Below are 223,664 nucleotides of genomic sequence, written 5' to 3'. Positions count from 1 at the left end.
AGAAGATTCAGCTGCCGTTCGTGAGCGTGTACAAAACCTGCGCGATTCATTTGCCACTGCCAGCGATATCCCTGCTTTCTTCCTGAGGGAAAATAGCCAGACTCCCTATTATGCGAGCAATATCTCCCGCAAAGAGATCAAGATCGCCAATATAGATTCTATTGTAAAAACGCCTGTGGGTGGTATCTATGGACCTTACCTCGATGGTAATTCCTATACACTTGCCCGCATCGTGAGTGAAAGGCAATGGCCCGATAGCGTAAAGGTTCGTCATATCCTGGTATCTACGCACCAACGCGATCAGCGCACTGGCGAAATGCAACCTGTACGATTTGACTCTACCGCTAAGCGTATTGTTGACAGTGTGGAACTGGCTATCCGTGGGGGCGCTAATTTCGATAGCCTTTGCGCAAAATATTCCGATGATGGTAACAGAGAACAAGGTGGTGTATATGATGGTATAGTTACCGGTCGTATGACTGCCAACTTCAATGATTTTATTTTCGGCAAACCCGCTGGTTCAAAAGGGGTGGTGAAAACAGAATTTGGTTACCACTATGTGGAAATCATCTCCCAGAAAGGTTCTTCACCTGCTTATAATATTGCTTATTTTTCTCAGCCTGTTTATCCCAGCGAGGCTACTACCAATGCTGCTCAACAACAAGCTGCTTCTTTTGCAGCTGAAAGCCAAAGCAGGCAACAATTTGAAGACAACATAAAGAAAAAGAACCTTACTAAGTTCAACGCTTATGATATCCAGCCCCTGGAAAGCAATATTCCCGGACTGGGCGCCAGCCGCGATCTGGTAAAATGGATATACAACGAAGCCAAGCTGGGCGATGTAGCTGTTCATCCATTCTTTATTGGTGATAAATACATTGTACCCGTATTGGTAAACAGCTATGAAAAAGGCACCATGCCTGTTGAAAGAGCGCGTCCATTGGTAGAGTATAAAATACGCAACCGCAAAAGGCGGAGCAGATCGCTCAAAAGTAGGTACACCTGCTTCACTCGATGCAGTGACCAAGGCCGTGAATCAACCTGTTCAACAATTGGACAGCGTTTTATTCTCTGCCGGGTACATCCCCAACCTGGGCAACGAAAGCAAACTTATTGGTGCTTCTTTCAATAAGAACTATCAAGCCAAGGTTTCTGATCCCATCTTTGGTGAAATTGGTGTGTATTACATCAAGATCAATAATATCACTGCAATGGCCAATGCAGGACTGGATGTGAAAATTCAGCAACAAATAGCTGCTCAACAAGTACAACGCAGCAGCTACCTGATCATTGAAAGCCTGAAAAGGTCGGCGGATATAACTGATAACCGCTACAAGTTTTACTAAGCGATTCATACATATAATATTACAGAAAGCGCCCTGTGCATTGCACGGGGTTCTTTTAGGTAAATCCCCGTCTTTTTCCTTTCCACGCCAACCAAATCCATGTAACTTTGTTAATATACCTGAAACAGATTTGTCATGAGCGATGAGATCGTCAATAAGGTAACAGCCAGCGGGCTGATCACATTGGATCTGGAAGAATACTATCCCAAACAGGATATCCTGGTATTCGACCTGAAGCCTCATCTCTTCATGCAACTCATTGTAAAGGAAAAAGATTTCCGGACCGCCCTGCAACAGCTCGATTGGAGCATTTACCAGGATAAAATAGTAGCGGTAACCTGTACAGCCGATGCCATCATTCCCATGTGGGCCTATATGCTCATTGCCACTTACCTGCAGCCCATCGCCAGGGATATCATTTTCGGAAACGAACAAACCGCCAGACAACAGATCTTTATACAAAATATAGCAGCCATTGAGGCCAGTGATTATGCCGATCAACGGGTAGTGGTAAAGGGATGTGGAGATTTGCCCATTGGAGAGTATGCCTATCTCGAGATCACGAAGAAATTGCGGCCAGTGGCGAAAAGCATTATGTATGGCGAGCCCTGTAGTACGGTTCCCATCTTCAAGAAAAATGATTGTATTGATGTCCTGCCTTATGGCGGGACTTTTTATACAGCAATCTAAACATCTTACCCATGGATGTAGAAATATTATCCCGTATTCAGTTTGCTTTCACCATTGCATTTCATTACATCTATCCGCCATTAAGTATTGGTCTTGGTTTATTGCTGGTAATCTTTGAAGGGATGTACCTGAAAACAGGCGATAAACGATATGAACAGATCACCCGGTTTTGGATAAAGATCTTTGCCCTCATTTTCGGCATTGGCGTGGCTACTGGTATTATTATGGAATTTGAGTTTGGCACCAATTGGGCTACTTATTCCAAATACGTGGGCGATATTTTTGGGAGTGCCCTGGCAGCTGAAGGTATTTTTGCTTTTGCCCTCGAATCGGGCTTTCTGGGTATCCTCATCTTTGGCTGGAACAGGGTAGGGCCTAAAGTACATTTTTCTCCGCCGTCATGGTATTCCTGGGCTCCATGTTCTCGGCTGTGTGGATCGTAGTGGCCAATTCCTGGCAACAAACCCCGGCGGGTTTCCGAATTGTTGGAGAAGGGATGAATGCCCGTGCCGAGATCACCGATTTCTGGGCCATGGTATTTAATCCCTCCAGTGTAGAACGGTTAACCCATGTATGGATCGGGGCATTCCTGGCAGGCGCTTTCCTGGTGTTAAGTGTGAATGCCTGGTATATCCTGAAAAATAAACACCTAGACCTCGCCAAACCCTCTTTTAAGATAGCCCTTTTCACCGCCACCATTTTTTCCCTGCTGCAATTGTTTGTGGGCCACAAAAGCGCCGATGGAGTAGCTAAAAACCAGCCGGCCAAACTAGCCGCCCTCGAAGGCCACTATGATACCCTGGCCACCGGCGACATGTACCTACTGGGTTATGTAAATAATAAAACTCAGGAAACAAAAGGTATACGGATACCTGGCGGCCTTTCCTTTTTACTGCATGGAAATTTTAAAGAACCCATCAAGGGGTTAAATGCTTTTCCGGAAGATGAACGCCCCCGGCAGGTAAATGCTATTTTTCAGTTTTACCATATCATGGTAGGCATCGGCGTTTCACTCATTGCATTAACCGTTTTTGGTACCTGGCTTTACTGGCGGAATAAATTATTTGATAAGCGATGGCTCCTGTGGATCTTTGTGTGGTCGGTATTGCTGCCTCAGATCGCTAACCAGGCCGGTTGGTTTGCGGCCGAAATGGGTCGCCAACCCTGGGTAGTATATGGATTGCTCAAAACATCTGATGCGCTGTCCAAAGCCGTGACTGCTAACCAGGTACTTTTTCACTCATCATGTTCATGGTTGTATACTTGCTGCTCCTGGTATTGTTCCTTTATTTGCTGAACCGTAAAATACAACATGGCCCGGTGGACTATGGTTCCAAAGAAGATATTGATGAAGGGACTAAGCGTGATAATCCATTATTAGCACATTAACCCGGTAAAGTATGGAAACATTTCTTGGACTCGATTACAATGTATGGTGGTTCCTGGTATTTGGAGCTGTCATAAGTGGGTATGCCATCCTTGATGGGTTCGACCTCGGCGCGGGCGCCTTGCACCTGCTGCTTAAAAGAACAAAGCCGGCGCATAGCCCTGAATGCCATTGGACCGGTATGGGATGGCAATGAAGTGTGGCTGGTAATTGGCGGCGGCGCGCTCTTTGCCGGATTTCCCATTGCTTATGCTGCCATCTTTTCTGCTTTTTATATTCCTTTCATGGTTTTTCTGGTCGGTATCATTTTCCGCGCCGTGGCTATTGAATTCAGAAGTAAGGAACCTATGTTGTGGTGGCGCAAAACCTGGGACATCGTTTATTCTGTAGCCAGTATTACCATTGCTCTTTCACTGGGCCTGATGTTGGGCAATGTAGCCTATGGTATTCCACTTAACAAGCAACAGGAATTTGCCGGCAACTGGCTTTCCTTCTTTAATCCTTTTTCCATCATGGTAGCCATTACCACCCTGGCCCTATTCATGATGCATGGCTCTATTTACCTGACCATGAAAACGGAAAAACGACTCTATGCCCGGCTACGCATCCTTTCCCGCAACTTCATTATTTTCTTTGTACTTAGTTTCGTGATCACTACCCTGTATACCCTCCTGTATATTCCGCACCTGAGCGATTTTTTCCGTGACAAACCACTGGCCTTCATCATACCTATCCTTATGGTATTGAGTATTGCCAATATTCCCCGCCAGATCAAAAAAGGAAAATACCGATACGCATTTTTCAGCTCGGCCCTCACCATTGCTTTATTGCTGATCATGGTAGCATTAGAGGTGTACCCCTACCTCTTGTATAGTACCGTTGATCCGTCAAATAGCATCACTGTGCATAATGGGGCCTCTTCCTATAAAACCATGAAGATCCTCCTTACCATTGCCGTGATTGGTACGCCATTGGTAGCACTGTATACTTCCTTTGTTTTCTGGACCTTCAAAGGAAAAGTAAAACTGGATGAAATGAGTTATTGAGAACAGGGATACCCGAAAAGCCGGGTAGTGAATAATCAATAATTAATAATCAGTAATTACAAAGTAGCCCCCACTTTTTCCAATAAGGCTTTTGTTTTCTTAATGCCTTCTACAGGATCGCCCTTGCTGCCTTCAAACTCAATACCGATGTAGCCGGTAAAGCCGGCATCCTTTACTATTTTCAACATTTTGTAGTAATCCGTTTCTATGCAATTGCCCTGCGCATCAAACTCGTATGACTTAGCACTTACCCCTTTGGCAAAGGGCATCATTTCCTGTGTGCCTTTATAGCGGTCATACTCTTCAATACACTTGCCATCATACATTCCCTTCCCATCAGTCTTTATGCAAAAATTACCAAAGTCGGGCAAAGTGCCCACATTGGGCATATTTACACCTTTCATTACGCCCACCAGCCAACTACCATCGGAAGTATACCCGCCGTGGTTTTCAACAATGACATTGATACCCGCTTTGGCGCCATATTCACCTAAGCGGCCCAAGCCATCAATGGCTGCTTTTTGCACATCTTCCCGGCTGCCTTCGCCATGGGCATTGACACGGATGGTAGCACAGCCCAGGTATTTGGCCGCATCGACCCATTTATAGTGATTTTCTACTGCCTTCAATCTTTCTTTGTTATCAGGTGAACCCAAAGAGCCTTCCCCGTCACACATGATGAGGTGGTTCTTTACACCATTGTCTGTACACCTTTTCAACAATTCGGCCAGGTATTTTTCATCTTTCGCTTTGTCCTTGAAAAACTGGTTTACATATTCCACTACCTCAATGCCATAATCTCTTTTAGCCACCAGCGGAAAATCAAGGTTATCCAGTTGCTTATCAAAAGCGGTTTGTGCAGCGACCATTGCGCCAGCGATATAGTGAAAAACATTTTACCGGCGGTGGCAGGCGTACTGGCAGTGGAGCTATCTGTTTTAGTGGTTGCTGTAGCCGGTGTTCCATCACCACAGGCAGCCAGTCCGGCTGATACAGTTCCAAAGCCGGCGGCGAGTCCGCCCAGTTGTTGTAAGAAGCGACGACGATTGGTTGACATAAAAATCTTTTTTATAGGAAGCAATAGTTTTGAACTCAATGAAATTGAATGTACAACAATATTCAACTAAAACCACCCGCGTTTCCTGAATACCCACAACATCCAGATAGGGATCAGCAACATCAAACCTACTGCACTAAAGAAACCCCACTTATTGTGAATGGAAGGAATATGATCGAAGTTCATACCGAAAATACCGCCTATTACTGTAGCGGGCGCCAACAAGCAGGTAACGATGGCCATCACTTTCATCACCTCATTCAGTTTCAGGTTTACATTATTGATATAAAGGTCCTGCATACTGGTCATCATATCCCGGTAGTTCTCACTCAGATCATAGGCCTGAATAATATGGTCGTAAACATCTTTGAAGTATTTCGTCGTCCGGTCATCCAGTAAATCACTTTCACTGCGGATGATCCCATTTACCAGGTCACGCACCGGCGCTATATTACGTTTTAGTACGATCAACTCTTTACGGAGCTGGTTAATACGCGCCAGGGATTTGGTATTACTGCGGCGGATCACTTCTTCCTCTACCAGTTCTACCTGTTCGCCCAATTTTTCCATCACCTGGAAATAATTATCTACAATGATATCTAACATGGCGTACAACAGGTAATCGGCCGTACGCTGCCGTATCTTGCTATTGCCTATTCTTAGCTTATTGCGGATGGGGTCAAACACATCCCGGCTGGCATCTTCCTGGAAGGAGATCACAAAATCCTTTCCTAGTGCAATACTGACCTGTTCTGTTTCTACCGTTCTCGTAGTCTCATTGAAATACAACATATTCAGCAAGCAAAACAAAATGCCTTCCACCTCATCCATCTTGGGCCGTTGGTGCATACTGAGGATGTCTTCAATAAGCAGGGGGTGAATGCTGAACTGGTTGCTCACGGCCTCAACATCTGCTTTCCGCAATCCATCAATATTGATCCAGTTGATGCGGTTATTATTCCTGAAAGCAAAACAATCCTGTACCTTATCAAACTTTCTTTCTTCGATGGAATCGGCATTGTAATCATATACCGTGATTACAATTTCCGTGGCTTCCTCCCTTTGCGAGGGCGCGGTAGGATTGATGTTAAATATTTCTTTGGTCCGGTGGGTACCAAATAGTGAAGGCAAGCCAAGATAACGGAGATATTTCTGCGGACTCATAGGCGAATAATCACTGAAAAATTAAGCATAATAATGATACCTAAAAAATAATGCCCCGGTATACGGGGCATTGTACAAAAAAGATCAACAGGCTAAGTTATTCTATATTCGTTAACTCAAGATCTACACCATGTGAATTTCCTTCTACCTTTATCAGTGCTGGAAATCCAGCATTGTTCAATATCCACAGGCGGGTGCTTCCGTTGGGGCCTTCCACCGCAATGGCATCGATGGTTTTACCACCCACTTTCAATCCTGCCTGGTCGCCTTGTTTAACAGTGAACGTTTGGTCATTGTACACAAACTTTTTGTCCTGCTGCAAGCCATTCCATTGCGCTTTGGAAAGAATCAATACGGTCGTTTCATCACCCAGTTCTTCATCTGTTCCCGCTGTAGGCTGGCTCCAATAACCATTTTTGGCGTTCTCCAGCGATTTCTTTTTCATGATCCATCCCCTGTTCCCATGCCTTCAATGTTCCAGGCAATTTTTACATACTCACTACCCAGTGAATCTACCACCGCAGCAAAGGGAATGCTATTACCACCGGTATACAGGGTATAGGAGAATTTAGTTCCTTTCTTAATAACAGGATTTGTTTTATCCTGTGCAGTAACACCTGCTGTGATCAGGAGGCAAAGGGCAAATAGTAACTTTTTCATGGTGTAAGTTTGATTGCTTTCAACGAATGTACCGCAATCAAAAATGACCGCCAAGCCTCACCGTACTGCCTAGCCCTTTTTTGACCTTAGATAACAAAATAATAAGATGAATTGCGGGAAATAGCCTTACAATCGCTCGTATAGTTTACGCAACTTTTCCCTGGTCATGATCTTTTCCCAGTCTTTTCCCAGTGCATTCTCCCAGAGAGGTTTCATGCCCAGCGATACATTGATCATGGTTTCAAACTGCTCATCCGTCAACCCCTTGCAAATACCTGCAGGAATATCGATCTTATTCTTATCTACCATGCGTTTAAACTCTTCTACGCCGGCAGGGTAATATTCTTCCAGGTGATTCATTACAATGCAATTGCCAATACCGTGTTTGGTGCCCAGCAGGTAACTAAGCCCATAACTTACAGCATGCGCCACACCCACTTGTGAATAGGCAATACTCATACCTCCTGCATAGGATGCCATCATCAGTTTATCGTCGCATTCATCATCCCACTGTTCTTTTTCCAGGAAAATATGCTGGCAAAGCTCCAGGGCTTTTTCACCGTATGATTTACTGAATTCATTGAGGTAAGTGCCTTCCAGGCTTTCAATACAATGGATATAACAGTCCATACCTGTATAAAAACGCTGGTTAACGGGGACATTGGCAGTTAATGCGGGGTCCAGTACGATCTGATCAAAAGGCGTAAAATCAGAGTTCATACCCAATTTGCGGGTAGGGCCCGTCAAAACCGTAGTACGGGAAACTTCTGCCCCAGTTCCGCTCAGGGTAGGGATTCCGGCTTTGTATACACCAGGCAGTTTCACCAGGTCCCATCCCTGGTAATCAGCAGAGGAGCCTGGATTGGTCATCATTAGCGATACTGCCTTGCCCAGGTCCATGGCGGATCCGCCACCAATGGCAATGATACCACTCACTGTACCGAATTCGGCCTTTAGTTCAGCGGCCAACTTATCTACATAGGTCGTTTTTGGTTCATACGTTACATCCACAAATACCACTTTATCTTTTCCACGTAAAGGGATCCTGTTTACCAGTGGTTTCCCTTCAAAAAAATGATCCACAAAAGATCATAGGCGCTTCGCCCTGACGGCGGGGTGCTAGAATTTCATCAAGTTGATCAAAACTACCGCGGCCATACACCACGTAGTCCACCATTTTAAAGTTTCTGAATTTCATATATGCTTTTTTCTATTCTGTTCGGTGATGCAAATGAGTATCAACCGTATTGGATTGATATGGTGAAGGTAAGTGTAGAAAAGAAAGTAACAAAAATCAGGGAATACCTAATGCGGGGCTGTGGGAGGAGTGGCGTAGGAGATCAGGTAGAAAATAAACGCAGCTAACTGCTGCGTTTTCGGAGAGCCTAAACCAAAATGCTGAGTTTCGAGTGAAAATATAACCGCATTTACTTCCGGTATACACGCATAAACCGGAAAATATTGTTAATTGGATTTATTAAACTGTATTGGATTGTGAAGAGGCCGACAAGGTTTATTATCCTGTCATAGGATGTCTGTGAATAAACGTTTTAGCACAGGGGAACGGAGTGCAATAAAATTAATTGTTTTTTGCAAGATGTTTAAAACAGCCCTGAATTTTTAGTAAAATTGCAAATTAACCCTGAAATAAGCCGAAGCATGCAAGATTTGCAATTACGCAAACCATTGCGTAACCGGGTCTGTTGCAAAAACCAGCAGGGGCTATGTATGAGCGCAGAAATCTATATTCTTTATTCCTGATAATTACAATGCAACCAGGGCCGCCGCTCCAAAAACCCCGGCACTATCGCCCAATGCCGGCATTAAGACCGGTACTTCCACCCCATTATTAAATATGTGTTTTTCAATGATTCAACCCCGGCTGTATAAATGACACTTATATTGCCTACTCCGCCACCTACTACAATAACATCCGGATCAAGCAGGTTGGTGACTACCGAAATGGCTTTACCAAAGAAGTGGGTAAGCCGGTTGATGGTAGCTTGTGCTGCCATGTCATTTCCGGCCATATAAGCGGCAACAATTTGCTTGAGCGTAAAAGCCTGCCCCGTTAACTGTGTATAATAAGCCTGTAATCCAGGGCCGGAAAGCACCTTCTCCACACAACCCGTTTTGCCGCAGTAACAAGGACCACCTGATTCATCCAGGAAATTATGCCCCCATTCTCCGGCAATACCGTGGCGGCCATTCCATACCTGCCCATTGATCACAATACCCCCGCCTACGCCGGTACCCATGATAATACCAAACACCACTTTGGCTTCCGGTACCTGCTGTTTTACTACCCCCAATGTGTTTCGGCAAGGGCAAAACAATTGGCGTCATTGGCCAGCACCACGGGTATCTGTAATGCCTCTTCCAGGTCTTTCTTCAGGGGCATTCCATTGAGCGCCGTACTATTGCAATTCTTCATCGTTTGGAGGCGTGGGTCCAACTCACCCGGTGTACCAAATCCAATACGGCTGGGTTGCAGGCCCGACTCCTGCTGCATCCTGTCAACCAGTCTTTTGATCTGCTGAATAATATGCGGATAACCCTTGCCTGCTTCCGTATCGATCCGCGTGCGCAGCAGGGGGCGTGCATCATTGGCTGATGGTAAGATAACCCCTTCGATCTTGGTACCGCCCAGGTCGATACCCCATATAGGATTACTCATAAGGAAGCAATGTTTATAATAGCGTAATGTTAGGTTCAGCTATTCGATGGGTCGTCAAAGATGAACTCCCACACTGGTGCGGGACAGCCTTTCATCGCAGCGCGGCAGGATGACTCACCCTTAGATCAGGGTGAGCTGCCTTTGGAGGCCGACCCACCCTAAAGCCGTATCAAAAGCCTTTCGACTGCAGCCGTCACAGCAGCCTGGCTGCTCTTTGCAAGTCTTCAGGCGTATCAATTTCTACGCCCATATAATCCACCACGATCATGCGCAGGGGAATACCATATTCAAGGTAACGCAGGCATTCTACCTTTTCAGCCGCTTCCAGTGGCGTCATGGGCCAATTGGTAAAGTTCAGCAATGCCTGTTTGCGAAATGCATACACACCAATATGTTCATAATAGGTAATAGGAATTTCTTTATTGCGTGCATAAGGGATCACACTGCGGCTGAACATTAACGAATTCATATTCCTGTCTACCGCCACCTTCACATAGTTGGGATCGACGATCTCCTCCTGTTCATGCAATACCTGCATCATGGAAGCCACCTGTACCGTGGGATCTTTGAAACACTGTAGTAATTGCTCCAGGGGCTTTAGTTTCACGAAAGGCGTATCGCCCTGTACATTCAATACAATATCCACCTCCATATCAGCCACAGCCTCCGCAATGCGGTCGCTGCCACTTTCATGTTCTTTCACACTCATTTTTGCCTTTCCACCATGCGACACGATTTCCTGGTAGATCACATCACTATCAGTTACTACCCATACTTCATCAAATAATCCGGTGGCCACGGTATTATCGTAGGTATGCCGGATTACCGTTTTATCTTTTAATAACTGCATCAGTTTGGCGGGAAACCGCGTAGCCGCATACCGAGCAGGGATCATTGCTATCACCTTTGTCATAATGTTCTTTTCGGACCGTAAAGATAACAGTTGTAACTAAATATCCATTTCAGCCATAGGCCGGCTATAAGGCGATATTATAGTTTGCGTTCTTAGATTGCCGATTCACGATTCAATGTCGTTAAGTTAGCTACAATTGTTTGTAATTCATAGCAGGAGGTTTCTTGGTGCGTTTTTTCTGGGCGCTTTTCTTTTGGGCCGGATGATTTCGGTCGTTACCCTTAATATTTTATCAAAGGCTGCTAATGCAGGCCTGATCATCTTTTCAATGAATAATTTATGGGCAATTTCCTGACCATAGCCAGGGCATTGGTGCGATTTATTTTATGAGGATGTTTTCTTCTACCCTGCGCTTGTTCTTGCTTTAGCTTTTCCTCCAGTGGGAAGGCTAACACTGCCATCATAGACATCATGAATACCTTGGCATAAAAGTCCTGTTTGACTGCAATGGCAGTTTTGCCAGAGAAAGATTCAAATTGAAGCCGGCATTTGTACAGTTTATAACCTTCCTCAATATTCCATCGATAATTATATAATTCCCCAAAGTTCTCGTATGGAAGTTTTTGATTATCCAGTACAGATGTACAAAGCACTTCCCGGCTTCCATCTGGCAATTCTATCACTACTAATCGGCATCTTATTTCCCGGTCATTGGTGTTATATTGACTGAGCAGGTCATTATGATTTGCTGGTAATTTAAATGTGACTTCTTTATCCTTTTCCCCTTCATGTAACATCTTCCTCACCTCCAGCCACCAATCATCCCGCATTCGAATACAATAATCGATGCCCTTCATCTTTAACTCAAAAAGCAACGCCAAGCTCGGATATCCTCTGTCCATGATCAGCAGATCTTTTCCTGATTCTACCTGCCCTAAATGTTTGCGGGCCAGTTTTGTTTCTGGTACATCATAGCGATCTATACAGGCATCCAATGTGGTAAAGTTTAATACATCATACAGCATCGATATCCTCGCTACACTTTGGGGTGAGGATGCCTGTGGGCCAAAATTGGTAATGCCGAACTCCTCCGTTACTGTTTTATGTTTAGGCAATACTATAGTACTGCCATCTATGCTCAACAATCGCCATCCTCGCCAGGTCAGGTAAGGCGCGTTTTTATAGAAGGATCTGATGCCAACCTGATTCAACTCAATAAATGCCTCAGGTTTTAACTTCACCCGTGCTTGGCTAAAAGCACCCTTGGTTACATGTTGTATACTAAAATCCTTTGATTTGATCTTCTGGTAGAAGCTATTGAGTTCCCGTTGTATAGAGCGGCTTAGTCCTTGCGTAAGTAATGTTATTAGATCTATGAAGTGTAATTTTCGTTTACGGGAAAATCCATTTCCGCCGTCTTTCGAACGGCTTCTTTCAACAAATTTCTCATCTTCTATGGTTTGAATTACGTCATCAATACAATTTTCCCGAAAATCGATTAAAGGAGTTGGATCGTTTAAACAGCCCCTATAATCTATATCCCAAAAATAACGCCCACAATTGAATTACAACCAATTGTCAAAGAACTTTTAATTTATTGCATTTCGAATGCTTCGAGCATTAACTAAACGACATTGATTCACGATTGCCGGTCCTATTGACAATAATATTCCCGCAGCATTCTGCCAAAATTCAGCACAGCCGATTTGCCACCTACGGTGCCGCTATTGGATAATACAATGATGCCGATATTCTTTTCTTTGATGAGTAAGGTGTAATTACTGAATAAGGCACTTTTGCCCAGGAACGAGTGGATGCTCATTTTTCTCCAGGTCTCATTTTCCCATCCCATGGCGCTACCGGGTTTGTCGGACAATAATTGAACAACAGAGGCTGGGCTGATCATTGACTTTTTATGCTGCAAAGCCTTCAGCAGATCCTGTATAAAAACAATATAATCTTTAAGCGAGATATTGATATCTGTTGCCGGGGCAATGGCTGTCAGTGTAGCAGTTCCCCAGGCGGGTCGCAAAATGCCCGACAGGTCCTCATGCCCAAAGGGCTGCAAAGTATCTATTAAACGGGGCTGTCCAAAGCGGATGGTTAAATTGAGCGGCTTGCTAATGTATTGCCCGATCAGGTCCTCCCAGGCTTTGCCACCTATTTTTCCAGCATAGAAGCCGCAATAGAGGTGCCGGCTAATGAATACACGGGTTGACTGCTGTCGATAATGAGCAAGGGTGGCTGTTTGAGCACCTGGAATGCAAAAGCTTTGCGCTGCTCTGTTTTAGTTACTCCAATGAGCGATATTTTTTAAAATCATCGGCCTCAGTAAAAGGGCGTATGCCGGCACGTTGGGCAAGCAGCTGGCGCAACGTAACCGAATGGTACAGCTTCATCGTTTTGCCATTTATTTCGGGCAAGGCTTTAACGATGGGTGTATGCCATTGCAGCTTTCCTGCATCTACAAGCCGGGCTGCCAGGTAGGCGGTAAAGAGCGTAGTATTGGTGCCTGTATAAAACCGGTCGGAGATGCGGATACTGTCTTTTGTCCGGAATTCACGAACACCCGATACTCCTATGTCCAATATTTTATCTGCATCAAATACAGCATACACAAGACCTGGCACACCCCGGTGTTTCCGGATGCTATCCGCCATCAGCGAAAAAGTCTGTGTAAAAACCGGGATACAACATACCATCAATAAAACAATACAACACAATTTTTTTCATGTTAACGGGTTCTATGAGAACAAGGGCCTGTCAATAAACAATAGTCAGTTAATAATCGGTCTTGATGGTATTGTCAAAAGGAAGTCGGAGTTGATATTGAAGGTTTTCATCGGTACTCCCATCCAGTACATCCAATCCGTACTGTAAGTTTCTGGGATCTTCGTAAGCGAAGGTGCCAAAGATACGATCCCACAAAGAAAAAATATTAGCATAATTCGTATCTGTATAAGGGCGCTTATAATGATGGTGCACTTTGTGCATATTGGGCGATACCAGTATCCAGCTAATGGGTTTATCCAACCACAATGGAACACGGATATTGGCATGATTGAAATGCGTAAAGATGGCGGCCACACTCCGGTACAGGAAATACATACCTATGGGCAAGCCAAGTAGCAGGACGCCTACAATGGTAGATGCCTCACGAAAAACCCATTCACCGGGGTGGTGTCTGGTACCCGTGGTTACATCCACCTTGGTGTCACTGTGGTGGATCATGTGAAACTTCCACATCCATTTTATCTTGTGCATGGCATAGTGCGGCGCATACTGACCAAAGAAATCCATGAAGAACAAGCCCAATAATACCGTGCCCCAAAGAGGCAGGTTAAGCCAGTTCAGCAGTCCGATATGATTGGTGGTTACCCAATCACAAACTTTAATGGTGATGGTACCCAATAATAAATTCAGGATAACGGTGGTGAGCAGGAAGAGTAGGTTGACGCTGGCATGTTTATAGCGTTTGAAAGAAAAGGTAAACAAGGGGTAATAACCTTCCAATACCCAGAAAACAACCATCCCGCCCAGCAGGATGACCATTCTTTGCCAGCTTTCAATATGCTCCCAAAAATGCATGAATGACTCCATAGGCATTTCATCGTTTCACCAGTAATTTACGCTAAAAATCGGGAAAGCGGGAGAGGCTTGTCAAGTGGCCCTGGCAGGCGGGTTAGTGATTGATAAACAGTAGGTTATTGAATATTTTTTTCATTACAACTCTCCTTCAGGCATCTCCTCAAATTCAAAATCACAATCAAAACAGCGGTATACGTTCTTGACCGACAGGGCATAATTGCCAAATAGCCAGGAGAAAATGGCCGTAAGCCAGTTCATGGGATTGCGGCTGTCTGTTACAAAATGCACGTTGTGTGATTGGCATTTAGGGCAAGCTACTGCTTGTTTGTACACCGTTTCATAACCATTGACCAGTTCCAGGGCCCTGGGCAGTTGTTCATGGTGTACCATTAGCTTGATACCGCCAACAGCATTGCTGAGTATGGGATCGATGGTAACCGTGTGTTCGTCCTGCAGGTAAGCGCGGATATGCTCTTCCTCCAGGCGTTGCAGCATCATATTCGCAGGAATATAATTGTCGTATGTACGCAACAAAATAAACACAGGGGTCTTTTGAATAATGAATGGTCTACGAAAGATAAAAGAAAAAGCCGGATATTTTTATCCGGCTTCAATATAGTTTTAATCCGCGGGGTGCACTAATCTGCGAAATCCACTTAATCCTTAAATCTGTGATCAGCTGTTCAGCATCAGCGGCATTACCAGCATCAGCATTTCTTCATTATCGTCTTGCTCTGTAGGCTTAATGATACCCGCCTTGGTAGGGGTAGAAAGTTCTACTACCACATCTTCACTTTCGGCGGCATTCAGCATTTCGATCAGGAATTTAGCGTTGAAGGCAATGGCCAGGTCTTCGCCATCATACTGGCATTTCATGCGCTCATTACCCTCAAAAGAGAAATCCACATCCTGTGCCGCCAGTTGCAGCTCACTGCCACTGATATTCAAAACCACCTGGTTGGTGCTTTTGTTACTGAATACACTTACCCGGCGCAGGGCGCTTTGGAAATCGGCCTTATTAAGGATCAGTTTATATGGATTGTCGGAAGGAATAACCACTTTGTAATCCGGAAAACGTGCATCTATCAACCGGCAACTCATTTGTGTGGTGCCGTGTTTTACAAACAGGTGGTTACTATTGTAACTTACCGTCAGTTCATCATCATTGGAAGGCAAGGCTGCTTTGAGCAGGTTGAGCGGCTTTTTGGGAACGATCAGGGAATCGTTCTTGGGGCAGCTCACATCTTTGCGTTTGTAACGTACCAGGCGGTGTGCGTCTGTTGCTACAAACTGCAATCCTTTCTTGTCCATTTCAAAATATACACCGGTCATGGCGGGACGCAAATCATCGCCACTTACTGCAAACAGTGTTTTATTGATGGCGGTTACCAAGGCAACCGAACTCAATGTAAAGGAGGAGGTATCATCAGCTACCGGCTCTTTGGGGAAATTGTCCGGATTTTCACCCATTACCTTGTATTTACCATTGTCGCTGGTAATTTCCACACTATAATTCTTGTCAATATTGAACGTCAGTGGCTGATCAGGGATATTCTTTAAGGAGTCGATCAGGATCTTGGCGGGAATACAAACCCGTCCTGAATCCTTGGCTTCCACGTCCATTTGCACCTTCATTACCGTTTCCAGGTCAGTGGCAACCACGGTAAGTCTGTTCTTATCGATCTCAAACAAAAAATCCTCTAAAATTGGCAATACCGTATTGGCGTTGATAACGCCGCTAATCTGTTGTAACTGTTTCAATAAAGCCGAAGAAGAAACGATGAACTTCATAAGCTGATTAAAGATTTGAGCAAATATAGAATTATGAACAATACGCCCCACCGTATATTTTTAAACAGTCAAATCACAAATCCATCAATTTGAGTCAGCTAAATGATTTTAGGGCGGTCAAATAATACCCGGAAAACCTATTTTCGTCCTGCCATGCTGTTATCTGTAATTATTGTAAACTATAATGTGAAGTATTTCCTGGAACAATGCCTTTGTTCCGTGAAAAAGCCATGGATCAGGATACCAGCCTGCCAGGGCAAGGCTTTTCGACCCAAACAGAGGTTTTTGTGGTCGACAATCACTCTACAGATGATAGTATTGCGTACCTCCAGCCCCGTTTTCCTTTTGTACAGTTCATAGCCAATGTGGAAAATAAAGGGTTTGCCCGGGCCAATAACCAGGCCCTCCGGCAATGCCGTGGGAAATATGTTCTTTTTCTCAATCCCGATACCATCCTGCCCGAGGATGGCTTTCAACAATGCTTTTCATTTATGAATGGCCATCCTGATGCCGGCGCCCTGGGCGTACACATGATCGATGGGAGTGGCCGGTACCTGCCCGAATCAAAACGGGGATTTCCTACCCCTGGGTATCATTTTGTAAAATGAGTGGCCTTACCCGGCTTTTCCCCAGTTCGCACTGGTTGGGCCGGTATTACCTGGGTCATTTGTCACCATCGGGCACTCACCCCGTTGATGTGCTTTCGGGTGCTTTTATGTGGGTGCGCAAAGAAGTACTGGATAAAACAGGCGGTTTTGATGAACGATTCTTTATGTACGCCGAGGATATTGATTTGAGCTACCGTATCCAATTGGCCGGATACCAAAATTATTACTTATCTAGTCCTGCTATTATCCACTTTAAAGGCGAAAGTACCCGCCGGGATGCCCGATATGTAAAATTATTTTATACCGCCATGATCCAGTTTGTACAGAAGCATTATAAAGGGGCATTGGCCTGGTGGTATATTAAACTGTTGCAAGGCATTATTAAACTCAGGAGTTTTGGTACAGAAAAAAACAGTCCTGCAGCAGCTTTGCCGCACCATGAAAATGCGAGCTTAATAGGCGATGCATTGTCTATAGAAAATATGCGACCGCTATTAAAACGCTCCAATATACCTGTTGTTATTAACCAGGAACAGGCAGGAGCTATCATTTTTGCGAAGGGGAGACCTATTCTTTTGCTACTATTATCAACAATCTTCCATCTATAACCGCTGGCCAACAGGCATTAATTCATGGCCATAATACTGCCAGTGCAGTAGGCAGTGAAGCTACCACCCGGCAAGGCCATACAATTGCCTGACATCCACTTTTAAATACCTTCCTACCCTCTCAAAAGTGCAAACGGCCTTGCACGGTTACCACCCCAATCTGCACACTTATTGGTTAAAACGACACGGTTAAGGGTTTGTATATTTTCGTGTACCGGATTTGAGTAGTTTTAATCGACTAAATCATCCCTAAACCTTAAACTTTATTGTTGTGAGAAAAACTTTTCGCTTAGGTATTTACTTCATGACTGTTCATTACTGTCTCTGCACAACAATGGCCAAATGGTACAGCACCTGGCAGCATTCACTATTCAGGTGGATTTGTAGGCATAGGAACATCCAGCCCTGCTTATGGACTCGATGTAATGGGAGTCACCCACTCGCGTTATTTTATTGCAGATGTAACGGCGGTCGGCGATGTGGAGACTTTCATCAAAAAACAATCATCTGCCCAATATGCCTTCGGCACAGGAGTAAAACATAATGGCGGTATCGAACTGGGGGAAATGAATGCGAAGCTGTTGGAGAAAATAGAAGAGCTCACCTTATATGTTATTGAACTGAAGAAAGAGATAGAGGACCTAAAAAGAACGATAAGAAGGAATAACGAAGGCCTTTTATTTATTCACAAGTTAAAAATATACCTATGTATAAAAGAATATTACTCGCTTTACTCCTAGTATGGGGAATAAGGGGATATACCCAGCAAAATCTTTTAGCGATGCTACGAATGCTGACTTACGCCAAAGTGCTGTGTACAACCTGGGCAAGGAAGCCCAAAGAAAATATGAGATTCAAAGAACAAATCACCTGGTTTCAAAGATCACTTTGGTTAAATTGAATGCGTCAGCATTGGAACAAGGAAGCCTGTTGATTAACCATGGCGCAAAGAATGTTTTGGCAAAACAGACTACCTACGAAAGACGTTCCAGTAACGATTTTTCATGGTTTGGAAGATTAGAAGATGAAACCGGGATATTTTTTTACCGTGATGGGCAATCAGGTTGCTTCAAAGTTTTATATTGGAACCACCCCTATACGCTGTTACCTCTGGAAGGTGATGTGCACATGTTGATTGAATACGGCCCCAATAACCTGGGGAGTTGTTTATTATATGACCCGCCGGTCAAAAGCAGTCGGCTAAAGCCATCAACACGAGTGGTATTGAATCTTCCACATTGGCAACGCCGCTGCCAAATGATAACAATTGTAATCTGAGGGTTATAATCGCCATTACCACCGTTGCAGAAAGTGAGCTAACTACCACATTGGCTCAAACAGCCCAGATGCTGCAAGATGAAGCCAATCTGGCTTATCAGCAAAGCCTGGTTAATTTCAGGATGGAAATAGCCCGCATTGCCCGAACAAGTTATACCGAAGTGAATACTTCAGGAACCGATGTTAGTAACTTTCAGGCTGGGGTTTCGCCGCTCAATAGTATTCATACCTTAAGGGAGGTTTATAAGGGAGATGTGCTGGTGCTTTTACGGAAAGGGGACTTTCAAATTGGCAGCTCAACTCTATTTGGCGAGGCATACGATCAACCCACAACAAACGATCCGCCCAATGCAAGCGAAGCTTTCTGTATGGTAACTACCGATTACCTGATAGGCGGCCGGTTTACTTTCGCTCATGAAATCGGTCATTTACAAGGAGCAGGGCATGATAATAATACTGAATCACCCAATTATGCAAGAGGATTTATTCAGAATAATATCATTGGACCTACAAGGACGATTATGGCAACGGCGAACGTAACCGGATGTTCCTTTAATAACAGCGGTTGCCGGGTACAGTATTTTTCAAATCCTAATGTGAATTTTGGAACAGGGCCAATGGGCACGGTAGACAGGGATAATGTAAGGCGTATGAATGAAACGGCACCGGCTATATTGAATTACAGAAGTACTTCAGAAAACCTTGTTGTACAAAATGAAACGTTTGATAATGAAATATTAGCCAACCATTTAGGTAATAGTACTGTTTCAACCAGTGGTACGGTCACTGCTTCAAATGGAAGCTGGGTTACCTTTAGGGCCACTGATGAAATAACATTAAACCCAGGTTTCTCAGCTGACAATGGAAGTGATTTTACAGCAGCGCTTATTAACAATCCCTGCACTGTCTTGCCACCCCAGGATACAACGAATGTTTCAGCACCATCTACGACAATCGCAAGAACGGTAACAGATGAATCAGCAGATAACAGGAGAGATAACACATCTATTCAGGAAAGCGTCAGGACTTACCCTAATCCTTCAGACAATCTATTAAATATTGAGTTTGTTTTGAAAAAACCAGCAAAGGTTTCTTTAGTGATCACTGATCTGGCAGGAAAGGTGGAGAAAGGCATTTCCAAAAATGCAAATTATGAGAGCGGAGTTCATAAACTAACCGTCAATACTGAAAAACTGGCACCTGGCGTATACATTTATACTTTAGTACTGGATAATAACAGGCATACAGGTAAAATTGTAATTGTACATTAATAAAATATAATCTTATAATACAACATGCCGTCCTTTTTCAGATTGCATGTTGTATTATTCAATAATTTAATAATGATAACCTATCTATACACCACCCCCAGCATCTTCACAATCCCAACAGATTCATATTATTGCTTACTGGGATCAATAACTTCCATATTATGCGCTGTAAGACGAACTACGTTGCACGAATATTGTCCAAATCTTCACGCTTTTGGGCCAAATCTTCACGGCTAACGATTTGTACATTTTCGAATGCAGGATTTGAATATTTTTAATCAGCTTATCATTCCCAAACCTTAAACTTTATTCTAGTGAGAACAAAACTCTTCGTTTCTGTATTGACTTCGGGCCTGTTCTTTACGGCCTCAGCTCAACAATGGCAAAACGGTACAGCACCTGGCAGCATTTACTATTCAGGTGGATTTGTAGGTATAGGAACAAGTCCTTCTTATGGTCTTGATGTAATGGGAATAACCCGCTCGCGTTACCTTATTGCTGAAGTACCAGCCGCCGGTGATGTAGGTGGTTGGTTCAGAGGAGCGGCCAATGGTAATGCAAATGTGGTATTACAGGGAAATGGAGGCTCAAACAGAGCTTATTGGATAACAGCAACAAACGATATCCTTAGAATAGGAGGGCAAGGCGCTGCTGAACCTGCAGAGGGAGCTATGAATATCAGGCATGATGGAAAAATAGGCATTGGCACCAGCGATCCTGGTATATATAATTTAGCAGTTAATGGTAAAATGGTACCCCCTGGCCTGATTATGTGTTTAGCAGGGATTATAATCTCATGAGCCTTGCTGACCTGGAGGCAATTATCAAAAAGAACAATCACTTGCCTAATATCCCTTCCGCACAGGAGGTAAAGGAAAAGAAGGGAATTGAATTGGGTGAAATGAACGCAAAACTCCTGGAGAAAAATAGAAGAATTGACCTTGCATGTTATAGAACTGAATAAAAAATTTGACGAGTTAAAGAAGGAAAACGAAATATTACGAAATAAGAAATAATACTATCAAAACCAATCTAAACTTGATGACCATGAAAAGTACCTGTTTTATTCCCTTTTTGTTATTGATTGTACAGCAATCCGTTGGCCAGTCCCAATGGTTGAACACTGGCTCTAAAATTTATTATGATGCTGGGAATGTTGGTATAGGACATAGTGATCCTATTGATAAATTGCATGTGCACGGAAACACATTTATTTATGGAAACATTAGGCTTGGGCAACAACTGGACGGAGTGGGGGCGGGCAACCAGCTTATTTTTAATGATCATGGAAATTCCGATCCTATATGGATGGCCAGGTATAATGTAGCAAGCAACGCTACAGAGTTGCGGATGAATATAGGGGATGAAGGAGAGGCTGCTGATAAGCTTTCAATCGGATTTACCCATTGGAACGGGAGTGGCTGGTCACCCAAATTTACCTTTCAGGCCAATGGAAGGTTGGGTATTGGCAATACTTCACCATCCTCTTTGGTAAATATTGGTGCAACAGAAGGGGAGGCCGGCACTGCTTATGAGTCATCCACCTTATTAAAGGTATACCAGCCATTCAATTCGTCTATTACTTCGGCCAGTATAGACATTGGTATGTGCCAGCCTCATGCCCGTATCACTGGTATCGGGAATACTGTCGATAATGGAATTGGACAGCTTGCTTTTCTACTATGAAACATGGTGTGATTAACGAAATTGTTCGCATTACTTCTGACGGTAATGTTGGTATAGGGACATCGACTCCTGGATTGCAATTCAAGTTGGCAGTAGAAGGAAAAATAGGCGCTCGTGAAATTAAGGTAACAACCGTCACCCCTGGCCCGATTATGTGTTTACCAGGGATTACAACCTCATGAGCCTTGCCGACCTGGAGGCATTCATCAAAAAGAATAACCACCTGCCCAATATCCCTTCTGCACAGGAGGTAAAAGAAAAAGAAGGAATAGAACTGGGTGAAATGAATGCAAAACTGCTGGAGAAAATAGAAGAATTGACCTTGCACCTGATAGAAATGAATAAGGAGCTACAAAATATCAGGAAGGAGAACCAGGTTATTAAAGAAGAAGTAAAGGTATTATCCGCCAGGCAGGAACCCCGGACAAAGCAATAATAGTATCAGGAAATAGATCAGCTAAGCGACAAAAGGGCAACCCGTATAAATTCGGAGTTGCCTTTTTTGTTCTTATTGATCATACCGCCATCAGCACTTTTGCACAACCCGCATACTTTGCCTGACGTATATCATTTACATTATACTGCGTTCCAAATCGTACACCGATGGCCAATACCAGCGAAAAATGTTCATCCGGCGGAAGGTCAGTATACTTCAACTCCAGGGCGGTTGACGGGGCGCCCTGCGCTACCGGATACCAGTCTGTGTTTTTCAGAAGCGTTTGTACATGATTATAGCCAGGGTGCGTAAGACCATACTTATTTAATCCACCAGTATAAATAATATCCGGCACCACGCCCAAGGTAACCTGCACACTAAACCAGGGGTATTTTTCCGGGGCAAAGAAACTGATGCCCGGCATTAATTCGGGAATCCGAACCGTGGCAGTCATCGTTTCCCGGTTCAATGCATATTCAACCGGAAACCGGACCGTTGCATCAAAAGTATTGGTCTTGTTTAACGAAAACCATTGAGTATTTGGGGCAGCATGGATAAGGGCACACCCCGTTCGCCAAGATCGCTTTCGGAATCCAGGTTCTGCACCGGAACCATGAGGGCATTGAGCTTGCCGGCAATATTATGGTCGGCCAACGGCTTTTGAAAAGTCAGGGCATGCATGATCCATTTCCCGGCTTTGGCGCGGCCGCCAAATTCGAAATGGCCTTTCGCACCCTATGCAAATCAGGATCTGTTTTAATTTTTTTCCTTACTGGGACCACCCTTCCGGCGGATAATAGGCTGGTCGACCCCCGCATTTTGTAAATAGAGAGATCATCAATAGACCCTTGTATTCCGAGGCCAAGCCCGGCGATCACTTTTGCCATAATAATGATTTTACAGGTGAAGCAATAGCATCTTTAATCAATAGTGCTGACCAACCAAAGGAATAGACCTTACATACTTGTTAACTGAATTCCGTATGAATAATTTGGCTATATCTTATAGATGTCTCCTATCTTTCAAAGATCATGGTATCTACGGGGTATCATCGGGGTATATACGGGATATCTACGGGGTATCTTTTCAAATAGATTTAATATAACCATCTTTTATTATGTAATAAACCGGGGCCTATTCAATGCAGGTGGAGCGGCTTGCCGGCAGCATTGCCAGTGGTTCCTATGGTACCGATGACTGACCCGGCTTTTACCCATTTGGGGCTCAAAACCACGAAAAATGTGTTCATTTTACAGTGGATTGATATATCCTAACTTGATGATAATCAGAATAAAATGAAAGAAATGAGGGTTAAAAGTATTGGATGCGGGCAAACCAGGGGTAAGGATCTAAAGATATTGGTTTATTGCTATTCAGGGTACCCATCAACAATTCAAGTTCAAACAATCCCTCGCTTCCCGGGGTAGAGATTTTGCCTATTGCCTCACCGGCTTTAATGATATCTCCTGTCTTTACCAACACATGATCAAGATTACAATAAGCGAAATAATGGCTTCCATAATTTGCAAAGACTGCATAAATGCCATCGTATTGGAAAACGGAAATCACTTTTCCGGCAGCCACGTTTTTGACGGTCATGGGAGAGTCTGATTGTATGGTAAGACTTTTGGTCCCACCACATCCACCCTCAAAAGCCCCACTTTGAGATTTGCTTAGCCAATGGTCGTAAGTAACCAGGTTGATAAACCGGTCTACTGGCAGGGGAGTTTTCCCTTCAGCGAGTCAAAGGAAATGCTGCCATAACCCGGTTTCTGGGCCTTTACCTGCTGATTCACCAATAGGGCTATCAACAGGATCAGCAATGGAGAAACCTGTCTCATCAGGATGATTTTGCGTTTAATCGCCCCGGTGAATCCTTTTCTTATAGGCAGAAAGTTAAAGTATAGCCGACTTTTTGACAGTTGGTACCCTGGAACGGGTCATTTAAGCATTACAATTCCCTCTAATCCCTTAATTTTGAATTTGCCTGACCAAACCGGCTTAGAATGTAATGGCATTAATTGATATTTCCTTACCCCCTTCTATAGCAAGAGCCTTACGCTTGCCTGCCCGATCGCCGCGTCGGCAACAGCTTAGGGTATTGAGGAAATTGCTGAAAAAGCCCGCTTTACGGAGTTTGGACAAACCTACCGGTTCGATGAGATCCTGCTGAGCAAGCATGCCGGTAAAAGTTCCAGCAACTGGTTCCCACGTACGATTACAATAAGATCTACGAAGCCTGGTGGCATAAAACCCTGGAAGGGCGACCCGATATTTGCTGGCCCGGTAAGATCAAATTCTTTGCCCTTAGTTCCGGCACTTCCGAATCGGCCAGTAAATACCTGCCCATTACCAACGACCTGATGCGGGGCAACCGCATTGTGATGATCAAGCAATTGCTCACGCTGCGCACTTACCACGATATCCCGCTAAAAGTGTTGGCAAAGGCTGGCTGATGCTGGGTGGCAGTACCGACCTGCAAAAAAGGTCCCGGCTACTATGCGGGCGACCTAAGCGGCATTACTGCTAAAAAGTACCATTCTGGTTCTCTCCCTTTTATAAACCTGGAAAAAGATAGCACGCACCAAAGACTGGAACCAGAAGCTGGAAGCCATAGTAGAAGAAGCCCCAACTGGGATATTGGTTTCGTGGTGGGTGTGCCTGCCTGATCCAGATGTGCATGGAAAAGATCATTGAGCGGTATAAGCTCAAAAGTATCCACGACATGTGGCCCAACCTGGCTTTCTTTGTGCATGGCGGCGTGTCTTTTGAACCCTATAAAAAGGATTTGAAAAGCTGGTGGCCAAACCACTCACTTATATTGAGACCTACCTGGCCTCCGAAGGCTTTTTGGCTTACCAGGACAGGCAGTTTGCCAAAGGCATGCACCTTTCGCTCAACGATCATATCTTTTTGAGTTCATACCTTTTAATGATAAGAATTTTGATGGAGAAGGGAATGTTGTTGATGATGCAGAAGTGTTGATGATCCATGAAGTGGAAGAAGGGAAGGATTATGCGATCCTCATCAGCACCACCGCCGGCGCCTGGCGTTACCTGATTGGAGATACGGTTCGATTTGTGGACAAAGAGCGTTGCGAAATAATCATCACTGGCCGTACCAAGCACTTCCTAAGTTTGGTGGGTGAGCACCTGAGTGTAGACAATATGAATAAGGCGGTGCAACTGGTGGCGGATGAAATGAACCTCTGTATCCCTGAATTTACGGTAGCGGGCGTTCCCCATGGTCTTTTCTTTGCCCATCAATGGTGGATAGCCTGCGATGATAAGGTGGAGGCGGAACTGGTACGTGAAAAATAGACCAAAAGCTGAAAGACCTGAATGATGATTATGCGGTGGAAAGAAATAGCGCACTCAAAGATGTTTACCTCAAAATACTTCCGGAATCCAGTTTTATGGAATTCATGCGTCTCAAAGGTAAAATAGGGGGCCAGCACAAGTTTCCCCGTGTGATGAAGGGCAAAATGTATGAGGACTGGGTCAAATTCCTCGAAACCGGTGCTATTTAATGATCTGGGGGCAATACCAGCATACTTCTTACCTATATGTAAAAGGCCGGGTATGTAACTTGTTCTTTTTCACTCGTCTGATTATTTGTAAATTGTCGTTTTAATTTCACATTACCTTCTATTAGCGCATGTGGGAAGCCATCATCAATGGATTAATGCTGGGGTGTATCCTTGCTTTGTCGGTAGGGCCGGTGATCTTTACGGTGATCAAACAAAGCCTGAACAATGGCCATACCGGTGGGTTTAGCTTCGTGGCCGGTGTATGGGTAAGTGATATTGTGCTGGTGGTTATCAGCAATGCTTTTTCGGCATTGGTGAGCGAATTGCTGGAATATAAAAATATCATCGGTTACATTGGCAGTGCTTTCCTGGTCGTCATGGGTATCTTTTATCTCTTTTTCAAAAAAGTGACCCTGCGTACAGACGCGGAGGGTAAAATTATTCGTTTCCGTAAGCGGGATATGCTCAAAATATTTTCCAGTGGCTTTTGATCAATACACTCAACCCCAGTGTTTTTATTTTCTGGCTGGGCACGGCCACTGCCCTCGGCGCCAAATTCAGCTTTCAACAAAGGATTATTATTTTTGCTGTTTGTTTAGCTTTGAATATTGCAGCTGACATTTTTAAAGTATTACTGGCCGGGAAACTCCGCAATAGGCTGACCCTGCACAATATCAATGTTATTAATAAAGTCTCGGGGGTAATACTGGTCGGTTTTGGTATGGCGTTATTGTATGGCACCGTATTTTTATCCAAGGATATATAGGAATTGCCAGGGCTGATTGCAACTATTGACCGTTTGCAATGTTAGTCTTAACAAAACCTTAGTTCATTTAATTAGCTTACCGCTGTAACTTGGCCTTACATGAAAACAACTGTACTTCTCATAACGGTATTGTTCAGTTCACTGCTTTCTTACACTCAGCAATCGGATTTTATTGTTCTCAAGAAATGGAATAACCGCACCATCAAGACCTTTTATCCGGGTGCTTTTATTTCGGCGCAAACCCACCAGGGATATAACATCAATGGCTTTATTACGGATATCAGGAATGACTCACTATTCATCCGCCAGGAAGAAACCAGGCTAAGGGGGACGGAATTTGGCACCGAACTGGATACCGTCAGATTTGCCATAGGAATAGACTACCGGGAGATCAGCCGGTTCAATTATTCCGGTAAATACCAATGGGGCGGCCGAAAAAAAGGGTTTGCCCAGATAGTGGTTCCCAAGATCATGATGGTAGCAGGTGTGGGTTATATTATTTTGGAAACTGTAAATACCATTTACCGCAAAGAATCTTTCAATGATGATGGTAAACTGGTTACCCTTGGGGTGGCAGCTGCTGTAGCCGTGGCTGGCTATCTTTGGGAGCACACGCGGGCTAAAAGAGATAAGGCTGGCGGTAAGTATAAAGTAGTTTATATCAAGGCTGCCGATCTTAAAAAGTCGTTTTAATACCCGGTTTCGGATTATCTTGCACCCAAGCAATTTAACCCGGCATGGCCATCAAAACCAGGGGATTGGGTCTTCGTATTTGGCGAATCCTGAAACGAGTCTTTATTTTCCTCTTCATTTTCCAGTTGTTCTATATCCTCCTGCTCAAGTGGGTGGATCCCCGATCACGCTTACTCAACTGGGTAGCTGGATCAGCGGCCATGGCCTAAAACGGGATTATGTGTCCATCAAAGAAATGTCGCCCTATGCACGCCTTGCGGTTATTTGCTCGGAAGACCAATTGTTTCCCGATCACAATGGTTTTGACTGGAAGCATATTGAGAAGGCGATGAAGAACAATGAAAAAGACCCAACCGTATCAAAGGGGCCTCCACCATTAGCCAGCAGGTAGCCAAAAATGTATTTCTATGGCAGGGTCGTAGCTGGTTTCGGAAGGGACTGGAAGTGTATTTTACTTTCATGATCGAACTGATCTGGGGTAAAAAACGCATCCTGGAAATGTACCTTAATGTTGCTGAAATGGGGAAGGGTGTTTTTGGTATTGAAGCTGCTGCCCAGGCCAATTTCAAAAAACCTGCCCGTAAACTCACCCGCCAGGAAGCTGCTATGATCGCTGCCTCCTTACCCAATCCCAAAGAGTATACGGTAAAGCCCGTTTCCCGCTACGTGGCCTGGAAATATCCCTGGGTACTCCGTCAAATGACCAATCTCCAGGATGATGAAGACATACAAAAACTGACGCAGTAGCTTACCAACCACCCACGCTCACCGGCCTATTCATGAATGATCTTAGTACCCGTACTATTCATAGAACGGCTTTTAGGTATGCAAGTGCTAATAGCAAAACGGAAAGTATACTTACCCCTGGGCAAAGAAACCGGTACCTGTATACGGAAGGGCTGACAAGCCTGTTTAATTTGCCGCACGGTTAAACCTGTGGGGAAAGAAAGGATCTTCTCATTTTCGTTTTCAAAAGCCAATTGTATGGAAACGGTATCAAAGGGCGCTTGTTGAAAAATAGGCAGGTAGCCCGGAGGGGTTTCAATAACCCCCTGCACTGTAAACTGTTTATTGATCATTTCAGGTTTTCCTTTATACCGGATATTTACTTTAGAGAAAGAGAAATAGGGGTTAAAGATGTGACTAGCCTTGTTGCCCAGTTCTTTAATGGGGTCGATCTGTGTTACACTATCATAAACACCCACTACCATTACTTTTTTACCGATCAGTGAATCTTCCAACGGCCAGAAATTGTAATTGTTTCGGCGGTAATCAATATCATTCATTGATAGGGATGGACGTTGGGAATAAAACCAATATTTTGAAGCTTTTTGATAGGAGCCGATGAATACTACCGGCAGGCCTTGCGCTCTTTCCTGTACCGCTTTGACCCATGTTTTATTTTCATGGAACTCATCTTTCGGAAACCATTGGGCCCGGGGTATTACCGTCAGCATATAAACCCGCACCAGCAACACAAAGATCACCGTAATAGGAACGCTCTTGTACAACCAGGTGCGCAAAGCGTCATTCCGCGACAAGTATTGGTGGCTCAACACTATTAATGCAATAAAAGCTGGTACGGTCCAGTTGGCTTCGATCCGGCCCCTGAAACTGCTCAGCAGGAAAACCCATAAAACCCGATCAGGGAAAATTTTAAAGCCCGCTCCAGGCCCTGGGCGGGTTTATAATCGAATGCAGCTTTCAGTAATAACCATCCCATTAAGGGGCCAGCCAGGGCTAGCTGACCTACCAGGTATTCAATGGTAAAGCGGGTATCATAAGGGCCGGAACTACGTTCAAATAAATGGTATTGAACAGATGGAAATCCACGTGTGTACTGCCAGTAAAGATGGGGTGCAAAAGCTACCAGCGCTATCACCATTACAATATAGGTTTGGTAACGGGTAAACAATTTTGGATTGGAGGCCAGGGTGGTTACCGCAATCAACAGGCCATGGTATTTGCTGTAAAGCATCAACGCGATGCTCAACCCCAGCAATATTGACCAACCAATAGTCATTCGCTCAATAAAGCGTTGATAGAGCCAGAAAAACAAGGCCACAAAAACAAGAGGGAATATCGGGTACTGCTATAATGCCCCTATCTGTACAATAGCAATGGAACAGGCAATAGCATAAAAAAGGTAGTCATCTTTTTAGGAAGTAATTGCCGGGTGATAAAAATGGTAGCGGTATTGAGCAATACAATGAAAAAACGAACACCCAGTTCATTGGGGAAGATGGAATAACCTGCTTTGATCAGTAAGGCAATCAGTGGAGGGTGGTCAAAATAACCCCAGTCGGGGAACTGAGCATATACCCAGTAATAAGCTTCATCATCAAACAACTCTGTGTAGCCAGCCTGGATCAGGTTCACCAGGAACCAGGCAATATAAAATAGCAGTTGATGATTCCTCTTGATAAAACTAAGCATATCGAACAAACGAAAGTCGCAAAGCTATGGCATGCACTTATTTTTAGTAATTCTTCTACCCCTTTAACAGCTGTTTGAAATCGTTGTTCGTAATCGCCTGAAATATTTATCCACGGAACGGGCTGGTTTAACATGAGATCTTTATAAATATGATACAGTTCCCACCTGCTTTCCAGGTCGGGATATTCGCGCAATGGATCTTTCGTCCAGGGCAGGTCAGTATCGCACAACAAATAAAGGTCGTATGGTCTTGTTGCGATCTGGTCCAGTATCCAGGTATGGCATTTGCCAAATACATATTCACACCAAACCTTCATTACATACAAATCTGTATCAACGAACAATAAAGTAGTTTCTTTTTTATTCTGCTCTAATGTTGTCGCATATTGGTCCTCCTGGGCTATTTGCCGTTGGGCAATGACCAGTAGGTCGTCATAGTTGTATTGGGGTCCCTGCTTTAACAGGTATTCACGTGCATACTCGGGTACCCAGGCCGTAGCATAATGACCAGCCAGTTGATCACACAAGGTGCTTTTGCCTGTTGATTCAGGCCCTACTGCTACCACTTTTTTTATCATGGGTCAACAATGATCAAATATACAGTTGAATCAATAGGCTGGCGTCTGTTTTGCCAGCTTTGCCCGTTTATTCCACTCTGCCCAGCCAAAACCTGCCATCATCAGCAGGATGAAATAAAACAGGCTGGTAAGCACATAACCTTTGATAAAGTAAAGGGGGATGGAGGCAATATTGGTGCCGATCCACCAATACCAGCTCTCCACTTTTTTCTTTGCCATCAGCCACATGCCCGTATAAGCAGTAGCGGAAGCAAAGGCATCTGCCCAGGGAATGATCTCGGGTGAAAAGATAGACCGTAACCAGGTAAGTGCGCTGAATAAGGCGATGTAGAAAGCCCCAAAAAACAAGAAATGCTGTAGCCATTCTTTTTGGTGGCATGTTGTATCACTACAATATGATGTTGCCGGGCATCCTTTTTAGCCCACAGTATCCAGCCATAAATACTCATTAACGTATAATAAATATTTACACTGGCCTCACCTGGCAAATGTGCCTGTAAACTGAGCCAGGTATAAATAATGGTGCTGACAAGCCCAACGGGATAAACCCAGATATGCTCAATCCGGGCAAACCACACGCTGGCAATTCCTGTGAATACGGCTATGTATTCTAGCAGGGAGGTGTGCTTAATCCCGTACACCAATTGCTGTACAATTTCTGGTAAACTCATGTAAATGGGGCTGCAAGATAATTGTTTGTACGCTGCCGAACATTATGCTCCTTCGCACAGCTTTTTCAGGTTGCGTAGCCCTTCTTCAAATTGCTTATTGAGGTTCTTATTTAGAAGGGACCCATGAGCCGCGCCATGGGGTAGGGAAGATCTCCATTGTTTTGCCAGGTTACTTTTGTTTCGCCATTACCCCATTCTTCAAATAACCAATTATCATTGGCTAAGCTTTTCCAGGGTCTGATAAATTCAAGACTAAAATGAACATGTTTTTGATCAATGCTACGCAAAATCAACCTCCCTTCACCAATTTTCTTGCCACTCCACCAGTATTCATGTCCTGGTGCTTGTGGGTTGCCTTTAATGGTCATCTTACTACCAGGTTCCATCATTTGCCAGGGATTCCAGCGTGCATAGAAATTAAGGTCGGCCACTTTGGACATGACCTCTTGCACCGGCTTTAAGATCACCAGTGACTTTTCGATATGGTATTTGCCGGGTAAAAAAAAGAGCTGTTAGCAACAGAATTACCACAATGCCAATGAAGCCGTAAACGATGTACAATACCAGCATAAGCGGGCTGTTTAAGTGTAATTTAGTGCAAGCAGGCAAGAAAGCCAAGTGTTGGAAAATACAAAACCCTCCTGCTTTTAACAAGAGGGCTCATATAATTCGATTGGTAAAAGCTTATTCTGCTTCGGCTACCACTTCTTTTACTTCGGGTATCATACGCTTCATCATCCCTTCAATACCCGCTTTCAGCGTGATCATGGAGGAGGGACAACCACTGCAGGAACCTTGCAACATCAGGTTTACCACACCATCGTCATAACTTTTGAACTGAATTGCGCCACCATCCATTTCCACGGCAGGCTTTACATAGTTTTCTAATAATTCCTTGATCCGTTTTACCACATCATCATCATCCGCCGATACGGTATTGCTGCTTTGAGGGACAATAATAGCCACTTCTTCTTCATTGATAACCGCTTTTCCCTCTTCCAGATATTCTTTCAAAAATTGACGTATAGTAGGTATTACATCGGTCCACTCTGTTTCGGAGGTCTTGGTCAGGGTTACAAAATTGCTGGCAATGAAAACAGCCCTGATAAAGGAAAACCGAATATTTCTGTAGCTAGCGGAGAAGGCTTGGCGCTCTCTACATCGGGAAAGTCAATGCTTTTGCCCGGATACAAAAGCTTATTCGCCACAAACTTCATGGTTTCCGGATTGGGGTCATCTCCGTATAGATACTGATAACCGGACTGCCTGTTTTAATCATAAATCCCAGTGTTTTATAGTACGAAAATAACAAACACCGACCAGCAATTGTTGAATTAATTCTAAAAACAAAGCGCCCCCGCGCTTTTGGTCCGGCCTGATTTAATGATCGCAATCATCTGCGTGGGCATGGTCATGTATGCGGCAGGCGCGATAGTTGATAATATGGGCCGAAACGATAAAAATAACGGCAAAGGAAGTAGCCAAAGCTGGTAATTATGCCATATTTGCTTGGCAATCAATAATATAATGCCTACGCAAAACACAATGGCCGGTAAATAACTATGATGATGCTTGCGGTAACCATGCCAAAGGGAATACATGCCAATGGCAAAAGCAATAAAGATCATCCCATATTCCAGCATTACATTCTCGATGATATTAATGCCAAAAACGGGCAGGCTGGTAAGCAATAGTGGCAGGATGGCGCAATGAATGGCGCAGGCTACTGAAGTAGCAATTCCGAGGGCATCCCAGTTAAACCTGAAATTCATGCGGCGAAGATAAGGAAAAATCCATATGCAACTAAGTTGCAAACGAAATTGTAAAATGGTAATACTACCGTTAAGAGCTATGGTTCTGTAAAAACCCCTATGCCTTGTTTTCCTAACTTTGCATCCATGAGTAAAAAATTCGTATTTTATATTGGTTTTTCATCGTTCTCGTCATTGGCTTTTATTTTGTGCTCACCCGGGTAATACCTGGCTATGGTAAGGTAAAGCTGCCGGTTTTGAGCTATGTTCTTCCTTTCCAATTCGTTAACCAGGATGGTAAAACCGTTTCCGAACGGGACCTAGCGGGTAAGGTGTATGTAGCAGAGTATTTTTTTACTACCTGCAAAAGCATTTGCCCCATTATGAATACCAACCTGCGCTCCATTCACGAAGCCTTCCTTAATGAACCGAGATTCCTGATCGTTTCTCATACCTGCGATCCTGAAACGGATAGCAGTGCACGGTTGAAAGTATATGCTGATTCTATAAAAGCAGATACTCAGCACTGGTGGTTTTTGACAGGCCGGAAAGACAGTTTATACAATACTGCCCGTAACAGTTATTTGCTCGATGATCCAAAGAATAACCTGCAGAGTATTGATGATCAATTTTTGCATACACAATTCTTTGCGCTGGTTGATAAAGGCGGTCAGGTAAGAAAAATTTATGACGGTTTGAAGAAAGAAGAACTGGAAGAGCTTAAAAAAGATATTAAAGGATTGTTGGATGAACCTGTTGCTCAAAAACGATTTAGTAATAACCTTTTTGGAAATTAACGATTATCAGAAAAGCTAAAAAAGTTAAACATGGATACACAGATTGACAATATCCTAAAGCGCAGCCAGCTAAGCGTAACCGGTAGTCGTAAAGGATACTGGAATTATTTTTAGCAACCAATGGCGGTGCGCTGGCGCATGGTGATATTGAAAAAGAACCGGTGAAAAGTTTGATCGCGTAACGGTATACCGTACGTTACAAACCTTCCTGGAAAAAGGCATTATTCATAGTATTCCTACCGTGGATAATTCAGTGCGCTATGCCATGTGTAAAGAAGGATGTGCGGGCGGACACCACCATGACAATCACGTGCATTTTGTGTGCAGTGCCTGTGGTACTACTACCTGCCTGGAAAGTGTAATGATCCCTGCGGTGGCTCTTCCCGAGGGATTTCAGCCAGAGGAATTCCAAATGGTCGTAACAGGGGTTTGCAAGGATTGCCATTAGACGTAGATCAAATTAACGGGTTATTAATCTCCTTATATCCTTTACTGGGCTGTTTTAGCAGGAAGTTCAGATGACTGGTTGACCTATGGAGCTTGGTCGGATTCGGGTATAAAGAAAGCCCCGATGTAGAAACACCGGGACTTTTGGTTAAGGCTCTGATTAGTAGCTATTTTATGATGTTCGGGCGAATGCTCGCCCTACTATCGTAGACAGTTATTCCTTACAAAGATAATTGTTAGAATGAATAAACCATATACCACTAACTGGGTATTTTTTTACCGCCTATTGCTCAACGTTTTATTCTTTCCATTTCAGTTTTCACAAACTTCATCAATACCTGGATACGCTCGGGCGAGAAGTTAAATTCAAGTCCGGCCGCCTTATACAATTCCGGTAAGGTTTTGGTACCGCCCAGACTTAAAGACTTCATATAGTTGTCTAACGCTGCTTCCTTATCTTGCCTAAACTGCATCCACAACCCAATGGCCCCCAATTGCGCGATACCATATTCGATATAGTACAATGGTACCTCAAAGAGGTGCAACTGGCGTTGCCAGCTATAGGTGCGATAGCTTTCTAACCCGCTGAAATCGATTACATCAGCCGAAAATTCGTTCAAGATCTCCATCCACCTTTCTGCTCGTTCTGTTGCTGTGTGGCCGGGGTTTTCATAAACCCAATGCTGGAATTTATCTATCGTAGCAATCCATGGAAAGATCGTAATTACACGTTCCAGCTGATGTTCCTTGGCTCTAAGCAAGTCTTCTTCATTATCAAAAAACACTTCCCAGGCATCCATGCTAAAAAGCTCCATAGCCATACTGGCTACTTCAGCGATCTCCATCGGGTATTCTTTGAACGAACTTAGTTCCAGGGGATGTGCCAGGAAGGAATGGACGGCATGCCCGCCTTCATGTACCATGGTTGTAACATCGCTCATTTGGCCAGCTGCATTCATGAAAATGAAAGGAGCGCCTGTTTCAGCGAGCGGACAGTTATATCCCCTGGGGCTTTCCCTTTCCGGCTGTCCAGATCAAACCGTTTCATCTCATTCATTTTTCGCAGGCAATCTGCAAAAATGGCCTCACCGCTTCAAAGCATTGTATGCTTTTCTGTAATAGTTCATCTCCTGTTTTGAAGGGAGTTAATGGCTTAATACCTGCCGGCTGGGCTTCCAGGTCCCAGGGCTTTAAGGTATCAAGTCCAAGTTTTTCTTTCTTTCGCTGGTAAATGGCATTTACCAACGGAAGCACATGTTGCTTTACTGCTTCATGAAACTGATAACAATCTTCTTTGGTATAATCAAAGCGTCCCAGCTCTTTGAACTTATAATCGCGGTAGTTATAAAAACCAGCATTATTTGCTACCTGGTGGCGTTTTTCAATCAGCTTGGTAAATAACTCATTTAAGGCTTCCTTGTCCTGTATGCGCCTGTCATTTACTTTACGGTAAACAGTCTCCCGCAGGGCGCGATCCGGGCTTTCCAGTAATTTGGCGGCTTGTTGCAGGGTATATTCCTGGCCGTTTACCTCTATCGTCATTTTGCCAGAGATCACAGCATATTGTTGTTGCAACACGCTTAATTCGGATTGTAGCGGAATATTCTTTTCCCGGAATAGCTCAATGTTCTTCCTGACACCGCGCAGGTAAGTAAAGTATTTTTGTTTGTCCAATTGCTCTGTATAAGGACACTCTACCAGTTTACGGTTTAGTTTATCCGCATACAGTTGTATTTGAGGCTGCAAAGCAGTAACAAAAAACACAAAGGCTTCTTCGAGGGATTTGTTTTCCGTATCACAGGTCATTTTAATTTGCCGCCAGCAGGCATCTTCACTTACCACGGCTTCCAGCTCACTCATATCGATCAGCCATTTTTCCAGGTCCTCATAATTCCCGATTGGCCGTTCGAGCAAATCTTTAAACCAGGGTTCCAGGGTATCCCAATCGGTTACCACAAAATCGGCGGGTAAAAAATGACGGGGTAGTTTCTTAATATCTGCGCTAAAATTCATAGATCATTGTTTAAATACTAAAGCTACAACCCCCGGCAGAAAAACAGGTTCCGGCAGGTTGTAGCTTAGGTTATGTAATATAGTAAAAACTAGTCCTTAGACTTTTTGGGAGCGGCTTTCTTTTTAGCCGGCTCTTCTCCGCCTTCCCCGGCCTTTTTAGCCTTCGGAGCAGCTTTTTTTCTTAGGCTTTTCAGCTGGTTCATCCGCTGCTTCTTCTACTGCTTTTTCCTTTTAGGGGCAGCTTTAGCAGCGGCTTTCTTAGCTGGTGCTTTGGGTTCTTCTGCCACCGGTTCGGCGGTCTTTTCTTCTGCTACAGCTTCCTCGGCAGGTTCTTCGGAGAACTCCCGTAGCTTGATTTCCACGTTGTTAGCTTCAAGAACGCCCAGCCATTTTACCATTTTCTTCATGTCGCTGGCATACACCCGCTCAAAGTCGAGGTCGGGGTATACTTTCTCAAAGTACTTTTTAAGGGCGCCATTGTCTTTACCATCCGGATGCTTTTCCCCACTGCTTTGCATGGCCTGGAAAATATTTGCCAGGTTCACATTATCACGCACGGTATATATCTCAATACTTTCTAAATGTGAGAAATTATGTACCCGGCTAGACACAAATCGGGTTGACTTATCATCCAGTGAACGGACAATAGCACCATCGCTTTTACTGCTTACTAACTCGTACAATCCCGGTAACCCTGTTACCGCTATTATTTTCCATATTCCATATCGGGCTGAAATTTTAAAGGATATGCAAGATAAACGGATTTCGGCAAACCCTGTTCCAAATCTTGCCGATCTATTTTATTTCGGATTATTTTATTAATCCGGGCTCCCGGTTGCATAAGCCTGTTGAACCCTGGGCCATCTTGTTAACCACCGGTTAAATTTATTAAGATTTCCGCATGTTTTCCCTCCCAATGCCTTCCAACTTATAACAGTCAATATTACATCACATAAACAATTATTGCAATGAAAAAAGCAATCTTCCTATTGATAACTGTAGCCATAACCGGCATTTATTCGGCCAATGCCCAGGGTGGTGGTGGCGGTTTTCAGCGCCGTACTCCTGAAGAACAACTCAAGGCTGTAAAAGAAAAGCTGGTAGCTTTGAAACTTACGCCCGACCAAACGACTAAATCTGACAGCACTTTTATGAAATATTTCAGAACCCGGGAAAAATGATGGAAGACATGCGTGCCGGCGGCGGCCAGCCCGACCGTGATGCGATGCGTGAAAAGAGTCAGAAGATGGCAACAGATAGGGATGATGAACTGAAAAAGATATTTGATGAAGGTCAATTTAAAAAATGGAAAGATGAGATTGAGCCTTCTTTACGGCCTCAACGCAGGCAAGGCGGCGGCGGTGGTAACAACTAATTGACCGACCCCTATATTATTATCATGGCCCTGGTCTCGGTAGGTAAACCGGACCAGGTTTTTTTATTATTGACCCATCCATTGTTTAAAAGCCGTAACATTTTCCTGGCTGATTACGATCTCCTCCTGGAGTGATGGTTCGACCTCCAACAGCAACTTACTTTTGGGATAGGTTTTGATGCGCTTGATGGCGCTCATGTTGATAAGGTATTTACGGTTTACCCGGTAAAAAGGGTACTGTCCAGCTGCACTTCAATATCACTTAATGACTGGTCGAGGATAAACTTCTGTCCTTTATTATCCACCATGCAAACGAGTTTGTGGGTTGCGTAGAAATAAGCAATGTCCTCTGTTTTAATGCTGATGTAGTCTGATCCGCGTTTAACCAGGAAGCGTTTTTATGTCCGTTATCTGTAGGTTTTTGCTGCCAGTTCACCAGGCTTTGATAATTGGCAGCAAAGTGTTGCTTCAACTTCTCATATTTTTTCAAGGCAGCTTCAAGCTTTACTTGTTTGATGGGTTTTAAGAGATAATCAATGCTATTGTGCTCAAAGGCTTCCTGCCAGTATTCATCGTAGGCAGTGGTAAAAATGACGGGGCAATTGATCGTTGTTTTTCAAAGATCCTGAACGACAATCCGTCGCTTAGCTCAATGTCCATAAAGATCAATGCAGGCGCCGGATGTTCTTCCAACCAGTCGATCGCTTTTTGTATGCTGCCCAATACATGCAATACCTGGATTGCCGGATCGCAAGCCTCTAAGGCTTTTAATAATTTTTCGGCGGCAGGTTTTTCGTCTTCGATGATCAATACTTGCATATCAGCCAATTTTTAATACGGGTAAGGAAACGGTAAAATCATGATCGGTAGCATCAACCAGTATCTCTTTGCCAGTAGTGAGCTTATACCTTTCGGCCAGGTTATTCAAACCGATCCGGGAGGAAGATTTGCGCAATAATTTTTATGCACCTGGTTATGGATCACCAGGGTTTCCTGTTGCAGATCAATACTAACTACAAGGGGCGATGTATCTGAAAACTCATTGTGTTTGATCGCATTTTCTACTAAAACCTGTAATGAAATGGGAGGAATAAGAAATTGATCCAGCTGATTATCGGAGAGGGAGAGATTCATTTGCACAGCATTTTCAAACCGGATGACCAGCAAGGAAAAATAATCGTTTAAGAATTGAACCTCTTCCCGCAGCAATACCAGTTCCCGCCGTTTATTTTGTAAGATATATCGATATACATCAGCCAGGTTATCATTAAACTGTCTTGCCCTATGGGGCTTTACTTCTATCAGGTGGGAAAGGGTGTTGAGGGAATTGAAAATAAAATGCGGATCAATCTGGTTCTTTAGTGCTTCTAATTCGGCTTCCACCTTTGCCCTGGCCAATTGGGCATTCTTCAAGATCTCATTTTCTGATTCTTTGACCAGGAAAAATGTTTCATAAACGTGTACAATGAAAACCACACAGATCATAATGATGAGGGTCGCCTCGGTAAGGGTATTCCAATTGACTGCTCCTGCTTTGAAAAGATGATACCACCCTATCAACAACAATACGCTGACAGGAATGGTATAAAAAGACACGGAAAAGATGAGTACTACCAGTTTTCGGATGGGATGGTTAAACCAGTTAAAATAACTGCGTAAGGTGAAAAGCAAGTACCGGTTTCCTTCCCAGATCAGGAAAGATAACCCAATGGTATAGGCATAGCTGAGTTTGATGGCTCCATTAGAAAATGCACTATGATCTACCATCCTGGTGGCGAGTGGAATGGCAATACCAAAAATGGTATCAGGATCAGCCGGAAGCCGATATCGTTCACCTGGCTTACGATAGGAGTTTTCGTCGCCGGGCTATTGGGTTTCATCGCCTCTTTTTCCATGCCGGTTCGCTTTTCGTTGGTGCCCAAAAATTAGTGAAATAGATTCGATTAATCATAATCTATTTAATCCCTTAAAGTGTAATCAAATGGACATGAACTCAATTAACTGGCTGGCCGTGCTGGTGGCCGGTATTTCGGCCTTCGTATTAGGAGGGGTATGGTATTCTCCCGCCCTGTTTGGAAAAGCCTGGATGAAAGAAAACAAGTTGAGCATGGAAGCGGTACAAAAAGGCAATAAAGCCAGGATATTTGGCTGGGCCTTTGTGCTTTGTTTGATCATGGCCGTGAATTTGGCGATGTTTCTTACCGAACCCCAAGTTCCCTGTCCAAGCGCCCCTGTAGTCAATATATCCTGGGGCGCACAGGCGGGTTTTTTGACCGGTATCTGGGTGTTTTGCAGTATTGCTGTAGTTGCATTGTTTGAGCTCAAAACCACCCGGTACATTTTAATCAATGGAGGCTATTGTATTGTGGCCCTGGTGTTGATGGGGCCATTATCGGAGCCTGGCGTTAAGTGGAAATCGCAGGTATAGCCATAAAAAAACTGCCCGCCAGGTTATACACCTGGGCGGGCAGCTTATTTGTTAATCATTATTTTTTGGTATAGAGGATCTCCATGCTCTTAAATTCCTTCTGGCCTGCCGGTGTATTGTACATTTCCATTTTTGAGCTCTTGTCATCAATCAAAGTCATGACCTCACGCACCTGGCACTCTTTCCCGGTCATTGGGTCGATCATTTTACCAGTCAGTGAAATTGTTTTGGTGGCGGGGTCCCAAGGACCTTCAGTTGTCATTACCCCTGTACCCATATTATCGATCCAGGTGCTGATGAAAACCTTCCTGGTATTGTCATAACCCATAATGCTCCTTCCTTCGAAAGGCATTCCATTAAAATCGCCGGCAAATTTTCCTTCCTGGTAACGGCCTCCCATGATCATTTGATTTACACAGGTGCCTTTGCTTTCAGAAGGCGGTGCTCCTGGCGCCATCCACATGGTAATTTTTCCTTCCCACTTACCATTCTGCGAAGCCATTACCTTGTGTGGTTCGCCTGGTGTCATATATTCAGTCCAGGCTTTCATCATAGCCGCAGAATCAGGTGGCGGGGCAGGAGTTTCGGCGGTAGTGGTGGTATCCTTGGCTGCAGTAGTTGTATCGCTTTTGGTACCGGTGCCGGTACCAGCATCATTACAACCAATGGTAGCCAGTACAATCGTTGAGCAGAAAATGACGGTTAGCCTTTTCATAATTAAATGTGTTTTGAGAAAGGTAAACAAATTGCCTGCCCGCCTCAAAACGGATGCCCTCAAAAACGACGATACCGGAAATTTTCAGGATGAACTGTTGGAACTGAAACCTTTCCATAAGCTATTCACCGTCTGCCAATGGTTAACCATTAATCGGGAAAGCCTGACTTGTCAATATTGGGAATGATCCGCAACGCATTTTTGTAGTATACTTTCTTCAGGATAGGATCAGGTAATCCCATGCCATACATGCGCCAGAAAGCATGGTACTTTTTATGATAGGGGAAGTATTCATCTTCAGTTTCCAAAACCCGGAAGTAGGTGGCATATTCTTCAGGCACCCAACTGTCTTTACCAAATAAGATCCTGTCCTGGTATTGTTCAAAGAATTTACGGGCTGCCTTGGGCTGGCGCCCCAGTTCGGCAATGACGGCTCCAAATTCCACCACTACATTGGGCATTTCGTTCAACAGTTTTCCCAGCTTGTTGAGGTCATTGGGATACCAGCCAAAGTGCGCCGCAATAAAGGTGGTTTTGGGATGCTTATTAAACATCCGGTGCTGTTCTTCGATCAGGGTTTCCCAGGAGGCGGGATTGGTATCACTTCTTTTCCGGCCCGGGTGGGTGGCCAGTTCCAGCCAGCGTTCATTCTTGTCGTCCTGCTCATCCCAAAATGGTTTGGGATCAGCAGTATGGATGAGTACAGGTATTTTCAGGGTGCCGCATTTTGCCCAAATGGCATCCAGGCGCGGATCATCCACCGTCACCCGTTTCCCCGTATTGTCTTTTACTGAAAAGCCCAGGTTTTTGAATATTTTCAAGCCATTGGCGCCATTCTTTACGTCTTCTTCTAATTGCTGCACTGTGCGTTCGGTCCACCCTGGCTCCCCAATGCCACTGAAACTAATATTGGCAAATACAATGAATCGCTTGGGGGCGGTGGAGCGGACGGAGCTGGTCATGCTTTGCAGGCTGCCGCCATTGCCGCCACTCAGGTTGACCATTACCTGCAAATTCAGTTTATCCATATCCCGTAACAAGACGTTGAGGTCATTTGCCCGCATGCTATTTTGATGGTTGTGTACATCAATAAAGGGAATTTTGCCCTCGATAATGGATGTTCGGGCACTACCAGGGTTGAAACGGGGTTGTATTGTTCAAAGTCCATTCCCGGGCCCGATTGGGCACAGGCCGTGGCTGTGCTAATCAATAAAGAAATTACAAAGGATAGTTTTTGCATGTCGGGGTTTTGAGTAGGGTAAGCTAGGTGATCCATTACCCTTAGAAGAACCAATGGTCAAACTTAACAATCCTTTAGAAACTACCCTTGGTATTTATTCAGGCGGTAGGCGCTAATTCCTGCAATACGTTGTCGATCCGGGTTTTTAGGTCCCTGTATTCTGTAAACCCCTGGCCAGCAAATAGAACTTTGATTCGGATGCCTGCAACAACACGGCCGGAAACCCAGTTACCTGTAGCTGTTTGCACAGCGCAAATTCATAATAGGCCTTCTCCTTATACGCCTCACTATGCAGGGATGCATAAAACTCCTCAGCCGGTAGTTGGTATTTTTCCAGCAGGTGCCGGTAGGCTTCATCATCGCATAGATCCCTTCCTTCATAATTCAGTGCATATTGAAGATCGGCAGCAAAATCCACCTGCCTGTCGGGATAATAGTCTTTGAACACACATAAGGCAATGGCCGGTTTTTCGGAATTGGGAAACCAGTCACTATCATCGGGGTTATTGATATGCCAAAGAAAATCGGAACCGAATTGTATACCCGTCCGCTCTTCCACTACTTTATAGGCTTGTTTAATATAGCCTGCCATAGCGCTCACCGGCCGGGGCATCAGAGATGATCATACCGCCCGACAGCACTTCAAAAGAGACTCTATCCTTATACTCCTCTGCAATTCGCTTGATTACAGGACTAAACCCATAACACCATCCACAATAGGCATCGTAACAATAATAGATCGTAATCATCAGCTTTAAATAAGGGGGCAAAATTACAGGCTATTTACTGAATTCGGTACTTAATATGCCCGGATCGGGTCAGGCAGGGCGGTAGGGTTAAAGTTACCAATTGGCTGTATACGGGCATTATTGTCCCTGTTTCGGCCTTTTTCGGGTACTAATCAGCTTTAGTAGATAAAACTTGTTAAACTTAATCCATGAAAACCATTAAATATTAGTAAAGCCGATATGTTTTTGTTTTACGTTTGCTGTCCGGTCAACCTCAACAACTATAACAACATTCAATACCTGTAAAACTGTTTCTTATGAAACCATTGCTTACGCTTATTCACAAGAAATCCTTGTTATTACTGGTCATATCCGAACAGGAATTGCTGCACATGCGCAGTTAAAAGTTGGCGACAACCCCACCACTATTCAAAAATCATCGATCCTGGAGCTGGAAACTACCAGGCAGGGTTTGCTGTTGCCACACCTGGCAGATACGGTTGCCATCAATCCACTTACTCCACCTGATGGGATGATCATATATTTGAACTCTGACAAACAGGTTTGCTGGTGCGGGAAAATATCCGTGCTGCTGATGACCTCGTGGTTTTCCCTCTGGGCAGCCATGCCCATCAATATACCCCGGCAGCCATCAGGAATAGATCAATTACCGGGGATGATTTTTATGTGACGGTATTTGATAGTGTAAAAAGTATGGCGATCAATGGTACCAACCTGGTGGCGGAATCTGTTAACAAAACATGGGAAAAAGGAAAACGCCTGCAACCCAATATGGGGAGGTAGAAATATTATTGCAGCATTTAACAGATCAGGAAGGGCTTATTTTTAATGCAGGCAGGCAATTGAGTTATATCTCCCAGTTTATGAATGGTGTTTGGGATACGGCTGCTCCCTTATTACACCCTTACCAGGCAGTTTAACTACGGGTAGTGTGCTTTTGAATAGTGGCCTTAATCAAAGAACCTTGGTCAACAATATGCCCAGTGCAACCTATTATACCAAGTTTGTAGGTAAGGGCGATCGCGGTATCAATAGAACCCAGGTGTGGCTTAGCGGTAACCGGATCGATCAAAGTAATGTGCATGTTTTCTGGACTACCAAACCCGAGATCAACAACAACTATTTCGTTGTTCAAAGAAGGTTTAGCAATCAAACCAATTTTATCAATATCGATACCCTGGTTTCGCTGGCCCCCAATGGGAACAGCCTCGACTTCCTGAATTATTCACTAAACGATCCCAATAGTTATACAGGCATTACCTATTACCGGTTAATGCTGGTAGATTTCAGTGGACGGCAAACCTTTTCTAATATAGTGCCGGTAGGCAGAACGCCGGATAATCAACTATTGTTATGGCCCAATCCCAGTACGGGTAAATTCTTTGTGGGCATTGGCATAGCCGCTTCTATCAAAACGATTGTTACCTGGGACGTAGTGGGCAGAAAATTGAAAGAAGAGTTGGTTAAGGAAAGGAATATCATTGAAATGTACCTCCCCATACCAGGCACTTATGTTGTTAGCTTTATTTCGCCAGCGGGCCGAATAGTGTCCTCGAAGAAATTATTGGTGAGGGGGTATTATTGATGGGGATTTCTTGCTACAATGGTGGCAGGACATAAAATAAGAAACTGTCTTAAAAGTCTCTTCAGATTGGAATGGTGATTTTCGCTAAAACCATTTCCTGCTTGCGTCCGAAATGCTATTCCGGCACTTTCCTATTGACTTGTAAGACAGTTTCTGTACGATAAATAAGAACTGATATATGTTGAGTAATTGTACCCGCTTGGCTTAACTCACTTCCATTTCACCGGTAGCGCTATTCTTGAGAAAGCCTTTCTTTACTTTATCTACCAGGTCATCAGCTGTATCCTTAATTTTTTTCCTTGTCTCTGTTCCTTTATCCGGAGCAAACAATGTGCCCACCAATGCGCCTACTGCAGCAGCAGCAATCATCCCTACCAGAATATGTTTTGCTTTCATGATAAAAAGTTTAAGCGTGATTAATTCGTCTTCGATACAGTAAATACCAACACTGTGCCAAACCAAAATGGCAAAGCGCCTTCCTATGAAAAATTAATGTTAACGTGGGATGTAACAGGCTTTTATAAAACCAATAATCCCCACCTGTCAGGCGGGGATTGCTTATATAGTGAGGAAGAAAATTTACATTAGCCTCTTCTGCCCGGCCTTTCAACTCCGCCACCGCCTTCACCACCTCTGGATGGGCGGCCACCACCACTATTTCCACCCCCACGATTACTGCCCCCATTATCCCTGTGCTCGTAAGTTCTTTGCTGAGGAGCTGCTTCCCGTTGACGGGGTTGGTACTGGGGCTGTTGTGGCCTTACTACGCCGGGATTCCTTTCTCCGCCACCGCCTGGTCTGTTCCATTCACGGTTGCCGTCATTATTCCTGGGCTGGGGTTGGTATACCCTGGGCTCACGATTAACGGGTGCCGGATTCTTATTCCGGTTCCACCGGCCGTCGTCGCGTGTGCCATTATTGTCACGTATGGTTCTTTCCCGATTGCGGGGTTCTGTAATTACGCCAGGCCGGCTGCCATTATTACCACCTCTGTCATTATCGTTGGGCCTCCATCCCCGGTTTGGTCGTTGAATGCCATTATCATTATCACGATTACGCTGGCCGTTGTTATTACCAAGCCGCCCATTGTCGCGGTTGCCATCACTTACTCCGGGTCTGTTGTTGAACCGGCCATTGTCGCCGGGACGAGTGACATTGTCATACCTGCCACTGCGCCCATTATTAGCGTTGTTGTAATTCCTGTTGGCATAACCTTGCCGGTTGAATTCACGGCCCCGGTTATTGGGATTATAACGTTGATTATCGCGGGTTACCACGCCACGGCCGCCACGGTAATTATAAATATTATTTGTGCGATTGATCTGTACAATGTTCACGTTGGGCCTGCTGCGGTACCCATTGCCATAGAAACCGCCGCTGTAATAGCCGCCATGACTGCGGTAAGGGGCATAGCAATAAGAAGGGCGATAAACACGGGGGCCCCACCAGCCACCATAGCCATAACCCCAGGGGCGGCCAACACCTATGCTGGCATGGAACCATCCATTATTGTAGTTGAAACCAAAACCCCAGCCAATCCAGGGATTGTAGCGGATGTTGAACCCCAGGTATAAGGACGCGGGTAATAGTAATGGCCATACCAGGGCCGGTAATAGTAACCCGTGCCATAAACGATGGTAGGCCCGTAAATATAGGTGTTGAGGTAGCCAGGGGTGTAACCCATCCATACATAATCGGGTGTTACATCATAGATGTACACATATTTCATGTGGTATACAGGATAGCGTGGAGGGATCAGGGCAATCACCGAAGGTCTTACTACAGCAACCGACCAAGGTCCCATGGCGCTGTAGGATTCAAACCAAACACCATTGTCGACGGAGTAGTAGCGGTTTCTCCAACGGATCACGGAAGCAGACGTATTCACCGCATAATCCATATCCGTACCATCAATATCTTCAAACTGGGGATCGCCATCGTATACTACATCTGCTTTTGCCTGTTGCCGGTCAACCTTAGCCGTTTGCGGGATCTCCGCTTCCTGTAATGCTTCCTGCGAAGCCTGGGTACCGGCTATGCTGGCCAATACATTATCTTTTGCCGAGCCTTCTGGTATACGGGCGAAGTCCTGTGGTAATTTATCTGAGGCCACATATTGCCATTGACCACTCAATGTTTTTGATTTATACCAGCGGCCAGAGATGAGTACATAATATTGTTGAGAGGATACATCCATGAAAATATCATCTTCCGAATTGGACACATAGAGTAATTCAGTGCCTGACACGGGGGCAAAATTGGCTTCACCATTGCTTTGGATCAGCTCAGCCGGCTCTGTACTTACTACTATCTTATACATGGTGTTCTCGTCCGTTTCCTTTTCTGTTCCATTGTCCTTATTGGCATCATTTACCTGTTGGGCAATGCTGTTCAGGTTTTGTGACACCTGGGTCGTTAATGCATAAGGACCAGTGGCAGCTGTAGCTGTATACCAATGTTTGCCTCCATAGAGATAAAATCTGCCATCATTATTTTTAATAATGGTAAAGGGGGTGTTCACAACGGCATCTACGCCCCAATCGCTGTTGCGTTGTAATTTGGGAGTACCATCGATCAATACCAATATGGAAGGGGTATTGCTGTACAAAACTTTGGGAGGCGTATTACTTATCTGCTGCGAAAGCTGTGTTTGTTGGTTGTTCAGGTCGAGGGAGGATTGCAGGTCGGTTTGTGCAAAACTGATATTTCCTTGTCCGATCTGTTGTTCCAGCGCTTCTGCATAATCATCCAGCTTATTATCATCTACATCGCCGGGCAGTTTAATATTCTCCACCTGGGCTTTTTCCACCTGCACCCGGTTGCCATTGTTGCTGGTACTTGCTTTTATCCAGGCCATCCCGAAAACGGGATCTGTTTTGCCGCTTTCCAATACTGAAATAGCAGCTTTGGCCTGCAAGGTATTACCGGAATAGGATTCCGGCTGCCACTGGTACAGTTTGATGACCGCACCTTGTGGGGTGGTGACGGTTTTGGGCCATGCGTCCTGTGCAGAGACAGAAAAGCCAGACAGTAAAGTACCGCCCAGCACGCATAAAAAGGTAAAGAATGATTTCATAAAGAGGCAATTTGCGTTGAATAAATTCCCCGCGTGGGTTTTGTTATTATTATCAAGTTACATTGGTTAGACGATGAAAGCTGTTAGGAGTTTATCAAAGTAGGTAACGTTTGCAAAACATTAGCAAAAAAAGAGGTGTTAAGGGAAGGGAATATAAATGCCTGTAAGCGCACACAAACTGTATCAAAACGAACAAATTCGTAGCATTATTACAGATACCCTCTTCACAATCAACGGTTTCCAACTCTGGCATTTTTCTGAGGGTTTACCTGCCATTACAACACATTCATTCAAACCTGCCTGCATCATGCTTAGAAACTATCTTAAAACAACCGTCCGGTTGCTGCTGAAAAACAAAACATTCAGTTTTATCAACATTATCGGGCTTGCCATTGGCACCCTGTGCTGCTTGTATATTGTGTTGTATGTGGCAGACCAGTATAGTTATGATAAACACCACCGGGATGGAAAGGATATTTATCGGCTGACGACCTCCCTGTTGCTGACCGGCGATAAACATAACATGGCCACGGCTTCGCCACCCATTGCTCCTGCCCTCAAGAACGATTTTCCGGAAGTAGCGCAATTTACACGGGTAATACCCACGCTTGGTGTAAGTCAGCATTTGCTCCGGTACAAAGACAAGTCCTTTTATGAAAAGGAAACCTTTCTGGTAGATTCAACCTTTTTTGATGTCTTTTCTTATCATTTTATCAGCGGCTCACCTGCCAAGGCAATGGAACATCCTTTCTCTATTGTATTGGGAAAACCACTGGCCGATAAATTATTTGGTACGGAAGATCCCATGGGCAAAATAATAGAACTGGATAATGCCTGGGGAAAAGAGTCTTTGAAAGTAACCGGTGTTATAGATGAAAGCCTGGGCAAATCACATATTCACGCAGCTTTCTTCCTCTCGCTCAATGGTTATGGAGAAGGCTTTCGTAACAATAATGTTTGGACGGGAAATAACTTTACTTACTCCTACCTCAAATTAAAGCCAGGAGCCAGTGCAGCCGCACTCGAAGCCAAATTTCCTGCCTTCCTGAATAAATATGCACAGGCCGATCTGAAAGCGAGAGGCATGGAAAAACGTCAATTCCTGCAACCTATTGCAACTGTTCATACGACCAGCGGCTATGAAGTGGAAGCAGGAAAAGTAGTTAGCAGTTCCTTCCTTTCTATCTTATTATTGATAGCCATCCTTATCCAGGTTATTGCCTGTATCAACTTCATGAACCTTTCAACAGCCCGTGCCTCCAAAAGAGCCAAAGAGGTAGGCGTGAGAAAGGTAATAGGCGCCGGCAGGAAAAGCCTGATCATGCAGTTCCTCAGTGAATCGTTTTCTCTTTCCCTGATCGGTGTACTGATTGCGTTGCCTTTATTGATCCTGGCCCTGCCCTGGCTTAACCAGCTTACAGAAGCTGATATTACCATTGACTTTTTGCGTCATTATAAAGTATGGCTGGCATTGGTCGCAATCATATTGGTAACGGGATTATTGGCGGGCAGTTATCCTGCCTTTTACCTATCTGCTTTTGATGCCATTAAGGTTATCAAAGGCAATTTTAAGAGCCAGATCTCTGCGGCCGGTATACGGCGCACCCTGGTGGTGTTTCAGTTTTCTTTGTCGATCATTCTGATAATAGGCATCCTGGTAATTTTTAACCAGCTGAACTATATCAAAAACAGGGACCTGGGATTCAATGCCAGTCAGAAGTTGGTTTTCACGTTTCATACTGAAGAGACCAAGGGCAAGATGCAATCCTTTATGGACGATTTGCAGCAGTTGTCGGACATTAAAGCGGTGACTAAAACAACGGGTATTCCCGGTCAGGCTACCTACTTCAATTGGGGCGTATTTCTGGCAGGTGGAAATCTTACTACTTCGGTAAACCAGGAGAATGTGAGCACCGACGAGTCTTTTGTAAAAGCCATGGGCATTCATTTGCTCAGTGGCAGAGATTTCCGATTGTATGACTCCGGAAAGGTGATTATCAATCAAACATTGGCCAAGCGATTAGGGCTTACGATTGAAAAAGCTCCTGGTACAAAATTGTATACAGAGGATGCGAATAGGGGCTATGAAATTGCCGGTGTAATGAAAGATTTCAACTACCAATCTCTGCATGAGGCTGTCAGTCCATTTATGCTGATCTATAATCCTGGCAGCCGCAATGCCGGCAATATTATGGTGAATGCTACGAGTAAGGATTACAAGACTTTATTATCAAAAATAGAGACCATCTGGAAGAAGGATTTTCCCGCAGTTCCTTTTGATTATACTTTTTTGGACAACCAGGTACAAAAACAATATCAAACAGAAATTACTTTATCCAATATCATCAATTCCTTTACAGGCATTGCTATCCTGATCTCCTGTCTGGGCTTATTTGGGTTGGCTGCTTTCAGTGCCGAACAGCGCATGAAAGAAATTGCAGTACGAAAAGTATTGGGCGCCAGTGTGCCAGGACTTGTTCAATTGCTATCCAACGATTTCGTTAAGTTAGTGGCCATCTCTTTTGTTATTGCCACTCCCATTGGCTGGTGGGCAATGGATAAATGGCTGCAATCATTCGTTTACCGCATTGACCTTGCCTGGTGGATCTTTGCTTTGGCCGGCTTACTGGCATTAGTAATTGCTTTGTTCACCGTAAGTTTCCAGGCCATCAGAGCAGCCATTGCCAATCCGGTAAAAGCTTGCGCTCAGAATAGGCATCACTACAAACAATACAATGAATAGAAAGGCCCCTAAGGGCCTTTTTTTCATGCTCGTTATAGCTGGTTTCCTGGAGGGAGTATTTAACATTGTTATCAATTTCAACAATTGATCGCTTATTTACTACAACTCATTCCTTTCTACTACTGAGATTGTTTCATCACCGGTTAATATTGCACTCCATTTGCTTCAAGGGCAAGGGTCCGGCGAAGTATAACCATTTAAAACAAAAAAAAGAGTAATGAAAAAGTATTCTTACTGGCAGGCATATTGTCTGCATTGGTGTTCACATCCTGCAAAAAGGATAAAGATAACGGCGGTGATAACAATGGCGGGGTGGTAATCCGTCAACGAAGCTCCTTAAGAAAATGACAGAAGTAGAAGGCGGTGTTACTACTGTTTACAACTTTACCTATGATAATGCAAAAAGGCTTACCAGTTTTGCCAGTGCCGATGGTAAGGAATCTACCACTTTTACCTATGATGGAAATGGCAACCTCACAAAAATTGAAGCAAAAGAAGATGGCTTCAGGAATGTGTACACGTATACTTATACCAATGGCGTACCGGTATCGGGCCTGCTGAAAACCTGGGAGCTCCATGGTAGTGAACCCGAGGAACTGACCGATGAGAGCGAACTTACTTTTACCGTTTCAAATGGTCAGGTAACCAGGCTCAAACGCCACATGAAATTATTTGATGAAGAACTGATCATGGATTTTACTTATGCCAATGGCAACCTGTCTAAGGTAGAATCTGCACAGGGAAGTTCATTTCCTTACAAAGCTACTTTCGTGTTTGGCACCAAAAAGTCACCCTTTCCCCAACTTTCCAAATATGTACTGGATGAGGCGGGTTATTCACTGATCTTTATTTCAAAGAATGAGTTGATCACAGCGCTCTACGATTTCCCAGGCACAGACATGGACCATACCACCACCACAGCCTATACCTATGACGCAAGTGGTTATCCACTTACGTCCAATGATGGTGAAATAAAACTTACTTACGAATACCAATAATCATAAACCCTAATCCTTAACTCCAGCGATAACCTCTTCTGCCCAGTGCGGAAGGGGTTTTTTATATAATCAGCCCGCTACTGCGACAAACGCGATTGTGCAATATCTTTGGTATCGTAATAATAAATTATATAAGGATGCCAATGCTATTCACTCCCCTTACTATAAAGGAAACGGTTTTCCGTAATCGTATTGTGATCTCACCCATGTGTCAATATTCTTCTGTGGATGGGTTTGCTACCGATTGGCACCTTGTTCACCTGGGCAGCCGGGCCGTAGGCGGTGCTGCACTCATCATCCAGGAAGCCACGGCGGTATCGCCTGAAGGGCGGATTAGTCCTGATGACCTGGGCATCTGGAAAACGGAACACCTGGACAAGTTGAAGGCAATCACCAACTTCCTTCTCCAGCAAGGGGCCCTGCCAGGTATTCAGCTGGCTCATGCCGGACGTAAGGCCAGCTCACAAAGTCCGTGGAAAGGCGGCAAACAAATTTCCCTCAGAGGTGGAGGCTGGCAAACGGTAGCACCTTCTGCCATTCCCTTCAGGCCTGCAGATGAAGCTCCCGTTGCACTGGATGGGACAGGAATTGAAAAAGTGATCCATGATTTTACGGTAGCTGCTGCCCGGGCATTGCAGGCTGGCTACCAGGTGTTGGAACTGCATGCCGCCCATGGGTATCTTATTCATGAATTTTTGTCGCCACTCAGTAATCATCGAACAGATGAATATGGCGGTAGCTTTGATAATCGCATTCGTTTCTTATTGCAAATAATAGAAGGGGTACAAAGGGAGTGGCCTGCCAGCTTACCTTTATTGGTTCGTATTTCTGCTACCGATTGGGCGGAAGGCGGATGGAATGAGTGGGACGCTGCGAGGCTGGCAGCGATACTTAAAAGGAAAGGCGTTGACCTTATTGATTGTTCCAGCGGCGGACTGGCGCCTGGTGTTACCATTCCCGTGGGTCCTGGCTACCAGGTTCGTTTTGCCGAACTCATCAAAAAGGAAGCTTCTATATTAACGGGTGCAGTTGGTATGATCACAACAGCCCACCAGGCCGAAGAAGTGCTGGCCAATGGCCAGGCAGATATGATCATCATTGCCCGGCAGTCGCTGCGCGACCCTTATTTTCCTATTCATGCCGCCTGGGAACTGGGTGGCCAGGTAGACTGGCCTTCCCAATACCTGCGGGCAAAGGAATAATTATTTGAAGGAGTATATAAGACATTAACCTCGTAATGCTTCAATCTCTTCAGCAGTCTTAGGCAAGTATTTGCCCAACTTACGGTTACCGTCTGCTGTAACCAGGAAATTATCTTCTATCCGGATGCCGCTGAAATTGCGGAAGGATTCCAGGGCTTTGTAGTTGATAAAATTGGTGTGTTTCTTTGCTGCCGCCCACTGATCGATCAGGGTAGGGATCACGTAAATGCCCGGTTCAATCGTAACAACATATCCTGGTTCTACGGCACGGCCCAGCCTCAATGATTTCCAGCCAAACTCCTTACTTTTTTGCAGGTCATCTGAGTAGCCCACATATTGCTCTCCCAGGTCTTCCATATCATGTACATCCATGCCCATCATATGACCCAATCCACATTGAAAGAACAGGGTATGGGCACCTGCAGCTACGGCTTCTGCTGCATTGCCTTTCATGATACCCATGGCGGTGAGCCCCTCTACCAGTTTTTCACAAGCGCCGGCATGCACATCCCGAAAACGGATCCCTGGTTTCAGGAGGCTGATGGCATAATCCATCGAGTTCAGAACAATATTATAGACCTCTTTCTGTTGGGGGTGAATTTTTTGCCTACCGGAAAAGTGCGGGTCAGGTCGCCTGCATAATGCAGGTCATTTTCGGCACCGGCATCGAGGAGTAAGATCTGCCCTTCCTGGATGGTATTACCATAATAGTGATTATGAAGGGTTTCGCCGTTTACGGTACATATAATGGTGTAGGAGAGGCGTCCGCCTGCCGCATAGGCCGCTTCCTGTACTTTGGCGGCCACTTCATATTCCTTCATGCCCGGCCGGGCATATTGGATGCCCGCCAGATGCATATCGCCACTGATGGTAACCGCTTTTTCTATTTCAGCTACTTCCACTGCTTCCTTGATCACCCGTTGGCTGATCACGGCTTTGACCAATTTCAGAGAAACTTGATTGTCAACGTCCTGTACAGGAACCTGCAGCCATTGGGCCAATTTGATCTTGTTTTCAGGACGGTAGGGGGTAATAAATGAACAGTACGTTTGGTGGAAAGCGCCTTTTGTATACGGGTGACAATATCGTTATAAGGAGCTGTTTGTGAGACACCTACAGCAACTGCCATCTCTTTTACCGAGGGGAGCGGGCCGGTCCAAACAATGTCATCTATGCTTAATTCGTTGCCAAAGATCCCGATCTCACCACTTTCGGTATCAATTATAGCTGCCAGTCCGGGCACATCCAGGCCAAAATAATAGAGAAAGGTGCTGTCCTGCCTGAATTGGTACCAATTGTCCTTATAATTCATGCTACTTTCTTCATTGCCCATCAAGACAATTAGGCCGGAACCCATATTTTGCAGGAGGGTCTGCCGTCTTTTGCTGTAAACTGCGGTATCAAATAAATTAAAATGCATGAGGCAATTTATTGAGAAATCTGGATTTATATACCGACTTTCCCTTTTTTTGGGCTGCGGGAGCGCCTGTCGTGTTTGAGTAATGATAAAATAATAGTAACAAAAGTGCTTATTCCTGGGTAAAATAGGCTGGTGTTATAAATATTCGTACCTTCGCCCTGTCAATTTTGAGCCTCGCAGTCAGTATCGTTACATTATGCCGCTGTATAGCAAACCGCATTTTAGTTAGTCTTTACTTCTTGCCTTCTCAGATAATTGTTAAATTTTAATTTTTAGTTAGTATGAACATTTATGTATCAAATTTAAGCTTCAACGTTCAGGATGAAGACTTAAAAGAATTCTTTGCACCCTATGGAGAAGTTTCCTCTGCCAAAGTAATCAATGACAGAGAAACAGGCCGCTCACGCGGTTTTGGTTTTGTAGAAATGCCTGATGATGCAGCAGCCCAAAAGCTATTGCAGAACTGGACCAAGCTACAGTTGAAGGTCGTGCTATCCGGGTTACCGAAGCCAGGCCTAAAGAAAACAACCGCTCTGGTGGCGGTGGCGGCGGCTACAAAGGTGGCGGCGGCGGCGGTAATTACAACAGGAATAACCGTTGGTAGAATTGAGTATCCCTACGTTTTAAATAGTAAGCCCCGGGTCTCCGGGGCTTTTTTCTGAAAAGCCTTCAAGAAGTTCCTTATCAACCTATCAAGGGATCAAATTTTTTTCTACGTGCTCTGAGGCACAGCTGCGGATGCTTGATAGGTGAAGCCAGTTTTTGTGCCGGTTTATATACCAGTAAAGCCTCGGCCTTTAAGGTTGCAATACAGCTTCATATCCGAGTTGTTTGATCTTCTGCAGATATGCATTAAGCTGTTTGGTTTTTATTTTTTGTTGTAATACAATTGGATCGGGTTGTGTAAAAGGTTGCTTGTCTTTAATCATATGCCAGACTGCACACAGGATCTTATGCCCTATAGCGATGAGCGCCTTTTTAGCGCCTATTCGTACCGCGAGGCTATAATATTTGTTACGTAGGTAGTCCTTTCCCTCGCCCTTGCAATGTGTAGCAGCCCAGGCACATTCTACTAGAACGGTTTTGAGTTGGGGGTTGCCTTTTGTTATTCGGCCGCTTTTTTTTACCAGCACTTTCATTATTGCCAGGACTAATACCAGCCCACGATGCAAGGTGATGTGAAGATGGGAAAGCCTCCATATTGTCACCAATTTCACTAATGATAGTAGCGGCACTATCTTTCCCAACTCCTGGTATGGTTTGCAGCAGATCAACAGACAGTTGGTGACTTTGCAGATGTTCGTCGATCGCCTGGTCAACGTCTGCGATAACTGCCTGTATTTGGGCTATAGACTTTTTGATTGTCTTGAGCATGAAGCGATGATGAGCAGTGATACGCCCCTGCAGGGATTTATGCAAGGTGTCTTTGGATGCTTTTACCCGACCAAGGGCCAGGGAGGTCAAAACAGCAGGATCTGTTTGGCCGCCAATGATGGCATCGATCACAGCTGACCCACTTTTGCCAAACACATCACTGATGACACTGCCGAGCTTGATGTTAGCGTCTTCCAGTATCTTTTGAAGGCGGTTCTTCTCGGCAGCAATCTGACCGGTGAGTTTCTTTTTATAGCGGAACAAGTCTCGCATTTCTCTTATGTCTGAAGGTGGAATGAAGCTGCCGCTCAATAATCCACTGAGCAATAATTTGGTCAGCCAACGGCTATCGGCCTTGTCCGTTTTGCGGCCAGGCACATTTTTACATGCCGGGCGTTAACCAGCAGGATCTCGAAGTCTTCTTCCAGGATATTATAGACAGGCTTCCAGTAAACACTGGTGCTCTCCATGGCTACGTGGGTAATACCAGTTTGCTTTAACCAATGGCGCAACTGCTCTAAAGAAGCAGTAAAAGTCTCAAAACTTCGGGTTTCTTCCACTATCCCTTGACCTCCAATACTGGCTACCACACTGTTCTTATGAACGTCCAGACCGCAGCCTGCAGCTACTACCTGGTCAAACTCAATTGTTGACTTTACCATAGTAACCTCCTTGTTTTGTATATAGGAAAGTTACCATTTTTCAACGGCTCACACTTTTCATGGGCGCGGGTGCTCAAAAGGAATCAATGTTTTTGTGCTTGGTTGTGCCTAAACCTTTTGGCACTACAAGTATCTAACCTGCTCATGCCAGGGCATTACCTCTAATTTTAACCAGGGAAAGGAGCGAGTCGTAAATAGCTACCCTGGAAATAGGCAGACCAAAGGCCTCAATAACCGCATCGTCAAAGGCAATCCTGTCAGCCTTTTTTAATTCATTGGGCACCGGCAAAATATCGCGCTGCGTCATTAGGGCGAAGGCTGCTTTTATATTATTAATACCATCTTCGTTAAGTCGGCTTGCATCCAGTATATGCATGTATTCTTCGATACGGTCTTTATTAAGGTCAAGTGCACCAAGACCCCTGCCAAATCCTAAGCCTTCAAGGATGAACATGGTTATGGCACTATTTAATAACGCATGATGAAGCTCTATGTCAATAACCTCATGTGGCCTGAGCAGCACCAATCGTTGATCTGCGAAGGAGGGAGGATTTACGCGACCTACAAAAAGACGATCGCCATAATTGATAAACATAACGAGGTCGGCGAGGCTATCCGTATTCATTTCGTACCAGCGGAGGTTGTTTCTGGATAACTTATTAATGGTGTCTTGCGTTTTAAATTGCCTTATCCAGTTAAGCGCCCCGGTATGTCCGAGGGTTTCCAATTCTTCTTCTGACCGCGAACAGGAAAAAGCATCCCTTGACGGCGTCATACTAAGGCGAGTGAATTCGGTGGGGCTTTTGGCCAGGGGCCTAATATATTCCGCTTCAATTCCATGCCCTGCCTTTGGATAAAACAAATCATTCATTCCCCTGCGTTCTCCACGTCTGACTTCAAAAGACGGCTGAGTGGGACCAATGGAAGCCGGAGTATCCAATCACAGTTTACAAATTGCGCATTACCGCCTAACCCCAACCGGCGAAATGAAGTCATATCGACCTGGCTAACAGCCCTGATCGTCAATGTGTCATTTACTGTCTGGCCTAAATCAATTTGCGCAGCCACCAGATTAGCTGCTTCATTATTGGGCATTTCCTCCAGCGGACGAGTCAGTACAATAAATTTGATGTCGCCACTAGCCTGCTCGGGGCTTGCCTTTTTAGCCATGATCAGGATATTGGTCACCACCTCACTATTTCTAAACCACCTTTTAGCGCCAGATGTGATGACGCATTTCAAGTCGTAATAATGAGCCAACTGAATATAAAAATCGTCACCCCAATCTGTGCCCAGCCATGCGTTGGTAATGATAATACCAAGGCGTCCACCTGTAGCCAAAAGCGGGCTTAATGCGAAAGGGAGGTAGGCGGCAATATCAGCACGGCCTGTAAAATCCTTTCCTGCGAACATGGTAGAGTAAACGGCTTGTAAAGCATTGGCATATTGCTGACGCCCGGCTTGGGCAACAAAAGGTAAATTGCTGGTAATAGCCTGAAAGCTTCCGAGCCGTTCGGAAAATAAAGCGCCATTGGATGGATTCCGGTATTCTACTGCCAAATCTGGTGTAAGAGCGAATGCATCGTGCTTAAATATGCGCAATGGTACGTGCATCAGGCTTGGATTGGCCAATGCAAAGGTGGCAATTTGAACGGCCTGTGGATCCTGATCCGAAGCATATATTGTATTTGCAGCCTGTGCTCCATCAATACCGGCAGCAAGTTTCTGTTCCAGGGCGGCGCGGGCAATCGTGCCACTCCCGCAACAAGGATCCAGCAGCCTGTCTGTGTCCAGGTTGCGAACACATAAGTGAACCAATAGCCTTGCCAACTCAATGGGTGTTGGATATTGACCCCGAAGCTTTCGTATGGCTATTTCAACAGTAGCTTCCAATATTCCCGAAAGCTGGGCCTGATCAACAGAGCCAAGTCTGAGGTCGGAAAGTAGTTGGTTAAATTGTTTGAGATGTTCCCAGGCTCTTTGCGGAAGGACCTTCAACCCTAAACTATCTGAAAAAATAGTCCAGAAGTTACATTCCTCCGACAATTGCCCGAAAAGGCTCAAGGCTTGTTCTGGCGTAGTATCAGCTCAATAGAAGCGATTCGCTGTGCTCTATTGTCTTTTTCGCGTAGAATATGGGCGAAAAGAATTTTTCCAATCCAGTTTGAAAGGATAACCTGGGCGAGAACCTGCTCTATTGAACCCGAAGCGTATTCTGCTCCGTAGCGATTCCACCATAAGGTCATCTCATTTCTTAACATGGCATCACGCCGGACAGCAGCGGTAAGTGCTTCTGTTACTTCGCCGGCATTTTCCATGACGAGCGCTGTAATACCACCGGAACGGTAGGCTTCTATGAATGGCCTTCCCTTTAACGAACCTCTATCGAACAGGTCATTGAGATAACCGATTATTTCCGTTGCCAGCTGCTGCCATCTTTGTCTGTTGGTTGTAACGCCGGTGCGAGTTGTAATGTCTTTAAGATCATCCCATTGTTTATCGCAGTTAAACACATCGGATGAATCGCGGGTATACAAATGGGCATGAGATACATTCCACAGAAGAAAGCTGTCGAGACCAAGCGCACGAGCTTTGGCCTCCGCGTTGGTCCTGAACTCAACATCTGCCATGCCCGCATCTGGCATTTTGAGCTCCTAGCCTTGTAAGATACGGGCCGTTGAACGATCGCCAAACAGAAGGACATCGGGAAAAAGACGCTTACCTTCTGACATCACCGTTTGCTCTCCCCCGCGTCTTTGATAGATCTATTATTTTGAGCAACAATGCTTTTAATATATCCGATCAAATCGATTGCCCACGATCGTTCATTGTAGGCGGGGAAGATTTACTCATATTGCTGAATTAGAATCCGCGGAAATTAACGCATTCACATCCACCATGCCCCGCCGGTTTGATTGTCCCACTTTGGCGGAAGGCTGTAGTTCGGAAAATAGGGGGTACTTCTTGTTTAGATTTGAATGCTTGTTCTACTTCTGACAGCCTTTGTTTGGCTACTTCGATATAATCAATTTGTGCCTCTTTAAAGAGATGAACTTCTTCATTTTTTTCAATGCCGATAAAACGTCGTTGTTCCAAAGCTGCCGACACCAGGAAACTTCCGCTTCCGAATGCGTTGTCCAAAACAGCATCGCCTTCATTGGTAAACATCCGGATTAGATAGCGACCCAACGCAACGGGTTTTTGTGTAGGATGCCATACACGGCCACCGGTTTCACTTTCTGCAGTTTTACAGTACAGCGTATCGGTTGGATATCTTTCGCCATCGCTTTTTACCTGAACCGGCTTAAAATCACCGTAGCTGCCGGTATATTGAGCTTTGCGCACGCCTTTATTATACGGCTCTCCGGGCGACATAACGGGTGTATAATTGGGCTGGCTGCCATAAAAATACAAATGTCCTCGTGTTGCCTTAACGGTTGTTTTTTCGCATTCAGGAAATTGGTAGGCTTGCTTTTAATCCAGACGAATTTGTAACGAAACCATTCTTCGTTACTCAAAATAAGCCGTGCGGTAAAAACGCCTTGCGAGGAAAGGGCGATAACGCCCTTGGGTTTGATCACACGCTTATATTCTTTCCATAATTGATCGAGGGAATAACACTATCCCACTTGTTCTGTGTGGTTCCATAAGGGAGGTCACACAAGATCATGTCAACAGATTGAGGATCAATCTTCTTCATTACTTTAAGGCAGTCGCCTTGATATATTTTGCCTCCCTGGTACTTCATGTAAAGAGTAATATGAATTTATTATTCTTTGTATTTCTTGCCCCAAACGGCGAAAAACAATAAGGCTTCCAAAACACAAAGCGGAATTAATAGTACGAAGATATATTAGTGGAACTGATTCCTAAAATTTTTAGCCTTGATACCTCTGTTTAAAGGAATCAATTGATTTCAAATATAAGCACGAGGCTTGGAACCCAGATTATCCTGTCGTGTATGCAGACAAATTTTTTTAGATTTGAATTAGGATTTACACATTGACACTATACTAAATACAGTATGGCAGATCCTTCTCTTCAAAAAACCAATGTGACATTAAAAATGAGAGCTGGTTTGTGCAAATCAAATGTCCATGGAATATTAAATAGCGATGGTTCCATCACCATTTTCATAGCGGAAAAGAAAAAGTGTTTGATTATTTAAGTGGTGCAGCCCGGCACATAGAGAAAATAAGCTTGAATGGATGGATATATTGGTGTGTAGTGACCAACGGCGAAAGATATACTATGGACAGTTTCAGGGATCGATATCTTAAAATCTAATTTATCTCACAGCTTTAGCAGCGTGTGGATAGGCTCGAGATCCTTATTTTGCACTTCATAATTATCCTGTCGAAACTCGAAAGAGCTGCCGTCTGTCCTGACGCGTTTCGTTCCTCTTTTATAGAAGATGCCTAACCTTGGAAGATCTTTTTGAAGATCCAGCCACAGATCTCCAGGATACTGGCCGGTTTGTGATAGCTGCAAAAAACGATGATGTCCGCATCATAGGCTTCCTGCATGATATAAAAATTATTCACGAACTCTGCCCGCACAAAACTCTTTCGTTCCATGGTTTTAACATCGATGCGATAGCCATTAAGTTCAAAATCGTAACCTCCATCAAAACCTGATGGGCGTTCCTCCAAATTCACGGGTATGCCAGTCAGCTGCTCGATAACTAAAACTTCTCCCAGTACTCCGACAAGCTGTTTTCGTTTATCTCCGTCTTCAACACCTCTATTGCCCAAATTGTGGGTATGCAAATATTTTTCAATGGCAGCTAACACAGCAGGTACGACCGGAATTTTTCGCTTTGAAATAGCGGCCTCCTTTCGGACATAATAAATAGTATTAATGCACTTACAATGTACCCAATAAAAGCAACTATGAGTTTTCGTTCATGGTGTAGGGGGAGGATCAAATTGCTGGCACAAGGAATTTCCTTAAAGGTAATACGATGGCCCGGATGCGCAACAGGGTGGAATTGCAAACCGTGAAGTTTGCGCAGATACTATTAAATAAAGTCAAAAACATTCACATTTTAACAATTTCCCTACTGCCACAAGGACCTATCTGTGAGGTATTACTAAGGTACCAAAGAGGTACCAAGTCAAGACCAAATTCGGAGTTAAAGCGCACTTGCCTAAGAGGGCCCCGAACGAATCCCGAACGAGGTACGAATTAGATAATAACGAGACCCGAAGAAAACAGGATTCCTGATCAATGGAGGAGCGGTAGCCGAGTCACTGCCGTATTTTGTAAATTCGAAGAAATGTAGCCAGGATGCAATTTGCTCCCTCTGAAATATTAAAGCCTTATGTCAAGAATTATACTTTGATCACTATCAACGGGGACTTGATAGATGAAGTGTTTTACCCCAGTGGTTATGTTGACCTGGTAATGAATGTTTCGGAGGGAGCGCCACTACGCTCATCGATGGCCGGAGAAGAAGACTGCCGGGGTGGAAGTGCTCGGGCATCTTACCTTGCCGTCCAGGCTTTCGGTTACAAAAGGCACGTCGGTATTGATTGCCAGGATCTATCCATTTGCCAGTTCACTGTTCTTTACTGATTCCATGTCGGAGCTTACCAATTATGCTACCGATGCCTACGGAATATTTTCGAGGGAGATCAGTGATGTTTACTATAGTATGCTGGAGGCCGTTTCGCTTGAACAAAAGATTGCTATGCTGGATTGCTTCCTGATGGGAAAGCTCCTGAAGAATGAAAAACAATATAGGAAGGCTACCCTTATCGGGCAGATCTGCAAACACATTTGCCTGATGGGGGATAAATACGACAGTAAGGCCTTGTCATCCGGTTACGGGCTTTCAGAAAGATATATGGAAAAATTCTTTGTAGACCTGGTGGGCATAACACCCCGCGCCTTTTTCTCCGTATATAGATTTAATAAAAGCCTCGACCTGGTCCTTTCATCCGGACGTAAGTTAACATCCATTGCCTATGACTGTGGATACTATGACCAATCTCATTTTATAAAGGAATTTACAAAGTTCACCGGCATCACACCTTTTGAGGCAAGAGCTTCGTTATTGACCAATGGAGAGGAGTTTCAGCAGGTAGTAAATATAGGTTTTGAGGAATGATAAGCATTCCGGGAAGATGCCTATCAAGAACATTTACTGTTTAGGTGTACGACTGCTGCTAAACATATCGCGGTGCATTTTCCAACCATCTTTGGTCTTTTTCCAGATCACCATTACCTTACCCTCATCCAATTTTTTTATGGTTAAGATCATACAATTCATAATTGCTTTCTTCTGTCACAAAGTCGTTCCCATCTCCGTAAATATGCTGGATGATAAACTTGCTATGCACTTTTGGCCCGTTTTTGAAGAAGTTCAGGATATTGTCCCTGCCGCAAACGGTAGGTGCATTGGGCGGTAGGAGGCAGGCGTCCTCTGTGTATCTGGTCAAGATGGATCCATCACCTTTATTGGCCAGGTCGGAATAAATGGCGTTGCTGGCGATGATCGCTTTTCGGGCCTCCTCCAATTGCTGATCCTTTTAGATTGAGCCTGGCTAATGCAACCCATAGCCAGCAGCCACAAGGAAAGAATAATTTTTGCATACACTTGTTTTTGACAAAATAACTGCCTTGGGAGAATGGAAAATTGTACAATTCCGCACAAAGGGCAAAAGATGGCTATCGGCGGGATAATTGGCATAAAAAGGCCACATAGCTGTGACTTTCTGAAGTGGTGTAAGGACGGGATCGAACCGCCGACACAAGGGATTATTTAATTGTTTTACAATGGTATGCGTTTTTCTGCTGGCTCTAAAACGAAACTTAATACCTAACTTCCTCGTTTAATTGGTTTGGTTAACCAGGATTCCCTAAAAGAAATCTATCCCAAAAGCTTTTCAGTATGCGCCTGTTACTCATCATTAGTCTTATTTTGCTTTCCGTAACTTCTTTGCAAAGCCAGCCCGCTAATAAGAAACCAATTCTTACCGGCGCGGAACAGGTTAATAAATACCTCCCCTACCTGAAAGGCAAAGGGTGGCGATCATGGCCAATTTAACTTCTGTTATTGGAAAAACACACCTGGTTGATAGTCTCCAATCGCTCGGTGTAAAGATTGTTAAAGTGTTCGGCCCTGAGCATGGATTCAGAGGCAATGCGGGTGCCGGAGTAGAAGTAAATGATGAAACAGATGCTGCTACAGGTATTCCGATCATTTCTTTGTATGGAGCAAAGAACAAGCCGAGTAAACAAGACCTCGCCGATGTAGATGTTCTGATCTATGACCTCCAGGATGTTGGTTGCCGGTTCTATACAAATATCAATGCCCTGGTTCGATTGATGGACGCCTGCTATGAAAGCGGAAAAGAAATGTTGATCCTCGACAGGCCCAATCCAAATGGATACCTGGTTGATGGCCCCATACTGGATATGAAGTATAGATCGGGTATTGGCATGTTTCCCATTCCTATGTCTCACGGATTGACGGTTGGTGAATTTGCGCGTATGGCCAATGGGGAAGGCTGGCTGACCAATAAAGTAAAATGCAAGATCAAGGTAATACCGGTTGCGAATTATAACCACGATATGGAATATGTGCTACCTGTTAAGCCCTCTCCGAACCTGAACACGCAGCAATCTATTATGCTGTATCCTTCTGTCTGCATGTTTGAAGCCACTTACCTCAATCATGGCAGAGGGACTTTATTTCCTTTTACCGTTTTTGGTAGCCCGGAATTAAAAGGTATATATGAATTCTCTTACACGCCTACCAGTATTAAAGGCATGTCAGCAACTCCGCTGTTCATGGACCAGGTTTGCTATGGCATTGACCTGCGCAAGTATGATGTGGGCCTCCTGCGTAAAAGTAAAAGATCAACCTGCAATGGATCATGGAGCTATATAAGGCTCATCCTCATAAAGAAAAGTTTTTTGATACCAAGCTTAGCCGTGAAATGAACTCTATTGAAATACAGATTGGTTCCGGTCTTTTCCGTCAACAGATCATTGATGGTAAATCGGAAGAAGAGATCCGGGCCAGTTGGGAACCCGGGTTGAGTAAGTATAAGGTGATGCGTAAGAAGTATTTGTTGTACCCTTGATATGTTGGACACCGGATATTCAATCATTATAACAATGAGCCACCTTGATGGGCCATAAGGCCATGCAAACTGTCATTTGTTGTACCTGGGTTGTACCAACACGAAAAAAGCGACTACAACTTTCGCTATAATCGCTTGATTCTTTTGGTGGTGTGGGGCGGGATCGAACCGCCGACACAAGGATTTTCAGTCCTTTGCTCTACCGACTGAGCTACCGCACCTCCTTTTCCTTTCTCAAACTTCCGGACCAAAATCCGTTTGTTTAATTAGGGGCTGCAAAAATAGCAAATCTGTGTAAATCAAAAAATTAATTATTGATTTTAGTTCTTTTGTTGCCAAGATATTTTCATAGGCCCCATCCCATAATAACTTCCTCAATTCCAATGCCCGGCGTGCCGCCTTCGTCGCTTTATCCCAGGCATGGAGGCTCCCGCCACACAATTCCTGCACCATTTCCATGGCCAGCAGACTATGGTGATCGCCATCCACCTCTATATGACGCTCCAGGTAATATTTAAAAATGGACAACTGCCCCGGAAACTTCAACTCCAGGTCCTTCACCAGGCTATAAAACATATCCGGTATCAGATCCTCCCGGCCAAAAGTAAAAACGGCAGCGGTGATTGCCGCATCCTGCTGATCGAGGGTATCAAAGGTGAATTGTACAAATTGCTGTATGGCCGCCGGCAACTTCAATTGTTTCAGGGCCGTCTGTACCTGCACTCCTTGTTGTACCAGGGTAATTAATGCCTGCATGTCACTAGTAGAAGCACCCAATTGCTCCATAGCCCGGCAGTACAACTCATAATGGCTGCATCGCCTGCCCTGCTCATCTACATCGCTTTCTTCGCCCGTCACAATCTCATTGATCAGGTAGCGTGTATTGGCATGGCCCACCGGCACCCAGGGATACTGTACACAGGTAAGTTGTTGCTGCAAACCCTTGAGCAAACTCATAAAATCCCATACAGCAAACACATGGAATTGGGTAAAAATGCGTAGATCGTCCAGGGAAGTGATGGTACTATATAAGGGGTGGTGAACGATTTGCTGTCTTACTGGCTCGATGGCCGTCTTTAGTTTGTCGATATGTGGATTCATAGCATAAAAAGTTGCGGCAAGGTAGCCACAACTTCTATTATAAATAAGTAAAAAGTAAGAAATAATAAATGCCTGGCATTATCCGGTATTACATACCGTATTGGGCCAGGAATTTAATACGCATGATCTTCAACTGCTCCCAGGTATAGTTGCCATCACTCAACTCTTCCAGGGCCACCTGTAGGGAAGATGTTTCGCAACCTTTGAAATACTCCAGAATTTCTTCCTGCTCATGGTCATCCAGCATTTCATCAATGGCATAATCCAGGTTCAGCTTGGTTCCGCTGGCGGCAATGGTTTCCATTTCTTCCAGCATCTCATCCATCCGCCAACTTTTGTTTTTGGCAATGGTTTCCAGGGGTATTTTTTTATCGGTTTGCTGTATAATATATACCTTATTACCACTTTTGTTCACCACGCTCTTCATCACAAAATCATCCGGCCTTTCTATATTGTTGTCGGCTACGTACGTGGAAATCATTTCAATAAACGGCTTTCCATAGCGCAAAGCCTTGCCCTTACTCACTCCCGAACATTTTTCCAACTCCTGGCTGTTGGTAGGATACAGGGTCGCCATATCCTGCAGGGAGGTTTCCAGGAAGATCACAAAAGGAGGTAATCCTTTTTTCTTCGCTTCTTTTTGCCTAAGCTCCTTCAGCATTTCAAACAGCTTCTCATCGGTAGCTGCAGTACCGCTAGGGCTTTCGGCGCCTTCATCATCATCTGCATTGGCCTCTTCATAGAGGTTATTCGGGATGATCTTGAATGACTTGGGTTTTTTGACAAAAGCCTCACCAGCCTTGGTAATCTTCAGTACACCATAATCCTCGATCTCTTTGCTTAAGAAACCAGCCAGCAGCAACTGGCGGATCAATGTGCTCAATAATGATCGGGCTCATCTTTTCCAATACCAAACTCTGCAATGCCTTCATGGCGGAACATGCTGATATTGGGCGTGAGGCGACCTATTATAATGTTGACGGTATAATCTGTGGCAAAGCGCTCATCCAGTGCCCTTACGGTTTTCAATACCTTCACGGCATTGTCCTTGGCTTCTACTTCTTCTTTCGGATGTAAGCAGTTATCACATTCTCCGCAATTCTTATCGGTATATTCCTCTCCAAAATAGCTCATCAATACCTTCCGGCGGCAAACGCCACTTTCGGCATAGGCTACTGTTTCGTTGATAAGCTGGGCGCCCACCTCGCGTTCGCTCAATGGCTTGTCGCGCATGAGGTGCTCCAGTTTGGCTACGTCTTTATGAGAATAATAGAGGATACATTTTCCTTCCAGCCCATCGCGGCCGGCGCGGCCGGTTTCCTGGTAATAGTTCTCAATACTTTTCGGAATATTATAATGGATCACAAAACGGATATCCGGTTTGTCGATACCCATACCAAATGCGATAGTAGCTACAATTACCTGTACATCCTCATTCAGAAACAGGTCCTGCCGCTCTGCCCGCAGTTTGCTATCCAATCCCGCATGATACGCCACAGCCTTGATACCGTTGGCCATCAGCATATCGGCCAGCTCTTCCGTGGTCTTGCGGTTCAATGTATAAATGATGCCACTTCTACCCTTCATCTGAACGATGAAGCGTACAATGTTTTTGATCGTCGTGTCTTTCTTGATCTTGGGCTGGATCTCGTAATAGAGATTCGGCCGGTTGAAAGAAGATATATAAATGGCGGGTTCGCGCAAATCGAGGTTCTTGATGATGTCGCTCTGTACCTTGGGAGTGGCCGTGGCCGTAAGCGCGATCACCGGAATGTCCGGGTTGATCTGTGTCATCATCTCCCGCAGTCTCCGGTATTCCGGGCGGAAATCATGACCCCACTCCGAAATACAGTGGGCCTCATCAACTGCAAAAAGGATATTTTGAGTTCAGCAAAAACTCCAGGTTCTCTTGTTTGGTAAGCGTTTCAGGCGCTACATAGAGCATCTTGGTTCGTCCGCTCGTCAGGTCATCCTGAACTTCTCTGATTTCTTTTTTGCTTAAAGTAGAGTTGAGAAAGTGGGCTACATCATCTTTGCTGCTGTAGCTGCGCACCAGGTCTACCTGGTTTTTCATCAAAGCGATCAAGGGGCTTACAATAATAGCCACACCCTCGCTGATAATGGCCGGCAACTGGTAGCATAAACTTTTGCCGCCACCGGTAGGTTTGATAACAAAAGTGTCCTTGCCGCTTAATAGACTTTTTATAATAGCTTCCTGGTTACCTTTAAATCCATTGAAGCCAAAATACTCCTGCAATGCTTCTTGCAGGTAAGAACTGGTGATAGTCCCATTGGACTTAGTAGTCCCATTCTTTTTAACAGCGCCGTTTTTAGATGCTTTTTCTGTCTTCGATGCCGTTTTCTTGGTTGTTGTTCCCATGCTCAAATAGTTTCCTTCACACAATAAGTGACATAAATATGCATAGAATGTAAGGTTTTAATGTTAATGGTAGCTCGTCGGATATACCGGATACATCCGTTATGGACGGATGGTATAGTAGAATCTCATGTTTGGCCAGGTCGTCAGATCGGTAGTTAGCGTTGGTTAGATGCTGTTCCACTTATAAGGAACCAAGGTTGTTTCAAAGGGTGGCGAATTTAACTCATTTTGAGCGTTCGCCAATCAATAACGCAGGGTTTAACAAATATGATATAATCAATAAGTCATGTTTTTTCCCGCTTATCACACTGTAAATCATTTAAATTACTGAATTTTAGTTGTTTTACAAGCGGCTAGTTTTACCCTTTATCGGTTAGAGCCTGTTAATTACCGGCAACAGCCTGCTTTATCGGTTGGACTACTGGTTTTGTGAGCCAACAATTTTCAAGTAGGTTTGTCATTTATAAATTATGTCTGTAGTATCTACCATTGATATTAAATCAGTTGCAACCAGGACCATCATCCGGGAGGCCGAAGCGGTGGCTTCCCTCAAGCCTATGATCAATGATGATTTTGAAAAGGCTGTCCGTGCCATTTATGAAAATAAGGGGCGGCTGGTGGTGAGTGGAATTGGCAAGAGTGCCATCATTGCTCAAAAGATCGTAGCTACACTTAATTCCACCGGTACACCGGCTATTTTTCTACATGCTGCGGATGCGATACATGGTGATCTGGGAATGATCCAACAGGAAGATATCGTGCTTATCATCAGTAAAAGTGGAGAAAGCCCAGAAATCAAAGTATTGGTACCCCTGGTCCGGAATTTTGGCAATACCCTCATCGCCATGGTAGGGAATATGGATGCTTACCTGGCTAAACAAGCCAATATAGTATTGAATACAACCGTTTCGCAAGAAGCTTGTCCCAATAACCTGGCGCCTACTTCCAGTACTACAGCGCAATTGGTCATGGGCGATGCGCTGGCGGTAGTGCTGATGGAATTAAAAGGGTTTGGTACAGATGACTTTGCCCGCTTTCATCCCGGAGGTACACTCGGTAAAAAATTATACCTCCGTGTATCGGATCTGTATGTAAACAATGAAAGCCCCCAGGTGCTTTCCACAGCTACCTTGAAGCAGGTCATTGTAGAGATCTCTAAAAAAGATTGGGCGCTACAGCCGTAGTAGATACGAATAAACAACTACTTGGCGTTATTACGGACGGTGACCTGCGCCGCATGCTGGAGAAAAGTATTACCCTACAGTTGGACGATATAAAAGCAGCAGACATAATGACGAAGCATCCTAAAACGGTCGAAGCAGATGCATTGGCTGTTGAAGCATTGGACCTCTTGCGTCAATATGATATTACCCAACTGGTAGTAACCGCAGGTTCTACCTACCTTGGCTTTATACATTTGCATGATCTCGTAAGAGAAGGACTTATTTAGAATTGAACTATGACAAAATCACAAATTCCTGCAATGAGCGGCTCTAAACATCATTACGTGGCAATTATGGCAGGTGGTATCGGCAGCCGGTTTTGGCCCATGAGCCGTACCAACTATCCCAAGCAATTCCTGGATATCCTCAATGTGGGTAAAACGCTTATCCAGTCGACCTATGAACGCTTTGCCGCATTCATTCCCAAAGAGAATATTTTCGTTGTTACTTCCAACGAGTATATCAATATTGTAAAACACCAGTTGCCCGAACTGCCTTTGCAGAATATACTGGGTGAACCGTCCCGGAAAAATACAGCTCCCTGTATTGCGTATATCTCGTTCAAGCTGCAGCAGATGGACCCGCAGGCATCGTTGATTGTGGCGCCTTCCGACCACCTCATCCTCGATCCTATTGCTTTTAACAAGGTATGCCTCGAAGCATTGAGCTTTGTGAATAAACACAATGCCTTTATTACCCTGGGTATTAAACCCACCTATCCCAATACGGGGTACGGGTATATCCAATATGAACAACATGCCGTATCGGATAATGTGTACAAGGTGAAGACCTTTACGGAAAAACCCAACCTCGAGCAGGCTAAAATGTTCCTCGCCACCGGTGAGTTCCTTTGGAATGCGGGTATTTTCGTTTGGCAGGTTAAGAACATCATTTCGGCTTTTGAGAAATACCTGCCCGAAATGTATGATGTATTTGCTGCCGAAAAGGAGAAGTTCAATACCACGCAGGAAATAGCAGCCCTCAATAATATCTATCCCCTTTGTACCAATATTTCCATTGACTTTGGTATCATGGAAAAGGCCGACAATGTATACCTCATCCCTTCTTCCTTTGGCTGGAGTGATCTCGGTACCTGGAACAGCGCTTATGAAAACCTGGAAAAAGACTATCTCGGCAATGCCGTGGCTGGCGACCAGGTAATGGTATTTGATGCCCATAATAATATGGTTCATGCCAAGAATGACCGATTGGTGTTGTTGCAGGGATTGGAAGATTTTATTGTGGTAGACACCAAAGATGTACTCCTGATCTGCAAGAAAGACAAAGAGCAGGAGATCAAGGAATATGTAGCCGAAGTAAAAAGAAATAAGGGCGATAAATTCTTGTAATTCCTACTTTCATAACGGTAATCGAGCAGCCCCAGCGGGGAGTTTGGCAATTTGGGAACTGGAACTTCAATAGTTTTCTTTACCTTTTGCCCGACATTCGCAATTGGTAAATTGACAAATTTGCACATTTACTGTTATGCTTACCGCTTTAAGCAATATTCTATTCCTCGATATTGAGACGGTTTCTCAGTATGCTACTTTTGAAGATGTGCCTGAAGAATGGAGAGAGTTGTGGGGTCTGAAGGCCGCTTTCCTGATACGCAATAAAGAAGAAGAAACCATTGCATCGGTCTATAACCGGGCAGCTATTTATGCTGAATTTGGTAAGATCATTTGTATCAGCTGCGGTATCATTCACGGCAATGGCGAATCAAAGAAGCTGGTACTAAAATCCTTCTACGGTCATGATGAAAAGGAACTGCTGATCCAATTTACCGAGATGCTTCGGCGATGGGCGGTCGACAATCAAAAATACCTATGTGCTCATAATGGCAAAGAGTTCGATTTCCCCTACTTGTGCCGGCGCCTTATAATTAACGGACTGAACATTCCCCCCCTCTTGCAACTCAGCGGTAAAAAGCCCTGGGAAATAGCCCACCTGGATACCATGGAGCTATGGAAGTTTGGCGATTATAAAAGCTTTACTTCCCTCAACCTCCTGGCGCGTACGCTTGGCATCCCCACCCCTAAAGATGATATTGACGGCAAAATGGTAGGAGACGTATACTGGCGGGAAAACAACCTGGAGCGTATTGCTACCTACTGTCAGAAGGATGTGGTGACGGTAGCCCAGATCTACCTACGCTTTAATGGGGAAAGCCTGATCGATCCTGACCTTATAGAGATCAAATAACTTAAAACCATAATCATGTCAAATCGTATTAATATCTCTTCCGGCGCCAAATGGGAGGATATTGTAGGCTATAGCCGGGCCGTTAAGATCGGCAACACCATTGAAGTCACAGGAACAGTTGCTGTGGATGAAAACAACCAGCTTGTTGGCAAGGGTGATGCTTATAAACAAGCCCACTTTGTGATCGGTAAAATTGAAAAGGTTTTGCAGCAGGCCGGTGCATCACTCAAAGATGTGGTGCGTACCCGGATGTTTGTAACCGATATTTCCCGTTGGGAAGAATACGGCAAAGCCCATGGCGAATATTTTAGTACTATTAAACCCTGCACCTCCATGATCGAGATAAAGGGTCTAATAGAACCGGAATACCTGATTGAAATAGAGGCTACTGCCATCCTTGCCGGATAGATCAGGGGGCTACTGCTATTACTTCTATTTCCAGCATCCAGCGGGCATCGAGGGTTTCGGCAATTATTACCGTAAGGGCGGGTTGATGACCCTCTAAATACAATTGCCTGATGCGGCTGTTTTCGGCTATCTGGCTTTTATTGGTTAGGTAGGTAGTTACTTTAAGAATGTTCTTAAAGCCCATGCCTGCTGCTGTTAACAGCCCATGGATATTTTGCCATACTGTTTCGCACTGGCCTGTAAAATCGTCCGGTATGGTGCCGTCTGCCTTTTCCGGGATCTGCCCGCTGATAAAAAGATAATCCCCGCCCCCTTTCAACAGCAAGCCTTGGCTGTAATTACCATCCGGTGCGGGAACGGATGCTGGATTAATGGCTGTTATTGTCATACAATCAATTTACGACAATAGAGGAAGGATTGTGGCCAAATTCCTTATAATTTTGGGATTATCATTACCCATTTCAAATTGTCAACTTGCATATACAATCTAAGTTACCCGATGTAGGCACCACCATTTTCACGGTGATGAGTGCGCTGGCCACGGAATTCAAAGCGGTGAACCTGGGACAGGGATTTCCCGATTACCCGATGCCCGAGGCATTGATGGCCTTGGTTAATAAAGCTATGCAGGAGGGCTACAACCAATATGCACCCATGCCGGGTTGGATGCCCTTGCGGGAATCGATAGCAGAAAAATACAGCTCCTGTATAATACCACCGTCAATCCCGATACGGAGATCACGATCACCCCTGGCGGCACCTATGCTATTTATACGGCTTTAACCGCTGTATTGCAGCCTGGTGATGAGGTCATTGTTTTTGAGCCGGCTTATGATAGTTATATCCCGAATATCACGGTGAATGGAGCTGTTCCTGTATTGATCGACCTGCAATTTCCGGATTACCGGATCGACTGGAATGAAGTACGTAGCAAGATAACGCCCCGTACCCGTATGATCATGCTCAATACCCCCATAATCCTACCGGGGCCGTATTGCGGGAAGATGATATACAGCAATTACGTGCCATGGTAAAAGATACCAATATCCTAATCCTTTCGGATGAAGTATATGAGCACCTGATCTTTGATCAGATACCCCATCAAAGCATTTTGCGTTATCCTGACCTGTTGCAGCGCAGTTTTGTATGTTTTTCATTTGGGAAGGTATACCACTGCACCGGTTGGAAGCTGGGCTATTGCGTGGCTCCTGCTGATTTTACCAGGGAGTTCAGGAAAATACATCAGTTCAACTGCTTTAGTTGTCATACTCCTTCACAGGTAGCATTGGCTACTTTTCTGAAGGATAAGAATTCCTACCTGCGGCTTTCGCCCGAGATGCAGCAAAAGCGTGATTATTTTAGCGGGCTCATGAAAGAAACCCGTTTTACGCCATTGCCCAGCTATGGCAGTTATTTCCAATGTTATCAATATGACCGGATCAGTGAAGAAAGTGATAAGAACTTCGCTATCCGCATTACCAAGGAGTATGGTATTGCCCCCATTCCGGTGTCGGCATTTTACCAGTCAGGTAAAGACAATAAAGTGATCCGGTTTTGCTTTGCCAAAAAGAATCTACGCTTGAGCAAGCTGTAGAACGCCTGCGTAAAATATGATGCCGACTTACGCCCCCGCTTCCTTTAACCCTGCATAGCGCCGCCTGCGGCGTTTTAGGTATTTGTTGTAGATGATCTCACTCATCGGTTTGCCCGATACCTTGCTTTCTACCCAGGAAATAACATCCAGGTAGGCAAAAGCACGTGTTTCATACCGGTTCTTCTCCAGGTGTTTGATCTTTTCCAGGAATTTTTCCAGTTCGGGCTTTAACTGGCGGGGTGACACACCAAAAGAGTGACGCAAAAAGCGGAACATCTCTTCTTCCACTACCGTGAGGTTTTCCATCTTGGCCATAAACCGGTACACTGATTTTGTCAATGACTCCATCAGTTCATAATTCCCCAGTTCATAGTGCGCCATCAGGTGCAATAGGCGGGCATAACACTGCAGGTCGTTACGGATCTCGGTATTGCCATTGATGATCTTTTGCAGGTAGTCGATCGACTTGTTATAATCCCCGTTACCAAAATGAAGGGTGGCTATTTTATAAGTGAACACCATGATACGATGCCCATCTACGTATAATGCATAATCTTCCAGGTCTTTTTCAATTTGGGGTACTTCGGCCAATCCTTCCTTAAAGGTACCCCGCATAAGGATCCAGTTCAGCTTGGCGCTGTTGATATAAATGGAAGTATGCGTCCTGAAGTTATCGTGCAGATTGGCTACGGGTGTTTTAGCGTATTCTTCAAATTTGTTGAGGGTGATCTGGAACTTTTCGAAATTACGCAGGTCGAAATGGGCGTTAAGCAGGTTGTGCATGCCTTTGATGTAGTGCCCGGTCTCTACGGTGATCATAAATGGATCGGCATCAAAGAGGTCGATCCATTTCTGGCTATAGCGGTAATACATCAGGAAATCCTGTCGTACAAAGGCATACCAGCAATAACTTTGGTAGAGGTATAGCTTCTCATAAAAGCCGGTGATCTCATCATTGGGGGCAGGTTTTTATGCAAGAACTCCCGGATACCAGCTTCATCTTTTTCATTGCGTACGTGTCCATTCTTGATATACCAACGGTAAAGCTGCAGCGCCAGGTTGGACAAACGCGTTACCCGATCAATATGACCACTGATCTCCAGGGCTTCTGCGGCCAGCTGGTCGGTCTTTTCCTGCGAGCTGCGGGTAATGTGGAGGGTTTCAATTTTCTTCTCCAGGGAAATCACTTGTGCCAGGAAGTTAAACTTCTGATTGGTACGGGCAATATCCTTTACACGCTCCAGTATCTTGAGTGATTGGATCTTTAATCCCTTTGTATATAGTATGCGGGCATAATCCAGTTGTTCGGTTAATTGGAGATCTACATTCTCTGCTGTCTTTAGCAGGCGCAAGCTTGCTAACAACTGTTTGTAAAGATGCGTTTTAAGATTATTCAGTTGTGGTTTCTGAATAGAGGGTAACTTTTTCAGCAGCAGTTTTTCATCATACTCATTCAATTTATCCAACGCATCAAATAACTGTATGATTTTCAGGTCTTCATTGCCTGAGCTTCTCTTTATATAGAGTTTAAAATGTCTTTTCTCCGACTTCTCCAAAGAATGAACTAACTGGAATAAGGTATCTGTTAATCTGTTGGCCATCATCATGAAATTTTCCTGAAACACAATACCAGCAAGGGTTTTGCACAAGCATCACCCCGTTGGCATAATCAAATCCCTCATAAGATGTTTTGAATTAAGTGAAACCTCATCTTATTTTTGTTGTAGCAAAGAACAAGATGAGGTTTTGATTATCGCAGGCAAGTGAGTTAGAGGCCGGGGTGAAATTGAGCAAAAATACGTTCACCCATACAAAAAGAGATAGAATTTATTACCTTTTTCATATGGCAAGCAATCGTTAGAGGTCAGCTGTTTCTACAGTGGACCTTTTTTCTTTTAGGCCGTGCGAATATAGGGATAATCAAAAGCAATGTTAACTTTTCTTTAAAATCAGCAAATCCCCTTGTGCTTACCGTATTTCCTGCAGGTTATTGTCCTTATAGCTAATCTTTTATATACGCTCCAGGCTGATAAAGGACATCAAATTAATGCTGGTTTTTGCCTTAATTAGTGGCCGGATATTTATTTTCGGGTTATGATCACCATTCAACCCATGTTGGCCGATCAGGCGCCTATTTTACTCGAGATCTACCGCCAGGGCATTCTTTCCGGGATGGCCACCTTTGAAACTTCGGTACCCGAATGGGCTGTATTTGATACTAAATACCTGCCTCATTCACGTATTGTTGCGATAGAAGAGGGCGAGATCACTGGCTGGGCCGCCCTGGCCCCGGTTTCTTCGCGCGAATGTTATCAGGGCGTGGCAGAAGTTAGTGTTTATGTGGCTACGGCCCACCAGCGCAAAGGCATTGGCCGCATCCTGTTGATGGCGTTGATTGCCGAAAGTGAAGCAAATAATACCTGGTCACTCCTAAGTGTGATCCATGAAGAAAACAGGGCCAGTATCCACTTGCATGAGCAATGTGGTTTCCGGTACATCGGCTACCGGGAGCGGATTGCTCAATTAGATGGCATCTGGAGAACGACGGTCATGATGGAGCGGCGTAGCCATAAAGTGGGGGTGTAATGAGGGGGAGGAAGAATTAACAGTTGATCCGCATACCTGCTGCTGCAGATAAATTATTTTCGCGGCACAATTCAAAAAAGCATGAGCCGGATAGATACCATTGTTTTTGACCTGGGCGGTGTATTGGTAGATTGGAATCCTGAGTACGTATACAAGACCATCTTTGACAAAGAAGAGGAAATGCGCTGGTTCTTTCAGCACATTACAACCAGCGATTGGAATGAGGAGCAGGATGCTGGCCGGCCCCTCGCAGAAGGTACGGAGCTATTGGTAAAACAATTTCCGGAGCATGAAGCCCCTATCCGCGCCTTTTATGACCGCTGGGAGGAAATGTTGGGAGGCCCTATACAGGAAACGGTAGACATTCTGCACCACCTGAAATACAAAACAGCTTATCGCTTATATGCCTTGACCAATTGGAGTGCCGAAACCTTTCCCATTGCTTTAAAGCACTACGAGTTCCTGCATTGGTTTGAAGGCATTGTGGTATCGGGCGATGAAAAGACCCGCAAGCCTTTCCTGCCTATTTATCAAACCCTCCTTAGCCGGTTTAATATTGATCCTTCCAGGGCTGTGTATACAGATGACAATTTGCGCAACCTGCATCCAGCCAAAGAGCTGGGGTTACATACCATCCACTTTCAGTCCCCGGCGCAGTTCAAAAAAGAATTACAGGAGTTGGGCGTTAAGCTGTAAGTAGTCAACATCCCCACTCACTTCAAAAGCTTCCGGATCGGGGAGACCGAAACATTCGGTATATCCTTGTTTGGGACTGACAGGGATTAAACAGGGACCAAAGACGGACCAAACTCGGACAAAACAGGGACCAAACTCGGACAAAAGACGGACAAAGGACGGATAAAAGAGAGGCTCCATGCCTGTTTAACCTGTCTTTGTATATGGTTTATTTAGAATGTATGACGCCTTCTACTTTTTTGAGGTATTGCTCCGGGATGGATAGCTGTGGTGTTTCGGGTTGCCAGAATACGCTGAGCACCCACCAGCGATTGCCATCATGCCATAGCTGGATGCTGTTGATACCACGCATAAAGGGTTTTTCATCGGCCAGTGTTTTCTTTGACTCATAGGTACTGAATACCTGTGCTACGCAGCCAAACTGATCTGTCTTGCGACTGATCTCACTTTCAAAAAACCCATTTTCTCCAGGTAAGGGCCAGAGGACTTAATGTAGTCTTCCACACTCATGACCCGTTTTCCAGTGGTGCCATCGGGGCGGATACCGGTAGCCACCAGCCTTCCTTCGGGCAGGAATAAGGTGCGCATGCGATCCCAATTACGCGTTTGTCCGGCAGGGCCCGAGATCACATCATATAGTGCCGTGAGGATGGCGTCAATGGATTTGACATCTTTTTCCTGTGCCGGTACGCTGTCTAATGCAGGTGAGTTGGTATAAGCATAGCTGACATGACCCAGTAGGACAATCAGGCCAATCAATAAGATCTTTTTCATAAGCTGGTTTTGATTAGCTCCAAACTACTTTATTCCGGCTAACCAGGCTGGCTCTTTTCTACCAACGGTTGTAGCTGTCTACCAATGACTTGTCTATGCCCGCTGCCCCTGAATCAAAGCTTGTAGCTCTTTTAAGATTCCCTAACAATCTTTTCTGCCCTTTTATGGTCATAGTAGAGAAGGAGATATGATTTATGAAACACCTGATAACTTCTATGTCGTTGGCCGTGGTATTGTTAGCCTCTTGCGGGGCCTCAAAATTCCAGGCTTCCTTTACGGAGGATAAGCCTTTGTATAAAGCCGTGAATGAACTGGTGAAGCACCCTGATAATATCAAGGTGCAAAATGACCTGAAGGAATTGTATACTTTATCAGTAGAAAGGCACGAACAGGCCGTAGCTGTTTTCAAGAGCAGTACGGACGAGAAGCGCTGGGATAAAATGCTCGGTGAATACAATGCTTTACAACAAATGTATACCAGCGCCCAGTCGGTACCTGCCCTGTTGAAACTGGTGCAGCCTAAAAGCTATTTGCAGGAGTTGCAGGATATCAGGGAGGAAGCTGCCGGTTATTTTTACAATAAAGGAAATAACCTGCTGGCTGCCAACAGCCGTGAACAAAGTTTGCAGGCCAATGAGGCTTTCCGCAAAGCCAATTACTATGTTAATGGCTATAAGGATGCCAAAGAACTGATCGTCCAATCGTATGAAAAAAGTGTGGTCAATGTAGTGGTAAACCGTATAGAAGATGATAACCTCTTCTTTAATACCTGGGGTAATACGGGATTCCGTTACCGCCCGGAAGACTACCAGGAATCACTGGTACGTGAGTTGGGTGGACGTAATGCCAACATTGTACCGGCCCGTTTTTATACCGACCGTGATGCTGATCGTGAACACATTGATGCCGATTGGGCAGTGGATGTACGATGGAGGAATATTGATGCCAATGGCTCTGTACCCTATCAATTTAACCGCAACATATCGCGCAGTATTGAAATTGGAAAAGATACCGCCGGTAAGCCTGTATACAAAACGGTATATGCTACCCTGCACATTACCCGCCGCACCTTTACGGTGAATGGAGCGCTTGATTACCGGGTAAGTGATCTTGTGAACAACAAAAATGTTGACCAGGGCTTGCTTACGCAGAACCTAAGCTGGGATGATAGTTATGCCACCTATACCGGCGACTCAAGGGCATTGGATAATAATGACTGGTTACTGGTGCGTAACCGCAACAGCAATTTCGGGCCTTCTAAAGAAGAGATCCTGAATACGTTGATGCGGAGAATGTATCCTGACCTGCGTCGCCGCCTGGAACAGGCTACCAGCTAATAGAATATTGGACGGGTGCTTACTTTTCATTTTGGTTTACATGGTAGAAAACGAGGGATGTCTCAGTAATTATGAGGCATCCCTTCTTACATTGTAAAACCTGGCTGGGTTAGGTGGGCGGCTTCCTGGGTGTTACCCGGTCAAACAGCGGTCAAGGCAAATATTTTTTCGAGTTGTTTATTATTGATGCTGGCGGGCATTGCTTTTAGGATACCATTCCTGATCCAAATGGAGAAGTTATTTTCCAGGTGCGCCAGGTTGCCAATTTGCCAGCTTGCTTTTACGATATAGTTGGCCTTTTCCATTCTCAACCCGGGATAGCTATTTAAAGCCTTTTCAATAGTATGTTGTTGTAAAAGCTTTCCTATTACATACGCATCTTCAATGGCCTGACAGGCGCCTTGTCCCAGGTTGGGGGTGGTGGCATGCGCCGCATCTCCCACCAAACAGGCTTGGGGAATATTCCATTTTCTGATAGGTTTCAGGTCGACAATGGGACTAATGAACCAACTTTCCCGGGGAGTTGCTTGTACTATTTGAGGGATAACAGGATTAAAATCCTGTAGCAAAGGCAGGATGTCCGTATTCTTGTTGGCATATTTATCCTTTATCAGGAAATACCAATACACCATTTGATCGTTGAGGCGCACAAAGCCAAATCTTTTCCCCTTTCCCCAGGCTTCATTTACAGCATGGTGATATGCGGTCTGTAAATCAAACCGGGTTACGCCTCTCCAGCAGAGCTGGCCTGCCTCCCTCAATTCGTTTTCATGGAATAATTCACGCCGTACGATGGAGTGGATGCCATCGGCGCCAACCAGGTATTCATGCTTTTCGATGGTTCCATCTTCAAAAGTCAATACAAAGCAGTTTTTTTCACGGGATATGGACCGTAGCTTTTTATGAAGGCTGATGTTTTCTTTGCCAATGCTATTGACGAGTATTTTGTGCAAACATGCTCTATGAATGGCGATATTGGACAAGCTATATTTTTTTCGAAATGGCCCAGATTCCCAGAGGATAATATTTCCAAACCTGGTTTGGTAATGTTCATGGTGGATATTCTATTGCCATTGGCAGCAATAGCTTCAGCTATGCCGAAATACCTGAATACCTGCATGGCATTGTTGGCGATAATGATCCCTGCCCCTACAGGTTTTAATTCCGGGGCGCTTTCATATACCTTGAATGGGATATTTGCCTGTTTGAACGCTAAAGCGGTGGTTAAGCCGCCAATGCCGCCTCCAATAATTGCAACTTTCATATGTAATTGTTATAGGGCAAAGTTCACCAGGGCAGGAGGCATAAACGTTCACTTAAGTTAATTAATCAACCTTTTCTAATGCGGCTTAATGACTGTGAGGTAATGCCGAGGTAGCTGGAAATAAACTTTTGAGGAATTTTCTGTATAATTTCCGGCGATCTATTCAACAGGTTACAATACCGTTCTTCGGGCGTATAAAACAGCAGGTCTTCAATCCTGCGTTTGGCTTCCAGGAAACAGATATCTGCCACTGTTTTACTGAACAACAGCCAGAACTGGTCGGCAAGGATTAGTGCTTCCATCCCTTTTTTCTCAAACCAGATCACTTCTGTATCTAAAGTAGCTTTGATGATAAAATTCGATTTTCTCCCGGTTAGGTAACTTTCATAGTCACCGAAGAAATCTCCATTGACTTGTAAAAGGAAACTGATTTCTTCACCCTTGGCATTGATGCAATAGGTTCTCAGCGATCCGTCTATGATATATCCCAGTTTATGACAGGTAGTACCGCTTTCCAGGAGTAGCTGGTTTTTTGGGTAATGCATGACAGTGGAAACAGATAATAATTCCTGGAGTCTGCCAGCATTGAGGCCGAGCTTATTGGCTAAGATTTCTTGGTCCCACATCAGGTATGATTTTTCCACCCAAATAAAAACGCGCAGATAACGGATGGATAAAACAAAGTTACTACTGAACAGAAGACCCTGGCAGGGAATTTTTAAGGCAATGTAATATCAAGGTCGTTGAATAAAAAATGTATCCTGTAACAGGTATACATATAAAAAGGGAACCTCCGGGTAAAAACTACTTTTGAAGGTACCCTCTTTCTTTATTGATAGTTGAGGATTGATGTATGCAATAATCGTTAGAGATCCGTTTTATTCGGTCATGGCTGAACTGACAACAGGCGCAGCGCCTCTTGTTTTTACCAGCAGCGATTTTTGTCCCGTTTTGACAGCTTCCTTGCTAAGCATGGTTTGTAAGTTGGGCGATCTTCGCTTGCTTACGTAATAACCGGCAAAAATATCAGTTTGCTTTTCCTCAAAAGAAGCATTGAAAAGCGATAGCTGGCGCCACTTACCGGGCTCTTCTTGAATATAAAAACTAAGGTCGTCGAAATAGAAGCTACCATTGCCATTTACCGAGGCGTAAAACCATAACTTTTTGGCTTCGGGCTGTACTGTGCCGATAACGGTGTAAATGGTCCATTCCTGTTCGGTGCGGGTTTCTACGGTGAAATTACTGTTCAGGAAATCATCCTGGCCCTTGCCTACTCCAATACCGTGGATACGTACTTTGGAAAGCGTGTCGGAAGGATCGGCTTTGACGGCAATCTCATACCGGAAATTTTTGCCATGTAAGGAAGTCGTTGGTACCTCTTTTACAAAATAGAATTCTTCGGCATAGTGGTACCAGGAAACAGGTGTTTGTGCATTAGTCGTTAATACACAGGCGGATGCAAAAAGATAAATAGTATCTTTTTCATAGGGAGGGGATTTAGATAGGCTATTAACGTGGGGCCGGATTGTTTGTTGCCTTACCAGCAATCGTCGCCCGTATATTGATATGGCTCAAACCCTGTAGGGAGATTATTCATATGAACTAATTCCCCTGTCTTTCACCCTTTCAACCAGTAGACATACCAACCGGTCGATTATTTAAACAGTTGAAAGGCCAGCAGGCTCATCACATAAGCCAATCCAGTCATATACAGTAATTGGAGCGTGGGCCATTTCCAACTGCGGGTTTCTCTTTTACGATGGCCAGGGTGCTCATACATTGCATGGCAAAAACATAAAATATCATGAGCGAGAGGCCGGTGGCCAGGGTATATACTTTACTTCCATCCGAGCGGGTGGCAGCGTTGAGTTTTTCAGTAAGGGTAGATTCATCGGCATCCGCGCCACCTTCCACACTATACAGGGTGGCCATGGTGCCCACGAATACTTCCCGGGCGGCAAAAGAAGTGATGAGCGCAATGCCAATCTTCCAATCATAACCCAGTGGGGCAATAGCCGGTTCAATGCTTTTACCCAGTATGCCGGCATAGGAGTTTTCCAGGAGGTCCGTTCCTTTTTCGCGTTCCAACTCATCCGCTTTGTCGGGGTTTTGCTGAGTCAGCTGTTCATATTTTGTATGCACAGCAGCCATGCGTTCTTTGGGACCATAAGAACTAAGGGCCCATAAAATAAGGCTGATCACGATGATCACTTTACCTGCATCAACCACAAAGATCTTTGCTTTGCTGACCATGGTGACCACTACATTCTTCCAGCGCGGCGCCCGGTAGGTAGGCAGCTCCAATATGAAAAAGCTCTTTTCCTGGATCTTGATAAACCACTTGGCAACATAGGCGGTTATCAGCGCCATGACCAGTCCCAGCAGGTACAAACTCATCATCACCAAACCCTGCACCCCAATGAATCCCCACAACATTTGTTTGGGAATGACCAGTCCGATCAGAATGGTATATACAGGCAGGCGGGCGCTGCAGCTCATAAGGGGGTTACAAATATGGTGAGTAACCTTTCCTTTTTGTTCTCAATATTCCTGGCGCTCATGATGGCGGGTACAGCACAGGCAAAACCGCTGATCATGGGCATTACACTTTTACCATTGAGGCCCACCTTGCGCATCAGTTTATCCGTGAGGAAGCTGATCCTGGCCAAATAACCCGTGTCTTCCAGGATGGTGATCAGTCCAAATAGGATCATGATTTGCGGGATGAAGACGACGATGCCGCCAATACCAGCGATCAACCCATTAATGAACAGGTCGCTCCACCAGGCTTCGGGCAGCAAGCGGCTAAAGAAGCCGCTCAACCCGGCAAAGGTCCATTCAATGGCTGTCATGGGATATTCGGCCAGCCAGAACACACATTGGAATAAGAGGAACAATACCGCCAATAAGATGAAATAACCCCAGCGGCGGTGCAACAGAATATCGTCCAGCTTTTCAGTGAACAAGGTTTTCTGCAGGGGGAGGGTTCTGATACCGACTGCTTCAGTATGGTGCCAATGCGTTGGTACCGCTGCAGGATCTCTTCGGCCTGGGTTTTCGTATGGTTGAATTTATGGACAGCTTCGATGGATTCTATTTTCTCCTGCAGGTCATTGTTCAGGACAAAAGATTCATGGTTGATCAGATAATGGATGGCCCGGTAATCGCTTAGGTCGGCCACCACTTCTTTAACCTCTTTTACCGCATCGGGCGCCAGGGCCTCATTGTTGATGAAATCGCGTATGGGTGTCTTATAAAGATTTTGGGCAGTTTGCTCAATTGCCTTCTTCAGTTGCGGGATACCTTTGTTCTTTCGGGGGTTGATTGGAATGATGGGAACGCCGAGTTCCCTTTCCAGTTCGGCTACATCGATCTTGATGCCTTTTTGCTTGGCCAGGTCCATCATAGTAAGGCCAATGACCACCGGTATTTTGAGGTCGATGATCTGCGAGGCGAACAGGAGGTTACGTTTCAGGTTGCTGGCATCGGCTATCAACACCACCATTTGAGGGTTGACCTCTTTATCCTGCTGCATCAGAACCCGGTAGGCCACCCACTCGTCTTCCCGGCGGGGATAGAGGCTATAAGTGCCGGGCAGGTCGATAATGGTAGCTGTCATTGTTTCGGAAATGGCAGTATTACCGGATTTTTATCTATCGTAACACCGGGAAAGTTGCCCACTTTCTGGTTCATCCCGGTCAGGGCATTGAACAGTGAGCTTTTGCCACTGTTGGGGTTGCCTACCAATGCAATTTGAATCTTATCCCTCATGATAAAAATATAGCCATCCCACTTTAGGCGGGGTACAAGGCCGCGAAATTACCGAAATGAATGGGAGCGGCTTTACGAATTGAGTAAAAAAGGCGACCGTAGTCCTTATTTATGAATTTATTAGAACTTAAAGGGTCTATTCAATCGACTCCCTCGTTTTCCTTGTTTGCCGGGCTGCTTTTTCTACTGCCTTCCTTCCCCGCCACACTGCTCCGCTTATTAAACAACTTTGTTTATCAATGGTTTACTGTCTTCAAAAGCCTGGATGCTCTGCAAGGTCGTTTGGGCAATTTGCGAAAGCGCCTCATCGGTAAAGAAGCCCTGGTGGGCGGTTACCAACACATTGGGGAAGCTCATAAGGCGCATAATGGCATCATCCTGAATGATCTCTTCGGAAAGGTTGTGTAAGAACAATTTCTCTTCTTGCTCATATACATCAATGCCCAGGTAGCCCAGTTGGCCGCTTTTCAAGGCGTCGATAGCTGCCTGGGTATCGATCAGGCCGCCCCGGCTGGTATTGATCAGCATGACCTGTTGTTTCATCATGCCCAGGGTTTGCGCATTGATAATATGTTTGGTTTGCTCATTCAGCGGGCAATGGAGGGAAATAATATCACATTGGGGCAATAGTTTGATCAGGGGCAGGTATTCCACGCCTTTGGCTTCTAAGGTTTTATTGGCTATGAGGTCGAAGGCCAATACCCGGCAGCCAAAACCCTGCATAATGCCGGCAAATATTGCTCCGATCTGGCCGGTTCCAATAACACCTACTGTTTTTCCATGCAGGTCGAAACCTGTGAGACCGGCCAGTGAAAAATTGCCTTCCCGTACGCGGTTATAGGCCTTGTGGGTTTTTCGGTTGAGGGTAAGGATCATGGCTACGGCATGTTCTGCTACGGCATAGGGCGAATAGGCGGGTACCCGTACCACAGGAATGTTATGGCTTTTGGCTGCTGCCAGGTCTACATGGTTGTAACCTGCACAGCGCAAGGCAATCAACTGCACCCCCTGTGCCGCCAGTTGTTCAATAACGGGTGCCGATAATACATCATTCACAAAAGCACAAATGGCCGTAAAACCTGCAGCGAGGTTTACTGTTTGTTCATTCAGCGGCGCTTCAAAAATACCAGCTCCTGCCCGGTATTGAACTGAGTGAAATAATGACGGTCGTAAGGCTGCGTGGAGAAGAAAGCTATTTTCATTGACTATACCGGGATTTTGTAAGATTTGCAAAATTCACATGAAATTACAGCCCGCCAAAGGTATCAGATAAAAACATTGCTTGCCCAATCCTTATCTTTGCCGTCCTGCAAAATGCAGACAAATAATAGTACTTAAGCTTAACAACATGTTCAACAAACGGGTAAAGATCAAGGAACTGTTGGCCTCGGAAGAAACGGGCCAGGAAGTAATAGTAATGGGTTGGGTGCGCACTTTCCGCAACAATCAATTTATAGCGTTGAATGATGGTTCCACCAATAATAATCTGCAGATCGTTGTTGAACTGGGTATGCTGGATGAAGCTACCCTGAAACGTATTACAACCAGTGCTTCACTTAAAGTAACAGGAACGGTAGTTCCCTCGCAGGGCAAAGGTCAGAAAGTGGAAGTAAAAGCGACTACTATAGAAATATTGGGTGATAGTGATGCCGAAAAGTATCCTTTGCAACCCAAAAAGCACAGCCTGGAGTTCTTGCGTGAAATTGCCCACCTGCGTTTCCGCACCAATACATTTGGAGCGGTATTCCGGGTACGCCATGCGCTGGCTTTTGCCATTCATCAATTCTTTCATGAGAAAGGATTTGTGTACATGCATACGCCCATTGTTACGGCCAGTGATGCAGAAGGCGCCGGTGAAATGTTTCGGGTAACCACCCTGCCCATGGACAATCCGCCGAAGAATGAAGATGGCAGCATCAACTTCAAGGAGGATTTCTTTGGCCGTTCTACCAACCTGACCGTGAGTGGGCAGCTGGAAGGCGAACTGGCTGCCATGGCTTTCAGTGAGATCTATACCTTCGGACCTACTTTCAGGGCCGAGAATAGCAATACAGCGCGTCACCTGGCCGAGTTTTGGATGATAGAACCTGAAATGGCTTTCTATGACCTGGAAGACAATATGAACCTGGCCGAGGAATTTATTAAATACCTGATCAGATTTGCGATGGAGAATAACCGGGAAGACCTGGACTTCCTGGCGCAAAGGCTGGCCGAAGAAGAAAAGTCGCTGCCGCAGGATAAGCGCAGTGAAATGGGGCTGATAGAAAAGCTGGAGTTTGTACTGAATAATAGTTTTGAGCGCATTACTTATACAGAAGCCATTGACATATTGCTCAGCTCACCCGCCTATAAAAAGAAGAAATTCCAATATGAGGTGAAGTGGGGGTGGATATGCAAAGTGAGCATGAGCGCTACCTGGTGGAAAAGCATTTTAAGAAACCGGTGATTGTTACCAACTATCCCAAGGATATTAAATCCTTCTACATGCGGGAGAATGAGGATGGCAAAACAGTGGCCGCGATGGATATCCTGGCACCGGGTATTGGTGAAATTGTGGGTGGTTCACAGCGGGAAGAACGCCTGGACAAGCTCACCAAGAGAATGGAAGAAATGCATATCCCTGCCGATGAAATGTGGTGGTTTCTGGATACGCGCCGTTTTGGTACAGTGCCCCACTCGGGTTTTGGACTGGGCTTTGAGCGCATGGTATTGTTTGTAACAGGTATGGCCAATATCCGCGATGTAATTGCCTTCCCACGGACTCCGAAGAGTGCCGAGTTCTAATCGCAGACTACGCTGATTGTAAGGATTTCAAAGATTAATACAGAGAGCCGTCGCAAGACGGCTTTTTCTTTTGCCGTCCTCGCTGCCTTCCCCACTTCATTTATGGATTTTGATTCTCCTTGCGTCTCAATATAAATACAACTTTATGGCTGAAATAAGTACCGCCACCACCGGTGACAAACCCGGTGTGCGCCGCAGTAAAAACTATCCACCCGTGTAGACCTGACTCCCATGGTAGACCTGGGCTTTCTGCTGATCACTTTCTTTATTTTTACGACTACCATGTCGGAGCCCAAGGCTACCAGGCTCATTATGCCAGATGATACCAAAGTAATTAAAGACCCTCCCAACGTTGGCGAAAGCTCGGCCTTAACAATGCTTCCCTTAAGTGGTAACAAGGTGTTTTATTATCATGGCAATTTGGACAACGCCTTGAAAGGGGGCGCCTGGGGCATTACTACCTTTTCCGTAAAGGATGGTATGGGCCAGGTGATCCGCGATAAGCAAGCGGCCATGGACAGGTTTAAACCGGGATATCGGAAAGACCTCACACTAATGATAAAGCCAACTGAAGCATCTACCTATCAGGGTCTGGTGAATGCGCTGGATGAAGCAGCCATCAATATGGTTCCCACGTATGCACTGATGAACATCACTGAAGAAGAGAAAAATTGATACAGGAAAAGAACGGAGGCTTATAACTTTTCAAATACCACTACCGCATATTTGTTGGTGAATCCGTCCTTGAATAAGGAAGACAATCTTAAAAGGAATTTACCGGGATGCTCCAGGTAATAACGCCCTATATTTCTTCTTAGGTCCTGGCTTCGTTTTCCCTTCGTTGTAATAAGGGTAGTGGATTGTATCGCTGTGTTTGAATAAAAGTATTTACTGCTGTCAATCCTGCATCCAGAAAGATCTTCTTAAACGAGTTGATTGTAAAATCGTGCAGATGGTATGGGTTGGCATCCATGGAAGGGGTGACTGGAGCAGAGGCAATGAATCGCCCGCCTGTCATCAGGTGCCGGGACACCTGTTGTACAAAAGCTGCGGGATCGCTAAGGTGTTCAATGGTTTCGAGTGAAACAATATTGTTTAATGCCATGCCCGGTTCAAAGCTGAAGGCATCGGTAGTCACAAACCGGATATTGGGATGGGCATATCTTGTTCGGGCATATTGTATGCAGGCATCATCAATATCGGCGGCAATGATCTCTTTCACCTTATCGGCAAATGCTGTTGCCAGCAAATAGCTGCCATAGCCTGCCCCGCAGGCAATATCAGCCACCGAGCCAGGAAGTAAATGCGAACCGGCATACTGGTATCTTTCCAGGTGCAATTGAAGGGATTCTTCGCCCGTTGTTTCATTGGATTGGATCTCATCCGGATAAATTCGCTCGATGCTCATGTAGTCAAGGTTTGTTGGTTATATCCTTGGCTTTGTTCAAGGCATCTTCCCGGATGATCTGGGTGAGCATTTGTTCGAGCCTGCGTATATGGGCATATAGTTTTAATACGACAAACCAGAAGATCAGGATACAGATGTAAAAGACCAGGTCGGCTCCACGACCTACGCCAAACCTGGCGGCCACTATATTGGTGAGTTCGGGCCAAAGAATAAAAGTGGCTGCACCAATGATCATGATGGCCAGTAATACAATGTCTAAAATTCTTCTCTTTTGCCGGATTATAAAGTACAGGCTAATAAATGCCAGGCCCGTTAACAGTACCAATTGAATACCGCTCATAAGAAGAGTTTATGTAAAATTAAATCAAATAACACTTTAATACTGTCAACCGCTGATTGCCCTTTTTGACGAGAGTAATCCGTATAATAAATATTTACGGGTACCTCTTTATAACGCAGCTTGTGGCGTTTGATCTCGAATAGAATTTCTGAAGCATGGGCCATCCGGTTTTCGGTGATGGTCACTTTTCCCAGGGCTGCACTGCTGAATGCCCGCAACCCATTGTGGGCATCGCTTAATAAAATACCACATAATAAATAGTTGATCAGCCGGGCACCTTTTAATATCATATTCCTTGAAAACGGGATCGGGTTATCGTTGTGGCCCCAAAACCGGGAACCCAATACCACATCGGCTTCCTTGTTGAGAATGGGTTGTATTAACAGCGGAATATCGCTGGCAATATGTTGCCCATCTGCATCGAAAGTAATAATGATATCGGGCTGCAATTGAAGCGCATAGGTAAAACCTGTTTGTAAGGCGGCTCCCTGACCCAGGTTTACCCGGTGGCGTAAATAAATGAAGGGCAAGCCGGTTAGACAGTTGCTGACGGGAACAGCAGAGCCATCATCGACTACAATAATTGTGTAGTGACTTTGTAATAACAGTTCTTCCACTACCTTCCGGAGGGTGCTTGCATCATTATATACAGGAATAATAATGATTTTGCTATTGGTTATTCCCGGAAGTGGGCTCAACATAGTACGTGTAAAAGCTGTATTTTTTGATTTGTGTAAGTCGTTTTACGCCTGGTTGTTGTACGAAAGAATGAAATAAAAATAGTTCATTTTCAGGTATCACCGCCAACAATACAGCGGGCTTGCTACTGGCAGGCAGTCTATCATTCAGGGCTGGTGGCCTAAGCATGGCCGATGCCCCATATAAATTGGCCAGGTACCGGGCTCTTTTTCAAACGACATCACCACTACTTGCCTGCCTGGGTCTTTCATTTGCATCTCTTGAATAAACCGGATGATATATGCCTGTTCGGGCCGTTCACTTTCTGTATCCCGGAAGTTCACTAATTCAGGAGAACATTTTTTCGCCAGCAAATACATACTGTGTAATAGTTCAAGGACCATCAATAGAACAACCCCTGTTTTTAACCAGCGCATCAAGAGGGGCTTGTTGTTTTGAGGGCGTGCAAATAAGTACCACCATAGGCATACTTGTACAAAGAAAGCAGGAAAGGCAAAGTACCTGGCATCTTGCACATAGGTCCAGTTAAACACGGGCGGGCCTATGTATTTATCATGGATGAGCGATAAAAGGGCCAACAAGCCAATGGTGCTTATATAGCCTATAAACCCAAAGAGAAAAAAGCCATCTTGCGTATTATTGACCCTGCTTCGTTTTTTGATCAGGTACCCGCTAACCACTATTGTAAAGACGATAGCAAGTATCAATCCCAACCAACGGATGATGGAGACGATGGTTGTGTATTCAACCCCGAATAGATTGCTAAGTTGTAAGCCGTAGAATTTTGAATTGATAGTTCCCGAAACGATAAAAGGCTCCATCAAAATGAGGTTGGATAAGAAGATGCCTTTTTTGCCTTGTACGAGGTAATAGGCCTGTCCGGTATGTAATTGCTGGTACAAAAGATATCCTCCGCAACACAGACAGAAAATGGAAAGGGCTATCACTCCGCTTACCCACCAGCTTTTCCGTTGTTGAATACATCCTACAATGATCAAAACAACCAGCAGCAATGAGGCAACGGGTATATTTTGATACCTGGTAAATGATGCACACAGTAGGAAAACAGACAATGGGATCACTGATTTGAATGATACCGTAGTTGTATCAATAGTCCTCAATAAATAGTAGATAGCACCCACTAAAAATGCGAGCGACAGGAAGTCGGTAGGCGGAGAATATTCCAGGTAGCTGTTAATAAAAAGCCTTGGAATAGCAGGAACAGGTTGGTAAGCCATGCCGGAAACCTGATCAAGAGCAAGGTTTTTCGGCAGTACCAGAAGAATAGGAGGGTGGCTAAGCAATCGATGAGAAAGGAGGCCTGTACATAGTTTTTCCCTGTAAGCTGATTAAAGAAAAGGAACAGGAGGTTATAACCAGGGGGCCAGCCATTGTCGGGTACATGTATAACGGTTCCTAAGTCTTCTATGGCTGATGAGTTCACACTAAAACCATACCCCTGCAAGAAATTATAGGTCATGACTGTTTGACCTAACTTATCGGTCCCGATCAATAAAAATACTTTCAGTAAACAGAGCTTGACAAATACAGCTACAAGAATGCAAAGAACGGATGCCCATGGCGTTGATAAATATTCTTTTACCCGTTTAAGCATAAGTATTGGCATGTTTTATTGGCTATACCTGTCTGTTTACCCGGTAAGGAGGCAAAATGATAGCAAGGGCCCAAAATAGTCTATTGGGACTAAAAATGCTTTAATTTTATAGAACTAAATGTAGATTTCAATCATTAAACTTATTGTATGGCAATACCCGTGGTCAACCTCGCAGATTTTACTTCCGGCGATCCGCAACTGAAGCAGGCTTTTGTAAACCAATTGGGCAAGGCCTATGAAGATGTAGGTTTTGTAGCGGTTAAAAATCATGGCATAGCCGATGATTTGATTGCCGACCTGTATAAGTATGTACAACAATTTTTCGCCCTGCCTTCCGATACCAAGCGGCAATATGAAGTGCCTGGTCTGGCTGGCCAGCGGGGCTATACATCCTTTGGTAAGGAGCATGCGAAAGGGAGTGATGCACCCGATCTGAAGGAGTTTTTCCAATATGGGCAAATTGTAGAGGACAGTGATCCGGTAAAAGTGAATACCCGGATAATGTGCAAGTGAAAGATGTAGCAGCATTTAATGCCACTTTTGAGAAAGCTTACCGGGCTTTCGAAAAGTCGGGGAAGGCCCTGTTACAGGCGATTGCCATTTACCTGAACCTGGATGAACATTATTTTGATACGCATATTCACAATGGTAATTCCATACTACGGGCCATTCACTATCCGCCCATTACGCAGGAGCCTAAGTCGGCCATCAGGGCCGAACAGCATGAGGACATTAACCTCATTACGTTGCTGGTAGGCGCTTCGGCCGATGGTTTGCAGATCCTCACCAAGCAAAATGAGTGGGTGGGTGTTACTTCCCTGCCCGAGCAAATTGTGGTGAATGTGGGCGATATGCTGCAAAGGCTTACCAACAATAAACTGAAAAGTACCACACACCGGGTGGTGAACCCGCCCCGCGAAATGTGGCATACTTCCCGTTTCTCCATACCCTTCTTCCTGCATCCCAAGGGCGAAATGAGCCTGGCCAGCCTCGCCAGCTGTATTGATGCCAGCCATCCCAAAGCCTATCCGGATGCTACTGCCGGCGAATACCTGGATGAGCGCTTGCGGGAAATAGGACTGAAGAAATAGGACCTATTATAGTAATTAACTTAGGTGGGTTTGCCCCATTGTTTTGGTGGCATTTGCAATTCATTCGTATTCATGTTGTTGCATTTTCCCAAGATAAGTACCCCTATTACGACCTTGTTGCCTTACCTGTTAAATACCTAAGACTGTATCCTTTATTCTCTCTACTCATTCTTATCCTGTCATATGTGTAAACTGATGTTTAACACTATCTTGCATCAGGAATTGCCTTATTTAACGCACGCTTAACGCATCGCTGATTAGCTTTGTATTGTCAAACGGTTACTCTTAAAAGCTAAGACTATGAAAAGTATTTTACTTACCGCTTCCTTGCTTGTTGCAGCCGTTATTACCGGTACTGCACAAAATTTGGCCCCGATCAAAACCCCAGTTTTATGGTAAGTCAGGCACGCTACATGCAAATGGCCGACTCGATCAATAGCTGGCATGGCACTACTGTGCAGGATACGTATAAAGCCATTGATTACCTCGAAGATAAAAGAGAACTGCGTGCCAACCGGAAAGCCTGGCGTCGCGAACTCCGTATGGAAAGAGCGCGCAACAGTGGTTGGTATAATGGGTATTACAATAACTATAGTTATCCCTACAATTATAATAACCGCCCCTGGGGTGGTACAGGTTGGGGTAACTACTTTTGGAATACCTTACCCCTCGCAGCTTCCATAGCTTGGTGGTGCCGGTAACCCCCTAATCACAATGCCTCATCACGTATCACGATCATCAAACCATCTTTTATAAATAGCTCAATATGAAAAGACTCGTATGGATTGTTACAGCTATTGTAGCTGTAAGCGCTATCACTGTATCCTGTTCTAGAAAAGTAACACGCATTGACCCGGGTGAGCAGATCGACCTCAGCGGGCGCTGGAATAATACGGACTCCCGTCTGACAGCTGAAAAAATGATCGATGATATCCTGAAAGATAAGTGGGTAGGTGACTACCAGGAAGGTCATAAAGGACAAAAACCGGTTGTGATCGTTGGTTTTGTAACCAACAAAAGCACCGAGCATATTGATGCGGAAACTTTTGTAAAAGATGTAGAACAATCTTTCATCCGTTCTGGCCGCGTACGCCTGGTACAGGGTGGTAAGAAGCGGGAAGAGCTGCGTGCTGAAAAGGCCGACCAGCAAACGAATGCTTCTACTTCCAGCATGAAGAAATTCGGTTTGGAGCAAGGTGCCGATTTCATCTTGCAGGGTTCTATCAATTCAATCGTGGATTCACAAAAAGAAAGAAAGTAGTATACTACCAGATCAACCTGGAGCTGACTAATATTCAGACTAATGAAATGGTTTGGATTGGCGATAAGAAGATTGCCAAATACGTGACCAATTGATCTTTGTCCGAATTTAAACAGGTGAATGGCAGATCCTACCGGCATGGCATTATCATTTAACTATATGGTAAGAGCATTGGCTGTTCTATCGCTGATGCTCTTTTTATTTTCCTGCGCTACTTACAATACCCGCATTGGGAATTACTATGCCCAGGTAAGGGAGGGTAATTATAAGGCGGCAGATGCTAATTTGGAAAAGATCAAACTGATCAAAGCCAAACGTAACCGCCTGCTGTACCTGCTGGAGAAAGGGAAAATAACGCATTTGCTGAAGCAATACGACAGCAGCAATCATTATTTTAACGAGGCTGATATTTTCATCGAAGATGTACGCACTACCGCCGGTGATGTAGCATTGGGTACCCTGCTCAATCCCATGATGCAAACGTATAAGGGGGAGGATTTTGAGAAATACCTGATCCATTATTATAAGGCGCTCAATTATCTCTACCTAGGTCAGCCCGATGAAGCCATTGTGGAAGCACGCCGCATCTCCCTGCGCAGTTATGAACAGCAGGACAAAAGCAAACGGGAAAATCGTTATGCGGATGACGCTTTTTCACTCATGTTGCAAGGTATCATCTATGAGCAAGGTAGGGATATCAACAATGCTTTCATTTCCTACCGCAATGCAGTGGACATTTACCTAAAGAACAATAACCAGTATTATGGTACGCCCTTGCCTGCGCAGTTAACAAAAGACTTGCTGCGCACTGCTGACCTTATGGGCTTCAAGGATGAGGTACAGCGGTATGAAAGATTGTTGAAAACAAAATATATAGCTGCAGCGCCACCGGAAGGTGGAGAGTTGGTATTGTTTTGGGAGAATGGCCTGGCGCCGGTTAAGCAACAACAGGATTTCTTTTTGCCCTCACCAAAGATGGATTTGGCAATTTTGCCTTTGTAGACCCCGCCGGCTCATTCAATATTCCCTTCGATTTTGCCAGTACCAATTACCGCAAGGAAGACCTGAAACTGGATGATCTGCGGTCATTGCGGGTGGCTTTTCCCAGATACCAGGAGCAGCCGCTGTTTTTCCGTAGTGCCACGGTATCGCTCAATCACGTCAATTATCAATTTGAACCGGCCGAAAACATCAATACGATCGCTTTTGCTACTTTAAAAGAGCGTTTCCTCAAAGAAATGTCGCTGGCCCTTAGTCGACTGGCCATTAAAAAACTGGCCGAAGCAGCCGCCAGGCCCAAAAGTGATGATAAGAATAAGGATACCAAGGAAGCTATCGCCCTGGCCATCCAGGTATTCAACTTTGCCTCCGAAAAGGCTGATACACGCAACTGGCAAAGCCTTCCTCACACCATCTCCTACCTGCGCATTCCCCTTAGCCGGGGTGTAAATGTATTGCAGGTTACCGTTTCCGGGGCAGCGACACAAACCATTAATGTAGTAGCAGAAGGAAATGGCAAACTACAAGTACAGAATATCTGCACACTGCGTTAAAACTCCTTGATTGTCATAACAACATGTAAATCAGGCAATTTTGTCCCCTCAAAAGAGGCCATAGGGCATTTTATTGCCTGTCTATTGAAGGGTGAGCTTTGAAAAATTCGAGCCAAGCATAAAATCGGGTGAAACAGTCTCGCCACTCATGCAGAATAAATGACCGTTCATCCAATCTCATAAAATTTATTGAAACCCCTTAAAGTAGGCCTAAAGGCTTATCCAGCCTGTATTTGCGGCAAAACTTATTAGCAGTTTATGAAGATTACCTTTTCACGGTAGGTACTTTGTGTTGCATAGTACTATTTTTTTCCATAGTTTTATACTGTTAAATGATCACCACGACTGGCGGCAAGGAGTTAAAAACAAAGTATAGCCATTCAAAGCAATCAGGAAAATATAGCCATGAAGCTCCTGCCGCCAGTTTTAAAAACAGTAGCATCGTATGAATATAGAGAACACACAGAGCCAGATGCGGAAGGGGATCCTGGAGTTCTGCATTCTTTCCATCATTCGCCGGGGGAAGCTTACCCGAGTGATATTGTGGACGAAATGCGGGGTTGTAACTTGCAGATATTGGAAGGCACACTCTACCCCTTATTAACGCGCCTTAAAAATTCGGATATGCTCACCTATCGCTGGGTAGAAAGCAATTCGGGGCCGCCGCGCAAATACTTTTCGCTGACCCCCAAGGGCGAAGAGTTTTACAAAGAACTGGAAGCCACCTGGAATGAACTGGCCAACGCAGTAAACAGTCTTACCAGTAAAAAGAATCGCTGGTCTCAACCGCCGGCAGTGTATCATTCGGATCCGATTCCTCCAACATACCAACTAACACTTCAACCACCGACAAACTTGACGAACAATGAAAAAAGTAATCAACATAAACTTTCAAGGCCGGGTGATCCCCATCGAGGAGACCGCTTTCGACCTGCTGAAGCAGTACATCGATAGTTTACGAAGGTACTTTGCCAATGAAGAGGGCCGTGACGAGATTATCAATGATATTGAAAGCCGTATTGCTGAACTGTTTTCGGAACGCATCAAAAGGGCGCTACCTGTATTACAGATGATGATGTGAATGCAGTAATAGCCAGTATGGGCCGTCCCGAAGATTTTGAAGCCGAGGCTGCCGCCAGTGGAACTGAAACCAATGGAGGAGGGCCTTCACAAAATCAGCAAAATACGCAAAGCCAACCTGGTGCGGGTACTTATAATCAAGGTAGCCAAAGCAGGAGCGGTCGTGGCCGGTTGTACCGGAACGCTGATGATAAGATTGTAGGTGGTGTGGCCAGCGGCCTTGCCAACTATTTCGGAATAGATCCGGTAATCATGCGTATTCTTTTCGTGGTGCTTTTTGCCCCCCTGTTTTGGGTGTACATCCTGTTGTGGGTGATCATTCCATCACAGTCGATCGAAACCAATATTACCAAACGCTTGTACCGTAGTGCGGATGATAAAGTGATTTCGGGTGTGTGTGGTGGGCTTGCAGCCTACCTCAATGTAGGCGCCTGGGTACCTCGATTGATATTTGCGCTGCCTTTGATCATTGGATTGGTATCGGGCGTTTTCAATAATATATGGTGGAGCCATGACTGGGATTTCTGGTGGGGCCCCAAAGTGATCACCGGTTCATTGGGTAGTACTTTGTTCTTTGCCTATATCATCCTTTGGATTACTGTTCCTATAGCCGTTACTTCTACTGAAAAATTGGAAATGCGGGGGAGAAGGTAGACCTCAACTCCATTCGTGACACTGTGAAAGAAGACCTGGAAGGTTTCAAAACCAAGGCTGAAAGATGGGGTAAAGAGGTCAAAGAATCTGCACAACAATTTGGTGAAAGAGCAAAAGAGTTTGGTCAGACTGCTGGTGCAAGGGCCAAAACCTTTTCAAACGAAGCGGCGCCCATTGCCCGTAGTGCCGGTAGCGGCATTGGGCATGTGATCGGGGTATTGTTTAAAGCGTTCTTCATGTTTATTGCAGCCATTATTGTAATAACCTTGTTCGGCGTTTTTGTAGGGATCATATTCGGTGGTTTCACCATGTTTCCTGTAAAAGACTTTGTGCTGGATGGTTTTGGACAGAACGTGCTGGCCTGGGCTACACTGATCCTTTTCCTGGGCATACCGCTGGTTGCGCTGATCACCTGGCTCATACGCCGTATCATGGGCGTTCGCTCACGCAATCATTACCTGGGTTATGTATTTGGTACTTTATGGTTTGTAGGTCTGATATGTGCCCTTATACTGGGAGGTATTATCACCCGCGAGTTCAGATCGGTTCAGCCGGTTGAAAACCAGGTGAGCATAAACCAGCCTGCCAATGGCAAAATGATCATCGATGTATCGAGCAACTACAACCACTTTTATGGTGGGGACTGGTTTGGCATTTCCTGGGAAGACTGGCCTTTCTATGCTATCAATCCGGACACCGTGATGCTCAATACGATCAGGGTAAATATCAGGAAAAGTAAGGATGCCAATTATCATGTTTACCGCGTAAGACTTAGCCGTGGTGCCGATCCTGATGTAGCCAGGGATCTTGCCAACCGCATCAATTTTAATATTGATCAACAAGACAGTTTACTGGTATTGCCCAAAGGATTTGCGATCAGCCGCTTTGAAAAATTCAGGAATCAACAGGTGCTGGTGATTGTAGAAGTACCGGTAGGAAAACGTATCCAGATTGACCGCAAAGTGGAAGATTATGAATGGTTCAGCCTGCAGTACAATCGTCGCCGCGGATGGAATAATGACAATGAATGGGATAATAGTTATGGCTGGCAAAGTGACCGTGAAATGATCATGACGCCCGATGATGGTTTGCAACGGGTAGATAAGTATGATCAGTTTGAGCTGAAAAGCGGCAAATTCAAATTGAAGATCAAAGACGGCGACCAGGAAATACAAATGGAAGGGGAGATCAAAACAGATACGGGTAGTGAGTACCGGTACCGCCGGAATCAGGAAACTGATACCACAATAAAGAAAGAACCCAAGATCAAGAAAGTAGTACAGGCGCCGGATCCCAATGCGGAAGCGGATGGTGATGAGACCTCAACAGGGCACACCGGCAGCCGCATGATTGCAGAAGTAAGTGGTCCTGTCTCAGCATTGACAAGACTCTTTTAATAAGTTTGGTCTGGGATTTTCTATCCGGGACCTGGTTGAAGTTGGAACAACGGGGCCGGTTACACTACGGCCCCTCTTTTTTCTACCCTCCTATAGTTTTAATTCCCACCCTTTACAGCAGTTCTATTCTTGCGCGACAATTACCCTCAATTGTTATGGGACCTGCTATGCATACAAGCAAATCATTAACCGTTTAAATTAGTCAACATGAAAAAGGTCTTCAAAATAGCCGCCTGGCTATTGGTGATCATAATGGTATTATTGGGAGCGGTGTACTTCCTGGCGTGGAAATCGCCGAAGTACTATACCGTAAGCAATGTAATGACAGTCCGGGACTCAATTACTCCTTTTAATCAGTATGAGTCGATCTCGGATCATCCGCGGCCCTATGTGATCGAGGGCAAAAATTTTGTGATCATGGGGACGGCGCATACGCGTGATCCGCAACATGCGGATATTAAGTTGATAGAAGAGAAGTGGAAAGCATTTAAGCCCACGATTGCGTTGGTGGAAGGGCGACTGGGATTTTTGTTGCCAAAGCTGATGAATCCGGTGAAAGAGCTGGGAGAGGGAGGAAAAGTAAGTGAATTGGCTAAGGGAGACGGGGTGCCACTGTTCAACTGGGACCTATCCAAAGAGGTAATGGCTGCGCAATTGCAATCAAAATTCAGTGGAGAGCAGGTGGCGCTGGCGCAGGTCCTGAATCCCTATTTCAGTAACCTACGATTTGGGAAGCCGGCTTCACCCGAGCAGTTTATACAGGAATATTTACCGCGTGCCAAGTTTGTGGGTCAGGAGGGGAATTTCAAAACGGTGGCGGATGTGGACCGGTACTGGAGAAAGTACTTTCCGGCGAGTAAAGACTGGCGGGAAACCTCCGACGAAACGGCGCTACCGGGCTACCTGGCAGATATGATGGCTTATTCCAATGACTTGCGCAACCGTCAACTGGTAGCGGCCGTTAAGGAGTTGATAGGCCGGCAGGAACGGGTATTTCTTATTTGTGGGTCCAGTCATGCCGCCTGCGTGGCTCCGGCTTTCCATTAAATCAACCTTCCTTATATGCCTTTGCTCTTTTATTGGCGACCTTGGCGGCAACCTTTATTTTTGCGGCTCAAAATAACCAAATGAAGAATACTCCTTTCACTCAAAAACACATTGCCCTCGGCGCTAAAATGGCAGCGTTTGCCGGGTATAACATGCCGATTTCGTATAGTGGTATCAATGATGAACATGCTGCGGTACGTACCAATGCCGGCGTATTCGACGTAAGTCATATGGGTGAGTTCATTCTGAAAGGAGACAAGGCGTTGGATCTTATCCAACGGGTTACTTCCAATGATGCTTCCAAACTCACTGCGGGTAAAGCGCAATACAGCTGCCTGCCCAATAAAGAAGGCGGTATTGTAGATGATTTGCTGGTTTATTGTATTGAAGAAAACAAGGTGTATATGTTGGTGGTGAATGCTTCCAATATTGAAAAAGATTGGAATTGGATCAGCCAGTTCAATACAGACAATGTTGAGATGCACAATGTAAGCGACAAAACCTGCCTGTTGGCCATACAGGGACCCAATGCCACTAAGATGATGCAGATGCTTACTGATATGGACATCCTTAACCTGAAGTACTACACGTTTACGAAAGGTAAGTTTGCCGGTGTAGACAATGTAGTGGTAAGCGCTACCGGATATACCGGAGCGGGTGGGGTAGAGATCTATTTTGAGGATAAGGATGGTGCGGCTCATAAGGTATGGGATGCCATCTTTGCCACCGGCGGTCCTCAGGGTTTGAAACCCATTGGCCTGGGTGCGCGTGATACATTACGCCTGGAAATGGGCTTTTGCTTATACGGCAATGACATTGATGATACCACCTCTCCGCTGGAAGCGGGCCTGGGTTGGATCACCAAGCTCACCAAAGATTTTACGTCTAAAGAGATCTTCGAGCAACAGAAGAAAGCCGGAGTGACGCGCAAACTGATAGGATTTGAAATGATCGATAAAGGCATTCCCCGTCATGATTATATCATTGCGGATGCGGAAGGAAAGACATTGGCAAAGTAACTTCGGGCACACAAGCGCCCAGCCTGGGCAAGGCTGTGGGTATGGGATATGTGGAAACGGCTTATGCGCAGCTGGATAACATCATATACATTAAAGTGCGGGATAAGCTATTGCAAGCCAAAGTGGTAAAGTTCCCGTTTGTATAGAAGACAAGCTTTGAGCTATAAGCTTCGAGCTGCGAGCCTTGGGACGTTTTCTTCGATGTCTCCAGGTTTGCAGCTCGTTGCATTTTGAGGGTTTTGCGGCTGCGCGGTTTATTTCACGCGAAGCAACCGGCTCACAGCTTGCAGTCCGTGGCTTTCTTTCTGGCTTAAATCTTGCTATTTATTAAGCTCCTCAGCAAATCATAGCCCATGCCCACTATCCACCTTACCACCTTTATTGCCGCCCCTGTAGAAAGGGTATTCGATCTTAGCCGTAGTATTGATCTGCATAAAAGCAATGGCGCATACTGGCGAACAAGCGGTGGCGGGTACTACGATGGGGTTGATAGGGTTGGATGAAACGGTGACCTGGAAGGCGAAGCACTTGTGCAAAACGCGGATCATGAAAGTGAGGATCACTGCCATGCAGCGGCCTTATTCCTTTACAGATGAAATGGTTGATGGCGCCTTCAAAAGCATGAAACATGAACATCATTTCAAGGCGATTGAAAATGGTACACTGGCCATTGATATTTTCACCTTTGAATCGCCTTATGGCTGCCTGGGCAAAATTGTTGATGCACTTTACCTCCGAAGGTATATGGAAAGCTTACTGGATCAGCGTAATAAAGTGATCCGGGAATATGCGGAAAGTGACAAATGGAAGTTTGTATTGCTGAAATAAGCGTCCGAAAGTCCGGAAGACCGTGAATCCGGAAATAGTACGGTATGTCATGCAACTAATTGTTTTGCTTGTGAATGTTTTGCCTTTCTCGCAATCATCCGGCCTTTTGATCTGTTAAACTTTCTGTTTTTCGGACTTCCCGACTTTCGGTCTTTCCGACTTTTAACTTAACATTGCAGCCAATTTTAAACAGTTATTCCTGGCATGAGCAACAATAAACCTACGCTGTATACTTCCTTATCCCCTGCCTTATTGCACTTGTACGACCTCAACAACGCGGTAGTGGTGATCATTGATGTTTTGAGAGCAACTTCCACTATTACCACCGCATTGTATAACGGCGCTAAGTGTGTGATACCAGTGGATAGTGTAGCACGTTGCATAGAACTGGGCAAAAGGATTGATTCTATTACTGCAGGAGAGCGCGATGGGCAAATTGCAGAAGGGTTGGAATATGGTAATTCACCATTTGAATATCCAGAAGCATTTATTCGTTCAAAAACGCTGGTGCTTACAACTACAAATGGCACCAAGCTACTGCACATGGCGCTTGAAAGAGGTGCGGGACAGATCGTAACGGGTTCATTTCCCAATTTATCGGCCGTATGTGATTACATTGTTGAGCAGCAATTGCCTGTTGTATTGGGTTGTGCTGCCTGGAAAGACCGTGTTAATATTGAGGATACCCTGTTTGCGGGTGCAGTGATCAACCGGGTGAAGGAACATTTTAGCATTAACTGCGATTCCTCTCAAATGGCAGAAACGATGTATGAACAAGCGAAAAAGGACTTATATGGTTTTATGCGCGATAAACAGGCCTCTCATTACAACCGACTTACGAGCTTTGGATTGGAGAAGGATATTCGCTATTGTTTAACGCCTGATATAGCCAATGTGCTGCCTTTTATGAAGATGGTAAACTTGTTGTGCATTCCAAACGTTAATAATGATGGACCATTGTTTCCGGAACAATGCTTTGACAGTGGTATCAAAACCGGGCTTTTGCCTTATAACTCAAGCGGTATCAGGGTGTTGAAAGTTAATGTAAATTTGACCCTTTTTTGATCGTTTATAACTGGAAACCCTTATCCCCAGGGGCAAAATTTTTGTACTTTTTATAAATTTGACGTATTATTGTGCCGGAATAGGACTGATAAGTCATACCTGAACTCTGCTAACTCATCAGTTTTTGTGCATTCCAACTCAATTTAAACTCATTTCAAAAGATTTTTTTCAACACACACACAAAGATTGGTCTTCTGATCAAGTGTTAAACTTTCAAGTTTTGTTATGTATGATATTCTCCAACTGAACGACATGCTCGTTCCCGAACTGCTTGATATTGCAGAGCAGCTAAAAATCCCCAATTCCAAAAAGCTCGACAAGCAGGGTCTCATCTACAAAATCCTCGACAAACAGGCCGTCCTGGCCAGCGACGAAAAGAGTGCTGCAACTGAAGATAAAGGCAAACGCAAACGAATTATTAAAACAACTACCGCCAATGCTACAGAAGAAGCAGATGTTATGAGCACTGGCGAAGAGAAGAATAAAAAGAAGTTAAGAAAGAAGCGCCTAAGAAGAAAGCAGCCGAAAAGTAGTGATCGCGAAAAAGGGTGCGCGTAAAAATCGGAAGACGAACAACCAGTACTGGACCTGCCCCAGGTAACAGGACAACCTGATGACGATGACGATGACGATGAGGAAGATGATGAAAGGTCAATGCAGCCCAACCAACAACAGTCGGGCAATGTATTGAGCCAGGAAGATGAAGGACCTCAGGAAGAAAGCAGCTCAATGGCGGCAATCAGGACCAACAACATAAATCATACCCCCGTCATCGTGAAACAGCCTTCAACATTGAGTTTGACGGTGTTATCCTGGCCGAAGGGGTATTGGAAATGATGCCTGATGGCTATGGTTTCCTACGCTCATCTGATTACAATTACCTTTCTTCTCCCGATGATATTTATGTATCACCCTCACAGATCAAACTGTTTGGGTTAAAAACAGGCGATACGGTATATGGTGCTGTACGTCCTCCCAAGGAAGGTGAAAAATACTTTGCTTTACTGAAGGTGGAAACCATCAATGGTAAAGCGCCGGAAGATGTGCGTGACCGTGTTCCTTTTGATTATCTCACGCCTTTATTCCCTTTCGAGAAGCTAAATATATTCACGGCACCCAATGCGTATAGTACACGCATCATGGACCTGTTCACACCTATTGGTAAGGGACAGCGTGGATTGATCGTGGCACAACCTAAAACGGGTAAAACGGTATTGTTGAAAGAAGTGGCCAATGCCATTGCTGCCAACCACCCGGAATGTTACCTCATGGTAGTGCTGGTGGACGAGCGTCCGGAAGAGGTTACAGATATGGAACGCAGCGTGAAAGCGGAAGTTATTGCTTCTACTTTCGATGAACCTGCCGAAAAACACGTAAAAGTATCTACCATCGCTTTACAAAAGGCCAAACGCCTGGTAGAGTGTGGCCATGATGTTGTGATATTGCTGGATTCTATTACCCGTCTTGCCCGTGCGCACAATACCGTAGCTCCCGCTTCGGGTAAAGTGCTTTCGGGTGGTGTGGAAGCCAATGCGATGCAGAAACCCAAGCAATTCTTTGGTGCTGCCCGTAAAATTGAGAACGGCGGCTCTTTAACCATATTGGCTACTGCCCTCATTGATACCGGTTCAAAAATGGATGAGGTGATCTTTGAAGAGTTCAAGGGTACTGGTAATATGGAATTGCAACTGGATCGCCGCCTGGCCAACAGAAGGATCTTCCCGGCCATTGACCTGGTAGCTTCTTCTACCCGCCGTGACGATCTGTTGCTGGAAAAAGAGGTGTTGCAACGTATGAACCTGCTCCGCGTATATCTCACCGATATGAACACGGAAGAAGCGATGCACGAACTGTTGCGCCGTATGCGTGGTACCAAGGATAACCAGGAGTTTTTGGCTAGTATGAACGGCTGAACGGGCCAAAGAAGGCCGGGTCATCACCACCCACCTGCTCAAAAAATGGACATCATAAAAAATAATAAAGAAGGCCCTGCTTATTTGCAGGGCCTTCTTAGTTGTAAGCTTTGCTGGCCAGTGTCTCTTTAAAAGGCCACCTACCGGCTGCTTTTAAAACTTTTTGCCTTTTACTACTGGATGATCACATTCTTTAATCGCTCCTTTTTCCAATAGCCCATCAGAGGGCCGGCCATAGTAGTATCGGGTATTTCATAAATGTAGAAGGTTTTGGTAGGTACATGAAACCGCCAAAGCGTGGGCGTTTTACCGTTTTTCTCATTGTCTTGCACACCCATCAGCACCAGCGTATTATTGTCGAGCCACAATGCATCTTCTATTGACCCACCGGGCCCGAGGAACACCAATCGCGTACGGGTATTATCATCCACATCTACCAGGCTAACTTCAAAATCGGGCCCCAGTTCATTTCCGGTAAATCGGCCCTTGCCGTCTTTTTTGATATCGATATTGTAGCTGTCCAGGTCAACGAACTGGGTGCTATCGGGAGAATACTTTAGAAAGGGGCCATAATTGGTATAATAGCCTTTTTCGGGTTTGAAAGGGCTTGTGAGCATGGAATCTTCTTTCCAGGCGCTGACCATCCTGAACTTGTTCCAATTGAAGCCCGTAACCTGTTTGGTAGCATAATCAGAAAAGCCGGAAGTGCTGAATGACTGAACAGTTTCGGCCGACAGCACGGTGTCCAGTACTTCCGTTATAGAGTCTTCCAGCGGTGTAGTAACGGCCTGTGGTTCTTTCTTAGGTTCGTCTTTGCAGGATACAATGACCAGCAAGGTGGCCATGCAGGTATAAAGTAAATATTTCATGGGCCTAATTCTGTTCATTTCAAGGTACAACAATCCGGCTGAACAGACTTTCCTTTAACCTGGTTTTAATAGTTAAAACCACATGATCATGCGATAGTTTAAGGATTGGCAAATTGTTTCTTTGCTTACCCAAAGGCTGCTAAACGATTATGGCTAAAATCAGGTACAGGCGAAAAAGAATACGGTTATTGATTGCATACTGCGTGGCCATTATTATTGGCGCCCTGCTTATATTGATTGCGTGTAATTGGTGAGTCAATAACCCGATCGTTGGTCAGTTATATTTAATACTGTAGGTCGCGGTAAGGATAATAACGTCTTCTACTAGCTACTCCCCATACCAGCCCAACTGTAATAGGGTTGCCTTGCAGGTTGGTGCCTCCTTTGTTACGATAATCGGTAACATTGTATTTGGCCTGTATACCCAAAAAAGCATCCCTCCGTTTATTATAGAATAAGCTGTATTGAATACCGCCATTGAAATTGTAGGTGAGAATAGAAAGTGGTTTCATTTGATCCCGTTTGTCCTCATCGGAAGTATGGTATACATCAAAGCCATCAAGGCCACCGCCTGCTGTCAGTTCAAATACGTGTATATCATTCCCAAATATTTTTCTGCCATAGTCCAACCCGATATAGCCGCCAAAAAAGTCCTTCGTTTCATACAACTGGTCTTTCCGCTTGATCTGGTAAGGGTTTTTGAATCGACAAACTTGAAAGATAATACCAGGATAAACCGGTTCTTAATAGTACGGGTGCCCAGCTCCAAACCTATATAAGGGTGATTGCCCAATAAAGTAGCAGCACCTGTTGGGATCCATAGGCCGGTATGCAGGGCTATATGCCCCTTGGCCGTTGTCGTATGCGGTCATCGTTCCTGCGGTAATAACCTTTGAGGGATGTTTTTGCAAAGCCAGGTTTGTCCAGAATGGCTGCGGTATTGCCCGAATCGGCATAGAGGCGACAAAAGTAATTTTCCAGGCTGGTCGTATCGGTTTGCGGTAATAAAGTACGGGCCAATTCTTTGGTAAAGGCATTGTACCCTACCAGCCGGGTATGGGATACAGAATCGCGCCGGTACTCGTAGGGTAGGCCGCCCGGTTCCAGGTCCTTGATGAACTTAAACCGGTCAATAAAAAGCACGATGGTGCTGTCGTATAATAACTCTGAAAAATGACGGTTCCGGATGGCCACCAGGATCTTGATCCGCTGGATCTCTTCGGTAGGACCGCAAACGCCTTCCCAGAAAGAAATAGCCCTGATCACAGAATCAATAGGCCCCTGGCGGTACATATGGGGAATAACCTGTAAGGCATTCAACCTTACGTCTTCACAACGTACTACGGGTTTTACCAACTGCTCTTCTATAGATTGGGCATGCAGGGAAAAACCGGTAATCAGACACAGGGTACCGCTGTGCAGCATTTTTTGCAGCAGGTTCATGGTATCAGGTTTTGGAAAACCAAGATACTTATTGAATGCTTAATGAATCCCTAAGATTTAAGCAGGTAGGGGGATGGGATCAAGAGCCAGTGGTAAGTGCATCGATCTTTTTCGACAGCTTATGGTCTTTATCCGTTACCACATCGCCTGCATCGTGGGTATTAAGCCATATTTCCACCGTATTGTATACATTGGTCCATTTGGGATGATGGTCCATTTTTTTCGGCTTCTATGGCCACACGGGTCATAAAGGCAAAGGCTTCGGAAAAATTTTTGAACTGGAACTTGCGATACAGGGTATTGTTTTCTTCTTTCCACATAAAAGATAGTTTATAATTAATGTATACTGATAGCTACAGGTTGATGGCGGGCCTGGTAGATACAAGATACAAAGCCCATGACTCGCAGCTCAAAATATCAAATGTCCTTTATTGCGGATCTTCTCATTTGTTAGTTCTGTTACTAATTGTACAGAGCCAATGCTTCTGATGGCGGTCATGAGGTTTTGCAGGAATTCATCGGCCACCAGATCACCTTTTAATAACCATAAAAATCGAGGTGCCGGAATTCGGGTAAGAGGTATTCCCCGTCGAATTGGTTATTGTATAAATAATGTACCAGGGAGCTGTTGGGTTCGCGGTATTCGAAAATAGAAAAATAGTAATTCCGGTGTTTTTTGAACAGTTGTATCTCAATATCATTGTTGAGGCGGAAATCAAAGCGCAATAGCTGGTTAAGCTGCCAGCAGAACTGGTAGTTCTTTACCGGCGCCACAATACCTATGAGGCGGGTATTATCGAAAAATCGTCAGCCAGGTCATCTAAGTCAAGCTTGAGCTTCATGTTGAATGGCTAGTGGTGAATGGGCGTTTTAAAACTCCACTTCTGCTTCTTTGATCTCCTCTCCACGTTTATACTTCACTTTGGCTTTATTGCCTTTTTTGAATTTAGAGAGTGCCTGCATATAACCTTCCATGGAGGTAGTGGAAAAATCGCCCAGTTGTACAATTACATCACCGGTTTTGATACCTGCCTTGCTGGCCGGGCGGTTGTCCGTTACGCCATCTACCCTTACCCCACTGCCCGTAAAAGTATAATCGGGCATGATACCCATGGTAACACTAAAGCGGGTTGAGGTAGACGTTTGTACCTCGCGGGTTTTGGTAAATGCCAGTTTGCCCTTGGTATTAGCAGCCTGTACAATGCTCTCTATGAGTTTTATGATCTCCCACTCACCGGCATAGTTGATCTTGTCAAAATCATCGGAAGGACGGTGGTAGTCACTATGCAAGCCCGTGAAAAAGAAAAGTACGGGAATATCCTTGCGGTAAAAAGAAGTATGATCGCTGGGCCCTGTACCGCTGCTGTCAAACTTCAGGGTAAGGGGTTGTTTTTTGGTATTCAACCTGGCAAAAGCTTCGCCCCAGAAAGGAGAAGTACCATAACCGCCAACAGTCAGGGTTTTACTGGAATCGTTCAGCCGGCCCACCATGTCCATGTTGATCATATAGCTCACCTGCGAAAGATCAATGGTTGGGTGTTCGGTATAGAATTTAGACCCATTAAGGCCCAATTCCTCTGCCGAGAAAGCGATCAGTAAATAGTTGTTGCTTTTACTTTTGGATATTTTCAGCAGTTTGGCCAGTTCTATAAGGGCGGCGGTACCACTGGCGTTATCGTCGGCCCCATTGTGGATGAGCTTTTCACCGGTACGCAGCATAGAGTTGTTGTCTTCTCCATAACCCAGGTGGTCATAATGCGCGCCCAGTACGATGGTAGTGGGGGCACCGTTATCAATATAACCAGCAACGTTACGACCGGTACGTTTTTTATCGGTGATGGCCACCCTGATCTTTACATCATAGGTGGCGGACTCATCTTTCAGGTGTTCTTTCTTTATCCTGTCTTTGATGTATACAATGGGAATACGTGAAGGCTCTGCGCGGTCTTTGCCGTCAAATTTCAGGGCGTCGTTGATGGAAGAGCTATTGTAGATGATGAGGGCATTAGCGCCTTTATCGGCTACTTTCACGGCTTTGGTCCGGATGGCAGTGAGGAGGTCGAAATGGGGATTGTCTTTGTTTTCTTCCAGCAGTTCTTTCAGGTCATAGAACCAGGGAACGCCCTTTTCTGGCAGGGCAATGGAAACGGCTTCCTCCAGGCTGCCATTGGGGCTGCCGGCGAGGGGAAAAACTCCTCATTTACCTTCAATTCATGGTTATTGATGAAGAAAAAGGTGGTTGAGGCGATCTGTTTGCCGTCATTGATCTCAAAAGCCTGGAACCAGGTATTGTCATCTCCTTTGGGTTGAAGACCGGCCTGTTGAAACTGGCTGCTGATGTACTCTCCTGCCAGTTTTTCGCCATTGGTGCCTGCCCTGCGGCCTTCCAACTTATCATCGGACAGGTAGCTAATATGGGCCTGGAGGCTGGCAATAGCGGCTTTATCGGCTTTTTTGATCTTTTGGGCAAACAGGGGAGAAGCGAACAGGAAAAAGGCAAGAAACAAACGCAAGGTTCGGGTCTTCGTCATATATAGCTTTTTTATCGGAGAGTGAGCGATGACAAAGGTATAGCTGACAAAGGCCATACCAATAAATGTTAGGGGAATTTTATTTAGAAATTCCTGTTTTCATAAACAGACGGTACCGGCTATCCTGTTGATTGGCAGGGATAAAGGGTGCCCGAAAAGGAAGGGGGAATTAAAAACATGATTTTGGTATTAATAATTGATCCAGCCCTTTTTAAGCTCGTCTTTTTTTTCCTTTACTTTTGCAGATTGCCCTTTCCTGAACGGGAGAGGGTAAGACCGGATACAGGGCGGATTTAAAAAAGGATGTTCAAAAGCAATGGGCAACCCACAAGAGACCGTTTTTAGACCCGGGTAACCGTAAATTACAAGTCACAGCATGGCACTACCCCATCTCATAAAGTACGTCTATACCAATGGAACAGATGAAGTAATCCGTCGCGGTAAAAAAATACATGCTATCGGTTACGTTGAACTGGTGGATTATGATGAGTTGACAGACTCTGTTGTGTTTCGTGTGAAAGACGATAGTTATTCGACCTATTATAAAGTTAATATCCAGAAATTCAAGGATCCACGCACGTTGTCCGTGCGTTGCGCCTGTCCCTATAACCTGGGCGATATTTGTCGCCACGAAGCTGCTGCTCTTATTCAGCTGCAGGAGATGCTGGATAAAAACATGCTGAAGGCCGAGGCTGCTGATTACGACCAGCGGCATACGGTAGTGAAAATGAAGATCATTGACCTTAAAACGCTGCGCCTGCTTTGCTCACCCGAAAGTTATGCAAATGCCGAGAAATACCTTCGCACACAAAGAGCTGATATTGAATATGCTAAGGATGAGGTGGTAAAGGCCACGATCAATATTGAAGACAAAGACTGGAAGGTGGTGGTGCGGAAAAATGAAGAGCGAAATTTTGATACCAGTTGTGAATACGAAGACCGGCTGCACCCGCTGTGTTTACCCAAGGTTATTGTATTTCTCCAGCTGTTGAATAGCTATGGCCCTTTCTACTTCGATACCATCCGCAACTGGGATAAGGAAAAGAACAAGCTGCTGGAAGCCTATGGATATACCCTGAGTGATAACCTGGAAGGTAAGTTTGAGTTTACGTATAAGGAAGGCAAGCCATTCTTACGCGTACTGGATACCAGCATTAAACGTATTACCCCATCGGCCTCTTCCCGGCCCACATCCAAACCATTGCCGGTAGCGGAAGCCGAATTGCCTCAGCAGCAGGGCGCCAATGTATTGGATGCGACTGCAGAAAAACTAGAAAGCCCGGCCCAGCGCCTGGGTATTGTATTCAACTTTAACCAAAAAGGCTATCCCGGCTTTTCAGTGGATGGTATTACCGGCGAATCGAATGAAGAGGTGACGGCCTATGTGGGGAAGGTAGAAAAGCTGGACCTCTCCAAGTTCATCAATGTAGAAGTTTACAACGATAATGATAAACACCTCATTGCACCCCTGAGAAAAATGCAGGAGGGAGAGATTACCAAATACCTCAACCGCAACTCTCCGTTCAGTGGTATCTGGGAAAACATCATTCACCATGAAGAAGACGACTTGCCCGAAGAGACCAAGGCGCTCATGGTAGAATACCTGCATCCCAAGCTCAAAAAAATGTTCTCCGACATTGCGGCCAGCCCGTTTGTATTTTACCTCAATGGAAAAAAAGCCTTTTAAAACGGAGAACCTGCATACGGTAGGGGTAGTAACAGATCATATCAGCCCTTATTTTAAAGTAGTAGTAGGTAAAAATCAATATGACATTGAATGCTGGGTAAAGCTGAATGGTCAGCATGTGCCCATAACGGAGAATGCACTCAACAGTAGCCTGTTGTTCTTTTACCAGGATAACCTGTTTCTTTGGAATACGGCTGAAGAAGTAAACCTGGTTACCCGTTTTCATGGAAAAGGAAAGCTCACAGTGCCCAAATCACAGTGGGCCGAACAATTGCGCCAGCTGGTATTGCCGCTTACCAAAGAGTACCATGTGGAATTTGATCCTGCTCTCGTTAGTGAGATCAAGGAAGGCGATCCGGAAAAACGCATCATCTTACAAGAGAAGGGCGATTACCTTATTTTCCAACCCATCTTTTCCTATAAGGGTTTTGAAACAAAACCCGGTGGTAAAAATGAACTGATCATTCCGGATGGCGACAAGGTATTGATTGTGCACCGCGATAAAGAAAAGGAGCAGCAATTTATTTTAAAGCTGGAGGCGTTGCACTCCAATTTCATTCGTCCGGAAGGCGGCCAGCAACTGGCGCTTAAAGGCAATGATGTGCTCAAGAACAACTGGTTCTTCTTGTTTGTGGATGCCATGAAGGAAATGAAAGTGCCGGTGTTTGGATTTGATGCGCTAAAGAATTTCCGTTTCAATACAGCCAAACCCCAAACTAAGATCCATATCAGCAGCAATACGGATTGGTTTGATGCCCGCGTGGACATCCTGTTTGGTGAGCAAAAGGTAACGGTAGCGGATGTAAAAAAGCATTGGCCAACCGTCAGCAGTTTGTACAATTGAATGATGGTACACTCGGTATCCTGCCGGAGGAGTGGATCAAGAAATACTCTTTGCTGTTCAGGGTAGGGGAAGGCAAGCAAAACCAATTGCGTCTTTCCAAATACCATATGAGTGTTATTGATGAGTTGTATGATGGACGCAGTGAAGAAGAATTGGTATTGAAACTGGAAGAGAAATATGATCAGTTAAAAGGTTTCAATAAGATCAAGGAAATACCTGTTCCGGAACACCTGGCGCATATTTTGCGTCCCTACCAGGAGCATGGATTTCACTGGCTCAATTACCTGGCCGAGATCGGTTGGGGAGGTATCCTGGCTGATGACATGGGTTTGGGTAAAACCGTACAGGCCCTGTCGTACATGCATTACTACCGTAAGCACCATGGTAAACTGCGGGCGTTGGTAGTTTGTCCAACCACGCTGATGTTTAACTGGGAAAATGAAATCAAGAAGTTCACCCCTGAACTTACTTATTATATTCATCACGGAGGTGAACGTACACGCAATAAAGAGCAGTTTGCCCATGCAGAAGTGATGATTACCACGTATGGCACCCTGCGCAGTGATATTAAATTGCTGGTGGACATTCCATTTGATTATGTGATATTGGATGAATCGCAAGCCATTAAGAACCCTGCCAGTAAGGTAACCCGGGCGGCCTGCTTGCTTAATTCCAAGCACCGTATCTGCCTTAGTGGTACGCCATTGCAGAACAATACGTTCGACATCTTTGCGCAGATGAACTTCCTCAACCCCGGTATGCTGGGTAGTATTGAGTTCTTCCGGCAGGAGTTTGCCATCCCTATTGATAAGTTTGGAGAACCGGACCGTAAAGACCATTTGCGCAAATTGTTGTTTCCATTCATCCTGCGCCGTACCAAAGAGCAGGTGGCCAGGACCTGCCCGATAAAACAGAAACGATCCTTTACTGTGAAATGGACGACGAGCAACGTAATATTTATGATGCTTATCGCAATGACTTCCGGGATAAGATCCTGGGCACCATTGAACAGCAGGGTATACAACGTTCACAGCTCACCATCTTACAGGGCTTGATGAAACTGCGGCAGATATGTGATTCGCCAGCTATCCTGAACGAAACGGAGAAGTTTCCCAACCATTCTATTAAACTGGAAGAGCTGGGCCGCGAGATCACAGAAAATATCAGTGACCACAAAGCGCTGGTGTTCTCGCAATTCCTGGGTATGCTGGGACTGATCAGGGAAAAGCTGAAGGAACTGGAAGTAGATTATGAATACTTTGATGGAAGCACCTCGGCTATTGACCGGGAAAAAGCCATCCAACGATTCCAGAATGATAAGAACTGCCGGGTGTTTCTCATTTCACTCAAAGCGGGTGGTGTGGGTTTGAACCTGACGGCTGCCGACTATGTATATATTGTTGACCCCTGGTGGAACCCTGCTGTAGAACAACAGGCTATTGACCGTACGCACCGCATTGGTCAAACGAAAAACATCTTTGCTTATCGCATGATCTGTAAGGATACCATTGAGGATAAAATATTGCAATTACAAGACAGGAAGCGCTTACTGGCGAAGGACCTCATTACGGACGATGAAGGTTTTGTGAAGAGCCTTACCAGGGAAGATGTGGAATACCTGTTCAGTTGATGAATATTGTTTATTTTCTATATTAATTGAAGGCAACAAGGCATCGAGCAAGGCTTGGGTTGCCATTGTTGACCATGTAACCTATTTACCCCAACATTATCCTTTTTAAGGCTCCCTGGTTGATATTTGATAAACATATCCAACCGGCTAGATAGTAAAAAAGTTCCCCCACTCACCGGGTCATTTTGATGGCCCGTCAATTGCAGATTAAAATCGGGTAAGCCTTTTTTAATTTATGCCAGGTTATGCACACAAGTTTAACAAAACTGTAGCGTCTAACTTTTATATTTCGAACTTTTATATACAACCTGCATGAGCAAGATATTGACCCTCTTGATTTTACTAACGGGATTGGGATTTGCCGCCACGGCCCAGAAGGGAGTGTAAAAGGTAAGCTTACTGATTCTACTTATAAGGAAGTACTTTCCGAAGCCACCATTACTATATTGGCTATCAAAGACTCTTCCGTAGTGGCTTACACCATCTCGAATGCCAAGGGTGAGTTTGAGATCAAGAACCTTGATACGGGCACCTTCCGACTTTCAATTACCTACCAGGGTTATCAACCATTTAATAAAAGGATAACGATCAAGGCTGATCAACCACTTGTTGACCTGGCTACGGTATACATGGATAAAAAATCGACGATGCTGGATGAGGTTGTGGTAGAAGCACCCCCATTCAGGTGAAGAAAGATACGATCGAGATCAAGGCCAGTGCCTTTAAAACCAAGCCCAATGCTTCGGCGGAAGACCTGTTAAAGAAAGTACCGGGTGTACAGATCGATAAGGATGGAAATGTAAAAGCACAGGGGAAGATGTACAAAAAGTATATGTAGATGGTAAGGAGTTTTTGGTAGTGATCCAAAACTGGCCACTAAGAATATTACGGCAGATATGATTGAGTCGGTACAGGTATTTGATGATATGAGTGATCAGGCTAAGTTTACGCGTATTGATGATGGCAGCCGTTCCAAGACGATCAATATCAAGTTAAAGAAAGACAAGAAGAAAGGTTATTTTGGAAGGGCCATCTTGGGTGGTGGTTATAGTGAAGAAGGAAAAGATTTCCGGTATGACGGAAGTTTCAATTTCAGCCGTTTTAATGGTGATCGCCGTATTTCTATCCTGGGTGCTGCTAATAATATCAATAAGCAAAGCTTTAGTTTCTTTGATATCTCCGGTGGCGGCGGCGGCGGCCGTGGTGGCGGTGGATTTGGCGGTGGCGGCTTCGGCGGTGGTGGTTTTGGTGGTGGTGGATTTGGCGGGGGTGGCGGTGGTCGTGGAGGCATGGGCTTCGGCGTATTGAGCAGTGGCGCCAGCGGTGGTATTACCAAGGCTTTTTCGGGTGGTATCAACTATACAGACAAGTGGTCTTCAAAGGTTGACGTACAAGGATCTTATTTCTATTCCAACACCAATAACCATGCGGAGCAAACGATACAGCAAACCAGCGACCTCAGCCGGTTCATGAAAGACTCTTCTGCTGTACAAAGTGAGGCAGTAGCTACGGATACCAAAAATCAAAATCACCGTTTCAGTTTGCGTATCGAGGCAGCCATCGACTCCATGAACTCGATCTTGTATACGCCTACAGCTACCATTCAGCGTGCAGAAACCTATAATAACTCGGTGGATACGATCTACCGTTATTCTCCCAAGAATGCCGGTACTTACCTGGCCAATACGATCCTGACACAGAACTACAGTGAGCGCAATGGATATAATATTAACAATAACCTGCTTTACCGTAGGAAGTTCCATAAGCCAGGCCGTACTTTTACATTGGGGCTGAACAACAGTATCAATAATAGTGAAACAGAAGGAAAGACCTATTCTCCCATCCGGTCTTATGACTTTAGCGGCAAACTGATCCAGGATTCCACGCAGGACTTTATCAGCGATGCCACTACCAAAAGTTCCACCAGCGTAATCAGCACTTCTTATACGGAACCTATCGGGCACAATAAGATCATTGAATTGAACTATGCGTATACCAATACGCACAATACCTCGGATAGGGTAGCTTATAATTATGATAGCACAGGAAAGCAATACAGTATTAAGAACCTGGCGCAGACAAACTATTTTGAGAATGATAATATTAAACACCGTGCGGGAGCCAATTTCAGGATACAAACTACCAAATACAATTTCCAGGTAGGTGGTGCTGTTGAGTTTTCAGATCTTACCAATCGTACGGTAAGGCCGCTTACCTCAAGGATACTACGGTAAATCAAAGCTTTTTTAATTTCCAACCCATTGCCCGGCTGAACTTCACCTTTACGCGTACCAAGAACCTGCGTATCTCTTATATGGGAAGAACCAATCAACCCAGCGTTACGCAATTGCAGGATGCCCCTGATTTCTCGAACCAATTCTCTGTTACCAATGGTAACCCATTCCTGAAGCAGGAGTACAATAATTTCGTGAACATCAACTATAGCTCTTTCAATGTATCGACATTCAGGTTATTTTCGGCCAACCTGAATTTCAATAATACCAGCAACAAGATTGTAAACAATGTGGATACAGTGCCGGATAAATTCAAGAAGTACAACAGCACGCCCGGCGCACAATACATTGTACCGGTAAACCTGAATGGTTCTTTCAGCGCCTCTTCCTTTATTACCTTGGGTTTGCCACTAAAGGGCAAGCTGAAGGGAAGCAGCCTGAACTTTAACAACAATGCTTCTTACAACCGTACCGCAGGTATCCAATCGAGCCAATCTTATTTCACCAATACCCTAGCCATTACTCAAACAGCCAGCATCAATATTGATTACAAGGGGCTGAATGTGGGCCTTAATGGAAGCATTACTTACAATAACATCAGTTATTCAGGCAATTTAAAAGGTACGCCAGAGCAGAAATATTATACTCAGACCTATGGGCTTGACCTGAGCTATACCTTCCTGAAACACTTTGTATATTCTTCCGATTTTGATTATAATATATATAGTGGCCGTGGTGCAGGTTTTGATCAAAACATCCCCTTGTGGAATACAAGCCTGGCCTTGCAGGTATTTAAAAAGAAGAATGGAGAAATCAAACTCTCTGTGAACGACCTGCTGAATCAGAACCAAAGCATTACCCGTACGGTGGATGGATTGAATATCAGAGATACCCGTTCCCTGGTGCTGAAGCGTTATTTCATGCTCACCTTTACGTACAATCTTAACCGCGCAGGCGCTCCCAATCAGCAAGGACGTGGTGAAGGTGGCCCGGGTGGTGCGCCCCGTCAATTCCGTATGCGCAATTAAACTAGTTCAATCCCCCCGCCCTTCATAAAGCATAACTGGCCTCCGCAAGGAGGCCAGTTATTTAGGAAGTAGGCAGCAAGGCATTAAGGCAACGAGCGGCCAGGTTAAGCCTGGCATCACCTAAAAATAGCCCCCGTTGTACACAGGGGCCCAGCACTTACAGATTGTGGTTTCAGAGGTAAGTGCTGAAAGCGTTCATGCTACGGGATGGGCTGTCTTTTTTGGGGCAGGAGGCATCCTAAAGTTAGTTAATTCAATTAGCGTTGGTGTAAACGGTATTTGGTAAGTGGGGTGCTGATGGGCGATTTTCCGATCATCAGGACGGTCAATAGGCTTTTGAAGACCCGGAAAAGGTTGGAAGAGGGGCGATAGATGTCTTTACAGATCTTGGCCCGGTGTGTGTCATAATACATCGTATTTTTGCATGGAATAGTGGATTTAGGGACAAAAGTTTAGGTTTAACCTACACTCAACGCGCCGTTTGTTATTTTATTGTGTAGAGGCCTAAAAAGTAGATTTCCTATTTCAGGGACGGTTGGGAATGCCTATTTTTCGACCATAAATCCGCTCTATGAAAAAAATATTCCTGCTCTTGTGGTTTGCTGCCTGCAGCGCCTCGCTCCAGGCGCAGGGGGTATTCAGTACCAAAACAACTGCAGCACTGCAAAAGGTGATTGAGGATTATCCCAACCATTTCAAAAATATCAAGGGTGACCGCCTTTCGGAACATACCCGGGCGGTAGATTATAAGTCGAGGGTGGAAATTGCCGGGGCGGTGAATTGCATCGTTACCCAATATACAGCCACGCCCAGGGATCAGTATAGCTGGAGTTGCGAATTAGCACGGTCGGCCGAATTTGAACAGGCCAAAGCCAGCTTCCGGGAACTCTACAACCAGATCAGCAATACGATCATTAAAATAGAAGGAGAAAAACCCTTTATCCTCAACGGTAAATATGAAGCGCCTGTCGGTGAAAAAAGCCGACTGTTGTGCGCTTTGAATTATTATCGGCCCCCGAAACGGTACAGCAACTGAAGGTAGAACTGGCGCTCCAGTATACCACAGAATGGAAGATCATCCTCACGGTATATGACCAGGAACGGCAATATGATGTAGCTGTAAACTAGTCTGTAGACCGGAAGTCGGAAAGTCCGAAAGATAGGAGTTTTGCTTACGGACTTTCGGACTCGCAGACTTCCCAACTTGATTTCCATTTATTAACCTTCATTAACATTAAAGCAAGGCTGGTTAACCTGCTTTGATAGCAGGTACTAATATTTTCGTAGTCAAATAAACTCCGAAAATAGAACCGGCATGAAAAAGATCTACCTGCTTATTGTCATCAGCCTTTGTACCCTGGCCATGCAGGGACAAAAGAATGGCTCACTCAAGGGGTTGTTGTATGATAGCATCGCCAAACAACCGGTAGCTTCCGCTACCATTACGGTATTACAGAAAAAGGATTCCTCATTGGTAACGTTTACGATGACGGATAGCAAGGGGCGTTTTGAAATAGCGGGGTTGGGCAATGGCGAATACCGGCTATTGATCACGCATGTAAATTACCATGGTAGCAGTAAATCCTTTGCCATAGACGATGCCAATAAAAACAAAGATTTAGGTACTGTGATCATGCGGGATGCGGCGCAGATGCTCAATGAAGTAGTAGTGACAGCCGAGGCGCCACCGGTAACGCTGATCGGCGATACGGTACAATACAATGCCGGCTCCTTTAAAACGCCGCCGAATGCCAATGTAGAACAGTTGTTGAAGAAAATGCCCGGTATTGAGGTCGCCAAAGATGGTACGGTGAAAGCCCAGGGTCAGGAGGTAAAGCGGGTACTGGTAGATGGCAAGGAGTTTTTGGCACCGATCCTAAACTCGCTACCAAAAACCTGCCCTCGGATGCGGTGGACAAAGTACAGGTATATGATAAAACCAGTGATGCTGCCCAACTTACAGGTTTTGATGACGGCAACAGTGAAAAGACGATCAACCTCAAACTGAAAAAGACAAAAAGAAAGGATTGTTTGGCAAAGCCTCTGTGGGTGGCGGTACAGCAGACCGGTATGAAGGAAAGTTCAACCTGAACTCATTTAAAGGCGCCCGGCAGTTATCTGTAATTGGCATGGGTAATAATACCAATGCGGAAGGGTTTTCCTTTATGGATATGCTTAGTTTTTCGGGTGGCGGTAATGCCGTGCGGCAAAGTGGGGGCGGTCACCATTTCAAGTAATGACGCTTCCTTAGGTGGATTTGCCGGCGGTAATAACAATAACAGCATCCGCACTATTTGGGGGAGGTATTAACTTCAACGATATCATTGGCACCAAAACCGACTTTACCAGCAATTATTTTTATAACCGGTACAATCCCAAGATCGAAAAACAATCTCAACAGGATTATTTCCTGCCGGATGGGTCAACGATCAAGCGGCAGTCAAACAGCCTGAGTGATAATATCAATAACAGCCATAAACTGAACCTAAGTGCCGATATAAAACTGGATAGCTTCCACTCCATAAAAATATCCCCTTCGCTGGGATACCAGCAAACTGAAAATAGCAGTGTTAGTGACTACAGCACGCATAATCAAAATGGTATCCTGGCCAACCAGGGTTTCAGCAATAGCCAAACTTCGAGCGATGGATATAATTTCAGGAATGACATCTTATTCCGCAAAAGGTTCCGTACCCGGGGCCGTACATTCTCGTTAAGTCTGCAAACCAACCTCAATGCCAGCGACGGGGACGGTACACAGTTATCGGTCAACAAGTTCTATAATCCCAATGGCAGCTTGTTTAGAACGGACTCCATCGATCAGCGCAACAGTTCAAGTAACGACCTGCGTAGCTATAATGTGCGGGCTGTGTATACTGAGCCCATTACTAAAAATTCGTTGTTGGAGCTTAGTGTAGGCAATAGCCTTAGCAAAAGCAGTTCCGAAAAACAACCTGGGATTATAATAAAGCGAGTGGCAAACATGATGCTATTAATAAAGATCTTTCCAATCATTATGAGAATACCTATGGTTATACCAATGCGGGAGTTCGGTGGCGCAGTCAGTTTAAGAAATGGAATTTTGCGGTTGGGGCCAACTGGCAAAAGGCCGAGCTGGAAGGAAGTATCATTGCAGGTACCAAAGACAGCCTGATTAATCAAACCTTTACAATATACTGCCCAGTGCCCGCTTCCAGTATAACTTCACCAAGTTCAAGAACCTGCAGATAAATTACGCTGCCAGCACCAACCAGCCCAGTATGTCGCAATTGTCGCCGGTGCCCGATATCAGCAATCCGCTCAATATCAAGGATGGTAATCCGGACCTGAAACAGGAGTATTCACATTCGGCGACGCTCAATTTCATGTCGGTCAATCCATTCAGGAATAAAAACTTATTTGCCTTCTTTACTGTACGGCAAACCAATAATAAGATCGTGAATTACGACACCATCGATGCGTTGGGTATCAAACGCACACGCCCGGTGAATGTAGATGGGGTTTACAGTGTGAATGGTTCGGTGAGCCTGGGGTTGCCTGTACGGTTCTTGAAAGGCACAGTAAATATTTCCTCGAATGTTGGGTACGATAAAGGGAAGCAGTTTATTAATGGATCGGGTAATACCATTAAAACATTAACCCTTGGCCCTTCCGTACTGCTCGATATGAGCCCTACCGATAAGTTTGATCTTTCGCTCAATGCGGGTGTCAGCTATAACAAGAGTGCCTATTCCCTGCAAAGCAACTTGAATACCACTTACTTTTCACAGAATTATGGAGCCGATGTGAACTGGCAATTGCCCAAGAGCTTCTACTTCAATACGGAGTTTACGTACACGATCAATAACCGGCTGGCGGAAGGTTTTAACCTGCGGGTGCCATTGTGGAATGCTTCGATCAGTAAACAATTCCTGCGTTATAACCGGGGTGAACTCAAGTTGACAGCCTTTGACCTGCTCAATGAGAATGTGAATATCAGCCGTACCAGTAACCAGAACTATATTGATGACAGCCGGGTCAAAACTTTGCAACGTTATTTCCTGCTCAGCTTCACGTATAGCCTCAGTAAAATGGGCCTTGGGCCAGCCACGCCAGCTGGCGGAATGCGGATCATAGGAAGATAGTATATATCCACGAAAGTAGTAGTGTAACAGTCGTGCCGGGCAACCTATTGGGGCCTGGCACTTGCTGTATGGAAGGAGCAGTATTTTGTTATGTAGCGAAACAATAATACTTTTGGCATACATCAATGCATCGGGGTGCCTTTAATAAAAGGCTGAGATGATACCCGGGAACCTGATCTGGTTAATGCCAGCGGAGGAAATGCAAATGGGCCCAACGAATATTTTATTAAAATATAGTAAGCCACATTTCCTGCGCATGGAAATGTGGCCTTTTGTTTTTTACTAAAATAGGATACCATGGAAATTCAGCAATTAACGAACAACCTGCGCAACTGGCAGGGCCGGAAAGAATGGTTTTTCAACCGGGAGCATACAGATACTTATGAGCAATGGTATGAGGGGCGTTATAAAAGGGCCGAGGTATGGCAAAAGAAAGTCATCGGCGGACTGATTAAAAAAGACAGCCGGGTGGCTACACTGCTGGAGTTTGGATGCGGCACTACCCGCTTTACACGTTGGTGGCATACGATTGGCATTGAGGCCACGGGTGGTGATATTTCGCCCTTCATGCTTGGCCAGGGCGTACACTTGTTTGATGGCAACCTGGTACTTGCCGACTCGCACCATATGCCTTTCAAGGATCATAGTTTTGACGCGCTTGCCTTTATCACCACTTTTGAATACTACCGCAATCCGATACAGGTCATTCAGGAGGCCGCCCGCGTAGGGCGGTATGGGATCGTATTTGGTATGATGAACCGCAACTCGCCCAAGGTAGTGCGCAGGCGGGTACAGGAATTATTTGGCAAAAACCCTTTCTACTTAACGGCCACTTTTTATACACCAGCCCAACTGATGCGCCTCATGCACGAAGCATTGAAAGGCCGGGATTACAGCATTGAGTGGACCTGTACGGGCCTTCCCCAATGGTTTCCGGTACAGAAATGGGGCGTGCCCTATGGCGACTTCTTTGGTCTGCATGTAAAATTCAATGACCTGTAATGAATAGTCTTACAGATAGTGGCAAAATACAAGATGCCTTTTTAATCAAACCATTTATCCGTATTGTGGTGCGCAAAGAAGAGAGGTAAGAACGGGACCGCAATACGGGGTTGATGTGAGCATCATCAATATGCCCAATGGCATGGACATGGCATTGACCAGCGACCCACTCTCCTTAATACCTACCTTGGGTTTGCAGGAATCGGCCTGGCTATCGGTTCATCTGATGGCCAATGATATGGCTACTACGGGCATTGCGCCGATGTATGCGCAACTGGTATTTAACCTGCCGGGACAAACCACGGGGGCGCAATTTGAAGTATACTGGCAATACATTCACCGTTTTTGTAAAGACATAGGTGTTGCCATTACGGGTGGGCATACGGGTGTAGCAGAAGGCCAGAAATCCACCCTGGCCGGAGGCGGTACTATGATAGCAATTGCCCCTTCCAATACATTTTTGGTAAGCAAGTATGCACAACCGGGTGATGTGATCATCGTTACACAAGAAGCTGCTATGCTGGCCAGTGCTATCCTGGCGCTTAGCTTTCCACAAACGGTTAAGAATAACTGTGGAGTAGAATGTTATCATGCTGCTGGTGAAATGTTTTACAAAACCAGTTGTTTGCCTGCAGGGCTAACAGCGGCAATGGGCAATCCCGGTAAACAGGTGACAGCGATGCACGATGTTACAGAAGGTGGCGTATTGGGGGCCATCTATGAACTGGCTACGGCCGCGGGCTGCGGAGTTTGGATAGCAGCGGACCAACTACCCGGTGGAGAAGCACAGGAAGCCATATGCCAATTGTTTGGTATTGATCCTTTCTTTTCGGTGGGCGCCGGGTCGATGATCATTGCAGCAAGTCCGGATCAACAACAGGAAGTAATGCAGCGTTTGGAGGCCGGAGGAATAAAGGCTGTGGTAGTAGGTTACCTCACAGCCCAAGAAAAAGGGATGTTTATATATGGGGATGATGAACCTATGGCATTGAACCATCCTGCTACCGATCCTTATTGGGCCGCCTTTTATAATGCTTTAAAACGAGGATGGAAATAAGTGATGAAACCTATGAAAACAATTAGCGGAGGGCTATACCTGATTATTGATCCGGCCAGGGGATTAGATAGGGTATTGCCAGTTGTTCAGCAAGCAATTGCCGGAGGGGTGGATATTATCCAGGTATGGAACCATTGGTATACCCGCCAGCGCAAAATAAAATTCATCAACCATATTTGTGAAGCAGCCTATGCCTATGGAGTGCCGGTACTTGTTCATGAAGACTGGAAACTATTGCAACATTCACAGGCGGATGGTATTCATTTTGATGAAGCGCCTACGAATATAGAGCAATGGAGGCAAGAGCTGGGGCGCCCCTTTCTGTGTGGTATAACCTGTGGCAATGACCTGCAAAAAGTACAATGGGCTATTGACAAGGGGTTGGATTACCTGTCCTTCTGTTCTATGTTTCCTTCTACTACAGCCAATAGTTGTGAGTTGGTGAAACCGGAATCGGTACAGACGGCTCGCAGGATGACACGTATGCCTATTTTTCTGGCAGGTGGCATAACATCCGAGTCCATTGTGGGCTTGTCCCCTACGGGCATGGATGGGATAGCGGTAGTGTCCGGCATTACCGATTCAACTGATCCCTTACTACAAACCTTGAACTATAAACAGGCTATTTATCAAGCAATACAAAAACAATATGACACCCAATCTACTGAATAAGCTCGCGTGCCCGATGGATAAGCAAGACCTTCAGGTAACTATTTACCTGAAAGATACGGCAGGTAATATCATTGAAGGAATGCTGCAATGCCAACATTGTAACCGCCAGTATCCTATTATTTATGGGTTGCCCATCCTTGCTCCTGATGAATATCGTGAGCCAACCCTGGAGCATGCGGCAACGAAACATTGGCCCAAAGAGTTACCGGCTGCTTCCTGATGGTAGTGCTGCTAGAAAGAAGGTAGAGGGCCAGAACAAAAGTTCGGCCCTGTTATTGATGCAAACGCACATGCAGCAATCTTGTTTTATTGTTGCCAGAGAAAACGCATTATTCCTACTTAGTTGGAAATTCGGATGGTTCTGCCAGGACCATTGCGTTGCATGTCTTTCATCAACTTGGTCCTTTCATCTGCAAATTCTTTAGGAGTTATTTTCTTTCCGTCTTTAGGTTCTTTAAGGATAGCCAGGTCTACTTTGGGCGAAACTTCTATGGCCTTATAAACAGTTCGACCATTATTGATATCTATGGCCAGGATCAAACCAGGTAATTGCCCCTGAAATTCAGGGCTGACGGCTACGGGTATAGCAAGGGTGAACCAGGCGGTAATATTGGAGGTGTCGGGCACTTCTTCGCGTTTCACTTCTCCATTTACCATACTGGTTTGTGCTCTTACGCCTATACGCTGAGCAATTGCTTGCTGACAGGTATACCCTAAAATGGTACGGGTTTCACCGGTTAGTTTCCAGTTGAGCTTGCGGATGCTATCGGCGATGAGGAATTTTTGGCACCCAGTTCTCTTTGCTCTATATAAGTACTATTGTTGTGGTTGGTAAAGGTTATATCGTCACCTCCCGCCATCACCATGCGGAACTGCCTGCCGCCGCCGCCCTCACCTACGGCGCTTTGAAAGGCTTGCTCATCAGTTTCTTCAGGAGGTAATTGCCGGCGGAGTGATTGGTTATTAGCAAATAATACTTCTATCTTATCGGTCCTGGTTTTAGGTATCTGTTGGGCCATCGCTTCATCCATCCCGGAAAACCTTATTTGCATCTCGATAGTACGTTCATAAGTAACTTTTCCCTGGGTTTGCTGGGCGCTGGCAGTTTGTAGGCAAATCAAAGCCAGACAGCCTATCCATATTTTTTTCATAACTTGTTTGATTTTGTACCAAAGCTACCGAGGTGTAGCTGCAGGGCAGGTTAATGCACCTTGGTTTAATGTTAATTAAGGTTAAAACGGCTTATTCTTCATAAGGCAATCACCTACTTTTGTATTCCATGCCGGTACGTCAATCAAAAATATCAGTTTCATCTATCTCGGTAATATTAATGCTACTGGCCATCCTGGCCATTGTGTTATTCCAGGGATATTGGTTGCGTAAAAATTACCGGGATGAGGTGCAGAACCTGCATATCCGTACCAATGTATTGTTCCGGGAAACAGTGCAGCGTTGTCAGATCGAAAAGTTGAAGCTGGATACCAATGTAAAGATTCGTATCGCTCCCCACGACAGAGGGGTTAATGCCGCATTTGAAACCATTACTTTTCCGGATACGCCGATTCGCAAACAACGGATTGGTTCAGTGATCCTTTCCATGAATAATACCTTCCGGCGTACCCGTATGGATACCCTGCATGGCAGGATGGACTCTATGGAGGTGATGCCCAGGATACAAATGGCACGTCCAAGCCAACGGATCATCCAGTTATTAAAAGGCGTGGATTTTCCACAGGACTCTGTCAAGGTTGCAGAGGTTACTACCCGTTACACCAGCGTAATGGACAGGGAGCAAATTAATATTCCTTTTACCATCCTGCGTATTCAGGCAATGGAGCCGGAAGAGATGGGGCCTCCAGACGACCTGAGTTTGACAACCGGGTAACCCTTGGATTTACCCATCCCTATACACTCATGTTGGATTTGGAAAATACCGTGCCCTGGGTGCTTAAAAACTGGTGCCGCAAATACTGGTGTCCCTGTTACTGGTGGGCCTTACGGTGTTTTCGTTTGTGTTGATGTACCGCAACCTGCGCCGGCATCGAAGACTTACACGTCTGAAGAATGATTTTATCAGCAATATAACGCATGAACTAAAAACCCCTATTGCCACGGTAAGTGTGGCCATTGAGGCACTCCGTAATTTCAATGCCCTGCACGATCCACAGCGTACGGCAGAATACCTCGATATCTCGGCCAATGAATTACAAAGATTGTCCTTGTTGGTTGATAAGGTATTAAAGCTGTCTATGTTTGAAAAGCAGCAGATCGAATTGAATGGGGAACCATTCGATTTTAAAGAGTTGGTGGAAGAAGTGGTGGCTTCTATGCGCCTGCAGTTTGAGAAATACAAAGCCAAGGTGAGCTTACAGGTGCATGGGGATGATTTTATTATCCAGGCCGACAGGATGCATATAACCAGCGTTATTTTTAATTTGCTGGACAATGCACTTAAATACAGTAAAGCGCACCTTACCATTCAGATCGACCTGGCATCGCTGCCCAATCATATAGAAATGAGTATTACAGACAATGGCATTGGCATATCGGCAGAATACCAGAAAAAGATCTTCGATAAGTTTTTCCGTGTACCCACCGGCGATACGCACAATGTGAAAGGATATGGGCTGGGGCTTAGTTATGTAGCCTATATTATGGATCGCCATAAAGGGAGATCAATGTGGAAAGCCAGCCTGGCATCGGTACCCGCTTCACGACTAAACTTCCCAAAACGGCATGAGCAAAACCAAAATACTGTATGTAGAGGATGAGTTATTTCTCGGCAAGATCGTTAAGGAAAGCCTGGAAAGCCGTGGCTTTGAAGTAGTGATGGAAAGTGACGGGGCCGATGTATTACAAGCCTTCAAACGCATTAACCCGGAAGTATGCATACTGGATGTAATGTTGCCCAATAAGGATGGCTTTACCATTGCGGGTGAAATAAGGGCCATTGATGAAAAGGTGCCCATCATTTTTCTTACCGCCAAAACACAAACAGACGACCTGGTAAAAGGCTTTTCAACAGGGGGTAATGATTATATCCGCAAACCATTCAGCATGGAGGAGTTGATAGTACGTATTGATAATGCCTTGCGGTACCGGTACAATAGCCGTCCTTCCTCTGTAAATCAAGATGAAGTAAAGATGGGGAAGTTCCAGTTTCATCTTACCCGTCAAACGCTGATGGTGGGAAAAGAAGAGCGTAAGCTGTCCTTCCGGGAAAGTGAATTACTCAAGTTATTATACGAAAACCGGGATAAGATCATTGACCGTAAAGACATCCTTACTTTGTTGTGGGGAAATGACTCCTTTTTAACTCGCGCAATCTGGATGTATACATCGCCAAATTACGTGGTTACCTGAAAGAAGATGACAGCCTGGCCATCATTACCATTAAAGGAATTGGGTATCGATTTATTATTGCATGATAAAATAAGGAGTTGTTTATCCAGGTCGTCTTCGACTGGCTCAGGCCGACAAATTACCCCTATTCACGATTGTCGATTCACGATTCACCGTCCGCTTCCCCCGCTGCCATATCCACATTATGGTAAAGCTGGGAATGAAGTCGAGGCCGGGTAGCATTTCCTCAACAAAATTGAACAGTCCGCCAAAAGCGCCTTTCCAGCCACCAAATAGCCGGTAGAAAATAATAGCAGAAATGGGAGCCCAAACGATATCTCCCAACTCACCCAACCCCGGGAGGGCATAGGATGCATAACCAATAAGATCCATGAGGATACATATTAATAAATTCGGTTGGGAAATGGTTTTGTTCATTCGGTTTAATATTAATTAATCCCAAGACGATGATTTGCTGGTAAAAGTTGTATTGGGAAAGCCAGGAGACAGAAAGTCCGAAAGTCTGGAAGAAGGCTCCAGTAGTCATCGGGACGATAGACGTTAATACAGGATTGAAGGAGTGGAATTAAACCAGTAAAGTTCTGTTTTTGAGTACGCCTACAATCTCTTCTATGCGGAAGGGTTTGGAAATATAATCATCCATTCCGGCTGCCAGGCATTTTTCGCGGTCGCCTTGCATGGCATCGGCTGTAAGGGCTATGATGGGAATTTGTTTAAATGGTTCGTCCATGGCCCGGATGAAACGGGTAGTGGTATAGCCATCCATTTCGGGCATATTCACATCCATGAAAATAAGTACAGGATCATGATGGGGTAATATTTCCAATGCCTCTTTGCCATTATTGGCCCGGATGATGTCAAAACCCATTTTCCGCAATACTTCAGAGATCAGCAGCATATTGATGGGATCATCTTCTACCACCATGATCGAAGCTGCTTCTGTAATATGAGCAACATTATTGACCGACAGATCGGTTTTAATGGTTTCATGTCCGGGCATAAACATAGCGCTTAGCATGGCATAGAGCTCATACATTTTTACCGGCTTAGTGAGCAATTGGCGGATACCCAGTTTATCGGCTTCATGTTGGAACAGGTTTCTTTCGAGGGATGACAGCATCAGGATAGTAGGTTGCGTATAACCGGCCGATTCCAGTTGCAAGGCTTTTACCAACTGCATGCCATCCATTTCGGGCATGTGGTGATCCGTGATGATGAGGTCTAAAGGCTCTTCTGTTTTTTGTAAGCGATCCAGTATCATGAGCGCTTCGCGGCCGCTGCCTGCTATTTCACAGGGGATATTGAAGTAACGGAAGATATCCTGCATCAGCCAGCGATTGGTAGCATTGTCGTCTACTACCAATACTTTCCGCAGCGGTGGTTTATGTTCAGCGGCAATCTGAGTATGTTCTTTCATTACTTCCAGTGCCAGGTGCAGGGTAAAAGTGCTACCACGGCCCAGTTCACTATTCACGGTGAGGTTACCATGCATCAGTTCGGCCAGGCTTTTTGAAATGGTCAATCCCAAACCGGTACCGCCATATTTGCGGGTAGTAGATGAATCGGCCTGTGTAAAGCTCTCAAATATTTTACGCAGCTTTTTGGGTGAAATGCCAATACCCGTATCGCGTACCGAAAGTTCTACGTCCAGGTAAGGCTTGCCATTCTTTTGATAAATACCGCCTGCTTTAACCAATGATATAAGTATTTCACCCTGTGGGGTAAACTTGATGGCATTGCCCAGCAGATTCACCAATACCTGCCTGATGCGAACGGGATCGCCGCCAAACTGAACAGGTAGTTCGGGATCAATATAACAGATCAGTTCCAGGCTTTTCTCAAATGCCTTCACCATTAAGATATCTACTGTTTCTTCTACCAATTCATCCAGGCGGAAGGGGATATGTTCAATTTGTAGCTTACCGGCTTCTAGTTTGAGAAGTCAAGGATATCATTGATGATATCCAGGAGGCCATTGGCCGACTTCTTTACATTGCCCAGGTAGTCTCTTTGCGTGCGTTGCAGATCGGTAGTCAATACCAGGTCTGTAAATCCAATGATGCCATTCATGGGGTACGCAATTCATGGCTCATATTAGCCATGAACTCACTTTTTGCCCGGCTGGCCTGTTCGGCAATATCTTTGGCCTGTACCAGCTCTTGTTCCATTTGTTTGCGTTCAATAGCGGCTGCCAGGGTGGCGGCAAAGGATTGCAGGATGGAGAATTCGGGAATGGTCCAATCACGCTCTTCTTTATCACTAAACCCTACGATACCCCAAAACTGGTGCAAGGTGAATATGGGTACAATGGCTACTGCCTTTACCTGCATCTTCTCAAAATAGGCCCGGCCCGCTTCTTCTTCAATATCTTTCACATAACCGCAGTACAACTCTTCTTTTTCAGGGTTTTGAAAATGGATGCTTCCTCATCCATGACCAGCCGTTGATAAGCGGGGTCTTTGTGTACCAATTCGCCCGAGGCGCTATCCCAATGCAGTAACTGATCGGAATACCATTTAGCTTCCTGGAAATTATAATCGTTCTTGTATACGTTTACTGAGTTTACCTGCAGTTTTATACCCAGTAGCTGGATGGCTTCGCCAATCGCTTCTTCCAGGTGATTATTACTGATCAGCTGGTGCGTGGCTTCGGCCATGGCCTGCAATAGCAGGTCTTTGTGTAGTAAACGATCTTCTGATTTTTCTGTTCGGTGATATTGTGCGCAAAACCCAGTACGCCCCATACGGCGCCGTCCGGATCGCGCAAAGGCACTTTCACCGTGGTCATTACCTGGGCCTTCCCATTAATAGAGGAGGGTTCTTCCTGTATGAACTTTGCTTTTCCTGTTTTGACTACTTCATTATCATCATTCCAGAAACCGCGTATATTATTCTCTACATCACCATTCACTATTTCATCGGGAAATCCTATCTCCAGATCGTCTTTACCAATAAATTCCTGTGGCATCCGGTGCATGGAATCGGCAAAGGCCTGGTTTACCAACAAGAAGCGATGGCCCAGGTCTTTGATAAATATCCAGTCGGGCGTTGAATTGATCACCGTACGTAAAAGTTCCTCCGATTGCTTTACTTCGGCCAGTAACTGCTCCCGTTCTACTTCCGCTTTTTACGCTCTGTAATATTCCGGGATGTGCAGATAAGCCTGGTTACCGTACCCATTTCCCGCACCGGTTTGATGATGCTCTCCAGCCAAATATAATCGTCCGTATTGGTGCGCATCCGATAACGAAGGGTCAGGTTTTCGAGGTCTGTCAGCGCTGGCTTATCATCTTGTTTGAGAAATTTGTACTGGTCATCCGGATGAATATAATCCATGACAGAACGGCCCTGCATTTCTTCCGGTAAAAATCCCAGTGTTTTTTGCATGGAAGGAGAAGCATAGAGCAGTACCCCATTGAGCTGGTTCACAGTAATGATATCTTCCGAGTGCTCGGCCAGCAGGCGAAACTGTTGCTCACTATCCTGCAAGGCCTGTTCGGCTGCTTTTTGGGTAGTGATGTCCTGTGCTATACCAAATCCACTGGTAGCATCCACCATTTTGCCCCTGATGTACAGGTGGCGGATATTACTTTTCCGCGTAATGATGCGGCAGCTGAAATTGGTTTCATAATCATGGTTATACTTGTTGTGGATGGAGTTGGTGAGCTCCCGGATCACCTGGTTATGGTCTTCGGGTACTACATATTCCTGCATGAATTGCTCGAACGTCATGGTGATCTCTTCCTGTTCATCATGTTCCAGTAGGCTGGTGAACTCCTTACTCATGGTCATTTCCTGCGAAAAGAAGTCGAGCTTCCAGCTACCCATCCGGGCATAGGTCATAGCATAAGAGGAGGTGCGGATGGCCTCTTCTTTCAATTGTTCGGCCATTACCTTGTCGGTAACATTGACACCAATACCCTGTATTTCGAGTACTCCCTTTTCATTTTGCAGGGCAATGAACTCCCATTCTGTCCATTGGAATATTTTCGTTTGCTGGATGGGTTTACGGATCAGCAGCTTCTGTACTTTGCCAGGGTTTTTCCAACATTCTTCGGCCATTTGCTGGCAGCGGTACAGGTCCTTGGGATAGATCGTATTGTAATAAGGCTCGCCCATCAGGAACTTTTCCTGGTAGCCAAAGGCTTGCAGGAATTGAGGATTGGCATAAGCAAAGTTTCCATCATTATCAATCCGGATCACATAATTGGTTTGCGAATTGAGGATGGAGGAGAAATAGGTTTTCTCCTTCTGCAGTTCATTTTTGGCCAACTGCAATTGTTCATAATTCCGTTGGCTATTGCGGAACAGGGGTTCCAGTACCAGGAATACGAGGCATACAAAGGCGATGATGAGAGAAATGAACTTGCCCGTATTGATGGTAGCCGCCTCGCTCATTTTCTCTGCAATAATGTTAGAGTATTGATGGGCCAGTCTTTCTATCAGGGGCTGTATTTCTTTTCTTGTTGTAAGATATCGCGTCTGAATGCCGGGCTATTGGCAGCTAATTGAGCCGTATCGGTTTTTAGTACTTCCCGGCTAAGGGTTACCATATCCTTCAGGTGGATCTGGGCATTGGTATGCAGGCGTTTGATCTCAAATTGGCGCTGGTGGGGGAGTGTGTTGACTTTACCCTGGAGAAAATCATTGTTGACGATGAAGGTATCTATCGATGCCTGCAATTCCAGGCGTAGTTCTTTTATTTCCTCTGGGGTTAGTTTGGGGCGGGTGATCAGTACAATATCCTTGCTGATGATCTGACTAAGGCTGCGTTGTTCATTGGCTACACGGCTCACCTGTACCAATTGTTCGTTTTCCTGGCTCCGCAAATAGATCAGGTAATAACCCGTGAAGTTGAACAACAATACTGTTGCCAACAGCACAATTGCAATACGTACCAGCTTACGGAACGGATTCTTCATGGTTTAAATGGGATATTCGACCAATAAATAACTGCAAAACAATGGTTTCTATTGAATACAGGCATGCTTATTTTTAATGAAAGGGGTGAATTACCGTAAAATAACTGGTATAAACCGGATTAAATGACGGTGTTATCAGAAACTGACCCCACTTTGGATGCGATTCAATAGCATATTGTAACAGTTGCGTATCAGGCGGTCGGCAATCTGGTTGCGGGTAGGAGGCCGGTCATCAAACCGGTTATTGATCATGGCCCAATCGGCCGCTGTTAGGGCCCGTTGATCGCCTTTATAGGTAGCTCTTTCCTGCCGCCAGATATAGTTATCCGGGAAATTGTCATACAGGATATTGCGTCCGGTAGCCCAGTCATAAATGCGGCATTCCAGTGTGGCATTGCTTTGCAGCAGGCGCCGGCTTACATACACTGTTGCATAAACAGTAGTATATACAGGTTGTGGGGATTGCTTTTGGTACTGCCTGTTTGTATTTGCGTCGAACGTTGGATGGTGTAGTTGTTGGAAGAGAGCTGTCCAATAAAGATACTGGTGAAGTTGAGGTCCACTACCCGGTCGGCCCGTATACGCTGCGCCCTTGCTTCCCAATCGGTAAAGAAACGCACATGCTGAAAAGACCCGTTATTCAGGTCGCGCACCATTTGTTGCTGCAGCCAGTCGTTCGTGAATCCCCAATAATTGTATCCATAACGGTCGTATTGAACGGGGTTGACCACCACGCGGATCATGCTTTTCTCTTCGGCCTGCCTCAGTAAATTGTTTACATCCTTAAAACCGGGTACGGCATTATTGGCCTTGCTGAAATAGTCGTAGGCCTGCTGGGCATATTGACGGTTGTTGTAATTCATGTATTCCAGGCCCTGGTTGTAGTATTCCGTGGCGGCTTTTTCTTTGGCGCTGACAATGGCGGGCGAAGGGTCTTTTACATTGGGCAATGCCTGACTGGCGGCCGGGGAGCCCTTAATAGCCTGGTACATTTGCAGCAATACTTCCCGCTCTTTGGCTATTTCCATCCAGCGGTCGCCCAGGTGGCCGCTGTTCTTATTGGCAGTAATGATCTCCTTGCGCTTTTCGAGGGCCGAGTCATAAGCTGCCGGCAGCATGTCGGCTGCTTGCTTATCCTGGGCATTCTTATTGAGCCTTTCAATCAGTTCAAAAACGGTTTTATCCTCGTAGGTATAGCGATTGGAAAGTTTGTTGCCCGAGCCACAGGCAAGCAGGAATAGCAGGAAGATACCATACAATAAGCGGGTAGTCATGGTGATTGGTTTTTGCCACTACATTGCCTTAACCTGTATAAAGATAAATAATAATAAATGAGCAAGGTCAACCTTCGGCACCCTTCAGGCTTCCTTAAACTACAACAAAGCCAGCCGTTTTGAAATAAACGTCATCCCGCTATATGGCGTGAAGGTTGGCGACTGAAGGAGATCTGGGTGAAGCGTGATCCACCCCCCTCGCAGGCACAGGGCGATCCCTTAATTCAACGCTGGCAAGGACCATTTTTAATCGGGCCGGCCTAGGCCTAAACAGGGACCAAAGACGGACCAAACAGGGACCAAACTCGGACAAAAGACGGACAAAGCACCTGTTTGGCCCCTGCTTGCATATTGTTTATTTTAAATATGTATCGGTTGTTTACTAGCCATAAACCGACTTACTACCGGCCATGCCGGCGTGATGAATATTCTTTCCCCTTCCTTCAACGAAGGGGGATAAATATCCTGTCCCGTCAGGTCTTGTACTGGTGGATAGATTTTGCCGAAGGTTTTCGGCCTGATCAGCGAGTAATGGAATCAATAATCAATCACCTGCTCTTCGATAACAGCGGGCATTTCGCGGAATTCATATTGCTGGTTGCGGAGCTGGGGCTCAAAGCCGGCTTCGCGGATGGCCAGTTGAATGCTTTTATAGGTGAACCGATGGGGGCGCCGGCGGCACTGACCACATTTTCTTCCAGCATAATGCTGCCAAAGTCGTTGGCGCCGCCATGCAGGCAGATCTGGGCCGTTTGCTTGCCTACCGTAAGCCAGGAGGCCTGGATGTTTTTTACATTGGGCAGCATGATGCGGCTAATGGCGATCATGCGGATATATTCGTCGGCGGTGGTTAGGTTATGAACACCCCGGATACGGGTAAGCAGGGTATCTACATCCTGGAAGGTCCAGGGGATAAAGGCCAGGAAGCCTTTGGCGGTTTCCGGCTTGCGGCTTTGCACTTCCCTAAGTTTCACCAGGTGCTCGAAACGTTCCCGCAGGGTTTCTACATGGCCAAACATCATGGTAGCCGAGGTGGTGATATCCAGTTTATGCGCTTCGTGCATAATATCGAGCCATTCCTGGGAGCCGCATTTTCCTTTGGAAATAAGACGGCGTACCCGGTCTACCAGTATTTCGGCGCCTGCACCGGGCAGGCTGTCCATACCCGCTTCTTTCAAGGCTGTCAATACCTCGCGGTGGGTTGATTTTTCCAGTTTGGTGATATGGGCTACCTCGGGAGGTCCCAGGGTATGCAGTTTCAGGGTAGGATACATGGTTTTGAGCTCACGAAACAGGTCTACATAGAATTGTAAACCCAGTTTGGGGTGGTGGCCGCCCTGGAGCAACAACTGATCGCCTCCCCAACGGAAGGTTTGTTCTATTTTCTTTTTATAGGTATCGATATCAGTAATATAGGCTTCTGCATGGCCCGGAATGCGGTAGAAATTGCAGAATTTACAATTGGCGGTGCAAACATTGGTCGTATTAACGTTCCGGTCAATTTGCCAGGTCACTTTATTGTAGGGAACCTGCTTTTTCCTCATTTCATTGGCCACATACATGAGTTCGGTAAGGGGGCTTCCTCAAATAATTGCATGCCTTCCTCAATACTCAGGAATTCAAACTGCAGGGCTTTCGCGTAGAGATCATCTGTTTTCATAACACTCATTAAGCAACAAAAATACTAAACACAAGGTTTTACTGCTAACTACTATTTTTTATCCGAATAGTCGTTTCTTCCTATAAATCAACTAACTTAATTAAGCAATACCGGTAAATGTCGTTTGTCCATCAAAACCGGTCATTGGCAGACAAATCCATAGCGTACCCGGGAAAATTAGTAAAATAGCCTATGCGATTGCGTTCCATTACTACACTGCTACTGCTAACCTTAGCCCATCACTTGCTGCCCGCGCAGGAAGTATTTGCGCCTGATCCTGCCAAACATATTACCAGCTTTGGTTTCAAGATGCTCACGGGGGTATTATTACCCTGAAAGCCAAATTGAGCAATTTTCCGGATTCACTAAACTTTATACTGGATACAGGCAGTGGGGGATCTCGATCGATTCTACTACGGCTGCCCAAATCAAGATCCAGTCGGTACCCAGCGACCGTACCATACGGGTATTGCCGGCAGTATGACCGTACGCTTTTCCTACAATCAAACCCTCCGCCTGCCGGGCCTTACCGTAGACAGCCTTAATTTTCACATCAATGATTATGATATCCTCACCAGCGCTTATGGCGAGAAAATTGATGGGATCATTGGCTACAGCGTTTTATCGCGATATATCGTAAAAGTGAACTATGACAGCTCCAAGATCCATATTTACACCAAAGGTTCGATCAAATATCCGCGCGGCGGCTATTTACTGAAGCCCCAATTGCAATTTATACCCATCCTTACTTCCGAGGTCAAAGATGCCCGTGACCTCTTAGCCCGGTTTTATTTTGATACCGGTGCAGGTATGTGCCTATTGATGACTTCGGATTTTGTAAACGACAGCGCTATTGTAAGCAAGCGGCGTAAATGGTATGCTACGCAGGCCGAAGGGCTGGGAGGTAAGGCGCCCATGAAACAGGGAGTTGTAAAGCAATTGCGCCTGGGGCCCTATAAGTTCAGGAATGTGCCCACCTATATTTTCGACGATGAGTACAATGTGATCCAGTATCCTTCCCTTGGCGGCCTTATCGGGAATGACCTGCTCCGCAGGTTTAACCTGATCATTAATTATGAAAAGTCGGAAATTCACATGTTGCCCAATTCGCATTTCAAAGATGTGTTTGATTATGCCTATACTGGTCTGGGCATGTATGTGGTAGAAGGCGAGATCCTGGTAGTGGATGTGATGCCTGGGTCACCAGCCGAACAGGCCGGTTTTAAGCCGGATGACCTGATCGTAGCCGTACAGAACAATTTCAGCAAGAATATACAGACCTACAAAAACCTGATGCAAACGCCGGGTGAAAAACTCAAGATACTGGTGCTCCGCGAAGGAGGCCCCATTGTACTTACACTCAAGGTCAAAAATATCCTGACAGGAAGATAGCGCCGCTATTGGGCAGGGCTAAATGGCTAATAATAAGCCAATTACCTGTTTTTCGGGTCAATCTTAGGCTGTTTTAAACATTATACCCCAACTTGTCGTTAATTTGCTGTCCCCCTCACAGCGGCTGCAGTTAATCATGTAATGGGCTGGTTGAGTCCTAAGCCTATGATGATCAGTTTAATCTGTGAGTAAAAAGAAAGAAATAATCCATGATACAATTTGAGAAGTTTACTTTGTCCAATGGGCTGCGCGTAGTAGTACATGAAGATGCTGCTACTCCCATGGTGGTGGTGAATATTATGTACGATGTAGGCGCCCGGGATGAAGATCCAGGTAAAACAGGTTTTGCGCATTTGTTTGAACACCTGATGTTTGGCGGCTCCATCAATATTGAAGATTTTGAGACGCCTTTACAAATGGCGGGTGGAGAGAACAATGCGTATACAACCAATGATGTGACGAATTATTATGTACAGCTGCCTGCCGAGAACCTGGAAACAGCGCTTTGGCTGGAAAGTGACCGGTTGCTATCGCTGGCTTTTGATGAAAAAGCCTGGAAGTACAACGTAAGGTAGTATCGGAAGAATTCAAAGAGCATTATATCAATAAGCCTTATGGTGATGTATGGTTCAAGATCCGTGAAATGGCTTATCCCACCCACCCTTACCGGTGGATGACGATTGGTAAAGACCTGTCGCATATTGAAAATGCTACACTGGAAGATGTAAAGCAATTTTTCTTCAAGCACTACCGTCCGGTGAATGGCATCCTGGTAGTAGGGGGTAATGTGAAAACGGCTGAAGTAAAAGCCTTGGTGGAGAAATGGTTTGGCGATATTCCGGCTGGGGAAAAATATGTTCGTTCCATTCTGATGAGCTGCCGCAAACAGCGCCCCGCCGTATGGAAGTAAAGGCCGATGTGCCGATTGATGCATTGTATAAGTGCTGGCATATGGACAGCCGGATGGATCATGGGTACTATGTAGCCGATCTGATCACGGAAGTTTTGGGCGGCGGCGGATCATCGCGCTTATTCCAATCTTTGGTAAAAGAAAAGAAACTCTTCAGCCATATTGAATGCTACCATTTTGGTTCTGTAGACAAGGGGTTACTGGCCATTGAAGGCAAACTGGTAAAAGGGGTGAAGATGGAAGACGCTGAAAAAGCGGTGAATGAAGAATTGGAAAAATTGAAGCAGGAAGGGATCAGCGAAAAAGAGCTTACCAAGGTCAAGAATAAAACCGAGTCGGCCATTGCTTTTGAGGACATGAGTGTAATGACGCGTACGAATAACCTGGCCTTTTATGAATTGCTGGGTGATGCCAGCCTGTTCAATACCGACCGCGAGAAGTATTTTGCGGTGACGCGCGAAGATATCCTGCAATACAGCCGGAAGATATTCGATGAAAATAACTCCAATACCCTGTGTTATTACAGTAATAACTAAAGGTAAAGTGGGGCTGCACTTGAGGGTGAGCCGCTCCTGGAGAGCGACCCACCCTTGGAAGAGGAACCACCTTAGGCAGAGTGATTCGCCCTTGGAACAAAAAAGATTTTACAACAATTAGTGATCTTATTTAACAATGCTAAATAGAACTATTGCGCCGGAAATAAAAGAGCCTGTTGACTTCAAGATTGCCTTGCCGGGCTGTCAGAAGCATACGCTTTCCAATGGCATCGAGGTATATACGGTTGATATGGGCAGTGAAGAAACCCTCATGGTAAATTGGGTATTTTATGCCGGCAACTGGTATGAGGATTCAAAAGCGCTGGCAGCAGCTACCAATTTCTTACTTAAGAATGGTACCTCTAAGAAGTCGGCTTTTGACATCAATGAACATTTTGAATACTATGGGGCCTACGTTAGCCGCTCCTGTTACAATGAAACGTCGGAGATTACCCTTCACTGTCTGAACAAACATACCAATGAGCTGCTGCCTACCGTGGCAGAACTGATAACAGATGCCGTTTTCCCAGCCGAAGAACTCACCATTTATAAACAGAATGCCAAACAACGTTTACAAGTAAGCTTGCAGAAATGTGAGTTTGTGGCAGGCCGGTTGATCGATGCTTACCTGTTTGGAGAAAAGCATCCTTACGGTAAATACAACAATGCAGAAGATTATGATACGCTTCAGCGGGAAGACATTGTAGCCTACTACAATAAATACTATCGCAATGGCCGTTGTGTGATCTTTGCCGCTGGTAAATTGCCTGCCGACCTGCTATCGCAACTGGAAAAGCATTTTGGTTCCTTACCCCTTCAATCGCACCGCCAGGAATTAAGCAAGGTGCAACATATATTGGAGCCTGCTCCCGAGAAGAAAAAACATATTATCAACGATCCTAATGGTGTACAGGCTGCCATCCGTATTGCCAGGCCATTCCCCAACAGGCATCACCCCGACTTTCAAAAAACCCTGGTGTTGAATACCCTCTTTGGCGGCTTTTTTGGTTCCAGGCTTATGGGCAATATCCGGGAAGACAAAGGATATACCTATGGCATTTACAGTTACCTGCTCAACTATATCAATGATAGTGGTTGGTTGATCAGCACCGAAGCAGGCAGGGATGTGAGCGAGGCCACCATTACCGAGGTGTACAATGAAATGGAGCTAATGCGGGAGGAACCAGTAGATGAAGAAGAACTGCTGATGACCCGCAACTATATGATTGGCTCCATACTGGGTGATCTGGATGGCCCCTTCCAGGTAATTGGGCGCTGGAAAACCTGGTTCTTAATAATATAGATGAAAATTATTTCTATAATAGCTTGCAAACGATCAGAACGGTAACTGCCCAGGAAATACAAGACCTGTCGAACAAATACCTGCAGCCTGATCAGTTTTATGAGCTGGTAGTTATTTAACAAGATCATTTTGTTGGGGGCTGACCTAAAGGTCAATACCCGCCAAAAGAAGAAAATTATATGGCCCGCCCTGTCGGGCTATATAATTTTTATGGCAGTAAGTTTTTCGGGTATTTATGAGCTTGTGTAGAAGATCAGGGAGTAAAGCTACCCTTGAGAGCCTGTTTTTGCAGTCAGGAAGCCTTTTTGGCACCATTGAGATATACCTTTCGAAGGTTATGGGCCATGGCTACCAGCGCAATCTCTGTTTTTACTTTGCGCAGGCCACGCAGGTGGAAGCGACGGAAGCCCATATTGTGCTTAATGTCGCCAAAGCAACTTTCGATCTCTGTACCGCGTCGCTTTTTTAATGCCTGTCCCAGTTCTGTGTGAAGATTCTCCCGGGCCTGTTGCTTATAGGCTTCAAGCTTTTCATTCACCTCTATCTTCCGGTTGTACCCTTTGGTGGATTTGCAGCATTGTTGGTATAAGGGACAGCCAGCACAATTGTTACACTCATATAGTCTCACTTCAGACTTGTAACCGGTTCTTTTATGCGTCTTCTGATGTTTGCCTTTAAAAACAAGCAGCTCATCATTGGGACATCCGTAACTGTCGGTTACAGGGTCATAGGAGAAGTTCTCCTTTAGAAAAAGGTTTTTCTGGTACCCCTTTGTTTGTTCCTTATGATAAAGTGGGAACTTCATATAATTCTCTATCTCATTTTTCTGCAACAATTCGTAATTCTGTTCTGTACCAAAGATGCTGTCAGCGATGATCCTGTCCGGTTTGCAGGGCTGTTGTTGCTCTATCTGCTGCAGGTGACCTTCAAAGCAAACACCATCATTGGTTGTCTGGTGAACACTGATACCGGTAATGAACTGCTCTTCACTGCCAGCCATTATATTGTAGGCAGGGAGAACCTCCACTTTGTTTTTCATCATCATGGCGCTGGCATCAGGGTCTGTTTTGTTGTAGCCACTGCGCTTGCCTGCTTTGGTGATCTGGTTGTTATACTTGTCTATTTTATGTTCAGCCTCCTTTAGCTTCTTTTTCAGTGTCATTGCCTTGCGACGCTTTCTTTTGGCTGTAGTTGTACGGATCGTATCATTCAATTCAGCTACTTTCTCTGCAATGGCTTCCCGTGTAATAAAGGACGCCTTTCCATGCTCTTCCAGGTCTGCTGTACCGTAAGTTGTTTCTTCCTGCCTGTTCAACTCATCGATCTGCTTAAACAACGACCGGCAGTTTTCTATATTCTTTGCGCCATAGCGTTCTGCATTCTTCTTCCATACCATTTTGTGTTGATTGGCATCGGCCCGTAAGGTCGTGCCATCACAGAAATAGTTCTCCAGTTTTATGTATTGGTGGGCTACCAGGAATTCCAGCATTTCCTTAAACAGGATCTCTATGACTTCTTTGGCCTTGCTGCTACGGAAATTATTGATTGTCCGGAAGTCAGGCCGGCTCATACCACTGAGCCACATAAAATGTATATCCTGGCCGAGTGCTTTGGCTATTTTACGGCCAGTGTAGATCTTGACGCTGTAGGCATATAATAACACTTTCAGCAGCATCCGGGGATGGTAGGAACTAGTGCCGCCGCCTTTGTACAGATTAATTAAGTCACTGATATCCATAGACTCTACAACTTCGTTGACTACCCGGACAAGGTGCTTTTCGCCAATTAATTCTTCCAGAGAAGGGGGTAGCAATAAAGATTGTTGCTGATTGTATTGCTTAAATATTACGGAAGTCTTTACTTTAGCCATTGTAATTTTTGAGTGTGGTAACTTAAAATTACAAAACAGCCCTTACTCTAAAAAGTAAGGGCTGACCTTTTTGGGGTCAACCCTTACTTCTTTAAACAAACTGACCTTTTGGGTCAGCCCCTTTTGTTTAGGGTGATTGCTGCACAGGGGGCGGTTCCCGAACCATACCTGCACTGTAAAGAATAAATGCTAACTTCAGTAGCTATTGCCTGCAAGGGCTTATTCCGGTACGAAAACTCATGGCTATGAATTTTATCATGCGCATCATCGTTACCTCTATTATTGCTTTTGGCTTGTCGTATATCCTTAAAGGGGTACACATTGAATCTTTTGGGCGGCCATTATCTTTGCCATCGTACTGGCCATACTAAATGCCATTGTAAAACCCATTCTCATCTTACTCACCTTGCCCATTACGCTCTTCACCTTTGGCCTCTTCCTCTTTGTGATCAATGCGGCCATTATATTGCTCACCGCCGAATTTGTAAAAGGCTTCCGGGTGGACGGCTTCTGGTGGGCTTTATTGTTTAGCCTCCTGCTGTCTATAATCACTTCGGTATTGTATAAGGAGAACCGGCGTGAGGTAGAGTAATTCCGTTGATTAATTTACAGATAATAATATCCCCTTTCCTGGCTTCGTTACGATCTATATCTTTGAGTATGCAATTTAACCGTAAAGACCTTTCCAACGAAACGTTGGTCCATTTTTATAAAAGCCTGTTGCTTCCCGGCTCACAGAAGAGAAAATGCTGGTGCTTTTACGGCAGGGAAAAATATCCAAATGGTTTAGTGGTATTGGACAGGAAGCCATTGCGGTGGGTGCTGCCCTGGCCCTGGAGCAGGATGAATGGATCATGCCCCTGCATCGCAACCTGGGGGTATTTACCGCGCGCAATATGCCATTGAGTAAATTGCTTATGCAATGGCAGGGAAGTCAGGATGGTTATAGCAAGGGACGGGAAAGGAGCTTTCATTTCGGTAACCGCGAACATCATATTTGTGGTATGATCTCACACCTGGGCCCCCAATTGGCCATTGCCGATGGCGTGGCCCTGGCCCATAAGCTGCGCAAGGAAAATAAAGTGGCCCTGGCTTTTACAGGCGAGGGTGGCACCAGTGAAGGCGATTTCCACGAAGCACTCAATACCGCCGCCGTATGGGACCTGCCGGTGATCTTTCTCATTGAGAACAATGGATACGGGCTCAGTACGCCGGTATCGGAACAATACCGTTGTGAACACCTGGTGGAGCGGGCCAAAGGATATGGCATGGAAGGCATCAGGATAGATGGAAATAATATTCTTTCTGTATATGATACCATCAAAGGGGTGCGCGATTATTGCCTGGAAAAACAAAAGCCTTACCTCGTTGAATGCGCTACTTTCCGCATGCGCGGTCACGAAGAAGCCAGTGGCACCAAATACGTACCTCCCTATTTGTTTGAAGTATGGGAAATGAAAGACCCCATTAAAAACTTTGAACAATTCCTACTGACTGAAGGAGTGTTGGACGAAGAACAGTTAAACGTTATTAAGCAGGATATTAAAGAATACATTGAAGTAGAGCTCTCGATAGGTTTTAATGCAGCTCCCTGGTGGTGGATGCTGAAAACGAGCTGGATGATGTGTATGCCTTGCGGCCGGCAAGCGTAAATACCGTACAGGTGGTTGATAACTCGCAACTGATGCTGGATATCGAACTTCCTGCTACCGAGCTACGCCTTATAGATGCCATCAAAGAAGGCTTACACCAGTCCATGCAGCAACACCCCAACCTGGTACTTATGGGACAGGACATTGCTGAATATGGCGGTGCTTTTAAGATCACCGAAGGTTTTGTACAGGAATTTGGCAAGGAGCGGGTACGTAATACGCCGCTTTGTGAAAGTGCTATTGTGGGCAGCGCTCTGGGTCTTAGCCTCGAAGGGTTTAAGAGCATGATGGAAATGCAGTTTGCCGATTTTGTTACCGTGGGTTTTAACCAGATCATTAATAACCTGGCCAAGATCCATTATCGCTGGGGACAACCGGCCGATGTGGTGATCCGCATGCCGACAGGTGGGGGCGTAGGTGCCGGGCCTTTTCATTCCCAAAGCAATGAAGCCTGGTTTGTACATACGCCTGGCCTTAAAGTGGTGTATCCCTCCACACCCATAGATGCCAAAGGTTTGTTGATCGCAGCGCTCAATGATCCCAACCCGGTGATGTTCTTTGAGCACAAGGCTCTGTACCGTAGTATAAGTGGCGCCGTACCGTTGGACTATTACGAAATTGAGATCGGCAAAGCGCGGGTGGTACAGGAAGGAGTAGACATAGCCATTATTACCTATGGCAGCGGTGTACATTGGGCTACAGAATATGCCCAGTCGCATAGCTATATTTCTTTCCATATCCTCGATCTGCGTACGCTATTGCCCCTGGATTATGCTGCTATTCGCCAGGCTGTGGCCCGTACCGGCAAAGTGTTGATCCTGCATGAAGATACCCTGGTAGGCGGTATTGGCGGTGAACTGGCTGCCTGGATTGGTGAATATTGTTTTGACCTGCTGGATGCCCCGGTCATGCGTTGCGCTTCACTGGATACCCCCGTACCTTTTAATATTGAACTGGAAAACAATTTCCTGGCCAAAGCAAGATTGGATGAATACATCAGGAAGTTGATCAATTATTGATAACCCCATTTACTGAACAAGCCCCGTCCCTTGCCATATGCGCAACACCCTATTCCTCTTTAGCCTCTGTTTTATTGGTGCAACTGCGGCCCTGGCACAGCCCTTACCCAAGGCGGCCAAAGATGCCTTCCTGATCAGCCGCATGGCCAATAAGTTTCATGTGCAGCCCCGTCCGCTGGACGATGCCCTTTCCATCAACCTGTATACTGTTTTGCTGGAATCACTGGATGAGCAGCGTCTCTTCTTTACGCAGGAAGACCTGGCCCGCCTGGCACCCTGGCAATTGAAGCTGGATGATGAAGTGAAGACCCGCCAAACTGCTTTTCTGCAATTGCTGATCACTACTTATAAACTGCGCTTACAGCAGGCAGATACGATGGCCGATAATATTTGCAAAACATCTTTTAACTTCTCCCTCAAAGAAAAACGCACGATTGCAGAAGATACCACCCATCCGGCCACTGTAGCCGCTATGCGCACCAAGTTGTATAAACTGATGAAAGGGGCGGTATTGGATGCCCTGGTAGATTATGCGGCCATTACCAATCCGGCTAAGGACCCCACCAAAAGTTTGTAGACAGCCTGGAACCCATCCTGCGCAAGAAAGCACTGACTTCTTTTAAACGTTCCATTAAACGTACCCTTCAAAATCCCCTTGGTATTGAAACGGCCATGGCCAACCTTTGGTGCTCCTCGCTGGCCGCCTGTTATGATCCCCATACCGCTTATTTTCCTCCCGCTACCAAGGAGTCATTTGAAGGCCACCTGGGTAAAAAACAATTGGAGTTCGGCTTAACCCTCGATGAGGATAAGGATGGCAATGCCCAAATAGCTGCACTAAAACCCGGTAGCCCGGCCTTTCAAAGTGGCCAGCTCAATGAAGGGGATAAGTTACAAAGTGTTCAAACCGACAATAAGCCAGCGGTGGATGTTTCGACAGCAGGTGCCGCCGCAATCAACCAGGTGCTGTCGGCTGCAGGCAGCGGTAAAACGGTGCTGACGGTTAAAAAGGCCGATGGTTCTACCCGGCAGGTTACGTTGAGTAAGCAAAAACAACTGACGGATGATGAGGAAGACAAAGTGAAAGGCTTTGTGCTCAAGGGCAGTAAAAACATTGGTTATATATCGCTCCCTGCATTCTATTTGGATTGGGAAGACGAGCAGGGTGTCAATGGCTGCGCCAATGATGTGGGCCGTGAGATCATTAAACTGAAGAAGGAAAACATCAGTGGTCTTATCCTCGATCTGCGGTACAATGGTGGCGGCTCCCTGCAGGAAGCGCTTGAACTGGCGGGCATTTTTATTGATGCCGGCCCGGTAGCGCAGATCAAATCACGCGATCCCAAAGTAACGACACTCAAGGATATTAACCGGGGTACAGTATATGATGGGCCTTTGTTGGTACTCATTAATGGTTTTAGCGCCTCGGCTTCTGAAATGCTGGCGGCTTCCTTACAAGATTATAACCGGGCGTTGATTGTTGGCGCCACTTCTTATGGTAAGGCTACGGCTCAGGAGGTACTGCCATTGGATACCACCATCGACCGGGAATCCTATAATGGCAAGGCAGCTTCGGATAGTTATATCAAACTCACCACCTCTTGTCTGTACCGTCTTACTGGCGCCACAGCCCAGGCCCAGGGGTACTACCGCATATCGTTTTGCCCGATATGGCCGATGCGCTATCGGAGAAAGAGGCCAATGAAAGAAATGTGTTGCGCCCTGTTGCCATTGAAGGCAATAAGTATTATAAACCCCTGGCGGCTTTACCGGTGGCCAGTGCTGCCAGCATTGCCAAACAGGTATTGGATACATCCCTTTATTTTAAGGAACTACAGGCCTATATTGACCAGGAGAAAAAGAAGGCTGTTCTGCAGGATGCATCGCTTCAACTGGAAGAAGCCTGGCAGGCACACAAAACAACGCTTCAACAGGGTAGTGCAGAAGCGCCAGTGCCAGGTAAGGAAAGCGGTGCCGGGTTTACAGTAGACAACCATGCTTATGCCCGGCAAAGGCTGCAGGCAGATCGTGACCTGCGGGAAGTAAATGAAGCCCGGAAAGAAAATATACTAGCCGATCCTTATATTAAGATTGCCTGGCAACTATTGGCCGGGATCAAATAAAGCAGCCCTTCTGCTACTTGTTTAGCTGGAAAACCGGGCCTACCTGTTTCCCGGATCAGTAACATTTTTACATTTATGCAAACCCCCTTAACATGACACGTAACCGGCTTTTGCTACTGGCCCTCTTTTTCTGCTTTGGTTTTATTTATCAATCATCACAAGCGCAAAACCTGGACAATCCAGGCGAATACATGACTGCTATCAGCAAGGCCCGCGGCGATATGGATGCCAAATACATGCAATACCTCAGTGCGGCTGCCCATGGAAGGCGTGCCCGCAAAGTAGAAAAGCTACGCCTGCAGGTATTGGAAAGCATTACGCAGAGCCGGTATAAAACTACCGACCTGCCCATGTACAAAGGCGATAACTCACTGCGTAAGGGCAGCATTGATTATATTCAAATGTGTTACCGCATTTTTTGATGAAGACTATAAGAAGATTGTGAATATGGAGGAATTGGCCGAGCAGTCATTTGATGAAATGCAGGCTTACCTGTTATTGCAGGAAAAAGTAAGTGAAAAACTTAATGAAGCCGCAGCCAACCTGGAGAAAGCAAATAATGATTTTGCAGCAAAATATAAAGTACAGATCATTAACCAGAAAAGTGAGCTAGGGGAGAAGATGGACGTGGCGGCTAAGCTCAATCAATATACCAACGATGTATTCCTTACCTTCTTTAAAAGCAACTGGCAGGATGGGAAGATGGTAGAAGCCATGAACAATAAAAAGGTGAACGATATTGAACAGGCGCGCAGTGCCCTGGCCAGCTATGCCAACGAAGGATTGAAAGCGCTGGATACCCTCAAAATGTTTAATGGCGATCCAACCCTGGCCAATGCCTGCCGCGAAGTGCTTAAGTATTATAAAGGCATGAGTGAAACCGATGTGCCCAAGCTTACCGACTTCTACCTCAAACAGGAAAACTTTGAGAAGATCAAGAAATCATTTGATGCCAAGCCCGCCAATAGCCGCACCAAGGAAGATGTGGATGCGTACAATAAGGGCGTTAATGAAATGAACAATGCGGTAGGTGCTTTCAATAAGATCAACAATGATATTAACAACAGGCGTACCGCTGTACTAAATGGCTGGGCGCAGGCCGACAAAAAATTCTCCGATACCCATATGCCTTATTATCGTTGATTACTGATTATTAATTGCTAATTATTACTGTGATTCCAAGCCTGCCTGACTAACGGGATTTTTCTTAAGTACTGTTAAAATCAGGTCTTTTTTGACAAATTAAAATAATTGCCTATATTTGTATTCATGGCAATGGCCACTAAAAATATCGCCATCGAAAAACCGCTTATGAGTACAGTTAATATAAGGTTGTATGACATTTTCAGGAAGAGTTTTTAAGTTGCCTGAAAGTGAGGCACAGAAAGCAGTAGAGGCAATTGAAGACGTGTATAAGGAAAGAAGTAATGCTAAACATGCGCATACAGTGGATATTATTCATAAAGATATGCAGACATTGAAGGAACACATGGATATCAAATTTGAGTATCTGAAGGAATACATGGATACTAAATTCTCTACCAAAGAAGAACAGGCAAATTCAAGAACTGATCTTGTTAAGTGGATGTTCCTTTTTGGATTGGCCAGGTGGCTGCTACCTTTGGGTTTATACTACTCTTTTGAAAAAATAATAAACGACCCTGCTGTATTAAAATACGCACACTTATTTGGAAGGGCAGAAGCATTAAAGCTTTTGCCTTTTTTATTGCATAAAGAAATAAGTATGTAATATTCCTACTCTCTGCATCTACTTCTCAAACCCCCTGCTGCATGAGAAGGATAACTGTACTCTTGTGGATAGCTTCTTTTTCGCTTGCCGCGCACGCCCAGCACGATCTTTCGGGCAGCAGGAAAAGTAGTGTGCATACTTATATATACCGCATATCGGCCGAAGAAACCCAGTTGTTATATGGCTCGAAGATGGACAAGCTGACCGATAAATACCTGCATACACCAGTGGATTCTTTTGTTACGGATGGGGAGGCGTACCTACATTAAGGGCCGGCAATTACTTGTTTGTACAGGTAAGTAGCAACAGGCTGGAAGGAGAATTAAAGACAATTGATGACCTGCAGATCAAATTGCTCAATAATAACCGTGACCTGCTCATTGCGGTACATGATAAAAAGGCCAGCAGATCAGGGATGTACAGATATTGGCAGATAAAAGAAAAATGCGCTATGACGAAGCGTACGAGGCATTTCGATTAACTAAAAAGAGAAAAGCTAAGCTCATTACTGTTTCACACCAGGGCGTCCTTCATTTTTATCCGCTTGAAAAGCAACAGCAAAACGCCAGCTTCTGGCGCAAACTCTCCTACTCATTTCCACTAGGGTATGTTATTCAACCTATCAGGCGGCTCCTGAAAGGCAATCGTCATTACTATCGTTACCCGAGTTTCCAGGGTGGTGCCACTGTCTATGAAAAGAAGTTTAAAGGCTTTATGGTTTTCAGTAAGCCAATTTACAAGCCGGGCGATACGGTAAAGCTCAAAGCCTGGATTACCACTCAGTCGGGTAAGCCTATAAACCGGCCTTTATTGTTGCGCTTAACGGATCGTCGGTTTGACATAGATAGCATCATCGCCACCATTCAACCTTACCGGCCCGGTGGTTATGAATACAGCTTTGTTTTGAATGATAGCCTCGATCTTACCCTCGACCAGCAACACCAACTAACACTGGAAGAATTGAGCAGCCGTAAATACAACCTGGATGAATACGAGGGCGATTTGAGTGAGGATGAATATGCAGCCAAACGCACCGTATTGATGCGCGGCAGCTTTTTTTATGAGGAATACGAACTGGCCTCGGTTACCTTCCATGCCCGCACTGATAAGAAAACACATACGCGCGGCCATATGGTGGCTGTATACTGCAAGGCTACGGATGAAAATGATATGGCTATTATGGATGGCCGGGTTGAACTGTTGGTGAGGTCATTTCCGAATGGTGCCATCACCTTCTCTCATCCGGAAACCTTTTTACCCGATACGCTGTGGCGGCACGCACAAGCCATGGAAAGCATGGGAGAAACAAAGATCGCGCTACCCGACAGTATCTTCCCGGCGGCCTCCTTTGACTATGAAATTACCTGCACCTTCCTCAACAGTAATAACGAGCAGCGGGTAGTTACCCTACAACAGCATTTTGATAATGTTAGCCGGCAGTTACAGTTTGATCAGCAAAATGATAGCCTGCACATTACTTTGTCCGAAGCCGGTAAAACCAATGGTGCCCAAGCCAGGTTGTATTCCTTCTCCGGAAAGGATGATACCATCACCAATCAACTGGTGCAGCTTCCCTTGTCCATACACATTGACCCTTTTGTTGCCCGGTATGAAGTAGCGGCAGACAGCTTGCTGGAAATATTCAGGCCCGAACAGGAAAGCAATATGATTAGCTGTCGCTCACTCCGTACCCGCGATTCGGTGATCATACAGGTCATTAACCCAAAGCAGCTTTCCTTTTGGTATGCCATTTTTGCCGGTAATAAATTGATCCGGCGGGGCTATGGTGATAGTTTATTGTTTGTGGAATGCTCCCGTACTGATCGGCATTATTTTGTTTCGCTGCAATACATCTACGGCAATGAATCCCGGCAGGAGAACTATACCATTCCTTTCCAGGAAAAGGCTTTAACGATACAGGTGAACCAGCCTGCGCAGGTATACCCTGGTCAACAGGTAACCGTGGATATTGACGTAACGGATGCAGCCGGCCGGCCGGTACAGGATGCTGATATAACGGCTTATGCTTACACGAAGAAATTCAATAATGCCCGCGCACCCAATATACCTTACCTGGGAAAAACGTATAAACAAAGAAAACGGTACAATCAATTCTACCCCGGTGTACGTGACCTTGATACGGGTAGTGTGCAACTGAACTGGAAGCTGTGGAGCCGGGAAATGGGACTGGATAGTATTGAGTATTATCGTTTCCTGTACCCCAATACTATTTACCCCAATACAGAAGCTGCCCGGCACAACACTACCCAAATAGCGCCCTTTGTGGTACTGGATGGCGAATTGCAACCCGTGCATCTTTTGTACATTGATGAGGAGCCGCGCTTCTTTAGTCAGGCACAACAGCTACCGCAATATAGTTTTGAAGTAAGGCCCGGTAAACATGCCCTGCGGATAAGAACGCATGACCGCCTTATTTACCTGGATAGTATCTGGGCTGTCCCCGGCAAGAAAACATTTTTGCCATCAATGCCGATACCTCAATTGGGCCATCCGCCAGCGAAACATGCCCGATACACTTACCAGCGACGAGAAGGACCTATGGAGTAAGTACATGATACTGATGGAAAATAATTTTGGTGCAAAACCGGTTACCATCGAACAGCATAATCGTTACATAGTATTGAACCTGCCGACAGGCCAACAACAGGACCCGCCTTATTTCAGTGGTAAACCTTTCAACTGGAAAAAGCCTGACCGGATTACTTTAACTGCCGCACTTGCTGGTAGGCCGGCATATACTGATAATTATTTATTGGTGGGCCCGCTATCGCCTGTTATGGCTTATTTGCATAGGATGCACGGATACACCCAGTCCTTTGTATCAGAGGGCAATTATCTCTTTAATATATCCCAGGGCCTGATCAAGCAAAAGCAATTGCCATACGGGAAGTATGCATTCAGGTCGCACCTCTCACAGGAGAGCCGGCGCCCTTATTTTAAAGACTATGTGCTTACGGCCAGGGATATCGACAGCCTATGGCAGGATTACCTCGATCACCGCAATGCTTCGGAAGACCTGTTCCGGAATCAACCGCTTAATAAAAATGGCAATGGCCAGTTGTGCATAGGATCGCCTGTCGATGGCCAGGGACAGCCTCACTTTACTACCTCCGTGATCCTGTTTCGTTATGACGATCCTGATTTCGCCCGCATCTACCGGGGCAATGCGCGCGACCTGGGCTATGTACAACCAGGCATGTACCGGCTGATGTTTTTGCTTAGAGACGATCAGTATTTTATTAAAGACAGTATTCGGATCAAACAGGCTGGTATTAATTATTATGATGCCGGAACCATCCTGCCACGTGCCAAAGACAGTACCAGTACGCGGATATCGGCCATCATCAATAACCGGGAATCGAGCTGGCGGAGTGTGTACCAAACGGAAGACCTGGATTTGATCAAGCATACCTTCAATGATTCGTACCTGGACCTTTCCGTGTATTCTCGGTTGATCTTTGGAAAGGTTACTGATCATAAGACGGGGGAACCGCTGGCGGGTGTAAGTATTATGGTAAAAGGCGCCCGGGTTGGCACATCCACCCGGCCCGATGGGTATTTTGAATTGCGTGTGCCGGAAAGAGCTACCCTTGAAATTGCCTATATAGGCTACAATACCGTATCACGGAAAATAACTGATGGAAGCAGTTATGATATAAAATTAATAGCTGCTGAACAATCATTAAGTGAAGTAGTGGTAGTAGGATACGGCACCCAACGGAAAATGAGCCTGACTGGTTCGGTCGTTTCGGCATCAATGGATCAAGCACTGCAAGGTAAAGCAGCTGGTATTTTGATCCGGGGCGCCTCATCGGATGGAAGCGATAACCTGCCCCTGGTGCTAGTGGATGGCTTGCCCTATAATGGCGATTGGAATGCCATTGATAAGAATCTCATAGCCGATATCAGTGTATTGAAATCCTCGGAAGCGGAAGCCCTTTTCGGCCAACAGGCTGCCAATGGGGTGATCGTTATAACAACGACCAGGCAGGCTGCGGCAAATGCAGCCGTCAATGGAGAAACAGCAGTGCCCCTGCCCGGCAATACCTTACGCCGCAACTTCAGGGATGATGCTTACTGGCAGCCCTCCCTGCGTACAGATGGACAGGGTAAAACTTCTTTTACCGCCACCTACCCGGATGATATTACCAACTGGCGCAGTTTTGTAATTGCCATGGGAAGTAAAAAGAGAACCGGCTTTGCAGAGCAATCAGTCCGCGCTTTCAAAGCATTGAGTGGGGCCATTGTCCTGCCACAGTTTGCGGTAGCCGGCGATTCGGTACAGGTGATTGGTAAAACCATGAATTATGGGGTGGACAGCATTACAGTACGCCGCAGCTTTAGCGTGAACGGCGTCCTGGTGCAAGAGGCTACGATTGGATTGCGCAATGCTTATATAGATAGCTTTAAGGTAGTGATTGCCCAGGGGGATTCCTCCGCTTCAAATACACCATACAGAAAGGAGACGGTTATTTTGATGGCGAGGAAAGAAGCATTCCTATTTTCAAACAAGGGGTACAGGAAACCAAAGGTTTCTTTGCCACACTGGAGGCTGATACCAGCTTTACCATTCAACCGGAAGCCGGACTGGGCAACCTGACCCTCTATGCGGAGACTTCCATATTACCTGTATTGCTGGATGAAATAGAATCCCTGCGCCAGTATGAATAACTGTGCAATGAGCAGGTTGCTTCCAAACTCAAAGCCCTGTTACTGAAGAAGAAAGTTTACGGCTATCTTTAAAAGGAGTTTAAGGAAGAAAAGAATATCCGGGAGCTGATCACCAGGCTTAACCAAAGTAAGTCGCAAGGTATACTGTGAGGCTGGTGGAGTAACAATGAGCCCATGTTGTGGATATCCATGCATGTAGTGGAAGCCCTGCTAATGGCCGAGCAGCAGGGATATATGGTGAACCTGAACAAGCAGGCCATCATTGATTTCCTGGTGTTCCGGTTTGACCAGTACAGTCTACCCGACCAAATCGTATCGGTTCGCTTATTACAAAACCTGGCTTCCAAAGTAGATTATAAGAAATACATCGACACGTTGGATAAAAGGGTACTGGGTGGAAGCCTGTATGAAAAGCTGCAGGTACTTCAGTTGAAACAAGCTGCGGGCTTCCCGGTATTGCTCGACACCTTTATTACCAAACAGAACCACACTCTATTTGGCAATGTATACTGGGGTGATGAAAAATACCAATACCATATCTTCAATAATACCATTCAGAATACACTGGCCATGTACCGGCTACTGCAAAAAGCAGGGAACCAGGAGCTATTATTAAAGAAGATCCGTTATTATTTCCTGGAGAAACGCAAGGATGGCCGTTGGCGTAATACTTATGAATCGGCACTCATCCTGGAAACCATCCTGCCCGATCTGCTGAATATGGAAGAACCTTTGCAGCCTGCTTCCTTTACCGTTAAGGGCAATCAATCCAACCTGGTCAATACCTTTCCGTATAGCGCTACTTTTCCTGCCAGTGAAAAACTCACCATTTCCAAACAAAAGGGGATGCCGGTATATTTCACGGCCTACCAACAAAGCTGGAATCCAGCTCCTAAGAAAGTGGCAGGTGACTTTGAAGTGCAATCCGGATTTGAGCGCAACGGGCAGTCCATAAGTATCCTGAAAGGTGGTGAAGTGGTTACCTTAAAAGTACGGGTCACTGTAAAAGCGGATGCTGATTATGTAATGGTGGAAATTCCTATTCCGGCAGGCTGTTCGTATAAGGACAAAAATCAGTCCTGGGTTAACAATGAAGTACACCGGGAATATTTCAAGAACAAGGTGAGCATCTTTTGCAGCAGCCTTCGCAAAGGGGAATACATCTTTAACGTATCCCTGTTGCCACGTTTTACCGGGCGTTACCACCTCAATCCGGCCAAGGCCGAAATGATGTACTTCCCCGTATTCTTTGGCCGCGAAGAAATGAAGCAGGTGAGCATTCGCTAAAGGGCTAAAATGACCCAAATGATATAGCGCAACTATAGAGCTTTTATAGAGCTGCTATAGAAACCTGGCTCCATAGTTAATCCAGGGATTTTCTCAGGCTAATGGTAGGGCGGTGGCGGTATAAGGCCCTCATGCTTTACACAACAGGGGCTAAACAAAGGGTGGGTCACTTTAGCAAGGCCTGGTAGCCGGGCAAAAGTGGCTCACCCTATATCGTTGTAACAACCTACAATTTTGCTGGCCCGTACAAAGCTATTCCACTCCGCACCTGAGTATGTTTCCCATCTTCCACTACCAGTTTTCCATTGACCACTATGTACTGGAATCCTACCGAATATTGGTGCGGCTGTTCAAAAGTGGCTTTGTCAGTCACTTCATTTTCATCGAAGATCACCATATCGGCTGCCATACCTTCCTTTAGCAGGCCACGGTCTTTAAGTTGAAACTTCTGTGCGGCCAGGGAGGTCATGCGGCGAATGGCTTCTTCCAGCGACATTACTTTGGCTTCCCGTACATAGCGGCCCAATATGCGGGCATTGGTGCCATAACCCCGGGGATGGGGTATGCCTTTGCCCGGTATGGGCACACCTGCATCGGCGCCTGCCATGCAAAAGGGATATTGCATGATGTATTTTACATCTTCTTCATTCATGCTATGGTACACCATCTGGGCGCCGCCTTTCTCTACCATGTCCATGATCGTTTCGGCTTCATAGCTGGCCTTTGCTTTGCGGCCCATGAGTTTATTGATCTCCGTTATGCTTTTGCCATTGTAGTTGCTATCGGGTGCATAACTGGCTACTACCGCATAACTGTAGTTTTTGAACTTATAGCGGTGCAACTGTTCCAGCATTTCTTTTTTGATCTGCGCCCTTATCGTGGGATTGTGCAAACGTGTTTTGATGGAATCCTGCCCTCCCGCCAGCGCCCATTCGGGCAATCTAACGCCCAGGTTGGTACTGCTGGCGGTATAAGGGTACTGATCGATGGTAACATCCCAACCTTCTTTACGCGCCTGTTGCACCAGCCCCAGGGTGATATGGCTTTTACCCCAGTTGCCGCGGCCACCGATCTTGAAATGGGAGATCTGTACAGGCACATTGGCTTCCTTGCCCACCTGGATGGCTTCATTAATGGCTTCCACCGCATTGTTTTCTTCATTGCGGATATGCGAGGCATATATGCCATTGTATCGCCCTGCTGCTTTGGCCAGGCTTACTACTTCGGCCGTATTGGCAAAAGCGCCGGGTATATAGATAAGACCTGTAGATAAGCCCACCGCTCCATCTTTCATGGCCCATTCTACCAGGCTATCCATTTTGCGTTGTTCGGCGGCGGAAGGAAGACGGTTATCACGTTTCATCACCTGCTCGCGAACAGTATTATGACCCACCAGGGTGGCTACATTGATAGAAGGATGTAGACTGTCAATGCGCAGAAGGAAACGCTTCAGGTTGGGCGCCGAGCCGCCGCAATTGCCGGTCACAACCGTAGTTACTCCGTCATAAATATAGTTATCAGCCGTAGGCTGCTCAAAAATGCCCCCTTCAATATGTCCATGCACATCAATAAAGCCGGGCGCTACAATGAGCTTTTTAGCATCAATTACTTTGGTAGCAGTATAGTTGGTCAGTTTACCAATGGCAATGATCTTCCCGTTCTTCACCGCCACATCGCCATAGAACCAGGAATTGCCGGTGCCGTCGATCAGTTTGCCATTGCGGATAAGGATATCTGCCGATTGTTGTGCCGTTACAACAGCAGGGAGGCATACAATCAGGAATAAGAAATTTTTAATCATCATGGATGGGTTGTTGTGGTGGGCGGAATGCTGTACTATTTAATAATTCCTTTTTCTTTTAAGATCCGTACTACTTTTTCTTTGGGCAAGGCGGGTACCGTGTTGTTATTGATACCCGTAGTGGTTTCGGCGGCAAATAAGGCATTGATAATGGCTTCTTCCGTGGCTTGTATCACCGCTTCCAATAGCGGGTCTATCTGGTCGTTTGACAGCATGGTTACATTCACTTTTTCGGTACGGCTGAATGCCTGCGGGTTGGCAGTGGAGAAGCCGATAAAAATATCGCCGGATGAATTACCCCCTATTCCACCCGTTTTACCAATGCCAATGGGTACTCGCTGTAGTAAGCGGTTTACCTGGTGCGGTAATAAAGGTGCATTGGTAGCTACTACAACAATGATGGAACCCAGGTCTTCTTTCCTTTCGGCAGGGGATATACCGGCTATTTGTATATTGAGCGTATCCAGCAGGTCCCTGCCGATATTATACCCGCTAATCGTTAATTGACGGCGGCCGCCAAAATTGGCCTGTACCAATACACCTACCGTAAAACCGCCTTGTTGTTGGGGTAATACCCGCGATGCGGTGCCCGTACCTCCTTTAAAGCCCAGGGCCACCATGCCTGTGCCGCCACCAACGGCGCCTTCCTGTACCCGGCCCGTAACAGCATTGTCCAATGATTGCCAGGTATGTTCTTTGGTAACATGAAACCCATTAATATCATTCAGCATGCCATCATAGGTTTCGGCTACTACTGGCAGGGAAAACCATACATCGCGCCATGCGGCGCTATAATACTTATGACGCTGTTGCCAGCCTATTACCCCATCACGCACCACACCCACACTATGTGTATTGGTAATAAGGATGGGCGTTTCCAGAAAGCCGGATTCTTTTATCCAGTGATAACCGGTCATTTCACCATTGCCGTTGAGGGAGAACTGGGAAGCAAATACAGGCCTGAAGGTTTTACCCCAGGGCAATATGGCCGTAACGCCAGTGCGGACGGGTCCTTTGCCCACTTCCAATTTGCCTTCACCGCTTTTAAGGGTCACCATGCCCACCGTTACACTGTCTACATCTGTAATGGCATTGTAAGGGCCAGGTTTACCGGCAAAAGGAATTCCATAATCCCGCGCCCGTTTTGGAGTTTGTGGTGTGGCTGCGGCGGTCAGTAGCAACAGCATAAAGAGGGAAATCCAAGACTTATGCATAATGGACTGATTTTGAATGCGAAACCTGTGCAAGCCTTTCGTAAGCCTTATGTGAACCATGTGTCAGACATGTGTCTTTCATTGGAGAACTACCCCCTTTGACACATGGATGGTACAAGGATGACACAGGGTTGGTAAAAGGTTCACCCCGCCTTTTCATCACTGCCTCCGATGCCCTATTGCCCCGGGTGATAGGTCTTCTCTGCATGTTTCAACACATCGGCTTTATAGAACAGTACGTCTTTAAACTGTCCTTTGGTATACCTATCAGCCTGATCGGCAAAATGAGGTGAGTTGGGATCACTGCTATTACCGCCTGCCAATAGTGACTTTGCCTTCACTGTTTTGCCAAACTCAACGGCACAGATAAAGCTATTGCCATTGTACCCATATCGTTTTTGGTGCCGGGCATGGTGCGGCTTACATAAGAGGGCAGACAACCCCAGGTAGAGGCCGCAAAGCCCGATGGAATACTGGGCTTGTTATCGTCATAGCTTTCCTGCAATTGCCCGGTTAAACGCTGGTAACGGTTGATGGTACCCCAGGGAATGGCCCAGGCGCTGAAGCGGCCTTGCAGGTCGCGTATCGTGGCAGCCAGGGGTTTCAACAGATCGGCAGGTGCAGCTGTTTTGGCAAATACCGCTACCCGTGCCACAAAGTCGGGGGCATTGGCCAGGTTAATAGCACCTTGTAATTTTTGCGCCCACTCAATGGCCAGGGTAGTGGCAATGGAGTTTTCGGCCGAATGCAGGTCCCACTTGGTGAGCATGGCCACGGGCTCGGCCAGTAAGGTATGCAATGAATCGGATGGCGACAGGCTGTTATAGGCTTTTACTACAGCAGGCACCAACTCTTCAAAAGCAGCCAGGTAGGTATCATAACCGGCAGCGATGAGCTTATCGATGGTATAACTCTTTTCTTTACTCAATACTTTCACGGCATTGATGCCCCGGAAGTTTTCCGGTTCCGTAGCCATATAGAAAGGGTAATCTGTTTTACGCGGACTGCTGCTGCCCGAAGAGGTGAAAGGGGTGGAATTACAGTTCTGTATCCATCCACTGGCAGGGTTGAATAAATGAATCGTTTCATCCAGTTTGTGCATGCCTTTCCATTCCGTGGCTTTTATAGTGCCATCCACCGGCTTAGACCAGTCGAAACTGGTATCGCGGCGGGGAATGAAATTGCCATGCCAGTAAGCAATATTGCCTTTGTCATCCGCATATACCGTATTGTTGGAAGCGTTGGCCAGCAATTCCATATTCTTTTAAAAGCGGCAAAATTGGTACTCTTGGTGCGTCGCCAGGCCTGTATCAGCCCATTCATATCGCGGTTTACCGCCCGCACGCTGATCCATTTCCCATCCCGTTTGGCCATTACCGGTCCATGGTGCGTGGAATAAGTGGTCACCTGTTTGCTGTTCATACCATTGCCGTCCTTATAGGGCAGCGTGTAAGTTTGTTGTTTGATGGGGCGTAGCTTATTGTCGTACTTGTAAAACAAAGCATCTCCCTGCTTCACCACCTGCTCGGCATACATATCGGCCACATCGGCATAACCCGAGGTATGCATCCAACCACAATGCTCATTGAAGCCCTGGTATACAAAAAACTGCCCCCAGGTTACAGCCCCATAGGCATTCAAGCCTTCCTCACTCACCATGTGTACTTCGGGCCGGAAGTAAAAGTAACATGGGGGTTGATGTACAACAACGGTTTGCCCGATGCCGACAGCGCCGGGGCAATGGCAAATCCATTGGAGCCCGTATGTATATCTTCCGCACTGCTAGCCACTTCGGCCACTGCTGTCCTATTATCGCCCGTATAAAATCGCTGTAGCTCGCCGGTAGTAACACCCCGGTATTGATGGCTGCAATACTGCCATCCGTCCACATTAGTGGATACCAGGGTTCAAAACGGTGAAGCAGCGCCGGCTTAGCTTCCGGATGTTTATACAGGTAATAATTCATGCCATCGGCATAAGCATTTAATAGCTTTTTAGCCAGGCGGGACTTTTCTTATAATCGGTGATGGCCCCTGCCGAATCAATGACCAGTTTGGAAAACAGGTCATTGTAAATAGCATTGATGCCGCTTACTTCTGCGGTACGTCCCAGGATATCAATATAATTACTTTCTACCCGTTTAAAATCATCTTCACATTGCGCATACATCAACCCAAATACAGCATCAGCATCCGATTTTCCATAGATATGCGGTATACCCCAATTATCACGAATAATGGTTACCTGTTTTGCCTGTTGCTCCCACCGGCTGATAGTAGCCTTTGAAACATCCTGTGCAGTTACTTGTACACTTATCAACAGGAATAATAATAGTTTGTGCATGCTTGCCTTTTCTGTTATTTAACCGTATTGGCCTTGAATACCCGGATGAAGTTTTCGCCCAGTATTTTACGGATGGCTTTCTCGTTATAACCCCGTTTCACCAGCTCTTCGGTAATGAGCGGAAAACTGGTTACATCATCCAATTGTTGAGGTGATGAATTGATGCCATCAAAGTCTGATCCCAGGCCCACATAATCCACGCCTACCAGCTTAACGATATAATCCAGGTGATCGATCAGCAGGGAGAGTGGAGGCCGCAGGCTTTTTACTTCATCAGCATATTTCTGGAATAAGTAATTATCGGCAAAATAAGGATCGGTTACCGTGGCGCGGATAGAATCCCTTTCGGCTTTGTGCTTTTGCGAAAAAGCGCGGTTCCTGGTCACGAAGCCACTGTCTAAAAAGCCGGAGAAGAAATTGAGGTGTATCACCCCACCATTCTTTGCCACCGCTTTTATCTGGTCGTCTTTCAGGTTGCGAAATACCGGGCAGATACTATACACGCAGCTATGCGATACCAATATGGGTTTGGTGCTGGTATTGATGGCATCCCAAAATGTTTGTTCCCCAACATGACTTAGGTCTACCATCATACCCAGCTCATTCATGCGCCGCACAATTTGCTTACCAAGGTCATTGAGCCCTTTCTTTCTATCCTTCATATCCTGTGTAGCATCGTCGGCACCAAATTGCTGGCGTGAGCCGGGTGTTTCATCCATGGCCGAAGTAGCCCAGGAAGTAGAGTTGTTCCAGGTGAGCGTCATATAACGCACGCCGCGTTTGAACAGGCTTTCAAGGTAATCGAGCCGGTCCTCGATCATATGCCCGCCTTCTACACCGATCATGGCGGCCAGCTTTTGTTCTTTTACCGCCTTCATGAGTTGGGCGGGGGTAGTAACCAGCGCTATTTTATCGGGATTGCGTTTGATCACTGCATACAGCGTATCTATTTGCCGGTTGGCATGTTTAAACCCCTTGCCCGGTCCATAGGAGCCATCACTCCATACCGAGAAAATTTCTACGTCTACGCCACCCTCCTTAAAACGAGCCAGATCCGAATGGGTTTTCCTTTCAATGCCTGATCAAAAGATACTTTATCATCAATGGCCGTGGTAAGGATGTCATTGTGTGTATCGACCAGTATGGCTTTGAAATGCAATTGCCTGGCAGATTGAGCAAACAGGCCACAATGGCAAAGGAGCAACAGGCTGGGTAGTAATAATTTTTCATGTGATGCGTATAAGCAGCTTTAAATGTAGGCAACACTTTACAATTACGCGCTGCTAATTGTGTTGACCGGGGCAGAAACAATCGCTTGCGGCGCCAGCTTTTTGTTTTTGTAACATACCACCCTTTCAAACGTTCTATATATTATGAAAAAGACCCTTTTCTTCCTGTTTATGGCAATTGCCGGCAGGACTACTGCACAAATAGATACTGTAGCCAATATCACTGATGCCGATAAACTGTACGGTCTCTCCGTTTTTTGGAAAGAAGCAGCCTATAATTTTGCCTATTTTGACAAAGCCAATATCAACTGGGACAGTGCTTATCAGGCATTCATTCCCCAGGTATTGACCACTAAAAATACCTGGGATTATTACCGGGTGATGAGGCGGTTCTGTGCTTTGCTAAAGGATGGCCATACCAACGTATATTCTCCCGATAATCTAATAAAGGGCGGCACCATGTACCTGCCATTGGTATTTTCCTGGCTCGATGGCAAAGTGGTCATTACCAATGTGCCCAAAAAGGACTCCGTAGCTATTCCCCTTGGATCGGAAGTGATCAAGGTGAATGGCGTACCGGTGATCACTTACCTGGAAAAGGAGATCATTCCCGGTATTTCGGCCTCTGCTATCCACCAGCTTTGGAATGATGCTGTCAGTCAGCTGTTTTCTAATGCAGATACCAACAGGTTGTTTCACCTGACCATTAAAACCCCTGCCGGTAAAACCATTGTACATACCACCCATCTTCAAGGCAGCCGGTCCAAATGGGCTTATCCGCTGCCCAATACCCCTGGAAGCGTTTCCGCTTTGAGCAATTACCACAAGGCATTGCTTACCTGCAGTTCGATACGTTTGGCGATGACAGTGTGGTATATGATTTCAAACAACGCCTGCCAGACCTGTATGCAGCCAAAGCAGTGATCATTGACCTGCGTAATAATGGCGGTGGCAATAGCGGTACCGGCGTGGCCATCCTCAAATACTTTACTGACCAGAAATATATTAAGGGGTCCATCTGGCGCACGCGTAACCATATTGCATCATTCAAAGCCTGGGGTAGTTTTATTAAGGATGATGAATTGGAAAAGCAGCTGAGGGAGAATCCCTATAATAAGGCATGGATACAAAAGACATACGATGTATCCAGGGGCAAATATTGGTATACGAGCGATACCTCTTCTTATTACAACGGCGGTTCTGATAAAAACTCACTGTGCCCCTGGTGGTATTGATTGGCAATAACACAGCTTCGGCTGCGGAGGATTTTTTAATTGCATTGGATGACCTGAAGGGGCGGGCTACAGTAATTGGTGAAAGAACCTACGGCAGCACAGGTCAGCCCCTTATGTTTGATTTGCCGGGTGGTGGTTCAGCCAGGGTCTGCACCAAGCGTGATACGTACTCTGATGGACGGGAATTTGTAGGTTATGGCGTAAAACCCGATATAGAAGTAAAGCGAACGGTAGAAGATTATGTTAAAAAGGGATGCACAAATGGAAAAAGCCCTGGAAGTACTGCGGGCGGCTATAAAATAACGGTAGAATTCAATACATTGAGATAACATTGATCAATGTCGGTAGGTAGGGAAATTTTTGCCAGGAAAAAGGTGGGCCACTCTACAGCGCTGGGCCTGCCGGACGGCAGAGTGACTCACCTTAAAGGAGAAGCAAGTTTAACTGAACGGCATTGAAATATTAATAACTCCTTGTATGAAAAGAAGATTTACCCTTAAACGGATACTGCTTTTCATTTTACTGGTAATCCTCATCCTGATTGCCCGGCCCACCGGCTTTATCCTTTATACGTGGTATAAAGACCCCAAACCGGTAAGCAATGCCCGGCAGGGTTATGCCAATGACGCAGGTAAACTGAGTGCAACACGGGTGGATACGGTGGTTAAAGTAGCTACCAGCCGAAAAGAAGCCGAAGCGCAACTTTCGCAATTAGTAAAACAAGCTGCAGCGGCTGGCAAAAAGATATCCATTGCCGGTGCACAACATTCCATGGGAGGCCATACGATTACAACCTATGGCATGGTGATAGACATGAAAAGCTTTAATACCATGGAGCTGGATAGTGTGCACAACCTGCTGACGGTAGGTGCGGGAGCCCTGTGGTCGCAGATCATTCCTTACCTCCATCAGCATGGTCGTTCCGTAGCCGTGATGCAATCCAACAATTCATTTTCGGTAGGCGGTTCCATCAGTGTGAATTGCCATGGCTGGCAACCCAATGCGCCACCCATTGCAGCTACCGTTGAATCTTTCCGGTTGATCAATGCCAGTGGCGCCATCCTTACCTGCAGCCGCCTGGAAAACACGGAACTCTTTTCGCTGGTATTGGGCGGCTATGGATTGTTCGGGATCATCCTGGACGTACAACTGCGGGTAGTTCCCAATAAAATGTACCGGCTACAGCAGTATGTAATAAAGAGCAGCGATTATATTAAAAAGTTTGGAGAGCTGGCCGATGGCAATGCACAGGTGGGCATGGTATATGGCCGCGTCAATATCAATCCTGCGCATTTTATGGAAGAAGCTATCCTGTCGGTATTTAGCGTCGATAGTACGGCTGCCATGGAGCCGCTGAAAGAAACAGGGTACACCGGTATTCGCCGGGCAGTATTCAGGGGCTCGGCCAATAGCGATTATGGTAAGAACCTGCGGTGGCGGGCCGAGAAATGGGGCGCCCGCCTGGTATCGGGCAAAAAGTTTCCCCGTAACCAACTGATCAATGAAAGTGTGGAAGTATTTCAGAATACCACACCAGGGTATACCGATATCCTGCATGAATATTTTATTCCCAGGGATTCGGTGACAAGGTTTATTGAGGTCATCAAAGGCATAATTCCCAAATACAAGGTAGACCTGCTGAATATTACTTTGCGCAATGTGGAAAAAGATGAGGATTGTTTTATGAAATATGCCCGTGAAGAAGTATTTGGTTTTGTGATGTTGTACAACCAGGCCATGACCCCGAGGCCGAAGAAGCGATGCAAGGATTAACACGGCGACTGATTGATGAGGCACTAGCCTTGCAGGGCACCTATTACCTGCCATATCGCCTGCATGCTACAAAAGAACAATTGTACAAGGCCTATCCGATGGCTGGGGATTTCTTTGCGAAGAAAAAGCCTATGATTCACTGGAGCTTTTTCAGAACCGGTTCTATAAGCAATATAAATAAGCAGCCAACGAATATGCCTGGCTGACAAAAGGCGGGCCACCCTGCCGCGCTGCTATGCAACGCTGCTGGAGGCCTCACCTTTACTGGACTGGGTGATACCTTTTGTTTTTGCAGTAAGGGAAAGGTGTCATTCTTTTTGGAAGGTTGTCATTAATATTGAAGGCGAAAGGGAGCCTTGTTAAAGACCCCCTTTCGCATGTATAGATGGAATGAATATTAGCCCAGCGACTTCAACCATTTTATCAATTCATCTTTTGTTTTCCCTGTTTTTTGTTGCAGGCGTCCTAATAATTCATCGTCCTTTCCTTCTTCATATTTCAGGTCGTCATCAGTGAGGTCGGCATAGGCTTGCTTTTACCTTACCTTTCAATACATTCCACATTCCCTTAAGTTCAAGCTTGTCCATGATTGTATGTTTTTATACCAACAGGTATAAAAGCCTATGCCAACACAAGGACAGTTGATTAGCTCCGTTGCTGGGGAATTATTTCTACTAAGCGGTACGAATTGTTTATTCTCCGGGGTGGTAGGTCCTTTCGGCATGTTTTTGCACCTCTTCTTTATAGAACCAGGCCTCTTTAAATTTGCCTGCTGCATACAAAGGCGCCTGGTCAAGGTAGTGTGGAGAAGCAGGGTTTGCGCTTTGACCAAAATACATAATGGAGCGGGCTTTGATGCGGGGCCCAAATTCTACAATGGCCGTATAAGTATTGCCCCGGGTGCCATAAAACTTTTGTTGCCCACGGTTTTGTCCATTGCCAAAAGCAAAGAGGGAACCCAATGGACTGGGCACTGCGGCTACGGGCCAGCTGGGTTGGTTGTCGTCAAACCTTTCAGGCGATCCTTCCACCCGCTGCAACCGGTTAATCTCGCCCCAGTTAATGAGGGTGTACCAAAGCGCGTAGTTAATGTTTCTGCTGCTTTACTTAATAGGTCAACGGCTACTGCTCCACTCATGGGCAACTGGTTGCCCATAAGATCCGTGGCATTATCATCGGCAGCTGATTGCCGGGGCTGGTTCCTGTTCCAGGCATCGTATTGCATATACCATAGCACAGCCAGGCTGGTGGCCTGGCTATTGAGCGCATAGCGGTAATTCCAGCGGCGTAATGTGTCGGCTACTACACCCAGCTTTACTTTTAAGGCTGTTGTAGTGGCGGCCATACTATCATAAGCATGTAGTATTTGCGGAAGCCAGCTGGCCATCATGGGCAGGTGATTGCTCACCACCAGTTTTTCAAAACCGGGGAATGATATTTTGCCGGGTGCCGATAGTAAACGCACAGCTTCTACCGCCCTGAAAATATGTTTATCATAGGCCATGTAGGCAGGATAATCGGCCTGGCGGGGGCTGCTGGTTCCGGCAGCCATATAGGGCGTGGAATTGCAATTCTGTATCCATCCCGAAGAAGGATTGATCACCTGCGCAATCTCTTTCAGCCCGTGCAGTCCCTGCCATTCTGTAGCGGGATTGCTGCCATCCACCGGGTAACGCCAGTCGAACCGGTTATTGCGTTTGGGTACTGCATTACCATGCCAGTAAGCCGTATTGCCTTTGTTATCGGCATACATGGTATTGGGATAACCCAGCGCTCTTCTATTCATGGCTGTGGTAAACTGTTGCAGGTTGGTTGAGCGGCACATTTGCCAGCACTGCTCAATATAACTGGATTGCGCGGCGGTAACATTCTTAATGCTTACCAGGAAAGAATCTCTTTTGGCTACGATGGGCCCATGATGGGTTTTGCGCAGGCGTACTATTTTGCTTTGCATACCCGTTGCTGTTTTGTAATACACCGTATCGTACCAGGTGGTAGCTGTCCGGTATCCACTGCCATAGCGATAGAAAGCGCTATCGCCGGGCTTATCAAACATTTCCAGGTATACATCCGTAAAGTCAACGCCCGAATTGGTATGCGCCCAGCCACTGTAGGCATTGAACCCACTCCAGATATAGAAATTGCCAAAGATGGCAAAGCCCGATACATTCAATCCCTGTTCGCTGACCAGGTGACATTCATACCGCTGTCCATTGCCAAAGAAATTTACATGCGGATTGATCAGTAACATGCTATGGCCGCTGGCCGATTTGGAAGGAGCAATAGCCATGGTATTGGAACCATTCTCCCTTTCTTCCGTGCCGGTATCTGCTCCTTCGCCGGGCTTGCGGGGCAACAGGGTATTGTTATAGCTTCTTACTTCGGCAGCCGTAATGCCATGCCCGGCCGGGTTATCCGTGCCCGGTATTAAGAAGAACCAGGGTTCATAGTGCTGTAATAAACGGCGTACCGTATCAGGATGTTTGTACAGGTAATAATTGATACCTGCCGCGGCACTGTTGCAAAGGCTTTTATTAGGGGAGGCCCGCACATAATCGGCTTTTGCTTTTTCACACATTCAAATAACACCGTACTTACATCGCCCTGCAGGCGGCTTTCTCCATACACTTCGGCCGAACGCCCCAACGCGTTAATGAAGGTTTCTTCCAGTTGACGGAAATTGTCTTCGCACTGGGTATACATGACTCAAATGCACAGTCGGCATCCTTCTTTCCATAAATATGCGGTACACCCCAATTATCGCGGATGATGGTAACGCGCTGCGCCTGCTGCTGCCAGGTTCGGATTTGGCCAGCACTGAACTGTGCCCGTAATCGTATTGGAAGCAGAAACAGCAAGAGTATGTATTTCATGTAATGCAACGAATTAATCCTCTTTAGCCCCTTTATCACCTACAAACCATTGTTCTTTGTTTCTGAACAATACATTGAACGTAGTGAGGGAACCATAAATACGTGTAATATATTGTTGCAGGTTTACCTTGTCTTCATCGCTCAATTGCTTGTGTGCATTGATCTGCTGCTCCAGTACTCGCAGACGATCACGCAGCATTACGATCTTATGAAAGAATGCCTCAATAGGAACGTCTTTGGGTTTTTGTGTTTTATCGGCCGGCTGTAACAACATCGTGCCCCCTTCCAGCGATCACCCAGCGGAACGATCTCCGAAAAGCCACCCCAGAGGCGCAATATCTTGAGCAATGACTTTTCTACTTCGGAATGCGTTTCTATTTCCTCCGTTACATTTTCGGGTATGATCTCATCCAGGTTCGTATCATTTTTATCTACCTCTTTAATGCCATGATTGATGAAGGAGATGAGGTAGGTAGCAAAGCGGATGCCTACAATTACACCAGGGCCATAATGCGTATGCTGTAACCTGGTACCAATACCCAAATTAAGTTGATCCATATTCTTTGTTTTAAACGTAGTGTTGGCTGTGTTGTTTTTTTACAGTAACCTACGCCGCCTTGATGCGAAGGTATTTTTTTACTTTTTATAAAACTCATACGGTGTAAACTCCACAAAGTCGGCCACGGTTACCGTTACCGATTTCACCTTGCCTTTGTCAACCGTAAAAGGCCATTCTTTGATGCCATACAGCGCTTCGTTGAAAGTGGCCAGGAAGCGGTTGGTGCCCAGTGGCTCCAGGGTGGCATAACGGCCGGGATGGTGTTCAAAACGAGCTACCAGTTTACCATTTTCAGACTTGATACTCATTTTGCCATATACGGTATGGGTATAATCGCCAGCGTAGGCAGTAAGCGCCAGGCCTGGTAACGGATTGGTGGCAATGGTATCTTGTTTCTTTTTGAGCCAGTCGGCCGTTTCCTTTTCCTGTGCCTTGCTAAAGCCCAGGTATACCTTGCTGTAATTACGGTAGGGCAATCCCAGGTAGGCATCCATAATTTCATAGCGCAGCGCTTCATAGAAATTATTGGCATCGGTATTGGTGAATACAAGAATGCCCAGCTTTTCTTCGGGCAGCATGGCCACACTGGTCACAAATCCATTGACACCACCTGTATGTCCTACAAATTTACGTCCACTGTATTCTTCCAGGAACCAGCCTAGTCCATACAAAGCAAAATGTGCTTTGGTATACAGGTGGCCCCCATTGCCTAAAATAGAATGGGGCAGGCGGGTTTGGCCAATGGCGCTGGTAGCTACAACTTGCCTGTCCTGGTATTTACCATTGTTCAGCAGCATCAACAGCCAATGGCTCATATCGCTTACCGATGAACTGATACTGCCTGCGGGCGCCATATTATCAATATTGCCATAGGGTATCTTTTTCAGGATGCTTTTATCTACCGTATGTGCGGCAGCATTATTGGTGGCCTTGCCTATGTCTTTCGACAGGGCCAGGGTGTTTTTCATATCCAGTGGCGTGAAGATGCGCTCTTCCAGGAATTGAGCCCAGGTTTTACCCGTGGCTTTGGGAATGATCTCACCAACTGTCATGAAAGCAGCATTGGTATAGCCCCATTTGCTGCGGAAACTGTATTCAGGCTTCACTTTGCCAAACTTCTCCCGTACCTCTTGTAAGGTCAGGTCGGAATCGAAGTACATAAAATCGCCCTGGAAGGTTTCAAAGCCCAGGCGGTGGCAAAGCAGGTCGCGGATACTGGCTTCCTTAGCCACCCAGGGATCGTATAATTTGAAATCGGGCAGCCATTTCTGTACATGGTCGTCCAGCGACAATTTCTTATCAGCATCTAGCATGGCCATGGCCGTACCGGTAAAGGCTTTGGAATTGGAACCGATCATGAACAAGGTATTCGTATCTACTTTATTATTGGTGCCTACTTCCTGTACGCCATAACCTTTCATTACAACCACCTTGCCATCTTTAACTACACAAACCGCTACCCCGGGTATTTGCCATTCTTTCAGGGCTCTTTCGACATAAGTATCAAGGCTGTCGGTGATAAAAGCGGGCACCGTACTGGCTTGTGAATAGCTGTAGCAGGTACAGGCCAGCAATACTGCCAACAAACTTAAGCGGGGGATAATGGTTTTGCGCATAGCAAGAATTTTATGATTGTGTTTGAAGCTTTAGTTTTTCTCTGCCCTTTTGAATGATCCGCATAATGGGGAATACCAGCAAAAATACATACCTGGAAATGAAAGGCGGATCAATAAATGCAACCGGTATGCTGAGTAAAAAAATGGCCGGCACAAGCAATGCCCGCGTTTTGGCAACCCTCACTAGTACGGGATGTGGTAAATGTTCGGCTAGTTTATTGGCCGGGTTGCTGATATAATTCCATAGCCTGTACAACATGAAACCGATGAAGCAAATGTTGAGCACATAAATGATCAACGGCGTTTTCAGGTAAAGGCCTTGTTGTGTAGAATATTCACCAAAGATACCTGTACTAAAAGGCATCAGTACGATAGACAATAAAAAAGCAGGTTCATCCACAACAACTTTCTGTTGTAGTCGATAACAAATCCAAACAGGCGGTGATGCACCATCCAGTAATTACCAATCAGGAAAAAGCTGATCAAAAAACCTATAATTTTAGGGAAAAGGTGCTCCAGGCTTTTCAATAATGCTCCTTCTGTTAAATGCTCCTGTTCCAGCTCGGGTACTTTTATTTCGATAACCAAAAGCGTAATAGCAATGGCAAATACCGCATCGCTAAAAGGATCATCCGTTCGAGCTGAAACTCTTTTTAATTCATTGTGCAGGGGGTCCATAAGCAGCAAGCAAGGTTTAAATGGTTTTAATCGTTGATGGCCTGGTATACCAGCACCTTGTACAAATTACTCAAATTACCCCATTTGGTAGGGTACACATTTCTATAGAGCAGGGCTACCAGTTTTTCTTTGGGGTCGACCCAATAGCTGGTGGCAAACATACCGCCCCATTCAAAGGTACCTTCCTGGGTAGGCAATACGGCACTTCCTTTTTCGGTGGTGATGCCAAAGCCCAGACCAAATTTGTTAGGCCCTCGTGAAATATCACCTATTTGGTTCATGGTCATCATGCGTACACTGTTGCGGCTAAGGATGCGCTTACCATTATAAGTGCCGCCATTGAGCAGCATTTGGAGGAAGATGGCATAATCATAAATGCTAGACGACAATCCGCCGCCCCGGAGAAATAAGTGCCTTCCGTAGCAGGATAATCACGGGCAAATTGGCCATTAAGACCAATTCGTTCGGGCATGGGTACTACTATTTTGCTGGCTGTATCATCAGTATACAACATGGCCAGTCGGTTGTATTTTTCTTTGGGCAGGTAAAACCAGGTATCCTTCATGCCCAGCGGATCAAAGATGCGTTTGCGCAAAAAAACATCCAGGCTCATGCCAGAGACCACTTCTACCAGGTAGCCCAATACATCAGTACTAAGGCCATACGTGAACTTTTCTCCCGGCTGGTGGAAGAGGGGCAACCGGCCCAATATCTTCATTTTATCGGCCAATACAATTTTGCCTACGCCTATACCGCCTACTATCCCGGCTTTGGCATAAATGGCATTGGCTTCGGGTGAGCCGATCTGTGCATACCCGAGGCCTGAAGTATGTGTGAGCAGATCACGAATGGTGATCTCTCTTTTGGCGGGCAATGTAGTATAAGTAGAGTCGGCTTTATTGAATTTGTCCAGTACAGTAGGCTTCTTAAATTCCGGTATATAATTGGAAATCGGGTCATCCAGCATAAACTTCCCTTCTTCAAATAACATCATCACAGCTACACTCGTAATGGCTTTTGTTTGGGAAGCTATGCGGAAAATGGCATCTTTCTTCAGTGGCGTATTTACATCCTTATCATAACCTACACTTTTATAATAGGCGATCTTACCATGGCGGATGATCAGGGCTACGGCGCCATTCATGCGTCCTTTGTCTACATACTCCTGCAAAGTTTGATCAATCCGTTGCAGTCTTTCTGCCGAAAAACCCGCGGCTGCCGGCGTGAGGGCCGGTTTAATGATTACCGGAGTGGGATTGGTTTGTGATAAGACGATGCCGGATGTGATGAAACAGGCAAGGAGCCACACCAATTTTTTTCATTTGCTGGGTAAATTGAATAGGACTTCAAGATAGGAATTATTCCTCCTTCTTCAATTCGCCCATGATCAGTTGCAGCTTGTGGAATTTTTCGTAGCTCTTCTTGATGTACGATTGGAATTCATATTCCGTGGCATTTTGCACCAGGTAGAGTGGGGGCCGGTATTGCATCATGAAAGAGTCCAGATCACGCCCTTTTAATTTCGTGAGCCTGATAACCAGCGCCCGACTAAAGCGGTGGTCGATGTATTTATCCTGTTCTTCGCGCAACAGTCTTTCCTGGAAGGCCAGCATATTGCGGTTGCGCCGGAAGCGGAAGATATTGATGAATTCGTTAATGTCTAATCCTACACCAGCCGGGGCAGAACCCGAAGAAACAGGACCGGTGGATATGCCGATGCCGGGTTTCTGAAAATTAAATGCCTTGGCATAGTCAAGGCGGTTCTGGATAGAGTCCAGTTTATAATTGGGCAGCTTGACCATGACCTGTTTTAATTCCGTCACGTTTACATGCAGGGCCACTTCAAAAGCTGGATATTCCGGATACTTTGTACGGCATACTTGGGAGTGGGCTTACCCAGGTAAGAAAACCAGATGGAATCAGTTTCGGGCACCAGAAGGGAATAACGGCCCAGGGAATCGGTAATGGTGCCTGCCCCGGAATTACTCATTACACTCACTGCCTGCATGGGGTTTGACTGTGACATGTCAAATACCCGCCCGCTTACCCGGATCTGACCAATAGCCGTTTTTGTGGCTGCTGTGAGCAGCAACATGCATAATATGATTAGTGCCGGTCGGAACAAACGGGTAAAATTAAGGTTGTGATATTACGGTAAGATTGTGACATACAAGCACTACGCACTCCCAATTTAACGTTGATTTTGCAGATCCCGGATCACTTGTTCAATGATGCGGGGATAATGGGCATGTTCCAACTGGTGTACCTTTTGGGCCAGATCGGCCGGGGTATCGCCCGGATTGATAGCGCAGGTGGCCTGGAATAGGATAGCGCCGTTATCGTATACATTGTCAACAAAATGAATGGTGATGCCACTTTCAGCATCACCGGCGGCAATAACAGCTTCATGAACATGCATACCATACATGCCTTTGCCACCATAGCGTGGTAAAAGGGCAGGATGGATATTGACAATTTTATTGGGATAAGCCGCTGTAAGGGTGGCTGGTACCTTCCACAGGAACCCGGCTAATACAATAAAATCAATGCCAGCCGCCTGCAAAGCATCAAGGTAGCCATTGCCCCTGAAGAACGTTTCTTTTTCGATCAGGAGAACAGGGATATGTTCTTTTTCGGCAATATGAATTACCCCGGCTCCCGGTTTATTGCACACTACCAGGGCGATGGTAACGGCCTGGCTGTTCCGGAAATAATCAATGATCTTTTGTGCATTGGAGCCCGCACCCGAGGCAAAAAGAGCGATCCTGGTGGCTGGCGGGTGATTGCCAGTTACCGGTTGTTGTGAGTTGTCGTCTGCTGATTTCAAAGTAAGCTGTATTCTGTATTCTGTATGCTGTATGCTGTCTCCTGTATTCTTTCCTGTTATCCTTCTCCCCATTTTCTTCAGATAATTCCTGAAGAAGGTAAACTGGCCAAAGGGAATGCTAAGGAGGATCACACAAAAGGCCAGAGGATGGTTACCAGGACGATATAGAGCGGTATGCGTATAATGGCTGATTCGATCTGGAATAACCCCAGTAATTGACGCCCCAGGTAGCCGCAAAGGCTGCCTCCCAATGCAAAAGTGATGAGGATGAGCAGCAAACGCCATCCATTCACCTTCCATTTCTGTTGGAGCTTTTCAAACATGCACGCAAAAGTGCGGTAATTTGGTCACAGATAAAACACTTATAGCCAGATAAATTGGATGTATCGATCAATGGGCACTACTGACAGACAGTCTCCCGTTTTGGGGGTTCGGGGGTGGGAGAGCAGGGTGATTCACAGAACATGGCCTGACATCCCACCAGGGCTTGCCTCCGAATTGCACTGGAAGCGCCTAAAACAGGAGTCTACAGAGGGGGCCAGTGCAATATGTAGTGAATGTGCAGTGAACATGTAGTGGATACCCAGGCAAGCCTGCCTGAATGTTGCCGCACCTTCTCTACGGTCTACACAAACGAAAACGAATAAGAGCCGACCGGATTATTTCTTCACAGCTACAATAAAAGACTGGACATCTGTCGTTTATAGTGATTGCAAAATCTTTCTTAGCCTCTAAAATCACTATATGATCTTTAAACCTCATGTGTTCCTGGTAAGTTTCTCATTTCCTCATTCCCAAAAGCGGGTGACAAAAACATGACATAAATGTCATGACAGAATGAAACATGATACTATAAATGGGCTGAAACCCGCGCCCAGTCTACGTTAAAAAAATTTTAAACATGTTGATATTTTGTTGAAATCCTGACTTATTTTTGCAGCCAATTCAGGAAATTTTTCCACATAATCTCATCATATTCAACTGATATGATTGACCATAGACCAATTGTCAAAAGAACTCTTCTCAGTGCATTATTGATCGTTGTATTGTCGTTCGGAAACAAGATGGCAGCGCAGGATGGGAAACAATTATTTGATACCTATTGCGCCCAGTGTCACAATGTGGTAAAAGACATGACCGGACCCGCGCTCAAAGGAATTGAAGACCGCGTAAAGGACAAAAAGATCTTACACGATTGGATCAGGAACAACCCCAAAGTGCTCGCTTCGGGCGATAAATACTTTAACGATTTGTATAATAAGTGGGGCAAGGTTCCCATGAACGTTTTCCCTTCCATGACCGATGGTGAAATTGATGCTATCCTCAAGTATATCAGGGAGTATAAAACGCCCCCAACTGGTGGCCCTGGCGGCGGCGGCGCACCTGATGGCAAAATGGGAGAAAACGATAACGCCATCCTGTATGGTGTATTGACCCTAATCCTGGCCGTGGTAGCCTTTGTAATGCTGCAGGTAAACAGCAACCTCAAAAAACTGGCTGATGATAAGGATGGCATTCCCGGCAGTGAGCCCATTCCTTTCTACCGCAATAAAACATACATCACCATTTTCACCCTCTTTATGTTTGTGGTGGCTGGTTTCTTCTTTGCCAAAGGCGCGATTGGCCTGGGCCGTCAGAAAGACTATCAGCCCGAACAGCCTATCTACTATTCGCATAAGGTACACGCCGGTACCAACCAGATCAACTGTTTGTATTGCCACGGCAGTGCCATGGAAGGCAAATCGGCTACCATTCCTTCTGTGAATGTATGTATGAACTGTCACCTCACCATCAATGAATATACCGGTGCACCCATCTTCAAAGAAGACGGCACCGAAGTAAATGGTACTGAAGAGATCAAGAAGATCTATGCAGCTGCCGGTTATGATCCCGCTAAAAACAATATACCGGTAAAGGCAAAGCCATTGAGTGGACCAGGATCCACAACCTGCCCGACCACGTATACTTCAACCACTCGCAGCACGTAAATGCCGGTAAGGTACAGTGTCAAACCTGCCATGGTGAAATTACCAACATGCACGAAGTAAAGCAGTTTGCCGAATTAAGCATGAGCTGGTGTGTAAACTGTCACCGCGAAACAAAAGTGAATTTCAACAACGATAAAGGCGAAGGAAATAAATTCTATAGCATTTACGAGAAGTACCACAATGAGATCAAGGCCGGTACAAGAGACAGTGTAACGGTGGCCGATATCGGTGGTCTGGAGTGTCAGAAATGTCACTATTAATATGCAAATGTGCTGATTTGAAAATTTGAAAATGCCCTAGTGGCGCCAGGTTTTTAAAAGCACAAATAGATTCACAGTTTGAAATGATGTCCGCACTTAAAACAACCAGCGACCCCATTATCAAATTATCAAATTGCCTAATTCTCAAATTAATATAAATGGCTAAAAAAAGTACTGGCAGAGTTTTACAGAGCTCAAAAACAGTGAAGCCCATCAGCAGTTGGCCAAAGATGAATTCCCCGAACCATTGCCGTCTCAACAAGCTGATAGCGGCTTAGCCAATGCTTCCGCATCCCGCAGAGATTTCTTAAAATATCTTGGTTTCAGTACTGCTGCTGCTATGGCAGCTGCCAGTTGCGAAACTCCTGTTCGTAAGGCCATCCCTTATGTAAACAGGCCAGCGGATCTCATCCCCGGTGTAGCCGACTATTATGCTACCACTTATGTAAGTGGCGGTGAGGCCATCCCGGTAATAGCCAAAGTTCGTGACGGACGTCCGATCAAAATAGAAGGTAATACTTTATCATCCTTCACAAAGGAGCTACCACCTCCCGTGTACAGGCTTCCGTACTGGACCTGTATGACACAGCCCGGATCAAACATCCCATGGCCAACGGCTCTGCCGCTGACTATGCAGCGATCGACAAAATGATCACGGATGGGCTGGCTGTACTGGGTAGTGCTCCTGTAGTAGTACTGACCAGTACTATTACTTCTCCCACTACTAAACAACTCATTACTGAATTCCTGGCCAAATACCCCGGTAGCCGCCATGTTCAGTATGATGCAGTTTCTTATAGCGGCCTCATCCTGGCCAACGAAGCTACGCATGGTGTAAAAGCCATCCCTTCGTACCAGTTTGAAAATGCCAACGTGATCGTTAGCATCGGTGCCGATTTCCTCGGTACCTGGTTGAGCCCCGTTGAATTTCAACGTGGTTATACTGCCGGCCGGAAGATCAACGAAAAGAACCCCACTTTAAGCAAGCACTACCAGTTTGAAAGCATGATGAGTATGACTGGCGCCAATGCTGATGAGCGGTTTACCCACCGTCCTTCAGAAACCGGTGTAGTTGCGGCTGCTTTGTTGAGCGCTGTAAACGGACAAGCTGTTGCAGGTGTTAGCGATAAGCTGAAAGTGGGTATCGAAAAAGCTGCGAAAGACCTGGCTGCCAACAAAGGCAAGGCCTTGGTAGTGAGCAGCAGCAATAACCCCAGCATTCAGATCATTGTAAATGCTATCAACGAAGCGATCGGCGCTTATGGTTCTACCATCAACTGGTCTTTACCCATTCTTTCACACCAAGGGCTTGACAGTGAAATGGCTACCCTTACTGCCGATATGGAAGCTGGCCGCGTAGGCGCCCTGCTGGTATACGGTGTGAACCCCGCCTATGAATATTTCGATGGCGAAAGATTTAAAAAGCCCTTCAGCGTGTAAAACTGTCTGTATCGTTCAACGACAGGCAGGATGAAACCACGAAGGAATGTAAATACATTTTACCCGCTCCCCACTTCCTGGAGAGCTGGGGTGATGCTGAACCTAAAGCAGGTTTATTCAGCATGATGCAGCCAACCATCAATCCCTTGTTCCAGACAAGGCCTTTTCAGGATTCACTCCTGAAATGGGCTGGCAATGCAACTGCTGCTTATGATGTGTTCTTCAAAAATTACTGGACCAACCGTCTGGGCAGCCATGAGTTGTATACCAAGGCCCTGCAGGATGGTGTGATCGAAGGCGCCGGTACTGCAGCTGCTCCTGTGTTTACTGGCAGTGCGGTAGCACAAGCTATCTCTACTGCATCGGCCCTGAAAAATCAGGCCCTGTTGAACTGGTAGTATACCAAAAAGTAGCCCTGGGTGATGGCAAACAAGGTAATAACCCCTGGTTGCTGGAAATGCCTGATCCTATTACCCGTGTAAGCTGGGACAACTATGCCATTACCTCTCCGCAGCTGGCTAAGGAATATGGCATCAACCTGAATGATCGTTGGGAAGCTGATAAATATGAGATCGAACCTGCAAAACCTGTTATCAAGGTAAAAGTGGGTAATAAAGAAGTAACCCTGCCGGTAATCGTAATACCTGGTATGCAATCCAATACCATTGCCATTGCGGTAGGTTATGGAAGGGCTAAAGAAATCGGTAGATCAGTTATTACTATGGATGGTACTTCATTGGGTGCCAATGCATATCCTTTGACGAGCTATAATGGCGCTACCATCGAATGGACTGCGACTGATGTAACAGTTGCCAAAACCAGTGAGAAATATAAAGTAGCGATGGTGCAAACGCACAATAGCTACGAAGGCCGTCAGGAAGTACTGAAAGAAGTAACCCTGAAAGAATTCCAACACGATCCCAAAGTAATTTATAATGAAAGGGCTAAGGAATTAGAACCCTGGGGTGGTATCAATGATTATGAGAAGGAAGGAACGCTTTATCCTGCTTATGATCGTCCTGGTATCAAATGGGGCATGAGCATTGATCTTAACAGTTGTTATGGTTGCGGCGCTTGCGTAGTAGCTTGTAACGCTGAAAACAATATTCCGGTAGTAGGTAAGCGTGAAGTAATGCGTTACCACGATATGCACTGGTTGCGTATTGACCGTTACTTTAGCGGCAATCCTGAAGATCCGGAAAGCATCCAAACCGTATTCCAGCCAATGCTTTGTCAGCATTGCGATAATGCGCCTTGCGAAAACGTGTGTCCGGTAGCTGCTACCAACCACAGTTCAGAAGGGTTGAACCAGATGACCTACAACCGTTGTATCGGTACAAGGTATTGCGCCAATAACTGTCCGTTCAAAGTACGTCGCTTTAACTGGGCCGATTATATGGGTGCTGATAGCTTTGCCGATAACCAACGTCCGTTGGTAGAAGAAGGCAAACTGGATGATGTGGTATTGATGATGAATGATGATCTTACCCGCATGGTATTGAATCCGGATGTAACCGTTCGTAGCCGTGGTGTTATTGAAAAATGTTCCTTCTGCGTACAGCGTTTGCAGGAAGGTAAGTTGAAGGCTAAGAAAGCCGGCCGTCCGCTGGAAGATGAAGATGTGAAAACAGCTTGTCAACAAGCTTGTGCTGCCGATGCCATTGTGTTTGGTAATGCCAACAATCCGAACAGTGAGATCAGCCAGGTTCGTCAGCAAAACAAGTTGCGCCTGTTCCATGCACTGGAGCAAATTCACGTACTGCCCAACATCAATTACCTCGCTAAAGTGCGTAATACTGATGAGATCAGCAATCACGGTGTATTGAGTGGTGAGAAGGTTGAACTGGCAGCGGCATCTGCAGCGCATGGTGAAGAGAAGAAAGAAGCTGCCGGCCATCATTAAGGAAGTTAGTATTGAAGCGTTGATAAGGAAAGGTCTAAAAACTAAAATTTTCAGCTAAAGCCTAAAAGCTGATAGCTAAAAGCTAATAAACATGGCATCAAAGTACGAATCGTTAGTTAGAGCCCCATTGGTGGATGGCACAAAGACTTATCACCAGGTTACGGAAGATATAGTACGTCCTATTGAGGCGCCCCCAACGCGTGCGTGGTGGATTGGCTTCATTATCTCCGTTATCCTGTTATTATTCGGGGTGTATTCCATCTACCGTGAAGTAACTTATGGGGTGGGCCAGTGGAACCTGAATAAAACCATCGGATGGGGTTGGGATATCACCAACTTCGTATGGTGGGTAGGTATCGGTCACGCCGGAACCCTGATCTCTGCGATCCTCTTGCTTTTCCGTCAGGGATGGCGTACAGGTGTAAACCGTGCGGCAGAAGCCATGACCATCTTTGCGGTAATGTGCGCGGGCCAGTTCCCGATCTGGCACATGGGTCGTGTGTGGATGGCCTTCTTTGTAATGCCTTACCCCAATACCCGTGGACCGCTGTGGGTAAACTTTAACTCGCCCCTGTTATGGGACGTATTTGCGATCTCTACTTACTTCACCGTATCACTGTTATTCTGGTATTCTGGTTTGTTGCCTGACCTGGCTACCATCCGTGACCGTGCCAAATTGAAGTGGAGAAAACATATGTATGGTGTACTTTCTTTTGGCTGGACGGGTTCTACCAAACACTGGCAGCGTCATGAAAGTTTATCACTGGTACTGGCCGGTTTGAGTACGCCCCTGGTATTGTCGGTACACACCATTGTATCCTTCGACTTCGCCACTTCCGTTATCCCGGGATGGCATACTACCATCTTCCCCCTATTTCGTGGCGGGTGCGATCTTCTCAGGTTTCGCAATGGTACAAACCCTATTGCTGGTAACCCGTAAGGTGCTGAAGCTGGAAGATTATATCACCATGGAGCACATTGAGGTGATGAACAAGGTAATTGTATTGACCGGTTCTATAGTAGGTATCGCTTACCTGACAGAGTTGTTTATCTCCTGGTATGGTATTAACAAATATGAAAACTGGGCTTTCTTCCAAAATAGGTTGAACCTGTTTAGCCCCTATGGCTGGAGCTACTGGCTGATGATGGGCTGTAACGTGATCTCTCCGCAGATCTTCTGGTTCCGCAAAATGAGAAGGAATATCGTAGTTACCTTCTTTATGTCGGTGATCGTTAATATCGGTATGTGGTTCGAGCGTTTTGTGATCATCGTAACCTCTATCTACCGGGATTATATTCCCAGTAGCTGGGCTACTTACTACCGCCCCACCATCTGGGAAGTTGGTTTCTATATGGGAACATTCGGGTTGTTCTTCACCTGTTACTTCCTGTTCTCCAAATTCTTCCCGGTTATCGCGATAGCGGAAATCAAACATATCCTGAAAAGATCAGGTGAAAGCTATAAGCAGAAAATGGTGGATGTAGAAAGTAAAGATGTGGAGGAGTATTATCATGAAACACAACATGCGCATCACTAAAAACAGGTTGTTTGACTTCCTGAGTGCGATGTAGGACATTGAAGGGTAGATGCGAGGAGAAGATAAAAAGTAAAAACCAGGTATTAAGAAATCAGTAATATTAAAATTCTTATATGGCGGTTAAAAAATTTGTAGTGGGTTGCTTTGAGGAGGAGGATGTACTGTTTAAAGCAGTCAAAAGCGTACGCAAAGCCGGTTATAAGCTACATGATGTTTATACCCCCATGCCTATCCATGGATTGGATACTGCTATGGGCCTTCGGGATACCAGCCTTCACACTGCCGGGTTCATTTATGGTATTACCGGTACAACCATTGCTTTGAGCAGCATTGCCTGGATCTTTACCAAAGACTGGCCGCTCAACATTGGTGGTAAACCCCACCTGGCCTTGCCAGCTTGGGTTCCCATTTGCTTTGAGTTCACGGTATTGTGTGCCGCTGTAGGGATGGTATTGACCTTTTGTTATTTATGCCAAATGGCTCCTTTTGTAAAGAAGCACCATTTCCATTTGCATGCTACAGACGATAAGTTTGTAATGGTGATCGAATGCACTGATAAAACCAGTGATGGCGAGACTAGTAATTTCCTGACTGGTCTGGGCGCCACGGAAGTAAATGTACAACGTGCCGAAACAGGCTGGTGGTTAGGTCGTTATGACAAGGAAAGAGAACTTTTTAAAGACAAAACGGAATCTGTTATAGCATAATCTCTGAATATTCAGTACGATGAAAAAATTATCAATCATAGTTGTTTTAGTAGCCCTGGTAGTCTGGAGTTGCAGTGATGTGCGGAGAACCCCTGGTCGTGTATATATGCCCGATATGGCCTATAGCCGTGCCATAGAAACTTATTCCTCCCTGGATACCTTCCATGTGCAAGGCATTAATTACACTGCTATGCCTGTGCCCGGTACCATTAAAAGAGGTGAGTTGCTTCCTTTCCCTTTAACACAGGACAAGACAGGGGATACTACCAATTACGCATTGTCAAAACAAATTGCCAATCCTTTAGCTAACCTGAGCCCAGCACAGTTTACAGAGGCAGAGCGCTTATACCTGGTTAACTGCGGTATTTGCCACGGTAAAGCATTGGATGGTAATGGCGTATTGCATAAAAGAAGTGATGGTACGGATGGTCCCTATATAGCTGCACCGGCCAAGCTGATCGGCAATCCTCAATATGAGAACATGCCATCCGGGCAGATGTTTTATTCTGTTACTTATGGAAAGGGCCAAATGGGTAGCTATGCTTCCCAGTTGAGCACCACCCAAAGGTGGATGGTGATCCAGTACATCAAGACTAAACAGGCCGAAGCAAAAGGTGGTAGTACAACCAGTGCGGCTGCTGATACTACTGCAAAAAAATAACTGATACGAGATACTGAAAATATAAATAGTTGATAATGGCTTCAAGAGAATTTTTGAAATACCCAAGCGATATAAGACCTGGTCAACAGCTTTGATGGGAGTAGGCGTATTGTCACTGATCATTGCATTTATCGCTTATGGAAGAGGTGAACATCCTCAATTATTTTGGGGCGCCCTGTTGCAGAACAGTGCTTTCTTCCTGCTGGTAGTAAATGCATCTATGTTCTTTATTTGTGCTACCACCCTGGCAATGGGCGGCTGGCAAATGTCGTTCAGAAGGGTTAGTGAAGCCATTTCAACCGCAGTAGCGCCTATTGGTATCATTACCGGCATTGTAACGCTTTGCCTCGTTTTTATTCCCGGAACGCATATCTACCATTGGCTTCATCCGGATGGTGATCCAATCCTGGAAGGCAAAAAGGCTTTTGAATGTGCCTTTCTATTCCATCTGGACTGTATTGACCATTGTACTATGGTATGCATTGGGCCGCAAAATGCGTCAACTGTCCCGCTCACTGGATAACAATCCTTTGCCTGATGTTGAATCAGGTCGCAAGTATATTTTTAAGAACACCGTTTGGGCTTCTTTGTTCATTGCCTGGTTTGGTTTGACAGTAATGTCTACTATTCCCTGGTTCTGGCTCATGAGCATTGATGCACACTGGTATTCTACCATGTATAGCTGGTACACTTTTGCCAGCACCTTTGTATCGGGTATGGCGCTGATCGCCTTGTTTGTGATCTATATGAAAACCAGGGTCACCTGGAATACACCAACCAGGAGCACCTGCATGACCTGGGTAAATTCATGTTCGCCTTTTCTATCTTCTGGACATACCTGTGGTTCTCTCAATACATGCTGATCTGGTATGCCAACATTCCTGAAGAAACGGTATACTTTAAATCCAGGATATCTGCACAAGAGCATAAAGGCGGTGCATACAGTGGTATTTTCTGGTTCAGCTTTATTATTAACTTCCTGGCTCCCCTGTTCATCCTGATGCGCAAGGGGTCAAAGAGGAACTATACCACCATGGTATTTATGGCAGTAGTGATCATTATAGGTCACTGGCTCGATTTCTACCAGATGGTATTTGCCAGTATTGATCCAGAGCATGTGAATGTAGGCATGTTGTTGCTCGACTTTGGTATTGGAGCCGGTTTTGTGGGCATCATTATGAATTCGGCAGGAAATGCCATGAGCAAGTACCCATTGGTGGCCAGGAACCATCCGTTCATTAAAGAAAGTATCATACACCACACGTAATTAACTTAAGCGTGTGTGTTGTTCAATAGCATTTAAACTTTGATAGGTCTGAATTAAATTTATTGATTGATCATGACAACTACTGGAATACTTCTGTTAGCGATTCTCATCCTGGGCTTTCTGATCACCTTTCAGATTGCCAAGGCCAGTGAGTACGTATCTGTGCTGAAAGGAGAGAAGAAGGCTTTCGAGCAAAACAACAAGATCAATGCATTTTTGATGGTCGTGTTCCTGGTATTGGGATTAGTGGGCGTATGGTGGTGTAATAAAATACTCTACCCTAAAACCCTGATGCCTTACCCTGCTGCCTCTGAACATGGTAAGAATATTGACAATATGTTGATGATTACCATTGCCATTACCGGGATTGTATTTGTAATCACACAGGTATTGTTGTTCTGGTTTGCTTTCAAATACCAGCACAGTGAAAAAGACAAGCTTTCTATTATCCGCATAATAATAAGCTGGAAGTATTATGGACTACTGTTCCGGCTATTGCGCTTTGCGTACTGGTAGGCTTTGGTTTGTTCTATTGGTTCAAAATGACCGGTGACGCTCCGTCCAATGCCATGGAAGTGGAAATTACTGGTAAGCAGTTTGGTTGGATCTACCGTTACCCAGGTAAGGACAATACATTCGGTAAGAAGTACTACCGCAATATTGATGAAGCAGCCGGTAACCAATTGGGTTTACTATGGACCGATACTACTATCATTAAGAAAGACAAGAATAATAACCCCGTTGGTGAAGCTAAACTGAAAGCTGATCCTGCTGGTTTTGACGACATTGTAGATAACGCCGCCATGTACCTCGTTAAAGGGGTACCTGTAAAACTGATCATCAATTCACGTGATGTGATCCATGACGTTGGTTTACCCCACTTCCGCCTGAAAATGGATGCGGTACCCGGTACACCTACTACCATGTGGTTCACCCCCTGCTTACTACAGAGGAAATGAGAGAGAAAACCAAGAACCCAAAATTTGAATATGAGATCTCTTGTGATCAAATGTGCGGAAATGGGCACTATTCAATGAGGGGTGTTATTAAAGTGGTAACTCCTGAAGAGTTTATTCTGTGGAAGGCCAAAATGAAGCCTGCTTATGCAACTGCATTCCCTGCTCCTGAAGCACCGAAACCCGTAGTTGCCGATAGCACAGCTAAAAGTGCAAAAGATACCCTTAAAACAGTAGCCAAGCATCCGTAACCAGCCGGAAGTGGAGAATCGTAAAAGCATTAACATCGTCTATTAAATAATATATCATGAGCAACGAAGCATTGCACGGGCATTCTGAGGTAGTCACTACGCATGAGGTGCATCACGATGAGCATCATGTACACCATCATAAAGAAACCTTTATCACTAAATACGTATTCAGCCAGGATCATAAAATGATCGCCAAACAGTTCCTGATTACGGGTATGATATGGGGTATCCTCGGTGGTCTGATGTCTGTGTTATTCCGTTTGCAACTGGGTTATCCCGACCAGGCTTTCCCCTGGCTGGAAGATATCCTTGGCCGTTGGGCTAAAGGTGGAAAGATATCTGCCGAGAACTACTATGCCCTGGTTACCATGCATGGTACCGTACTGGTGTTCTTCGTATTGACTGGTGGTTTGAGCGGTACTTTCGCCAACTTCCTCATTCCCCTGCAGGTAGGCGCGCGTGATATGGCGTCGCCTTTCATGAACATGCTGTCATACTGGTTCTTCTTTGGTGGTAGCGTGGTAATGCTTTCTTCGCTCTTCATTCAAACAGGACCTTTCAGTGGCGGCTGGACAGCTTACCCCCTGAGTGCCCTGGGCGATGCTTCTCCCGGATCTAAAACAGGTATGGACCTCTGGATCACAGCGATGGCTATGTTCGTAATATCTTCGCTGCTGGGTGGTCTGAACTATATTTCTACCGTATTGAACATGCGTACCAAGGGTATGTCGATGACCAGGCTTCCCCTTACTATTTGGGCCCTGTTCTTTACCGCTGTATTGGGTGTATTGTCATTCCCTGTACTGTTATCTGGTTTCATTCTCCTGTTATTTGATCGTCATGGTGGTACCAGCTTCTACTTGTCTGATATTTATATAACGGCAACCAAGCAGGCCTTACCCAATGAGGGTGGTAGCGCCATCTTGTATCAACACTTATTCTGGTTCCTGGGTCACCCCGAGGTATACATTATCCTGTTGCCTGCGATGGGTATGGCTTCTGAGATCATATCTATCAACGCCCGCAAACCGATCTTTGGTTATATGGCTATGGTGGGTTCCATGTTTGCGATCACCATCCTGGCCTTCCTGGTATGGGCGCACCACATGTTCGTAACTGGGTTGAATCCATTCCTCGGATCGGTATTTGTATTACTCACCCTGTTGATTGCCGTTCCTTCGGCTATCAAAGTGTTCAACTGGCTCACCACCATCTGGAAAGCCAATATTAAGTTTACTCCCGGTATGATGTTCGCCCTGGGCTTCGTGAGCCTGTTCATTTCCGGTGGTCTTACAGGTATCTTCCTCGGTAACTCTACCCTGGATATCCACCTGCATGATACTTACTTTGTAATTGCACACTTCCATATTGTAATGGGTGTATCTGCCTTCTTTGGCATGTTTGCCGGTGTTTACCACTGGTTCCCCAAAATGTATGGTCGCTTTATGAATAATACCATGGCCTATATCCACTTCTGGGTAACCCTGGTTGGCGCCTACCTTATCTTCTGGCCTATGCACTATGAAGGTTTGGCTGGTATGCCCCGCCGCTACCTGGATTATTCGGGCTGGGAATCATTCAAGCATTTTGCTGAACTCAATAAATTCATCTCTACTGTGGCAATGATCGTATTTGCCGTACAGCTGATGTTCATATTCAACTTCTTCTACTCTATTTTCAAGGGTAGAAAGGTAACAGTGCAGAACCCCTGGGGTGCTACTACCCTGGAATGGACCGCACCTATCAGGCCCGGACATGGTAACTGGCCTGGTGAAATACCTGAAGTTCACCGCTGGGCTTATGATTACAGTAAGGATGGCCGTGATTTCATCCTCAAACGGAGCCTGTTGGCCCCAATGAGAGTAAGCATTAGGAGAACACGGATCGAAGAAAATGATTGATGTGAGGTGTAAATGGTTGAATTAAACTGGTTAGTTGGACATCTACCCACCACTGACCACTCACAACTCACTAAATGAAAATATAGATGCAGGAGGAAACCGTGAAGCACAATAGTTCTTTTACAATATTCGGCAAGGTGCGTGACTATATGATGCTGATTAAATTCAGCCTCAGCTTCATGGTAGTGTTTTCTGCTGTAATTAGTTACCTGCTGGCTCCAAAAGTAGTAGTATACGATTGGGCAATGATCATTTGGCTCTTTTTGGGTGGCATGCTGGTAACCGGCAGTGCCAATGCAGTGAACCAGGTGGTAGAGCGGGACACTGATGCCCTGATGAAACGTACAGCCAAACGGCCTGTTGCATCTGGCAGAATGAGTGTAACAGAAGGATGGGCCTTTGCCATTATTACCCTGGTTGCAGGATTACTCATATTAGGTTATTTCTTTAACCTGTTATCAGCAGTTGTAGCTTTGGTAAGCTGGTTCATCTATGCCTTTATGTACACCCCTTTAAAAAGGTAAGTGCTGTAGCTGTATTGCTGGGAGCAGTACCGGGTGGTTTGCCTTGTTTGATTGGCTGGGCTGCCGGGCAAGATGATCTGAGTGCCGGCGGCTGGGTATTGTTTGCCATCCAGTTCTTTTGGCAATTCCCGCATTTCTGGGCCATTGCCTGGATTGCACACCAGGACTATAGCAAGGCAGGATTTAAATTGATGCCTTCTGTAGAAGGTCCTGGAAAATATTCGGCTATCCAGTCCATCATCTACTCGCTGGTATTGATACCGGTAGGAACCTTGCCCTATTTAACGGGTATGAGTGGTATGGTGAGCTTCTGGATCGTGTTGGTAGCTAATATCCTGATGACCTGGCAAAGTATACGCCTGTACCGTGAAATGGAAGTAAAAGCCGCCAGACGGGTAATGTTCTCCAGTTATATTTATTTGCCCATTGTGTTACTGGCACTATTAGCAGATAAGTTATAAGTAAAAAGATAAGTCAGCGATTTTGACATATAGTAAGATTGATTTTGTGTAATAGATTTTAACATTGAACTGATTTAGAATGAATATTGTGAGTCCGCGTCAACAAAAATTCACCCCCACAAGTTTACCTTGTGGCTTGCTATTGGCAGCATCATTATGATGTTTGCCGGGCTCACCAGTGCCTATATAGTAAAAGGCGAACAGCCGGGATGGACTACGGTGGTAGTGCCCAGTATGTTTTATTATTCAACCGGGGTAATGCTCCTCAGCAGCCTTACGATGCAGATAGCCCTTAAATCGTTTAAGGAGCGTAACATGCAACAATACCGTAGCCTCTTAACGGTTACAGCCGTACTGGGTTTGGTATTCATTGCCATGCAGATCATTGGATTTTATAAGCTGTTCCATTCAGGCGTTAAATTAGAAGGTGGATCAGGGGCAGGTCAGTTTCTGTACATTATTTTTGGCTTGCATGCCGTTCACGTATTGGGAGGCGCCATTGCCCTGTTGATCATGTTCTTTAAGGCATTCAGCGCCCGGATCAGGAGTTATAATGTAGTACCTGTAGAAGTGGTAAGTACTTATTGGCATTTTGTAGACCTGCTGTGGATATACCTGTTCGTTTTCTTTTTGGTGAAAGGGTAATAGTGGGATAGAGGTCTAAAGACAGTATTGATTATCTGTTGAGAATATATAGAATAGAAAATATTTTTTGAGTATAAATTAATAGCAACACATGGCACAAGCAGTACCAGCGAAACAAAATTGGTGGGGTGGTGGAAGAAGTCCCTTCAATGTGGAATATGGCAAGCTGATGATGTGGTATTTTCTGATGAGCGATGCCTTTACTTTTGGCGCGTTCCTGATCTCGTATGGCACCGTACGGTTCTCCAGCAATGGCTGGCCTGACCCTAACGTAGTGTTCTCCTCTTTCCCGTTTGCCGGTCACGCACACCTTCCTCTGGTATTTGTGAGTGTAATGACCTTTATCCTGATCATGAGTTCGGTAACCATGGTATTGGCGGTAGGCGCCGGCCATCAAAATAACCGTAAAGAAGTCTTAAAATGGTTATTCTGGACCATTATTGGCGGTATTGCCTTCCTCGGTTGCCAGGCATGGGAGTGGCATCACTTGCACGACCAAGGCGCCTGGTGGGGTAGGAATCCTTTCCCTAATTTCGGCGGTTCAGAATCTTCTACCAACTTTTCCAACTTCTTCTTTACCATCACTGGTTTCCACGGGTTCCACGTATTCTCCGGAGTTATTATCAACATTATCATGTTCATTATGACTTACAAAGGGGTATTTGACCGCAGAGGCCATTACCTGATGATTGAGAAAGCTGGTTTGTACTGGCACTTTGTAGACCTGGTTTGGGTATTCGTATTCACCTGTTTCTACCTGTTCTAATTTTGATTTGATCAAACGCCAATCGCAATACATATTATTATGGAAAAATTTGAAACACCACATAATGCAGAGCACGGACACGGGGAGAAACATGATTTTGATACCAAGGCCATCTGGAGAACATTCTGGATCCTGTTGATCATTACTTGTCTGGAGTTGGTCGTAGGTATGTTCATCGCACCTCACTTTCATTCCCTGAAATTGATGTTCAATATCCTGTACATCATCTTTACGGCTGCCAAAGCTTTCTATATCATAGCCGAGTTCATGCACTTACGTCATGAGATCAAAAATATGATCATGACCATTGCAGTACCGGCCCTGCTATTCATCTGGTTTATTGCAGCTTTCCTATGGGATGGTAATTCCTACAAAACCTCCGTAATAACTATGACCCCCACCACAAGGAGAGTACAACTACTCCAATGGAGAAAAAGGCCGGTCATGGAGAACATGGTGGCGAAACGCAAAAGCCTGAGACTGTTCACTAAACACCTGTTACAGGTGCTTCTATAACTGAATCAATCCCGCCTGGTAGCGATATCGGGCGGGATTTTATATTTATTGGCCTTTTCCTGCCCAAAACCAGTATTGCATTGTTTCGTGTGGTAACTTTGCGCAGCAAAACAAAATAACGTGAGCCAGAAAGCATTGTTAGCCTTGTGTATTGCCATCCTGCTGCCGGTAGCCAGTTATTTTCTTGTAAAATCGCTCAGCCGGGATGTCATTCACATGCCCCCAAGTATTATCCCGAGTATACCACCGATACGGTTATTAATGGCAAGCAAGTATCAGATACAGTATGGTATAAATTGGCCAATGGCTCATTCACCAATCAGTTGGGTAATAAAGTAAACCTGGACGACTTAAGTGGCCGCATTATTATTGCCGACTTCTTTTTCACCCGTTGCCCTTCTATTTGTCCTACGCTTACGCGTAACATGAAAAGCTTACAGCAAAGCCTGAAGCTGAAAGATGTTACCAAGCGAATCGATACTACATTTGTACAATTCCTGTCGTTCAGCGTTGATCCTGAAAGAGATTCTGTACCAGTACTCAAGAAATATGCCGACCGGTATGGCGTCAACCATGATGTTTGGTGGATGCTGACAGGTCCCAAGAAGGAGATTTATGACTTCGCTTTGCATGAGATCAAACTGCCAGCACAGGATGGCGGCACTGTTGATTCCTTATTTATACATACAGAGAAGTTTGTGCTGATTGATAAGAATGGCATCATCAGGGGTATTATAATGGGCTGGATACAGTGGCCCTGGCCAAATTGGCCGAAGATCTTACGCTTCTGATGTTGGAAAAGGATAAGCACAAACCTTCGCCCGTACTGGCTCAAATACTTTCTCTTTGGCCCATCTTCCTGCTGGGTTTAGCAGCATTGGCTGTATTTATATGGATTGTACGCCGGACAGGGAAAAATACCAAATCATAATAGTATGCTAGCGCCTGTATTAAAAAAATGATAAGAAAGCCTGGTGGTTCATCGGCATCGTTTCTTTTGTTGTGTTTGCCGCTGTAGTATTACTTAGCCGGTTTAAGCTGGATGTAGACCCCGGATTCGATGTACATGCATTTGCGACATTCAATGCAATTGTCAACTCAATCGTGACGGTATTGCTGGTAGCCGGCCTGATAGCTGCCAAACGCCGGAAGCTCCTGCTGCATAAGAAGATCATGATGACTGCCATAATCCTTTCGGTACTTTTCCTGGTATCTTATATCTGCCATCACCTTTTTGCAGGGGATACACGGTTTGGCGATCTTGATCACAATGGTATTGTGACCGACGCCGAGAAAGCCCAGGCAGGTGGTTTGCGTACGTTTTATTATATCATTCTTATCACCCATATACCCCTGGCAGGTATCATCTTGCCTTTTATTCTTTTCACAGCTTACCGCGCCCTGGTAGCCGAATGGCCACAACACCGTAAGCTGGCCCGTATTACCTGGCCTGTATGGTTCTATGTAGCTTTTACCGGTGTATTGGTATACCTGCTGATCAGTCCTTATTATTGAGTATATTGAGGTAAATGTTATTCCATGCAACAGGATGCGTTTAAAGCATTGAAAATACTGCACCTTGGTATCATGGCCGGACTGGCGTTTTTTCAGCAGGCATTCTCCTGCTTTTTCAAACCGGCCGCTTGAAAGCCATCGATCCATCGATGGAAAGAACTTTACAGGTAGTAGCAGTAGTGGTGACGGTTACTTTATTGCTGCTGGGATTTAACCTTTTCAAACGAAAGATGATGGCGGCCCGTAACAGTACGGAAGCAGGTGAAGCAAGAATGAATGCTTATCGTAATGCATGTATTATGTGGTGGGCTATGATCGAAGCGCCGGGACTGCTGGCGGTAGTTTGTTTTTTTATGACGGGCAATTATGCATTCATAGCCCTGGCAGGGTTTCATGTGTTGTTGCTCCTGCTGTTTATGCCTCGTAAGGCCAATATCATTGTATTATTGAACTTAACCAGTAAAGAGGTTGAGCAACTGGAAGGAAAGAATTAATTGACCGTTTCCGTATGTAATGCCCTTTATTTTGAGCTTCCGGTCTCAAATCAATTCTTCTGCAGGGTCCCAGAAAAGCTCCTTGAAGTTGACCACGGTATCTTTCTTCACTTTAATCCCTTCTTTTTCGAGCAGTTCCTTCATGCGGGTAGGCGTAGCAAAATGGTGCTTACCGCTCAGCATACCATTGCGGTTAACTACGCGGTGAGCGGGAATTTTGGGTTTTACTCTATCGGCGCCATGCATAGCCCACCCCACCATACGGGAGGAGGATTTAGCGCCCAGGCAGGCGGCAATGGCTCCATAGGAGGTAACACGGCCCCGCGGAACCTGGCGGGCAACTTCATATACCAACTCAAAGAACGTTTCCTTACGTCCTGTTGGAGTAAGGGAGGCCAGCTTCTCTTTTGTTGGCTTACTGACCGTTTTGCGTGTAGCCATTATTTATTCTTTTGGTGAGCAATTCACTGCGGCGCGGTTCGGGAACCTGGATATAATCAAAGGGACAATGCAGACAGCCATTGCCACAGCAATGCCCTCTTTCCAGGTGATAGCGGGCAGTTAATACCACGTATCCCTGTTCATTGTAATAATAATCAACTCCTTCTATCAGTTCCTTCTTCAAGTAATAATTCTTTTAGTGCCTCATTCTTATCGGGCAATGGCGTGCCGGGCAGGCCAAATTGTAAATAATGGATGCGGTTGCTTTGCGCTATATCCAGGCCCTCATAATGGGTTTTGATCCTAAGTGATTCGCTAAGGGTTTCCTGTGTGTATACGTCATCCATATCCTGCACCAGGGGCAGCTCATGTAAATCGATCACCCATTTAGTAAACCGGTACAAACTGGGCGAATCGGTTTTCAGGTTAATATAACCCCCTGGTTGCAGTATTTGTTGGTACAGGCGCAAGAATTTAGGGTGTGTTAATCTCTTTTGGCCTTACCGGTACGCAGCTGGGGATCGGGAAAAGTGATCCAGATCTCTGCTACCTCGCCAGGGGCAAAATAGCTGGCAATCTGGTCAATCTGCGTACGCAGAAAACCTACATTGGTTAGATTTTCCTGCAAGGCTTTCTTCGCTCCTGCCCAGATACGATTGCCCTTCAGGTCTATTCCCAGGAAGTTCTTATCAGGGAATAACCTGCCCAGCCCTAGAGCATACTCGCCCTTGCCGCAGGCCAGCTCCAGTACAATGGGATTGTCGTTATGGAAAAAATCCTTCCAGTGGCCTGGCATGTTTTCGGGGTACTGCAGCACATTAGGAAAAGTGCTCATCTCTGCAAAACGTATTAACTTTTATGACCCATAGGTCGCAAAAGTAGCGAAATCAAAAAAAACTGCTGAAAAGAAGGGTTATTCTTTCAACGGGTTGTGCCGGCCGCAGAGGCGCCCAAGGAGGTATGGAATATTAATCTAAATCGTTGTTATTGTTGTCGCTAGTGTATTGGCTCTCTCTTGCCTGGTTATAAGAGAATATGGACAATGCCCGAATTCATTGGTGATACAGGGTATGCAGTTGGCAGGAATAGCAAATACTATTAATTAATAAGGAAATGGAAGGAAGGCAATGGAGCTGGAAAAGGATGAAAAACAGAGAAGTGCATAAAAAATGAAACCCTCCCGGAAGAATCCGAAAGGGTTTATGTGTTGCTTGCTCTGCTGTAGAGGGAGGATTCGAACCTCCACGGGGCAGTTAGCTGAAGCGCAATCTGTGGTGGTCAACCCCAGTCATCCCGAAGGACGGCATTACACTACGTTTATCCTGTTATCCCCACCCCCGAGACAAGGGGCATGTCTGCCAAAGTTCCATCACTCCACAGTATGTACTGATATTTAAAGAACGATTACAGTGCAATATTAAAGAAATATGCCTGTTCGTTGAGAATTATTCAATAAAAATTTTGAAAGTTTCGAGATTATACAAATATTTGTACCATTGTTTGATAATTTACAAAAAAACGATTGCTAAATGGGAGCTAAATTGAATCTTGATAAACTCGATTTGCAGATCATTCACGAAATGATGGATAATGCTGAGATATCTTATGCAGATCTTGGTAAGAAGCTGTTTGTATCAGGAGGCACCATCCATGTGCGGATCAAAAAACTACAGGAAGCCGGAGTAGTGAAAGGTACAAAATTAAACGTTGACCTGAAGCAAATGGGCTATGATGTGATTGCCTTTATTGGCATATATCTTGAAAAAGCTCTCTCTATGATTCCGTAGCCAAAGAATTGCAGAAGATACCCGAAATCACCCGGTTGAATTATACGACCGGCAATTATAGCATGTTTGCGGAGATCATTTGCCGTGATATTAATCAATTGCGGTTTGTATTACATGATGAACTACAGAAGATCAAAGGGATTGAACGTACCGAAACTTTTATCTCACTGGAAGAAAGTTTTAACCGGAATGTGCAGGTAATGGCCTGATAAAACTAGGGCTGAACAACAATAAAATTGGTGTTCCAAATGAGCCAATTAAATATTAGCTTTAGAACAGGTTACGTACATAATCCCCAATGCAACATGAAAAAGTTCGTACTGTTAAGCCTTACTGTTTTGTTTTTCCTGGCCACCCTGTCTTCCTGCGGCAAAAAGGAGGAGGTAATGATAATTGCTCTGAATCTGCTTTACAGGTATCTACTACGCCCGCTAATGGCAGTACAGAGCCTGCCGGACCTGGACCGAATTTCCCACTGCAAGTCAATATTACAGCCAACCTGCCTACAGACGGTGTTACTATTGAAATAACTGCAGGCGCTGAATCAGGTGGAACTCCCTTTTCACGCAAACCTTGCCGGATGTAAAAACGGCGATCAGTAATTTTAGTATTACCAATACGCCCTCTACTACCCCCAGCATAGTAAAGATCACCATTACTTCAAAAAGTTGTGCTTCCAACAAGTGGACTGGTAGTTACCGCTATTCGAGGAAATAATGTTGATACCCTGTTACTTGCGTCTGGTTACCGGTCCTGGCTACATGTAGCCCTTTAGGCTTTTACCTGTAAGGCATCCCGCAATCCATTGCCCAGCATATTGAATGCTAATACCAGTAACATGATGGCAAATCCAGGCGCCAATGCCAGCATGGGATTATGCGTTATGATGAAGTTATAATTCTCCTTGATCATCAGGCCCCAGCTAGGTTGCGGTGGTTGAACCCCCACCCCCAGGAAGCTAAGTCCTGCTTCTATTACAATGGCCGATGCGAAATTCGACGCTGCTACTACCATTACGGGACCCATAACATTGGGCAATACATGGCGCACAATGATGCGTGGATGTGAATAACCCAGCGCTCTTGCAGCTTCTACATATTCCATTTCACGCACACTCAATACCTGCCCCCGGATGATACGGGCCACATTGACCCACATGGTCAACCCAATGGCAATAAACACCTGCCAGAATCCTTTGCCCAACATGAGGGTGATGGCAAATACCAGCAATAAAGTAGGGATGCTCCAGATAACATTGATGAACCACATAATGGCATCATCCACCCATCCCCTGAAATAACCGGCCAGTGCGCCCAGTAACACACCAATGCTTAGTGATATCAATACGGTAACCAACCCCACACTTAGGCTTACACGTACACCTACCAGTAACCTGCTTAGGATATCACGACCATATTTATCGGTTCCCAGGTAGAATGTTTGGGTTATGATCTTATAATCGTTCTTGTTGTTGGCGAAGGCTACACGCTCTGTGATTCCCTCATCAATAAATTGCTGAATAATCAGGCTGTCGGCGGTAGTGGTATAGCTGCTAATGGGCAGGTACTGATTCCGGTCTTCCTGGCCGCCAATAAGACGGGCAAAAAAGAAGCCTTTTCAACACTGCGTTCTTTAGGTAGCAAGAGGAACTGTTGTGTATAACCTGGCTTTTGACCGCCAATTTCCACGATCATCCGGTTGGCATTGGGGTGCCATCGGGCGCCAATATATAAGCCAATAAGGCCACCAACAAAGAGAGTACAATGACCACCATACCAAATAAAGCGCCTTTATTCCTTTCAGTCGCCGCCAGGTAGAACGTGTTGTGGCAGTAGCCATTGGTGATAATAGAGTTTTGTAAACTTATGATTGCTTCCTGATTACCCTCCCCTTCCATTCGTAATGGCCAAACTTGCCCAGCCATCCTGCAATAATAGTATATAGAATATGTATTGGCTGCAAAAATGGAAAATACTTCATGAGGGAGCCTTGGTTAAAGAAAATGGCTGACGCATGCACAAAAGGAAATTCGATGAGAACCTTGGCCAATAGCAGGATGAGGCAGAAGAACAACCATATATTTTCCCAACAGGCGGCTACAGCAGCTACCAGAAAACAAATATTGACCAGGTACACCAGTAACAACGTCAAAAAAATGCGCTTATCATCATAACTATCTGCCTTACTGGCCCAACGGATGCGTTGGTGAAAAATGCCTTCCAACTGGCAGCAGGACCGGTAGATACAATAGCCTCTTTTGACTTGAGGTAAAATACCTTGTCAGGATATTTCCGGTAGATCTTATGCATCAACAGCATATCGTCGCCCGAAGGAATGTTATCAATGCCTTCAAAGCCATTTACTTCCTCAAATGCCTTTTTCATAAGCCAGGTTTGCGCCATTGCACATAGAATGAAAACGCCGTGATACAGAAGCCCCGGTAATCCCTTGCAGGGTGATAAAATCAAGCGACTGGAAAATGCCCAACAGGGTAGGGCGGGCAATTATTTTTACTGGTGCTGCAATGAACTTTGCCTGGGTGGATTCATAAAAAGCTGCCATGCTTTCCAACCAGTGTTCACCAAAATGGCAATCGGCATCGGTGGTTACAATCAGGCTGCCCTTTGCTACACCAATACCTGTTTCTATAGCCTTTTTCTTATAAGAACGGGTAGCTTCCCGCTCAATTATATAATCAGCTAAGCTAAGTACTGTTAGTGAGAGACCGGCATAGGTATTGGCGCGCAAAAAGGTGGCCGTATTATCTGTAGAATGATCATCAACAATAATTACTTCATACAAGCTTTTGGGGTAAGCTTGATTAACCAGTGATTCCATCAAATCAGGCAGGTTCTGCTCCTCATTACGTGCGGCAATGATCACAGAAATAAATGTATGAGAAGGTGTGTTTGGCAAATTGAAAGCTGGCAACCGGTTCCATGCCCGGTGATAAAAATTGATGAGGATGGCATATCCCACCATCAACAGGAAAAATATGAAGAGGAATATTGGCATGCAGCCGAAATTGAATGAACGGATTTAAGATTGTAATAATTCAAGGATCACCCCCACATTCTTTTCCTGTAACAATTGGTGACCAGTTGGAATTATACGCAACGTACAGAAAGATTCAATACCGATACGGAATTTTTCTCCCCGCTCATATCGTATAATACGGTCATATTGACCATACACCAAACGAAAGGGTATAGCATATTGCACAATCGACTTTTTATTGTGGGGAGATGGGGCCTGATATAGCGCATACAGGTCCAACGATTGTAAAGGTCTTCCCTTACCTGCTTGTCATTGATATAATACCGGGTGAATTTTAAAACACTTTGGTTGATCATGCCTATCCTATTTCCAATCTTTAGCAACAGCATAAACCATTGGGGATGACGCATGGTAAATCGGAAAAATCGATTTCCTATCACCGTACGGGTAGCCAGCCGGTACCAAATATTCACTTTCAATCCATCAGGTGCCAGCAAAATTACTTTGTCGATTTGTGCGGGTATTTTTTCCATCAGGCCCAGGGCTACCCGGCCGCCCATGCTAAAACCGGCAAGCGTTAGCCGGCCGGTATAACCCGTATGCAGCTTACAAATATGGTTAATGATGGAATGCAGGTCATCGGTAGTGAAGTTCAATCCCTCGTTCCATTGCGTGCCGCCATGAAAGGCAGGTCGATGGCTAGTAGGCGATACCCTGCGGGCAGGTGGGGTTCCAGGAAATGATAGGTCTTTTCCGATTCGCCATAGCCATGCAGGCATACCAGCAGCTTTTCACCGCTACCGCTATAGCTGTAATTGATTTGTGAAGACCGGTAATTGATTGAAGCAGTTTGCATATAACAGACTGCAATAAAACTACAACTTTATCAGTAAGCAAGGCATTGTTATAATTGAAAGGCTTGCTAATGCAATAGCGCTCTATTTACTGAATGCCCGGATAAGGGGGTTATTGCCTGCACTACTAATACGTAGAAAATACATACCGCTCGCCAGTTGTGTGGTGGGGAGGCTTAAATAATTGGAGCCACGGTTAACCTGGCGTATGGTTCGCTGTATGGGGATGCCGCTATTGCTGACCATTTCAATGGTAAGGGCCTGTGCAGTTTCAGCAATCAGCTCCAGCTGCAATACTTTATTGACAGGGATGGGGTACAGTTTTTTGATCACGAGGGCCGACAGGGTATTTTTAATGGTTACCGTTTTTGAATAATGGCTCCTGTCTCTTTCCTGAATGATCAGCCGGTAAAAACTGGTGCCTGGTAGTGGCGTTGCATCTGTAAATGCATACCTGGACCCGCCCACCAGTTCATTAACAGGCAATTGCTGTAATGTTTCAAATTCTTTTCCATCAGCACTTCTTTGTACAATAAAGTAGCTATTGGTAGCATCGTGGATTGCTGTCCATTTAAGCGCAACTTTACTATCCTGCAGGGTGGCGGTAAATGCCTGTAGTTTGATTGGCAGGATCGCACTAAATACATTCTTTGCTTTTACCCTTTCAAACAATATGCGGTGGCCCGCATTGTTAAAATGTATATCATCGGCTCCCGACTTATAGGCTGGGAGGATCAGTGAGTCGGCTGGGTTGTAAAGGTCATCATAAAAGTTGATGGTATTCATTATTCCAAACCGGTTAATGATCGAATCTTTCAGAATGGCCAGCCTGTATTTCACTGCCGGGGTATTGAAGCTACCACCTCCCTGGGCTGTGTGGTGGTAACAAAACATTTGTTGCCAAGCCTTGTGGCTGAATCGTAAATGATCTGCAGGCAATTCAACACCTCTGCAATGCTTAAAGTGTCGTAACCATTGGTAGGATAATTTACGATCACCACCCCATTGGATGGTGTAGGCAGGCTGGACAGCTGGTTTACAGCCCGGGTAACATTGTAACCGGGATCGGGCCCCTGCCGGTTGGGCGGGGGTATGTAACTGCTGGGCATGCCCTTATAAGAGCTGGCGCCGCCCCAACCCAAATTATACACTGTGTCTGCCAGGTTTAGATGGTTTTTATAATAATTACTAAAGCGCCTAACCCAGGAGCTATCCGCAGGATAAGCACCGGTGCCACCGGTAGTGGAAGATCCCATAGCCACCATCCGCATTTGTTGTGCAAAGCCGGAAGTGCATGCAGAAACGCACAAAAGTGCGAGATAAATGTATTTCATCTATGACGGTTTTCGGGCTATGGAGTGGTTACACAGAGTTGTAGCAAAAAGGGTACGATCAACAGTGGGTGGAAAGCGAATCTACTGATTTTGTTAACCCTGGAGTGATGTCAATCCAACGAACTACCCGTTTTAGGCACGAATTTGATCTATGTCCTACACACCTGTTTTTTTTGGTATGTGAGTAACAATGTTTTAGAAGGGTTTTCTCTTAAGAATTATTTGCCCCAAAAACTTGTTCAGGAAGGGAAATTATGTAAGTTTGGATAGTTGTATAAACAACTATATGTCAAACAACCAATTCAGAAAAGGAGAGCTCTATAGCTTTATTACAGGTAAAGCATCTACTGCTATTGCCCGGAGTTTGCAGAAGAAATTCAATATTGCTGAGCTGAATGTAACCATTGAACAGTGGAGCGTATTGTATCACTTGTGGAAGCAGGATGGTATCAGTCAGCAGGAGTTATGCAATGCCACTTTTCGTGATAAGCCCAGTATTACCCGATTGGTAGACAACCTGGAAAAATTGCAACTGGTAAAAAGGGTTTCTTCGGACGCTGACCGCCGTATGAACCTGATCTTCCTTACCAAGCAGGCACAAAAACTGCAAGAACAAAGCATGGGGTTGGCCGAAGAAACATTGAATGAAGCCCTGCAAGGAGTTCCGCCCGAACGGATTGATATCTGTAAAGAAGTATTGCAGATCGTCTATGATAACCTAAAATAAAGATATACCGCGCCGCTGTGCGATAGTATAAAGTAGCGGTGCTTTTCACGATGGACTTTCACTATAAAAACATTATTTTATGAGCAGCGCAACACAACAAAAACGAGTTTGAAAGGCGGCGAATGGCTGATCAAAGAAAGTTCTGCTTTTGATACGTTTATCCCGGAGGACTTTAATGAAGAGCAGCAGATGGTAAAAGACATGTGTACCTCTTTCCTGGATGCCGAAATATTACCAGTGCTTGACAGGATTGACAAGCTGGAGCCAGGATTGATGCCATCCCTGGTGGCTAAAGCTGGTGAGCAGGGATTGCTGGGTGCTTCCATTCCGGAAGCCTATGGCGGGCTGGGTAAGGATTTTATTACCTCTACCCTCGTCAATGAAGGATTGGGCGGAGGCTTTTCTTTCTCTGTGGCGGTTGCTGCTCATACCGGTATCGGCACTTTACCCATTTTATATTTTGGTACAGAGGCACAGAAGGAAAAATACATTACCAAGCTGTCCACCGGCGAATGGAAAGGTGCGTATGGGCTTACCGAGCCAGATAGTGGCAGTGATGCCCTGGGCGCTAAAACAACAGCTAAATTGAGTGCAGATGGCAAACATTACTTGCTGAATGGGCAGAAATGCTGGATCACCAATGGTGGTTTTGCAGATGTATATACAGTATTTGCCAAAGTTGATGGCGATAAGTTCACAGGCTTTATTGTAGAGAGAGGGTTTGAAGGATTTACGCAGGGACAAGAAGAACACAAAATGGGTATTAAGGGTTCTTCTACCGTTCAGTTGTATTTCCAGGATTGTAAGGTACCTGTTGAAAACGTATTAGGAGAAATAGGTAAGGGGCATATCATCGCTTTTAATATCCTGAACATAGGACGATTGAAGCTTTGTGCTGCCGCCCTGGGTGGTGCTAAAAGAGCTGCCAATACCAGTATTCAATATGCTACCACACGTGAGCAGTTTAAGATGGCCATTGCCAATTTTGGCGCCATTAAACACAAGGTGGCCGAAATGGCCATCAAAATGTGGGTGGCAGAAAGTGCTTTATACCGCACTTCCAAATGGATCGACGAGAAGGAACAAGAGTTGCTGGCAGCCGGTAAACCTTTCAATGAATCCTTATTGGGCGCTGCTGAAGAATATGCTATTGAGTGCGCCATACTGAAAGTATTTGGTAGTGAAATGCTTGATTTTGTAGTAGATGAAGGGGTACAGATACATGGCGGTAATGGATTCAGCGACGAATATATTATTTCAAAAGCCTATCGTGACAGCCGCATTAACCGCATCTATGAAGGTACCAACGAAATTAATCGCCTGCTTACGGTTGACATGGTACTAAAGCGTGCTATGAAGGGTCGCCTGGATCTGATGGGGCCTGCTATGGCTGTGCAGAAAGAGTTGATGAGCATTCCTGAATTTGGCAGTGGTGAAGAAGAGGCTTTTGCCAAAGAAAAGAAAGCCATCGCCAATTTTAAAAAAGCCATCCTAATGACTGCCGGCGCTGCTGTGCAAAAGCTGATGATGAAAATTGAAAGCGAGCAAGAGATATTGATGCATATCGCTGATATGGCCCTGGAAACCTTTAATGCAGAAAGTGCCTTACTAAGAGCCATTAAACTGGTAGATCGTAAAGGAGAAGCTGCATGCCAGTTTGAACTGGATATTATGCGTACCTACTTGTATGATGCAGCTGATAAGATCAATAAATACGGTAAGGATGCTATCAATGCTTTTGCAGAAGGCGATGAGCAACGGATGATGTTATTGGGGATTAAACGCTTTACCAAGGTCGATGTATTTAACAGCAAAGATGCACGCCGTAGAATTGCTGATCAACTCATCAAGGACAATAAATATCCATTGTAGTATTGATAAGTTGATTATTATATCATTGATATAGGTGGCAGCTTTGCCACCTTTTTTATTCGTTTGCCGATTCGTGCAGGAAGAAACCAGCACAAATATTTCAAATAATTCATGCATTGCCAGCAATTTGCTGCAAATGAATTTGTTATCGCTTTGCTATGTATTTTGCCTTATGAAACGAACTGTATCAGTCGCCTGCCTGTTCCTCGCCTTGTTGAATGTCCAAGCTCAGGATAGTACCTCCAGCTTCTTTTATGTAAAGACAACCGGTCAACTTCCCTGCCTGGAATATGGATTGGGGATGATCGGCTGGGTGGAGCTAAGATGACTTACCTGGATAGCAATGTAGTACTTAAAGTAGTTGACTCCTCCGGAACAGATTACAAAGTGCAACTGTCCCGTTTCCATACCGCTTATGTGGCCAAAGCCAATGTAAAGCCTGATACGGCAGCTCATACAAAGCCGTATTATCTATCTGGCAGCTGGCGCGTGTATGGTAATGCTACGCATGATATTGCAGCTGTGGGCATGGAAGAGCGCCTGCCATACCGCAGTGTACAACAAATTAACCCTTCGCGGCTGGTAGTAGATATTTTTGGTGCCACTTCAAATACCAACTGGATCACCCAACTCAAATCGGTGAAGGAAATTAAGAATGCCTGGTATGAGCAGGTAGAGGATGATGTATTGAGGGTATTCATCGAATTAAAACATCGTCAGCACTGGGGCCATTATATATCCTACGACAGCAGTGGTAAGCGATTGATCATTCGTATCAAACGGCAGCCGGAAAAGATGCGCATGAGAAACCTGGTCATTGCTGTAGATGCTGGCCATGGCGGTAGCAATGCAGGTGCTGCAGGGGTAACCACGAAAGTTTATGAAAAAGTATATACCCTGCAGTTTGCAGAAGCCCTGCAAAAGTACCTGACTCGCAGAGGAGTAAATGTATATATGACACGAACAGCGGATGTAGACATCAGTATGCCCGATCGCACCCTGGCTTTGCGTCAGCAGGACCCCAACCTGCTCATTAGCCTGCACCTCAATTCGGCCGGCAATCCTGCCGCCAAAGGCACCAGCACCTATTACCGTTATATTGGTTTTCGCCCCCTTACCCAGAAAATCCTGAACAGGATGCTGGAACTGGGTTTGGATAATTACGGAAATATTGGCAACTTCAATTTCGCTTTGAGTGGCCCTACCGAATACCCCAATTGCCTCGTAGAAATTGCTTTTCTGAGCAATGAAGCGGATGAACGCAGGATCAAGGACCCGGCATTTCATAAAGCAGTAGCTAAGAAGATCTATAAAGGGATAAGGGATTGGGTCAGAGCGAACAGGAAGTAAAAAGCAAATTGTTTTAATATGAGCACTAGCCGTCGTGAATTTATTGCCAATACCGGTAAAGCTGCTGTTGCCGGCGGATTGATTACTTTAGCGGAAAATAATACCAGCCCCATGGCCGAACATAAGTTTATCCATCACGTATATTTCTGGCTCAAGAATCCCAATAGCAAGGAAGATCGGGCAAAACTAATAGCCGGTCTGAAAAAGCTGTCGACCGTGAAAACGATCAAATGGTTCCATATTGGCCAGCCAGCCAATACCAGCCGGGAAGTGATTGACAGCAGCTATGCTATTTCCTGGTGCCTTATGTTTGATAATGATGCCGATCAGGCCAGTTACCAAACAGACCCCGTCCACTTAAAGTTTGTAGAAGAATGTTCTTCCGTATGGAATAAGGTAGTAGTATATGATTCAGTTGATGTACAATGAAAGGATACTTATTAATTGAAAAGGCATTTACGCCAGGAGAGGAGGTATTTCTGGAAAGTAAGTCCAGCGAGAACAATTATGCAGTTGTTTTTGAGGATGATACGGATACCGGCTATTTCTATGCCCTTGAATTGACGCCCAATACTGGCGAGCAGCGCATATTGGATGCTCTGCATATTTATAATGTTGAAGAGGTAACAGGAGCAGACAAGCCCTGGAACCTGAAGATAATCTGGTCGAGGGATTGGCTGAAATGTGCTTTGGTGATCAATGCAAATTGCCATGCCGTATTTGATTTTGAAAACCAGGGCGGTCATAACCTCCATGAATTTCCTCCACCCAATACCATCTGGACTAAGGGGGATAGAAAATTGACCAATGCGCTCATCAATGATATCTTTAAATAGCCTGAAATAAAATTAAAAGGCCGGTAAGTTCATCTGTGCTTACCGGCCTTTTTGTATACATTAAGATCTGATCGTTATTGTACTCCCGCAGCAGCAGCCTCATCTACAAACCAATGCAGCTCACCGGAGGCCGGTTGTATGATCTGTGAAGGATACTGATCTACATTGCGTGCTCCTTTCAACACTTCTTGTAGCGCATGGTTTTTATTAGCTCCAAAAGCGAGGAAAGCTACCCTGGCAGCCCGGTTTACCACGGGAGCCGTAAGCGTAATGCGGTACATTTCCTGTGGTGCCAGGTAGAATGCCTTTACCCAGGCTGTTGTTTCATGAATAACGGCTGTATGCGGAAACAGGGATAAGGTATGACCATCATCACCCATTCCATTCAACACCAGGTCGAAGGTGGTGCCTTCGGCTGGGAAATAATGATGTAATATTTGTTCATAATCAGCCGCTGATTCTTCCGGTGTAATATCCGTTTTCATGACATGCACCTGTTCTTTTACTACTGGTACATGATTCAGCAACTGCTCAAAGGTCATCCGTGCATTATTGCGGCTATCGGCATAAGGAACGGCCCGTTCGTCACCCCAAAAAATATGCAGCTTTTTCCAGTCGATCCTTCCCCTGTAGGGAGTAGTAGCCAGCAGCTCATACAATAGCTTGGGTGAGTTGCCACCTGTAACTACCCAGGTAAAACGGTCTTTTGTTTGTAAGGTACTCTCGATCGTACGGGTGATCCATTCCGCCAGCTCCTGGCTCACAGCGGTACTATCTTTTGAATATGAAGCTGCATGCGTAATATTGATTGATCAATAAATAGTCGCTAGGTTACTTGGTACCTACCTCTGATTTCCCACTGGCTTGTTTCTGAATGGGCAGGTTAACCCAGTTCCGTCCATCGCGGGCAATCAATGCTTCTGCATCTTCAGGACCCCAGTTGTCTGGCGCATAATTGGGGAAATCTACCGGTGGTCTGGCTTCCCAGGTTTCCAGGATTGGCATTATGATCTTCCAGGCTGCTTCTACCTGGTCCGAACGCATGAACAAAGTTGCGTTGCCTTCCATTACGTCCAGTAGTAAAGTTTCGTATGCTTCTGGTTCTTCTTCCTCATACGCATCTTTATAACTAAAGATCATATCTACGGGATTCAGTGTCATCGACTGGCCGGGGCGTTTGGCCTGGAAACGCAAACGGATGTCCATTTCCGGTTGAATACTGATGGTGAGCCTATTGGGGCGCCAGGTATCTGCTGCTTCCGGAGGAAATGCATAATACGGGGCCGGACGGAATTGTACGGTGATGATGGTCGACTTCTGGTGCATACGTTTACCCGTACGTACATAGAAGGGCACATCCTGCCAGCGCCAGTTATCGATGTAGAATTTAACGGCTGCGAAAGTATCAACCGGCGAATTGGGTGCTACATTCTTTTCCTGGCGATAGCCGGGCACATTCTTTCCCTTCATCCAGCCTTCGGAATATTGACCGCGTACAGCGTGTGCATGAACATCCTCATTAGTGATACGGCGAATGGCATTCAATACATCCACCTTTTTGTTGCGGATCTCATCTGCTTCAAAGGAAACAGGTGCTTCCATAGCGATCATACACATCAGTTGCAGGATATGGTTTTGTACCATATCGCGCAGTGCGCCTGAACTTTCATAATAATCTCCACGACCTTCCACGCCTACTGTTTCTGCTGCGGTGATCTGTACATGCTCTATATAGTTCCTGTTCCAGATAGGCTCAAACAAAGCGTTGGCGAAACGAAGGGCCAGGATATTTTGTACCGTTTCTTTACCGAGGTAATGGTCTATGCGGTAGATCTGTTTTTCATCAAACATGCTCGACAGCAATTCATTGAGCTCATGAGCACTCTTCAGGTCATGGCCAAAGGCTTTTCTACCACGATGCGGGTGCACTTGGTATCATGACAGATATTTAATGGCCCCAGTTTGCTGGCAATATCGGGCACCAGTTGGGGGCTACGGCCATGTAGAATATCACATTGGGGTGCTCACCAAACTCCTGCTCCTTCTCTTTTACAATGTCGGCGATCTTCTGATAATCAGCTTCATTGGATGCATCCATTTGCAGGTAGGATACATTTTGAGAGAAGGTGCTCCATTTGCCATTTTGCTCTCCTTTGCGGCGGGAAAACTGTTGAATACCATCCAATAAATGCTTGCGGTAATCTTCGTTCTTGAATGGCCTCCGGCCGATACCCACAATGCTGAACTTGTCGGGCATCCAATTATCAATAAACAAGTTGTATAAGGCAGGAGATAATTTGCGGTGATTCAGATCGCCGCTGCCTCCGAAGATGAACAGCAACGATGCGGGTGGACGTTTATGATTTTGCATAACTGTTAGTTTGAATCCGAAAACCGGCAAATCGTTCAGGCTATAGCGTACTGGTCAATAAGGCCATACTTTCTGGCTTTTCCGACTTCCGGGCTTTCTTACTATTTATTCCAGATCGTATGAAATGTTCCAGGTTGATCAATTCTTTGATAAGTATGTGCACCAAAGTAATCGCGTTGTGCCTGGACAAGGTTGATAGGCAATTGACTGCTGCAATAGGCATCGAAATAGCTTAATGACGATAACAGGCAACCAGCAGCAAATTTATTTTGAATAGCTGTGGCTGCTACCGCACGCAGGTTTTGTTCTTTGCCTTGCAGCAACCGGGCAATCTGCTCATTCAATAACAAATTTTCCAGCTGTGGGTTCTGTGTATAGATCTTGGTGAAGAGGTCGAGCAGGGAAGAGCGGATAATACAGCCACCGCGCCATACGCTCACTACCTTTTGCATGGGGATCTGCATATCCAGTTCGGTAGAAGCTTTGTGTAACAGCGCCAGCCCCTGCGTATAACTGATCAATATACCAAAGAATAATGCATCGTGCACTTGCTGTATAAAGGCTTCCTTGGGGGGCTGATGGTGCCAGCTTGTGTTGTATAGAGGGCGGCAGCTTTTACCCTTTCTTCTTTCAGGGAAGAAATATTGCGCATAGTAACCGACATGTCGATGGTAGGAATGGGAACGCCGATTTCCATGGCGTCCTGGGAAGTCCACTTACCTGTTCCTTTAGCGCCCGCTTTGTCAAGTATTACGTCGATAAGGCGTTGATTGCTTTTATCATCCTGTTGCAGGAAGATATCGGCGGTGATCTCTACCAGGAACGATTGCAGGTCGCTCTTATTCCAGCTATCAAATACCTGGTGCAATTCATCATTGGTAAGGCCCGCTCCACGATGTAGTAGGTCATAACATTCACTGATCAGTTGCATAATGGCATACTCAATTCCATTGTGCACCATTTTTACATAGTGACCGGCAGCGCCTTTACCCAAATGGGCTACACAGGGTTCGCCATTTACCTTGGCTGCAATGGCTTCCAGCATGGGTTGTACATGCGGATAGGCTTCCTGATCGCCTCCGGGCATGATGCTGGGGCCTGTGCGGGCACCCTGCTCACCACCGGAAACGCCCATACCTACAAAGTGCAGGCCTTTATCTTTCAAATAGGTAACCCGGCGTAAAGTATCTGTATAATGTGAATTACCGCCATCAATGATGATATCCCCTTTTTGCACCAGGGGCAACAGACTTTCGATCACATCATCCACCGGTTTACCGGCTGGTACCAGCATCATGATCCGGCGGGGAGTCGACAGCTGGTTCACCATTTCTTCCAGGGTTACCACACCTTTAACCGTGGTACCAGGGGTAGCGGCGGCCTCAAAAGCCGTTGTTTTCTGATTGTCTTTATCAAATCCGATTACTTTAAATCCGTGATCTGCCAGGTTAAGTAACAGGTTCCTGCCCATTACGCCGAGGCCGATCATTCCAAAGTCGAATTGTTGTGCAGCCATAATTTTAATATGAGTGACAAAATTAGGTAGTGAGGCTGGTAACAAAAAAAGAACTGTTGGCTATTTTATGTGTTGTATTATCCGGGAACTGAAAAAAATACAAAAGCCCGCTTGCGTACAGGCTAAGTGGGCTTTATTAAATGAGTTAATAAGGCTATTTTTTTGGCTGGACCTGCACTTTCAGGATGTTCCTTGCCATGATGGCAGGTCATGCAGCTGAGAGGCGCTACGGCACTTGTATCCCCTTGTTTGTAATGGAAGTATTTTTGTTGAGCTTAGCTGTCATCCGGAACATGTTACGGGCTATTTCCTTCTCAGGTTTCTCGTCACTGGCAAAGTCCATTTTCTTAGGATCATCTTTGCGGGGGCATGACAAAAACCGCAACGTACCCCAGTGCTGCCTTCCATTCGTCCATTATTTTGTCCAGGTCATCATGACTGATATTCTTAGGTAATACCTTGAGGTTTTTGTGTGTACCCTTGGGCGGCTTACTGGCCGCGATGCCCGCCAGTACTAAGATCACTAACATAAACAATACAGTCATCTTCTTGTTAAACAGCATAATAAGAAAGCTTTTAGTGGTTGAATATAGGGAAAGGGGCTTCATCCCCGGTGAAAAAATTTACAATTCTCTGACATTTGACGACAGCTTAACGAGCTACTTGTATTAACAAAGGATTATTATCGGCCATACATTTTGAAGTAAAAACGTTGTATATTTGCGCCGTCAAATTTGAGGTTTAGCATTTAGTAAGTGAACGATGTAGTCTGCTACGCATTTCTGCTAATAGTTAGTTAGTCTTTCTTTACGCTGCTTTTTCTCAGATCATTATAAAATTTAATCAGTTTATTGTTATGAACATTTATGTTTCAAATTTGAGTTTCAACGTTACCGATGAAGACCTGCAAGATTTTTTTGCTGACTATGGCGAAGTTTCTTCTGCCAAAGTAATTACCGACAAATTCACCAACAAGAGCCGTGGATTCGGTTTTGTAGAAATGCCTGATGATGAAGCTGCCCGTAAAGCAATCGCTGAACTGGATGGTGGTATCGTAGAAGGCCGTGCTATCAAGGTTACTGAAGCTCGTCCCCGTGAAGAGCGTAGTGGTGGAAACGATCGTCGTTCTTTCTCTCGCAGCAACAGCAACCGTTATTAATACGCTACTGTTACAATACATGGAAGCCCTTCGTTTATTACGAGGGGCTTTTTTATTCCCCAGGCTTCCTACTCCTAAAAAGGGAAGTCCTTTTACCGTTTTAAATCCCGGCTTTACCGGTATTCCGCTGCGTATAACCGGTTTAGTATTGGCTACTGGCTATTATAATTTTACTTTGCACGGGTATTGATTCTGCAAGCAGGACGATTTAGAACCTAACCTCTTAAGTGCAAACATGAATTTAATAGGAAACCTCATCTGGCTTGTTCTTGGCGGCTTTTGGTCGGCCCTGGGCTATCTCTTCGGCGGTCTGGTATTATGTCTTACCATTGTGGGCATCCCCTGGGGCTTCCAGTGTTTTAAACTGGCCGGGGTAGTACTTTGGCCTTTTGGCAAAAGATAGTGCCCAAACAGGGCGGTGGTACTGGCTGTCTCTCCCTATTCTGCAATATCATCTGGCTGCTTTGCGGTGGCTTGTATACGGCGTTCGTTCACCTGGTATTTGCCTTCCTGCTCTTTATCACCATTATTGGTATTCCTTTTGCACGCCAGCACCTCAAACTCATGGAGCTATCCCTCATGCCCTTTAGCCGGGATGTGATCTGGTAGATATTCTTTCACAGAATTTTAATCTTTGAGTTTTTGGTAAATATAAGAAAAGCCCTAACCTTGCGTTATTGCCCTTAGATGATCGTTTTTGAGCCTCGCTATTGTCTTTGTTGATTGTTGAAGAAAAGCATACGGACGCAGCAGGGCGACTGATAAAAAGGAATCAGCCATTTTTAACCGCGTACAACAACCAAGATGCAAAGACGCCACCCCTGCTGGACCTGTTATTCATTGGTAGCAATGCTCACCGTGTTACTTATCCGCTGTGGTGATGTCAAGGCCCCAGCCAGCAACAAGTCAACTGATTCCTTGTCGAAGGTTGCCAACAGTACACCCCCGGTTTCACAAAGAAAATTCGGGTTGCCGGTAGACTCCTTTACTGTAATAGAAAAGACCATAGAGCGCAATGAGTTCCTGGCCAATATATTAGAACTGTACCAGGTAGATAATGGCACCATTGCCCAATTGGCCATCAAATCAAAAGGTGTTTTTGATATTCGCAATATCCGGGCAGGCAATCAATACACTGTATTCTGCACCAAGGATAGTCTGCAGAAAGCCCAGTATTTTGTATACCAGCCCAATGCTATCGATTATGTGGTGTACGACCTGCGCGATTCCATCAGCATTTACACTGGCAAAAGAACTGTTACCACCCGTACACTTACTGCTTCCGGTAAGATTGAAGGTTCACTTTATGAAACCTTCAAAAAAGCAGGCGCTGACCCCGGCCTGGCTATGAAACTGGCCGATATCTATGCCTGGTCCATTGACTTTTATTCTATTCATGAGGGCGATTGGTTCAAAGTCGTGTATGAACAACAATACATAAAAGAAGAACCGGTTGAATTGGGCGCTATCCGCTCGGCTGTATTCTCTCACGATGGGGAGCCTTTTTATGCCTTTTACTTTCAGTCCGACAGTGCCCAACCTGGTGAATATTATGATGAACAGGGCAAAACCCTGCGCCGGTTTTTCCTGAAGGCGCCATTAAAATTCAGTCATATTACTTCCCGCTTTACCATGCGCCGCTTTCACCCTGTACAAAAACGATGGAAAGCCCACCTGGGCACCGATTATGCAGCCCATACCGGTACGCCCATTATTGCTACCGGCAGCGGTGTTGTTATAGAATCAGCATTCTCTCGTTTTAATGGAAATTATGTCAAGATCCGTCACAACAATACCTATACTACCCAATACCTCCATATGAGCCGCAGAGCGGCTAAAAGAGGCCAGCATATAAGGCAGGGGCAGGTGATTGGTTATGTAGGCAGTACCGGACTGGCCACCGGTCCCCATGTTTGTTACCGCTTCTGGAAAAACAATCAGCAGGTTGACCCCTTGCGTCAAAAATTCCCTTCGGCCGAACCCATTTCTCAGTCATCCCTTTCTGTATTTGATCAGTATAAACAGGAACAGCGCCAGCAATTGGAAACGATCAAACTGGCGGGAGGTGGTGCCATACAATAGGATCAATAATAAGTAAACGAAGTAAATCCCGTATAGCTATCTCCGGCCGTCGGCCCAGCTGTTACCCTGGTAACGGAATGCCGTTCTATAGGCAGGTTGCCATGGTATACATAATTGAATTGGGCTTCCCGGACAAATGGACCATTGACAGACTTAGTACGTGTAGGGTTATTGAGTTGGAACCGTACCTGTGGCAATAAGATCACGTGCTCAAGGAAGTCCCTGGAAACAGCAAAGCCGTCAACACACTTCTTGTTGTCATACGCCTCAAAATCGCTAATGCTTACCTGGGCTGTCGCAGGGTAGGAACTCTCCACGCGTTTTACATTGCCATCATCGTAATAGGTTAAAACGGTATGTTTTTCATCAGGCCCATTATTCACTGGTTGCCAGTCCATATGTGTCACCCGTCCACGGTCATCGTATCGAATGGAAATGGTGATCTTTAATCCAGCGTTGTCGTATTGCTGCACACTGCTCACACGCTGGTTCGTATATCGGTACAGGAAATATTTTGCATCGGTGGAACTGCTGGTTACGCTATCAATGCGGCCACTTTTATAAAAATATTCGTACACATACATGTCCTCATGATAGGATAACCTGGTAACATATCCTGAATCATTATAGGTGAAGTGGTAAAACGGGGTTGCTGTGTTCCTGACGTTAACTTCCTTTAGCAGCACAACAAACCGGTCGGTGCCGGCTATTTCGCAGGGAACGGGTCCGGGGTCCTTATCAGAGCAGGCTACAGCCATCAATAACAAGATTGCCGTCAAAGAGATCAAGGTGATTCCTTGTTGCATAAAAAAGCTGGTTATTTTACTAAAACTACCAGTAGTCGGGTAAAATAACCAGCCTCTTCCTGCATGCTGCTCTATAGGCCGTTAAATGAACAAATATTCAAGTTGAAATATTCTGAAGTAAGTTTTTATTTGATCCAACGTTCAAAAAATTCCCAGGTACGTAAAAGCTGGTCAATGCGCTGCCGGTTGTCGCCACTGCGGGTAATTTCATGCGTAGCATTGGGATGCCGTACATATTCCACGGGCCTGTCCAATGCTTTCAGGCTATGGTACAGCATTTCACTTTGAACAAAGCCGGTACGCCGGTCATTTTCACCATGGAAAATAATATAAGGGGTGGTGATTTGTTGTACATAGGTAATGGGCGATTCCCTTTCCAGGATAGCTTTGGTTTCGGGCTGCCAGGGGTAACCACCAAAATAATTGGGCACCAATCGCCACGCGTTGCCCTCACCAAAGAAGGTGGCCAGGTCATAAACGCCTCGCTGTGAACAGGCGGCTTTAAATCGTTTGTCATGGGCGATGATCCAGGCTGTAAGGTATCCCGCATAAGATCCACCAGTAATGGTGAGCTTTGAAGTATCGACCCATCCTTCAGCAACAGCTTTATCCAGGGCCGTTAGTACATCGCTGCTGGGCCCGGCTCCCCAATCATTGATATTACCCCGCAGAAAATCAAGACCATATCCGCCGCTGCCCCGTGGATTGCAATACACTACTCCATACCCTTTGCTGCAGAAGTACTGGAACTCATGCCACATACTGCTTTCACCCGGCCCCCACATAGCCGAAGGGCCTCCATGTATCTCCAATACCACCGGATACTTTTTACCAGCCTCATAATTGGTGGGCTTCATGATCCAGTATTCAACTGTCATGCCTTTGCTGTTGGTAAAGGTTTTCTTTTCGGGGAATGACAGTTTCTTACTTTGTACCCAATCATTGAAATGACTGATCTGTTTGGCATTCTGGGCCGAAGCATCTGCCAGGAATAATTCAAAAGGATTGGCAACAGCTGTTTTTACAAATACCAATTTATTATTCACCAGATCAAAGCTGCTAATGCCGCTGTTATAGTCAGTTAACTGATCCACCTTTTGGTTTTTACATCCACCCGGTAAAGTGGCGCTCCGCCATTACTTTGGGCCGTAAGGTACAAGTACTTTTCATCGGCACTCCAGGTAACCGCTCCTTTGCTACGATCAAAGGGAATATCAATAATGTCTTTTACTGTGCCATTCACCGGCATGATGGCCAGTGTGGGGATGCTTACAAAGGATGTATTGCCATATTGAAAGGCCAGCCATTTACCGGAAGGAGAAAGGCGCGGGCTGCTGTACACTTTGCCCTCTTCGCCCAATAACATCCGGAAATTGGAACCATTGGTGTTGACCAAAAGAGCTGGCTTTCCAGCGACCGGTCGGGGTGTTGCAGTGAATCAACATCACCCGCCATGATTACCTGTTTGCCATCGGGGGTAAAACTGGCGCCGTTAAAGCGATAGAATCCCCGTGTAATGGCCACTGGCGTAGCGCCAGGCACGGCATTGACCACAAAATAGTGGTTGAAGCTCATGTCGGACGACACATTCATCTCGTCCAGGAAGTTCAATTTATTAAATACCCTCGCTTTGCGGTCGGCCGCATTATTTTCGAGGTAGGCCCGCACTTCTTCGAGTGAACCATCGGGATCTGCTTTTGCGCTAGAGCTTTGTAGCTGTTCATTTTTGTCAAAGCCAGGTTTTTCAGCTGGCCATTGGGGAGTCAATTTACCTGGATTGAGGTCGGTATCTTTCAACAACTCTTTTAGCGGTACACTGGTTGCAAATAGGAGCTGCTTGCCATCGGGGCTCCAGGAAGGGGAGGAGGCGCCATATTTGAATTTGGTGAGCTGGATGGCTTCGCCGCCATCCAACGACAACAGGAAAATCTGTGCCTTACCATCTGCTGTCCGTACAAAAGCCAGTTGCCTGCCATCGGGACTCCAGGTGGCCTGGGAAGCATTTTCTTTGGAAGTTAGCGCACGGGGTGTGGTACTACCATCTGTGGCCACCATCCAGAGTTGGTTGGTGTATTTGTAATCTGTTTTACTCTCCCCGTCGGGCTCAATCGTGGTTACACTGAAGGCAGCCTTACTGCCATCTCGGCTAAGCGTAACACCGCCCAACGACTTTATCTTCAGCATATCTGTTACTTTAACAGGCTCATTGCCTTGCTGGGCCTGGGTAGTCAGGGTACTGAGTAGGAAAAGGATACTGGTATAACGTATTTTGATCATGTCAGGGATTTTAATGAGTGAATATATGAATTCATCATCGTTTGCCCGATTGGTAAATGATGAGTGAAAGCTTTGCTACTTTTGATCAATAAATAATACGTTATGAGCCAATTGGTCAATGAATTCAATGAGTACCGTACAAAGATGAATGAAGTAATACTGGGTAAAAATAACCTGGTGATGAAGCGCTTATGGAACCTGGATACCAATACTTATGAGGCAGGCGCCCTGGATGTAAAAACCAAGGAATTGTTGGGATTGGCAGCCAGTATGGTTTTACGTTGTGACGACTGTATCAAATACCACTTGGGTAAATGCCATGAACAAGGAGTCAATACAGAAGAAATGTATGAGGTGTTTGCCGTAGCCAATATTGTAGGGGGCACCATCGTTATTCCCCATACCCGCCGGGCAGCCGAATATTGGGAAGAATTGATTGCCGGCCATTGAGCCGCAATGCGATAGCCAGGGTTTTTAGCTCACAGCTCGCAGCTCAAAGGTCACAGCTTTTTTGTAACTTTAGAATATGAGCGAAGCCATATCTGCCCCCGCATTAACGGCCAAAGACTTTTCCACCGATCAGGAAGTTCGCTGGTGTCCCGGCTGTGGTGATTACTCTATCCTGGCACAGGTACAGAAGATCATGCCGGGACTTGGTATTCCCAAAGAGAATATTGTGATCATTTCCGGTATCGGCTGTAGCAGCCGGTTCCCTTATTATATGAACACCTATGGTATGCATTCTATCCATGGGCGGGCTACTGCAGTGGCCAGTGGCTTAAAAGCTGCCCGGCCCGAATTGAGTGTATGGATCGTAACCGGTGATGGCGATGGATTAAGTATTGGCGGTAATCATACCATTCACCTGCTGCGTCGTAATTTCGATGTGAATGTAATGCTGTTCAATAACCAGATATATGGGCTTACCAAGGGACAATATTCTCCTACTTCCGAAGAACAGAAAGTGACCAAGTCGACTCCTTATGGCAGCATAGACCATCCTTTCAATCCCCTGGCTCTGGCTATGGGCGCTGACGCTACTTTTATTGCCCGTACGATGGATCGTGATCCCAAACACTTACAGGAATCGTTGATCCGGAGCCATAAACACAAGGGCTCGTCCTTCCTGGAGATCTACCAGAACTGTAATATATTCAATGACGGCGCTTTTGAGTCTTTCACCGAAAAAGCAACCAAGCCCGATAATACCTTGTTTTTAGAGCAGGGGAAACCACTCATTTTTGGCGCCCAAAAAAACAAGGGCATTAAACTCGATGGCTTTAAGCCAGTAATAGTGGAGCTGGGCGAAGGGGCAAGCCCTGATGACCTGTGGGTACATGATGACCATGATTTCTACAAAGCCCAGGTGTTGGTGCGTATGTTTGATGATCCCCGGATAGAGGGCCATTTACCCCGCCCTTTTGGTGTTTTTTATGAAACAGATCGTCCTTGTTATGAAGATATGCTGGAATTGCAATTACAGGAGGTGATCAAATCAAGGGGAAGGGAAACCTGGATAAACTGCTACGGGGGAATGAAACCTGGACCATTGCCTAAACTGTCTGAATCATGATCTATGGGCTTTTAGTTGTTTGCTACCTACCAGGAACTTCACAAAATCTGTGTAATCCATAATAACCTGCGCAATCAATGATAAAAAGAGCCAGCGATGGAAATCGCCGGCCTGTGCTTACCTCTGAAACCACAAAAAGAAAGAAGGTAACTATATATTATTTATATATAAATTCAGTTTAAAGGATCCAAAGTTGATCTTGAATTGGATTATTTGTCGATCAGTGAAAGGAACATAAAGCGGCTCAGTATAGTAGGTAGTAAGCACTTTGAGTTACTTCACTTTCAATTTTACTGCTACAACTGTGGAGTTTAAGCAGTTGGTTTTGGCACCGACAACGATATTTTCAGTTGCCAAAACGCACAGGGTCGTAAACAACGTGACAGAGGTAATACATTTACAAGGGTAGCGGAAACACTATATTGTACGAATTTTCATTCGTGCTTTCTTTTCGATAGAACCGGAAATTAGTATAACTAACTGGAAATTGGATGGTTGGAATGAGGAGATTGGAGATTTCAGGTGCTTTGCGGGTGTGAATAGTGGTTCAGCACATAAGCAGGGTAAAAGTAAAGACTGTTTTCTAAAATATCAATATTTTCTTCAAGAATTTTTAATGAGGGTCGCTTTTACAGCCATTTATTAAGAAAGATCAATTATGGCTTGAAAGTCTTTTACTTAACATGGATGTTTGTTTGGCATATGTAAAATGACCTGCCCTATGTATTATTGAGCCAGGGATTGAAGGCCCATTTCTTTTTCTGCAGCTTTGAATACCTTCTCTTTTTTATAACCATACCACCATTGAGGGGCAGTCTTCTTCATCAGGGTATCAATACTGCGCATACCAAATAAATTCCAGGCGCCCTGCAACTTACCCGTAAAGGAAGATTGTAAAGCTCTTAAACTCATGGCAAATCCACTGTCGAGGTATTCCATATGATGCCAATAACCGGCCGGCATAAATAAGGTGTCGCCGTGATCAAGTATTACTTCATAACCTTCCGCCAGCTTTAAAGCGGGGAACTTTTGATAATCAGGTTTGCCATTTTCATTGTAATGCGAAAAATCGGCCAGGCTAAGTACCTCAAAAGGTTTGCGGTATAACTTATGTTGTTCTTCAAAAGGAAACAATAATACTTTCTTTCTACCGGCAAACTGGGTATGCAGGATGTGCGACATATCGATGTCGAAATGCATATGGGTAATACTCGTAGCGCCGCCCGTAAACAGCATGGGGAACTTCTTGACAAAACCTTTCATCAGGTGTTCGGGCCAGGTAAAATCCTGTGTCAATTGCGGGGCATGGTCAAAAATATTGAATAAAAATATCCGCCAGCCTGCTGGCCCCTGGCTGATCATATCAATGTATTCACCAAAGGTCTTGTAATCATCGGCCGTATTGATGGGGGTATAGGCATCGCTTTTTACATTGTTGTACAAACCTACCCGCGTATTGCCTACCATTTCCTTGAAATAAGCCCAATCCCATTTTGAATAGGCAGGCCAGTCTTTTGCCAGGTTATTGATTACTACCGGCTTCATGGGTTTATAATAGTGCTGCTGAAATGCTTCCCCACTGATGGAATCTATTCTGTCAACAGGTTGTAAACGCATGGACAAAATTTATCGCTAATTTAATATTAAATCTATTTATGCTACAATGGCTACCCGAATTTATTGATTATGTGACAACTATGAACCTGGAATGTTGGGTTTTAACATCCCTGGTGTCCATTTTTACGATTTATTGACATTTAACTATAATTTTACTTCATGCTGCTACACCTTCACCCCGACAATCCACAGCCCCGTAATATTCATACCATTGTATCGGGTTTGTCCAAAGGAGAGGTGATCATTTATCCAACCGATACTATTTATGGCCTGGGTTGCGATATCTACCAGCAAAAGGCCATTGAACGTATATGCCGCATTAAGCAGGTAAACCCCAGAAGGCCCAGTTATCATTCATTTGTTACGACCTTAGCGATCTTAGTCAATATACCAAAAGCATTTCCACGCCCTTGTACCGCATGCTTAAAAGCTATTTACCGGGCCCTTACACATTTATTTTACCGGCTAGCAAAGAGGTTCCCAAGATCCTCAAAAGCAAAAAAGACACCATTGGTATCCGGGTTCCCGATAACAATATTGCCCGGGCGATCGTAAAAGAACTGGGCCACCCCATCCTGAGTACAACCCTCCCCGGTGATATGGTAGAAGAGTATACCGATCCCGAACTGATGTATGCAAATTTTGAAAAACTGGTTGATATTGTAGTTGATGGGGGATTGGGGGCATGGTGCCATCTACCGTGATAGACTGTACCGGCGATGAGCCGGTTATTGTACGGCAGGGCGCCGGAGAATGGGTGGCTGAATAATTGGCTGTATATTCGCCCCCTAATAGCCTCCATCTATGACTGCTGCATTAACTGAATACCAGCGTTTTTCCCCGACTCTTTTGAACTGGAAACTCCCCGTGTTTTACTCCGCTTATTACAACCCAGCGATTTTGACGCTCTTTACCCCCTGGCTCAATCCAAGGATACCTGGAAATACTTTGTGCAGGAGCTGGATGATGCTCAGGCCTTGCGCAATTGGATTTCCGATCTGCTGCAGGAGCGGGAGCTAGGTAAAAGAATGCCTTTTGTGATCATTGACAAGGATACGCGTGAGGTATGTGGCAGTACCAGCTATCTCAATATCTCCTTTTTTGATAAACGCCTGGAAATTGGTTCCAGCTGGCTGGGACCTGATTTCATTGGTATGGGGGTAAATAAGCAAGCCAAGTTTGCACTCCTAAGCTATGCTTTTGGTGTTATGAAAATGGAAAGGGTGGAAATCAAAACTGATAACCTGAATGAGCGCGCCAAGTCTGCTCTTCTAAAAGTGGGGATGATACCCGAAGGCGTATTGCGTAGTCACATGCAGATGCACTCCAATCGCCGGCGTGACACTATTTATTTCAGCATCCTGAAAAACGAGTGGCCGGAAAGGGTGGCCAGTTTCTTCCCGGAAATGCTTTAATCGTGAAACGTGAGAAGTGAAATGTTAAACTGACCACTCCCGTCTCACCTTTCACATCTCACAAAAAGAATCCCCGCCATTAATGCAGGGACTCTCTGAGCAACCATTCATCGTTAACAAAAACGTTTAGTTAAACCTTTTGTGGTCATTGTGTTTATACCGGTATATGCGATGGTCGGACCGGCGTTGTTCGTAGCGCAGGTGCTTTCTTTCTGCCCTGCTGATATAACAATCATGCCTCTGGTACCGGTGATATTGATTGTGTAGGTGACGTTGCTGATGTGATAAGCGACGGGCTTCTCCCCCTGGTCAGTTCACCACTCCGCCTGCCTTGCTCAATACGTTGATGCTGCCCACGGTCTTTGCCCCGCAAAGTCTGTGCATCGGCGCCTATAGAAAGGCCCAATAAAAGCACGAGTCCAAGGATCAATTTCGTTTTCATACTGTAGTTTTTAGTGCAACAAATAAATCCACAGTACTAAGACTATTGCCGGAAGCCTGGGTTTAAAGGAAAGGATACCCGTAAATGTTATAAAAACTATAAATCCAGCTCCAACTGCGAAGGCAGGCATTGGAATGACTTGCGGTGGTAGGGGCTCATGCCATGCTCTTCTATGGCATTGCGGTGCTGCAGGGTTGGATACCCTTTATTGGAGTTCCATTTGTAGTGGGGAAACTGGTCATGCAATTGCAGCATATAATCATCCCGGTAAGTTTTGGCCAGTATGCTGGCTGCGGCTATTGAAGCATAAATGCCATCACCTTTAATGATGCATTCATGTTGGATGGCAGGGTAGGGTGTAAAGCGGTTGCCATCGATCAGCAGCAATTGCGGTGGTGTAGTTAATTTGTCAATGGCCAGGTGCATAGCCTTAAATGATGCTTTCAATATGTTGATGGCATCAATTTCTTCATGGTCTACGATCCCTACCGCATAGCTCACCGCATATTGCTCAATGATGGGTCGCAAAGTATACCGGTGCTCTTCTGTTACCTGTTTGGAGTCATTCAACAAGGGATGATGGAAGTCCTTTGGCAATATAACGGCGGCGGCAAATACTGGCCCTGCGAGGCACCCCCGGCCTGCTTCATCACAGCCGGCTTCTAGCAATATTTCCTGGTGAAAAGGTTTGAGCAACGGATAAACTTTGGCCAAAAATAAGGCAACGAAAGAATAACCGGTCACCTGCCTATTCCATTTTACCCACATTGTCACAGAAAAGGGGATGGGCTACTTCATAAACTAACCTTACCTTTCCGCACTTTTTATGGAAATAGCAGGCTACATAATAGCTGTTTTAATTGGTCTTTCACTGGGCCTGGTAGGCGGTGGCGGGTCTATTATCACCGTGCCTGTATTGGTATACCTGCTCAAGGTCGATCCTATTCTGGCCACCATGTATTCATTATTTGTAGTGGGTTGCTGCAGCCTGGTGGGGTCGGTAAAAGCATTTAAAAGACAGTTGGTCGATGTGCCCGTAGTTTTTGTATTTGGCAGCGCCTCTATGTTGTCTGTCTTTATTGCACGCCACCACCTGGTTCCTTTATTGCCCGATTACTTTTTCACCATCGGTCCGCTGGTAGTTACGAAGGCTGTATTCCTCATGCTTTTATTCGGGCTTCTCATGTTACTCACTTCTCTATCCATGATCCGTTCAGCCGCAAGGACCGAACTATCCGCGGTACCTGCACAAGACCAGCCCCGCAAAATGTTGCCGCTTTTCCTCCAAGGTGCAGGGGTAGGTGTTGTCACCGGACTGCTGGGCGCTGGTGGTGGATTTCTCATCATCCCCGCCCTGGTACTCTTTGGCAAACTGCCCATGAAAACAGCTGTGGGCTCTTCCCTCACTATTATGACTTTCAGTTCTCTCTTCGGCTTTTTAGCACCATGGCCCAGTATACCATTAATTGGGCGCAACTGCTAAGCTTTACTGCCATAGCCATCGGGGGTATTTTCATCGGTACTGCCTTGTCTGACCGCATACCTGGCAGTTCACTCAAAAAAAGGCTTTGGCTGGTTTGTTTTTGCCATTGCCATTATTGTCCTAAGCCACGAACTATTCTTTTCTTAACTGTTTTGCAGCCACTCATTAGAGTGGGCTTTCAGGAGCATACCCGTTCGTTGCCCACAAGGGGCCTATCTGCTATTGCGATGCAGAAATATTACGGAGGTACTCCTGTTAATTCAGTAAATTTAGGATAGGATTTATACCGTCTTATACAAGGGATCTGTTACGCCTGGCCATCTTTCTCTTACACAGTAGTGAGCTGACGAATAACCTTACGTCACTTGACATTACAAAATCCGCTATCATTCTCGTATCCATCCATTTGAGCATTCGCCTTAACAACACCGTTCGTTACTGGTTCAATCATTAACCATTAATCGAAGTTCCCGTCTTTGGGGATATACTGTTACACTTTTGGGGATTGTATAACCTCGATGGTGTAATGAATTTTGCATTGCTCATTAAAAATATTCTGTTATGCAAAACAATGAACTGAACACATCCTCCCGCCGTGGGTTTTTAGGTACGCTGGCTACCGGTGCTGCTGCATTGGGAGTAACAACATTGGCTACTCCTTTAGGACTGGTAGCATCTCCTTCATTTACACCAAAAGAACTGGCTGATGCAGATGCCTGGTTTAATAAGATCAAGGGCAAGCACCGTATTGTATTTGATGCTACCAGGCCGCATGAGATCTTCCCTTTTGCGTGGCCACGCGTATTTATGCTCACCAATGCTGCTACCGGTACCCCGAAAAAGATTGCAGTGTAGTGGTAATACTTCGTCATGATGCCATCCCCTATGCTATGGAAGATGGATTGTGGGCCAAGTACAATTTCGGAGAATTGTTTAAAGCCGATGATCCGGCAACCAAACAACCAGCCACACGCAATCCCTTCTGGAAGCCCCAGCCTGGTGCTTTTAAAGTACCTGGATTTGGACCCATCTCCATTGGCATTAATGAATTGCAGGACAGTGGCGTCATGTTCTGCGTGTGTGATGCGGCCATGACGGTTTATAGTGCAGCCGTTGCCGGCAAAACGAACCAGGATGCAGCTCAAGTAAAGAAAGAGTGGGTGGCAGGTCTATTGCCCAATATTCAACCCATGCCTTCCGGTGTGTGGGCAGTGAACAGGGCGCAGGAGCATGGGTGCTCTTATTGCTTTGCCGGATAAGCTCCACTCCTTAACCTTTTTATGCCACGTAAGATGCAGTTGGGATTCCTGCTGGCAGGCGTGGTGGCTTTTATCTGGGTAATGTTGATCAAAACAAACATACCTGGCCAGGAGGATAATAAACCGGTGTCAACCGCTATGCCCGAATGGCCCTGGGAAGCGCCCGATACAGCCTCCATTCCTGTTACTGCAGAAGGAGAATTGATCCGTTATGGCCGGTCATTAATAGCCAACACAGCCCGGTATCTGGGCCCTCGGGGGAAGTACAGGCCATTTCCAATGGGATGAATTGTCAAAATTGCCACCTCGATGCCGGTACCCGGCCCTGGGGCAATAATTACAGCGCCGTAGCTACTACCTATCCCCGCTATCGTGAACGCAGCGGTTCGGTGGAGTCGGTAGAAAAACGGGTCAATGATTGCCTGCAGCGCGGCCTGAATGGAAAACACCTGGACAGCAATAGCCATGAGCTCAAAGCCATGGTTGCTTATATTAAATGGGTGGGGAGTAAAGTGCCGGGCAATAAGAAACCCCTGGGAGTTGGCATCAGCAGCCTGCCCTACCTGGACCGTCCTGCGGATAGTGCCCTTGGTAAAGGAGTATATGAACAATATTGCCAGCGCTGTCATGGAAGCAATGGCCGGGGCATGCCCGATTCACTGGGTTTTGGTTACCGGTATCCCCCTTGTGGGGAGCCTGCAGCTACAATACGGGTGCAGGTATTTACCGGCTCTCCAGGTTGGCAGGTTATGTAAGAGACAATATGCCTTATGAAGAGGCTTACCATCATAAGCCGGTGCTCACTGATGAAGAAGCCTGGGATGTGGCTGCTTTTATTAACGCGCAAGCCCGGCCCGCTAAACGCTTTACCGGTGATTGGCCGCAGATCGGCACCAAACCTATTGATCACCCCTTTGGACCCTTCAGTGATACCTTTTCTGAACAACAACACAAATATGGACCCTTCGGGCCCATTGCTGCTTTCAAGACTATTACCAAACAAAAAACTCCCTGAGTCCATCATCTCCTGTTATCCTGTACCTTTGCGGGCGCTATGGATACAAACTCCCAATACCCGGCGCCTGATTCAAAACTTACAGCTATTCAAGTTGACATGCAGGCTGCTATAGATGCAAAGCCCCGGCGCTATGTGTCTAACTGGATCTTGATCGGTGTATTTATGCTGCTGGTGCAGGTCATATTGGGAGGTATTACCCGTTTAACCGGATCGGGACTATCCATTACCGAATGGAATGTGGTGACTGGTACTTTGCCTCCGCTCAATGACCAGCAATGGGCACAGGAATTTGACAAATACCGGCAAACCCCTCAATACCTGCTGCTTAATTCCGATTTCACCATCGGTGATTTCAAGTTCATCTTCTTCTGGGAATGGTTTCACCGCTTTTGGGCCCGCCTGATCGGTGTGGTGTTCATCGTTGGTTTCGTATACCTGATGTCCAAAAATACCTAAAGCGGGAAATGCAGCAGCCTTTGCTGTTCCTATTCTTCTTTGGCGCCTTTCAAGGTGCTATTGGCTGGATCATGGTAGCCAGTGGCCTTACCGGTGATGCCATTTATGTGAAACCTACCCGGCTGGCGCTGCATTTTATTTTCGCCATGGCCCTTATATGCTACGCTTTCTGGTTTGCCCTCCAATTACGGGTACCCCAAACGGAACGCAAGGTAGTCCCTGCTTTACGCAAATGGACCTGGTGGATCATCGGTCTCATATTCCTTCAATTGATCTTTGGTGCCCTGATGGCCGGTCATAAAGCAGCCCTGGCTGCCTCTACCTGGCCGGATATTAATGGAGATTTAATACCACCCAGCCTGTTTCGCGAATCACCCTTTTTATTGAACTTCTTCGAAAATAAGATCACCATCCATTTTATTCACCGTGGTTTGGCTTATTTGCTATTGGTACTTGTGGTAATATATACCCTCAAGGCCTTCCGCATTCATCCGGCAAGTCCCGTATTCAGCAAGGCCCGGCGGCTTCCGCTTATCCTGGTATTGTTGCAGGTAATATTGGGAATAGTATCTGTATTGACCAGTCCCGGTATTGTGCCCCAAAAATGGGGATTATTCGAGTGGATGGCCCAATTGCATCAGGTAGTAGGTATGCTATTATTATTGAGTTTTGTGGCTATGTTGTACTTACTTCCCAAACGATTGGCGGCTGCCGGATAATCAAACTGATATCTTTTCGTTTTTGATAGTAAATTGAGCATGAAAAGTATCCTTGCAGCATGAAAATCTTTCTACGCGGATTATATCGTTCTTTCCCCATCCAGCTTTTTCTGCTGCACTTTAAAAAATTCCAGGTGCTGCTGGTCTTCTGGCTGGTGCTTTTCAGTACCGTGAATGGTACTTTTATGAAAAGCTTCGGGGCCGATTCCTTATACCTGGCGCCTGAATACATGGGAACGGTAAATGCCCTTAGCGCAGCTTTTGTGGGTGTGGCTATTGGCATCTTTATCATGAGCTGGAATATTACCACCTTTATTCTCTTCAGCCGCCATTTCCGTTTCCTGGCCACTACTTCCAATCCATTCTTAAAATATTGCATCAACAATGGCATCATCCCCCTCTTGTTTCTGTCGTTTTATTTTAGGAAAGCGGTACAGTTTGCCGGTGCTAAAGAGCTAATGATGACAAGTGAGATCACCTTATTGGTGGCGGGATTCCTGGGTGGACTGATCCTTATTATTGCCATCTCTTTTTCTATTTCTTCAGAGCCGATAAAACCATTATCCGCCGCCTAACCCCTGTGATCAGCAATCCCCAGTTGTTCAAGGCACAGTTCAGAAAAGGGGATGACCGCTTAACGCAAAGCCGGTTGGTAAAAGTGGAATGGTACCTTAATTCCCTATTTACTTTAAAGAAGGTACGGGATGTATCGCATTATAGCCGTGAGTTTGTAGAGACTATTTTCAGTCGCCATCACTTTGCCGCTGTATTGTCCATCATCGTAGCCTTCATCTTTCTTATTATGTTGGGGTTTTGCCTCGATGATCCTTTATTTCAATTGCCTGCTGCTTCGGGCATCACCTTGTTTTTGCCATCCTGATTGCGGTATCCGGTGCATTCACCTATTTCATGCAAAGCTGGAGCATTCCCATGCTCGTGCTGTTATTCTTTGGGCTCAACCTCCTGTACCAGCATAATATTATTGATCCCACCAATAAAGCTTATGGGCTTAACTATGCCAATAAGCAGGAACGCCCGGCTTATACCCGCGAACATTTATTTGAACTTTGTGCACCCGAAAAAGTACAACAGGATAAAGAATCGATGATCCGTATCCTGGAACGCTGGAAAGCCCGGCAGGATAGCAAAAAGCCCGTTATGTTCATCATCAATACCAGCGGCGGCGGTAACCGCAGCGCCACGTTTACCATGAACGTGATGCAATGCCTGGATAGCCTGAGCAATGGTGAACTGATGAAGAAGACTGCCTTTATTACAGGTGCTTCCGGGGTATGCTGGGAGCCGCTTATTTCCGCGAGCTAAGCCGCGAGAAAGCCCTTGGTAAAAACATACGCCTGCAGGACGATAAATACGTGGATGATATTTCGGGTGACCTGCTGAATGCCCTGTTTACCTCTTTTGTGGCCCGGGACCTGGCATCTCCTGCCCAGAAGTTCAAAGTAAACGGCTATGAATATGTTAAGGACAGGGGCTATGCCTTTGAACAAAAGCTCAATGAAAATACCCATGGCCTGCTGAATAAGCAGTTGAAGGACCTGGTAGAGGATGAAGTAAACGCCCGTACCCCACTCATGCTGTTCAGTTCTGTCATAACACAGGATAGTCGCAAAATGCTCATTAGTACCCAGCCCATGAGCTATTTAATGAAGCCCGTGTATGATACCAATAAACTGGCCGAAATCGAAACCGATGCGGTCGATTACCAATCCCTGTTTCCCGGTCAAGATCCCATGAGCCTGCGCCTGCTCACTGCTTTACGCATGAATGCTACTTTCCCCTATGTATTGCCCAATGTATGGCTGCCTACCAACCCGGTTATTGATGTAATGGATGCAGGCCTGCGTGATAATTATGGACTTGAAACCACCATCCGTTACTTACAAGTATTCCAGGATTGGATACGGGAGAACACCAGCGGGGTCGTATTGATTCAAATACGTGACAGGAAGATTGCGGGGTGGGAGCCTTTTGAGTCGAAGAATATTACCGAAATAGCTACAAAACCAGTACTGTTATTACAGCACAACTGGTACAAAATGCAGGAATACTCCCAAAATGACCTGCTTTGCCTATCACAGCAAATATTGGGGAAACATTTTTATAAGCTATCCTTTCAGTACCTGCCCAAGAAAGAAGATGCCAGGGCCGCTTTGAATTTTCACCTCACCCGGAGTGAGAAACTGGACATTAATGAGGCGCTTTTCAGTGCTAATAATCAGCAGGCATTTGAGTTCTTCAAAGAATTATTAAAGCCCAGGTTAAATCCACCGGCCAAATAATATCCCGGTATACCTACCTCCATTTGTATCATTTGCTAAAATTAGTGTTATTGGTAAACCGCATTTCCTCGTTGCTTCAATGCCTTGTAGCCTCATTGGCTACTGAGCATGAATCAACTTAAAGTATTCTGGCAGCACTTTGATGTGCAGTTTGGAAGGCGTATCGCGTGGCTCTCCATCAATATGCATGGGCGCATTGCCCACATTCGATATATTGAGTTCTTCGGTTTGAAAATAGATCACTGGCGAGCGGAGTGAGTTTTCAATGCGGCGCAATTTGCCCGCCAATACCTGCCTCATCACCGATAATAATAGCAAAGGCTTGGCAATTTTCTTAACGATCACAACATCCAGTAATCCATCCGATAATACAGCCTTGGGGGCAATGGTAAAATTATTGCCAAACTGGTTACTGTTGGCGATGCTCACAAAAAACGCATCGGTGGTGAAGGTTAGTTTATTGGCTTCGATCTTGAAAAGATAAGATCCTGCTGAAAAGAAATTGCGGGTAGTTAGGGAGGCATAGGTGGCCAGTCCGCGTTTGGGTTGTTTAGCAAATTGGTGGGCTACCTGGGCGTCAAAACCCAGGCCGCACAACATACAGGCAAATTGTTTATTGACCATGAATGCATCGGTGAGCCGGGCTTTTCCTGTAAAAACAACGTCCATGGCTTTTCACTGGCTTTGGGAATACCGGCGGCCAGGGCCAGTCCATTGCCCGACCCCATGGGGATGATCCCAAACTGAACATCCAAATCTGAGAGGGCATGTACCACCTGGTTGACCGAGCCATCACCCCCACAAACGACTACGTCCGTAACACTTTCGGCTATTATCTTTTTGCGTACAGCATAGTATTTTGCGGCAATGTCAGTATCCATTATTTCAAAAGGGATACCAGCAGCAGTAGTACGCCGGGCAATCAGGTCCCTGAGTGAATCTTTGCCCCGGGTGCCGGAAATGGGATTGATAAGATAAATGATCTTTCTTGACATGCGGGGGCAAAATTCCAATAAATTATGGGAAACTATAGGAAGAAAGCAAAATTGTTAGACAGTTTTTTATTGTGTAGAGCGCTTTCACCAATTAACCGGCAATCTCCTATTGCCTGCCTCATGGCAATAGGAACCCTCCGCTCTCCCGGTAAAAGCCAAAAGCGTTGCAGCTCGTAGGTTAAATCGTGCAGCTCGTAGCCAGTCGCTCACAGCCCGCAGCTTCCTTTACCGCGCATGTAAAATCCCGTAAGATTTAAGCTACTTGTCTATAAAAAAATTATTTTCAGTATTAAACCAACCTTCCTCTATGGCCCAACCAATCAATTACTTTACATGGAGCCTTGGCCAAAAACTAGCCTTCCGCTTTTTCTTCCTGTTTTTTGTATTGTATATTTTCTTTAATCCCAATGGTGTATTTCCGGGTATTGATACCTTATTTGGAATATATATATAGAACCCTTTCACAAACTGATTCCCTGGATAGGTAAGCATATCCTGCACCTGTCGTACGACATTACGGTATTTACCAATGGAAGTGGTGATACTACTTATGATTAAGTAGTCATACTATTTATTTTCATCCTGGC

289 protein-coding genes, 1 tRNA gene, 20 pseudogenes and 1 riboswitch (1 of these 311 cut by a window edge) are annotated in these 223,664 nt (G+C 45.5%); of the genes and pseudogenes, 163 read left to right on the top strand and 147 right to left on the bottom strand.

Translation table 11 applies throughout. The annotated features are described in order from the left end of the window. The 6 genes and pseudogenes from RS881_RS58000 to cydB all read left to right on the top strand — a co-directional run. On the top strand, positions 1–86 hold the end of the coding sequence (locus RS881_RS58000) for a hypothetical protein (protein WP_315819071.1). 202 nt of this gene lie to the left of the window's left edge; 86 of the gene's 288 nt are visible here — the last part of the coding sequence; its start codon lies beyond the left edge, outside the window; its stop codon occupies positions 84–86. 89 nt (positions 87–175) lie between these two features. After that, a complete protein-coding gene (locus tag RS881_RS57995; RefSeq protein WP_315819070.1) occupies positions 176–1,132 on the top strand; it encodes a peptidylprolyl isomerase in 957 nt (318 codons plus the stop codon). Positions 1,133–1,178: 46 nt separating this feature from the next. Further along, positions 1,179–1,346: a hypothetical protein gene (locus tag RS881_RS57990; RefSeq protein WP_315819069.1), complete on the top strand. Its 168-nt coding sequence runs from the start codon at positions 1,179–1,181 to the stop codon at positions 1,344–1,346. A gap of 135 nt (positions 1,347–1,481) precedes the next feature. Continuing rightward, the gene (locus RS881_RS57985) at positions 1,482–2,036 is read left to right on the top strand and encodes a DUF2480 family protein (protein WP_315819068.1); all 555 of its coding nucleotides are present in this window, start codon (positions 1,482–1,484) and stop codon (positions 2,034–2,036) included. An 11-nt stretch (positions 2,037–2,047) separates the two neighbouring features. Beyond that, positions 2,048–3,333 (top strand): annotated as a pseudogene (locus RS881_RS57975) (cytochrome ubiquinol oxidase subunit I). Between the two features lie 185 nt (positions 3,334–3,518). After that, positions 3,519–4,469 (top strand): cytochrome d ubiquinol oxidase subunit II, encoded by a 951-nt coding sequence (gene cydB / locus RS881_RS57970; RefSeq protein WP_315824967.1) that lies wholly within the window; start codon positions 3,519–3,521, stop codon positions 4,467–4,469. A 56-nt stretch (positions 4,470–4,525) separates the two neighbouring features. On the opposite strand, the gene RS881_RS57965 is transcribed toward cydB, so the two are convergent. The 15 genes from RS881_RS57965 to dnaN all read right to left on the bottom strand — a co-directional run bounded on the left by RS881_RS57965 (position 4,526) and on the right by dnaN (position 16,259). After that, on the bottom strand, positions 4,526–5,281 hold the full coding sequence (locus RS881_RS57965; RefSeq protein ID WP_315819065.1) for a sugar phosphate isomerase/epimerase family protein: 756 nt from the start codon (positions 5,279–5,281) through the stop codon (positions 4,526–4,528). Beyond that, entirely contained in the window at positions 5,251–5,526 is a 276-nt protein-coding gene (locus tag RS881_RS57960; protein ID WP_315819064.1) for a hypothetical protein, read from the bottom strand. Before RS881_RS57960 ends, RS881_RS57965 begins: the two co-directional genes overlap by 31 nt. Before the next feature lie 66 nt (positions 5,527–5,592). Next, the gene (corA, locus tag RS881_RS57955; protein WP_315819063.1) at positions 5,593–6,657 is read right to left on the bottom strand and encodes a magnesium/cobalt transporter CorA; all 1,065 of its coding nucleotides are present in this window, start codon (positions 6,655–6,657) and stop codon (positions 5,593–5,595) included. A 130-nt stretch (positions 6,658–6,787) separates the two neighbouring features. Then, entirely contained in the window at positions 6,788–7,135 is a 348-nt protein-coding gene (locus tag RS881_RS57950) for a hypothetical protein (protein ID WP_315819062.1), read from the bottom strand. After that, complete coding sequence (locus RS881_RS57945) at positions 7,132–7,350, bottom strand: hypothetical protein (protein WP_315819061.1); 219 nt, start codon at positions 7,348–7,350, stop codon at positions 7,132–7,134. Before RS881_RS57945 ends, RS881_RS57950 begins: the two co-directional genes overlap by 4 nt. A gap of 126 nt (positions 7,351–7,476) precedes the next feature. Next, positions 7,477–8,433 carry an iron-containing alcohol dehydrogenase family protein gene (locus tag RS881_RS57940; protein WP_315819060.1) on the bottom strand — a complete coding sequence of 319 codons (957 nt, stop codon included), beginning with the start codon at positions 8,431–8,433 and terminating at the stop codon, positions 7,477–7,479. 740 nt (positions 8,434–9,173) lie between these two features. Next, entirely contained in the window at positions 9,174–9,662 is a 489-nt protein-coding gene (locus RS881_RS57935; protein WP_315819059.1) for an ROK family protein, read from the bottom strand. Then, the gene (locus tag RS881_RS57930) at positions 9,653–10,027 is read right to left on the bottom strand and encodes an ROK family protein (RefSeq protein WP_315819058.1); all 375 of its coding nucleotides are present in this window, start codon (positions 10,025–10,027) and stop codon (positions 9,653–9,655) included. Before RS881_RS57930 ends, RS881_RS57935 begins: the two co-directional genes overlap by 10 nt. Before the next feature lie 193 nt (positions 10,028–10,220). Beyond that, positions 10,221–10,940 carry a 3-deoxy-manno-octulosonate cytidylyltransferase gene (kdsB, locus tag RS881_RS57925; RefSeq protein WP_315819057.1) on the bottom strand — a complete coding sequence of 240 codons (720 nt, stop codon included), beginning with the start codon at positions 10,938–10,940 and terminating at the stop codon, positions 10,221–10,223. A 257-nt stretch (positions 10,941–11,197) separates the two neighbouring features. After that, positions 11,198–12,247 (bottom strand): IS4 family transposase, encoded by a 1,050-nt coding sequence (locus RS881_RS57920; protein ID WP_315824966.1) that lies wholly within the window; start codon positions 12,245–12,247, stop codon positions 11,198–11,200. Positions 12,248–12,534: 287 nt separating this feature from the next. Continuing rightward, entirely contained in the window at positions 12,535–12,948 is a 414-nt protein-coding gene (locus tag RS881_RS57915; RefSeq protein ID WP_315819056.1) for a serine hydrolase domain-containing protein, read from the bottom strand. A 223-nt stretch (positions 12,949–13,171) separates the two neighbouring features. Next, entirely contained in the window at positions 13,172–13,540 is a 369-nt protein-coding gene (locus tag RS881_RS57910; protein ID WP_315819055.1) for a serine hydrolase, read from the bottom strand. Between the two features lie 121 nt (positions 13,541–13,661). After that, positions 13,662–14,480: a sterol desaturase family protein gene (locus tag RS881_RS57905; protein WP_315819054.1), complete on the bottom strand. Its 819-nt coding sequence runs from the start codon at positions 14,478–14,480 to the stop codon at positions 13,662–13,664. Positions 14,481–14,603: 123 nt separating this feature from the next. Then, the gene (locus RS881_RS57900; protein WP_315819053.1) at positions 14,604–15,002 is read right to left on the bottom strand and encodes a putative signal transducing protein; all 399 of its coding nucleotides are present in this window, start codon (positions 15,000–15,002) and stop codon (positions 14,604–14,606) included. 141 nt (positions 15,003–15,143) lie between these two features. Next, positions 15,144–16,259 (bottom strand): DNA polymerase III subunit beta, encoded by a 1,116-nt coding sequence (gene dnaN, locus RS881_RS57895; protein ID WP_315819052.1) that lies wholly within the window; start codon positions 16,257–16,259, stop codon positions 15,144–15,146. A gap of 230 nt (positions 16,260–16,489) precedes the next feature. Here dnaN and RS881_RS57890 point away from each other — a divergent pair, with 230 nt between their 5' ends. From RS881_RS57890 to RS881_RS57855, 8 genes are all read left to right on the top strand, one after another. Next, a complete protein-coding gene (locus RS881_RS57890; protein ID WP_315819051.1) occupies positions 16,490–16,867 on the top strand; it encodes a glycosyltransferase in 378 nt (125 codons plus the stop codon). After that, positions 16,864–17,475, top strand: coding sequence for a glycosyltransferase family 2 protein (locus RS881_RS57885; RefSeq protein ID WP_315819050.1), 612 nt, complete (start codon positions 16,864–16,866; stop codon positions 17,473–17,475). The genes RS881_RS57890 and RS881_RS57885 overlap by 4 nt, the downstream gene beginning before the upstream one ends. Positions 17,476–17,954: 479 nt before the next feature. Further along, positions 17,955–18,215, top strand: a complete 261-nt coding sequence (locus RS881_RS57880) for a hypothetical protein (RefSeq protein ID WP_315819049.1) — start codon at positions 17,955–17,957, stop codon at positions 18,213–18,215. Position 18,216: 1 nt separating this feature from the next. Next, on the top strand, positions 18,217–18,753 hold the full coding sequence (locus RS881_RS57875; protein WP_315819048.1) for a hypothetical protein: 537 nt from the start codon (positions 18,217–18,219) through the stop codon (positions 18,751–18,753). Continuing rightward, on the top strand, positions 18,714–20,024 hold the full coding sequence (locus tag RS881_RS57870) for a M12 family metallo-peptidase (RefSeq protein ID WP_350340061.1): 1,311 nt from the start codon (positions 18,714–18,716) through the stop codon (positions 20,022–20,024). The genes RS881_RS57875 and RS881_RS57870 overlap by 40 nt, the downstream gene beginning before the upstream one ends. Before the next feature lie 314 nt (positions 20,025–20,338). After that, complete coding sequence (locus RS881_RS57865) at positions 20,339–20,824, top strand: hypothetical protein (protein ID WP_315819046.1); 486 nt, start codon at positions 20,339–20,341, stop codon at positions 20,822–20,824. Positions 20,825–21,071: 247 nt separating this feature from the next. Beyond that, positions 21,072–21,710, top strand: coding sequence for a hypothetical protein (locus tag RS881_RS57860; protein ID WP_315819045.1), 639 nt, complete (start codon positions 21,072–21,074; stop codon positions 21,708–21,710). Positions 21,711–21,864: 154 nt separating this feature from the next. Then, positions 21,865–22,146, top strand: coding sequence for a hypothetical protein (locus RS881_RS57855; RefSeq protein ID WP_315819044.1), 282 nt, complete (start codon positions 21,865–21,867; stop codon positions 22,144–22,146). 79 nt (positions 22,147–22,225) lie between these two features. Here RS881_RS57855 and RS881_RS57850 read toward each other — a convergent pair whose 3' ends face one another. From RS881_RS57850 to RS881_RS57835, 4 genes are all read right to left on the bottom strand, one after another. Then, positions 22,226–22,600, bottom strand: coding sequence for a hypothetical protein (locus RS881_RS57850; protein WP_315819043.1), 375 nt, complete (start codon positions 22,598–22,600; stop codon positions 22,226–22,228). A gap of 65 nt (positions 22,601–22,665) precedes the next feature. Next, complete coding sequence (locus RS881_RS57845; RefSeq protein WP_315819042.1) at positions 22,666–22,827, bottom strand: hypothetical protein; 162 nt, start codon at positions 22,825–22,827, stop codon at positions 22,666–22,668. Positions 22,828–23,457: 630 nt separating this feature from the next. Then, positions 23,458–23,763: a peptidoglycan DD-metalloendopeptidase family protein gene (locus RS881_RS57840; protein ID WP_315824965.1), complete on the bottom strand. Its 306-nt coding sequence runs from the start codon at positions 23,761–23,763 to the stop codon at positions 23,458–23,460. Positions 23,764–23,858: 95 nt separating this feature from the next. Further along, positions 23,859–23,987, bottom strand: coding sequence for a hypothetical protein (locus RS881_RS57835; RefSeq protein WP_315819041.1), 129 nt, complete (start codon positions 23,985–23,987; stop codon positions 23,859–23,861). Between the two features lie 170 nt (positions 23,988–24,157). On the opposite strand from RS881_RS57835, the pseudogene RS881_RS62480 reads away from it, so the two are divergent. From RS881_RS62480 to mtgA, 5 genes and pseudogenes are all read left to right on the top strand, one after another. Further along, positions 24,158–25,675: pseudogene (locus RS881_RS62480) on the top strand (GH3 family acyl-acid amido synthetase). A 128-nt stretch (positions 25,676–25,803) separates the two neighbouring features. Beyond that, complete coding sequence (locus RS881_RS57810) at positions 25,804–26,166, top strand: LysE family transporter (protein WP_315819038.1); 363 nt, start codon at positions 25,804–25,806, stop codon at positions 26,164–26,166. Beyond that, positions 26,163–26,441 (top strand): LysE family transporter, encoded by a 279-nt coding sequence (locus RS881_RS57805; protein WP_315819037.1) that lies wholly within the window; start codon positions 26,163–26,165, stop codon positions 26,439–26,441. Before RS881_RS57810 ends, RS881_RS57805 begins: the two co-directional genes overlap by 4 nt. Positions 26,442–26,540: 99 nt before the next feature. Beyond that, the gene (locus RS881_RS57800) at positions 26,541–27,134 is read left to right on the top strand and encodes a hypothetical protein (RefSeq protein WP_315819036.1); all 594 of its coding nucleotides are present in this window, start codon (positions 26,541–26,543) and stop codon (positions 27,132–27,134) included. 235 nt (positions 27,135–27,369) lie between these two features. Beyond that, positions 27,370–27,881: pseudogene (gene mtgA / locus RS881_RS57790) on the top strand (monofunctional biosynthetic peptidoglycan transglycosylase). A 26-nt stretch (positions 27,882–27,907) separates the two neighbouring features. Here the strand turns inward: mtgA and RS881_RS57785 are convergent. From RS881_RS57785 to RS881_RS57745, 9 genes and pseudogenes are all read right to left on the bottom strand, one after another. Then, complete coding sequence (locus tag RS881_RS57785; protein WP_315819034.1) at positions 27,908–28,675, bottom strand: hypothetical protein; 768 nt, start codon at positions 28,673–28,675, stop codon at positions 27,908–27,910. A gap of 77 nt (positions 28,676–28,752) precedes the next feature. Continuing rightward, positions 28,753–29,199: a glycosyltransferase family 39 protein gene (locus tag RS881_RS57780; RefSeq protein WP_315819033.1), complete on the bottom strand. Its 447-nt coding sequence runs from the start codon at positions 29,197–29,199 to the stop codon at positions 28,753–28,755. Between the two features lie 38 nt (positions 29,200–29,237). Continuing rightward, positions 29,238–29,513: a glycosyltransferase family protein gene (locus RS881_RS57775; protein WP_315819032.1), complete on the bottom strand. Its 276-nt coding sequence runs from the start codon at positions 29,511–29,513 to the stop codon at positions 29,238–29,240. After that, on the bottom strand, positions 29,510–30,148 hold the full coding sequence (locus RS881_RS57770; RefSeq protein WP_315819031.1) for an ATP/GTP-binding protein: 639 nt from the start codon (positions 30,146–30,148) through the stop codon (positions 29,510–29,512). The genes RS881_RS57775 and RS881_RS57770 overlap by 4 nt, the downstream gene beginning before the upstream one ends. A gap of 30 nt (positions 30,149–30,178) precedes the next feature. Further along, a pseudogene (gene pnuC / locus RS881_RS57765) lies at positions 30,179–30,819 on the bottom strand (nicotinamide riboside transporter PnuC). A 110-nt stretch (positions 30,820–30,929) separates the two neighbouring features. Next, positions 30,930–31,286, bottom strand: coding sequence for an SRPBCC family protein (locus RS881_RS57760; protein ID WP_315819030.1), 357 nt, complete (start codon positions 31,284–31,286; stop codon positions 30,930–30,932). A 217-nt stretch (positions 31,287–31,503) separates the two neighbouring features. After that, a complete protein-coding gene (locus RS881_RS57755) occupies positions 31,504–31,833 on the bottom strand; it encodes a NifU family protein (protein ID WP_315824963.1) in 330 nt (109 codons plus the stop codon). A gap of 36 nt (positions 31,834–31,869) precedes the next feature. Next, positions 31,870–32,036: pseudogene (locus RS881_RS57750) on the bottom strand (NifU N-terminal domain-containing protein); the annotation flags it as partial. 123 nt (positions 32,037–32,159) lie between these two features. After that, positions 32,160–32,591 carry a MerC domain-containing protein gene (locus tag RS881_RS57745; protein WP_315819029.1) on the bottom strand — a complete coding sequence of 144 codons (432 nt, stop codon included), beginning with the start codon at positions 32,589–32,591 and terminating at the stop codon, positions 32,160–32,162. 188 nt (positions 32,592–32,779) lie between these two features. On the opposite strand from RS881_RS57745, the gene RS881_RS57740 reads away from it, so the two are divergent. Together RS881_RS57740 and RS881_RS57735 are read left to right on the top strand one after the other, a co-directional pair. Further along, positions 32,780–33,367, top strand: coding sequence for an SCO family protein (locus RS881_RS57740; RefSeq protein WP_315819028.1), 588 nt, complete (start codon positions 32,780–32,782; stop codon positions 33,365–33,367). Between the two features lie 208 nt (positions 33,368–33,575). Continuing rightward, positions 33,576–33,815: a Fur family transcriptional regulator gene (locus tag RS881_RS57735; protein ID WP_315824962.1), complete on the top strand. Its 240-nt coding sequence runs from the start codon at positions 33,576–33,578 to the stop codon at positions 33,813–33,815. A gap of 289 nt (positions 33,816–34,104) precedes the next feature. Here RS881_RS57735 and RS881_RS57730 read toward each other — a convergent pair whose 3' ends face one another. The 3 genes from RS881_RS57730 to RS881_RS57720 form a co-directional block, all read right to left on the bottom strand. Further along, positions 34,105–34,755 (bottom strand): M3 family metallopeptidase, encoded by a 651-nt coding sequence (locus RS881_RS57730; protein ID WP_315819027.1) that lies wholly within the window; start codon positions 34,753–34,755, stop codon positions 34,105–34,107. Positions 34,756–34,867: 112 nt separating this feature from the next. Further along, a complete protein-coding gene (locus RS881_RS57725) occupies positions 34,868–35,827 on the bottom strand; it encodes a M3 family metallopeptidase (RefSeq protein ID WP_315819026.1) in 960 nt (319 codons plus the stop codon). Between the two features lie 215 nt (positions 35,828–36,042). Next, positions 36,043–36,534 carry a DUF5606 family protein gene (locus RS881_RS57720; protein ID WP_315824961.1) on the bottom strand — a complete coding sequence of 164 codons (492 nt, stop codon included), beginning with the start codon at positions 36,532–36,534 and terminating at the stop codon, positions 36,043–36,045. A gap of 261 nt (positions 36,535–36,795) precedes the next feature. Here RS881_RS57720 and RS881_RS57715 point away from each other — a divergent pair, with 261 nt between their 5' ends. Next, positions 36,796–37,008: a hypothetical protein gene (locus tag RS881_RS57715; RefSeq protein ID WP_315819025.1), complete on the top strand. Its 213-nt coding sequence runs from the start codon at positions 36,796–36,798 to the stop codon at positions 37,006–37,008. Continuing rightward, entirely contained in the window at positions 37,005–37,202 is a 198-nt protein-coding gene (locus RS881_RS57710; RefSeq protein ID WP_315819024.1) for a hypothetical protein, read from the top strand. The genes RS881_RS57715 and RS881_RS57710 overlap by 4 nt, the downstream gene beginning before the upstream one ends. Before the next feature lie 66 nt (positions 37,203–37,268). On the opposite strand, the pseudogene RS881_RS57705 reads toward RS881_RS57710, so the two are convergent. From RS881_RS57705 to RS881_RS57695, 3 genes and pseudogenes are all read right to left on the bottom strand, one after another. Then, positions 37,269–37,510 (bottom strand): annotated as a pseudogene (locus tag RS881_RS57705) (LytR/AlgR family response regulator transcription factor). Between the two features lie 214 nt (positions 37,511–37,724). Beyond that, positions 37,725–38,021, bottom strand: coding sequence for a hypothetical protein (locus RS881_RS57700; RefSeq protein ID WP_315819023.1), 297 nt, complete (start codon positions 38,019–38,021; stop codon positions 37,725–37,727). A gap of 105 nt (positions 38,022–38,126) precedes the next feature. Then, complete coding sequence (locus tag RS881_RS57695) at positions 38,127–38,969, bottom strand: sensor histidine kinase (protein ID WP_315819022.1); 843 nt, start codon at positions 38,967–38,969, stop codon at positions 38,127–38,129. Between RS881_RS57695 and RS881_RS57690 the strand changes: the two genes are divergently transcribed. Both RS881_RS57690 and RS881_RS57685 read left to right on the top strand, forming a co-directional pair. Continuing rightward, positions 38,958–39,131 carry a hypothetical protein gene (locus RS881_RS57690; RefSeq protein ID WP_315819021.1) on the top strand — a complete coding sequence of 58 codons (174 nt, stop codon included), beginning with the start codon at positions 38,958–38,960 and terminating at the stop codon, positions 39,129–39,131. The two genes, RS881_RS57695 and RS881_RS57690, sit on opposite strands and share 12 nt — an antisense overlap. Before the next feature lie 52 nt (positions 39,132–39,183). Next, positions 39,184–39,630: a DUF1761 domain-containing protein gene (locus RS881_RS57685; RefSeq protein WP_315819020.1), complete on the top strand. Its 447-nt coding sequence runs from the start codon at positions 39,184–39,186 to the stop codon at positions 39,628–39,630. Positions 39,631–39,688: 58 nt separating this feature from the next. Here the strand turns inward: RS881_RS57685 and RS881_RS57680 are convergent, their stop codons facing one another. The 4 genes from RS881_RS57680 to RS881_RS57665 form a co-directional block, all read right to left on the bottom strand. After that, complete coding sequence (locus RS881_RS57680; protein WP_315819019.1) at positions 39,689–40,345, bottom strand: DUF1579 domain-containing protein; 657 nt, start codon at positions 40,343–40,345, stop codon at positions 39,689–39,691. 149 nt (positions 40,346–40,494) lie between these two features. After that, positions 40,495–41,409: an amidohydrolase family protein gene (locus tag RS881_RS57675; RefSeq protein ID WP_315819018.1), complete on the bottom strand. Its 915-nt coding sequence runs from the start codon at positions 41,407–41,409 to the stop codon at positions 40,495–40,497. A gap of 321 nt (positions 41,410–41,730) precedes the next feature. Beyond that, positions 41,731–42,177 (bottom strand): hypothetical protein, encoded by a 447-nt coding sequence (locus RS881_RS57670; RefSeq protein WP_315819017.1) that lies wholly within the window; start codon positions 42,175–42,177, stop codon positions 41,731–41,733. After that, positions 42,161–42,334, bottom strand: a complete 174-nt coding sequence (locus RS881_RS57665) for a hypothetical protein (protein ID WP_315819016.1) — start codon at positions 42,332–42,334, stop codon at positions 42,161–42,163. Before RS881_RS57665 ends, RS881_RS57670 begins: the two co-directional genes overlap by 17 nt. A 549-nt stretch (positions 42,335–42,883) precedes the next feature. Here RS881_RS57665 and RS881_RS57655 point away from each other — a divergent pair. Genes RS881_RS57655 through RS881_RS57645 form a run of 3 tightly spaced genes read left to right on the top strand, consistent with a single transcriptional unit; the run spans position 42,884 to position 43,919 of the window. Further along, positions 42,884–43,117: a hypothetical protein gene (locus RS881_RS57655; RefSeq protein WP_315819014.1), complete on the top strand. Its 234-nt coding sequence runs from the start codon at positions 42,884–42,886 to the stop codon at positions 43,115–43,117. Beyond that, positions 43,075–43,254, top strand: a complete 180-nt coding sequence (locus RS881_RS57650) for a hypothetical protein (RefSeq protein WP_315819013.1) — start codon at positions 43,075–43,077, stop codon at positions 43,252–43,254. Before RS881_RS57655 ends, RS881_RS57650 begins: the two co-directional genes overlap by 43 nt. Positions 43,255–43,310: 56 nt before the next feature. Then, positions 43,311–43,919 (top strand): T9SS type A sorting domain-containing protein, encoded by a 609-nt coding sequence (locus RS881_RS57645; protein ID WP_315819012.1) that lies wholly within the window; start codon positions 43,311–43,313, stop codon positions 43,917–43,919. Positions 43,920–44,123: 204 nt separating this feature from the next. On the opposite strand, the gene RS881_RS57640 is transcribed toward RS881_RS57645, so the two are convergent. The 3 genes from RS881_RS57640 to RS881_RS57630 form a co-directional block, all read right to left on the bottom strand. Continuing rightward, complete coding sequence (locus RS881_RS57640) at positions 44,124–44,315, bottom strand: YtxH domain-containing protein (protein WP_315819011.1); 192 nt, start codon at positions 44,313–44,315, stop codon at positions 44,124–44,126. Positions 44,316–44,503: 188 nt separating this feature from the next. Then, on the bottom strand, positions 44,504–45,256 hold the full coding sequence (locus RS881_RS57635; protein WP_315819010.1) for a hypothetical protein: 753 nt from the start codon (positions 45,254–45,256) through the stop codon (positions 44,504–44,506). Positions 45,257–45,402: 146 nt separating this feature from the next. Continuing rightward, positions 45,403–46,995 carry a hypothetical protein gene (locus RS881_RS57630; RefSeq protein ID WP_315819009.1) on the bottom strand — a complete coding sequence of 531 codons (1,593 nt, stop codon included), beginning with the start codon at positions 46,993–46,995 and terminating at the stop codon, positions 45,403–45,405. A gap of 307 nt (positions 46,996–47,302) precedes the next feature. Between RS881_RS57630 and RS881_RS57625 the strand changes: the two genes are divergently transcribed. From RS881_RS57625 to RS881_RS57615, 3 genes are all read left to right on the top strand, one after another. Continuing rightward, the gene (locus RS881_RS57625) at positions 47,303–49,738 is read left to right on the top strand and encodes an ABC transporter permease (protein WP_315819008.1); all 2,436 of its coding nucleotides are present in this window, start codon (positions 47,303–47,305) and stop codon (positions 49,736–49,738) included. Between the two features lie 344 nt (positions 49,739–50,082). Further along, on the top strand, positions 50,083–50,736 hold the full coding sequence (locus RS881_RS57620) for a hypothetical protein (protein WP_315819007.1): 654 nt from the start codon (positions 50,083–50,085) through the stop codon (positions 50,734–50,736). A 137-nt stretch (positions 50,737–50,873) separates the two neighbouring features. Next, positions 50,874–51,938 (top strand): NADH:flavin oxidoreductase/NADH oxidase, encoded by a 1,065-nt coding sequence (locus RS881_RS57615; protein ID WP_315819006.1) that lies wholly within the window; start codon positions 50,874–50,876, stop codon positions 51,936–51,938. Positions 51,939–51,962: 24 nt separating this feature from the next. On the opposite strand, the pseudogene RS881_RS57610 reads toward RS881_RS57615, so the two are convergent. Both RS881_RS57610 and RS881_RS57605 read right to left on the bottom strand, forming a co-directional pair. After that, a pseudogene (locus tag RS881_RS57610) lies at positions 51,963–52,795 on the bottom strand (M24 family metallopeptidase). 89 nt (positions 52,796–52,884) lie between these two features. Continuing rightward, the gene (locus tag RS881_RS57605) at positions 52,885–53,295 is read right to left on the bottom strand and encodes an aminopeptidase P N-terminal domain-containing protein (protein ID WP_315819005.1); all 411 of its coding nucleotides are present in this window, start codon (positions 53,293–53,295) and stop codon (positions 52,885–52,887) included. 344 nt (positions 53,296–53,639) lie between these two features. Between RS881_RS57605 and RS881_RS57600 the strand changes: the two genes are divergently transcribed. Continuing rightward, a complete protein-coding gene (locus tag RS881_RS57600) occupies positions 53,640–54,020 on the top strand; it encodes an RNA recognition motif domain-containing protein (RefSeq protein WP_425476337.1) in 381 nt (126 codons plus the stop codon). 135 nt (positions 54,021–54,155) lie between these two features. On the opposite strand, the pseudogene RS881_RS57595 reads toward RS881_RS57600, so the two are convergent. The 8 genes and pseudogenes from RS881_RS57595 to RS881_RS57560 form a co-directional block, all read right to left on the bottom strand. Continuing rightward, positions 54,156–55,110: pseudogene (locus RS881_RS57595) on the bottom strand (IS110 family RNA-guided transposase). Continuing rightward, a complete protein-coding gene (locus RS881_RS57590; RefSeq protein WP_315814407.1) occupies positions 55,068–55,394 on the bottom strand; it encodes an IS110 family transposase in 327 nt (108 codons plus the stop codon). The pseudogene RS881_RS57595 and the gene RS881_RS57590 overlap by 43 nt, the downstream one beginning before the upstream one ends. 142 nt (positions 55,395–55,536) lie before the next feature. Then, entirely contained in the window at positions 55,537–56,265 is a 729-nt protein-coding gene (locus RS881_RS57585) for a hypothetical protein (protein WP_315819004.1), read from the bottom strand. Then, positions 56,262–57,458, bottom strand: a complete 1,197-nt coding sequence (locus tag RS881_RS57580) for an N-6 DNA methylase (RefSeq protein WP_315819003.1) — start codon at positions 57,456–57,458, stop codon at positions 56,262–56,264. Before RS881_RS57580 ends, RS881_RS57585 begins: the two co-directional genes overlap by 4 nt. After that, a complete protein-coding gene (locus RS881_RS57575) occupies positions 57,455–58,039 on the bottom strand; it encodes a hypothetical protein (RefSeq protein ID WP_315819002.1) in 585 nt (194 codons plus the stop codon). The genes RS881_RS57580 and RS881_RS57575 overlap by 4 nt, the downstream gene beginning before the upstream one ends. A 217-nt stretch (positions 58,040–58,256) precedes the next feature. Further along, positions 58,257–58,769: a DNA methyltransferase gene (locus RS881_RS57570; protein WP_315819001.1), complete on the bottom strand. Its 513-nt coding sequence runs from the start codon at positions 58,767–58,769 to the stop codon at positions 58,257–58,259. A gap of 202 nt (positions 58,770–58,971) precedes the next feature. Continuing rightward, positions 58,972–59,094: a hypothetical protein gene (locus tag RS881_RS57565; protein ID WP_315819000.1), complete on the bottom strand. Its 123-nt coding sequence runs from the start codon at positions 59,092–59,094 to the stop codon at positions 58,972–58,974. Between the two features lie 718 nt (positions 59,095–59,812). Continuing rightward, positions 59,813–60,187, bottom strand: a complete 375-nt coding sequence (locus RS881_RS57560) for a hypothetical protein (RefSeq protein ID WP_315818999.1) — start codon at positions 60,185–60,187, stop codon at positions 59,813–59,815. Positions 60,188–60,804: 617 nt separating this feature from the next. Between RS881_RS57560 and RS881_RS57555 the strand changes: the two genes are divergently transcribed. Continuing rightward, positions 60,805–61,506 (top strand): helix-turn-helix domain-containing protein, encoded by a 702-nt coding sequence (locus RS881_RS57555; protein ID WP_315818998.1) that lies wholly within the window; start codon positions 60,805–60,807, stop codon positions 61,504–61,506. Positions 61,507–61,630: 124 nt separating this feature from the next. Here RS881_RS57555 and RS881_RS57550 read toward each other — a convergent pair whose 3' ends face one another. Continuing rightward, on the bottom strand, positions 61,631–61,915 hold the full coding sequence (locus RS881_RS57550) for a YybH family protein (RefSeq protein WP_315818997.1): 285 nt from the start codon (positions 61,913–61,915) through the stop codon (positions 61,631–61,633). Positions 61,916–62,432: 517 nt separating this feature from the next. On the opposite strand from RS881_RS57550, the gene RS881_RS57545 reads away from it, so the two are divergent. After that, on the top strand, positions 62,433–63,344 hold the full coding sequence (locus RS881_RS57545) for an exo-beta-N-acetylmuramidase NamZ family protein (RefSeq protein WP_315818996.1): 912 nt from the start codon (positions 62,433–62,435) through the stop codon (positions 63,342–63,344). Beyond that, a complete protein-coding gene (locus RS881_RS57540; RefSeq protein WP_315818995.1) occupies positions 63,278–63,487 on the top strand; it encodes an exo-beta-N-acetylmuramidase NamZ domain-containing protein in 210 nt (69 codons plus the stop codon). The genes RS881_RS57545 and RS881_RS57540 overlap by 67 nt, the downstream gene beginning before the upstream one ends. A 145-nt stretch (positions 63,488–63,632) precedes the next feature. Here RS881_RS57540 and RS881_RS57535 read toward each other — a convergent pair. The 5 genes from RS881_RS57535 to RS881_RS57515 form a co-directional block, all read right to left on the bottom strand. Continuing rightward, positions 63,633–63,708: transfer RNA gene (locus RS881_RS57535), tRNA-Phe, on the bottom strand. Positions 63,709–63,721: 13 nt separating this feature from the next. Next, the gene (locus tag RS881_RS57530; protein ID WP_315818994.1) at positions 63,722–64,588 is read right to left on the bottom strand and encodes a DUF3050 domain-containing protein; all 867 of its coding nucleotides are present in this window, start codon (positions 64,586–64,588) and stop codon (positions 63,722–63,724) included. Between the two features lie 88 nt (positions 64,589–64,676). Beyond that, complete coding sequence (locus RS881_RS57525; protein ID WP_315818993.1) at positions 64,677–65,471, bottom strand: HRDC domain-containing protein; 795 nt, start codon at positions 65,469–65,471, stop codon at positions 64,677–64,679. Further along, the gene (locus RS881_RS57520; protein ID WP_315824960.1) at positions 65,468–66,436 is read right to left on the bottom strand and encodes a RecQ family ATP-dependent DNA helicase; all 969 of its coding nucleotides are present in this window, start codon (positions 66,434–66,436) and stop codon (positions 65,468–65,470) included. The genes RS881_RS57525 and RS881_RS57520 overlap by 4 nt, the downstream gene beginning before the upstream one ends. Positions 66,437–66,449: 13 nt before the next feature. Further along, positions 66,450–66,968, bottom strand: coding sequence for a DEAD/DEAH box helicase (locus tag RS881_RS57515; RefSeq protein WP_315818992.1), 519 nt, complete (start codon positions 66,966–66,968; stop codon positions 66,450–66,452). Between the two features lie 470 nt (positions 66,969–67,438). Here RS881_RS57515 and RS881_RS57510 point away from each other — a divergent pair, with 470 nt between their 5' ends. The 5 genes from RS881_RS57510 to RS881_RS57490 all read left to right on the top strand — a co-directional run bounded on the left by RS881_RS57510 (position 67,439) and on the right by RS881_RS57490 (position 70,801). Continuing rightward, positions 67,439–68,152, top strand: coding sequence for a KpsF/GutQ family sugar-phosphate isomerase (locus tag RS881_RS57510; RefSeq protein ID WP_315818991.1), 714 nt, complete (start codon positions 67,439–67,441; stop codon positions 68,150–68,152). Beyond that, the gene (locus RS881_RS57505; protein ID WP_315818990.1) at positions 68,134–68,418 is read left to right on the top strand and encodes a CBS domain-containing protein; all 285 of its coding nucleotides are present in this window, start codon (positions 68,134–68,136) and stop codon (positions 68,416–68,418) included. The genes RS881_RS57510 and RS881_RS57505 overlap by 19 nt, the downstream gene beginning before the upstream one ends. A 33-nt stretch (positions 68,419–68,451) precedes the next feature. Beyond that, positions 68,452–69,540: a mannose-1-phosphate guanylyltransferase gene (locus tag RS881_RS57500; RefSeq protein WP_315818989.1), complete on the top strand. Its 1,089-nt coding sequence runs from the start codon at positions 68,452–68,454 to the stop codon at positions 69,538–69,540. A 136-nt stretch (positions 69,541–69,676) separates the two neighbouring features. Beyond that, complete coding sequence (locus tag RS881_RS57495) at positions 69,677–70,393, top strand: 3'-5' exonuclease (protein ID WP_315818988.1); 717 nt, start codon at positions 69,677–69,679, stop codon at positions 70,391–70,393. Between the two features lie 15 nt (positions 70,394–70,408). After that, positions 70,409–70,801, top strand: coding sequence for a RidA family protein (locus RS881_RS57490; RefSeq protein WP_315818987.1), 393 nt, complete (start codon positions 70,409–70,411; stop codon positions 70,799–70,801). A 1-nt stretch (position 70,802) separates the two neighbouring features. Here RS881_RS57490 and RS881_RS57485 read toward each other — a convergent pair whose 3' ends face one another. Continuing rightward, positions 70,803–71,189, bottom strand: a complete 387-nt coding sequence (locus RS881_RS57485; RefSeq protein ID WP_315818986.1) for a RidA family protein — start codon at positions 71,187–71,189, stop codon at positions 70,803–70,805. Between the two features lie 274 nt (positions 71,190–71,463). Between RS881_RS57485 and RS881_RS61395 the strand changes: the two are divergent. Then, positions 71,464–72,395, top strand: a pseudogene (locus RS881_RS61395) (pyridoxal phosphate-dependent aminotransferase). A 27-nt stretch (positions 72,396–72,422) separates the two neighbouring features. On the opposite strand, the gene RS881_RS57470 reads toward RS881_RS61395, so the two are convergent. Further along, positions 72,423–73,268, bottom strand: coding sequence for a hypothetical protein (locus RS881_RS57470; protein WP_315818983.1), 846 nt, complete (start codon positions 73,266–73,268; stop codon positions 72,423–72,425). After that, a complete protein-coding gene (locus tag RS881_RS57465) occupies positions 73,268–74,020 on the bottom strand; it encodes a hypothetical protein (RefSeq protein WP_315818982.1) in 753 nt (250 codons plus the stop codon). Before RS881_RS57465 ends, RS881_RS57470 begins: the two co-directional genes overlap by 1 nt. A gap of 469 nt (positions 74,021–74,489) precedes the next feature. Between RS881_RS57465 and RS881_RS57460 the strand changes: the two genes are divergently transcribed. Together RS881_RS57460 and RS881_RS57455 are read left to right on the top strand one after the other, a co-directional pair. Next, the gene (locus tag RS881_RS57460) at positions 74,490–74,981 is read left to right on the top strand and encodes a GNAT family N-acetyltransferase (protein WP_315818981.1); all 492 of its coding nucleotides are present in this window, start codon (positions 74,490–74,492) and stop codon (positions 74,979–74,981) included. 81 nt (positions 74,982–75,062) lie between these two features. Continuing rightward, entirely contained in the window at positions 75,063–75,677 is a 615-nt protein-coding gene (locus RS881_RS57455) for an HAD family hydrolase (protein ID WP_315818980.1), read from the top strand. Positions 75,678–75,885: 208 nt separating this feature from the next. Here the strand turns inward: RS881_RS57455 and RS881_RS57450 are convergent, their stop codons facing one another. Together RS881_RS57450 and RS881_RS57445 are read right to left on the bottom strand one after the other, a co-directional pair. Then, positions 75,886–76,029, bottom strand: a complete 144-nt coding sequence (locus tag RS881_RS57450; RefSeq protein WP_315818979.1) for a hypothetical protein — start codon at positions 76,027–76,029, stop codon at positions 75,886–75,888. Between the two features lie 56 nt (positions 76,030–76,085). Beyond that, complete coding sequence (locus tag RS881_RS57445; RefSeq protein ID WP_315818978.1) at positions 76,086–76,451, bottom strand: hypothetical protein; 366 nt, start codon at positions 76,449–76,451, stop codon at positions 76,086–76,088. A gap of 194 nt (positions 76,452–76,645) precedes the next feature. On the opposite strand from RS881_RS57445, the gene RS881_RS57440 reads away from it, so the two are divergent. Continuing rightward, positions 76,646–77,788, top strand: a complete 1,143-nt coding sequence (locus RS881_RS57440) for a hypothetical protein (protein ID WP_315818977.1) — start codon at positions 76,646–76,648, stop codon at positions 77,786–77,788. Between the two features lie 140 nt (positions 77,789–77,928). Here RS881_RS57440 and RS881_RS57435 read toward each other — a convergent pair whose 3' ends face one another. From RS881_RS57435 to RS881_RS57395, 9 genes are all read right to left on the bottom strand, one after another. Then, entirely contained in the window at positions 77,929–78,741 is an 813-nt protein-coding gene (locus RS881_RS57435; RefSeq protein ID WP_315818976.1) for an FAD-dependent monooxygenase, read from the bottom strand. Continuing rightward, positions 78,645–79,052, bottom strand: a complete 408-nt coding sequence (locus tag RS881_RS61390) for an FAD-dependent monooxygenase (protein WP_350340057.1) — start codon at positions 79,050–79,052, stop codon at positions 78,645–78,647. The genes RS881_RS57435 and RS881_RS61390 overlap by 97 nt, the downstream gene beginning before the upstream one ends. Positions 79,053–79,117: 65 nt before the next feature. After that, positions 79,118–79,678 carry a Crp/Fnr family transcriptional regulator gene (locus RS881_RS57425; RefSeq protein WP_315818974.1) on the bottom strand — a complete coding sequence of 187 codons (561 nt, stop codon included), beginning with the start codon at positions 79,676–79,678 and terminating at the stop codon, positions 79,118–79,120. Between the two features lie 252 nt (positions 79,679–79,930). Further along, positions 79,931–80,599 (bottom strand): hypothetical protein, encoded by a 669-nt coding sequence (locus RS881_RS57420; protein ID WP_315818973.1) that lies wholly within the window; start codon positions 80,597–80,599, stop codon positions 79,931–79,933. A 157-nt stretch (positions 80,600–80,756) separates the two neighbouring features. Next, entirely contained in the window at positions 80,757–81,551 is a 795-nt protein-coding gene (locus tag RS881_RS57415) for a nucleoside recognition domain-containing protein (protein WP_315818972.1), read from the bottom strand. After that, positions 81,548–81,928, bottom strand: coding sequence for a nucleoside recognition domain-containing protein (locus RS881_RS57410; protein WP_315818971.1), 381 nt, complete (start codon positions 81,926–81,928; stop codon positions 81,548–81,550). Before RS881_RS57410 ends, RS881_RS57415 begins: the two co-directional genes overlap by 4 nt. After that, complete coding sequence (locus RS881_RS57405) at positions 81,901–82,671, bottom strand: FeoB small GTPase domain-containing protein (RefSeq protein WP_315818970.1); 771 nt, start codon at positions 82,669–82,671, stop codon at positions 81,901–81,903. The genes RS881_RS57410 and RS881_RS57405 overlap by 28 nt, the downstream gene beginning before the upstream one ends. Further along, positions 82,668–82,823 (bottom strand): FeoB small GTPase domain-containing protein, encoded by a 156-nt coding sequence (locus RS881_RS57400; protein ID WP_315818969.1) that lies wholly within the window; start codon positions 82,821–82,823, stop codon positions 82,668–82,670. The genes RS881_RS57405 and RS881_RS57400 overlap by 4 nt, the downstream gene beginning before the upstream one ends. A 219-nt stretch (positions 82,824–83,042) precedes the next feature. Next, positions 83,043–84,056 carry a 2-hydroxyacid dehydrogenase gene (locus RS881_RS57395; protein WP_315818968.1) on the bottom strand — a complete coding sequence of 338 codons (1,014 nt, stop codon included), beginning with the start codon at positions 84,054–84,056 and terminating at the stop codon, positions 83,043–83,045. A 115-nt stretch (positions 84,057–84,171) separates the two neighbouring features. Here RS881_RS57395 and asnS point away from each other — a divergent pair, with 115 nt between their 5' ends. The 3 genes from asnS (at position 84,172) to RS881_RS57385 (ending at position 86,282) form a co-directional block, all read left to right on the top strand. Next, entirely contained in the window at positions 84,172–85,269 is a 1,098-nt protein-coding gene (gene asnS / locus RS881_RS57390) for an asparagine--tRNA ligase (RefSeq protein WP_425476336.1), read from the top strand. Then, positions 85,215–85,607 (top strand): amino acid--tRNA ligase-related protein, encoded by a 393-nt coding sequence (locus RS881_RS62170; RefSeq protein WP_425476335.1) that lies wholly within the window; start codon positions 85,215–85,217, stop codon positions 85,605–85,607. The genes asnS and RS881_RS62170 overlap by 55 nt, the downstream gene beginning before the upstream one ends. A gap of 231 nt (positions 85,608–85,838) precedes the next feature. After that, a complete protein-coding gene (locus RS881_RS57385; protein WP_315818967.1) occupies positions 85,839–86,282 on the top strand; it encodes a biopolymer transporter ExbD in 444 nt (147 codons plus the stop codon). Positions 86,283–86,421: 139 nt separating this feature from the next. Here RS881_RS57385 and RS881_RS57380 read toward each other — a convergent pair whose 3' ends face one another. The 5 genes from RS881_RS57380 to RS881_RS57360 all read right to left on the bottom strand — a co-directional run bounded on the left by RS881_RS57380 (position 86,422) and on the right by RS881_RS57360 (position 89,534). Then, positions 86,422–87,015 carry a class I SAM-dependent methyltransferase gene (locus tag RS881_RS57380; RefSeq protein WP_315818966.1) on the bottom strand — a complete coding sequence of 198 codons (594 nt, stop codon included), beginning with the start codon at positions 87,013–87,015 and terminating at the stop codon, positions 86,422–86,424. 4 nt (positions 87,016–87,019) lie between these two features. Continuing rightward, positions 87,020–87,355 carry a DUF2304 domain-containing protein gene (locus RS881_RS57375; protein ID WP_315818965.1) on the bottom strand — a complete coding sequence of 112 codons (336 nt, stop codon included), beginning with the start codon at positions 87,353–87,355 and terminating at the stop codon, positions 87,020–87,022. Further along, the gene (locus RS881_RS57370; RefSeq protein WP_315818964.1) at positions 87,352–88,056 is read right to left on the bottom strand and encodes a glycosyltransferase family 2 protein; all 705 of its coding nucleotides are present in this window, start codon (positions 88,054–88,056) and stop codon (positions 87,352–87,354) included. The genes RS881_RS57375 and RS881_RS57370 overlap by 4 nt, the downstream gene beginning before the upstream one ends. 144 nt (positions 88,057–88,200) lie before the next feature. Beyond that, entirely contained in the window at positions 88,201–89,067 is an 867-nt protein-coding gene (locus RS881_RS57365; RefSeq protein ID WP_315818963.1) for a hypothetical protein, read from the bottom strand. Positions 89,068–89,195: 128 nt separating this feature from the next. Then, positions 89,196–89,534, bottom strand: coding sequence for a hypothetical protein (locus RS881_RS57360; protein ID WP_315818962.1), 339 nt, complete (start codon positions 89,532–89,534; stop codon positions 89,196–89,198). Between the two features lie 282 nt (positions 89,535–89,816). Here RS881_RS57360 and RS881_RS57355 point away from each other — a divergent pair, with 282 nt between their 5' ends. From RS881_RS57355 to rho, 18 genes and pseudogenes are all read left to right on the top strand, one after another. Continuing rightward, positions 89,817–90,182, top strand: coding sequence for a 2-oxoglutarate and iron-dependent oxygenase domain-containing protein (locus RS881_RS57355; RefSeq protein ID WP_315818961.1), 366 nt, complete (start codon positions 89,817–89,819; stop codon positions 90,180–90,182). Beyond that, positions 90,179–90,760 carry an isopenicillin N synthase family dioxygenase gene (locus RS881_RS57350; protein ID WP_315818960.1) on the top strand — a complete coding sequence of 194 codons (582 nt, stop codon included), beginning with the start codon at positions 90,179–90,181 and terminating at the stop codon, positions 90,758–90,760. Before RS881_RS57355 ends, RS881_RS57350 begins: the two co-directional genes overlap by 4 nt. A gap of 392 nt (positions 90,761–91,152) precedes the next feature. Continuing rightward, on the top strand, positions 91,153–91,461 hold the full coding sequence (locus tag RS881_RS57345) for a hypothetical protein (RefSeq protein ID WP_315818959.1): 309 nt from the start codon (positions 91,153–91,155) through the stop codon (positions 91,459–91,461). Between the two features lie 65 nt (positions 91,462–91,526). Continuing rightward, positions 91,527–92,116, top strand: a pseudogene (locus RS881_RS57340) (penicillin-binding protein activator LpoB). Between the two features lie 25 nt (positions 92,117–92,141). After that, positions 92,142–93,023, top strand: coding sequence for a COG3014 family protein (locus RS881_RS57335; protein WP_315818957.1), 882 nt, complete (start codon positions 92,142–92,144; stop codon positions 93,021–93,023). Between the two features lie 92 nt (positions 93,024–93,115). Next, the gene (locus RS881_RS57330) at positions 93,116–93,574 is read left to right on the top strand and encodes a COG3014 family protein (protein WP_315818956.1); all 459 of its coding nucleotides are present in this window, start codon (positions 93,116–93,118) and stop codon (positions 93,572–93,574) included. Between the two features lie 405 nt (positions 93,575–93,979). Next, positions 93,980–94,528 carry a PadR family transcriptional regulator gene (locus tag RS881_RS57325; protein ID WP_315818955.1) on the top strand — a complete coding sequence of 183 codons (549 nt, stop codon included), beginning with the start codon at positions 93,980–93,982 and terminating at the stop codon, positions 94,526–94,528. Then, entirely contained in the window at positions 94,440–94,655 is a 216-nt protein-coding gene (locus RS881_RS57320) for an HAAS signaling domain-containing protein (protein ID WP_315825046.1), read from the top strand. The genes RS881_RS57325 and RS881_RS57320 overlap by 89 nt, the downstream gene beginning before the upstream one ends. Continuing rightward, entirely contained in the window at positions 94,652–95,308 is a 657-nt protein-coding gene (locus RS881_RS57315; RefSeq protein WP_315818954.1) for a PspC domain-containing protein, read from the top strand. The genes RS881_RS57320 and RS881_RS57315 overlap by 4 nt, the downstream gene beginning before the upstream one ends. A 23-nt stretch (positions 95,309–95,331) precedes the next feature. Then, positions 95,332–96,705 carry an ECF transporter S component gene (locus tag RS881_RS57310; RefSeq protein WP_315818953.1) on the top strand — a complete coding sequence of 458 codons (1,374 nt, stop codon included), beginning with the start codon at positions 95,332–95,334 and terminating at the stop codon, positions 96,703–96,705. Positions 96,706–96,912: 207 nt separating this feature from the next. After that, complete coding sequence (locus tag RS881_RS57305; protein WP_315818952.1) at positions 96,913–97,752, top strand: hypothetical protein; 840 nt, start codon at positions 96,913–96,915, stop codon at positions 97,750–97,752. Between the two features lie 80 nt (positions 97,753–97,832). After that, positions 97,833–98,771: a glycine cleavage system aminomethyltransferase GcvT gene (gene gcvT, locus RS881_RS57300; RefSeq protein ID WP_315818951.1), complete on the top strand. Its 939-nt coding sequence runs from the start codon at positions 97,833–97,835 to the stop codon at positions 98,769–98,771. A gap of 35 nt (positions 98,772–98,806) precedes the next feature. After that, positions 98,807–98,917: a glycine cleavage T C-terminal barrel domain-containing protein gene (locus RS881_RS57295; protein WP_315818950.1), complete on the top strand. Its 111-nt coding sequence runs from the start codon at positions 98,807–98,809 to the stop codon at positions 98,915–98,917. Positions 98,918–99,212: 295 nt separating this feature from the next. Further along, positions 99,213–99,599: an SRPBCC family protein gene (locus RS881_RS57290; protein WP_315818949.1), complete on the top strand. Its 387-nt coding sequence runs from the start codon at positions 99,213–99,215 to the stop codon at positions 99,597–99,599. 204 nt (positions 99,600–99,803) lie between these two features. Next, complete coding sequence (locus RS881_RS57285; protein ID WP_315818948.1) at positions 99,804–100,664, top strand: 2-phosphosulfolactate phosphatase; 861 nt, start codon at positions 99,804–99,806, stop codon at positions 100,662–100,664. Between the two features lie 225 nt (positions 100,665–100,889). Further along, positions 100,890–101,222: a Rho termination factor N-terminal domain-containing protein gene (locus RS881_RS57280; protein ID WP_315818947.1), complete on the top strand. Its 333-nt coding sequence runs from the start codon at positions 100,890–100,892 to the stop codon at positions 101,220–101,222. 96 nt (positions 101,223–101,318) lie between these two features. Beyond that, positions 101,319–101,501, top strand: coding sequence for a hypothetical protein (locus RS881_RS57275; protein ID WP_315818946.1), 183 nt, complete (start codon positions 101,319–101,321; stop codon positions 101,499–101,501). After that, positions 101,498–102,577 carry a transcription termination factor Rho gene (gene rho, locus RS881_RS57270; RefSeq protein ID WP_322791215.1) on the top strand — a complete coding sequence of 360 codons (1,080 nt, stop codon included), beginning with the start codon at positions 101,498–101,500 and terminating at the stop codon, positions 102,575–102,577. Before RS881_RS57275 ends, rho begins: the two co-directional genes overlap by 4 nt. 173 nt (positions 102,578–102,750) lie before the next feature. On the opposite strand, the gene RS881_RS57265 is transcribed toward rho, so the two are convergent. From RS881_RS57265 to RS881_RS57230, 8 genes are all read right to left on the bottom strand, one after another. Further along, complete coding sequence (locus RS881_RS57265) at positions 102,751–103,446, bottom strand: hypothetical protein (RefSeq protein ID WP_315818945.1); 696 nt, start codon at positions 103,444–103,446, stop codon at positions 102,751–102,753. 284 nt (positions 103,447–103,730) lie between these two features. Further along, on the bottom strand, positions 103,731–104,114 hold the full coding sequence (locus RS881_RS57260) for a hypothetical protein (protein ID WP_315818944.1): 384 nt from the start codon (positions 104,112–104,114) through the stop codon (positions 103,731–103,733). 169 nt (positions 104,115–104,283) lie between these two features. Beyond that, on the bottom strand, positions 104,284–104,889 hold the full coding sequence (locus RS881_RS57255; RefSeq protein WP_315818943.1) for a hypothetical protein: 606 nt from the start codon (positions 104,887–104,889) through the stop codon (positions 104,284–104,286). Positions 104,890–104,968: 79 nt separating this feature from the next. Beyond that, positions 104,969–105,106: a 4a-hydroxytetrahydrobiopterin dehydratase gene (locus RS881_RS57250; protein WP_315818942.1), complete on the bottom strand. Its 138-nt coding sequence runs from the start codon at positions 105,104–105,106 to the stop codon at positions 104,969–104,971. Continuing rightward, a complete protein-coding gene (locus RS881_RS57245) occupies positions 105,051–105,209 on the bottom strand; it encodes a 4a-hydroxytetrahydrobiopterin dehydratase (protein WP_315818941.1) in 159 nt (52 codons plus the stop codon). Before RS881_RS57245 ends, RS881_RS57250 begins: the two co-directional genes overlap by 56 nt. A 217-nt stretch (positions 105,210–105,426) precedes the next feature. Beyond that, entirely contained in the window at positions 105,427–105,663 is a 237-nt protein-coding gene (locus RS881_RS57240; RefSeq protein WP_315818940.1) for an IPExxxVDY family protein, read from the bottom strand. Between the two features lie 96 nt (positions 105,664–105,759). After that, the gene (locus RS881_RS57235; protein ID WP_315818939.1) at positions 105,760–106,920 is read right to left on the bottom strand and encodes a M20/M25/M40 family metallo-hydrolase; all 1,161 of its coding nucleotides are present in this window, start codon (positions 106,918–106,920) and stop codon (positions 105,760–105,762) included. A gap of 68 nt (positions 106,921–106,988) precedes the next feature. Further along, positions 106,989–107,420, bottom strand: coding sequence for a hypothetical protein (locus RS881_RS57230; RefSeq protein WP_315818938.1), 432 nt, complete (start codon positions 107,418–107,420; stop codon positions 106,989–106,991). Between the two features lie 376 nt (positions 107,421–107,796). Here RS881_RS57230 and RS881_RS57225 point away from each other — a divergent pair, with 376 nt between their 5' ends. From RS881_RS57225 to RS881_RS57190, 8 genes and pseudogenes are all read left to right on the top strand, one after another. Further along, positions 107,797–109,107, top strand: coding sequence for an SWIM zinc finger family protein (locus RS881_RS57225; protein ID WP_315818937.1), 1,311 nt, complete (start codon positions 107,797–107,799; stop codon positions 109,105–109,107). Continuing rightward, positions 109,088–109,951 carry an SNF2 helicase associated domain-containing protein gene (locus tag RS881_RS57220; RefSeq protein WP_315818936.1) on the top strand — a complete coding sequence of 288 codons (864 nt, stop codon included), beginning with the start codon at positions 109,088–109,090 and terminating at the stop codon, positions 109,949–109,951. Before RS881_RS57225 ends, RS881_RS57220 begins: the two co-directional genes overlap by 20 nt. Before the next feature lie 107 nt (positions 109,952–110,058). Continuing rightward, positions 110,059–110,978 (top strand): annotated as a pseudogene (locus tag RS881_RS57215) (DEAD/DEAH box helicase); the annotation flags it as partial. Positions 110,979–111,005: 27 nt separating this feature from the next. After that, positions 111,006–111,581, top strand: coding sequence for a DEAD/DEAH box helicase (locus RS881_RS57210; RefSeq protein ID WP_350340362.1), 576 nt, complete (start codon positions 111,006–111,008; stop codon positions 111,579–111,581). 284 nt (positions 111,582–111,865) lie between these two features. Then, complete coding sequence (locus tag RS881_RS57205; RefSeq protein ID WP_315824959.1) at positions 111,866–112,270, top strand: carboxypeptidase-like regulatory domain-containing protein; 405 nt, start codon at positions 111,866–111,868, stop codon at positions 112,268–112,270. Further along, a complete protein-coding gene (locus RS881_RS57200) occupies positions 112,267–112,419 on the top strand; it encodes a hypothetical protein (protein WP_315818934.1) in 153 nt (50 codons plus the stop codon). Before RS881_RS57205 ends, RS881_RS57200 begins: the two co-directional genes overlap by 4 nt. 58 nt (positions 112,420–112,477) lie before the next feature. Continuing rightward, positions 112,478–113,815, top strand: coding sequence for a porin family protein (locus RS881_RS57195; RefSeq protein WP_315818933.1), 1,338 nt, complete (start codon positions 112,478–112,480; stop codon positions 113,813–113,815). A gap of 26 nt (positions 113,816–113,841) precedes the next feature. After that, complete coding sequence (locus RS881_RS57190; RefSeq protein ID WP_315824958.1) at positions 113,842–114,843, top strand: outer membrane beta-barrel protein; 1,002 nt, start codon at positions 113,842–113,844, stop codon at positions 114,841–114,843. A gap of 257 nt (positions 114,844–115,100) precedes the next feature. Here RS881_RS57190 and RS881_RS57185 read toward each other — a convergent pair whose 3' ends face one another. Then, complete coding sequence (locus RS881_RS57185; protein WP_315818932.1) at positions 115,101–115,256, bottom strand: hypothetical protein; 156 nt, start codon at positions 115,254–115,256, stop codon at positions 115,101–115,103. Between the two features lie 158 nt (positions 115,257–115,414). Between RS881_RS57185 and RS881_RS57180 the strand changes: the two genes are divergently transcribed. The 10 genes from RS881_RS57180 (at position 115,415) to RS881_RS57135 (ending at position 121,918) form a co-directional block, all read left to right on the top strand. Next, on the top strand, positions 115,415–115,879 hold the full coding sequence (locus RS881_RS57180) for a hypothetical protein (protein ID WP_315818931.1): 465 nt from the start codon (positions 115,415–115,417) through the stop codon (positions 115,877–115,879). Beyond that, on the top strand, positions 115,834–115,971 hold the full coding sequence (locus RS881_RS57175; protein WP_315818930.1) for a hypothetical protein: 138 nt from the start codon (positions 115,834–115,836) through the stop codon (positions 115,969–115,971). Before RS881_RS57180 ends, RS881_RS57175 begins: the two co-directional genes overlap by 46 nt. Positions 115,972–116,158: 187 nt before the next feature. Next, positions 116,159–116,851 carry a carboxypeptidase regulatory-like domain-containing protein gene (locus tag RS881_RS57170; RefSeq protein WP_315818929.1) on the top strand — a complete coding sequence of 231 codons (693 nt, stop codon included), beginning with the start codon at positions 116,159–116,161 and terminating at the stop codon, positions 116,849–116,851. Between the two features lie 19 nt (positions 116,852–116,870). Further along, on the top strand, positions 116,871–117,080 hold the full coding sequence (locus RS881_RS57165) for a hypothetical protein (RefSeq protein WP_315818928.1): 210 nt from the start codon (positions 116,871–116,873) through the stop codon (positions 117,078–117,080). Between the two features lie 20 nt (positions 117,081–117,100). Next, positions 117,101–117,997, top strand: a complete 897-nt coding sequence (locus RS881_RS57160) for a hypothetical protein (RefSeq protein ID WP_315818927.1) — start codon at positions 117,101–117,103, stop codon at positions 117,995–117,997. 19 nt (positions 117,998–118,016) lie between these two features. Further along, positions 118,017–118,967 (top strand): outer membrane beta-barrel protein, encoded by a 951-nt coding sequence (locus RS881_RS57155; RefSeq protein WP_315824957.1) that lies wholly within the window; start codon positions 118,017–118,019, stop codon positions 118,965–118,967. A gap of 121 nt (positions 118,968–119,088) precedes the next feature. Beyond that, positions 119,089–119,183, top strand: a riboswitch (TPP riboswitch). An 81-nt stretch (positions 119,184–119,264) separates the two neighbouring features. Then, complete coding sequence (locus tag RS881_RS57150; protein WP_315818926.1) at positions 119,265–119,969, top strand: class I SAM-dependent methyltransferase; 705 nt, start codon at positions 119,265–119,267, stop codon at positions 119,967–119,969. Positions 119,970–120,084: 115 nt separating this feature from the next. After that, positions 120,085–121,026, top strand: a complete 942-nt coding sequence (locus tag RS881_RS57145) for an AIR synthase-related protein (RefSeq protein WP_315818925.1) — start codon at positions 120,085–120,087, stop codon at positions 121,024–121,026. Positions 121,027–121,038: 12 nt separating this feature from the next. Further along, positions 121,039–121,698, top strand: coding sequence for a thiamine phosphate synthase (locus RS881_RS57140; RefSeq protein WP_315818924.1), 660 nt, complete (start codon positions 121,039–121,041; stop codon positions 121,696–121,698). Beyond that, a complete protein-coding gene (locus tag RS881_RS57135) occupies positions 121,676–121,918 on the top strand; it encodes a Trm112 family protein (protein WP_315818923.1) in 243 nt (80 codons plus the stop codon). The genes RS881_RS57140 and RS881_RS57135 overlap by 23 nt, the downstream gene beginning before the upstream one ends. Before the next feature lie 119 nt (positions 121,919–122,037). On the opposite strand, the gene RS881_RS57130 is transcribed toward RS881_RS57135, so the two are convergent. Further along, positions 122,038–122,460: a GLPGLI family protein gene (locus tag RS881_RS57130; protein ID WP_315824956.1), complete on the bottom strand. Its 423-nt coding sequence runs from the start codon at positions 122,458–122,460 to the stop codon at positions 122,038–122,040. Continuing rightward, on the bottom strand, positions 122,436–122,849 hold the full coding sequence (locus tag RS881_RS57125; protein WP_315818922.1) for a hypothetical protein: 414 nt from the start codon (positions 122,847–122,849) through the stop codon (positions 122,436–122,438). Before RS881_RS57125 ends, RS881_RS57130 begins: the two co-directional genes overlap by 25 nt. A 179-nt stretch (positions 122,850–123,028) precedes the next feature. On the opposite strand from RS881_RS57125, the gene RS881_RS57120 reads away from it, so the two are divergent. From RS881_RS57120 to RS881_RS57105, 4 genes are all read left to right on the top strand, one after another. Next, positions 123,029–123,583 carry a hypothetical protein gene (locus tag RS881_RS57120; protein WP_315818921.1) on the top strand — a complete coding sequence of 185 codons (555 nt, stop codon included), beginning with the start codon at positions 123,029–123,031 and terminating at the stop codon, positions 123,581–123,583. A gap of 73 nt (positions 123,584–123,656) precedes the next feature. Next, positions 123,657–124,469: a sensor histidine kinase gene (locus RS881_RS57115; protein ID WP_315818920.1), complete on the top strand. Its 813-nt coding sequence runs from the start codon at positions 123,657–123,659 to the stop codon at positions 124,467–124,469. Continuing rightward, positions 124,435–125,061: a response regulator transcription factor gene (locus RS881_RS57110; protein WP_315818919.1), complete on the top strand. Its 627-nt coding sequence runs from the start codon at positions 124,435–124,437 to the stop codon at positions 125,059–125,061. The genes RS881_RS57115 and RS881_RS57110 overlap by 35 nt, the downstream gene beginning before the upstream one ends. Beyond that, complete coding sequence (locus RS881_RS57105; RefSeq protein WP_315824955.1) at positions 125,025–125,126, top strand: hypothetical protein; 102 nt, start codon at positions 125,025–125,027, stop codon at positions 125,124–125,126. The genes RS881_RS57110 and RS881_RS57105 overlap by 37 nt, the downstream gene beginning before the upstream one ends. 40 nt (positions 125,127–125,166) lie before the next feature. Here the strand turns inward: RS881_RS57105 and RS881_RS57100 are convergent, their stop codons facing one another. The 11 genes and pseudogenes from RS881_RS57100 to RS881_RS57050 all read right to left on the bottom strand — a co-directional run bounded on the left by RS881_RS57100 (position 125,167) and on the right by RS881_RS57050 (position 132,800). Then, positions 125,167–125,478, bottom strand: coding sequence for a hypothetical protein (locus RS881_RS57100; RefSeq protein WP_315818918.1), 312 nt, complete (start codon positions 125,476–125,478; stop codon positions 125,167–125,169). Between the two features lie 148 nt (positions 125,479–125,626). Continuing rightward, on the bottom strand, positions 125,627–126,916 hold the full coding sequence (locus RS881_RS57095) for a response regulator (protein ID WP_315818917.1): 1,290 nt from the start codon (positions 126,914–126,916) through the stop codon (positions 125,627–125,629). Between the two features lie 74 nt (positions 126,917–126,990). After that, the gene (locus RS881_RS57090) at positions 126,991–127,131 is read right to left on the bottom strand and encodes a histidine kinase dimerization/phospho-acceptor domain-containing protein (RefSeq protein ID WP_315818916.1); all 141 of its coding nucleotides are present in this window, start codon (positions 127,129–127,131) and stop codon (positions 126,991–126,993) included. After that, positions 127,128–127,436 (bottom strand): GAF domain-containing protein, encoded by a 309-nt coding sequence (locus RS881_RS57085; RefSeq protein WP_315818915.1) that lies wholly within the window; start codon positions 127,434–127,436, stop codon positions 127,128–127,130. Before RS881_RS57085 ends, RS881_RS57090 begins: the two co-directional genes overlap by 4 nt. Further along, entirely contained in the window at positions 127,433–127,717 is a 285-nt protein-coding gene (locus RS881_RS57080; RefSeq protein ID WP_315818914.1) for a hypothetical protein, read from the bottom strand. Before RS881_RS57080 ends, RS881_RS57085 begins: the two co-directional genes overlap by 4 nt. Then, on the bottom strand, positions 127,693–128,160 hold the full coding sequence (locus tag RS881_RS57075; protein WP_315824954.1) for a PAS domain-containing protein: 468 nt from the start codon (positions 128,158–128,160) through the stop codon (positions 127,693–127,695). The genes RS881_RS57080 and RS881_RS57075 overlap by 25 nt, the downstream gene beginning before the upstream one ends. A gap of 14 nt (positions 128,161–128,174) precedes the next feature. Continuing rightward, positions 128,175–129,458, bottom strand: coding sequence for a PAS domain-containing protein (locus RS881_RS57070; RefSeq protein ID WP_315818913.1), 1,284 nt, complete (start codon positions 129,456–129,458; stop codon positions 128,175–128,177). Between the two features lie 44 nt (positions 129,459–129,502). Beyond that, entirely contained in the window at positions 129,503–129,982 is a 480-nt protein-coding gene (locus tag RS881_RS57065; protein ID WP_315818912.1) for a hypothetical protein, read from the bottom strand. Between the two features lie 135 nt (positions 129,983–130,117). Then, the gene (locus RS881_RS57060) at positions 130,118–130,408 is read right to left on the bottom strand and encodes a hypothetical protein (protein ID WP_315818911.1); all 291 of its coding nucleotides are present in this window, start codon (positions 130,406–130,408) and stop codon (positions 130,118–130,120) included. After that, positions 130,399–131,256: a hypothetical protein gene (locus RS881_RS57055; protein ID WP_315818910.1), complete on the bottom strand. Its 858-nt coding sequence runs from the start codon at positions 131,254–131,256 to the stop codon at positions 130,399–130,401. Before RS881_RS57055 ends, RS881_RS57060 begins: the two co-directional genes overlap by 10 nt. A 537-nt stretch (positions 131,257–131,793) precedes the next feature. Next, positions 131,794–132,800 (bottom strand): annotated as a pseudogene (locus tag RS881_RS57050) (CofH family radical SAM protein). 308 nt (positions 132,801–133,108) lie between these two features. On the opposite strand from RS881_RS57050, the gene RS881_RS57045 reads away from it, so the two are divergent. The 6 genes from RS881_RS57045 (at position 133,109) to RS881_RS57020 (ending at position 137,057) form a co-directional block, all read left to right on the top strand. Next, positions 133,109–133,252, top strand: a complete 144-nt coding sequence (locus tag RS881_RS57045) for a hypothetical protein (RefSeq protein ID WP_315818909.1) — start codon at positions 133,109–133,111, stop codon at positions 133,250–133,252. Positions 133,253–133,396: 144 nt separating this feature from the next. Then, the gene (locus tag RS881_RS57040) at positions 133,397–134,308 is read left to right on the top strand and encodes an aspartyl protease family protein (protein WP_315818908.1); all 912 of its coding nucleotides are present in this window, start codon (positions 133,397–133,399) and stop codon (positions 134,306–134,308) included. Positions 134,309–134,517: 209 nt separating this feature from the next. Then, positions 134,518–134,883, top strand: coding sequence for a M16 family metallopeptidase (locus RS881_RS57035; protein WP_315818907.1), 366 nt, complete (start codon positions 134,518–134,520; stop codon positions 134,881–134,883). Positions 134,884–134,951: 68 nt separating this feature from the next. Then, positions 134,952–135,218: a M16 family metallopeptidase gene (locus RS881_RS57030; RefSeq protein WP_315818906.1), complete on the top strand. Its 267-nt coding sequence runs from the start codon at positions 134,952–134,954 to the stop codon at positions 135,216–135,218. Continuing rightward, on the top strand, positions 135,209–135,754 hold the full coding sequence (locus RS881_RS57025) for a M16 family metallopeptidase (protein WP_315818905.1): 546 nt from the start codon (positions 135,209–135,211) through the stop codon (positions 135,752–135,754). The genes RS881_RS57030 and RS881_RS57025 overlap by 10 nt, the downstream gene beginning before the upstream one ends. Before the next feature lie 136 nt (positions 135,755–135,890). Next, entirely contained in the window at positions 135,891–137,057 is a 1,167-nt protein-coding gene (locus RS881_RS57020; protein ID WP_315818904.1) for a M16 family metallopeptidase, read from the top strand. 292 nt (positions 137,058–137,349) lie between these two features. Here RS881_RS57020 and RS881_RS57015 read toward each other — a convergent pair whose 3' ends face one another. Next, positions 137,350–138,927 carry an IS1182 family transposase gene (locus RS881_RS57015; protein WP_315818903.1) on the bottom strand — a complete coding sequence of 526 codons (1,578 nt, stop codon included), beginning with the start codon at positions 138,925–138,927 and terminating at the stop codon, positions 137,350–137,352. 325 nt (positions 138,928–139,252) lie between these two features. Between RS881_RS57015 and RS881_RS57010 the strand changes: the two genes are divergently transcribed. The 13 genes and pseudogenes from RS881_RS57010 to RS881_RS56945 all read left to right on the top strand — a co-directional run bounded on the left by RS881_RS57010 (position 139,253) and on the right by RS881_RS56945 (position 151,450). After that, positions 139,253–139,519 carry a phage holin family protein gene (locus tag RS881_RS57010; protein WP_315824953.1) on the top strand — a complete coding sequence of 89 codons (267 nt, stop codon included), beginning with the start codon at positions 139,253–139,255 and terminating at the stop codon, positions 139,517–139,519. Positions 139,520–139,587: 68 nt separating this feature from the next. Further along, positions 139,588–141,598, top strand: a pseudogene (locus tag RS881_RS62165) (alpha-ketoacid dehydrogenase subunit alpha/beta). Positions 141,599–141,635: 37 nt separating this feature from the next. Beyond that, complete coding sequence (locus RS881_RS56995; protein ID WP_315818900.1) at positions 141,636–142,175, top strand: hypothetical protein; 540 nt, start codon at positions 141,636–141,638, stop codon at positions 142,173–142,175. A gap of 95 nt (positions 142,176–142,270) precedes the next feature. Continuing rightward, positions 142,271–143,587, top strand: a complete 1,317-nt coding sequence (locus RS881_RS56990; protein WP_315818899.1) for a S41 family peptidase — start codon at positions 142,271–142,273, stop codon at positions 143,585–143,587. Continuing rightward, complete coding sequence (locus RS881_RS56985) at positions 143,551–143,721, top strand: hypothetical protein (RefSeq protein ID WP_315818898.1); 171 nt, start codon at positions 143,551–143,553, stop codon at positions 143,719–143,721. The genes RS881_RS56990 and RS881_RS56985 overlap by 37 nt, the downstream gene beginning before the upstream one ends. Positions 143,722–143,813: 92 nt before the next feature. Continuing rightward, positions 143,814–144,143 (top strand): hypothetical protein, encoded by a 330-nt coding sequence (locus RS881_RS56980; protein WP_315818897.1) that lies wholly within the window; start codon positions 143,814–143,816, stop codon positions 144,141–144,143. A 25-nt stretch (positions 144,144–144,168) separates the two neighbouring features. Then, positions 144,169–144,864: an LIC11966 family surface protein gene (locus RS881_RS56975; protein WP_315818896.1), complete on the top strand. Its 696-nt coding sequence runs from the start codon at positions 144,169–144,171 to the stop codon at positions 144,862–144,864. 193 nt (positions 144,865–145,057) lie between these two features. Beyond that, a complete protein-coding gene (locus tag RS881_RS56970; protein ID WP_315818895.1) occupies positions 145,058–145,471 on the top strand; it encodes a hypothetical protein in 414 nt (137 codons plus the stop codon). A gap of 41 nt (positions 145,472–145,512) precedes the next feature. Next, positions 145,513–145,740, top strand: coding sequence for a hypothetical protein (locus RS881_RS56965; RefSeq protein WP_315818894.1), 228 nt, complete (start codon positions 145,513–145,515; stop codon positions 145,738–145,740). Between the two features lie 14 nt (positions 145,741–145,754). Further along, positions 145,755–145,952 carry a hypothetical protein gene (locus RS881_RS56960; RefSeq protein WP_315818893.1) on the top strand — a complete coding sequence of 66 codons (198 nt, stop codon included), beginning with the start codon at positions 145,755–145,757 and terminating at the stop codon, positions 145,950–145,952. Beyond that, positions 145,916–148,039, top strand: a complete 2,124-nt coding sequence (locus tag RS881_RS56955) for a hypothetical protein (RefSeq protein WP_315818892.1) — start codon at positions 145,916–145,918, stop codon at positions 148,037–148,039. The genes RS881_RS56960 and RS881_RS56955 overlap by 37 nt, the downstream gene beginning before the upstream one ends. Continuing rightward, complete coding sequence (locus RS881_RS56950) at positions 147,996–150,092, top strand: carboxypeptidase-like regulatory domain-containing protein (RefSeq protein WP_315818891.1); 2,097 nt, start codon at positions 147,996–147,998, stop codon at positions 150,090–150,092. The genes RS881_RS56955 and RS881_RS56950 overlap by 44 nt, the downstream gene beginning before the upstream one ends. Before the next feature lie 245 nt (positions 150,093–150,337). Further along, positions 150,338–151,450 carry an alpha-2-macroglobulin family protein gene (locus tag RS881_RS56945; protein WP_315818890.1) on the top strand — a complete coding sequence of 371 codons (1,113 nt, stop codon included), beginning with the start codon at positions 150,338–150,340 and terminating at the stop codon, positions 151,448–151,450. 226 nt (positions 151,451–151,676) lie between these two features. Here the strand turns inward: RS881_RS56945 and RS881_RS56940 are convergent, their stop codons facing one another. The 8 genes and pseudogenes from RS881_RS56940 to RS881_RS56905 form a co-directional block, all read right to left on the bottom strand. Continuing rightward, positions 151,677–153,254, bottom strand: coding sequence for an N-acyl-D-amino-acid deacylase family protein (locus tag RS881_RS56940; protein WP_315818889.1), 1,578 nt, complete (start codon positions 153,252–153,254; stop codon positions 151,677–151,679). A 32-nt stretch (positions 153,255–153,286) separates the two neighbouring features. Continuing rightward, positions 153,287–154,465 (bottom strand): DmpA family aminopeptidase, encoded by a 1,179-nt coding sequence (locus tag RS881_RS56935; RefSeq protein WP_315818888.1) that lies wholly within the window; start codon positions 154,463–154,465, stop codon positions 153,287–153,289. A gap of 176 nt (positions 154,466–154,641) precedes the next feature. Further along, positions 154,642–154,806 carry a penicillin acylase family protein gene (locus tag RS881_RS62160; RefSeq protein WP_425476334.1) on the bottom strand — a complete coding sequence of 55 codons (165 nt, stop codon included), beginning with the start codon at positions 154,804–154,806 and terminating at the stop codon, positions 154,642–154,644. Beyond that, positions 154,803–156,124: pseudogene (locus tag RS881_RS56925) on the bottom strand (penicillin acylase family protein). Before RS881_RS56925 ends, RS881_RS62160 begins: the two are co-directional and overlap by 4 nt. Next, positions 156,118–156,354, bottom strand: a complete 237-nt coding sequence (locus tag RS881_RS56920) for a penicillin acylase family protein (protein WP_315818886.1) — start codon at positions 156,352–156,354, stop codon at positions 156,118–156,120. Before RS881_RS56920 ends, RS881_RS56925 begins: the two are co-directional and overlap by 7 nt. A gap of 94 nt (positions 156,355–156,448) precedes the next feature. Further along, entirely contained in the window at positions 156,449–156,808 is a 360-nt protein-coding gene (locus tag RS881_RS56915; RefSeq protein WP_315818885.1) for a penicillin acylase family protein, read from the bottom strand. Between the two features lie 14 nt (positions 156,809–156,822). Next, positions 156,823–157,824: a dipeptidase gene (locus tag RS881_RS56910; protein ID WP_315824952.1), complete on the bottom strand. Its 1,002-nt coding sequence runs from the start codon at positions 157,822–157,824 to the stop codon at positions 156,823–156,825. An 8-nt stretch (positions 157,825–157,832) separates the two neighbouring features. Beyond that, positions 157,833–157,967 (bottom strand): hypothetical protein, encoded by a 135-nt coding sequence (locus tag RS881_RS56905; RefSeq protein WP_315818884.1) that lies wholly within the window; start codon positions 157,965–157,967, stop codon positions 157,833–157,835. A 214-nt stretch (positions 157,968–158,181) separates the two neighbouring features. On the opposite strand from RS881_RS56905, the gene RS881_RS56900 reads away from it, so the two are divergent. The 4 genes from RS881_RS56900 to RS881_RS56885 all read left to right on the top strand — a co-directional run bounded on the left by RS881_RS56900 (position 158,182) and on the right by RS881_RS56885 (position 161,045). Further along, on the top strand, positions 158,182–158,961 hold the full coding sequence (locus tag RS881_RS56900; RefSeq protein WP_315818883.1) for a S41 family peptidase: 780 nt from the start codon (positions 158,182–158,184) through the stop codon (positions 158,959–158,961). Further along, positions 158,907–159,272, top strand: coding sequence for a S41 family peptidase (locus tag RS881_RS56895; protein ID WP_315818882.1), 366 nt, complete (start codon positions 158,907–158,909; stop codon positions 159,270–159,272). Before RS881_RS56900 ends, RS881_RS56895 begins: the two co-directional genes overlap by 55 nt. Beyond that, on the top strand, positions 159,254–159,601 hold the full coding sequence (locus RS881_RS56890) for a S41 family peptidase (protein WP_315818881.1): 348 nt from the start codon (positions 159,254–159,256) through the stop codon (positions 159,599–159,601). Before RS881_RS56895 ends, RS881_RS56890 begins: the two co-directional genes overlap by 19 nt. A 148-nt stretch (positions 159,602–159,749) precedes the next feature. After that, positions 159,750–161,045: an FAD-binding oxidoreductase gene (locus RS881_RS56885; protein WP_315818880.1), complete on the top strand. Its 1,296-nt coding sequence runs from the start codon at positions 159,750–159,752 to the stop codon at positions 161,043–161,045. A 692-nt stretch (positions 161,046–161,737) separates the two neighbouring features. On the opposite strand, the gene RS881_RS56875 is transcribed toward RS881_RS56885, so the two are convergent. From RS881_RS56875 to RS881_RS56810, 14 genes are all read right to left on the bottom strand, one after another. After that, complete coding sequence (locus RS881_RS56875) at positions 161,738–162,076, bottom strand: penicillin acylase family protein (RefSeq protein ID WP_315818879.1); 339 nt, start codon at positions 162,074–162,076, stop codon at positions 161,738–161,740. After that, complete coding sequence (locus RS881_RS56870; RefSeq protein ID WP_425476333.1) at positions 162,025–163,596, bottom strand: penicillin acylase family protein; 1,572 nt, start codon at positions 163,594–163,596, stop codon at positions 162,025–162,027. Before RS881_RS56870 ends, RS881_RS56875 begins: the two co-directional genes overlap by 52 nt. Positions 163,597–163,639: 43 nt before the next feature. Then, on the bottom strand, positions 163,640–163,918 hold the full coding sequence (locus RS881_RS56865) for a penicillin acylase family protein (RefSeq protein WP_315818877.1): 279 nt from the start codon (positions 163,916–163,918) through the stop codon (positions 163,640–163,642). 13 nt (positions 163,919–163,931) lie between these two features. Then, positions 163,932–164,192 (bottom strand): DUF8685 domain-containing protein, encoded by a 261-nt coding sequence (locus tag RS881_RS56860; protein WP_527250370.1) that lies wholly within the window; start codon positions 164,190–164,192, stop codon positions 163,932–163,934. Continuing rightward, on the bottom strand, positions 164,117–164,476 hold the full coding sequence (locus tag RS881_RS56855; RefSeq protein ID WP_315818875.1) for a hypothetical protein: 360 nt from the start codon (positions 164,474–164,476) through the stop codon (positions 164,117–164,119). The genes RS881_RS56860 and RS881_RS56855 overlap by 76 nt, the downstream gene beginning before the upstream one ends. Positions 164,477–164,554: 78 nt before the next feature. After that, positions 164,555–166,093, bottom strand: coding sequence for a serine hydrolase (locus RS881_RS56850; RefSeq protein WP_315818874.1), 1,539 nt, complete (start codon positions 166,091–166,093; stop codon positions 164,555–164,557). A gap of 10 nt (positions 166,094–166,103) precedes the next feature. Beyond that, positions 166,104–166,493 carry a hypothetical protein gene (locus tag RS881_RS56845; protein WP_315818873.1) on the bottom strand — a complete coding sequence of 130 codons (390 nt, stop codon included), beginning with the start codon at positions 166,491–166,493 and terminating at the stop codon, positions 166,104–166,106. Continuing rightward, on the bottom strand, positions 166,457–166,771 hold the full coding sequence (locus RS881_RS56840; RefSeq protein ID WP_315818872.1) for a TMEM175 family protein: 315 nt from the start codon (positions 166,769–166,771) through the stop codon (positions 166,457–166,459). The genes RS881_RS56845 and RS881_RS56840 overlap by 37 nt, the downstream gene beginning before the upstream one ends. A 26-nt stretch (positions 166,772–166,797) precedes the next feature. Then, a complete protein-coding gene (locus tag RS881_RS56835; protein ID WP_315818871.1) occupies positions 166,798–167,121 on the bottom strand; it encodes a serine hydrolase domain-containing protein in 324 nt (107 codons plus the stop codon). Continuing rightward, a complete protein-coding gene (locus RS881_RS56830; protein ID WP_315824950.1) occupies positions 167,058–168,080 on the bottom strand; it encodes a serine hydrolase domain-containing protein in 1,023 nt (340 codons plus the stop codon). Before RS881_RS56830 ends, RS881_RS56835 begins: the two co-directional genes overlap by 64 nt. Before the next feature lie 49 nt (positions 168,081–168,129). Further along, positions 168,130–168,612: a hypothetical protein gene (locus tag RS881_RS56825; RefSeq protein WP_315818870.1), complete on the bottom strand. Its 483-nt coding sequence runs from the start codon at positions 168,610–168,612 to the stop codon at positions 168,130–168,132. Next, entirely contained in the window at positions 168,597–168,866 is a 270-nt protein-coding gene (locus RS881_RS56820) for a hypothetical protein (protein WP_315818869.1), read from the bottom strand. Before RS881_RS56820 ends, RS881_RS56825 begins: the two co-directional genes overlap by 16 nt. Before the next feature lie 96 nt (positions 168,867–168,962). After that, on the bottom strand, positions 168,963–169,730 hold the full coding sequence (purN, locus tag RS881_RS56815) for a phosphoribosylglycinamide formyltransferase (RefSeq protein ID WP_315818868.1): 768 nt from the start codon (positions 169,728–169,730) through the stop codon (positions 168,963–168,965). Continuing rightward, positions 169,727–169,921, bottom strand: coding sequence for a hypothetical protein (locus RS881_RS56810; protein ID WP_315818867.1), 195 nt, complete (start codon positions 169,919–169,921; stop codon positions 169,727–169,729). The genes purN and RS881_RS56810 overlap by 4 nt, the downstream gene beginning before the upstream one ends. A 741-nt stretch (positions 169,922–170,662) precedes the next feature. Here RS881_RS56810 and RS881_RS56805 point away from each other — a divergent pair. The 23 genes and pseudogenes from RS881_RS56805 (at position 170,663) to RS881_RS56685 (ending at position 187,391) form a co-directional block, all read left to right on the top strand. Continuing rightward, complete coding sequence (locus tag RS881_RS56805) at positions 170,663–171,586, top strand: c-type cytochrome (RefSeq protein WP_315818866.1); 924 nt, start codon at positions 170,663–170,665, stop codon at positions 171,584–171,586. 47 nt (positions 171,587–171,633) lie between these two features. Further along, the gene (locus RS881_RS56800; RefSeq protein WP_484557612.1) at positions 171,634–171,846 is read left to right on the top strand and encodes a hypothetical protein; all 213 of its coding nucleotides are present in this window, start codon (positions 171,634–171,636) and stop codon (positions 171,844–171,846) included. Between the two features lie 220 nt (positions 171,847–172,066). Next, entirely contained in the window at positions 172,067–172,498 is a 432-nt protein-coding gene (locus RS881_RS56795) for a TAT-variant-translocated molybdopterin oxidoreductase (protein WP_315818865.1), read from the top strand. Next, positions 172,453–173,286: a molybdopterin-binding domain-containing protein gene (locus RS881_RS56790; RefSeq protein ID WP_315818864.1), complete on the top strand. Its 834-nt coding sequence runs from the start codon at positions 172,453–172,455 to the stop codon at positions 173,284–173,286. The genes RS881_RS56795 and RS881_RS56790 overlap by 46 nt, the downstream gene beginning before the upstream one ends. 122 nt (positions 173,287–173,408) lie before the next feature. Continuing rightward, entirely contained in the window at positions 173,409–173,684 is a 276-nt protein-coding gene (locus tag RS881_RS56785; protein WP_315818863.1) for a hypothetical protein, read from the top strand. A gap of 59 nt (positions 173,685–173,743) precedes the next feature. Continuing rightward, the gene (locus tag RS881_RS56780) at positions 173,744–175,189 is read left to right on the top strand and encodes a 4Fe-4S dicluster domain-containing protein (protein WP_315824948.1); all 1,446 of its coding nucleotides are present in this window, start codon (positions 173,744–173,746) and stop codon (positions 175,187–175,189) included. Between the two features lie 91 nt (positions 175,190–175,280). After that, positions 175,281–176,727: pseudogene (nrfD, locus tag RS881_RS61385) on the top strand (NrfD/PsrC family molybdoenzyme membrane anchor subunit). A gap of 113 nt (positions 176,728–176,840) precedes the next feature. After that, positions 176,841–177,434 (top strand): DUF3341 domain-containing protein, encoded by a 594-nt coding sequence (locus RS881_RS56765; protein ID WP_315818860.1) that lies wholly within the window; start codon positions 176,841–176,843, stop codon positions 177,432–177,434. Between the two features lie 19 nt (positions 177,435–177,453). Beyond that, a complete protein-coding gene (locus tag RS881_RS56760) occupies positions 177,454–178,095 on the top strand; it encodes a c-type cytochrome (RefSeq protein ID WP_315818859.1) in 642 nt (213 codons plus the stop codon). Positions 178,096–178,186: 91 nt separating this feature from the next. After that, the gene (locus RS881_RS56755) at positions 178,187–178,618 is read left to right on the top strand and encodes a hypothetical protein (RefSeq protein WP_315818858.1); all 432 of its coding nucleotides are present in this window, start codon (positions 178,187–178,189) and stop codon (positions 178,616–178,618) included. Next, positions 178,590–178,958: a hypothetical protein gene (locus tag RS881_RS56750; protein WP_315818857.1), complete on the top strand. Its 369-nt coding sequence runs from the start codon at positions 178,590–178,592 to the stop codon at positions 178,956–178,958. The genes RS881_RS56755 and RS881_RS56750 overlap by 29 nt, the downstream gene beginning before the upstream one ends. After that, positions 178,952–179,362 carry a hypothetical protein gene (locus tag RS881_RS56745; protein ID WP_315818856.1) on the top strand — a complete coding sequence of 137 codons (411 nt, stop codon included), beginning with the start codon at positions 178,952–178,954 and terminating at the stop codon, positions 179,360–179,362. Before RS881_RS56750 ends, RS881_RS56745 begins: the two co-directional genes overlap by 7 nt. Positions 179,363–179,434: 72 nt before the next feature. Then, on the top strand, positions 179,435–179,878 hold the full coding sequence (locus tag RS881_RS56740) for a cytochrome c oxidase subunit II (protein WP_315818855.1): 444 nt from the start codon (positions 179,435–179,437) through the stop codon (positions 179,876–179,878). A 26-nt stretch (positions 179,879–179,904) separates the two neighbouring features. After that, positions 179,905–180,321, top strand: a complete 417-nt coding sequence (locus RS881_RS56735; RefSeq protein WP_315818854.1) for a cupredoxin domain-containing protein — start codon at positions 179,905–179,907, stop codon at positions 180,319–180,321. Next, positions 180,318–180,569, top strand: a complete 252-nt coding sequence (locus tag RS881_RS56730) for a hypothetical protein (protein ID WP_315818853.1) — start codon at positions 180,318–180,320, stop codon at positions 180,567–180,569. Before RS881_RS56735 ends, RS881_RS56730 begins: the two co-directional genes overlap by 4 nt. Before the next feature lie 56 nt (positions 180,570–180,625). Then, a pseudogene (locus tag RS881_RS56725) lies at positions 180,626–182,442 on the top strand (cytochrome c oxidase subunit I). 114 nt (positions 182,443–182,556) lie between these two features. Beyond that, positions 182,557–183,455, top strand: a pseudogene (cyoE, locus tag RS881_RS61380) (heme o synthase). Positions 183,456–183,584: 129 nt separating this feature from the next. Then, positions 183,585–184,100, top strand: coding sequence for a cytochrome c oxidase subunit 3 (locus tag RS881_RS56710; RefSeq protein WP_315818850.1), 516 nt, complete (start codon positions 183,585–183,587; stop codon positions 184,098–184,100). 91 nt (positions 184,101–184,191) lie between these two features. Beyond that, the gene (locus RS881_RS56705; protein WP_315818849.1) at positions 184,192–184,866 is read left to right on the top strand and encodes a cytochrome c oxidase subunit 3; all 675 of its coding nucleotides are present in this window, start codon (positions 184,192–184,194) and stop codon (positions 184,864–184,866) included. A gap of 39 nt (positions 184,867–184,905) precedes the next feature. Beyond that, the gene (locus RS881_RS56700) at positions 184,906–185,382 is read left to right on the top strand and encodes a cytochrome C oxidase subunit IV family protein (RefSeq protein ID WP_315818848.1); all 477 of its coding nucleotides are present in this window, start codon (positions 184,906–184,908) and stop codon (positions 185,380–185,382) included. A 146-nt stretch (positions 185,383–185,528) separates the two neighbouring features. Then, a complete protein-coding gene (locus RS881_RS56695; protein WP_315818847.1) occupies positions 185,529–186,173 on the top strand; it encodes an SCO family protein in 645 nt (214 codons plus the stop codon). 211 nt (positions 186,174–186,384) lie between these two features. Beyond that, positions 186,385–186,897 (top strand): DUF420 domain-containing protein, encoded by a 513-nt coding sequence (locus tag RS881_RS56690; protein WP_315818846.1) that lies wholly within the window; start codon positions 186,385–186,387, stop codon positions 186,895–186,897. Between the two features lie 128 nt (positions 186,898–187,025). Next, on the top strand, positions 187,026–187,391 hold the full coding sequence (locus tag RS881_RS56685; protein ID WP_315818845.1) for a hypothetical protein: 366 nt from the start codon (positions 187,026–187,028) through the stop codon (positions 187,389–187,391). A gap of 45 nt (positions 187,392–187,436) precedes the next feature. Here RS881_RS56685 and RS881_RS56680 read toward each other — a convergent pair whose 3' ends face one another. The 3 genes and pseudogenes from RS881_RS56680 to trmB form a co-directional block, all read right to left on the bottom strand. Further along, on the bottom strand, positions 187,437–187,832 hold the full coding sequence (locus RS881_RS56680; RefSeq protein WP_315818844.1) for an MGMT family protein: 396 nt from the start codon (positions 187,830–187,832) through the stop codon (positions 187,437–187,439). Further along, entirely contained in the window at positions 187,807–188,016 is a 210-nt protein-coding gene (locus RS881_RS56675) for a C1orf53 family protein (RefSeq protein WP_315818843.1), read from the bottom strand. The genes RS881_RS56680 and RS881_RS56675 overlap by 26 nt, the downstream gene beginning before the upstream one ends. Further along, positions 187,988–188,628, bottom strand: a pseudogene (gene trmB, locus RS881_RS56670) (tRNA (guanosine(46)-N7)-methyltransferase TrmB). The gene RS881_RS56675 and the pseudogene trmB overlap by 29 nt, the downstream one beginning before the upstream one ends. Positions 188,629–189,361: 733 nt before the next feature. Between trmB and RS881_RS56665 the strand changes: the two are divergent. From RS881_RS56665 to RS881_RS56650, 4 genes are all read left to right on the top strand, one after another. Further along, positions 189,362–189,619, top strand: a complete 258-nt coding sequence (locus tag RS881_RS56665; protein WP_315818842.1) for a winged helix-turn-helix transcriptional regulator — start codon at positions 189,362–189,364, stop codon at positions 189,617–189,619. 8 nt (positions 189,620–189,627) lie between these two features. After that, on the top strand, positions 189,628–189,828 hold the full coding sequence (locus RS881_RS56660) for an Lrp/AsnC ligand binding domain-containing protein (protein WP_315818841.1): 201 nt from the start codon (positions 189,628–189,630) through the stop codon (positions 189,826–189,828). Between the two features lie 89 nt (positions 189,829–189,917). Next, on the top strand, positions 189,918–190,205 hold the full coding sequence (locus RS881_RS56655) for a hypothetical protein (RefSeq protein ID WP_315818840.1): 288 nt from the start codon (positions 189,918–189,920) through the stop codon (positions 190,203–190,205). Then, the gene (locus tag RS881_RS56650; RefSeq protein WP_315818839.1) at positions 190,193–190,336 is read left to right on the top strand and encodes a hypothetical protein; all 144 of its coding nucleotides are present in this window, start codon (positions 190,193–190,195) and stop codon (positions 190,334–190,336) included. The genes RS881_RS56655 and RS881_RS56650 overlap by 13 nt, the downstream gene beginning before the upstream one ends. A 54-nt stretch (positions 190,337–190,390) precedes the next feature. Here RS881_RS56650 and RS881_RS56645 read toward each other — a convergent pair whose 3' ends face one another. Continuing rightward, positions 190,391–190,981: an ABC transporter permease gene (locus tag RS881_RS56645; RefSeq protein ID WP_315818838.1), complete on the bottom strand. Its 591-nt coding sequence runs from the start codon at positions 190,979–190,981 to the stop codon at positions 190,391–190,393. A 78-nt stretch (positions 190,982–191,059) separates the two neighbouring features. Here RS881_RS56645 and RS881_RS56640 point away from each other — a divergent pair, with 78 nt between their 5' ends. Continuing rightward, positions 191,060–191,281, top strand: coding sequence for a hypothetical protein (locus RS881_RS56640; RefSeq protein ID WP_315818837.1), 222 nt, complete (start codon positions 191,060–191,062; stop codon positions 191,279–191,281). 28 nt (positions 191,282–191,309) lie between these two features. Here RS881_RS56640 and RS881_RS56635 read toward each other — a convergent pair whose 3' ends face one another. From RS881_RS56635 to RS881_RS56605, 7 genes are all read right to left on the bottom strand, one after another. Then, the gene (locus RS881_RS56635) at positions 191,310–191,543 is read right to left on the bottom strand and encodes a hypothetical protein (RefSeq protein ID WP_315818836.1); all 234 of its coding nucleotides are present in this window, start codon (positions 191,541–191,543) and stop codon (positions 191,310–191,312) included. Positions 191,544–191,766: 223 nt separating this feature from the next. Further along, positions 191,767–192,003, bottom strand: coding sequence for a glycosyltransferase family protein (locus tag RS881_RS56630; protein WP_315818835.1), 237 nt, complete (start codon positions 192,001–192,003; stop codon positions 191,767–191,769). Continuing rightward, positions 191,987–192,634, bottom strand: coding sequence for a glycosyltransferase (locus RS881_RS56625; protein WP_315818834.1), 648 nt, complete (start codon positions 192,632–192,634; stop codon positions 191,987–191,989). Before RS881_RS56625 ends, RS881_RS56630 begins: the two co-directional genes overlap by 17 nt. 92 nt (positions 192,635–192,726) lie before the next feature. Further along, positions 192,727–193,272, bottom strand: coding sequence for a serine aminopeptidase domain-containing protein (locus RS881_RS56620; protein WP_315818833.1), 546 nt, complete (start codon positions 193,270–193,272; stop codon positions 192,727–192,729). Further along, the gene (locus tag RS881_RS56615; RefSeq protein WP_315818832.1) at positions 193,269–193,472 is read right to left on the bottom strand and encodes an alpha/beta fold hydrolase; all 204 of its coding nucleotides are present in this window, start codon (positions 193,470–193,472) and stop codon (positions 193,269–193,271) included. Before RS881_RS56615 ends, RS881_RS56620 begins: the two co-directional genes overlap by 4 nt. Positions 193,473–193,554: 82 nt before the next feature. Continuing rightward, complete coding sequence (locus tag RS881_RS56610; RefSeq protein ID WP_315818831.1) at positions 193,555–194,310, bottom strand: T9SS type A sorting domain-containing protein; 756 nt, start codon at positions 194,308–194,310, stop codon at positions 193,555–193,557. Next, on the bottom strand, positions 194,307–194,735 hold the full coding sequence (locus RS881_RS56605) for an SGNH/GDSL hydrolase family protein (RefSeq protein ID WP_315818830.1): 429 nt from the start codon (positions 194,733–194,735) through the stop codon (positions 194,307–194,309). The genes RS881_RS56610 and RS881_RS56605 overlap by 4 nt, the downstream gene beginning before the upstream one ends. A 355-nt stretch (positions 194,736–195,090) precedes the next feature. Here RS881_RS56605 and RS881_RS56600 point away from each other — a divergent pair, with 355 nt between their 5' ends. From RS881_RS56600 to RS881_RS56580, 5 genes are all read left to right on the top strand, one after another. Then, positions 195,091–195,531, top strand: coding sequence for a MarR family winged helix-turn-helix transcriptional regulator (locus RS881_RS56600; RefSeq protein ID WP_315818829.1), 441 nt, complete (start codon positions 195,091–195,093; stop codon positions 195,529–195,531). A 108-nt stretch (positions 195,532–195,639) separates the two neighbouring features. Then, a complete protein-coding gene (locus tag RS881_RS56595) occupies positions 195,640–197,403 on the top strand; it encodes an acyl-CoA dehydrogenase FadE (protein ID WP_315818828.1) in 1,764 nt (587 codons plus the stop codon). Positions 197,404–197,727: 324 nt separating this feature from the next. Further along, positions 197,728–198,753, top strand: a complete 1,026-nt coding sequence (locus tag RS881_RS56590; protein ID WP_315818827.1) for an N-acetylmuramoyl-L-alanine amidase — start codon at positions 197,728–197,730, stop codon at positions 198,751–198,753. Between the two features lie 18 nt (positions 198,754–198,771). Then, positions 198,772–199,182, top strand: a complete 411-nt coding sequence (locus RS881_RS56585; RefSeq protein WP_315818826.1) for a Dabb family protein — start codon at positions 198,772–198,774, stop codon at positions 199,180–199,182. Further along, a complete protein-coding gene (locus RS881_RS56580; protein ID WP_315818825.1) occupies positions 199,179–199,589 on the top strand; it encodes a DUF2251 domain-containing protein in 411 nt (136 codons plus the stop codon). The genes RS881_RS56585 and RS881_RS56580 overlap by 4 nt, the downstream gene beginning before the upstream one ends. A gap of 74 nt (positions 199,590–199,663) precedes the next feature. Here RS881_RS56580 and pgl read toward each other — a convergent pair whose 3' ends face one another. From pgl to RS881_RS56550, 6 genes are all read right to left on the bottom strand, one after another. Then, positions 199,664–200,353, bottom strand: coding sequence for a 6-phosphogluconolactonase (gene pgl / locus RS881_RS56575; RefSeq protein WP_315818824.1), 690 nt, complete (start codon positions 200,351–200,353; stop codon positions 199,664–199,666). Between the two features lie 67 nt (positions 200,354–200,420). Further along, the gene (zwf, locus tag RS881_RS56570; protein WP_315818823.1) at positions 200,421–201,518 is read right to left on the bottom strand and encodes a glucose-6-phosphate dehydrogenase; all 1,098 of its coding nucleotides are present in this window, start codon (positions 201,516–201,518) and stop codon (positions 200,421–200,423) included. A 19-nt stretch (positions 201,519–201,537) separates the two neighbouring features. Beyond that, on the bottom strand, positions 201,538–201,960 hold the full coding sequence (locus RS881_RS56565; RefSeq protein ID WP_315818822.1) for a glucose-6-phosphate dehydrogenase (NADP(+)): 423 nt from the start codon (positions 201,958–201,960) through the stop codon (positions 201,538–201,540). 101 nt (positions 201,961–202,061) lie between these two features. Beyond that, on the bottom strand, positions 202,062–202,508 hold the full coding sequence (locus RS881_RS56560) for an NADP(+)-dependent, decarboxylating phosphogluconate dehydrogenase (RefSeq protein WP_315818821.1): 447 nt from the start codon (positions 202,506–202,508) through the stop codon (positions 202,062–202,064). Beyond that, the gene (gnd, locus tag RS881_RS56555; RefSeq protein WP_315818820.1) at positions 202,478–203,476 is read right to left on the bottom strand and encodes an NADP-dependent phosphogluconate dehydrogenase; all 999 of its coding nucleotides are present in this window, start codon (positions 203,474–203,476) and stop codon (positions 202,478–202,480) included. Before gnd ends, RS881_RS56560 begins: the two co-directional genes overlap by 31 nt. Before the next feature lie 353 nt (positions 203,477–203,829). Beyond that, positions 203,830–204,039: a hypothetical protein gene (locus tag RS881_RS56550; protein ID WP_315818819.1), complete on the bottom strand. Its 210-nt coding sequence runs from the start codon at positions 204,037–204,039 to the stop codon at positions 203,830–203,832. Positions 204,040–204,332: 293 nt separating this feature from the next. Here RS881_RS56550 and rbp point away from each other — a divergent pair, with 293 nt between their 5' ends. The 4 genes from rbp (at position 204,333) to RS881_RS56535 (ending at position 206,717) form a co-directional block, all read left to right on the top strand. Continuing rightward, positions 204,333–204,635 (top strand): RNA-binding regulator, encoded by a 303-nt coding sequence (rbp, locus tag RS881_RS56545; protein WP_315818818.1) that lies wholly within the window; start codon positions 204,333–204,335, stop codon positions 204,633–204,635. 235 nt (positions 204,636–204,870) lie between these two features. After that, complete coding sequence (locus RS881_RS61375; protein WP_350340056.1) at positions 204,871–205,038, top strand: YccF domain-containing protein; 168 nt, start codon at positions 204,871–204,873, stop codon at positions 205,036–205,038. Continuing rightward, positions 205,017–205,244, top strand: a complete 228-nt coding sequence (locus RS881_RS56540) for a YccF domain-containing protein (protein WP_315818817.1) — start codon at positions 205,017–205,019, stop codon at positions 205,242–205,244. The genes RS881_RS61375 and RS881_RS56540 overlap by 22 nt, the downstream gene beginning before the upstream one ends. Positions 205,245–205,439: 195 nt before the next feature. Next, positions 205,440–206,717, top strand: coding sequence for a peptidoglycan DD-metalloendopeptidase family protein (locus tag RS881_RS56535; protein WP_315818816.1), 1,278 nt, complete (start codon positions 205,440–205,442; stop codon positions 206,715–206,717). 2 nt (positions 206,718–206,719) lie between these two features. Here the strand turns inward: RS881_RS56535 and RS881_RS56530 are convergent, their stop codons facing one another. The 4 genes from RS881_RS56530 to RS881_RS56515 form a co-directional block, all read right to left on the bottom strand. Continuing rightward, complete coding sequence (locus RS881_RS56530) at positions 206,720–207,523, bottom strand: hypothetical protein (protein ID WP_315818815.1); 804 nt, start codon at positions 207,521–207,523, stop codon at positions 206,720–206,722. Positions 207,524–207,648: 125 nt separating this feature from the next. After that, on the bottom strand, positions 207,649–208,617 hold the full coding sequence (locus RS881_RS56525; RefSeq protein WP_315818814.1) for an alpha/beta hydrolase family protein: 969 nt from the start codon (positions 208,615–208,617) through the stop codon (positions 207,649–207,651). Then, positions 208,605–208,772 carry a hypothetical protein gene (locus RS881_RS56520; protein WP_315818813.1) on the bottom strand — a complete coding sequence of 56 codons (168 nt, stop codon included), beginning with the start codon at positions 208,770–208,772 and terminating at the stop codon, positions 208,605–208,607. Before RS881_RS56520 ends, RS881_RS56525 begins: the two co-directional genes overlap by 13 nt. Before the next feature lie 20 nt (positions 208,773–208,792). Continuing rightward, entirely contained in the window at positions 208,793–209,800 is a 1,008-nt protein-coding gene (locus tag RS881_RS56515; RefSeq protein WP_315818812.1) for a TolB family protein, read from the bottom strand. A 102-nt stretch (positions 209,801–209,902) separates the two neighbouring features. On the opposite strand from RS881_RS56515, the gene RS881_RS56510 reads away from it, so the two are divergent. Together RS881_RS56510 and RS881_RS56505 are read left to right on the top strand one after the other, a co-directional pair. Next, positions 209,903–210,250, top strand: coding sequence for a carboxymuconolactone decarboxylase family protein (locus RS881_RS56510; protein WP_315818811.1), 348 nt, complete (start codon positions 209,903–209,905; stop codon positions 210,248–210,250). A gap of 76 nt (positions 210,251–210,326) precedes the next feature. Continuing rightward, the gene (locus tag RS881_RS56505; RefSeq protein WP_315818810.1) at positions 210,327–211,373 is read left to right on the top strand and encodes a 2-oxoacid:ferredoxin oxidoreductase subunit beta; all 1,047 of its coding nucleotides are present in this window, start codon (positions 210,327–210,329) and stop codon (positions 211,371–211,373) included. Positions 211,374–212,099: 726 nt separating this feature from the next. On the opposite strand, the gene RS881_RS56500 is transcribed toward RS881_RS56505, so the two are convergent. Beyond that, the gene (locus tag RS881_RS56500; protein ID WP_315818809.1) at positions 212,100–212,990 is read right to left on the bottom strand and encodes a cupin-like domain-containing protein; all 891 of its coding nucleotides are present in this window, start codon (positions 212,988–212,990) and stop codon (positions 212,100–212,102) included. 159 nt (positions 212,991–213,149) lie between these two features. Here RS881_RS56500 and RS881_RS61370 point away from each other — a divergent pair. From RS881_RS61370 to RS881_RS56490, 3 genes and pseudogenes are all read left to right on the top strand, one after another. Continuing rightward, a pseudogene (locus RS881_RS61370) lies at positions 213,150–213,278 on the top strand (Sua5/YciO/YrdC/YwlC family protein); the annotation flags it as partial. A gap of 68 nt (positions 213,279–213,346) precedes the next feature. Then, on the top strand, positions 213,347–213,694 hold the full coding sequence (locus RS881_RS56495; protein ID WP_315824947.1) for an L-threonylcarbamoyladenylate synthase: 348 nt from the start codon (positions 213,347–213,349) through the stop codon (positions 213,692–213,694). A gap of 120 nt (positions 213,695–213,814) precedes the next feature. After that, positions 213,815–214,405, top strand: coding sequence for a GNAT family N-acetyltransferase (locus RS881_RS56490; protein ID WP_315824946.1), 591 nt, complete (start codon positions 213,815–213,817; stop codon positions 214,403–214,405). Positions 214,406–214,637: 232 nt separating this feature from the next. Here RS881_RS56490 and RS881_RS56485 read toward each other — a convergent pair whose 3' ends face one another. Continuing rightward, entirely contained in the window at positions 214,638–214,847 is a 210-nt protein-coding gene (locus RS881_RS56485; protein WP_315818808.1) for a hypothetical protein, read from the bottom strand. 96 nt (positions 214,848–214,943) lie between these two features. Further along, complete coding sequence (gene rnhB / locus RS881_RS56480) at positions 214,944–215,543, bottom strand: ribonuclease HII (RefSeq protein WP_315818807.1); 600 nt, start codon at positions 215,541–215,543, stop codon at positions 214,944–214,946. 130 nt (positions 215,544–215,673) lie between these two features. Between rnhB and RS881_RS56475 the strand changes: the two genes are divergently transcribed. The 11 genes and pseudogenes from RS881_RS56475 (at position 215,674) to RS881_RS56420 (ending at position 222,082) form a co-directional block, all read left to right on the top strand. Then, positions 215,674–216,330, top strand: coding sequence for a TSUP family transporter (locus RS881_RS56475; protein ID WP_315818806.1), 657 nt, complete (start codon positions 215,674–215,676; stop codon positions 216,328–216,330). 561 nt (positions 216,331–216,891) lie between these two features. Continuing rightward, on the top strand, positions 216,892–217,185 hold the full coding sequence (locus RS881_RS56470) for a twin-arginine translocation signal domain-containing protein (protein ID WP_315818805.1): 294 nt from the start codon (positions 216,892–216,894) through the stop codon (positions 217,183–217,185). Then, a complete protein-coding gene (locus tag RS881_RS56465) occupies positions 217,185–217,589 on the top strand; it encodes a hypothetical protein (RefSeq protein WP_315818804.1) in 405 nt (134 codons plus the stop codon). Before RS881_RS56470 ends, RS881_RS56465 begins: the two co-directional genes overlap by 1 nt. Positions 217,590–217,610: 21 nt before the next feature. Further along, the gene (locus RS881_RS56460) at positions 217,611–217,877 is read left to right on the top strand and encodes a hypothetical protein (RefSeq protein WP_315818803.1); all 267 of its coding nucleotides are present in this window, start codon (positions 217,611–217,613) and stop codon (positions 217,875–217,877) included. Beyond that, positions 217,874–218,344 carry a c-type cytochrome gene (locus tag RS881_RS56455; RefSeq protein WP_315818802.1) on the top strand — a complete coding sequence of 157 codons (471 nt, stop codon included), beginning with the start codon at positions 217,874–217,876 and terminating at the stop codon, positions 218,342–218,344. Before RS881_RS56460 ends, RS881_RS56455 begins: the two co-directional genes overlap by 4 nt. Next, on the top strand, positions 218,329–218,604 hold the full coding sequence (locus tag RS881_RS56450) for a c-type cytochrome (protein ID WP_315818801.1): 276 nt from the start codon (positions 218,329–218,331) through the stop codon (positions 218,602–218,604). The genes RS881_RS56455 and RS881_RS56450 overlap by 16 nt, the downstream gene beginning before the upstream one ends. Positions 218,605–218,643: 39 nt before the next feature. After that, a pseudogene (locus tag RS881_RS61365) lies at positions 218,644–219,782 on the top strand (COX15/CtaA family protein). Between the two features lie 59 nt (positions 219,783–219,841). Continuing rightward, complete coding sequence (locus tag RS881_RS56435; RefSeq protein WP_315818798.1) at positions 219,842–220,357, top strand: hypothetical protein; 516 nt, start codon at positions 219,842–219,844, stop codon at positions 220,355–220,357. Positions 220,358–220,362: 5 nt separating this feature from the next. Then, a complete protein-coding gene (locus RS881_RS56430; RefSeq protein WP_315818797.1) occupies positions 220,363–220,662 on the top strand; it encodes a hypothetical protein in 300 nt (99 codons plus the stop codon). A gap of 50 nt (positions 220,663–220,712) precedes the next feature. Further along, complete coding sequence (locus tag RS881_RS56425) at positions 220,713–221,105, top strand: hypothetical protein (RefSeq protein ID WP_315818796.1); 393 nt, start codon at positions 220,713–220,715, stop codon at positions 221,103–221,105. Next, positions 221,075–222,082, top strand: coding sequence for a hypothetical protein (locus tag RS881_RS56420; protein ID WP_315818795.1), 1,008 nt, complete (start codon positions 221,075–221,077; stop codon positions 222,080–222,082). The genes RS881_RS56425 and RS881_RS56420 overlap by 31 nt, the downstream gene beginning before the upstream one ends. A 99-nt stretch (positions 222,083–222,181) precedes the next feature. Here RS881_RS56420 and RS881_RS56415 read toward each other — a convergent pair whose 3' ends face one another. Further along, positions 222,182–222,682, bottom strand: a complete 501-nt coding sequence (locus tag RS881_RS56415) for a diacylglycerol/lipid kinase family protein (protein ID WP_315818794.1) — start codon at positions 222,680–222,682, stop codon at positions 222,182–222,184. Beyond that, on the bottom strand, positions 222,649–223,077 hold the full coding sequence (locus RS881_RS56410; protein ID WP_315818793.1) for a diacylglycerol/lipid kinase family protein: 429 nt from the start codon (positions 223,075–223,077) through the stop codon (positions 222,649–222,651). The genes RS881_RS56415 and RS881_RS56410 overlap by 34 nt, the downstream gene beginning before the upstream one ends. Between the last annotated feature and the right edge of the window lie 587 nt (positions 223,078–223,664).

It is taken from the genome of Paraflavitalea speifideaquila, assembly GCF_032395985.1.
Classification (GTDB): Bacteria; Bacteroidota; Bacteroidia; order Chitinophagales; family Chitinophagaceae; genus Paraflavitalea; species Paraflavitalea speifideaquila.
Note: the sequence above shows the minus strand (reverse complement) of the source record. Positions and strands in the feature narration are given on the sequence as shown.

Coding starts and splice junctions, on each gene's coding strand:
- RS881_RS57985 (WP_315819068.1), top strand. CDS start 1,482: ATGAGCGATGAGATCGTCAATAAGGTAACAGCCAGCGGGCTGATCACA.
- cydB (WP_315824967.1), top strand. CDS start 3,519: ATGGGTTCGACCTCGGCGCGGGCGCCTTGCACCTGCTGCTTAAAAGAA.
- RS881_RS57960 (WP_315819064.1), bottom strand. CDS start 5,526: ATGTCAACCAATCGTCGTCGCTTCTTACAACAACTGGGCGGACTCGCC.
- RS881_RS57950 (WP_315819062.1), bottom strand. CDS start 7,135: ATGAAAAAGAAATCGCTGGAGAACGCCAAAAATGGTTATTGGAGCCAG.
- RS881_RS57945 (WP_315819061.1), bottom strand. CDS start 7,350: ATGAAAAAGTTACTATTTGCCCTTTGCCTCCTGATCACAGCAGGTGTT.
- RS881_RS57930 (WP_315819058.1), bottom strand. CDS start 10,027: ATGAGTAATCCTATATGGGGTATCGACCTGGGCGGTACCAAGATCGAA.
- kdsB (WP_315819057.1), bottom strand. CDS start 10,940: ATGACAAAGGTGATAGCAATGATCCCTGCTCGGTATGCGGCTACGCGG.
- RS881_RS57910 (WP_315819055.1), bottom strand. CDS start 13,540: ATGGCGGATAGCATCCGGAAACACCGGGGTGTGCCAGGTCTTGTGTAT.
- RS881_RS57905 (WP_315819054.1), bottom strand. CDS start 14,480: ATGGAGTCATTCATGCATTTTTGGGAGCATATTGAAAGCTGGCAAAGA.
- dnaN (WP_315819052.1), bottom strand. CDS start 16,259: ATGAAGTTCATCGTTTCTTCTTCGGCTTTATTGAAACAGTTACAACAG.
- RS881_RS57890 (WP_315819051.1), top strand. CDS start 16,490: ATGGATCAGGATACCAGCCTGCCAGGGCAAGGCTTTTCGACCCAAACA.
- RS881_RS57885 (WP_315819050.1), top strand. CDS start 16,864: ATGAGTGGCCTTACCCGGCTTTTCCCCAGTTCGCACTGGTTGGGCCGG.
- RS881_RS57875 (WP_315819048.1), top strand. CDS start 18,217: ATGGGGAATAAGGGGATATACCCAGCAAAATCTTTTAGCGATGCTACG.
- RS881_RS57860 (WP_315819045.1), top strand. CDS start 21,072: ATGAAAAGTACCTGTTTTATTCCCTTTTTGTTATTGATTGTACAGCAA.
- RS881_RS57850 (WP_315819043.1), bottom strand. CDS start 22,600: ATGACTGCCACGGTTCGGATTCCCGAATTAATGCCGGGCATCAGTTTC.
- RS881_RS57845 (WP_315819042.1), bottom strand. CDS start 22,827: ATGCATGCCCTGACTTTTCAAAAGCCGTTGGCCGACCATAATATTGCC.
- RS881_RS57835 (WP_315819041.1), bottom strand. CDS start 23,987: ATGAGACAGGTTTCTCCATTGCTGATCCTGTTGATAGCCCTATTGGTG.
- RS881_RS57810 (WP_315819038.1), top strand. CDS start 25,804: ATGTGGGAAGCCATCATCAATGGATTAATGCTGGGGTGTATCCTTGCT.
- RS881_RS57800 (WP_315819036.1), top strand. CDS start 26,541: ATGAAAACAACTGTACTTCTCATAACGGTATTGTTCAGTTCACTGCTT.
- RS881_RS57770 (WP_315819031.1), bottom strand. CDS start 30,148: ATGATAAAAAAAGTGGTAGCAGTAGGGCCTGAATCAACAGGCAAAAGC.
- RS881_RS57745 (WP_315819029.1), bottom strand. CDS start 32,591: ATGAATTTCAGGTTTAACTGGGATGCCCTCGGAATTGCTACTTCAGTA.
- RS881_RS57730 (WP_315819027.1), bottom strand. CDS start 34,755: ATGAGCGATGTTACAACCATGGTACATGAAGGCGGGCATGCCGTCCAT.
- RS881_RS57725 (WP_315819026.1), bottom strand. CDS start 35,827: ATGAATTTTAGCGCAGATATTAAGAAACTACCCCGTCATTTTTTACCC.
- RS881_RS57715 (WP_315819025.1), top strand. CDS start 36,796: ATGAAAAAAGCAATCTTCCTATTGATAACTGTAGCCATAACCGGCATT.
- RS881_RS57710 (WP_315819024.1), top strand. CDS start 37,005: ATGATGGAAGACATGCGTGCCGGCGGCGGCCAGCCCGACCGTGATGCG.
- RS881_RS57700 (WP_315819023.1), bottom strand. CDS start 38,021: ATGCAAGTATTGATCATCGAAGACGAAAAACCTGCCGCCGAAAAATTA.
- RS881_RS57690 (WP_315819021.1), top strand. CDS start 38,958: ATGATCTACCATCCTGGTGGCGAGTGGAATGGCAATACCAAAAATGGT.
- RS881_RS57695 (WP_315819022.1), bottom strand. CDS start 38,969: ATGGTAGATCATAGTGCATTTTCTAATGGAGCCATCAAACTCAGCTAT.
- RS881_RS57685 (WP_315819020.1), top strand. CDS start 39,184: ATGGACATGAACTCAATTAACTGGCTGGCCGTGCTGGTGGCCGGTATT.
- RS881_RS57680 (WP_315819019.1), bottom strand. CDS start 40,345: ATGAAAAGGCTAACCGTCATTTTCTGCTCAACGATTGTACTGGCTACC.
- RS881_RS57675 (WP_315819018.1), bottom strand. CDS start 41,409: ATGCGGGCAAATGACCTCAACGTCTTGTTACGGGATATGGATAAACTG.
- RS881_RS57670 (WP_315819017.1), bottom strand. CDS start 42,177: ATGGCAGGCTATATTAAACAAGCCTATAAAGTAGTGGAAGAGCGGACG.
- RS881_RS57665 (WP_315819016.1), bottom strand. CDS start 42,334: ATGATTACGATCTATTATTGTTACGATGCCTATTGTGGATGGTGTTAT.
- RS881_RS57650 (WP_315819013.1), top strand. CDS start 43,075: ATGGGAAAAAGGAAAACGCCTGCAACCCAATATGGGGAGGTAGAAATA.
- RS881_RS57645 (WP_315819012.1), top strand. CDS start 43,311: ATGCCCAGTGCAACCTATTATACCAAGTTTGTAGGTAAGGGCGATCGC.
- RS881_RS57640 (WP_315819011.1), bottom strand. CDS start 44,315: ATGAAAGCAAAACATATTCTGGTAGGGATGATTGCTGCTGCTGCAGTA.
- RS881_RS57630 (WP_315819009.1), bottom strand. CDS start 46,995: ATGAAATCATTCTTTACCTTTTTATGCGTGCTGGGCGGTACTTTACTG.
- RS881_RS57625 (WP_315819008.1), top strand. CDS start 47,303: ATGCTTAGAAACTATCTTAAAACAACCGTCCGGTTGCTGCTGAAAAAC.
- RS881_RS57620 (WP_315819007.1), top strand. CDS start 50,083: ATGACAGAAGTAGAAGGCGGTGTTACTACTGTTTACAACTTTACCTAT.
- RS881_RS57615 (WP_315819006.1), top strand. CDS start 50,874: ATGCCAATGCTATTCACTCCCCTTACTATAAAGGAAACGGTTTTCCGT.
- RS881_RS57605 (WP_315819005.1), bottom strand. CDS start 53,295: ATGGGTTCCGGCCTAATTGTCTTGATGGGCAATGAAGAAAGTAGCATG.
- RS881_RS57600 (WP_425476337.1), top strand. CDS start 53,640: ATGAACATTTATGTATCAAATTTAAGCTTCAACGTTCAGGATGAAGAC.
- RS881_RS57590 (WP_315814407.1), bottom strand. CDS start 55,394: ATGGTAAAGTCAACAATTGAGTTTGACCAGGTAGTAGCTGCAGGCTGC.
- RS881_RS57585 (WP_315819004.1), bottom strand. CDS start 56,265: ATGAATGATTTGTTTTATCCAAAGGCAGGGCATGGAATTGAAGCGGAA.
- RS881_RS57575 (WP_315819002.1), bottom strand. CDS start 58,039: ATGCCAGATGCGGGCATGGCAGATGTTGAGTTCAGGACCAACGCGGAG.
- RS881_RS57570 (WP_315819001.1), bottom strand. CDS start 58,769: ATGTCGCCCGGAGAGCCGTATAATAAAGGCGTGCGCAAAGCTCAATAT.
- RS881_RS57565 (WP_315819000.1), bottom strand. CDS start 59,094: ATGAAGAAGATTGATCCTCAATCTGTTGACATGATCTTGTGTGACCTC.
- RS881_RS57555 (WP_315818998.1), top strand. CDS start 60,805: ATGTTTCGGAGGGAGCGCCACTACGCTCATCGATGGCCGGAGAAGAAG.
- RS881_RS57545 (WP_315818996.1), top strand. CDS start 62,433: ATGGCCAATTTAACTTCTGTTATTGGAAAAACACACCTGGTTGATAGT.
- RS881_RS57540 (WP_315818995.1), top strand. CDS start 63,278: ATGGAGCTATATAAGGCTCATCCTCATAAAGAAAAGTTTTTTGATACC.
- RS881_RS57530 (WP_315818994.1), bottom strand. CDS start 64,588: ATGAATCCACATATCGACAAACTAAAGACGGCCATCGAGCCAGTAAGA.
- RS881_RS57515 (WP_315818992.1), bottom strand. CDS start 66,968: ATGGGAACAACAACCAAGAAAACGGCATCGAAGACAGAAAAAGCATCT.
- RS881_RS57510 (WP_315818991.1), top strand. CDS start 67,439: ATGTCTGTAGTATCTACCATTGATATTAAATCAGTTGCAACCAGGACC.
- RS881_RS57500 (WP_315818989.1), top strand. CDS start 68,452: ATGAGCGGCTCTAAACATCATTACGTGGCAATTATGGCAGGTGGTATC.
- RS881_RS57495 (WP_315818988.1), top strand. CDS start 69,677: ATGCTTACCGCTTTAAGCAATATTCTATTCCTCGATATTGAGACGGTT.
- RS881_RS57490 (WP_315818987.1), top strand. CDS start 70,409: ATGTCAAATCGTATTAATATCTCTTCCGGCGCCAAATGGGAGGATATT.
- RS881_RS57485 (WP_315818986.1), bottom strand. CDS start 71,189: ATGACAATAACAGCCATTAATCCAGCATCCGTTCCCGCACCGGATGGT.
- RS881_RS57470 (WP_315818983.1), bottom strand. CDS start 73,268: ATGTATTACCGCTATAGCCAGAAATGGATCGACCTCTTTGATGCCGAT.
- RS881_RS57460 (WP_315818981.1), top strand. CDS start 74,490: ATGATCACCATTCAACCCATGTTGGCCGATCAGGCGCCTATTTTACTC.
- RS881_RS57455 (WP_315818980.1), top strand. CDS start 75,063: ATGAGCCGGATAGATACCATTGTTTTTGACCTGGGCGGTGTATTGGTA.
- RS881_RS57450 (WP_315818979.1), bottom strand. CDS start 76,029: ATGCGTGGTATCAACAGCATCCAGCTATGGCATGATGGCAATCGCTGG.
- RS881_RS57445 (WP_315818978.1), bottom strand. CDS start 76,451: ATGAAAAAGATCTTATTGATTGGCCTGATTGTCCTACTGGGTCATGTC.
- RS881_RS57440 (WP_315818977.1), top strand. CDS start 76,646: ATGAAACACCTGATAACTTCTATGTCGTTGGCCGTGGTATTGTTAGCC.
- RS881_RS61390 (WP_350340057.1), bottom strand. CDS start 79,052: ATGAAAGTTGCAATTATTGGAGGCGGCATTGGCGGCTTAACCACCGCT.
- RS881_RS57425 (WP_315818974.1), bottom strand. CDS start 79,678: ATGTGGGACCAAGAAATCTTAGCCAATAAGCTCGGCCTCAATGCTGGC.
- RS881_RS57415 (WP_315818972.1), bottom strand. CDS start 81,551: ATGAGCTGCAGCGCCCGCCTGCCTGTATATACCATTCTGATCGGACTG.
- RS881_RS57405 (WP_315818970.1), bottom strand. CDS start 82,671: ATGACAGCTACCATTATCGACCTGCCCGGCACTTATAGCCTCTATCCC.
- RS881_RS57400 (WP_315818969.1), bottom strand. CDS start 82,823: ATGAGGGATAAGATTCAAATTGCATTGGTAGGCAACCCCAACAGTGGC.
- asnS (WP_425476336.1), top strand. CDS start 84,172: ATGTTCAACAAACGGGTAAAGATCAAGGAACTGTTGGCCTCGGAAGAA.
- RS881_RS62170 (WP_425476335.1), top strand. CDS start 85,215: ATGCAAAGTGAGCATGAGCGCTACCTGGTGGAAAAGCATTTTAAGAAA.
- RS881_RS57385 (WP_315818967.1), top strand. CDS start 85,839: ATGGTAGACCTGGGCTTTCTGCTGATCACTTTCTTTATTTTTACGACT.
- RS881_RS57380 (WP_315818966.1), bottom strand. CDS start 87,015: ATGAGCATCGAGCGAATTTATCCGGATGAGATCCAATCCAATGAAACA.
- RS881_RS57375 (WP_315818965.1), bottom strand. CDS start 87,355: ATGAGCGGTATTCAATTGGTACTGTTAACGGGCCTGGCATTTATTAGC.
- RS881_RS57370 (WP_315818964.1), bottom strand. CDS start 88,056: ATGTTGAGCCCACTTCCGGGAATAACCAATAGCAAAATCATTATTATT.
- RS881_RS57360 (WP_315818962.1), bottom strand. CDS start 89,534: ATGACCTATAATTTCTTGCAGGGGTATGGTTTTAGTGTGAACTCATCA.
- RS881_RS57355 (WP_315818961.1), top strand. CDS start 89,817: ATGGCAATACCCGTGGTCAACCTCGCAGATTTTACTTCCGGCGATCCG.
- RS881_RS57345 (WP_315818959.1), top strand. CDS start 91,153: ATGGTAAGTCAGGCACGCTACATGCAAATGGCCGACTCGATCAATAGC.
- RS881_RS57335 (WP_315818957.1), top strand. CDS start 92,142: ATGGCAGATCCTACCGGCATGGCATTATCATTTAACTATATGGTAAGA.
- RS881_RS57325 (WP_315818955.1), top strand. CDS start 93,980: ATGAAGCTCCTGCCGCCAGTTTTAAAAACAGTAGCATCGTATGAATAT.
- RS881_RS57320 (WP_315825046.1), top strand. CDS start 94,440: ATGAAAAAAGTAATCAACATAAACTTTCAAGGCCGGGTGATCCCCATC.
- RS881_RS57305 (WP_315818952.1), top strand. CDS start 96,913: ATGAAAAAGGTCTTCAAAATAGCCGCCTGGCTATTGGTGATCATAATG.
- gcvT (WP_315818951.1), top strand. CDS start 97,833: ATGAAGAATACTCCTTTCACTCAAAAACACATTGCCCTCGGCGCTAAA.
- RS881_RS57290 (WP_315818949.1), top strand. CDS start 99,213: ATGGCGCATACTGGCGAACAAGCGGTGGCGGGTACTACGATGGGGTTG.
- RS881_RS57285 (WP_315818948.1), top strand. CDS start 99,804: ATGAGCAACAATAAACCTACGCTGTATACTTCCTTATCCCCTGCCTTA.
- RS881_RS57280 (WP_315818947.1), top strand. CDS start 100,890: ATGTATGATATTCTCCAACTGAACGACATGCTCGTTCCCGAACTGCTT.
- RS881_RS57275 (WP_315818946.1), top strand. CDS start 101,319: ATGCAGCCCAACCAACAACAGTCGGGCAATGTATTGAGCCAGGAAGAT.
- rho (WP_322791215.1), top strand. CDS start 101,498: ATGATGCCTGATGGCTATGGTTTCCTACGCTCATCTGATTACAATTAC.
- RS881_RS57265 (WP_315818945.1), bottom strand. CDS start 103,446: ATGAAATATTTACTTTATACCTGCATGGCCACCTTGCTGGTCATTGTA.
- RS881_RS57255 (WP_315818943.1), bottom strand. CDS start 104,889: ATGAACCTGCTGCAAAAAATGCTGCACAGCGGTACCCTGTGTCTGATT.
- RS881_RS57250 (WP_315818942.1), bottom strand. CDS start 105,106: ATGGACCATCATCCCAAATGGACCAATGTATACAATACGGTGGAAATA.
- RS881_RS57245 (WP_315818941.1), bottom strand. CDS start 105,209: ATGTGGAAAGAAGAAAACAATACCCTGTATCGCAAGTTCCAGTTCAAA.
- RS881_RS57230 (WP_315818938.1), bottom strand. CDS start 107,420: ATGACGAAGACCCGAACCTTGCGTTTGTTTCTTGCCTTTTTCCTGTTC.
- RS881_RS57225 (WP_315818937.1), top strand. CDS start 107,797: ATGGCACTACCCCATCTCATAAAGTACGTCTATACCAATGGAACAGAT.
- RS881_RS57220 (WP_315818936.1), top strand. CDS start 109,088: ATGGAAAAAAAGCCTTTTAAAACGGAGAACCTGCATACGGTAGGGGTA.
- RS881_RS57210 (WP_350340362.1), top strand. CDS start 111,006: ATGAAACTGCGGCAGATATGTGATTCGCCAGCTATCCTGAACGAAACG.
- RS881_RS57195 (WP_315818933.1), top strand. CDS start 112,478: ATGATTGAGTCGGTACAGGTATTTGATGATATGAGTGATCAGGCTAAG.
- RS881_RS57185 (WP_315818932.1), bottom strand. CDS start 115,256: ATGTATTATGACACACACCGGGCCAAGATCTGTAAAGACATCTATCGC.
- RS881_RS57180 (WP_315818931.1), top strand. CDS start 115,415: ATGAAAAAAATATTCCTGCTCTTGTGGTTTGCTGCCTGCAGCGCCTCG.
- RS881_RS57170 (WP_315818929.1), top strand. CDS start 116,159: ATGAAAAAGATCTACCTGCTTATTGTCATCAGCCTTTGTACCCTGGCC.
- RS881_RS57150 (WP_315818926.1), top strand. CDS start 119,265: ATGGAAATTCAGCAATTAACGAACAACCTGCGCAACTGGCAGGGCCGG.
- RS881_RS57140 (WP_315818924.1), top strand. CDS start 121,039: ATGAAAACAATTAGCGGAGGGCTATACCTGATTATTGATCCGGCCAGG.
- RS881_RS57135 (WP_315818923.1), top strand. CDS start 121,676: ATGACACCCAATCTACTGAATAAGCTCGCGTGCCCGATGGATAAGCAA.
- RS881_RS57125 (WP_315818922.1), bottom strand. CDS start 122,849: ATGAAAAAAATATGGATAGGCTGTCTGGCTTTGATTTGCCTACAAACT.
- RS881_RS57120 (WP_315818921.1), top strand. CDS start 123,029: ATGCTACTGGCCATCCTGGCCATTGTGTTATTCCAGGGATATTGGTTG.
- RS881_RS57110 (WP_315818919.1), top strand. CDS start 124,435: ATGAGCAAAACCAAAATACTGTATGTAGAGGATGAGTTATTTCTCGGC.
- RS881_RS57100 (WP_315818918.1), bottom strand. CDS start 125,478: ATGAACAAAACCATTTCCCAACCGAATTTATTAATATGTATCCTCATG.
- RS881_RS57095 (WP_315818917.1), bottom strand. CDS start 126,916: ATGGTGAAGGCATTTGAGAAAAGCCTGGAACTGATCTGTTATATTGAT.
- RS881_RS57090 (WP_315818916.1), bottom strand. CDS start 127,131: ATGAATGGCATCATTGGATTTACAGACCTGGTATTGACTACCGATCTG.
- RS881_RS57080 (WP_315818914.1), bottom strand. CDS start 127,717: ATGGCCGAAGCCACGCACCAGCTGATCAGTAATAATCACCTGGAAGAA.
- RS881_RS57070 (WP_315818913.1), bottom strand. CDS start 129,458: ATGAGCGAGGCGGCTACCATCAATACGGGCAAGTTCATTTCTCTCATC.
- RS881_RS57065 (WP_315818912.1), bottom strand. CDS start 129,982: ATGAAGAATCCGTTCCGTAAGCTGGTACGTATTGCAATTGTGCTGTTG.
- RS881_RS57055 (WP_315818910.1), bottom strand. CDS start 131,256: ATGACTACCCGCTTATTGTATGGTATCTTCCTGCTATTCCTGCTTGCC.
- RS881_RS57045 (WP_315818909.1), top strand. CDS start 133,109: ATGCGATTGCGTTCCATTACTACACTGCTACTGCTAACCTTAGCCCAT.
- RS881_RS57040 (WP_315818908.1), top strand. CDS start 133,397: ATGACCGTACGCTTTTCCTACAATCAAACCCTCCGCCTGCCGGGCCTT.
- RS881_RS57035 (WP_315818907.1), top strand. CDS start 134,518: ATGATACAATTTGAGAAGTTTACTTTGTCCAATGGGCTGCGCGTAGTA.
- RS881_RS57030 (WP_315818906.1), top strand. CDS start 134,952: ATGGCTTATCCCACCCACCCTTACCGGTGGATGACGATTGGTAAAGAC.
- RS881_RS57025 (WP_315818905.1), top strand. CDS start 135,209: ATGGAAGTAAAGGCCGATGTGCCGATTGATGCATTGTATAAGTGCTGG.
- RS881_RS57020 (WP_315818904.1), top strand. CDS start 135,891: ATGCTAAATAGAACTATTGCGCCGGAAATAAAAGAGCCTGTTGACTTC.
- RS881_RS57015 (WP_315818903.1), bottom strand. CDS start 138,927: ATGGCTAAAGTAAAGACTTCCGTAATATTTAAGCAATACAATCAGCAA.
- RS881_RS56995 (WP_315818900.1), top strand. CDS start 141,636: ATGCGCAACACCCTATTCCTCTTTAGCCTCTGTTTTATTGGTGCAACT.
- RS881_RS56990 (WP_315818899.1), top strand. CDS start 142,271: ATGGCCAACCTTTGGTGCTCCTCGCTGGCCGCCTGTTATGATCCCCAT.
- RS881_RS56980 (WP_315818897.1), top strand. CDS start 143,814: ATGACACGTAACCGGCTTTTGCTACTGGCCCTCTTTTTCTGCTTTGGT.
- RS881_RS56975 (WP_315818896.1), top strand. CDS start 144,169: ATGGAGGAATTGGCCGAGCAGTCATTTGATGAAATGCAGGCTTACCTG.
- RS881_RS56970 (WP_315818895.1), top strand. CDS start 145,058: ATGACATTTTCAGGAAGAGTTTTTAAGTTGCCTGAAAGTGAGGCACAG.
- RS881_RS56965 (WP_315818894.1), top strand. CDS start 145,513: ATGAGAAGGATAACTGTACTCTTGTGGATAGCTTCTTTTTCGCTTGCC.
- RS881_RS56955 (WP_315818892.1), top strand. CDS start 145,916: ATGCGCTATGACGAAGCGTACGAGGCATTTCGATTAACTAAAAAGAGA.
- RS881_RS56950 (WP_315818891.1), top strand. CDS start 147,996: ATGCCCGATACACTTACCAGCGACGAGAAGGACCTATGGAGTAAGTAC.
- RS881_RS56945 (WP_315818890.1), top strand. CDS start 150,338: ATGTTGTGGATATCCATGCATGTAGTGGAAGCCCTGCTAATGGCCGAG.
- RS881_RS56940 (WP_315818889.1), bottom strand. CDS start 153,254: ATGATGATTAAAAATTTCTTATTCCTGATTGTATGCCTCCCTGCTGTT.
- RS881_RS56935 (WP_315818888.1), bottom strand. CDS start 154,465: ATGCATAAGTCTTGGATTTCCCTCTTTATGCTGTTGCTACTGACCGCC.
- RS881_RS56915 (WP_315818885.1), bottom strand. CDS start 156,808: ATGCACAAACTATTATTATTCCTGTTGATAAGTGTACAAGTAACTGCA.
- RS881_RS56900 (WP_315818883.1), top strand. CDS start 158,182: ATGAAAAAGACCCTTTTCTTCCTGTTTATGGCAATTGCCGGCAGGACT.
- RS881_RS56885 (WP_315818880.1), top strand. CDS start 159,750: ATGAAAAGAAGATTTACCCTTAAACGGATACTGCTTTTCATTTTACTG.
- RS881_RS56865 (WP_315818877.1), bottom strand. CDS start 163,918: ATGAAATACATACTCTTGCTGTTTCTGCTTCCAATACGATTACGGGCA.
- RS881_RS56860 (WP_527250370.1), bottom strand. CDS start 164,192: ATGTTGTTACAGCCGGCCGATAAAACACAAAAACCCAAAGACGTTCCT.
- RS881_RS56855 (WP_315818875.1), bottom strand. CDS start 164,476: ATGGATCAACTTAATTTGGGTATTGGTACCAGGTTACAGCATACGCAT.
- RS881_RS56850 (WP_315818874.1), bottom strand. CDS start 166,093: ATGCGCAAAACCATTATCCCCCGCTTAAGTTTGTTGGCAGTATTGCTG.
- RS881_RS56840 (WP_315818872.1), bottom strand. CDS start 166,771: ATGGACCCCCTGCACAATGAATTAAAAAGAGTTTCAGCTCGAACGGAT.
- RS881_RS56835 (WP_315818871.1), bottom strand. CDS start 167,121: ATGCTGCTCAATGGCGGCACTTATAATGGTAAGCGCATCCTTAGCCGC.
- RS881_RS56820 (WP_315818869.1), bottom strand. CDS start 168,866: ATGTTGCTGCTCACAGCAGCCACAAAAACGGCTATTGGTCAGATCCGG.
- RS881_RS56810 (WP_315818867.1), bottom strand. CDS start 169,921: ATGTTTGAAAAGCTCCAACAGAAATGGAAGGTGAATGGATGGCGTTTG.
- RS881_RS56805 (WP_315818866.1), top strand. CDS start 170,663: ATGGCAGCGCAGGATGGGAAACAATTATTTGATACCTATTGCGCCCAG.
- RS881_RS56800 (WP_484557612.1), top strand. CDS start 171,634: ATGCACGAAGTAAAGCAGTTTGCCGAATTAAGCATGAGCTGGTGTGTA.
- RS881_RS56790 (WP_315818864.1), top strand. CDS start 172,453: ATGGCCAACGGCTCTGCCGCTGACTATGCAGCGATCGACAAAATGATC.
- RS881_RS56785 (WP_315818863.1), top strand. CDS start 173,409: ATGATGCAGCCAACCATCAATCCCTTGTTCCAGACAAGGCCTTTTCAG.
- RS881_RS56780 (WP_315824948.1), top strand. CDS start 173,744: ATGCCTGATCCTATTACCCGTGTAAGCTGGGACAACTATGCCATTACC.
- RS881_RS56765 (WP_315818860.1), top strand. CDS start 176,841: ATGGCGGTTAAAAAATTTGTAGTGGGTTGCTTTGAGGAGGAGGATGTA.
- RS881_RS56760 (WP_315818859.1), top strand. CDS start 177,454: ATGAAAAAATTATCAATCATAGTTGTTTTAGTAGCCCTGGTAGTCTGG.
- RS881_RS56750 (WP_315818857.1), top strand. CDS start 178,590: ATGCGTCAACTGTCCCGCTCACTGGATAACAATCCTTTGCCTGATGTT.
- RS881_RS56745 (WP_315818856.1), top strand. CDS start 178,952: ATGCTGATCTGGTATGCCAACATTCCTGAAGAAACGGTATACTTTAAA.
- RS881_RS56740 (WP_315818855.1), top strand. CDS start 179,435: ATGACAACTACTGGAATACTTCTGTTAGCGATTCTCATCCTGGGCTTT.
- RS881_RS56735 (WP_315818854.1), top strand. CDS start 179,905: ATGACCGGTGACGCTCCGTCCAATGCCATGGAAGTGGAAATTACTGGT.
- RS881_RS56730 (WP_315818853.1), top strand. CDS start 180,318: ATGAGAGAGAAAACCAAGAACCCAAAATTTGAATATGAGATCTCTTGT.
- RS881_RS56705 (WP_315818849.1), top strand. CDS start 184,192: ATGGCACAAGCAGTACCAGCGAAACAAAATTGGTGGGGTGGTGGAAGA.
- RS881_RS56700 (WP_315818848.1), top strand. CDS start 184,906: ATGGAAAAATTTGAAACACCACATAATGCAGAGCACGGACACGGGGAG.
- RS881_RS56680 (WP_315818844.1), bottom strand. CDS start 187,832: ATGGCTACACGCAAAACGGTCAGTAAGCCAACAAAAGAGAAGCTGGCC.
- RS881_RS56665 (WP_315818842.1), top strand. CDS start 189,362: ATGGGAGCTAAATTGAATCTTGATAAACTCGATTTGCAGATCATTCAC.
- RS881_RS56655 (WP_315818840.1), top strand. CDS start 189,918: ATGCAACATGAAAAAGTTCGTACTGTTAAGCCTTACTGTTTTGTTTTT.
- RS881_RS56635 (WP_315818836.1), bottom strand. CDS start 191,543: ATGGCTGGGCAAGTTTGGCCATTACGAATGGAAGGGGAGGGTAATCAG.
- RS881_RS56630 (WP_315818835.1), bottom strand. CDS start 192,003: ATGAAAAAGGCATTTGAGGAAGTAAATGGCTTTGAAGGCATTGATAAC.
- RS881_RS56625 (WP_315818834.1), bottom strand. CDS start 192,634: ATGCCAATATTCCTCTTCATATTTTTCCTGTTGATGGTGGGATATGCC.
- RS881_RS56615 (WP_315818832.1), bottom strand. CDS start 193,472: ATGCAAACTGCTTCAATCAATTACCGGTCTTCACAAATCAATTACAGC.
- RS881_RS56605 (WP_315818830.1), bottom strand. CDS start 194,735: ATGGTGGCTATGGGATCTTCCACTACCGGTGGCACCGGTGCTTATCCT.
- RS881_RS56600 (WP_315818829.1), top strand. CDS start 195,091: ATGTCAAACAACCAATTCAGAAAAGGAGAGCTCTATAGCTTTATTACA.
- RS881_RS56590 (WP_315818827.1), top strand. CDS start 197,728: ATGACTTACCTGGATAGCAATGTAGTACTTAAAGTAGTTGACTCCTCC.
- RS881_RS56585 (WP_315818826.1), top strand. CDS start 198,772: ATGAGCACTAGCCGTCGTGAATTTATTGCCAATACCGGTAAAGCTGCT.
- RS881_RS56580 (WP_315818825.1), top strand. CDS start 199,179: ATGAAAGGATACTTATTAATTGAAAAGGCATTTACGCCAGGAGAGGAG.
- RS881_RS56565 (WP_315818822.1), bottom strand. CDS start 201,960: ATGCAAAATCATAAACGTCCACCCGCATCGTTGCTGTTCATCTTCGGA.
- gnd (WP_315818820.1), bottom strand. CDS start 203,476: ATGGCTGCACAACAATTCGACTTTGGAATGATCGGCCTCGGCGTAATG.
- RS881_RS56550 (WP_315818819.1), bottom strand. CDS start 204,039: ATGCTGTTTAACAAGAAGATGACTGTATTGTTTATGTTAGTGATCTTA.
- rbp (WP_315818818.1), top strand. CDS start 204,333: ATGAACATTTATGTTTCAAATTTGAGTTTCAACGTTACCGATGAAGAC.
- RS881_RS61375 (WP_350340056.1), top strand. CDS start 204,871: ATGAATTTAATAGGAAACCTCATCTGGCTTGTTCTTGGCGGCTTTTGG.
- RS881_RS56535 (WP_315818816.1), top strand. CDS start 205,440: ATGCAAAGACGCCACCCCTGCTGGACCTGTTATTCATTGGTAGCAATG.
- RS881_RS56530 (WP_315818815.1), bottom strand. CDS start 207,523: ATGCAACAAGGAATCACCTTGATCTCTTTGACGGCAATCTTGTTATTG.
- RS881_RS56520 (WP_315818813.1), bottom strand. CDS start 208,772: ATGCCGGTGAATGGCACAGTAAAAGACATTATTGATATTCCCTTTGAT.
- RS881_RS56515 (WP_315818812.1), bottom strand. CDS start 209,800: ATGATCAAAATACGTTATACCAGTATCCTTTTCCTACTCAGTACCCTG.
- RS881_RS56510 (WP_315818811.1), top strand. CDS start 209,903: ATGAGCCAATTGGTCAATGAATTCAATGAGTACCGTACAAAGATGAAT.
- RS881_RS56505 (WP_315818810.1), top strand. CDS start 210,327: ATGAGCGAAGCCATATCTGCCCCCGCATTAACGGCCAAAGACTTTTCC.
- RS881_RS56500 (WP_315818809.1), bottom strand. CDS start 212,990: ATGCGTTTACAACCTGTTGACAGAATAGATTCCATCAGTGGGGAAGCA.
- RS881_RS56485 (WP_315818808.1), bottom strand. CDS start 214,847: ATGAAAACGAAATTGATCCTTGGACTCGTGCTTTTATTGGGCCTTTCT.
- RS881_RS56475 (WP_315818806.1), top strand. CDS start 215,674: ATGGAAATAGCAGGCTACATAATAGCTGTTTTAATTGGTCTTTCACTG.
- RS881_RS56470 (WP_315818805.1), top strand. CDS start 216,892: ATGCAAAACAATGAACTGAACACATCCTCCCGCCGTGGGTTTTTAGGT.
- RS881_RS56460 (WP_315818803.1), top strand. CDS start 217,611: ATGCCACGTAAGATGCAGTTGGGATTCCTGCTGGCAGGCGTGGTGGCT.
- RS881_RS56455 (WP_315818802.1), top strand. CDS start 217,874: ATGAATTGTCAAAATTGCCACCTCGATGCCGGTACCCGGCCCTGGGGC.
- RS881_RS56435 (WP_315818798.1), top strand. CDS start 219,842: ATGAAAATCTTTCTACGCGGATTATATCGTTCTTTCCCCATCCAGCTT.
- RS881_RS56425 (WP_315818796.1), top strand. CDS start 220,713: ATGCTCGTGCTGTTATTCTTTGGGCTCAACCTCCTGTACCAGCATAAT.
- RS881_RS56420 (WP_315818795.1), top strand. CDS start 221,075: ATGCTGGGAGCCGCTTATTTCCGCGAGCTAAGCCGCGAGAAAGCCCTT.
- RS881_RS56415 (WP_315818794.1), bottom strand. CDS start 222,682: ATGTTGTGCGGCCTGGGTTTTGACGCCCAGGTAGCCCACCAATTTGCT.
- RS881_RS56410 (WP_315818793.1), bottom strand. CDS start 223,077: ATGTCAAGAAAGATCATTTATCTTATCAATCCCATTTCCGGCACCCGG.